The sequence below is a fragment of the Kordiimonas sp. SCSIO 12603 genome (assembly GCF_024398035.1).
Taxonomy (GTDB): Bacteria; Pseudomonadota; Alphaproteobacteria; order Sphingomonadales; family Kordiimonadaceae; genus Kordiimonas.
Map to the genome: position 1 here is coordinate 2,236,124 of NZ_CP073748.1, position 230,686 is coordinate 2,466,809.

The 230,686-nt window shown below is 45.1% G+C and carries 212 protein-coding genes, 3 tRNA genes, 4 pseudogenes and 1 riboswitch (2 of these 220 cut by a window edge); of the genes and pseudogenes, 121 read left to right on the plus strand and 98 right to left on the minus strand.

What is annotated here, in order from left to right; translation table 11 throughout:
- The 8 genes and pseudogenes from fliR to KFE96_RS10340 all read left to right on the plus strand — a co-directional run.
- A protein-coding gene (fliR, locus tag KFE96_RS10315) for a flagellar biosynthetic protein FliR (RefSeq protein ID WP_255832520.1) crosses the window boundary here: on the plus strand, positions 1 to 690 show its 3' portion. The gene continues 69 nt to the left of window position 1, outside the view; the window shows 690 of its 759 coding nt (coding positions 70–759); its start codon lies off the left edge, out of view; its stop codon occupies positions 688 to 690.
- The gene (flhB, locus tag KFE96_RS10320; RefSeq protein WP_255832521.1) at positions 690 to 1,769 is read left to right on the plus strand and encodes a flagellar biosynthesis protein FlhB; all 1,080 of its coding nucleotides are present in this window, start codon (positions 690 to 692) and stop codon (positions 1,767 to 1,769) included. The genes fliR and flhB overlap by 1 nt, the downstream gene beginning before the upstream one ends.
- Before the next feature lie 665 nt (positions 1,770 to 2,434).
- Positions 2,435 to 3,028, plus strand: a pseudogene (locus KFE96_RS18260) (PAS domain-containing protein); the annotation flags it as partial.
- 30 nt (positions 3,029 to 3,058) lie between these two features.
- Positions 3,059 to 3,739: pseudogene (locus KFE96_RS18265) on the plus strand (sensor histidine kinase); the annotation flags it as partial.
- A 150-nt stretch (positions 3,740 to 3,889) separates the two neighbouring features.
- Positions 3,890 to 4,228: pseudogene (locus tag KFE96_RS18270) on the plus strand (response regulator); the annotation flags it as partial.
- Between the two features lie 123 nt (positions 4,229 to 4,351).
- Complete coding sequence (recA, locus tag KFE96_RS10330) at positions 4,352 to 5,422, plus strand: recombinase RecA (protein ID WP_281501621.1); 1,071 nt, start codon at positions 4,352 to 4,354, stop codon at positions 5,420 to 5,422.
- A 201-nt stretch (positions 5,423 to 5,623) separates the two neighbouring features.
- Complete coding sequence (gene alaS, locus KFE96_RS10335) at positions 5,624 to 8,269, plus strand: alanine--tRNA ligase (protein ID WP_370650581.1); 2,646 nt, start codon at positions 5,624 to 5,626, stop codon at positions 8,267 to 8,269.
- A 79-nt stretch (positions 8,270 to 8,348) separates the two neighbouring features.
- The gene (locus tag KFE96_RS10340) at positions 8,349 to 8,915 is read left to right on the plus strand and encodes a hypothetical protein (RefSeq protein ID WP_255832524.1); all 567 of its coding nucleotides are present in this window, start codon (positions 8,349 to 8,351) and stop codon (positions 8,913 to 8,915) included.
- A 48-nt stretch (positions 8,916 to 8,963) separates the two neighbouring features.
- Here KFE96_RS10340 and KFE96_RS10345 read toward each other — a convergent pair whose 3' ends face one another.
- Both KFE96_RS10345 and KFE96_RS10350 read right to left on the minus strand, forming a co-directional pair.
- The gene (locus KFE96_RS10345) at positions 8,964 to 10,178 is read right to left on the minus strand and encodes an NADP-dependent isocitrate dehydrogenase (protein WP_255832525.1); all 1,215 of its coding nucleotides are present in this window, start codon (positions 10,176 to 10,178) and stop codon (positions 8,964 to 8,966) included.
- 187 nt (positions 10,179 to 10,365) lie between these two features.
- The gene (locus tag KFE96_RS10350) at positions 10,366 to 10,917 is read right to left on the minus strand and encodes a TIGR00730 family Rossman fold protein (protein ID WP_255832526.1); all 552 of its coding nucleotides are present in this window, start codon (positions 10,915 to 10,917) and stop codon (positions 10,366 to 10,368) included.
- A 121-nt stretch (positions 10,918 to 11,038) separates the two neighbouring features.
- On the opposite strand from KFE96_RS10350, the gene KFE96_RS10355 reads away from it, so the two are divergent.
- The gene (locus KFE96_RS10355; protein WP_255832527.1) at positions 11,039 to 12,082 is read left to right on the plus strand and encodes a LysM peptidoglycan-binding domain-containing protein; all 1,044 of its coding nucleotides are present in this window, start codon (positions 11,039 to 11,041) and stop codon (positions 12,080 to 12,082) included.
- Between the two features lies 1 nt (position 12,083).
- Here the strand turns inward: KFE96_RS10355 and KFE96_RS10360 are convergent, their stop codons facing one another.
- Positions 12,084 to 12,491: a hypothetical protein gene (locus KFE96_RS10360; protein ID WP_255832528.1), complete on the minus strand. Its 408-nt coding sequence runs from the start codon at positions 12,489 to 12,491 to the stop codon at positions 12,084 to 12,086.
- A gap of 234 nt (positions 12,492 to 12,725) precedes the next feature.
- Here KFE96_RS10360 and KFE96_RS10365 point away from each other — a divergent pair, with 234 nt between their 5' ends.
- From KFE96_RS10365 to KFE96_RS10375, 3 genes are all read left to right on the plus strand, one after another.
- A complete protein-coding gene (locus KFE96_RS10365) occupies positions 12,726 to 13,385 on the plus strand; it encodes a phosphatidylserine decarboxylase (protein WP_255832529.1) in 660 nt (219 codons plus the stop codon).
- 12 nt (positions 13,386 to 13,397) lie between these two features.
- The gene (gene pssA / locus KFE96_RS10370) at positions 13,398 to 14,165 is read left to right on the plus strand and encodes a CDP-diacylglycerol--serine O-phosphatidyltransferase (RefSeq protein ID WP_255832530.1); all 768 of its coding nucleotides are present in this window, start codon (positions 13,398 to 13,400) and stop codon (positions 14,163 to 14,165) included.
- A gap of 142 nt (positions 14,166 to 14,307) precedes the next feature.
- Positions 14,308 to 15,090, plus strand: coding sequence for an SPOR domain-containing protein (locus tag KFE96_RS10375; protein ID WP_255832531.1), 783 nt, complete (start codon positions 14,308 to 14,310; stop codon positions 15,088 to 15,090).
- A gap of 379 nt (positions 15,091 to 15,469) precedes the next feature.
- Here the strand turns inward: KFE96_RS10375 and KFE96_RS10380 are convergent, their stop codons facing one another.
- Entirely contained in the window at positions 15,470 to 15,658 is a 189-nt protein-coding gene (locus tag KFE96_RS10380) for a hypothetical protein (protein ID WP_255832532.1), read from the minus strand.
- Positions 15,659 to 15,869: 211 nt separating this feature from the next.
- Here KFE96_RS10380 and KFE96_RS10385 point away from each other — a divergent pair, with 211 nt between their 5' ends.
- The 5 genes from KFE96_RS10385 (at position 15,870) to KFE96_RS10405 (ending at position 21,304) form a co-directional block, all read left to right on the plus strand.
- Positions 15,870 to 17,081, plus strand: a complete 1,212-nt coding sequence (locus KFE96_RS10385; RefSeq protein ID WP_255832533.1) for a Ppx/GppA phosphatase family protein — start codon at positions 15,870 to 15,872, stop codon at positions 17,079 to 17,081.
- Complete coding sequence (locus KFE96_RS10390; protein WP_255832534.1) at positions 17,074 to 17,787, plus strand: RlmE family RNA methyltransferase; 714 nt, start codon at positions 17,074 to 17,076, stop codon at positions 17,785 to 17,787. The genes KFE96_RS10385 and KFE96_RS10390 overlap by 8 nt, the downstream gene beginning before the upstream one ends.
- Before the next feature lie 129 nt (positions 17,788 to 17,916).
- Positions 17,917 to 19,389: an IMP dehydrogenase gene (gene guaB / locus KFE96_RS10395; RefSeq protein ID WP_255832535.1), complete on the plus strand. Its 1,473-nt coding sequence runs from the start codon at positions 17,917 to 17,919 to the stop codon at positions 19,387 to 19,389.
- A gap of 3 nt (positions 19,390 to 19,392) precedes the next feature.
- Positions 19,393 to 20,700, plus strand: coding sequence for an RsmB/NOP family class I SAM-dependent RNA methyltransferase (locus tag KFE96_RS10400; RefSeq protein WP_255832536.1), 1,308 nt, complete (start codon positions 19,393 to 19,395; stop codon positions 20,698 to 20,700).
- Positions 20,701 to 20,821: 121 nt separating this feature from the next.
- The gene (locus KFE96_RS10405; protein ID WP_255832537.1) at positions 20,822 to 21,304 is read left to right on the plus strand and encodes a tetratricopeptide repeat protein; all 483 of its coding nucleotides are present in this window, start codon (positions 20,822 to 20,824) and stop codon (positions 21,302 to 21,304) included.
- Positions 21,305 to 21,376: 72 nt separating this feature from the next.
- Here the strand turns inward: KFE96_RS10405 and KFE96_RS10410 are convergent, their stop codons facing one another.
- Complete coding sequence (locus tag KFE96_RS10410) at positions 21,377 to 22,777, minus strand: M20/M25/M40 family metallo-hydrolase (RefSeq protein WP_255832538.1); 1,401 nt, start codon at positions 22,775 to 22,777, stop codon at positions 21,377 to 21,379.
- Positions 22,778 to 22,872: 95 nt separating this feature from the next.
- Between KFE96_RS10410 and KFE96_RS10415 the strand changes: the two genes are divergently transcribed.
- Positions 22,873 to 23,433 carry a hypothetical protein gene (locus tag KFE96_RS10415; protein WP_255832539.1) on the plus strand — a complete coding sequence of 187 codons (561 nt, stop codon included), beginning with the start codon at positions 22,873 to 22,875 and terminating at the stop codon, positions 23,431 to 23,433.
- Entirely contained in the window at positions 23,430 to 23,930 is a 501-nt protein-coding gene (locus KFE96_RS10420; RefSeq protein ID WP_255832540.1) for a hypothetical protein, read from the plus strand. Before KFE96_RS10415 ends, KFE96_RS10420 begins: the two co-directional genes overlap by 4 nt.
- Before the next feature lie 36 nt (positions 23,931 to 23,966).
- On the opposite strand, the gene trmFO is transcribed toward KFE96_RS10420, so the two are convergent.
- Positions 23,967 to 25,286 (minus strand): methylenetetrahydrofolate--tRNA-(uracil(54)-C(5))-methyltransferase (FADH(2)-oxidizing) TrmFO, encoded by a 1,320-nt coding sequence (gene trmFO / locus KFE96_RS10425; protein WP_255832541.1) that lies wholly within the window; start codon positions 25,284 to 25,286, stop codon positions 23,967 to 23,969.
- Positions 25,287 to 25,398: 112 nt separating this feature from the next.
- Between trmFO and KFE96_RS10430 the strand changes: the two genes are divergently transcribed.
- Together KFE96_RS10430 and KFE96_RS10435 are read left to right on the plus strand one after the other, a co-directional pair.
- Complete coding sequence (locus KFE96_RS10430) at positions 25,399 to 26,517, plus strand: hypothetical protein (RefSeq protein WP_255832542.1); 1,119 nt, start codon at positions 25,399 to 25,401, stop codon at positions 26,515 to 26,517.
- On the plus strand, positions 26,507 to 27,046 hold the full coding sequence (locus tag KFE96_RS10435) for a DUF924 family protein (RefSeq protein WP_255832543.1): 540 nt from the start codon (positions 26,507 to 26,509) through the stop codon (positions 27,044 to 27,046). The genes KFE96_RS10430 and KFE96_RS10435 overlap by 11 nt, the downstream gene beginning before the upstream one ends.
- Here the strand turns inward: KFE96_RS10435 and KFE96_RS10440 are convergent.
- From KFE96_RS10440 to uvrA, 4 genes are all read right to left on the minus strand, one after another.
- Complete coding sequence (locus KFE96_RS10440; RefSeq protein ID WP_255832544.1) at positions 27,043 to 27,867, minus strand: ABC transporter substrate-binding protein; 825 nt, start codon at positions 27,865 to 27,867, stop codon at positions 27,043 to 27,045. The genes KFE96_RS10435 and KFE96_RS10440 overlap by 4 nt on opposite strands.
- 47 nt (positions 27,868 to 27,914) lie before the next feature.
- Complete coding sequence (locus KFE96_RS10445) at positions 27,915 to 28,742, minus strand: ABC transporter substrate-binding protein (protein WP_255832545.1); 828 nt, start codon at positions 28,740 to 28,742, stop codon at positions 27,915 to 27,917.
- A gap of 92 nt (positions 28,743 to 28,834) precedes the next feature.
- Positions 28,835 to 30,442, minus strand: coding sequence for a mucoidy inhibitor MuiA family protein (locus KFE96_RS10450; protein WP_255832546.1), 1,608 nt, complete (start codon positions 30,440 to 30,442; stop codon positions 28,835 to 28,837).
- Positions 30,443 to 30,556: 114 nt separating this feature from the next.
- On the minus strand, positions 30,557 to 33,415 hold the full coding sequence (uvrA, locus tag KFE96_RS10455) for an excinuclease ABC subunit UvrA (RefSeq protein ID WP_255832547.1): 2,859 nt from the start codon (positions 33,413 to 33,415) through the stop codon (positions 30,557 to 30,559).
- A gap of 133 nt (positions 33,416 to 33,548) precedes the next feature.
- Between uvrA and KFE96_RS10460 the strand changes: the two genes are divergently transcribed.
- Positions 33,549 to 33,974 (plus strand): GFA family protein, encoded by a 426-nt coding sequence (locus tag KFE96_RS10460; RefSeq protein WP_255832548.1) that lies wholly within the window; start codon positions 33,549 to 33,551, stop codon positions 33,972 to 33,974.
- Between the two features lie 11 nt (positions 33,975 to 33,985).
- Here the strand turns inward: KFE96_RS10460 and KFE96_RS10465 are convergent, their stop codons facing one another.
- The 3 genes from KFE96_RS10465 to KFE96_RS10475 form a co-directional block, all read right to left on the minus strand.
- The gene (locus KFE96_RS10465; protein ID WP_255832549.1) at positions 33,986 to 34,675 is read right to left on the minus strand and encodes a hypothetical protein; all 690 of its coding nucleotides are present in this window, start codon (positions 34,673 to 34,675) and stop codon (positions 33,986 to 33,988) included.
- 61 nt (positions 34,676 to 34,736) lie between these two features.
- Positions 34,737 to 35,897, minus strand: coding sequence for a DUF1624 domain-containing protein (locus tag KFE96_RS10470; protein ID WP_255832550.1), 1,161 nt, complete (start codon positions 35,895 to 35,897; stop codon positions 34,737 to 34,739).
- Between the two features lie 5 nt (positions 35,898 to 35,902).
- Positions 35,903 to 36,430: a hypothetical protein gene (locus KFE96_RS10475; RefSeq protein WP_255832551.1), complete on the minus strand. Its 528-nt coding sequence runs from the start codon at positions 36,428 to 36,430 to the stop codon at positions 35,903 to 35,905.
- 259 nt (positions 36,431 to 36,689) lie between these two features.
- On the opposite strand from KFE96_RS10475, the gene ssb reads away from it, so the two are divergent.
- The gene (gene ssb, locus KFE96_RS10480) at positions 36,690 to 37,226 is read left to right on the plus strand and encodes a single-stranded DNA-binding protein (RefSeq protein ID WP_255832552.1); all 537 of its coding nucleotides are present in this window, start codon (positions 36,690 to 36,692) and stop codon (positions 37,224 to 37,226) included.
- 128 nt (positions 37,227 to 37,354) lie between these two features.
- Complete coding sequence (locus tag KFE96_RS10485) at positions 37,355 to 38,284, plus strand: DUF2608 domain-containing protein (RefSeq protein ID WP_255832553.1); 930 nt, start codon at positions 37,355 to 37,357, stop codon at positions 38,282 to 38,284.
- Between the two features lie 33 nt (positions 38,285 to 38,317).
- On the opposite strand, the gene KFE96_RS10490 is transcribed toward KFE96_RS10485, so the two are convergent.
- Positions 38,318 to 40,510 (minus strand): FdhF/YdeP family oxidoreductase, encoded by a 2,193-nt coding sequence (locus KFE96_RS10490; RefSeq protein WP_255832554.1) that lies wholly within the window; start codon positions 40,508 to 40,510, stop codon positions 38,318 to 38,320.
- A gap of 32 nt (positions 40,511 to 40,542) precedes the next feature.
- Between KFE96_RS10490 and KFE96_RS10495 the strand changes: the two genes are divergently transcribed.
- The 5 genes from KFE96_RS10495 (at position 40,543) to KFE96_RS10515 (ending at position 43,743) form a co-directional block, all read left to right on the plus strand.
- Positions 40,543 to 41,136, plus strand: a complete 594-nt coding sequence (locus tag KFE96_RS10495; RefSeq protein WP_255832555.1) for a molybdenum cofactor guanylyltransferase — start codon at positions 40,543 to 40,545, stop codon at positions 41,134 to 41,136.
- A gap of 51 nt (positions 41,137 to 41,187) precedes the next feature.
- Positions 41,188 to 41,991, plus strand: coding sequence for a patatin-like phospholipase family protein (locus KFE96_RS10500; RefSeq protein ID WP_255832556.1), 804 nt, complete (start codon positions 41,188 to 41,190; stop codon positions 41,989 to 41,991).
- Between the two features lie 83 nt (positions 41,992 to 42,074).
- A complete protein-coding gene (locus tag KFE96_RS10505; protein ID WP_255832557.1) occupies positions 42,075 to 42,920 on the plus strand; it encodes a hypothetical protein in 846 nt (281 codons plus the stop codon).
- 131 nt (positions 42,921 to 43,051) lie between these two features.
- On the plus strand, positions 43,052 to 43,360 hold the full coding sequence (locus KFE96_RS10510) for a helix-turn-helix transcriptional regulator (RefSeq protein ID WP_255832558.1): 309 nt from the start codon (positions 43,052 to 43,054) through the stop codon (positions 43,358 to 43,360).
- Positions 43,357 to 43,743, plus strand: a complete 387-nt coding sequence (locus KFE96_RS10515; protein WP_255832559.1) for a VOC family protein — start codon at positions 43,357 to 43,359, stop codon at positions 43,741 to 43,743. The genes KFE96_RS10510 and KFE96_RS10515 overlap by 4 nt, the downstream gene beginning before the upstream one ends.
- A 64-nt stretch (positions 43,744 to 43,807) precedes the next feature.
- On the opposite strand, the gene KFE96_RS10520 is transcribed toward KFE96_RS10515, so the two are convergent.
- From KFE96_RS10520 to KFE96_RS10535, 4 genes are all read right to left on the minus strand, one after another.
- Positions 43,808 to 44,941, minus strand: a complete 1,134-nt coding sequence (locus KFE96_RS10520) for an acyl-CoA dehydrogenase family protein (protein WP_255832560.1) — start codon at positions 44,939 to 44,941, stop codon at positions 43,808 to 43,810.
- Positions 44,942 to 44,951: 10 nt separating this feature from the next.
- Positions 44,952 to 46,133 (minus strand): acetyl-CoA C-acyltransferase, encoded by a 1,182-nt coding sequence (locus tag KFE96_RS10525; protein ID WP_247018818.1) that lies wholly within the window; start codon positions 46,131 to 46,133, stop codon positions 44,952 to 44,954.
- Between the two features lie 188 nt (positions 46,134 to 46,321).
- A complete protein-coding gene (locus KFE96_RS10530) occupies positions 46,322 to 47,254 on the minus strand; it encodes a sterol desaturase family protein (RefSeq protein WP_255832561.1) in 933 nt (310 codons plus the stop codon).
- Positions 47,244 to 47,669: a hypothetical protein gene (locus tag KFE96_RS10535; RefSeq protein ID WP_255832562.1), complete on the minus strand. Its 426-nt coding sequence runs from the start codon at positions 47,667 to 47,669 to the stop codon at positions 47,244 to 47,246. The genes KFE96_RS10530 and KFE96_RS10535 overlap by 11 nt, the downstream gene beginning before the upstream one ends.
- A 127-nt stretch (positions 47,670 to 47,796) precedes the next feature.
- Between KFE96_RS10535 and KFE96_RS10540 the strand changes: the two genes are divergently transcribed.
- Positions 47,797 to 48,786: a glycerophosphodiester phosphodiesterase family protein gene (locus KFE96_RS10540; protein ID WP_255832563.1), complete on the plus strand. Its 990-nt coding sequence runs from the start codon at positions 47,797 to 47,799 to the stop codon at positions 48,784 to 48,786.
- 124 nt (positions 48,787 to 48,910) lie between these two features.
- Here KFE96_RS10540 and KFE96_RS10545 read toward each other — a convergent pair whose 3' ends face one another.
- From KFE96_RS10545 to KFE96_RS10555, 3 genes are all read right to left on the minus strand, one after another.
- Positions 48,911 to 49,636 (minus strand): DUF4389 domain-containing protein, encoded by a 726-nt coding sequence (locus KFE96_RS10545; RefSeq protein WP_255832564.1) that lies wholly within the window; start codon positions 49,634 to 49,636, stop codon positions 48,911 to 48,913.
- A 93-nt stretch (positions 49,637 to 49,729) separates the two neighbouring features.
- Positions 49,730 to 51,487 carry a GGDEF domain-containing protein gene (locus tag KFE96_RS10550; protein ID WP_255832565.1) on the minus strand — a complete coding sequence of 586 codons (1,758 nt, stop codon included), beginning with the start codon at positions 51,485 to 51,487 and terminating at the stop codon, positions 49,730 to 49,732.
- Between the two features lie 236 nt (positions 51,488 to 51,723).
- Complete coding sequence (locus KFE96_RS10555) at positions 51,724 to 55,374, minus strand: vitamin B12-dependent ribonucleotide reductase (protein WP_255832566.1); 3,651 nt, start codon at positions 55,372 to 55,374, stop codon at positions 51,724 to 51,726.
- Between the two features lie 435 nt (positions 55,375 to 55,809).
- Between KFE96_RS10555 and KFE96_RS10560 the strand changes: the two genes are divergently transcribed.
- The 3 genes from KFE96_RS10560 to KFE96_RS10570 are packed head-to-tail and all read left to right on the plus strand — an operon-like array spanning position 55,810 to position 57,090.
- Complete coding sequence (locus tag KFE96_RS10560) at positions 55,810 to 56,184, plus strand: NADH:ubiquinone oxidoreductase subunit NDUFA12 (RefSeq protein WP_255832567.1); 375 nt, start codon at positions 55,810 to 55,812, stop codon at positions 56,182 to 56,184.
- A 23-nt stretch (positions 56,185 to 56,207) separates the two neighbouring features.
- Positions 56,208 to 56,663 carry an outer membrane lipid asymmetry maintenance protein MlaD gene (gene mlaD, locus KFE96_RS10565; RefSeq protein WP_255832568.1) on the plus strand — a complete coding sequence of 152 codons (456 nt, stop codon included), beginning with the start codon at positions 56,208 to 56,210 and terminating at the stop codon, positions 56,661 to 56,663.
- The gene (locus tag KFE96_RS10570) at positions 56,647 to 57,090 is read left to right on the plus strand and encodes a DUF2155 domain-containing protein (protein ID WP_255832569.1); all 444 of its coding nucleotides are present in this window, start codon (positions 56,647 to 56,649) and stop codon (positions 57,088 to 57,090) included. Before mlaD ends, KFE96_RS10570 begins: the two co-directional genes overlap by 17 nt.
- Here KFE96_RS10570 and aat read toward each other — a convergent pair.
- From aat to aroQ, 4 genes are read right to left on the minus strand one after another with little or no spacing between them, the layout of a single operon-like run.
- Positions 57,024 to 57,683 carry a leucyl/phenylalanyl-tRNA--protein transferase gene (gene aat / locus KFE96_RS10575; RefSeq protein ID WP_255832570.1) on the minus strand — a complete coding sequence of 220 codons (660 nt, stop codon included), beginning with the start codon at positions 57,681 to 57,683 and terminating at the stop codon, positions 57,024 to 57,026. The two genes, KFE96_RS10570 and aat, sit on opposite strands and share 67 nt — an antisense overlap.
- A gap of 19 nt (positions 57,684 to 57,702) precedes the next feature.
- Entirely contained in the window at positions 57,703 to 59,049 is a 1,347-nt protein-coding gene (gene accC, locus KFE96_RS10580) for an acetyl-CoA carboxylase biotin carboxylase subunit (RefSeq protein ID WP_255832571.1), read from the minus strand.
- An 11-nt stretch (positions 59,050 to 59,060) separates the two neighbouring features.
- Positions 59,061 to 59,552: an acetyl-CoA carboxylase biotin carboxyl carrier protein gene (gene accB / locus KFE96_RS10585; protein WP_255832572.1), complete on the minus strand. Its 492-nt coding sequence runs from the start codon at positions 59,550 to 59,552 to the stop codon at positions 59,061 to 59,063.
- A 17-nt stretch (positions 59,553 to 59,569) separates the two neighbouring features.
- Positions 59,570 to 60,028: a type II 3-dehydroquinate dehydratase gene (aroQ, locus tag KFE96_RS10590; protein WP_255832573.1), complete on the minus strand. Its 459-nt coding sequence runs from the start codon at positions 60,026 to 60,028 to the stop codon at positions 59,570 to 59,572.
- Between the two features lie 176 nt (positions 60,029 to 60,204).
- Between aroQ and thiS the strand changes: the two are divergent.
- A pseudogene (thiS, locus tag KFE96_RS10600) lies at positions 60,205 to 61,190 on the plus strand (sulfur carrier protein ThiS).
- 43 nt (positions 61,191 to 61,233) lie between these two features.
- On the opposite strand, the gene KFE96_RS10605 reads toward thiS, so the two are convergent.
- The 3 genes from KFE96_RS10605 to KFE96_RS10615 all read right to left on the minus strand — a co-directional run bounded on the left by KFE96_RS10605 (position 61,234) and on the right by KFE96_RS10615 (position 66,524).
- Positions 61,234 to 62,007: a DsbA family protein gene (locus KFE96_RS10605; RefSeq protein WP_255832575.1), complete on the minus strand. Its 774-nt coding sequence runs from the start codon at positions 62,005 to 62,007 to the stop codon at positions 61,234 to 61,236.
- 18 nt (positions 62,008 to 62,025) lie between these two features.
- Positions 62,026 to 63,459: a M48 family metalloprotease gene (locus KFE96_RS10610; protein ID WP_255832576.1), complete on the minus strand. Its 1,434-nt coding sequence runs from the start codon at positions 63,457 to 63,459 to the stop codon at positions 62,026 to 62,028.
- 161 nt (positions 63,460 to 63,620) lie between these two features.
- Positions 63,621 to 66,524, minus strand: a complete 2,904-nt coding sequence (locus KFE96_RS10615) for an Rne/Rng family ribonuclease (protein WP_255832577.1) — start codon at positions 66,522 to 66,524, stop codon at positions 63,621 to 63,623.
- A 522-nt stretch (positions 66,525 to 67,046) separates the two neighbouring features.
- Here KFE96_RS10615 and KFE96_RS10620 point away from each other — a divergent pair.
- The 4 genes from KFE96_RS10620 to KFE96_RS10635 all read left to right on the plus strand — a co-directional run bounded on the left by KFE96_RS10620 (position 67,047) and on the right by KFE96_RS10635 (position 72,606).
- On the plus strand, positions 67,047 to 68,237 hold the full coding sequence (locus KFE96_RS10620) for an N-acetylmuramoyl-L-alanine amidase (RefSeq protein WP_255832578.1): 1,191 nt from the start codon (positions 67,047 to 67,049) through the stop codon (positions 68,235 to 68,237).
- Positions 68,238 to 68,307: 70 nt separating this feature from the next.
- Complete coding sequence (locus tag KFE96_RS10625; protein ID WP_255832579.1) at positions 68,308 to 70,818, plus strand: penicillin-binding protein 1A; 2,511 nt, start codon at positions 68,308 to 68,310, stop codon at positions 70,816 to 70,818.
- A 44-nt stretch (positions 70,819 to 70,862) separates the two neighbouring features.
- A protein-coding gene (prfB, locus tag KFE96_RS10630) for a peptide chain release factor 2 (protein WP_247018891.1) occupies positions 70,863 to 71,991 on the plus strand; the annotation gives its coding sequence in 2 pieces (ribosomal slippage) (positions 70,863 to 70,931 and positions 70,933 to 71,991; 1,128 coding nt in all).
- 36 nt (positions 71,992 to 72,027) lie between these two features.
- Positions 72,028 to 72,606 (plus strand): ATP-dependent Clp protease proteolytic subunit, encoded by a 579-nt coding sequence (locus tag KFE96_RS10635; protein WP_255832580.1) that lies wholly within the window; start codon positions 72,028 to 72,030, stop codon positions 72,604 to 72,606.
- A 117-nt stretch (positions 72,607 to 72,723) separates the two neighbouring features.
- On the opposite strand, the gene KFE96_RS10640 is transcribed toward KFE96_RS10635, so the two are convergent.
- The 5 genes from KFE96_RS10640 to KFE96_RS10660 all read right to left on the minus strand — a co-directional run bounded on the left by KFE96_RS10640 (position 72,724) and on the right by KFE96_RS10660 (position 78,730).
- Positions 72,724 to 73,152 carry a polymer-forming cytoskeletal protein gene (locus KFE96_RS10640; protein ID WP_255832581.1) on the minus strand — a complete coding sequence of 143 codons (429 nt, stop codon included), beginning with the start codon at positions 73,150 to 73,152 and terminating at the stop codon, positions 72,724 to 72,726.
- Positions 73,133 to 74,389 carry a peptidoglycan DD-metalloendopeptidase family protein gene (locus KFE96_RS10645; protein ID WP_255832582.1) on the minus strand — a complete coding sequence of 419 codons (1,257 nt, stop codon included), beginning with the start codon at positions 74,387 to 74,389 and terminating at the stop codon, positions 73,133 to 73,135. Before KFE96_RS10645 ends, KFE96_RS10640 begins: the two co-directional genes overlap by 20 nt.
- Before the next feature lie 124 nt (positions 74,390 to 74,513).
- Positions 74,514 to 75,332 carry a ferritin-like domain-containing protein gene (locus KFE96_RS10650; RefSeq protein ID WP_255832583.1) on the minus strand — a complete coding sequence of 273 codons (819 nt, stop codon included), beginning with the start codon at positions 75,330 to 75,332 and terminating at the stop codon, positions 74,514 to 74,516.
- Positions 75,333 to 75,337: 5 nt separating this feature from the next.
- Entirely contained in the window at positions 75,338 to 75,802 is a 465-nt protein-coding gene (locus KFE96_RS10655; protein ID WP_255832584.1) for a peroxiredoxin, read from the minus strand.
- Positions 75,803 to 75,817: 15 nt separating this feature from the next.
- Positions 75,818 to 78,730 (minus strand): bifunctional [glutamine synthetase] adenylyltransferase/[glutamine synthetase]-adenylyl-L-tyrosine phosphorylase, encoded by a 2,913-nt coding sequence (locus tag KFE96_RS10660; protein ID WP_255832585.1) that lies wholly within the window; start codon positions 78,728 to 78,730, stop codon positions 75,818 to 75,820.
- 93 nt (positions 78,731 to 78,823) lie between these two features.
- Between KFE96_RS10660 and KFE96_RS10665 the strand changes: the two genes are divergently transcribed.
- Positions 78,824 to 82,090 (plus strand): AsmA-like C-terminal domain-containing protein, encoded by a 3,267-nt coding sequence (locus tag KFE96_RS10665; RefSeq protein WP_255832586.1) that lies wholly within the window; start codon positions 78,824 to 78,826, stop codon positions 82,088 to 82,090.
- A gap of 41 nt (positions 82,091 to 82,131) precedes the next feature.
- On the opposite strand, the gene tyrS is transcribed toward KFE96_RS10665, so the two are convergent.
- Positions 82,132 to 83,382: a tyrosine--tRNA ligase gene (tyrS, locus tag KFE96_RS10670; RefSeq protein ID WP_255832587.1), complete on the minus strand. Its 1,251-nt coding sequence runs from the start codon at positions 83,380 to 83,382 to the stop codon at positions 82,132 to 82,134.
- Between the two features lie 126 nt (positions 83,383 to 83,508).
- Here tyrS and KFE96_RS10675 point away from each other — a divergent pair, with 126 nt between their 5' ends.
- Complete coding sequence (locus tag KFE96_RS10675) at positions 83,509 to 84,669, plus strand: anhydro-N-acetylmuramic acid kinase (protein WP_255832588.1); 1,161 nt, start codon at positions 83,509 to 83,511, stop codon at positions 84,667 to 84,669.
- Between the two features lie 21 nt (positions 84,670 to 84,690).
- On the opposite strand, the gene KFE96_RS10680 is transcribed toward KFE96_RS10675, so the two are convergent.
- Positions 84,691 to 85,335, minus strand: coding sequence for an alpha/beta hydrolase (locus KFE96_RS10680; RefSeq protein ID WP_247018912.1), 645 nt, complete (start codon positions 85,333 to 85,335; stop codon positions 84,691 to 84,693).
- Positions 85,336 to 85,495: 160 nt separating this feature from the next.
- On the opposite strand from KFE96_RS10680, the gene KFE96_RS10685 reads away from it, so the two are divergent.
- From KFE96_RS10685 to KFE96_RS10700, 4 genes are all read left to right on the plus strand, one after another.
- Positions 85,496 to 86,617, plus strand: coding sequence for a cysteine desulfurase family protein (locus tag KFE96_RS10685; RefSeq protein WP_255832589.1), 1,122 nt, complete (start codon positions 85,496 to 85,498; stop codon positions 86,615 to 86,617).
- A complete protein-coding gene (locus tag KFE96_RS10690) occupies positions 86,617 to 87,777 on the plus strand; it encodes a cysteine desulfurase family protein (protein WP_255832590.1) in 1,161 nt (386 codons plus the stop codon). The genes KFE96_RS10685 and KFE96_RS10690 overlap by 1 nt, the downstream gene beginning before the upstream one ends.
- A complete protein-coding gene (locus tag KFE96_RS10695) occupies positions 87,774 to 88,112 on the plus strand; it encodes a ferredoxin family 2Fe-2S iron-sulfur cluster binding protein (protein WP_255832591.1) in 339 nt (112 codons plus the stop codon). Before KFE96_RS10690 ends, KFE96_RS10695 begins: the two co-directional genes overlap by 4 nt.
- A 99-nt stretch (positions 88,113 to 88,211) precedes the next feature.
- Positions 88,212 to 88,457 carry a hypothetical protein gene (locus KFE96_RS10700; protein ID WP_255832592.1) on the plus strand — a complete coding sequence of 82 codons (246 nt, stop codon included), beginning with the start codon at positions 88,212 to 88,214 and terminating at the stop codon, positions 88,455 to 88,457.
- Here KFE96_RS10700 and KFE96_RS10705 read toward each other — a convergent pair whose 3' ends face one another.
- The 4 genes from KFE96_RS10705 to rpsF form a co-directional block, all read right to left on the minus strand.
- Positions 88,458 to 89,984, minus strand: a complete 1,527-nt coding sequence (locus tag KFE96_RS10705) for a replicative DNA helicase (protein ID WP_255832593.1) — start codon at positions 89,982 to 89,984, stop codon at positions 88,458 to 88,460.
- 202 nt (positions 89,985 to 90,186) lie between these two features.
- Complete coding sequence (gene rplI, locus KFE96_RS10710; RefSeq protein ID WP_255832594.1) at positions 90,187 to 90,789, minus strand: 50S ribosomal protein L9; 603 nt, start codon at positions 90,787 to 90,789, stop codon at positions 90,187 to 90,189.
- A gap of 24 nt (positions 90,790 to 90,813) precedes the next feature.
- A complete protein-coding gene (gene rpsR, locus KFE96_RS10715; protein WP_247018931.1) occupies positions 90,814 to 91,044 on the minus strand; it encodes a 30S ribosomal protein S18 in 231 nt (76 codons plus the stop codon).
- On the minus strand, positions 91,044 to 91,427 hold the full coding sequence (gene rpsF / locus KFE96_RS10720) for a 30S ribosomal protein S6 (RefSeq protein ID WP_247018933.1): 384 nt from the start codon (positions 91,425 to 91,427) through the stop codon (positions 91,044 to 91,046). The genes rpsR and rpsF overlap by 1 nt, the downstream gene beginning before the upstream one ends.
- A 248-nt stretch (positions 91,428 to 91,675) precedes the next feature.
- On the opposite strand from rpsF, the gene fabD reads away from it, so the two are divergent.
- From fabD to gmk, 7 genes are all read left to right on the plus strand, one after another.
- The gene (fabD, locus tag KFE96_RS10725) at positions 91,676 to 92,614 is read left to right on the plus strand and encodes an ACP S-malonyltransferase (RefSeq protein ID WP_255832595.1); all 939 of its coding nucleotides are present in this window, start codon (positions 91,676 to 91,678) and stop codon (positions 92,612 to 92,614) included.
- Positions 92,615 to 92,630: 16 nt separating this feature from the next.
- A complete protein-coding gene (gene fabG, locus KFE96_RS10730) occupies positions 92,631 to 93,368 on the plus strand; it encodes a 3-oxoacyl-[acyl-carrier-protein] reductase (protein ID WP_255832596.1) in 738 nt (245 codons plus the stop codon).
- A 187-nt stretch (positions 93,369 to 93,555) separates the two neighbouring features.
- Positions 93,556 to 93,789 carry an acyl carrier protein gene (locus KFE96_RS10735; RefSeq protein WP_247018940.1) on the plus strand — a complete coding sequence of 78 codons (234 nt, stop codon included), beginning with the start codon at positions 93,556 to 93,558 and terminating at the stop codon, positions 93,787 to 93,789.
- 111 nt (positions 93,790 to 93,900) lie between these two features.
- Complete coding sequence (gene fabF, locus KFE96_RS10740; protein ID WP_247018945.1) at positions 93,901 to 95,172, plus strand: beta-ketoacyl-ACP synthase II; 1,272 nt, start codon at positions 93,901 to 93,903, stop codon at positions 95,170 to 95,172.
- Between the two features lie 62 nt (positions 95,173 to 95,234).
- A complete protein-coding gene (gene mltG / locus KFE96_RS10745) occupies positions 95,235 to 96,215 on the plus strand; it encodes an endolytic transglycosylase MltG (protein WP_255832597.1) in 981 nt (326 codons plus the stop codon).
- 38 nt (positions 96,216 to 96,253) lie between these two features.
- The gene (locus KFE96_RS10750) at positions 96,254 to 97,141 is read left to right on the plus strand and encodes a YicC/YloC family endoribonuclease (RefSeq protein WP_255832598.1); all 888 of its coding nucleotides are present in this window, start codon (positions 96,254 to 96,256) and stop codon (positions 97,139 to 97,141) included.
- 12 nt (positions 97,142 to 97,153) lie between these two features.
- Complete coding sequence (gene gmk / locus KFE96_RS10755) at positions 97,154 to 97,825, plus strand: guanylate kinase (RefSeq protein WP_247018950.1); 672 nt, start codon at positions 97,154 to 97,156, stop codon at positions 97,823 to 97,825.
- Between the two features lie 5 nt (positions 97,826 to 97,830).
- Here the strand turns inward: gmk and rsmA are convergent, their stop codons facing one another.
- The 4 genes from rsmA to KFE96_RS10775 form a co-directional block, all read right to left on the minus strand.
- Positions 97,831 to 98,685, minus strand: a complete 855-nt coding sequence (gene rsmA / locus KFE96_RS10760; protein WP_255832599.1) for a 16S rRNA (adenine(1518)-N(6)/adenine(1519)-N(6))-dimethyltransferase RsmA — start codon at positions 98,683 to 98,685, stop codon at positions 97,831 to 97,833.
- Positions 98,678 to 99,688 (minus strand): 4-hydroxythreonine-4-phosphate dehydrogenase PdxA, encoded by a 1,011-nt coding sequence (pdxA, locus tag KFE96_RS10765; protein ID WP_255832600.1) that lies wholly within the window; start codon positions 99,686 to 99,688, stop codon positions 98,678 to 98,680. Before pdxA ends, rsmA begins: the two co-directional genes overlap by 8 nt.
- A 9-nt stretch (positions 99,689 to 99,697) precedes the next feature.
- Positions 99,698 to 100,975, minus strand: a complete 1,278-nt coding sequence (locus tag KFE96_RS10770; RefSeq protein WP_255832601.1) for a peptidylprolyl isomerase — start codon at positions 100,973 to 100,975, stop codon at positions 99,698 to 99,700.
- Between the two features lie 79 nt (positions 100,976 to 101,054).
- Complete coding sequence (locus KFE96_RS10775) at positions 101,055 to 103,286, minus strand: LPS-assembly protein LptD (RefSeq protein WP_255832602.1); 2,232 nt, start codon at positions 103,284 to 103,286, stop codon at positions 101,055 to 101,057.
- Between the two features lie 223 nt (positions 103,287 to 103,509).
- Here KFE96_RS10775 and KFE96_RS10780 point away from each other — a divergent pair, with 223 nt between their 5' ends.
- From KFE96_RS10780 to KFE96_RS10795, 4 genes are all read left to right on the plus strand, one after another.
- Complete coding sequence (locus KFE96_RS10780; RefSeq protein WP_255832603.1) at positions 103,510 to 104,973, plus strand: leucyl aminopeptidase; 1,464 nt, start codon at positions 103,510 to 103,512, stop codon at positions 104,971 to 104,973.
- Between the two features lie 5 nt (positions 104,974 to 104,978).
- Positions 104,979 to 105,428 carry a DNA polymerase III subunit chi gene (locus tag KFE96_RS10785; protein ID WP_255832604.1) on the plus strand — a complete coding sequence of 150 codons (450 nt, stop codon included), beginning with the start codon at positions 104,979 to 104,981 and terminating at the stop codon, positions 105,426 to 105,428.
- A gap of 5 nt (positions 105,429 to 105,433) precedes the next feature.
- Positions 105,434 to 105,886 carry a GNAT family N-acetyltransferase gene (locus KFE96_RS10790; RefSeq protein WP_255832605.1) on the plus strand — a complete coding sequence of 151 codons (453 nt, stop codon included), beginning with the start codon at positions 105,434 to 105,436 and terminating at the stop codon, positions 105,884 to 105,886.
- Between the two features lie 79 nt (positions 105,887 to 105,965).
- Positions 105,966 to 106,754 carry an alpha/beta hydrolase gene (locus tag KFE96_RS10795; protein ID WP_255832606.1) on the plus strand — a complete coding sequence of 263 codons (789 nt, stop codon included), beginning with the start codon at positions 105,966 to 105,968 and terminating at the stop codon, positions 106,752 to 106,754.
- Position 106,755: 1 nt separating this feature from the next.
- On the opposite strand, the gene KFE96_RS10800 is transcribed toward KFE96_RS10795, so the two are convergent.
- Positions 106,756 to 108,648: an ABC-F family ATP-binding cassette domain-containing protein gene (locus KFE96_RS10800; RefSeq protein WP_255832607.1), complete on the minus strand. Its 1,893-nt coding sequence runs from the start codon at positions 108,646 to 108,648 to the stop codon at positions 106,756 to 106,758.
- Positions 108,649 to 108,777: 129 nt separating this feature from the next.
- On the opposite strand from KFE96_RS10800, the gene ndk reads away from it, so the two are divergent.
- Positions 108,778 to 109,200, plus strand: a complete 423-nt coding sequence (gene ndk / locus KFE96_RS10805) for a nucleoside-diphosphate kinase (RefSeq protein WP_255832608.1) — start codon at positions 108,778 to 108,780, stop codon at positions 109,198 to 109,200.
- 89 nt (positions 109,201 to 109,289) lie between these two features.
- Here the strand turns inward: ndk and KFE96_RS10810 are convergent, their stop codons facing one another.
- The 3 genes from KFE96_RS10810 to purM all read right to left on the minus strand — a co-directional run bounded on the left by KFE96_RS10810 (position 109,290) and on the right by purM (position 112,086).
- Positions 109,290 to 110,174 carry a hypothetical protein gene (locus KFE96_RS10810; protein ID WP_255832609.1) on the minus strand — a complete coding sequence of 295 codons (885 nt, stop codon included), beginning with the start codon at positions 110,172 to 110,174 and terminating at the stop codon, positions 109,290 to 109,292.
- Between the two features lie 149 nt (positions 110,175 to 110,323).
- Positions 110,324 to 110,977, minus strand: coding sequence for a phosphoribosylglycinamide formyltransferase (gene purN / locus KFE96_RS10815; protein WP_255832610.1), 654 nt, complete (start codon positions 110,975 to 110,977; stop codon positions 110,324 to 110,326).
- Between the two features lie 5 nt (positions 110,978 to 110,982).
- Positions 110,983 to 112,086: a phosphoribosylformylglycinamidine cyclo-ligase gene (gene purM, locus KFE96_RS10820; RefSeq protein ID WP_255832611.1), complete on the minus strand. Its 1,104-nt coding sequence runs from the start codon at positions 112,084 to 112,086 to the stop codon at positions 110,983 to 110,985.
- Positions 112,087 to 112,241: 155 nt separating this feature from the next.
- Between purM and KFE96_RS10825 the strand changes: the two genes are divergently transcribed.
- From KFE96_RS10825 to KFE96_RS10845, 5 genes are read left to right on the plus strand one after another with little or no spacing between them, the layout of a single operon-like run.
- Entirely contained in the window at positions 112,242 to 113,327 is a 1,086-nt protein-coding gene (locus KFE96_RS10825; protein WP_255832612.1) for a DUF2066 domain-containing protein, read from the plus strand.
- Between the two features lie 17 nt (positions 113,328 to 113,344).
- On the plus strand, positions 113,345 to 114,469 hold the full coding sequence (locus KFE96_RS10830; RefSeq protein ID WP_247018984.1) for an AI-2E family transporter: 1,125 nt from the start codon (positions 113,345 to 113,347) through the stop codon (positions 114,467 to 114,469).
- A complete protein-coding gene (locus KFE96_RS10835) occupies positions 114,441 to 115,112 on the plus strand; it encodes a DnaA ATPase domain-containing protein (RefSeq protein ID WP_255832613.1) in 672 nt (223 codons plus the stop codon). The genes KFE96_RS10830 and KFE96_RS10835 overlap by 29 nt, the downstream gene beginning before the upstream one ends.
- Positions 115,113 to 115,161: 49 nt before the next feature.
- Positions 115,162 to 117,375, plus strand: a complete 2,214-nt coding sequence (locus KFE96_RS10840; protein ID WP_255832614.1) for an RNA degradosome polyphosphate kinase — start codon at positions 115,162 to 115,164, stop codon at positions 117,373 to 117,375.
- Between the two features lie 9 nt (positions 117,376 to 117,384).
- On the plus strand, positions 117,385 to 118,881 hold the full coding sequence (locus KFE96_RS10845; RefSeq protein WP_255832615.1) for a Ppx/GppA family phosphatase: 1,497 nt from the start codon (positions 117,385 to 117,387) through the stop codon (positions 118,879 to 118,881).
- Positions 118,882 to 118,898: 17 nt separating this feature from the next.
- Here the strand turns inward: KFE96_RS10845 and rnd are convergent, their stop codons facing one another.
- Positions 118,899 to 120,056, minus strand: a complete 1,158-nt coding sequence (rnd, locus tag KFE96_RS10850) for a ribonuclease D (protein ID WP_247018992.1) — start codon at positions 120,054 to 120,056, stop codon at positions 118,899 to 118,901.
- Positions 120,057 to 120,235: 179 nt separating this feature from the next.
- Between rnd and aspS the strand changes: the two genes are divergently transcribed.
- The 11 genes from aspS (at position 120,236) to cutA (ending at position 132,181) form a co-directional block, all read left to right on the plus strand.
- Positions 120,236 to 122,023, plus strand: a complete 1,788-nt coding sequence (gene aspS / locus KFE96_RS10855) for an aspartate--tRNA ligase (protein ID WP_255832616.1) — start codon at positions 120,236 to 120,238, stop codon at positions 122,021 to 122,023.
- 78 nt (positions 122,024 to 122,101) lie between these two features.
- Positions 122,102 to 123,649 carry a glutamine-hydrolyzing GMP synthase gene (guaA, locus tag KFE96_RS10860; protein WP_255832617.1) on the plus strand — a complete coding sequence of 516 codons (1,548 nt, stop codon included), beginning with the start codon at positions 122,102 to 122,104 and terminating at the stop codon, positions 123,647 to 123,649.
- 102 nt (positions 123,650 to 123,751) lie between these two features.
- Complete coding sequence (gene panB / locus KFE96_RS10865) at positions 123,752 to 124,603, plus strand: 3-methyl-2-oxobutanoate hydroxymethyltransferase (RefSeq protein ID WP_370650582.1); 852 nt, start codon at positions 123,752 to 123,754, stop codon at positions 124,601 to 124,603.
- A gap of 158 nt (positions 124,604 to 124,761) precedes the next feature.
- Positions 124,762 to 125,454, plus strand: coding sequence for a tetratricopeptide repeat protein (locus KFE96_RS10870; RefSeq protein ID WP_255832619.1), 693 nt, complete (start codon positions 124,762 to 124,764; stop codon positions 125,452 to 125,454).
- Entirely contained in the window at positions 125,441 to 126,784 is a 1,344-nt protein-coding gene (locus tag KFE96_RS10875) for a PQQ-like beta-propeller repeat protein (RefSeq protein ID WP_255832620.1), read from the plus strand. The genes KFE96_RS10870 and KFE96_RS10875 overlap by 14 nt, the downstream gene beginning before the upstream one ends.
- A 50-nt stretch (positions 126,785 to 126,834) precedes the next feature.
- Positions 126,835 to 128,280, plus strand: a complete 1,446-nt coding sequence (gene der / locus KFE96_RS10880; RefSeq protein WP_255832621.1) for a ribosome biogenesis GTPase Der — start codon at positions 126,835 to 126,837, stop codon at positions 128,278 to 128,280.
- A gap of 60 nt (positions 128,281 to 128,340) precedes the next feature.
- Positions 128,341 to 129,297: an ABC transporter substrate-binding protein gene (locus KFE96_RS10885; protein WP_255832622.1), complete on the plus strand. Its 957-nt coding sequence runs from the start codon at positions 128,341 to 128,343 to the stop codon at positions 129,295 to 129,297.
- Positions 129,298 to 129,306: 9 nt separating this feature from the next.
- A complete protein-coding gene (locus tag KFE96_RS10890) occupies positions 129,307 to 130,023 on the plus strand; it encodes an ABC transporter ATP-binding protein (RefSeq protein ID WP_255832623.1) in 717 nt (238 codons plus the stop codon).
- Positions 130,023 to 130,775 carry an ABC transporter permease gene (locus KFE96_RS10895; RefSeq protein WP_255835596.1) on the plus strand — a complete coding sequence of 251 codons (753 nt, stop codon included), beginning with the start codon at positions 130,023 to 130,025 and terminating at the stop codon, positions 130,773 to 130,775. The genes KFE96_RS10890 and KFE96_RS10895 overlap by 1 nt, the downstream gene beginning before the upstream one ends.
- Positions 130,776 to 130,883: 108 nt before the next feature.
- Complete coding sequence (locus KFE96_RS10900; protein ID WP_370650515.1) at positions 130,884 to 131,858, plus strand: COX15/CtaA family protein; 975 nt, start codon at positions 130,884 to 130,886, stop codon at positions 131,856 to 131,858.
- Positions 131,855 to 132,181, plus strand: coding sequence for a divalent-cation tolerance protein CutA (gene cutA, locus KFE96_RS10905; RefSeq protein ID WP_255832625.1), 327 nt, complete (start codon positions 131,855 to 131,857; stop codon positions 132,179 to 132,181). The genes KFE96_RS10900 and cutA overlap by 4 nt, the downstream gene beginning before the upstream one ends.
- Here cutA and KFE96_RS10910 read toward each other — a convergent pair.
- Together KFE96_RS10910 and KFE96_RS10915 are read right to left on the minus strand one after the other, a co-directional pair.
- Entirely contained in the window at positions 132,178 to 133,323 is a 1,146-nt protein-coding gene (locus KFE96_RS10910) for a nitrilase-related carbon-nitrogen hydrolase (RefSeq protein WP_255832626.1), read from the minus strand. The two genes, cutA and KFE96_RS10910, sit on opposite strands and share 4 nt — an antisense overlap.
- Before the next feature lie 8 nt (positions 133,324 to 133,331).
- Positions 133,332 to 134,339 carry an NADP-dependent oxidoreductase gene (locus tag KFE96_RS10915; protein WP_255832627.1) on the minus strand — a complete coding sequence of 336 codons (1,008 nt, stop codon included), beginning with the start codon at positions 134,337 to 134,339 and terminating at the stop codon, positions 133,332 to 133,334.
- Positions 134,340 to 134,545: 206 nt separating this feature from the next.
- On the opposite strand from KFE96_RS10915, the gene KFE96_RS10920 reads away from it, so the two are divergent.
- The 5 genes from KFE96_RS10920 (at position 134,546) to KFE96_RS10940 (ending at position 140,092) form a co-directional block, all read left to right on the plus strand.
- Positions 134,546 to 137,269 carry a PAS domain-containing hybrid sensor histidine kinase/response regulator gene (locus tag KFE96_RS10920; protein WP_255832628.1) on the plus strand — a complete coding sequence of 908 codons (2,724 nt, stop codon included), beginning with the start codon at positions 134,546 to 134,548 and terminating at the stop codon, positions 137,267 to 137,269.
- A 204-nt stretch (positions 137,270 to 137,473) separates the two neighbouring features.
- Complete coding sequence (rplM, locus tag KFE96_RS10925) at positions 137,474 to 137,932, plus strand: 50S ribosomal protein L13 (protein WP_247019034.1); 459 nt, start codon at positions 137,474 to 137,476, stop codon at positions 137,930 to 137,932.
- Between the two features lie 5 nt (positions 137,933 to 137,937).
- Positions 137,938 to 138,414: a 30S ribosomal protein S9 gene (gene rpsI / locus KFE96_RS10930; protein WP_255832629.1), complete on the plus strand. Its 477-nt coding sequence runs from the start codon at positions 137,938 to 137,940 to the stop codon at positions 138,412 to 138,414.
- A 115-nt stretch (positions 138,415 to 138,529) separates the two neighbouring features.
- Complete coding sequence (locus KFE96_RS10935) at positions 138,530 to 139,222, plus strand: acetyltransferase (protein ID WP_370650583.1); 693 nt, start codon at positions 138,530 to 138,532, stop codon at positions 139,220 to 139,222.
- Between the two features lie 75 nt (positions 139,223 to 139,297).
- Positions 139,298 to 140,092, plus strand: coding sequence for a hypothetical protein (locus KFE96_RS10940; RefSeq protein ID WP_255832631.1), 795 nt, complete (start codon positions 139,298 to 139,300; stop codon positions 140,090 to 140,092).
- An 18-nt stretch (positions 140,093 to 140,110) separates the two neighbouring features.
- On the opposite strand, the gene def is transcribed toward KFE96_RS10940, so the two are convergent.
- Complete coding sequence (gene def / locus KFE96_RS10945) at positions 140,111 to 140,665, minus strand: peptide deformylase (RefSeq protein ID WP_255832632.1); 555 nt, start codon at positions 140,663 to 140,665, stop codon at positions 140,111 to 140,113.
- A gap of 131 nt (positions 140,666 to 140,796) precedes the next feature.
- Here def and KFE96_RS10950 point away from each other — a divergent pair, with 131 nt between their 5' ends.
- The 9 genes from KFE96_RS10950 (at position 140,797) to KFE96_RS10990 (ending at position 149,391) form a co-directional block, all read left to right on the plus strand.
- On the plus strand, positions 140,797 to 141,219 hold the full coding sequence (locus KFE96_RS10950; RefSeq protein ID WP_370650584.1) for a DUF4399 domain-containing protein: 423 nt from the start codon (positions 140,797 to 140,799) through the stop codon (positions 141,217 to 141,219).
- A 23-nt stretch (positions 141,220 to 141,242) separates the two neighbouring features.
- Positions 141,243 to 141,584: a 5-carboxymethyl-2-hydroxymuconate Delta-isomerase gene (locus KFE96_RS10955; protein ID WP_255832634.1), complete on the plus strand. Its 342-nt coding sequence runs from the start codon at positions 141,243 to 141,245 to the stop codon at positions 141,582 to 141,584.
- A 20-nt stretch (positions 141,585 to 141,604) separates the two neighbouring features.
- On the plus strand, positions 141,605 to 143,011 hold the full coding sequence (locus KFE96_RS10960) for a M28 family metallopeptidase (RefSeq protein ID WP_255832635.1): 1,407 nt from the start codon (positions 141,605 to 141,607) through the stop codon (positions 143,009 to 143,011).
- A 166-nt stretch (positions 143,012 to 143,177) separates the two neighbouring features.
- Positions 143,178 to 145,244, plus strand: a complete 2,067-nt coding sequence (locus KFE96_RS10965) for a protein-disulfide reductase DsbD (RefSeq protein WP_255832636.1) — start codon at positions 143,178 to 143,180, stop codon at positions 145,242 to 145,244.
- Positions 145,245 to 145,263: 19 nt separating this feature from the next.
- Positions 145,264 to 145,887 (plus strand): redoxin domain-containing protein, encoded by a 624-nt coding sequence (locus KFE96_RS10970; RefSeq protein ID WP_255832637.1) that lies wholly within the window; start codon positions 145,264 to 145,266, stop codon positions 145,885 to 145,887.
- Positions 145,888 to 146,002: 115 nt separating this feature from the next.
- Complete coding sequence (gene motA, locus KFE96_RS10975) at positions 146,003 to 146,872, plus strand: flagellar motor stator protein MotA (protein ID WP_247019053.1); 870 nt, start codon at positions 146,003 to 146,005, stop codon at positions 146,870 to 146,872.
- A 102-nt stretch (positions 146,873 to 146,974) separates the two neighbouring features.
- The gene (gene argC, locus KFE96_RS10980; RefSeq protein WP_255832638.1) at positions 146,975 to 148,102 is read left to right on the plus strand and encodes an N-acetyl-gamma-glutamyl-phosphate reductase; all 1,128 of its coding nucleotides are present in this window, start codon (positions 146,975 to 146,977) and stop codon (positions 148,100 to 148,102) included.
- 3 nt (positions 148,103 to 148,105) lie between these two features.
- Complete coding sequence (locus KFE96_RS10985; RefSeq protein WP_255832639.1) at positions 148,106 to 148,693, plus strand: gamma carbonic anhydrase family protein; 588 nt, start codon at positions 148,106 to 148,108, stop codon at positions 148,691 to 148,693.
- A gap of 98 nt (positions 148,694 to 148,791) precedes the next feature.
- Positions 148,792 to 149,391 (plus strand): superoxide dismutase, encoded by a 600-nt coding sequence (locus KFE96_RS10990; RefSeq protein WP_255832640.1) that lies wholly within the window; start codon positions 148,792 to 148,794, stop codon positions 149,389 to 149,391.
- 77 nt (positions 149,392 to 149,468) lie between these two features.
- Here the strand turns inward: KFE96_RS10990 and KFE96_RS10995 are convergent, their stop codons facing one another.
- On the minus strand, positions 149,469 to 150,053 hold the full coding sequence (locus tag KFE96_RS10995) for a urate hydroxylase PuuD (RefSeq protein WP_255832641.1): 585 nt from the start codon (positions 150,051 to 150,053) through the stop codon (positions 149,469 to 149,471).
- Between the two features lie 205 nt (positions 150,054 to 150,258).
- Between KFE96_RS10995 and KFE96_RS11000 the strand changes: the two genes are divergently transcribed.
- A complete protein-coding gene (locus KFE96_RS11000; RefSeq protein ID WP_255832642.1) occupies positions 150,259 to 151,056 on the plus strand; it encodes a squalene/phytoene synthase family protein in 798 nt (265 codons plus the stop codon).
- A 60-nt stretch (positions 151,057 to 151,116) separates the two neighbouring features.
- Here the strand turns inward: KFE96_RS11000 and KFE96_RS11005 are convergent, their stop codons facing one another.
- Positions 151,117 to 151,332: a hypothetical protein gene (locus KFE96_RS11005; protein ID WP_255832643.1), complete on the minus strand. Its 216-nt coding sequence runs from the start codon at positions 151,330 to 151,332 to the stop codon at positions 151,117 to 151,119.
- 145 nt (positions 151,333 to 151,477) lie between these two features.
- Between KFE96_RS11005 and KFE96_RS11010 the strand changes: the two genes are divergently transcribed.
- Both KFE96_RS11010 and KFE96_RS11015 read left to right on the plus strand, forming a co-directional pair.
- Complete coding sequence (locus KFE96_RS11010) at positions 151,478 to 152,347, plus strand: lipopolysaccharide assembly protein LapB (protein ID WP_255832644.1); 870 nt, start codon at positions 151,478 to 151,480, stop codon at positions 152,345 to 152,347.
- Positions 152,348 to 152,436: 89 nt separating this feature from the next.
- The gene (locus KFE96_RS11015; RefSeq protein WP_255832645.1) at positions 152,437 to 152,727 is read left to right on the plus strand and encodes a chorismate mutase; all 291 of its coding nucleotides are present in this window, start codon (positions 152,437 to 152,439) and stop codon (positions 152,725 to 152,727) included.
- A gap of 527 nt (positions 152,728 to 153,254) precedes the next feature.
- Here the strand turns inward: KFE96_RS11015 and KFE96_RS11020 are convergent.
- Both KFE96_RS11020 and KFE96_RS11025 read right to left on the minus strand, forming a co-directional pair.
- Complete coding sequence (locus tag KFE96_RS11020; protein WP_255832646.1) at positions 153,255 to 154,577, minus strand: ammonium transporter; 1,323 nt, start codon at positions 154,575 to 154,577, stop codon at positions 153,255 to 153,257.
- An 11-nt stretch (positions 154,578 to 154,588) separates the two neighbouring features.
- Positions 154,589 to 154,927: a P-II family nitrogen regulator gene (locus tag KFE96_RS11025; RefSeq protein WP_255832647.1), complete on the minus strand. Its 339-nt coding sequence runs from the start codon at positions 154,925 to 154,927 to the stop codon at positions 154,589 to 154,591.
- Between the two features lie 236 nt (positions 154,928 to 155,163).
- Between KFE96_RS11025 and KFE96_RS11030 the strand changes: the two genes are divergently transcribed.
- Together KFE96_RS11030 and KFE96_RS11035 are read left to right on the plus strand one after the other, a co-directional pair.
- Positions 155,164 to 155,742, plus strand: coding sequence for a glutathione S-transferase family protein (locus tag KFE96_RS11030; protein WP_255832648.1), 579 nt, complete (start codon positions 155,164 to 155,166; stop codon positions 155,740 to 155,742).
- Positions 155,743 to 155,764: 22 nt separating this feature from the next.
- Positions 155,765 to 156,133, plus strand: a complete 369-nt coding sequence (locus KFE96_RS11035; protein ID WP_255832649.1) for a VOC family protein — start codon at positions 155,765 to 155,767, stop codon at positions 156,131 to 156,133.
- A 79-nt stretch (positions 156,134 to 156,212) separates the two neighbouring features.
- Here KFE96_RS11035 and KFE96_RS11040 read toward each other — a convergent pair.
- Positions 156,213 to 156,302: transfer RNA gene (locus KFE96_RS11040), tRNA-Ser, on the minus strand.
- 242 nt (positions 156,303 to 156,544) lie between these two features.
- On the opposite strand from KFE96_RS11040, the gene gyrA reads away from it, so the two are divergent.
- The 17 genes from gyrA (at position 156,545) to KFE96_RS11125 (ending at position 172,882) form a co-directional block, all read left to right on the plus strand.
- Positions 156,545 to 159,286, plus strand: coding sequence for a DNA gyrase subunit A (gyrA, locus tag KFE96_RS11045; RefSeq protein ID WP_255832650.1), 2,742 nt, complete (start codon positions 156,545 to 156,547; stop codon positions 159,284 to 159,286).
- A gap of 146 nt (positions 159,287 to 159,432) precedes the next feature.
- Positions 159,433 to 159,942, plus strand: coding sequence for a pantetheine-phosphate adenylyltransferase (gene coaD, locus KFE96_RS11050; protein WP_247019081.1), 510 nt, complete (start codon positions 159,433 to 159,435; stop codon positions 159,940 to 159,942).
- Between the two features lie 62 nt (positions 159,943 to 160,004).
- Positions 160,005 to 160,505, plus strand: coding sequence for a peptidylprolyl isomerase (locus tag KFE96_RS11055; protein ID WP_255832651.1), 501 nt, complete (start codon positions 160,005 to 160,007; stop codon positions 160,503 to 160,505).
- Positions 160,506 to 160,592: 87 nt separating this feature from the next.
- Entirely contained in the window at positions 160,593 to 161,639 is a 1,047-nt protein-coding gene (gene queA / locus KFE96_RS11060) for a tRNA preQ1(34) S-adenosylmethionine ribosyltransferase-isomerase QueA (RefSeq protein ID WP_255832652.1), read from the plus strand.
- A complete protein-coding gene (gene tgt / locus KFE96_RS11065; RefSeq protein ID WP_255832653.1) occupies positions 161,629 to 162,771 on the plus strand; it encodes a tRNA guanosine(34) transglycosylase Tgt in 1,143 nt (380 codons plus the stop codon). Before queA ends, tgt begins: the two co-directional genes overlap by 11 nt.
- A 75-nt stretch (positions 162,772 to 162,846) precedes the next feature.
- Positions 162,847 to 163,377: a Rid family hydrolase gene (locus tag KFE96_RS11070; RefSeq protein ID WP_255832654.1), complete on the plus strand. Its 531-nt coding sequence runs from the start codon at positions 162,847 to 162,849 to the stop codon at positions 163,375 to 163,377.
- A gap of 240 nt (positions 163,378 to 163,617) precedes the next feature.
- Positions 163,618 to 163,693: transfer RNA gene (locus KFE96_RS11075), tRNA-Lys, on the plus strand.
- Positions 163,694 to 163,846: 153 nt separating this feature from the next.
- Positions 163,847 to 163,922 (plus strand) — tRNA-Lys (locus KFE96_RS11080).
- Positions 163,923 to 164,095: 173 nt separating this feature from the next.
- Complete coding sequence (locus KFE96_RS11085; protein WP_255832655.1) at positions 164,096 to 165,169, plus strand: lytic transglycosylase domain-containing protein; 1,074 nt, start codon at positions 164,096 to 164,098, stop codon at positions 165,167 to 165,169.
- Complete coding sequence (locus tag KFE96_RS11090; protein WP_255832656.1) at positions 165,166 to 165,981, plus strand: septal ring lytic transglycosylase RlpA family protein; 816 nt, start codon at positions 165,166 to 165,168, stop codon at positions 165,979 to 165,981. The genes KFE96_RS11085 and KFE96_RS11090 overlap by 4 nt, the downstream gene beginning before the upstream one ends.
- Before the next feature lie 24 nt (positions 165,982 to 166,005).
- On the plus strand, positions 166,006 to 167,187 hold the full coding sequence (locus KFE96_RS11095) for a D-alanyl-D-alanine carboxypeptidase family protein (RefSeq protein WP_255832657.1): 1,182 nt from the start codon (positions 166,006 to 166,008) through the stop codon (positions 167,185 to 167,187).
- Between the two features lies 1 nt (position 167,188).
- The gene (gene tmk, locus KFE96_RS11100; RefSeq protein WP_255832658.1) at positions 167,189 to 167,842 is read left to right on the plus strand and encodes a dTMP kinase; all 654 of its coding nucleotides are present in this window, start codon (positions 167,189 to 167,191) and stop codon (positions 167,840 to 167,842) included.
- On the plus strand, positions 167,842 to 168,948 hold the full coding sequence (locus KFE96_RS11105; protein WP_255832659.1) for a DNA polymerase III subunit delta': 1,107 nt from the start codon (positions 167,842 to 167,844) through the stop codon (positions 168,946 to 168,948). The genes tmk and KFE96_RS11105 overlap by 1 nt, the downstream gene beginning before the upstream one ends.
- Before the next feature lies 1 nt (position 168,949).
- Positions 168,950 to 170,524, plus strand: a complete 1,575-nt coding sequence (gene metG, locus KFE96_RS11110) for a methionine--tRNA ligase (RefSeq protein WP_255835597.1) — start codon at positions 168,950 to 168,952, stop codon at positions 170,522 to 170,524.
- Complete coding sequence (locus tag KFE96_RS11115; RefSeq protein WP_255832660.1) at positions 170,524 to 171,333, plus strand: TatD family hydrolase; 810 nt, start codon at positions 170,524 to 170,526, stop codon at positions 171,331 to 171,333. The genes metG and KFE96_RS11115 overlap by 1 nt, the downstream gene beginning before the upstream one ends.
- Positions 171,330 to 172,082, plus strand: a complete 753-nt coding sequence (locus KFE96_RS11120; protein ID WP_255832661.1) for an MBL fold metallo-hydrolase — start codon at positions 171,330 to 171,332, stop codon at positions 172,080 to 172,082. Before KFE96_RS11115 ends, KFE96_RS11120 begins: the two co-directional genes overlap by 4 nt.
- A gap of 62 nt (positions 172,083 to 172,144) precedes the next feature.
- A complete protein-coding gene (locus tag KFE96_RS11125; RefSeq protein WP_255832662.1) occupies positions 172,145 to 172,882 on the plus strand; it encodes a TIGR02281 family clan AA aspartic protease in 738 nt (245 codons plus the stop codon).
- A 2-nt stretch (positions 172,883 to 172,884) separates the two neighbouring features.
- Here KFE96_RS11125 and KFE96_RS11130 read toward each other — a convergent pair whose 3' ends face one another.
- On the minus strand, positions 172,885 to 173,307 hold the full coding sequence (locus tag KFE96_RS11130) for a hypothetical protein (protein ID WP_255832663.1): 423 nt from the start codon (positions 173,305 to 173,307) through the stop codon (positions 172,885 to 172,887).
- A 379-nt stretch (positions 173,308 to 173,686) separates the two neighbouring features.
- On the opposite strand from KFE96_RS11130, the gene KFE96_RS11135 reads away from it, so the two are divergent.
- The 5 genes from KFE96_RS11135 (at position 173,687) to KFE96_RS11155 (ending at position 177,356) form a co-directional block, all read left to right on the plus strand.
- Positions 173,687 to 174,205: a nuclear transport factor 2 family protein gene (locus tag KFE96_RS11135; RefSeq protein WP_255832664.1), complete on the plus strand. Its 519-nt coding sequence runs from the start codon at positions 173,687 to 173,689 to the stop codon at positions 174,203 to 174,205.
- A 165-nt stretch (positions 174,206 to 174,370) separates the two neighbouring features.
- Positions 174,371 to 174,931, plus strand: a complete 561-nt coding sequence (cobU, locus tag KFE96_RS11140) for a bifunctional adenosylcobinamide kinase/adenosylcobinamide-phosphate guanylyltransferase (RefSeq protein WP_255832665.1) — start codon at positions 174,371 to 174,373, stop codon at positions 174,929 to 174,931.
- On the plus strand, positions 174,918 to 175,940 hold the full coding sequence (gene cobT / locus KFE96_RS11145; RefSeq protein ID WP_255832666.1) for a nicotinate-nucleotide--dimethylbenzimidazole phosphoribosyltransferase: 1,023 nt from the start codon (positions 174,918 to 174,920) through the stop codon (positions 175,938 to 175,940). The genes cobU and cobT overlap by 14 nt, the downstream gene beginning before the upstream one ends.
- Positions 175,933 to 176,727: an adenosylcobinamide-GDP ribazoletransferase gene (cobS, locus tag KFE96_RS11150; protein WP_255832667.1), complete on the plus strand. Its 795-nt coding sequence runs from the start codon at positions 175,933 to 175,935 to the stop codon at positions 176,725 to 176,727. The genes cobT and cobS overlap by 8 nt, the downstream gene beginning before the upstream one ends.
- A complete protein-coding gene (locus KFE96_RS11155; protein WP_255832668.1) occupies positions 176,724 to 177,356 on the plus strand; it encodes a histidine phosphatase family protein in 633 nt (210 codons plus the stop codon). The genes cobS and KFE96_RS11155 overlap by 4 nt, the downstream gene beginning before the upstream one ends.
- Positions 177,357 to 177,360: 4 nt before the next feature.
- Here KFE96_RS11155 and cobO read toward each other — a convergent pair whose 3' ends face one another.
- From cobO to KFE96_RS11210, 11 genes are all read right to left on the minus strand, one after another.
- Positions 177,361 to 177,969, minus strand: coding sequence for a cob(I)yrinic acid a,c-diamide adenosyltransferase (gene cobO / locus KFE96_RS11160; RefSeq protein ID WP_255832669.1), 609 nt, complete (start codon positions 177,967 to 177,969; stop codon positions 177,361 to 177,363).
- Positions 177,959 to 178,981 (minus strand): aminotransferase class I/II-fold pyridoxal phosphate-dependent enzyme, encoded by a 1,023-nt coding sequence (locus tag KFE96_RS11165; RefSeq protein WP_255832670.1) that lies wholly within the window; start codon positions 178,979 to 178,981, stop codon positions 177,959 to 177,961. The genes cobO and KFE96_RS11165 overlap by 11 nt, the downstream gene beginning before the upstream one ends.
- Positions 178,978 to 179,937 carry an adenosylcobinamide-phosphate synthase CbiB gene (gene cbiB / locus KFE96_RS11170; protein WP_255832671.1) on the minus strand — a complete coding sequence of 320 codons (960 nt, stop codon included), beginning with the start codon at positions 179,935 to 179,937 and terminating at the stop codon, positions 178,978 to 178,980. Before cbiB ends, KFE96_RS11165 begins: the two co-directional genes overlap by 4 nt.
- Positions 179,937 to 180,722 carry an ABC transporter ATP-binding protein gene (locus tag KFE96_RS11175; protein WP_255832672.1) on the minus strand — a complete coding sequence of 262 codons (786 nt, stop codon included), beginning with the start codon at positions 180,720 to 180,722 and terminating at the stop codon, positions 179,937 to 179,939. Before KFE96_RS11175 ends, cbiB begins: the two co-directional genes overlap by 1 nt.
- Positions 180,719 to 181,711 carry an iron ABC transporter permease gene (locus KFE96_RS11180; RefSeq protein ID WP_255832673.1) on the minus strand — a complete coding sequence of 331 codons (993 nt, stop codon included), beginning with the start codon at positions 181,709 to 181,711 and terminating at the stop codon, positions 180,719 to 180,721. Before KFE96_RS11180 ends, KFE96_RS11175 begins: the two co-directional genes overlap by 4 nt.
- A complete protein-coding gene (locus tag KFE96_RS11185; RefSeq protein ID WP_255832674.1) occupies positions 181,704 to 182,591 on the minus strand; it encodes an ABC transporter substrate-binding protein in 888 nt (295 codons plus the stop codon). The genes KFE96_RS11180 and KFE96_RS11185 overlap by 8 nt, the downstream gene beginning before the upstream one ends.
- 17 nt (positions 182,592 to 182,608) lie before the next feature.
- Entirely contained in the window at positions 182,609 to 184,459 is a 1,851-nt protein-coding gene (locus KFE96_RS11190; RefSeq protein ID WP_255832675.1) for a TonB-dependent siderophore receptor, read from the minus strand.
- A 139-nt stretch (positions 184,460 to 184,598) separates the two neighbouring features.
- Positions 184,599 to 184,811: riboswitch (cobalamin riboswitch) on the minus strand.
- A gap of 77 nt (positions 184,812 to 184,888) precedes the next feature.
- Positions 184,889 to 185,536 carry a 5,6-dimethylbenzimidazole synthase gene (gene bluB, locus KFE96_RS11195; RefSeq protein WP_255832676.1) on the minus strand — a complete coding sequence of 216 codons (648 nt, stop codon included), beginning with the start codon at positions 185,534 to 185,536 and terminating at the stop codon, positions 184,889 to 184,891.
- Between the two features lie 106 nt (positions 185,537 to 185,642).
- A complete protein-coding gene (locus KFE96_RS11200; RefSeq protein ID WP_255832677.1) occupies positions 185,643 to 188,144 on the minus strand; it encodes an ABC transporter permease in 2,502 nt (833 codons plus the stop codon).
- 34 nt (positions 188,145 to 188,178) lie between these two features.
- A complete protein-coding gene (locus KFE96_RS11205; RefSeq protein WP_255832678.1) occupies positions 188,179 to 188,859 on the minus strand; it encodes an ABC transporter ATP-binding protein in 681 nt (226 codons plus the stop codon).
- Between the two features lie 41 nt (positions 188,860 to 188,900).
- Complete coding sequence (locus tag KFE96_RS11210) at positions 188,901 to 190,397, minus strand: efflux RND transporter periplasmic adaptor subunit (RefSeq protein WP_255832679.1); 1,497 nt, start codon at positions 190,395 to 190,397, stop codon at positions 188,901 to 188,903.
- Between the two features lie 25 nt (positions 190,398 to 190,422).
- On the opposite strand from KFE96_RS11210, the gene KFE96_RS11215 reads away from it, so the two are divergent.
- Positions 190,423 to 191,811, plus strand: coding sequence for a sigma-54 dependent transcriptional regulator (locus KFE96_RS11215; protein WP_255832680.1), 1,389 nt, complete (start codon positions 190,423 to 190,425; stop codon positions 191,809 to 191,811).
- Complete coding sequence (locus KFE96_RS11220; protein WP_255832681.1) at positions 191,801 to 193,153, plus strand: PAS domain-containing sensor histidine kinase; 1,353 nt, start codon at positions 191,801 to 191,803, stop codon at positions 193,151 to 193,153. Before KFE96_RS11215 ends, KFE96_RS11220 begins: the two co-directional genes overlap by 11 nt.
- Positions 193,154 to 193,197: 44 nt before the next feature.
- On the opposite strand, the gene KFE96_RS11225 is transcribed toward KFE96_RS11220, so the two are convergent.
- The 5 genes from KFE96_RS11225 to KFE96_RS11245 all read right to left on the minus strand — a co-directional run bounded on the left by KFE96_RS11225 (position 193,198) and on the right by KFE96_RS11245 (position 198,752).
- A complete protein-coding gene (locus tag KFE96_RS11225) occupies positions 193,198 to 193,974 on the minus strand; it encodes a cyclic nucleotide-binding domain-containing protein (RefSeq protein ID WP_255832682.1) in 777 nt (258 codons plus the stop codon).
- A 65-nt stretch (positions 193,975 to 194,039) separates the two neighbouring features.
- Positions 194,040 to 194,495 (minus strand): TerB family tellurite resistance protein, encoded by a 456-nt coding sequence (locus KFE96_RS11230; protein WP_255832683.1) that lies wholly within the window; start codon positions 194,493 to 194,495, stop codon positions 194,040 to 194,042.
- A 189-nt stretch (positions 194,496 to 194,684) separates the two neighbouring features.
- The gene (locus KFE96_RS11235) at positions 194,685 to 196,475 is read right to left on the minus strand and encodes a methyl-accepting chemotaxis protein (RefSeq protein ID WP_255832684.1); all 1,791 of its coding nucleotides are present in this window, start codon (positions 196,473 to 196,475) and stop codon (positions 194,685 to 194,687) included.
- Between the two features lie 161 nt (positions 196,476 to 196,636).
- Positions 196,637 to 197,503, minus strand: coding sequence for an NTP transferase domain-containing protein (locus KFE96_RS11240; protein WP_255832685.1), 867 nt, complete (start codon positions 197,501 to 197,503; stop codon positions 196,637 to 196,639).
- A gap of 298 nt (positions 197,504 to 197,801) precedes the next feature.
- Positions 197,802 to 198,752 (minus strand): glycerophosphodiester phosphodiesterase family protein, encoded by a 951-nt coding sequence (locus tag KFE96_RS11245; protein WP_255832686.1) that lies wholly within the window; start codon positions 198,750 to 198,752, stop codon positions 197,802 to 197,804.
- A 79-nt stretch (positions 198,753 to 198,831) separates the two neighbouring features.
- Here KFE96_RS11245 and mazG point away from each other — a divergent pair, with 79 nt between their 5' ends.
- Positions 198,832 to 199,647, plus strand: coding sequence for a nucleoside triphosphate pyrophosphohydrolase (gene mazG, locus KFE96_RS11250; RefSeq protein WP_255832687.1), 816 nt, complete (start codon positions 198,832 to 198,834; stop codon positions 199,645 to 199,647).
- Here the strand turns inward: mazG and hflX are convergent.
- The 9 genes from hflX to dusB form a co-directional block, all read right to left on the minus strand.
- A complete protein-coding gene (gene hflX / locus KFE96_RS11255) occupies positions 199,644 to 201,017 on the minus strand; it encodes a GTPase HflX (protein ID WP_255832688.1) in 1,374 nt (457 codons plus the stop codon). The genes mazG and hflX overlap by 4 nt on opposite strands.
- Positions 201,018 to 201,019: 2 nt before the next feature.
- Complete coding sequence (gene hfq / locus KFE96_RS11260) at positions 201,020 to 201,268, minus strand: RNA chaperone Hfq (protein ID WP_247021500.1); 249 nt, start codon at positions 201,266 to 201,268, stop codon at positions 201,020 to 201,022.
- Positions 201,269 to 201,431: 163 nt separating this feature from the next.
- A complete protein-coding gene (locus tag KFE96_RS11265) occupies positions 201,432 to 202,877 on the minus strand; it encodes a potassium transporter TrkG (RefSeq protein ID WP_255832689.1) in 1,446 nt (481 codons plus the stop codon).
- An 11-nt stretch (positions 202,878 to 202,888) separates the two neighbouring features.
- Entirely contained in the window at positions 202,889 to 204,265 is a 1,377-nt protein-coding gene (gene trkA / locus KFE96_RS11270; RefSeq protein WP_255832690.1) for a Trk system potassium transporter TrkA, read from the minus strand.
- A 19-nt stretch (positions 204,266 to 204,284) separates the two neighbouring features.
- Complete coding sequence (locus tag KFE96_RS11275) at positions 204,285 to 205,673, minus strand: sigma-54 dependent transcriptional regulator (RefSeq protein WP_255832691.1); 1,389 nt, start codon at positions 205,671 to 205,673, stop codon at positions 204,285 to 204,287.
- Between the two features lie 28 nt (positions 205,674 to 205,701).
- Complete coding sequence (locus KFE96_RS11280) at positions 205,702 to 208,011, minus strand: PAS domain-containing sensor histidine kinase (protein ID WP_255832692.1); 2,310 nt, start codon at positions 208,009 to 208,011, stop codon at positions 205,702 to 205,704.
- Positions 208,012 to 208,077: 66 nt separating this feature from the next.
- Positions 208,078 to 209,535, minus strand: a complete 1,458-nt coding sequence (gene ntrC, locus KFE96_RS11285) for a nitrogen regulation protein NR(I) (RefSeq protein WP_255832693.1) — start codon at positions 209,533 to 209,535, stop codon at positions 208,078 to 208,080.
- Entirely contained in the window at positions 209,532 to 210,620 is a 1,089-nt protein-coding gene (locus KFE96_RS11290) for a nitrogen regulation protein NR(II) (RefSeq protein ID WP_255832694.1), read from the minus strand. Before KFE96_RS11290 ends, ntrC begins: the two co-directional genes overlap by 4 nt.
- A gap of 20 nt (positions 210,621 to 210,640) precedes the next feature.
- Positions 210,641 to 211,627, minus strand: a complete 987-nt coding sequence (gene dusB / locus KFE96_RS11295; protein WP_255832695.1) for a tRNA dihydrouridine synthase DusB — start codon at positions 211,625 to 211,627, stop codon at positions 210,641 to 210,643.
- A 43-nt stretch (positions 211,628 to 211,670) separates the two neighbouring features.
- Between dusB and KFE96_RS11300 the strand changes: the two genes are divergently transcribed.
- The 3 genes from KFE96_RS11300 (at position 211,671) to KFE96_RS11310 (ending at position 213,944) form a co-directional block, all read left to right on the plus strand.
- Positions 211,671 to 212,879 carry a bifunctional 2-C-methyl-D-erythritol 4-phosphate cytidylyltransferase/2-C-methyl-D-erythritol 2,4-cyclodiphosphate synthase gene (locus KFE96_RS11300; protein WP_255832696.1) on the plus strand — a complete coding sequence of 403 codons (1,209 nt, stop codon included), beginning with the start codon at positions 211,671 to 211,673 and terminating at the stop codon, positions 212,877 to 212,879.
- 3 nt (positions 212,880 to 212,882) lie between these two features.
- Positions 212,883 to 213,386 carry a phosphatidylglycerophosphatase A gene (locus KFE96_RS11305; RefSeq protein ID WP_255832697.1) on the plus strand — a complete coding sequence of 168 codons (504 nt, stop codon included), beginning with the start codon at positions 212,883 to 212,885 and terminating at the stop codon, positions 213,384 to 213,386.
- A 63-nt stretch (positions 213,387 to 213,449) separates the two neighbouring features.
- Positions 213,450 to 213,944: a CinA family protein gene (locus KFE96_RS11310; RefSeq protein ID WP_247021480.1), complete on the plus strand. Its 495-nt coding sequence runs from the start codon at positions 213,450 to 213,452 to the stop codon at positions 213,942 to 213,944.
- A gap of 34 nt (positions 213,945 to 213,978) precedes the next feature.
- Here KFE96_RS11310 and KFE96_RS11315 read toward each other — a convergent pair whose 3' ends face one another.
- A complete protein-coding gene (locus KFE96_RS11315) occupies positions 213,979 to 214,854 on the minus strand; it encodes a phytanoyl-CoA dioxygenase family protein (RefSeq protein ID WP_255832698.1) in 876 nt (291 codons plus the stop codon).
- 60 nt (positions 214,855 to 214,914) lie between these two features.
- Here KFE96_RS11315 and KFE96_RS11320 point away from each other — a divergent pair, with 60 nt between their 5' ends.
- Positions 214,915 to 215,562 carry a TetR/AcrR family transcriptional regulator gene (locus KFE96_RS11320; RefSeq protein WP_255832699.1) on the plus strand — a complete coding sequence of 216 codons (648 nt, stop codon included), beginning with the start codon at positions 214,915 to 214,917 and terminating at the stop codon, positions 215,560 to 215,562.
- On the opposite strand, the gene KFE96_RS11325 is transcribed toward KFE96_RS11320, so the two are convergent.
- From KFE96_RS11325 to tpiA, 15 genes are all read right to left on the minus strand, one after another.
- The gene (locus tag KFE96_RS11325; RefSeq protein WP_255832700.1) at positions 215,559 to 215,999 is read right to left on the minus strand and encodes a type II toxin-antitoxin system RatA family toxin; all 441 of its coding nucleotides are present in this window, start codon (positions 215,997 to 215,999) and stop codon (positions 215,559 to 215,561) included. The two genes, KFE96_RS11320 and KFE96_RS11325, sit on opposite strands and share 4 nt — an antisense overlap.
- Positions 216,000 to 216,059: 60 nt before the next feature.
- Positions 216,060 to 216,857: a DUF3667 domain-containing protein gene (locus tag KFE96_RS11330; protein WP_255832701.1), complete on the minus strand. Its 798-nt coding sequence runs from the start codon at positions 216,855 to 216,857 to the stop codon at positions 216,060 to 216,062.
- A 68-nt stretch (positions 216,858 to 216,925) separates the two neighbouring features.
- Entirely contained in the window at positions 216,926 to 217,840 is a 915-nt protein-coding gene (lipA, locus tag KFE96_RS11335; RefSeq protein WP_255832702.1) for a lipoyl synthase, read from the minus strand.
- 3 nt (positions 217,841 to 217,843) lie between these two features.
- Positions 217,844 to 218,449 (minus strand): DUF5655 domain-containing protein, encoded by a 606-nt coding sequence (locus tag KFE96_RS11340; RefSeq protein ID WP_255832703.1) that lies wholly within the window; start codon positions 218,447 to 218,449, stop codon positions 217,844 to 217,846.
- Positions 218,450 to 218,457: 8 nt separating this feature from the next.
- Positions 218,458 to 219,855 carry a dihydrolipoyl dehydrogenase gene (gene lpdA / locus KFE96_RS11345; RefSeq protein WP_255832704.1) on the minus strand — a complete coding sequence of 466 codons (1,398 nt, stop codon included), beginning with the start codon at positions 219,853 to 219,855 and terminating at the stop codon, positions 218,458 to 218,460.
- A gap of 2 nt (positions 219,856 to 219,857) precedes the next feature.
- Positions 219,858 to 220,217, minus strand: a complete 360-nt coding sequence (locus KFE96_RS11350) for a cupin domain-containing protein (RefSeq protein ID WP_255832705.1) — start codon at positions 220,215 to 220,217, stop codon at positions 219,858 to 219,860.
- Between the two features lie 12 nt (positions 220,218 to 220,229).
- On the minus strand, positions 220,230 to 221,522 hold the full coding sequence (locus KFE96_RS11355; protein ID WP_255832706.1) for a pyruvate dehydrogenase complex dihydrolipoamide acetyltransferase: 1,293 nt from the start codon (positions 221,520 to 221,522) through the stop codon (positions 220,230 to 220,232).
- Positions 221,523 to 221,631: 109 nt separating this feature from the next.
- Entirely contained in the window at positions 221,632 to 223,014 is a 1,383-nt protein-coding gene (locus tag KFE96_RS11360; RefSeq protein ID WP_255832707.1) for a pyruvate dehydrogenase complex E1 component subunit beta, read from the minus strand.
- 13 nt (positions 223,015 to 223,027) lie between these two features.
- On the minus strand, positions 223,028 to 224,059 hold the full coding sequence (pdhA, locus tag KFE96_RS11365; RefSeq protein ID WP_255832708.1) for a pyruvate dehydrogenase (acetyl-transferring) E1 component subunit alpha: 1,032 nt from the start codon (positions 224,057 to 224,059) through the stop codon (positions 223,028 to 223,030).
- A gap of 157 nt (positions 224,060 to 224,216) precedes the next feature.
- On the minus strand, positions 224,217 to 224,540 hold the full coding sequence (locus KFE96_RS11370; RefSeq protein ID WP_370650585.1) for a septum formation initiator family protein: 324 nt from the start codon (positions 224,538 to 224,540) through the stop codon (positions 224,217 to 224,219).
- Between the two features lie 116 nt (positions 224,541 to 224,656).
- Positions 224,657 to 225,931 (minus strand): phosphopyruvate hydratase, encoded by a 1,275-nt coding sequence (gene eno, locus KFE96_RS11375; RefSeq protein WP_255832710.1) that lies wholly within the window; start codon positions 225,929 to 225,931, stop codon positions 224,657 to 224,659.
- A gap of 111 nt (positions 225,932 to 226,042) precedes the next feature.
- The gene (locus KFE96_RS11380) at positions 226,043 to 226,831 is read right to left on the minus strand and encodes a hypothetical protein (protein ID WP_255832711.1); all 789 of its coding nucleotides are present in this window, start codon (positions 226,829 to 226,831) and stop codon (positions 226,043 to 226,045) included.
- A 102-nt stretch (positions 226,832 to 226,933) separates the two neighbouring features.
- Positions 226,934 to 228,565 (minus strand): CTP synthase, encoded by a 1,632-nt coding sequence (locus tag KFE96_RS11385; RefSeq protein ID WP_255832712.1) that lies wholly within the window; start codon positions 228,563 to 228,565, stop codon positions 226,934 to 226,936.
- Positions 228,566 to 228,679: 114 nt separating this feature from the next.
- Positions 228,680 to 229,003, minus strand: coding sequence for a preprotein translocase subunit SecG (gene secG / locus KFE96_RS11390; protein ID WP_247021451.1), 324 nt, complete (start codon positions 229,001 to 229,003; stop codon positions 228,680 to 228,682).
- Between the two features lie 108 nt (positions 229,004 to 229,111).
- A complete protein-coding gene (gene tpiA / locus KFE96_RS11395) occupies positions 229,112 to 229,867 on the minus strand; it encodes a triose-phosphate isomerase (protein ID WP_255832713.1) in 756 nt (251 codons plus the stop codon).
- 218 nt (positions 229,868 to 230,085) lie between these two features.
- On the opposite strand from tpiA, the gene KFE96_RS11400 reads away from it, so the two are divergent.
- A protein-coding gene (locus KFE96_RS11400; protein WP_255832714.1) for a SurA N-terminal domain-containing protein crosses the window boundary here: on the plus strand, positions 230,086 to 230,686 show its start. Its footprint extends 1,328 nt past the window's final position; only the first 601 of its 1,929 coding nucleotides appear in the window; its start codon is at positions 230,086 to 230,088; its stop codon lies beyond the right edge, outside the window.

Below are 230,686 nucleotides of genomic sequence, written 5' to 3' on the forward strand. Positions count from 1 at the left end.
TTTCTTGTTGTTCCGGTTCTGGGGGATAGAAGTATCCCCAAACGTGTCCGGGCGGGGTTCGCTATCCTTCTAGCACTCGTTACGTATCCAAGCATTCAATCAACCATTCCTGCGCTCCCTGATAGTGTTCTGACAATGACAGTTATGGCTGCACGGGAGTTATTGATTGGGTCAATGATTGGAATGGCTATGCGTTTTCTAATGTCAGCAACTCATGTTGCTGGTTCTGTAATTGCGTTTCAGACGGGCTTGGCCGCTGCTCAATCATTTGACCCTGCTCAAGGTACTCAGAGCGTTATTGTAGCGGCTTTTATGAATCTTGTAGCTGTTACTCTTGTTCTTGTAACGGACCTGCACCACACAATGATTATGGCTATTGTATATAGCTATACAAATTTTCCAATTGGTGAAGCTATCCCATTTGCGGATTTTGCTTCTGCTGCGACACAATCTGTTTCCAGTAGCTTCGCACTGGGTTTTCAAATGGCAGCGCCATTCATTGTTTACGCTATGGTTTTTAATATAAGCTTGGGGCTTGTTTCTCGAATGATCCCTGGTTTTCAGGTCTTTTTTGTGGGCTTGCCTCTGAACCTCGCGATGGGCTTTCTATTAATGGCCTTGCTTTTAGGCTCTTTGATGTCACTTTTCCTTGGGCGATTTGAAGAACTTCTTCTTGGGATGCTTGGATAATGGCGGAAGAACAGGATGAAAGCCAGAAAACTGAAGAACCCACCGCAAAAAGGCTTAGAGAAGCTGAAGAAAAAGGTGAGGTGGCTCAAAGCCAAGAATTAAAAACATGGTTGATGTTGCTTGTAGCAGCAGGGGTGTTGGCCGGATTTGGTGATAGCTTTGCACGTGGCGTGATGGCACCGCTTCAAGGTTTTTTAAGCCAGACTCATTCCTTAACTGCATCAGATGTAGATTATGTTGATGTGGTATCGAGGTTGTTTCGCGATATATATACCATAATGGCATTACCGCTTGGTATTTTTGTGATTGCCGCGATTGCAGCAAATAGAATGCAAAAGCCTTTTATTCTTACAACAGAAAAAGTTAAACCGGATTTGAAAAACCTTTCGTTAATGAAAGGGTTTAAGAAGATTTTCTCATCTCGTTTTTTTGTAGAGTTCGGAAAGATATCGGCAAAGCTTGCAGCGGTTGGAGGGGTACTGTTTCTGATCGTTTACCCTGAAAGGGAAAAGCTTGATATCATCATGCTAATGGCTCCCATCGAAATTTTAACATTCATCAAATTGCTGGCTATCAAACTTTTAATAGGCGTTATTATAGTTCTTACTGTTGTTGCAGCTATTGATTATTCTTATCAAAGCTATCAGCACGTGAAAAACCTGAGAATGACCAAGCAGGAAGTAAAAGACGAGCAAAAACAAACGGATGGTGACCCTAAGGTAAAAGCACGGCTAAGACAAATCCGCTATGAACGACATAACCAGCGCATGATGTCTAATGTTCCAAAAGCTGATGTAGTGATCACTAACCCAACCCATTATGCAGTTGCTCTTGAATATAAACATGAAACCATGGAAGTACCCGTGCTTGTGGCGAAGGGGGTGGATGACGTTGCTATGCGTATTAGGGGTATTGCTGAGGAAAATGATATTCCTATTATGGAAAACCCACCTCTTGCGCGTGCACTACATGCATCTGTGGAGCTTGATGAAGAAATTCCACCTGATCACTATAAGGCCGTTGCTGAAGTGATTAGTTATATTATGAAACTCAGGCGTGCAGGCCTGAAACCAAGCTAAAGCCCCGATATGCTCTTGCATATTGTTTGGATACCTAAGTAATGTTTGGTTCCAGTTTTTAAAATGAGGTCTGTATGGAAAGCCGCTTGCCTAAACCTATTCGTGAAGCTCTTCTTGATAATGAGGTCAAATCTGCCTTTAAGCTATTGGCGATTGCTTTATCTGGGTTGTTTGGAGCTGGTGGTGTTTCTCTGTTGGCTTATTTGTTTTGGGGTAGCAAAAGTGCGATTTTAGTTGGTTCTATCATTCTCGTTTTGACTGCTTTTACAATATTTCGCGCTTTGAGAAATCTAGATGATCCGGGACATCGTCAGGAAGTGATGGATCTGGAACTGTTGAATGCTTTAGCTTCAAATGATCGTAGGGCACTCCTGATTACGGATGTGGATGGTACATCTGTTACCAACAATTATGCCTTTGAAAAGATGGCAGGTTCCAATTTCACCAGCGTTAATGAGCTAGCTCTTTCCGAGGATGGAAGAACGCAGGTTAAGCGTCTTTTGCACCGAGTTGCTCAGGTTGGGCAGGCCAAGGATGTTATTCAGGGGAGAGGTGGTTCCGTTACCGTATCAGGACGCCGGATAGGCCGTTATATCGTCTGGCAGGCCTTCAGGGATAACGATGTTGAAAGGTTGGTTCATGAACGAGCCAGTTTTTCTCGCTGGATGGAACCTATTTTTGACCAACTTGAATGTGGTGTACTACTAGAAGACCGGAATGGTAAGCCGCATTTTCTTAATCGGGTTCTTCGTGAATGGCTTCGGCTTGGTGATGAGGATGGCGTTCCGCATAAGGTTAGCCTAAAGCATGATGATACCCAGTTACTTGTTAGCAGTCGGCAAGGAATTGATGTTGAAGTGGTTGATGTGCCGCTTCAAACTAGAGAAAGTGATCGTTACCTTGGGCGTTACCGTATTATCCGTAAGCTTGATCACCTTCGTCAGATTGCGTTGGACGATAGCAGAGAGTTTTTGATCGACCCAATTTTTGATGCTGCCCCTGTTGCGATTGCTGTCGTGGACCGTGAGGGAGGTATCACTGAATTTAACCAACCGTTAAAATTACATGCTGCGGGGAAAAATGTAGCTGTAGGTGATAGTGTTCTTGAGTTGGTTAAACAGGAAGATAGAGAGGAGCTGCAACAGATTATTGAGTTCGCCTATGATGGACGACCATCTTCTGTACCGCTTGATATTGTTTTCAACACGCAGCCTGAGCGGCTAGGGCAAATCTACTCTACATGTATCACTAAGGGAGGTGAACCACACGCTATTCTCTACCTTATTGATACAACACAAGAAAAGAGCCTGGAACGTCAATTCGTACAGGCGCAGAAAATGCAAGCGGTTGGTCAGCTTGCAGGTGGTGTTGCACACGATTTTAATAATCTGCTGACAGCAATTATTGGGTTTTGTGACCTATTGTTGGTGCGTCACGATGCAGGCGATCAGTCATTTTCCGATATTATTCAGATTAAACAAAATGCGAACCGAGCCGCCAATTTGGTGCGCCAGTTACTCGCATTTTCTCGCCAGCAGACCCTGCGTCCAAAGGTGTTGATGCTTACAGATATTCTGGCAGAGATTTCCAATCTTATTCGCAGGTTGATTGGCGAAAATATTGATTTACAGGTAGTTCATGGCCGAGACCTTCTTCCTGTTAAGGTGGACCAGGGTCAGCTTGAGCAGGTTATCATAAATCTGGCTGTTAATGCTCGGGATGCAATGCCTGAGGGTGGTAAGCTTGAAATTACCACCAGTATGATTGGTCCAACGCACGCTTATATTGACCGTTTTGATATTATGACGCCTGATGATTACGTGCTGATTGAAGTGAAAGACACAGGGTGTGGCATTCCAAAAGATAATCTTAATAAGATTTTCGAACCGTTTTTCACCACCAAATCAGTAGGGCAGGGAACTGGTTTAGGACTTGCTACAGTATACGGAATTGTAAAACAAACTGGCGGCTTCGTGTTTGTTGATTCAGAAGAGGGGCGCGGCACAAGCTTTTTAGTGTTCCTTAAAGCGCATTCAGTCACGGCTTCAGAAGTTGAAGAAGAAAAAGAAGAAGAAAAGGCGGCAAAAGATCTGACGGGTAAGGGGACCATCCTTGTTGTGGAAGATGAAGCGCCTGTTCGCATGTTTGCATGTCGTGCACTGTCAAATAAGGGCTATAAAGTGCTGGAAGCTGATTCAGGTGAGGCTGGTTTAGAGATATTGCAAACCAGTGAGGAAACTATTGATTTGCTGATCTCGGATGTAATTATGCCGACGATGGATGGGCCAACGCTTGTGAAAGAGGCAAGAAAAGATTTTCCTGATCTTCCTGTGATTTTTGTTTCAGGGTATGCAGAAGATATGTTCCGTAAAAACCTTGAGGCGGAAGAATTTCAATTCCTTCCAAAACCTTTTTCTCTCAATGACTTAGCAGAAAAAGTGAAGATGATATTAAGCTAGTTTTCTACTATATGATTGGTTGGGAACAAAAAAAGAACAAAAATCATTGGCAAGAAAGAACAAAGATGGTACAAAACATTCCATTGCATGGGCGGACGCCCTGTGGAATAAGGAGACCAGATAATGTCAATGCCTGAATTACAGTTGGTTAAAGGAACGTCCATGGACAAGAATAAAGCGCTAGAAGCTGCGCTGGGTCAGATCGATCGGGCTTTCGGCAAGGGCTCTGTTATGAAGCTCGGCCAGAAAGATAATAATATTGAAGTTGAAGCTATTTCCACTGGCTCATTGAACCTTGATATTGCGCTTGGCATTGGCGGTTTGCCTAAAGGCCGTATCATTGAGGTTTACGGCCCTGAAAGTTCAGGTAAAACAACACTAGCACTTCATGCAGTGGCAGAATGTCAGAAAGCTGGTGGTATTGCAGCGTTCGTTGATGCCGAGCATGCGCTTGACCCCGTATATGCACGCAAGCTTGGTGTTGATGTAAACGAGCTTCTTGTTAGCCAACCTGATACAGGCGAGCAGGCGCTTGAGATTACAGATACGCTGGTTCGTTCGGGTGCGATTGATATTCTTGTTGTCGATTCTGTGGCAGCCCTTACGCCGCGCGCTGAACTTGAGGGCGAAATGGGTGATAGTCACGTTGGCCTTCAGGCACGCTTGATGAGCCAAGCGCTTCGTAAGCTTACTGGTTCGATTAATAAGTCCAAAACTATCGTTATTTTCATCAACCAGATTCGTATGAAAATTGGTGTGATGTACGGTAGCCCTGAGACAACAACAGGTGGTAATGCACTAAAATTCTACGCATCTGTTCGTCTTGATATACGCCGCACCGGAGCCATCAAAGAAAAAGATGAGATCGTTGGTAACGCAACCCGTGTGAAAGTGGTGAAAAATAAACTAGCACCGCCGTTCAAACAAGTTGAGTTTGATATTATGTATGGTGAGGGTGTTTCCAAGATGGGCGAGGTTCTCGACCTTGGCGTGAAAGCCGGTGTGGTTGAGAAATCGGGCTCCTGGTACAGTTACTCAAGCCAACGTATCGGGCAAGGCCGTGAAAATGCGAAGCGTTTCCTGAAAGAGAATGAAGAAGTGGCACAAGAGATTGAGCATGAAATTCGTAAGAATGCGGGCCTTGTGAACGAAGCTATGTTGATGGATCCGTCTGAACGCAAAGAAGACGACTAATCATAAAGCTATATGTATGAAAAAGGGGCGGCTTTTGCTGCCCCTTTTTCTGTAATCGACAAAATTGTTGGTTTATATGCCTCAACTTTGCGCTCACTGCTGGACACTGGTGGGAATGAAGGTTAAAACGGCGGAAAACATGGCCGCATGCGCGTGCATGCAAACAGTATTATTGATTTGAGGCTTTCTATGTCCGGTTCTATGTCAGGTGCAAATGATATCAGGAAAACATTCCTGGATTTCTTCAAGAAAAACGGCCACGAGGTTGTTCCGTCTTCACCACTTGTACCAATTAACGACCCAACCCTGTTGTTTACAAATGCGGGGATGGTTCCGTTTAAAAATGTATTCACTGGCGCAGAAACCCGCGATTATACACGTGCTACTTCTTCGCAAAAATGTGTGCGTGCAGGTGGTAAACATAATGATCTCGATAATGTTGGCTACACGGCACGTCACCATACATTCTTTGAAATGCTGGGGAATTTCTCCTTTGGTGATTACTTCAAAGATGAAGCCATCTCTCATGCTTGGGAATTGATCACTAAGGAATACGGCGTAAATAAAGATAAGCTTTGTGTAACTGTTTATCACACCGACGATGAGGCTTTCGACCTTTGGAAGAAAATTGCTGGCCTGCCGGACGAAAAAATCATTCGTATTGCTACCAATGATAATTTCTGGTCCATGGGTGATACAGGCCCTTGCGGCCCATGTTCCGAGATTTTCTATGATCATGGCGATCATATTTGGGGCGGCCCTCCTGGTACACCAGAGGAAGATGGTGACCGTTTTGTAGAAATTTGGAACCTTGTATTCATGCAGTATGAACAAACTGCTGAAGGCCGGGAGAACCTACCGAAACCAAGTATTGACACAGGTATGGGGCTTGAGCGTATGGCTGCTGTAATGCAGGGTACGCATGATAACTATTCTATTGATACGTTCCGACGCCTTATTGATGCGTCTATTGAAGCAACTGGCGCTAGTGAAAATGAAAATACAGCTGCATCACACCGTGTGATAGCTGATCACCTGCGCGCAGGTAGCTTCCTTATCGCTGATGGTGTTCTGCCGTCAAACGAAGGACGCGGCTATGTGCTACGCCGTATTATGCGCCGGGCTATGCGTCATGCGCACCTTTTAGGTGCTAAAGATTTGGTGATGCATCAGCTTGTACCTGCGCTCGTAGGCGAGATGGGCCAGGCATTCCCGGAGCTTACTCGCGCTGAAGCATTGATCGGCGAAACACTGAAGCTTGAAGAAGGCAAATTCCGCCAGATGCTGGATAAAGGCTTGCGTCTTCTTGATGATGAAGTGTCTAAAATCTCAGGTGATACACTTGCTGGTGATGTGGCGTTCAAACTTTATGATACTTATGGTTTCCCGCTTGACTTAACACAAGATGCTCTTCGCAGTCAGGATTTGAAAGTTGATGTAGACGGCTTCAATGTTGCTATGGATGAGCAACGTGCCAAAGCCCGCGCTGCATGGTCAGGTTCAGGTGATGCTGCGACAGAGAAAGTTTGGTTTGATATCCGTGATGAACACGGCGCGACTGAGTTTGTTGGTTATACATCTGAAAGCGCTGAAGGTCAGGTTGTTGCTATTGTAAAAGATGGCGAACGTGTTGAAAAAGCGTCTGCTGGTGAAGAAGTATCAATCCTCACGAACCAGACACCATTCTACGGTGAATCTGGTGGCCAGATGGGTGACACAGGTATTATCAGCCTGGGTGGTTTTAGAGCTGAAGTAGCTGATACAGCGAAAGCCATTGGTGCGCTTCATGTTCATAAAGCAACAGTTGTTGAAGGTGAACTGAGTGTTGGGCAATCAGTTCAGATGGATGTTGATGGTGAACGCCGCGCAAGGCTGCGTGCAAATCACTCAGCAACGCACGTACTGCATGAAGTACTCCGTCGTGAGCTCGGTGATCATGTAACTCAGAAGGGTTCTCTTGTAGCGCCAGACCGTCTGCGGTTTGATATCTCACACCCGAAAGCAATGTCAGCTGAGGAACTTACATCTGTTGAGTACAAGGTAAATACAATCGTGCGTGGAAATGCTGATGTGGTAACACGTCTTCTTTCCTATGATGATGCTATTGAAGCTGGTGCTATGGCGCTATTCGGTGAAAAATACGGTGATGAAGTTCGTGTTGTCTCCATGGGAGATGAGTTCGAAAAGAGTGATCGTGATAGCTATTCTGTTGAGCTTTGTGGAGGTACGCATGTGAAGCGCCTTGGTGATATCGGCCTCTTTACCATTATCTCGGAAAGTGCGGTTTCTTCTGGTGTACGCCGTATTGAAGCTCTTACTGGTGCAGCTGCTCTAGATTATCTGTTGAGCCAGCGTTTAATGCTGCAGGAAGCATCTTTAAACTTAAAAACAAAACCAGAAGAGCTGGTAGAGCGTATTTCTGCACTACAGACTGAGCGCAAAAAGCTTGAAAAAGATCTTGCTGAAGCGAAGAAAAAAGCTGCTCTTGGTGGCGGTGCTTCATCTGGCCCAGCTGCCAAGGAGATCAACGGTATCAAGTTTATGGGACAGGTACTTGACGGTGTTAGCCCGAAGGACCTGCGCGGTATGGCTGATGATGCCAAGAAAGCACTTGGTAGTGGGGTTGTAGCTTTTGTTGCCGTTAACCATGGCAAAGCCGGTCTCTTGGTAGCTGTGACAGATGATCTTAAAGATAAAGCAAATGCTGTTGAGCTTGTACGTGCCGGTACCGCAGCAGTTGGCGGAAAAGGCGGCGGCGGGCGCCCAGATATGGCACAAGCTGGCGGACCTGACGGATCAAAGGCTGCCGATGCTATTGCAGCGATTGAAGCTGCAATAGGTGTATAAGGTAGTTTTTTACAATTACTACTTACATAAATCTGTAACAATGATAATGTGGTGCCGTTGAGTTAAACGGTATCACACTATGCAGATTATGATTGGGGCGAGAGCTACGGCTCTCAAAGTGGCAACAGAGTTTAAAGCCACGCACGTTATTCGTATTGGACAAAATCTAAGTGGCAGGAAGAAGTTCTTCTTCTTGCCAAAGCAAGCGGTATTGCTGCTACCACTGGAAAGTACGAATATTAAAGTTGAACTGATTGAACAGCTTATTGAATTTGTTGAAAAACTACCGGCTGACGCACGGCTCTTTATTCATTGCGCATCAGGTATGACACGTTCTGCTTCAGCAGCAATTATCGCCGCTTGTGCGGTTGATCGGGCAACTGAGCCATCGGTGCATTACAAACGAATGTTGCAGATAAACCCGCGAATTGTCCCACAAAAAAATATGCTGGCTATAGCGGATAGTTTGCTGGGTTTACAGGGGCGTTTACAAAGATATTCAGAACAAGACAGGTCTGAAAGGCTAAGTAATCTTAAGCCGCTTGAGGTGGCAGCCAATCACCATCACGAAATAAATAACAGACGAACTCGAGTGCCTTTTTACCTTCGATTTTATTTACGGCTTAAATTTGCACTTATTAAATAAAAAGGCCGCTCAAAAGAGCGGCCTTTCTGTATTAGGATATTGGTTTGATTAACCAAGTTCTGCTTTCAGGTTCTCGTCGATCTTGTCGAAGAACTGACCTGTTGTCATCCAGCTTTGGTTTGGGCCAATCAGAAGGGCAAGGTCTTTTGTCATGTTGCCGCTCTCAACTGTACCGATACAAACTCTCTCAACAGCTTCAGCGAATGCTGTAACTTCTGGTGTACCGTCCATTTTGCCGCGGTATTTAAGGCCACGTGTCCAAGCAAAGATAGAAGCAATTGGGTTAGTCGATGTTTCTTTACCATCTTGGTGTTGACGGTAGTGACGAGTTACTGTGCCGTGTGCAGCTTCAGATTCAACTGTCTTCCCATCTGGTGTCATAAGTACAGATGTCATCAGGCCGAGGGAACCGAAGCCCTGAGCAACAGTATCTGACTGAACGTCACCATCATAGTTCTTACAAGCCCAAACGAAGCCGCCAGCCCATTTCATTGCACAAGCAACCATATCGTCAATCAGACGGTGTTCGTATGAAATACCGGCATCTTTGAACTTTTCTTCAAACTCTGTTTCAAACACTTCCATGAATAGGTCTTTGAAGCGACCATCGTAAGCTTTCATGATTGTGTTTTTGGTAGACAGGTAAACAGGGTAGTTACGCGCAAGGCCGTAGTTCATACATGCACGTGCGAAATCACGGATAGATGCATCAACGTTATACATACCCATTGCAACGCCTGATTCAGCGAATTCGTAAATTTCACGCTCAATCGCTTCACCGCCGTCAGCAGGCTCAAATTTCATTGTTAGCTTACCAGCGCCAGGTACTTTGAAATCTGTCGCGCGGTACTGGTCACCAAATGCGTGACGGCCAATGATAATTGGCTGTGTCCAACCTGGAACCAGGCGAGGAACGTTCTGCATGATGATTGGCTCACGGAATACAGTACCGCCGAGAATGTTGCGGATTGTACCGTTTGGAGAGCGCCACATTTTCTTAAGGTCAAATTCCTCAACGCGCTGCTCATCCGGAGTAATTGTCGCACATTTCACACCAACACCATGTTCTTTAATGGCATTTGCGGCGTCGATTGTGATCTGGTCGTCAGTTTCGTCACGCTTTGTCACAGATAGATCATAGTATAGAAGATCTACGTCTAGGTATGGCTGGATAAGACGTTCACGAATCCACTGCCAGATGATGCGTGTCATTTCATCGCCGTCGATTTCAACGATAGGATTTTTTACTCTAATTTTGCTCATAGGTCCCTCAGTATAGCTAGTTGCCTGGCGGGCTAATTATTGTCGAACTTGACTGTTCGACCAGAATTTTGCGCGCACCCTATCACCAAGAATAGGATTATTGAAGAGCTAAGACGCGGAAAATTCGCCGAATATGAAGTTTTTTCAATAATTTTTCCTTGAGCAGGCCGTTACATGCCCACTTTTCTTATGGTTTTAACAACTCCATTGCCTCTTCAGCCGTTTCCACAACCGTAAGCAATTTTCCGTGTTCATCTGATGCAAAGCCGTCATTTACCACATGATCAATCAACTCAACCAGTGGCGACCAAAAGTCTTTATAATTAATCAGAATGATAGGTTTTTTGTGCAGACTGAGCTGCGCCCATGTCATCATTTCCATAGTTTCGTCAAGCGTACCAAGGCCTCCGGGGAGCACGATAAAGGCATCGGAACGATCAAACATCATTTTTTTACGCTCGTGCATGTTGTCTGTTATGTGTAGTTCGGCGAGGCCATCTTGCGTAATCTCTACATCATCGAGGTGCTCGGGAATGATTCCAATAACATTACCACCAGCATCTCTGGCAGCCCGAGCTACAACGCCCATCAAGCCAACGCTGCCAGCGCCGTACACAAGTGACATATCCGCCCCAGCGATCATTTCGCCAAGATTATTCGCTAACTCTTGATAATAGGATTTGTTACCTAATCTTGAGCCGCAGTATACACATACAGATTTTATATTATTTTCAGGCACTTAGATATCCTCGTAGAATAAAAATACAATTAGACAAACTTTTGACATGTTTTTAACGAAATCATCTTTATATATATACAGTTGATTGTTAAGGCTTTGTTAGAAGAGTAAGCGGAGTTATATGGGGCCTCTCGTTACAAAAAGTGATGATACACGAAGAAACATTATTATTGGTGTTTCTATTGCAGCGGTTGTTGCTGCAGTTGGCTATGTGATGTGGCCAGCTGAAGATTCCGCTCTTCCAGTTCCGCAACAACAAACTTCTACGGTTTCCCCTTCATCTTCACCTGAAGAGCAAGCACAAGAGAGTGCAAAGGTGCCTGAATTCGATCTGGTACGTATTTCCCGTGGTGGCACAGGAGTTATTGCTGGTCGTATGGCGCCGGGTGCTCAGGTTGAATTATATGCAAATGGCCGGAAAATTTCAGAAGTTACAGCCGATGAAAATGGTGAATGGGTAATGATTCTTGAAGAGCCGCTTGAAGCGGGCTCTGTAGAATTAAACTTAAAAGCCCAGGAGACTGGCGGAACGGAAGTTGCTGAGGCAGATGATGTTGTTGTCGTTTCTGTGCCTGAACGAGAAGATAACCGTTTTTTGGAACGGTCTCAAAATGGTGTTGTTGCTGTTCTAACGCCTAAAGACGGGCAGGGCAGCAGTACTGTTCTTCAGAAGCCCGGCGTGGCCGCATATGCGGAAGTTGGTGAAAGCCTGACGCTTGATACCATTGATTATGGTAGTGGCGGGGATCCGGTGTTTACAGGGCGTTCACTGCCTCGTGTAGAAGTGCGATTGTATCTGGATGGTCGATTTGTTGGTAGTGTACGTGCTGATGATGGTGGCCGGTGGGCTGTGCCTTACACAAATAATGTTCTTGAACCAGGAAAGCACCTTATAAGGCTTGATCAGACCATTGCGGAAGGCCGGGTTCAGCTTCGGGTGGAGCAGCCATTTGAAACTGGCGAGCCAATTGACGCTTCTACTGCGTCCGGCGGTGTTCTTGTGAAACCAGGGAATACATTATGGCAGATTGCACGTCAGCTCTATGGTTCTGGTTTCCGTTATACTCTTATTTTCCAGGAAAATAGCGAACAAATTCTTGATCCCGATAAAATTTACCCGGGTCAGCTGTTCAAGCTCCCCAATCCAAATAAATCAGAAGGCTGAATTAAGCGACTTTTAGGTGGGTTCTTAGTGAACGAAGATGACGCTCTGCCTCTAACAGAATAACTGTTACGGCTGTCATCAGTTCAGAGCCGCTTTTAGTTTCTTCTGTTTTGGTAACGCTCGTAAAGCTTACATCACCGCGTGGGCTAATGGAGTATTTACCATCAATTTGCCGATTTGTAGAATAAAGCTGTTCTATGGCAATCGCGCGCTGGTTTTTGTCTTCTATCGTGTAAAACAGCCTGCCGAGAGCACCATCTACTTTAATAAATGAAGCACCTTCACTACTTTCCATTGCAGCAGCATGAAATTGAATGCCTTCCCAATTGAAATCAAAATTACTGATTTCATGATCGCCCAAGCTGTCTAGATGAGTTTCAGCTTTTGAGAGATGTTCATTTAATTTCATAGGTTTGGATTCCAACTACAACAGCCCAAGATGTCTATAAGCATCTCTTTTTATGTTTAACTAAGAGTTAAGGCTGGAGACGAAAAAATGTAAAGAATAAAAAAATGAATTTGAGCTGGAGCAAATTTGCCGTAAATATCCCTTAAATAATAAACAGATGATCCCTAATTATGTAATAGTGGCACTGTTTTAGTAATAAATATTGGCGAAAGCCCTAAAAGATAGAGGCATATCATGAATGCAATGGACGTGGTGATGACACCGATCAACAAAGAAGGGCATAGATTTGTCTTTATCTTCTTGTTGGCTTCAATCGGATTATTCTTCCTTGCTGAGCCTTTGGGGTGGGTTAGCCTTGTGCTGACTGCATGGTGTGTTTATTTCTTCAGGGATCCGGAACGTGTTATTCCAGATGAGCAAGGTGTACTTATCAGCCCTGCTGATGGTATAGTTTCTGCGGTAGTTGAAGCTACGCCGCCTGCGGAACTTGGTATGGGTAGCGAGCCGCGCACACGTATTTCTGTTTTTCTTTCTGTTTTCAATGTTCATGTGAACCGTGTTCCTGCAAAAGGTAAAATCACGGGCCTTGCATATGTTCCAGGTAAATACCTGAATGCAGCTGCAGCTGAAGCAAGCGAAGAAAATGAACGGCAGTTGGTTCGTATGACAACTGAAGAAGGTCACGACATTGCATTCGCACAGGTAGCTGGCCTTGTTGCTCGTAAGATTCTATGTGATCTTGAGGTAGATCAAGAGGTTGAGCGTGGTGATCGCTTTGGCTTGATTCGTTTTGGTAGTCGTACGGATATTTACCTGGATAAAGGACAGGAAGCTACGGTGAAGGTTGGTCAAACAATGATCGGCGGCGAAACTGTTATTGCACGCAATAAATAAGCGAGATTGACCTTGTCTAGCCAGAAGCGACCTCTTTTATTTAAATCTATTTCCATCAGAACAGTGTTACCAAGTGTGGTAACGCTGTTTGCCTTTATGTCAGGCCTGACATCCATCAAGTTTGCCTTGTCTGGAAAATGGGAATTAGCCGTAGGGGCTGTGTTGCTGGCGGGCATTTTTGATGGTCTGGACGGAACAGTGGCGCGCCTTCTGAAAAGTACTAGTAAATTTGGTGCAGAGCTTGATTCTCTATCAGATGTCGTGGCTTTTGGTGTTGCGCCTGCTGTAATTCTTTATTTATGGGTGCTTGAAGGCTTAGACCGTATGGGCTGGGCTGTTGCGCTTATCTATGCGAGTGCAATGGCTCTGAGGCTGGCACGCTTTAACGCACGCCTTGATGATGAAGAAGAGCCAATTAAGCGTACGGGCTTTCTCACTGGTGTTCCTGCTCCTATGGGGGCTGGGCTCTTACTCTTGCCTATGATGATTGATTTTGCCCTTGGGCAGAATCTCGCAAAAGAAAATGGCCTGATTATCTGCGGGTATGCAATCGTGGTAGTCTTCCTTATGGTGTCTACTTTACCTACGTTGTCGCTGAAGGCATTAAGGGCGCCAAAAGCTTGGTTTGTACCGCTTCTTGTCGTTATTGCTACCCTTATCGCTGGTCTTTTTGTACGTACTTGGCTGGTGCTTATCATTATTGGGGTAGGTTATCTTGCCACTATGCCACTTACCTATATTTCTTACCGTAGACGGGTTGAACGTAAAACCCGCGGCTAGTCTAATCTTTGGCACCTAACTTGCTTATTTAAAAACCGAATATATCTGATTTTTCTCTGTAAAGCAGATTAGAAGGCTGTTTTTAAAGGAGAAATCTTGTTATCGGAAAGGCAAGAAAATGGCGGGTGTTGAGCGAAAACAAATGGGACTGAGAAAAAATGGCCTTAAGGCGGTAATTACTGCCTCAAGTTTATTTGCACTTTCAGCATGTGGTTCCAGCGGTAACCTTTGGCAGGGCCAAGAAGTTCTTGTGGAGGCGAGGCAACAGGTCCTTGAAGAAGAAGTTGGTGTTGTAACTGATAACCATAGAGAAATTCGGGATCGCTTTGATGCGCTTGAACGTCTCTATATTGAACTAGTACAGCAAATAAGAATGCAGGATAGTAAGCTTTCAGCCATGGAGGCCAAGCTTTCAACTGTTAAACGTGACCCGCAGGTAGATGCGAATATTAAAAAGGTAAAGTCAGATGTTACCTTTATGCGTGAGCAGTTAAAAAAGCTTGAAACGCGTATCTTTACTGTAGAAATGGCAGAGCAAACAGCTGAATTTGATAGCGATTTAGCGCCGACAGGAAATTCGGTGGTGAGTGCTAATACCTCTGACGAAACCGAGGCTACTCCTGTGAGCAAAACAGTGGCAGAAACACAATCAACGTTTTATGGCGTGCATCTGTCTTCGTATCGGTCACAAGATCAAGTTGCTTCTGGCTGGAGCGGTATCCAATCTTCATATTCATCAGAGTTGGATGGTTTGACACCTCTTATCTATACACAAACTCAAGAAGGTGTTGGTACTTTCTTGCGATTAATTGCCGGGCCTCTTGTAAACGAGCAGGAAGCAGAAGAGTTGTGTGGCCGAATTAAGGAAGCTGCGCCTGAGCAATATTGCAGAGTTTCCGAATATCAAGGTGAGCCTATCAGCTGATAGGTCAGTACACAGTGTGCTTTCATTGGCACACTGTGACTTTTCATTTTCTAATTATTAACAAAAAGTGACTTTTATTCATAATGCGGCTTGACACCCGCTGCAAAATTTTGTCGGATGCTAATCACCTTCATTAAGCTTATTCGCCAATCAACTTGGGGAGGTGCGGTTGGCAAGTGGCGCCAGAGATGGCAGCCTGAAGTTTTGAGGGCCGGGCACACCTGGGGGGTTAGCTCGGATTAGGCGCAGGTGAACGGTTTGTCTTGGCTGTTCTCTGCGCCTTTCTTATTTCAGCCTTCTTAAAAATTATCACCATAAAAAAAGCCTCAGTGAACTGAGGCTAAGTAAGGGCGTTTCTGGACGGTTGGAAAAGCCGCAATCAATAATGTAATGGGCGGCCGGTGTTGGACGAACGTGAAAATACTCTTGTAGGTTCTGGCTTTTTGAACTCTACATCACGAGTGAAATGCTTAAACACCATTGAAATGCCATCTTGCATAGCGGCGATACCTGCGCTGCCGAGGGCAATGAAAACCAACAGAATGATAACCTGTGAAAGTGTAAGCATAGTTTTCTCCGTTCTTGTTATGTTCTTATGTTATATAAAATGTTACGTCAAGAACAAAATGAGAACATTTTTCTTAAAAGCTTGAAAGTAGCAGTTTTGTGACAATTGATTTCGTTTTGCGCAGGAACAGTGCTAAACAGGAATTAAGTGAATAGCCTCATATGAATAGTATGTTGGTTATGAAAGAAATATAAGAAGACAGAGACGTGTAATGTCGTTGGAAGTAAAGGAAGATCGCAGCGGTAATGCGGCTTCTGACAATGTGAAAGGCTCTCAAGCCTCTAAGAACGATAGGAATAGACGCCGTCGCCGCCGTGGTGGGAAAGACCACTCCGGCTCGAAAGCTCCTAACCATCGTGTCTCTGCTCGTAATGACCAAACTGACCCAGCCGTTAATCGCTTTACAAGCCGAGGCGTATATAGTGCGATAGATTTAGGCACTAATAATTGTCGCCTGCTAATCGCAAAACCTACACGCCAAGGCTTTCGGGTTATTGATGCTTTTTCCAGAATCGTTCGCTTAGGTGAAGGGGTTTCCCAGAATAATCGATTATCTGACGAAGCAATGGACCGTACTATTGCTGCACTTAAAGTTTGCGCGGAAAAAATTGCGCGCCGAAATGTAACCTGTATGCGCCATGTAGCAACAGAGGCTTGCCGTGTGGCAGATAATGCCGAAGAGTTTGTTGCGCGGGTGAAGGCAGAAACAGGTATCAATCTTGATATTATTTCCACGGGTGAAGAAGCCCGGCTTGCTGTTATGGGGTGTCAGTCCTTAATCGCACCCGGTAATAAGAATGCATTGGTATTTGATATTGGCGGTGGAAGTACCGAATTGATTTGGGTTCGCGTACTACCGGGTGGTGGTACTGAAATGCGTGGTTGGATGTCTATCCCATGGGGGGTAGTAAATCTTTCTGAAGAATATGGCGAGCCGGGTGTGCGTCTACCAGACGAACAGTATGCCCGTATGGTTGGTACGGTGAAGGATCATCTTATCGAATTTGAAGAGGCTCATGATATTTCTGAGGTAGTGAGGCGTAAAAAAACCCAGTTTTTGGGAACGTCAGGTACAGTAACCACGCTTGCGAGTTTGCATTTGGAGTTGCCACGTTATATCCGCGAAAAAGTGGATGGCGCCTGGATGAAGTCAGAAGATATTAAATCCTTGAGCCGCCGTGTTGCGCAGATGACCCATGAAGAACGCTCAGCGCAGCCTTGTATTGGCTCTGAAAGAGCTGATTTGGTGGTTGCGGGGTGCGCAATACTTGAAGCTATCCTCGGAATGTGGCAGGTACCCAGCCTTCGTGTAGCTGACAGAGGTATCAGAGAAGGTATCTTACGCGGCTTGATGCAAACTGGTAAAATGCCCATACGCGCAGACAGGCGCGGTAAGAACAAGAGGCGCCGTAACAATGGCTAAAGGTTGGAATACCGAATCAAATCCACGTAGTAGAGCGCGCGGTGCGAAAGTGCGCGTGAAAACAGCGCGTGGCCGTAAATCATCTTCTACCCGTTGGTTGCAGCGTCAGTTGAATGACCCGTATGTAGCAGAGGCAAACCGCCTTGGTTACCGCTCGCGGGCAGCTTTTAAGCTTATTGAGATTGATGAACGCTTTGAAATCCTCAAGAAAGCTAAACGAGTTGTTGATCTTGGCTGTGCACCAGGTGGTTGGACACAGGTTCTAACGGAACGTCTTGGCGAAGAGGCGCAGATTGTTGGTATTGACCTTCAGGAAGTGGAACCAATCCCAGGCGCTAACCTCTGGGTTATGGATTTTCTGAGCTTGGATGCTGAAGAACGTTTGATGAAAGAGTTGGACGGACCTGTGGACGTTGTACTTTCAGATATGGCCAATGCTGCAACCGGGCATAAGCAGACGGATCAGATCAGAACTATGTCTCTGGCTGATGCCGCACTTGATTTTGCCATAAAAGTGCTGGGTGAGGGCGGAAGCTTCGCCGCGAAAGTACTGGCAGGCGGGGCTGATGCAACGCTTATGAAAAAGATGCAAACACACTTTAAAACAGTGAAGCATGCCAAACCGCCATCAAGCCGCGCGGGCTCCAAGGAATGGTTCGTTGTGGCACAGGGCTTTAAGGGTCGAAAAAAGCCTGAAGATGAATAGTTTGTAAAATTTACAAGATTAGCATTGTCTTTGCTCTCAGTTCGGGGTATGGAACGGCGAACATCCAAAACCTGGATCTGGCTCGATGGGTTGGTCATCAGTCAGTATTAACTTTGAGCAGGAAAACTTATGGATATTCGCCTCGGTCTTACCTTTGATGATGTTCTTCTCGTCCCAGCAGCTAGTGATGTAATGCCCGCCCAAGTGGATGTGCGCACAAACGTTACAAAAAGCATTAGCCTTAACATTCCCCTTCTTTCTGCCGCTATGGATACAGTGACAGAAGCGCCAATGGCTATTGGCATGGCGCAAGCAGGTGGTATGGGCGTTATTCACCGTAATATGACAGATGATGAGCAGGCCGAAATGGTCCGCCGCGTTAAAAAATACGAATCTGGTATGGTGGTGAACCCGGTTACGATGTATCCGGACCAATCAGTTGCTGATGCTATGGCGCTTATGAGCCGCCATAAAATCTCTGGTATTCCGATTGTTGAGCGCGGAAATGGTGCTGGTCCCAAAAAGCTTGTAGGTATCATCACAAACCGTGATGTTCGCTTCCTTACTGCGAGCGAACAGCCAGTTTCTGAGCTTATGACCAAAGAAGTGGTTAAGGTTCGCGAAGGTGTTTCCAGTGATGAAGCAAAACGCCTGTTCCATCAGCACCGCATTGAAAAACTGATTGTTGTTGATGGTGAAGACCGCTGTGTGGGGCTTATCACTGTTAAGGATATGGAAAAAGCGGTTGCTAACCCTGATGCTTGTAAAGATGAGCAGGGACGTCTCCGGGTTGCTGCGGCAACAACAGTAGGCGACAAGGGTTACGAACGCGCTGGTGCTCTCGTTGATGCAGAATGTGATTTGATCGTTCTTGATACAGCGCACGGCCATTCAGCACGTGTTGTTGAACAGGTTGAAAAGATCAAGAAAACTTGGGGCCATGTTCAGCTTGTGGCTGGTAACGTTGCAACAGCTGCTGCAGCTGAAGCGCTTATTGGCGCAGGCGCGGACTGTATTAAAGTTGGTATTGGCCCGGGCTCTATTTGTACAACACGTATCGTTGCTGGTGTTGGTGTACCACAGCTTACGGCGGTTTCTGATGTTGCAAAAGCAGCTGACAAACACGGTATTCCGATTATTGCTGATGGTGGCTTGCGTACATCTGGTGATGTGGCGAAAGCAGTAGCAGGCGGCGCGAGCGTGTGTATGGTTGGATCGCTCCTTGCTGGTACGGAAGAAGCACCAGGTGAAGTGTTCCTTTATCAAGGTCGTTCTTATAAAGCATACCGCGGCATGGGATCAGTTGGTGCGATGGCGCGTGGTTCTGCTGACCGTTATTTCCAGGACGATGTGAAAGATACACTGAAGCTTGTGCCAGAAGGTGTTGAAGGTCAGGTGCCATATAAAGGCCCCGCTGGAAATGTGCTTCACCAGCTTGTTGGCGGTCTTCGTGCCAGCATGGGTTACACAGGTAGCCGTACAATCACTGATATGCGTACTGGTGCTGAATTTGTTCGTATTACAAACTCTGGCCTCAGTGAAAGCCACGTTCACGATGTAACGATTACACGTGAATCGCCAAACTATCCTTCAGGAAGGTAATCAATGCGGCCATCCGCAAGAATTGCAGCTTTTATAGAGCTGGTTGAGGAAATCGAAGGGGGCATCGCAGCAAGCGGTGCCCCTGCTGATTCTATCGTAAACACATATTTCCGCGAACGCCGTTACGCCGGTTCAAAAGATCGCCGCACTATCAGTGAGTGGGTTTATGGTTATCTGCGTTCGAGAGCTTATCACCTCTGGGCGCTTGAGAATGTAGATGCAAAGCTTACGGCACGTTATGCTGTGCTGTCCTATTTAGCCGTAGAATCTGCAGATATGCTGCCACTGTTTGGGGAAGAAGATGGTTACGGCCCTGATGCGCTGACTGAAGATGAAGTTGATCTAATAGAAAAGCTTCAGGTCCTTGATGCAGTACCGGAAGAGATTTCCGCAAATATTCCTGAATGGGCGCAAACTGGTTTTAAAGAGCGATTTGGTAAACACGCGATAGAAGCCGCAAAAGCGCTTAACACTGCAGCTTCTCTTGATCTTCGTGTCAACAAGTTTAAAGCCAAACGAGAGATCAATGATTATCTGACATTATTGCCAGAGGGCGCGGAGCGCACATCATATTCAAGCCTTGGCCTTCGATCTCATACCAAGCCAAACCTTGCAGGTATGAAGGAATATAAGGCTGGTGAAGTAGAAGTACAGGATGAAGCAGCGCAATTGGCTTCGCTTCTTGTTGGTGCTCAGCCCGGTATGCAGGTACTTGATCTTTGTGCTGGCGCTGGAGGTAAATCTCTCACAGTTGCAGGCCAAATGGCTAATAAAGGCCAACTCTATGCCTTGGATGTTTCGCGTAAACGGTTGCGTGAATGTGAAAAGCGGATTGAGCGAGCAGGGGCACGTAATATTCAGGTAAAGCTTCTGAATATGGATGTTGAGAGCCGGACTGAGGCACTCGCTGGGTTCAAAGCTGCCTGTGACCGTGTTTATGTGGATGTACCGTGTACGGGAACGGGCACTTGGCGCCGTAGCCCTGATCAGCGCTGGCGTTTCTCTAGTGATAACCTATCTGATATGTACGCAACACAATTAGGTTTACTTAAAGAAGCTGCGCCACTTGTCAAAGAAGGTGGTCGTCTGATTTACATGACATGTTCTGTGCTCCCGCAAGAAAATGAACGGATTGTAAGCCGGTTCATGAAACAGCAGCCTGAATGGAAGCTCGTTGATTACCGTAATGTATGGAATGAAGTGCTGGAAACAGAGGTACCTAAAAGCCTCTCCAGCATGGAAGAATGCTTGCAACTTGCTCCTCATATGCACGGTACTGACGGATTCTTTATCGCAATTTTACAGAGATAACCAACTTCGGTGTTATGATTTTAGATAGATTCGTCGTGTAAAATGCACGAATGGTCTAAAAAAGCAGACAATAAGTATAAATGCCGTTAGGCTGGTTTTGTAATAGATAGCAGAGGTATCAATGATTGTACGTTCCGTTTTTTCCGTTGTGGTAGCCGTTAGTTTATTTGCTGCACCAGCGTTTGCGCAAACAAATGAAAAATATAAGCAGGTTTCAGAAAAGTATGTAGCTGAAGCGAATGTTGCGCTTAGATCAGAGAATAATGCCCAAGCACAGGTTTTGTTTGAGCGTGCTATTGTAGCAAATCCTGCAAATGTGACCGCGTTAATTGGTCTTGGTCAAACCCATGAGGCGGAAGGTCGTATTGGCCGTAGCCTTAAGTATTACCGTCATGCGCTTGAGATCGAACCAAACGCACTGCCTGCTCTTGAGGCTCAGGCACTGGCATTTCTAAAGCGAGACATGATTGACAGAGCTGAAAGTAACCTTTCTAAGCTATCGCGTCTTTGCCCAAATGGCTGTAAGGCACTGGATACCGTTGAGACCAGTATTGAAGGCTATAAAGCTAGAAAAGCTGATGAGGATCAAAAAGAGCAAGGTTAAAACTTGCTGTATTGATTACCTCAAAAGAAAAGGCGCCAATCGGCGCCTTTTTTTATTGGGTCATTATGGTATTTATTTGAATTCGCCCGGCCATTCAGCGGCGATATAAGTGAATACAGCCCACGCAGCCACATTCTTCCGCATGTGTTCAGGTTTCACTTTATCAAGTGTGTCGTCTGCGGTGTGGTGCAGATCAAAATAGTCAGTACCGTCTTGCATCAGATCAAGGGTTGGCATGCCTGCACGGCCCATTTGGCCTACGTCTGGACCACCACTTGATTTACGTTCGTGGCGAAGAACGCCAAGAGGGCGCATAAGCTGAGCCATTTTATCAACCACGAAAGTAGAATCGCGATTTACATTCGAAGCCAGTGCCCAAATTGGGCCAGCACCGAAATCTGACTCTGCACCAATTTGGTGGTGTTTTCCGGCATCATCACCATGAACTTTGGCATATTGACGTGCGCCAACGAGACCAATTTCCTCGGCGGCAAACAATACAACGCGGATTGTTTTGCGGGGGCGCTGTGGTGCAAGGCGGTTAATAAGATCAGCTGTAGCCATGGTAATAGCAACACCTGCACCGTCATCAACCGCGCCTGTACCTAGATCCCAGCTGTCAAGGTGTCCGCCGATGAGCACGATATCTTCTGGTTGTTCACGGCCAGTAATTTCACCAATCACGTTCGCCATTTCCACCTCGCCGTGGTGCTTAACCTGAATATCAAGTTTGAGCGTGATTGGTTTCCCGCGTGTTAGTATCCGTTCCATAAGGTCTGCATCTGGATTGGAAAGAGCTGCCGCAGCAATTGGCTTCACGCCTTCAACGTAGTTCACGCCACCAGTATGGGGCAGGCGGTGGCTATCTGTGCCGATAGAGCGGATCACAATGGCCAACGCACCCTTTTTGGAGGCTTCAACCGCACCTGCACCACGCGCACGAACAGCAGGGCCGTAGCCGGCGCCATCAATATGACGTTCCATTCGGTTGGAAATAAAGACGATTTTGCCTTTAATATCGCTTGCATCTGCTTTTTGAAGGTCTTCAAAGGTTTTGAAGTGTGCGATTTCTGCCGTTACGCCACCTTCAGGTGTTCCAACAGATTTACCAAGTGCGGTGATGTGAAGTGGCTGTGTAAATGGAGCCAGTACTTCGGCGTGTTCAGAAAGGCGTTCCCAGTAAGGCACCATTACTGGTTCAGTATAAACTTTATCAAAGCCTAGTTTTTTAAATTTAGCGATAGCCCAATCAATCGCTTCTTGTTCTTTAGGGCTGCCGGCAAGGCGAGGGCCAATTTCTGTCGTGAGTGATTCCAGCAAGTTATAAGCTGTATCATCTTTGAGGGCAGCATCCCTGAGCATTTTTGCTGTATCAACTGTTTGATCAGCGATATCTGGTTGCTGCGCAAAAACAGGCGCTGCAAATAAAAGTGCGGCAGCTGTTGCTGCCTGCAATGACTTGGAAAGTAACATGGTTTCCCCCTAGTAGGTTTTCGCCCGCTACAGTGCTGGATTGCAGTTGGAGCGTCAAGTATCAAGGCTTTGGTTAAGGGCTAAGTTTATCTGTTGTGAAATCAAAAGATTGTGTGCTTTATACAAATGATAATATTCCAGAAGCCGGATGGGGGAATATGGAAATTCAGGGTTTAAATCGTTTCGAACTCAAGCCTGTTGGGCATTATGCAGATAAAGGCATGGTGTTTGACATGGTCATTGATGGCATTTCATATCTTGAGACAATAAAGGCGTATGAAGTCGAGTGTGGTTATGAACCTGCTGGCGCTTATGTTCCGACACTGGGAACCGTTGAGATTATGTGCCGGTCTTTGGATAAGGAATTCACGATGATTCCTTATGGCTGTGACTGTGGTGTTTGGGAATGTTGGTGGCTTTTTTGTACCGCACGCCGCTATTCAAAAATGGTTTATATTGATAGTTGGTCTAACCCGCGCCGCGATGATAAAATCCGTGATACCGAAGGGGTTTACTGGCGCTACAATGGTTTGAAGCCTATCTGTGTTGATATTAAGGAATATGATGCTGCCATAAAAGCCGCACAGTCTATCATTAAAGAAGATGCTTCCACCTTATGGATGGTTGAGAAATATGAACGGGAGCGAATACTGTGATTGTGCAGATGGAACGGCTGAAGGGCCATAATATCTTTCGGTTGAATAAAAAACGCTCCATAGCCGTTTGCGTTCGCGAAGGTGACCTGCCTTTAGTGCATGCTAGTTTTCAGCCGACACACATCTGTAAAATTGGTATCAACGATCGCCAGAAAATCAGGCGGCTGGAAAAATTGGCGCCGAATGTTACGCCCTATGATCTACCTTCTAAGGGTATTCCCGAAAAGTTATCGGATAAACTTGAGTGCAGAGAAGAGCTGTTCAGCTTCGTGAATCTTATGAATGCGGAGGTTGAAGAAAGGCGTGTGCTGTTATGCTGCTCCGAGGACAAATGGCCGATTAGACAGGCTGGTATGTATATGGCGGCTGTATTCTATAGTCAGGGAATTGAAGCGGTGCAGGAGCATATGGAAGCCTTCAGTCAAGAGGTGCACCGCATGTTAAATGGCAGAGAATATAGTTTTGTACGCTCTGCTATCCTTGGTGATTTTGAATAAAGAAAAAGCCCTGATACTTCAGGGCTTTTTTTATTGCTAAAGATTTTCCATCCAGCTTGCTAAATCTTCAAGAGCGCGTTTGCTCATGGCTGGTTTACGTTCCTTTTTCTTCACTCTGTGTTCAAACGGAGGGAATAGGCCGAAGTTCACATTCATTGGTTGGAATGTTTTAGCGTCAGCGCCGCCTGTGATGTGATTAATAAGGGCACCAAAGGCTGTAGTTTCTGGTGGCGCAATAGGTGTACCACCTTTGCGTTCTGTTGCGGCGAAGCGACCACAAATAAGACCCATAGCTGCGCTTTCAACATAACCTTCGACCCCTGTCATCTGGCCAGCGAATCTTAAGCGTGTATCTGCTTTCATGCGCATCAAGCCATCAAGCACCAATGGGCTGTTGATGAAAGTGTTGCGGTGAAGGCCGCCAAGGCGAGCGAATTTGGCATCCTCAAGACCTGGAATTTTGCGGAAAATACGCTGTTGTTCACCGTACTTAAGTTTGGTTTGGAAACCAACAATATTATAAAGCGTGCCGAGTTTGTTATCCTGACGGAGCTGCACAACAGCATGGTGTGGCTCATCTGTATGAGGGCTTTGAAGGCCAACGGGCTTCATTGGACCAAAACGAAGTGTTTCAGGACCGCGCTCTGCCATTACTTCAATTGGCATACAGCCTTCAAAGTAAGGAGTTTTTTCTTCCCATTCTTTAAAGTCTGTTTTTTCACCTTCATTTAGATCAGTGATGAACTCATCATACTGTTCTTTGCTCATTGGCAGGTTGATGTAGTCAGCGCCATCGCCTTTATCATAGCGGCTTTGGTACCATGCTTTATCAAAGTTAATGCTGTCTTTATATACGATCGGTGCAATCGCATCAAAGAAAGCAAGGCCGTCTTCACCGCATAGTTCAAGAACGGCTTCAGAGAGAGCAGGTGAGGTTAAGGGGCCTGTTGCCACAATCACGTTGTCCCACTCTTTAGGCGGTAGGCCAGCGATCTCTTCACGCTCAATGGTTACAAGCGGGTGTGCTTCCAGCGTTTTAGTTACATCTTCAGAGAAAGCGTCACGGTCAACCGCAAGGGCTGAACCCGCTGGCACTTTGTTGCGCTCTGCCGCTGCCATGATGAGTGAATTCATCCGACGCATTTCTTCGTGCAGCAGGCCCACGGCATTATTTTCATAATCATCAGAACGGAAAGAATTGGAACAAACCATTTCCGCGAGACCATCTGTATGGTGAGCATCTGTTTTCTTAACACCGCGCATTTCGTGCAAGATTACAGGAACACCTTGTTCCGCGATTTGCCATGCTGCTTCCGAGCCTGCGAGGCCACCACCAATGATATGAATAGGATCCATTACAAAAACCAACTTATTTGCTTTTTACGTTTGGCGCCTGTTTACCGGAGACAGGCTTTTATTGTAAGCAAAAAAGATAAGTTTCTGGGAAGTAAGCGGGATTTGAGGGCTTATGTCGATTTCGGCCAAGCATATCTATAGCATTTTATCGGAATGGCCTGAGCGCAAGGTTGGTAGTGAAGACGAGATGATGGCTCGCGAAGCGCTGATGACTGAATTACTAGCTGAACCTGATGTTGAAATAGCAGAAGAAGGCCTTCGTCTCCCTAGATCAGTTTGGTCCATTGAACTTGTGATGGTTGGTGGCGCTTTAGGGGCGATATGGATGGCATCCGTTATGCCGTATATAGCTTTGCTTGTTGGGCTTCTATTGGTTGGCTGCTTTATGCTGCATATGGACGGTCGCAGAACACCGATCGATTGGTTTGTACCCTCCGTAATATCTTCTAATCTAGTCGCCAAAAAAGGGAGCGGGAAGCGGCTTTATATTGTTTGCGCATCACTGGATAATGATCTTAAATTTTTGAATAAAAAGATTGAATTAAGTGATTATAAAAACATAATTTTTTATGCATATGTATTTGTCTTTATATGGGCTGTTATTATCCCTGTTTTTTATATAATGGGTTTCGGGCTTGCAGGTTGGTTCGAGCTAGTAATCACCGTTTCTTTACTAAGCATTTTTTGTCTTTACCGAATTTCAGTAAACGACATCAACTCAGGTCATTTAACTGGTGTCGCTGCAGCTAGCTCTACTGCATGTGGTTTATGGCGGAAAATGCCGAATGATACGGAGGTTAGACTGGTTGTTTCAACAGGTGGCCGCTTATTGGGGTACGGACTGGAACATTACCTTAATCACCATGCCTCTGAGTTCGAGGAACGCGATATCTATGTTCTAAATTACGATACCCCACAAAATGAGAAAGTTGCGTATATTGAAAAGGCAGGAGTGTTTACGTCTACCGGATTTGAGAACATCATGAAGATGGTTGCTCAAGGCTTGGTTAAGCTAAATCCTTCTTACAGTAAGATACGTGCCATAGATGCAGATACTGTTTTACCAGAGAGTGTACTGTGTGCTCGAAAGGGTTATATGGCACTGACGATTACTTCAAAACCTGGAGTACAGGAGAAGCCAGATTTAGACGCGATGGAGAAAGCTTCTAAATTTGGAGAAGCGATATTACGGATGTTGCCGGAAATGAAAGGTAAGCGGGATGCGCGCTGAAGATGTTTTATATTTTTGGTTTACGGAAAATGGGCCAAAACAATGGTGGCAAAAATCTGAGGCTTTTGATGCCATTATTCGCCGGAAATTTATAGATACTTATGAACTAGCTATTTTGGGCGGCTTATCTGAATGGCGAGAGACAGATCGCGGCAGGTTAGCTGAAATCATTGTGATTGATCAGTTTGCGCGAAATATGTTCCGCGATACCCCTCGCGCTTTTATTGCCGATCCGATTGCTCTTGTACTGTCACAAGAGGCTGTACTGCGGGGTGTGGGCGAGGGTTGGTCAGCGGAGATGAAGCAATTCCTTTACATGCCTTATATGCATAGTGAAGAACCAAAGATACATGAAGAAGCAGTAGAGTTGTTCAGCGCGCCCGGGCTTGAAGATAACCTAGATTTTGAACTTAGGCATAAGGTGATTGTTGATAGATTTGGCCGTTATCCTCACAGAAATGCAATTCTGGGCAGAGAGAATACTGAGGAAGAGCTTGAGTTTTTAAAACAACCGGGAAGCCGCTTTTAACGTGATGGCGTTTGAGTGATCTCTAATACATCATGTTCGTATTTATATAATATCTGATCGTAAACGCCGTTTGCTTTGATTTCTTTCAATGCGCTGTTGAACTGCTTGCAGTGTTCAGGGTTTTTGAAGCGAGCTGAAATCTGGACCGGATCCAGAATGTTATGAGATTCCATTGCGTGATATTCGCCAGTGCGATCAAAATGGTTTTTCTGGTGATATTTGATAACCAGGCTGTCGCTGACAATGGCATCAAACCGGCCCTTGTATAAAATTTCGATGTGCGATTGTTGATGGTAGGATTCAACGTAGTTGGGGTTGTTTCTTGTAGCCTTCCGGAAGGCGTGAGATAGATACTTTGAAGCACCATCAAAGGATATGATCTTTAGATTGGCAAGATCATTGACATTTTCGATCTTCAGACGCTTTTCTTTTAAAGTAACTACATGCGCTAAATGCTGAATATACCAATCTGTTACGCAGCCATCTGTGTTCGTGTTCTTCGGTTGAATTAAATATCCATCCAGATTGGTGCCTTCAAAAGGTGCTACCATTCGCTTACGGGGAAGGTGAACATACTCAAATTGAAGGTTGCTGCGTTCCTCTATTGCGGCGAGGATTTCCATATCAATGCCACCCTTAAACTCACCAAAAACAAAAGGCGGCGTGTTTATACGGCTGGCAACAAGAAGAGTTTCTTTCTCTTGCGCAAGAGAAGGGCTGGTTGTAAAGCAGAATAAAGAAAATAAGCCTATGCTTGAGAGCAAAGTCTTCAAATGAAGTAGTGAAATATTGCTTTTTGGTGCAATTAAAGTTGAAGACATATTACTGAATGCCTGCTTACACAGTACCCTTTATTATACGGTTTTATTTACGGTACCACTATCTTTTGATTTGGGCTATTTAATATTCCAGCCATTGAGATGGTATCGTAATATGTGCTTACAATTTGGCGGTATGTACCGTTTTCCCTGATATTTTTTAAAGCAGTATTAAAGGCATCACAAATGGCCTGATCATGGAAGCGAGCGATATAGTATGAAGCAGGCAGAATTTCGTGCTGCTGCATTTTCATATAATTACCCGTTGTTTCATAATATCTGCGCTGGGCTAGTTTTAAAATCCATTCGTCTCCAACCACGGCATCAAATCTGCCTTTGTAGAGAAGTGCTATGTGTGTGCTTTGATCAGCTGCTTCGGTATAGGCTGGGTTTTGTAAAACGGTATTTTTGTACCGAGGGCCTAGGTATTGGGTTGCTCCATCAAATGATACAAGCCGGATAGATTTTAAATCATCCAGTCCACTGATGCTTAGCTCTCTATCATTCAGTGTGAAAGCAAAGTTTTGATGTTTTAGGTACCATTCAGTTGCGCAACCAACTTTGGAAGCTTTGGGGTTCTGAGTAAGGATACCATCCATTTGTTGAGCGTCGAATGACTGGATCATTCTGATACGCGGCATTTGTACAAACTCAACATCAAGGTTGGCAATTTTCGCAATTTTTCTTATGAGATCAATTTCAATCCCATGGTCGGCGCGTTCATAAACATAAGGGGGTAGATCGTGGCGGGTTGCGATTTTTAGTGTGTCATTCGCTTGTGTTTGAACGGATGCAACAGCTAGTCCCATAAGTGTTAGGGACTTGATCTTATTGGAAAATAGTCGATTGAACTTATTGTTTTTTATGTTCAGGGCCATATAGGTTCGCAAGCATTGTTCAAACTCAATTACTAACCTCAACAATATGAGGGAAATGTAATGGTATCATTCCCCTCGTTAAAATTCTATTTCTATCTACGCCCTAAACGCTGATCAGCAGGGTATGTAATACGGTACTGATGTTTGATTTCCCAAGTTTCACCTGGCTCAAGGGTTTTTCGCCACATTAACAAGCCTTGTTTGTTATCCATATTTTGATCTGCAGGTGGGGTCGCGCCCTTAATTGTGGTTACTTTAATATCGTCATGGCCTGAAACAGGCATCCGATCATAAATTTCTATGATTTGCGGGCTGTTATGTTCATTGATAACGCTAATAAGGTAGCGTTTTTCTTCGATGTTTGATTTGCTGAAAACACCTCTTTTATCATCTTTGGGAGGTTGTTCCTGATAGGTGATTTTTATTTGTTGGTCAGCGCCGAAGGGTAGCTTCAGGCGTTTCCCTTTGATAAGGTCTGGCCAATCATCTTTACCGATGAAATGCCCATCGCGGTATAGGGATGCTTGGGTATTGCGCTGTGTTTCAAGCTCTTCAAACTGTGCTTCAGCAAAAACGTATGCGGTTGAGCTCTCCCGCGGCAGTGCACGAATAACTGTTTGGGTGCGTGTGCTGTTACGAGAGATAAGAATTTCCTCACTATCAGCTGAACTGTTTTGACTATAAGCACCTTTGATGCTGTAACTTCGATCGAATAAACTGTTGTTGGTGGTAATTCTAGAACCCGTCACCACCACTTCTTCAAGGCCATCTGCCTGAATGAGTCTGCGCTCTGTTCTAGCTGGTTCATATGTTTTGAAGCGTTCATCTTTTAATAGATTCAAAAATAATGGTCGTTGTTCAACGGAACCAAAGTCTCCAAAGCTATCATTGTTTGAAAGAGATAGAGTTATATCCTGCCAGTTTTCGCCGGTTTGTTGGTGGATGGATGCTTTATCTGTAATAGTTATCTCATCGCTTTCGGTATTAAGACTGCTGCTGACTTCAAGTTCCCATCCCGCGTCTTCCATGAAATAGTTTACAGCTAGTTCGATAGTTTGTGGGCTATCAAGTTCAATGGTTGCGATGCCTGTCATGGTATCAATTTGTTTGCTGCCTGCGGCCTTTAGCTCTCGTTGAAGAGCTTTGATTTCATCATTCAGCTTGGATACTTTGTTTTTTGAAGCGGATATCTTTTCAAGTAATCCTTCACCTTTGTCGCCAATAAATTGGAAGGCCGTTTGCCAATCGCTAACTGATAAAGCAGTTCCTTGTTGCGGCGATGAATTCCCCAGGGTACGAAGGAAATTCATTTGAAGATGGCTGGTTTCTATGAGTTTGTTTTCTTCAAGTATCTGATTTCGCGCGATTTTTATCTTTGCTTCAATTTTTTTCTGTACGTCAGACGTTGTATTTGCGGAATATACCTCCCTGAACTTCACGCTGTTAATTTGGGCAGAGCCTTTCAGGATATTAATAAAAGGTGAATAATTTTCGTCTGCGCTTTCCGGCAGCATGGGAAAACTAATCGTGTGAATGCCGACAGGGAGATCAAATGTCGTTGCTCTGCTAACGAGGGCACCTCCATTACGGTATATGGTGGCAGCGTTTACCTTGGTGCCAGCTGTATAATCACCAGCGAATGCAGATGTAGAGATTAGGGCTGTTGATATAAAAAGGCCCGAAAATAAGTATTTTTTCATGATTATTCCCCATAGTGTCTTGCTCTTAGAATGCATCATGCGCTCATTTCTATCAAATAGAAATGAACACACGATGTATGTGCTGTATAGGGAATTATATGCCTAAATATTGCCTTATTCGGCAGCCTGACGAGTAAGAACTGGTGCTAGATAGCGGCCAGTGTAACTACGGTCATTCTTTGCTACCTCTTCAGGTGTACCTGTTGCTACGATTTCACCGCCGCCATCACCGCCTTCTGGGCCGAGGTCTAAAATCCAGTCGGCGGTTTTGATAACCTCAAGATTATGTTCAATCACGATAACCGTATTGCCTTGGTCTACAAGTGCCTGCAAAACTTCCATCAGTTTTCTGACATCTTCGAAATGCAGACCTGTGGTTGGCTCGTCCAGGATATAAACAGTCTTGCCCGTTGAGCGCTTCGAAAGCTCTTTTGCGAGCTTAACGCGCTGAGCTTCCCCGCCCGATAGGGTTGTGGCCTGTTGACCTACGCGGATATAGCTGAGACCCACTTTATCAAGCATCTCTAGCTTGTTTCTGATGGCCGGGACAGCTTTAAAAAACTCAACACCTTCTTCAACAGTCATATCAAGAACATCCGATATGCTTTTGTCTTTAAAGCGAATTTCCAAAGTTTCCCGGTTGTAGCGCTTACCTTTACACTGATCACATTCCACATATACGTCCGGCAGGAAATGCATTTCGATTTTGATAACGCCGTCACCCTTACACGCCTCACAGCGTCCGCCTTTTACGTTGAAGGAGAAACGCCCAGCTTTATAACCGCGCGCCTGCGCTTCAGGAAGTCCAGCGAACCATTCTCGGATTGGGGAGAAAGCACCTGTGTATGTAGCCGGGTTGGAGCGAGGTGTTCGGCCAATCGGGCTTTGGTCGATATCAACGATCTTGTCCAGGTGCTCAAGTCCCTCAATTTCCTTGTGTGCGCCGGGCATAACCCTTGAGCCATTCAGGTGCTTTGCGATGGCCTTGTATAGAGTTTCAATGGTGAAGGTAGATTTACCAGAACCAGATACGCCTGTAATGCAGGTTAGGGTGCCAAGAGGGATTGAGCCGGTCACATTCTTGAGGTTGTTTGAGGTTGCCCCCTTAACGGTCAGGAATTTATCTTTATGGCCTGTACGACGAGCGGCAGGGATTGGTACCTCTCTTTTGCCAGTAAGATATTGGCCCGTGAGGCTCTTTGGGTGGTTCATCACTTCTTGCGGAGCACCTTCAGCAACGATAGTGCCGCCGTGTTCGCCAGCACCTGGCCCCATATCAATGACATAATCAGCGGTGCGGATCGCATCTTCATCGTGCTCAACTACTAGAACGGTGTTCCCGATATCACGTAGGTTTTGCAGTGTTTCCAGGAGACGATCATTGTCCCGTTGGTGCAAACCAATAGATGGTTCATCCAGAACATAAAGTACACCGGTAAGGCCTGAACCAATTTGCGAGGCAAGCCGAATGCGCTGGCTTTCGCCGCCGGAAAGCGTTCCAGATGAACGGCTTAGGTTAAGATATTCGAGTCCTACATTATTAAGGAAACTAAGGCGGTCCTGAATTTCTTTGAGAACTTTTTCCGCAATAGCATTTTGTTTTTCGGTAAGCTTTTCAGGAAGAGCGCCGAACCAATCATGCGCGCCTTTGATGGAAAGTGCAGTAATATTGCTGATGTGGGACCCATCAATTTTAACAGCGAGTGCTTCCGCGCGGAGACGATCACCCTTACAGGAAGTACAAGTGGTAGAGCTCTGATATTTGCTCAATTCTTCCCGCATCCAGTTACTGTCTGTTTCACGCCAGCGGCGCTCGATATTGTTGATTACACCCTCGAAAGGCTTGTTCACCTCAAACTTACGTTTGCCGTCGGCATAGGTAATGGTCACGGGTGTTTTGCCTGTACCGTATAGAAACGCGTCTTGTGCTTTCTTCGGTAGGTCTTTCCATTTTGTATCCAGAGATACATCGAAATGGCGAGCTACAGCGTCTAGCGCTTGGAAATAGAAGGGAGATGGATTGTTAGCTTTGTTAGCCCATGCGGCAATAGCACCATCTTTCACTGTTTTGGTTTCATCAGGCACAACAAGGTCCGGGTTGAAATACAGCTTTTCACCAAGACCATCACAGGATGTACAAGCGCCGAACGGGTTGTTGAATGAGAAAAGACGCGGCTCAATCTCTTCAATAGTGAAACCTGATTCAGGGCAGGCAAACTTTGCAGACATCAGGTGCCGTTCGCCGTCTTCACCTTTAACGACAGTTTCAATGGCTACAAGTCCTTCAGAGAGATCAAGCGCTGTTTCTACACTGTCGGCAAGGCGTTGCTGCATATCATCTTTAATAACTAAGCGGTCAACTACCACATCAATATCGTGTTTGAATTTTTTATCGAGTGTAGGGACTTCATCAATCAGGTAAAATTCGCCATCCACTTTAACGCGCTGAAAACCCCGTTTCTGTAACTCCTGAAATTCTTTGCGGTACTCACCTTTACGCCCACGAACGATTGGAGCCATCAGATAAAGGCGTGTGCCTTCACCGAGGGCAATAATGCGGTCTACCATCTGGCTAACGGTTTGGCTTTCAATAGGTAGGCCTGTGGCTGGTGAGTAAGGAATACCAACGCGTGCCCACAATAGACGCATATAATCGTAAATCTCGGTAACTGTACCAACGGTGGAGCGAGGGTTTTTGCTCGTGGTCTTCTGTTCGATAGAAATAGCCGGCGATAGCCCTTCAATATGATCCACATCGGGCTTTTGCATAAGTTCAAGGAACTGGCGAGCATAAGCGCTCAGGCTTTCCACATAACGGCGTTGGCCTTCGGCATAAATGGTATCAAATGCGAGAGAGGATTTACCGGAACCGGAAAGACCTGTGATAACCACTAGTTTATCACGGGGAATATCAACATCCACGGATTTCAGATTATGTTCTTTTGCGCCGCGAACGGAAATTTCAGTTAGCATCTAATCCTCACTCTACGAAAGTTACAGGCCATCAAGTGGCAAGTGTACCTTAACCTGTCAAGCGCCTTGACAATAGTTTGAGTTTTGGAACAAATAAAGAACAAATGCAATAGTGGTGACAGGAATTGTCAGTATGAACTCAAACATTAAAGAAGGCGGCTGCCTTTGTGGCAAAGCCCGGTATCAGATTGATCTGAAAAATCACCAAACGGGTAATTGCCATTGTAAGGATTGCCAGCGTCAGGCAGGTGCGCCTTTTGTGCCTTTTACGAGTGTCGATGCGGTTCAGTTCAAGTGGCTTTCAAAGCCTGATGGTGAATATAGGGCTACAGAGAAGGCGGTACGACGTTTTTGTACTTCCTGTGGGTCGCTGATCACATGGGAAGGTGTTGATTTTCCTCACAGAAAAACTGTAGTGACTTCTACGCTTGATGTGATGACGGCAACATTTGATGAGCCAGAAGATATTCCTATCACTTACGAAATTTTCACGAAGAACCGCTGGAAATCCATACCACCAGTGCAGGGCGCGAAGCAGTTCCTCGAAGATAATGAGTAGGCCTTCATGGCCTATTGGTTAAGTGCCCTTATAACCATAGGGAAGAGATAATAATAGCAAGCAGCAATCACGGCGAGGCTAATGCTAATACGGATTAATTGTTGCTTTCGCTGGGATGTTTGTAGGTCTTTTAGCATATCCTGTTTTTGAGAAGCTGTAAGGTGGTAAGTGTCATCCTTCGGACTGCCATATTCATTTCGCCATAGATTGATGGTGTCCGCCACATCGGTTGGGGTGTTCAGCCAAGTGATATTAAATTTGATATCTGCGTTGTTTGATGAAGCACTTGAAGAAGCACTCGCGCCGTATTGGAGATCGTGCTTCATATCTGTATGCGCATAAAGAGTGCGGATGCGATGCTTACGGCTACCAGACTCGATCAAAGTAAAGGGACCAACATCTTTCCAGTGATATAATTTATTCGAAAGAACGGTTTTATAGCGAATGCCTTCAATAGATAGTTCTAATTTGGGTACCGAAATCAATGACAAGACTAAGCGAATGAATGCTTGCAGAACGCCGAAGCTTACAGCGACAAGAAACAAAGCAGTAAACAGGTAAGCAATAGTGGTTTTTTCGGTGTCAGAACCAAGCCGATTAACGAATAAATTTTGATAAATTAAGTACAAGAACAAGATGCTCACGAGGAAGGTTATTACTGCTGTAACTTTATTCGGTGTATAAATTATGGTTTGGCGCATCACTTTCCCCCCAGTTGTTCCATGCCATATGTTTAGCTTGGTGAGAAAGTAGACACAAGATTTACAGGTAGCTGAGCCACCAGTCTTTCCGGCGTGCTTTTACGCCTGCAAACCATTTACATGCTGGATAAAGCGCAGCAACTATGCCTATCCAAACAAGCCATGCGCCCCAGAGTGGTAAGCCATAATTAGAAGGCGCAGCCCAAAAGCCTCCTGCCAATGCTTTCCAGCCAATGCCTTGGAATTCCGCCAGTGCCATTGCAGCCACATGAATTAGGTAGATATGGAGTACATAGAAGAAGAAAGGTACGCGACCTAAGATAACTGTGGCATGATAGAGCCAACCGCGCCATTTCTCTGCATACGAGAGAACGATTAGAGCAGGCCCTAATGTCATTGCGAGATAGAGAAGGGATGGCGGGTACTTTTGCCCGTTTATAAAGGATAGAAGTGTGTGAACCCATGTTTCTTCTTGTTTCCAGAGGGTAGGGTCACCGTACAAGTTGGTTGCTCTAAGTGCGATAAAGAAAAATGTGATACCAACACCTAGTTTAATAAGAAAACTCCGGCGCCACGCTGCATCAGTGTTTGGTTCATAAATGCGCGCTAATATATACCCAAGTGGCATAACGCCAATCCAAGGCAGCGCCGGGTAAGCTATGTAAGTAGGCCAGCCAAAATCCATGGTAAAAATAGGATTATGAAGCGCATGCCATAAGGGAGCAGGGCTTCCCATGCCTGATGTTGGGAATATACCGTAATCCAGAGCGTTATGCCCAAATACGATAACGATCCCAAAAGCAGCAATAAACCAACGAGGTAGCCATATAAGGACAGCCATTACCAACATGGAAAAGCCCAGAACAGCTATGACTTGCATGGTGATGAAGTTAAAGTTAAATGCCCAGCCAAAAGTGATAATCACCATTTCTACGAAGATAAGCCACAAACCACGCGTGATCAGGAATTTACATATATCCACTTTGCTTTTGGTGGCTTCCATCAGGCCGATACTAGTACCTGCCAGCAAAACAAAAACTGGGGCGCAAAAGTGAGTTATCCAGCGGGTAAGAAACAGCCACGTGTCACCACGGGTATAATCGGTGGGATCAAAATTGATGATATTGAAATAATCACGCGTATGGTCCAACGCCATGATAATCATTACCAGCCCGCGCAGGAAATCTATTGATTGCAGGCGTTCGCTTTTGATCCCAGTCATGGTAGCTACTCCGCTTTATCCGTGCGGGTATAGATACCGTCGAACCACAGGTCCCACTTCTCGGTAGATGGGTTATACTGTTCGAATAACTGTCGCACGGTGCCATCTTCATTTGGGGTCCAGGTGCCGCGGATAGGGAAGGATGTGTTATTGGTGTAATACCAGATATGCCCAACGAGATGCATGGCACCATTTTCCAAGCCGCCTTCAATATCGATGGAGTATGAGCCCGCAGACAACCACACCTGCCGCCATTTCTTGGTCAGTGGATTATAGTGATTGGTACTGATACCGGTACCGCCTGTGGTACTTTTCCAGCTTTCAAAAACGGCACAACCATTTTCGATAGAAGTGATAGAATTGTTGCCAGCGATTTGGCCGTTTGCTCGGCTTTTTACTTCCCAATTACCGAGCCAGAAATCAAAATCTCTGAAGTGTGGGTCTGCCTGGCAAGGTTGAGGTTGGTTTTGCGCATTAACCGATGAACTTAAAAGGGTGAACGCAGCTATAGAAACAGCAAGAATCTTTATCATAATTGTCTCCTCATTCCCTGATTAGAGATTATATCAAGGGTTTATAGCAACGAACTGTTTTGAGGCAGGCAGATAAGCAAATGGGATAAGCCGTTACATTATCGGTGATATTTGACAAAAGAACAAAAATAGAACAAAGTAATCCACAAGTTTTTTCAGTTTCTACTCATGCAGAGAATTGCAGCAGGGCATAAGTTCGTTTAATGTCGCGCAAAGGGCAGATTCTATTGCCTATAAGAATTTAAGTAAGGGGGCTAATGTGGCCGGTAGCGTTAACAAAGTAATTTTGGTAGGTAACCTCGGACGTGATCCAGAAGTGCGTACAATGGGTAATGGTTCACCAGTTGTGAACCTTTCTGTTGCAACGACTGAAAGCTGGAAAGACCGTCAAACAGGTGAACGCCGTGACCGTACAGAATGGCACCGTGTGGTTATCTTCAACGAAAACCTCGCGAAAGTGGCTCAAAACTACCTTCGTAAGGGATCTTCTGTGTATCTAGAAGGCCAGCTTCAAACACGTAAGTGGACAGACCAGTCTGGTGTAGAGAAATATACAACAGAAATCGTGCTTCAACAGTATCGTGGTGAGCTTACAATGCTTGGTGGCCGTGGTGATGCAGGTGGCATGGGTATGGGTGCTGGTGGAGCAGCCGGCGGCTTTGGTGATAGCCAGGACAGTTACGGCGATAGCTTCGGTGGCGGCGCACCTGCACAGGGTGGCGGTTTTGGCGGTGGTCAATCACAAGGTGGCGGCATGGGTGGTGCAGCTGATCTTGATGATGAGATCCCGTTCTAAGTCGATTAGTATTTTAAATTATAGAAATGAGCGGCTATGGCTGCTCATTTTTTTTGTTCTGTTTTTCGAGGGATGAATTATGATCAACCTCGAACATTATGTATTTTACCGAATGGGGGCTTAATTAGATGCGTAAGTTACTTACAACCGTTTCATTGGCGATTGCTGTTGCTTCTGCGCCCGCTGTTATGGCTGACGCTACCAAGGGTAAGCTGAACAGCTATGAGAAACTTGAGGATGTTTTCAAAGGCTTCAAGCCACACGAAACTCTTCTTGTACTTGATAATGATGATACCATCAGCACTATGCCGTGTGTGGATGAAAAAAACTGCCAGTATCTGGGCGGTGCGGCTTGGTTTGATTGGCAAGATCACCTGATTGAAAAGGGTGACCCTAATAGGGTTGCCAAGGATTTTGGAGAACTGCTGCAAATCTCTGCGCTTATTTTCAATGTTTCCAATATGCAATATACGGAACAGCGCTTACCTGAGAAGCTTCAGGCGCTCACAAAAAGTGGTGTACGTTTGCTTGTTGAAACAGCTCGCGGCACAGATAATGTAGATGCCACATCCCGTCAGTTTAGAAACCTCAAAATGGATGGTTCTAAATACAAAAACTTCAAAGAGTTTGTGCTTGCGAATGGTCTGGCCTTCGATGGTACAAAAAGCCTGCCGAGCCCGGTTAAGCCATGTAGTATCAATGGTTCTCGCCCAGTAACATTCCAACAGGGTGTGATGTATCTGGCAGGGCAGAATAAAGGCGTGATGCTTCAATGTCTGCTTGAGCAATATGCGCTGCAAGCAGATATCAATATGCCGATTAAGAATATCGTATTCATTGATGACACGCCAAAGAATGTTGAGAATGTTTACAAAGCGTTTAAGGGTAGTGATGCCTACAACGTGCGCACATTCCACTATACAGCATTTGATAAACACAAAAAGGCACTTACCGAAGGCCCTCGTAGTGAGGAGCTTCAGGCAAAAGCCAATGAGCGGTGGGAAGCGATAAAAATCACTCTTGGAGATCAGCTCCTGATGCCAGCGATGCCAAAATAAGATTAAAGGGAACCGGGCTTAGTACCCGGTTTTTTATTTGGTAATGTTTACAGCAGTGTTCTTGAAAGAAGGTGTTTTACTGCGCGCGTCAACGGCAGTACCTGTCAGCGTGTTAGCTTCTGGATAGTAAGCGAGGATATTGCCTTCTGGTACATCGAAAGCGAACACTTTCACGTCTTCCATGGTACCGAATTCTGATGTCACCGTAATCTGGTTATGCTGTTCAACACCCAGTCTTTTCATATCATCCCTGTTCATCATTACACACCAGCGGTCATCAGTGCCGCGGTAGGTATCTTTGTTTTCATAAATAATAGAGTTGAACTGGCCTTCGCTCCGCAGTGTAGTGAGTGTGAAAGGGAACGTTTTATTTGTGGTTATTTCAGGTAAATCACAAGCGATGAAGGAGGCTTTGCCTGAGGATGTTTTAAATTCCGGCGTGTGGAATAGCCTGCCATTAATATGGAATTCTTTCTTCGCCACATCAATATCAGCGAGCGCTTCCATTCCGGGCACGATTTCGGCAATTGCTTCGCGGGTTTTACTGTGGTTTTTAAATTCATTAAACGCGAAAGGCGCATCTGGAAGAATGCTGTCTGCCAAGTCGCACAGAATAACGCTTTCTGGCCTAACACAGTCATGCCGCATAATACCGCCATCACTTAAACGCACAAAATTGAACATGCTTTCCTGCGTAGTAGGGGACCATTCTTCATCACGTGCTGTTACAGGTAAGATAATGCACTCTGAATTATCAATTCCGTGCACATGGCCTTTGTTAAGCGTTGTAGTGAGGAACAGTTTGAAGCCAATTTTATCAAGTGTTTCTGCGGCCCAATCTGAACTTGGGTTAGCGGCATAAAGATTGCCACCCATAATAAGTGCCGTATCTACTAGGCCTTTATGTGCAGCTTCCATGCAAGCCATAGTATCCATGCCTTCTTTACGAGGAAGGGCAATATCAAAGGCGGTTTCCATACGTTTGAAAACTTCTTCAGTTAGCACCGGTTTAACGCCGATGGTACCTATGCCTTGCACATTGGAATGGCCGCGAAGGGGCAGGAGGCCTGCATGATGTTTCCCAACCATACCGCGGAGGAGGGCGAGGTTTACGAGGCTTTCGATATTCTCCACACCGTTCAGATGGTGGGTTAACCCCATGCCCCAAGCAAACACTGTTTTTTCAGATTTGCCGTATAGCGCGGCAATACGCTCAAAATCTGTTTTGTGAAGACCCGTGAGCCTGCAGATATCATCCCAGCTTTGTTGGTGTAGCTTTTTGATTAGTGCTTCAAAGCCTTCAGTATGACTATTAATAAAATCTTGGTCTTCTGTTTCTTGTTCGAAGACAGCCTTTGCGAGCCCCATAAATACTGCGACATCTGAACCGATATTTGGCTGCAGGTAATCTGATGCGATGTCAGAACCACCAAGCAACAGGGATTTAGGGCTTTTAGGGACTGCAAACTTCACCAGCCCGGGTTCCTTGGCCGGATTGATGATAATCACTTCTCCACCGCGTTCACGGCAGGCTTTCAGTTTATGGATGAACCGGGGGTGGTTGGACGATGGGTTCGCACCTACCACAAAAACCAAATCACAATGGTCAAGGTCATCAAGTTCAATTGTCGCTGTACCTGTGCCAATTGTGGTGCCGAGCGCCACACTGGTTGCCTGATGGCAGTAATAGGAGCAGTTGTTAACGTTGTTGGTTCCGAACATGCGGGCAAACAATTGGAAGATAAAACCAGCTTCGTTGGAGGAACGGCCTGAAGAATAAAAGAAACTACGATCTGCGTCTGTTGCTTTGAAACGCTCTACAGCAATGGCCATAGCTTCATCCCAACTGATAGGAGAAAGCTTATCATCACCGGCTTTCTTATGCAGGGGGGTATTAAGGCGGCCCAGATGTTCCATCTCTTTGCCGTCCAGCTCTCGCAGTTCATCAAGAGTGTGCTCGAATATTTCAAGAGGAATAGCGGCTTGCGTATCACTGGATTGCGCCTGAACGCTTTTATTACAAACAGAAGGAAACTCGCCGAGTTCGTTGGTCATACCACCCTGTTGGCCACCCATGCCCAGTGCACATGCTTTACAAGTATTATTTGAATTCAGCGCCTTGGCAGCTTTTTTAACACCCATTTTCCTAACGGTATTAAGTGTGTATATAACCTTCTTAACACCGCCACCCACAACGGTTGGATTATCAGTTTGTGATGTGGGCATAAGAGGCCTCCGAACAGAAAGAGATTGTTTCCGTGGTTATACAGCAAGAACAGATGATAGCAAAAACTGATATTGCTGGTCTTGTTATCGCTGGCGGTACTTCGAAACGGTTTGGTTCAGATAAATATAAAGCTGAGCTCTTGGGAAAAAGCCTGCTTTCGCTCTCCGTGGATAATCTGGAGCCCCATGTGGCTGAAATCATAGTAAATCTACCGAATGACCATACCAGCGCAGATTATCAGTTGGTTTATGAGAACCAAGGCCTCGGCCCCTTATCGGCGGTTATCTCTGGAATGAAATGGGCGAGGGTGCATGGGTATAGTTGGCTGTTGACAACGCCGGTTGATGTACCCGTTTTACCCGATGGTTTGATTGAAGCATTAAAAGGCGAGGGCGATGGCGCATATGCCGAGGCTGACGATGGCCTTCATGGTTTATGTGCGCTGTGGCCGGTAAAGGACATGGAAGCCATTCAAAACCTTTTGGGAAATGGTAAACGTGCTGTCAATGGAGCCCATAAACTACTCGATAACAACCCAGTCTTTTACCCAGCAAAAACAAAAGAAGATTATTTCAATATCAATACTCAAGCGGATTTAGCTCAACTGAAAACTTTTCTTGAATAACAGAAGCTTAATACCCACGTGTTTTCTTAAAGAATAATAAGGAGACAGCGAGTGAGATTAGGAATTGCTCTGGGTGGCGGCGCAGGCCTTGGTTGGGCACACATTGGTGTGCTGCGGGTGTTGGAAGCTGAAGGTATTGATGTTGATGTAATATCAGGCACCAGTATTGGCGCTATTGTTGGGGCGTGTGCTGCCGCTGATATGCTTGATGAACTTGAAGAACTAGCCCGAGATGTTGGCTATAAAGATATGTTCATGATGAGTGAATTTGGGTTCAATCAGGGCGGCCTGATCGGCGCTGGCAAGATTGAACGCAAAATGCGTGAATATTTCGGTGTGAAAACCATTGAACAGCTGCAAAAGCCATTTGCTGCCGTTGCGGTAGACATCTTTACTGGCGAACAGATTGATCTTGATAAAGGTGATGTAGTGACAGCTGTAAGGGCGTCATCCGCTATTCCCGGTGTTTTGCCGCCCGTTGAGACAGGGCATATGATGTTGGTCGATGGTGGCCTTGTTGATCCGGTTCCAGTAAGAGCTGCTAGGGAATTAGGTGCAGATTTTGTAATCGGTGTTGATCTACAGAATGATTATGAACATAGAGTACGCTCTTATGGATTAGAGCCCGGTGGGCCTAATAAACGAGCTGCCTTCAAAACAGCGAGGGCAGGAGCTGCGCTTCTTCTTAAGACCCTGGGAAAGCTTCGGATGAGTATTGATAAACCTGAGTTGGTAATTAGCCCTGAAATTGGGCATGTTGAGGTAGCTGATTTTACCAAAGCAGATGAATTAATAGCTCTGGGAAAAAAGGCTGCATATGATGTACTCCCTGAAATTCATTATGCATTAAAATAAAGTATGCTTGATAATACTTCTACACTAAATGCTTGTATATGGTGTGTTATGATATATCGTATTGTAGTTAATGGAGGTGTTAGATGTCTATCAAAACTTGTAGTATGATTGTTTCAGGCCTTTTATGCGTGGCCTTTACCTTCGAGGTGTTTAGTTCAGACGATAATGTTGTAAATACCGTTACTGTTAGCAAATTCTATAGCTCTGGTGCATTGATTGCCAAAAGCTCTGGTGAAGTGGGTATTGATTATTGGCAGAAGACTTCTCAACCAAAGGCCTTGTACGAAAAACTAACTCAAACATCTGAAACTTCAGTTTTTCGTGGTTATTTCGAAAATATTCTAAATGCTCGTGCTGCAGAGGTTACCTTGCAAGATGTGCCTGAGGTATTTTTGTACCCTTCCTCAAATGAAGTGCAGTTTATTGCTGATGCTACGGTAAGTAACCTTTGGTCAAAGGAAGGGGACTTGTATGTCTTCAAGGTGAAGCCGGACCTAATATTACACGAAATATCAAAACTTACTAATTCATCCATTGAAGAAACCATGCTCTTTTCTTCAATAAGTGAAACGGCTGTTATGCATTTGCCCATCGGTTGGGTACTTGATGATGCTTATTTGGAAAGTAAAGGTGATCTTTTTGACTTTACCATGAAGGGTGAAACTAAAAAGGACACTTATGTTGTAAACTTTAAGTATGTTCGGCATTCACAGGAGGTATCCCCAGCTAACCTTAAAGCCAGCGCCCTTCAGTTTTCGGAAATTCGGGATAACGGCTTTTACCAAATCTGGGAAGAGGGGGCTAAATCAGAAATTAAATTCAAGCGACCAACTATTAATTTAAAACTTGAGAAAAAGGCAAAAGAGCTCAAGCATAGAGCGCCACCTGGTTACCGAAACGAAAAAGAAAAAAAGAAGCCCAGCCACTGAATGGTTGGGCTTTTTTATTTAATATCGCCCCTCAATCATATTGAAGAAAAATAACATTTTAGAAACTAAAATGAAGACTGAGTTTGTTGGTGTTTCTTGACATGCAGTTAAATTACTGCATTTAATGACTTATGGAAAATGAACAGTTAGATCTGATTTTCAAGGCTCTTTCTGATGGGACCCGCCGCCGTATTATAGAGCGTTTAAGCGTGCAATCAGAACAGTCGCTATTTGAAGTGTGTGCGGCCTCTATTCCTGAAGATGGTGTAGCCTTATCGCGTCAAACAATTTCTCAGCACCTAAGAGTATTACAAGAGGCAGGTTTAATAAAAACCTCTTGGAAGGGACGAACAAAAGCCCACTCTTTAAATGAGGAGGCGAAGCACAAAGACGCAATTGAATGGTTGAAAAAATATATTGGAAGTGGAGAGGGAAAATGAAAATTTATGTCACGGGAGTTTTTGTAGATGACCAAGATAAAGCGGAAAAATTCTATTGTGATATTCTGGGGTTTAAATTGAAAAATAATATACCTCTCGGTGAAAACCGCTGGCTAACTGTTGTTTCTGATGAAGAGCCTGAAGGTACAGAACTGTTGCTAGAGCCAAGTGACCACCCTGCGGTGAAACCTTATAAAGATGCTTTAGTAGCTGATGGCATTCCAGCCCATTCTTTTCAGGTAAAAGACCTGGATGCAGAAAGAAAGAGATTGGGAGATATGAATGTCCGTTTCACACAAGAACCTATGGATGCCGGGCCCGTTCGTATGGCCTTGCTTGATGACACATGCGGCAATCTTATTCAGTTGATAGAAATGAAGTAAGCTAGGAAATATAATTCGCTTACTAAAAGACAAAGCCCAGTCAAATGACTGGGCTTTTCTTTATTTAGCGGCCAATTTCACGGCCAATAACGATACGCTGAATATCAGAAGTACCTTCGTAAATTTGGCACACGCGAACATCGCGGTATATTTTCTCAATCGGATACTCTGAAAGGTATCCATAGCCCCCAAGGGTTTGAATAGCGTCCGAACATACTTTTTCCGCCATCTCGCTGGCATATAGTTTCGCCATACAAGCTTCTTTAAGGCATGGCTCACCCGCTGATTTCTTGGCTGCTGCATCAAGAACCATAAGTTCAGCCGCATGAATACGTGTTGCCATATCCGCAAGGCGGAAACTTACTGCTTGCTGGTTGAAAATAGGGCCACCAAAAGCTTCACGCTCTTTGGCATACTGTAGTGCATATTCATACGCCGCTTTAGCCATACCAACTGATTGAGCAGCAATGCCGATACGGCCTGTCTCAAGGTTCGCTAGTGCGATTTTGTAACCCTGACCTTCTTCACCAAGCAGGCAGCTTGATGGGATTTCCATATCCTCAAACACAATCTGGCAAGTATCTGAAGATTTTTGGCCAAGTTTATGTTCGACGCTAGCAACTTTGTATCCTGGCGTGTTGGTTGGCACTAGGAAAGCTGAGATGCCTTTTTTACCTGCACTCGGGTCAGTAACAGCGAAGATAATTGCAACACCACCAATTTTACCTGAAGTGATAAACTGTTTTGTGCCGTTTAATTTCCAGCCCGAATTGGTGCGTTCTGCTTTAGTGCGCAGCATAGAGGCATCAGAACCGGCTTGTGGTTCTGTCAGGCAGAAAGCACCGATCATTTCACCACGTGCGAGCGGTTTAAGGAATGTTTCTTTCTGCTGGTTATCACCGTTCTGAAGGATTGCTGCGCAAACAGGCGCGTTATTCACGCTCATAAGCGTTGATAGGCCACCATCGCCAGCCGCTACTTCCATGAGTGCGAGTGCGTAAGAAACATAATCTGTTTCAGCGCCTTCCCACTCTGCAGGCACAGTCATGCCCATAAGGCCGAGTTGGCCCATTTCGCGGAGGAAGTCTTCTGGAATTAGTCCCGCTTTTTCCCATGACGCAGCATTTGGTGCAATCTTATCACGAGAAAAGGCGCGGGCCATATCCCGCACCATTCTTTGTTCTTCATTTAGAAGCATTAACTTGCCTTTAGTTCAGTTCAATCGCGACTGCTGTTGCTTCACCGCCACCGATACAGAGGCTGGCAACACCTTTTTTCAGACCGCGTTTCTTTAGCGCATTAATCAGCGTAACACAAATACGGGCGCCAGATGCACCAATTGGGTGCCCAAGGGCACAAGCGCCGCCATTTACGTTCACCTTCGCGTGGTCTAGGCCAAGTTCCTGCATCGCTGCCATTGCTACAACGGCGAATGCTTCGTTTACCTCAAACAGATCAACATCATCTGTCGTCCAGCCAGCTTTATCGAGAACCTTCTTCATTGCGTCTACCGGCGCTGTAGTGAACCATTCTGGTGCATGAGCGTGGTTCGCGTGTGCCTTAAGTGTTGCAAGTGGCGTAAGGCCGCGTTTTTCTGCTTCAGATGCTTTCATCATAACCAAAGCGGCAGCACCGTCAGAGATAGAGCTTGCATTAGCTGCTGTTACAGAACCGTCTTTTTTGAAAGCAGGGCGCAGGCCTGGAATTTTATCAAGGCGTGCTTTTGGTGGTTGTTCGTCAGTCGTGATTTCAACAGAACCGCGACGAGATTTTACTTCAACAGGTACTACTTCACCTTCGAAGCTATCATTTTCAATAGCGGCTTGAGCACGTTTAAGGGATTCAATCGCATAAGCATCCTGTGCTTCACGTGTGAACTGGTAGTGCTCAGCACAGAGTTCAGCATAAACGCCCATTGGCTCACCGCCGTATGCATCTGTAAGGCCATCAAGCGCCATATGGTCAATAATTTGACCAGCGCCGTATTTGATACCTGTACGGCCTGTAGGCATCATGTGTGGCGCTAAGGACATGCTCTCCATACCACCTGCTACTACCACATCATTGGTACCGGCTAGAATGCTGTCGTGTGCCTGCATCATCGCCTGCATGCCAGAACCGCACATCTTGTTAATGGTAACTGCGCCAGTTGACTGCGGAATACCAGATTTGATACTTGCCTGACGAGCAGGAGCCTGACCCTGACCTGCAGGAAGAACACAGCCCATAATCGTTTCATTAACAGCATCACCTTCAAGGCCTGCGCTTTCAAGTGCGCCTGAGATGGCTACAGAACCGAGGTCAGAGGCTGTTACTGTTGATAGATCACCAAGTAGGCCACCCATTGGTGTGCGTGCCATACCGACAATTACAATTGGATCCTGGGACATGTTCGTCGTCTCCTAAATACTGGTGGCAGGTTAGCCCCCGTTTTCCCTTCAGGCATGTATATAAGCGTGCCTGATTGGCAGCCAATGTGCCAAATATAGTTTATTTCGCAAGTGCAAAATAAACGCCATACAGAAAATTGAATAGCAGATATAAAAAAAGGCAGCAATGCTGCCTTAATTTTTATTTTCTATTCAGCGGCTTGTTGCTTTTCAGATTGCCGCTTTTCCCAAGCATCCCGGATCATTTCACTGGTCATTCGGCTGCCGTCCGGTGTCCAACCGGGAGGTCCAACTAGGAACATTAGGCGCGCTTTCCATGTTTTCGCAGATGCAATATCTTTGATAATACCCACCCATTCATGGAAGGCGACACGAAGAGGATTAAAGGTTCCCAAGTCGGTCACAAGGCCATAATTACAGGGCTCATCCTTTTGTTCAGGAATGAAAGAGCCGAACATACGGTCCCAGAACATGAAAACACCTGCGTAATTGGCATCGAGATATTGAGGGTTATTGGCATGATGCACACGGTGATGGCTTGGAGTATTTAAAGTATACTCAAACCAGCGAGGCATTTTGTCTATCGCTTCCGTATGAATCCAGAATTGGTATATGAGGTTCAGACCAGCACAGAAGAATACAATGCCCGGCTCAATGCCCAGGATAAAGATTGGCCATTTAAAGAAGATGCCAGGAGTAATAGAACCCGTCCAAGTCTGCCTTAAAGCTGTGGAGAGGTTATAATGCTGGCTGGAATGGTGGATAACATGAGCGGCCCACATCCAACGCATACGGTGCCCCATTCGGTGAATCCAGTAATAAGCGAGATCATCCAGCACGAATGCGAGTAAGAACACCCAAGGTGCATATCCAAAATCAAAAATAGCGACATTTTCCCACACCCAGTATGCAAGAACAACGGTGAAGGTCGCGGCTAATGCACCGGCTACCGTACTACCCAATCCCATAAACATGGATACAAAGGTATCTTTGCCTTCAAAGCGAGCCTTGCCGCTTACTTTGCCGTAGATAAGTTCGATAATGATCAACGCAACAAAGAGCGGAACGGCCATTTCAGTAGGTTTAAACAGGCCTAAGCTTGCCAATGCTTCAGATTGCATGAACGGCCTCCTGATTGTTTGTATAGGGAACTAGTGCTTTTTCAGCATTCGCGAGGGCATCGGCTTCTAATGCAAAGATGAATTCCGGCGCTGTAAAGTCGGGGCAAGAAACTTTCAGTGTTCCACCCGTGCTGATGTTAACTTGATCACCTTCAACCAGCGTACGACATACAAGTTGATCACCAATCTGTCTTACCAAACCTAGTTGATTACCGGACGCAGTAATAGCTTTAACGATCAGTGAACGCTCATCCAGGGAAACAATTGCATCACCAAGTTTTGCATCCGGATTATAACGCTGATAATCATCAAGCATTGCTTGCTTACCGAGTGTTTTTTCAGGAAATACTCGATGAATAACAAATGCCAAAATAGCGATTGTTACCAGAGAGCCGGAAAATAATATCCAGTTCATCCAATTGGCCCCTTTTCCCACTTTTTAAGCCTTTATGGCTTTCCCTTCACAATATTGAAACTAAGATACAATTTATAAAAGTCCAATAGTAAAGCGCTTTGCTCACAAGGGATTTAGGGAGTGTACGATGAAGAAGCTGTTTGTTGGAATGGTGGTTGTTTTGGTTGGGTTTTTGGCGGCTGAGGTTGCCGTAGCGGAAAAGGACACAATCGTTATCGCGCACCGCGGTGCCAGCGGCTATATGCCTGAACACACTCTTGAAGCATACAAATTGGCGATAGAGCAGGGGGCAGATTATATAGAGCCAGATTTGGTTATGACTCGGGATGGGCATTTAGTCGCACGGCATGATGGGTATCTTTCTACTACAACAAATGTTGCTGATCACCCTGAATTTGCTGACCGTAAGAGGACAATTCAAGGTAAAACAGATTGGTTTGTTTTTGATTTTACATTGGAAGAACTAAAGACGTTGCGAACAAAGCAACCACGCGTAAGCCGTGGTAAGCAGTTTGATGGTCAAGGCACTATTCCAACGATTGACGAGATTGTTGCGCTTGCAGAGGGCTATAAAGGAAAAAGGAAACCTGTGGGGCTACATATAGAAATGAAACGCCCTGATGCTTTTAAGCAGATTGATAGTGAACTTGATAAAACATTGGCTGCGCTCTTTTCAGAGATATCTTCTAAGGACATTCCTCTGTTTTTCCAGTGTTTTGATGGGAACTTCCTGTTGAAAGTAGGTGAGATATCAGACGTCCCACTAGTGATGCTAATTGGAGGTAAACCTAATATGGAAGGTGATTGGTATGAGCTTGATATCGCTTTAGAGCCATTTGCGGGTCGGGTAGCCGGCTTTGGTTTGAATAAAGCATTGTTGGTTAATAAAGATGGTTCTGCCACCGACATTATAGATAGAGCTCATTCAATGGGAGCTGTAGTACATGTATGGACTGTCAGAAATGATCAGCTCCACCCAATGTTTAAAACAGTTGAGCAAGAGCTTAAGGCATTGTACTCTATGGGGGTAGATGGGGTTTTTACTGACTTCCCTGATACCGCAATCAGTGTCCGAAATAGTCTGAAGTTACTGGAGCCATTAATCGCCAATGATTGATTTCATCAAAGCTTTTCTCACAGCGATTGTTGCTGTTGTGGTTATTCGGATGGGTATTGAAATACTGTTCAATGCTGTAGGAATGTAAGAAGAAAGCGCCCAAAGGGGCGCTTTTTTAGTTCTGTTAATCTGCTTCTGGGAAATCTTTATCAAATGGGAACGGTGTATCCTCTGTTTTAAAGGTCATATAGTTCAACATTTGCAAGATATAAACCCGAAGCCTTCCATTCGCATCAATAATCCATTCAGGTTCATTTTCCACACCCAGTGCAATACGAATGATGAGATGAGCAGCTGACAGAATGAAAACGCCAATAATCGCGAAATAGGTGATTACACCAAACAGAATCATTAAAGCCGCGCGTTTGAGATGTGTGCCCCAATCCTGGTTTTTCATGTGCTCTACAAACTCATCGTGTGTCTGTGAACGAGTGGTGGCTTCTTCAGCGTCGGGTTGAGGGCCTGTCTTTTCAGATTTAGTGGAAGCACCGGTGGTTGTTTCTGCATTAGCACTTTCTTGCTCGTTGTTTTTTTGACTAGCTTCAATAGCTTCAGAAACAGTGTTCTCATTAGTCTCGGTTTTGCTGGCAGCCGCTTTTGCCGTAGATGATTTTCGGGTGATGGTCTTTTTTGCTGTGGTCGTTGATTTGGCTGTTGTTTTTTTGGAAGTAGAAGCTGTTTTAGCTGCAGTAGTCTTTTTTGTGGTGGTTTTCCTAGTAGTCGTTTTCTTAGCAGCAGGCTTTGCCACACTCTTACGCGTTGTTGTTTTACGTGTTGGTGTCTTTTGGGAAGCTGTTTTTTTAGCAGGAGTTTTTTTTGCTGCTTCTGTGCTTTGGGTGTCCTCGCTCATGTTCTTTACCTTCTTAAGAGCTAAATTCCATTAAATATATCTGGTGATATGTTGCGGGCATTCAAGGGTTAAACCAGAAGAAGGAAAATAGACTTAGCCCCAAGGTAGTTCACCAGTTACCATATTTGTTGCCGCGCTACTTTCTACTGGTTTTGAATAATAAAAGCCTTGTGCGAAGCTAAAGCCCATATCTTGAAGCATACCAATATGTTGAGTGTCTTCAATACCTTCTGCGACAACTTCATGACCAAGGCTCTCCGCTAATAGAGAGATCATCTTCAGGATTTTATAAATTTCGTTATCCTGCTCCAGCTGGTTGATAAAGCTGCGATCAATTTTAATAATATCAATAGGGAACTGGTGTAGGTAATTTAGAGAGCTATAGCCTGTGCCAAAATCATCAAGCGCTACTTTTACACCTAATTTTCTAATGCGCTGAAGCGATTCAGAGATATGCGTAGGGTTCGCCATGATGGAGCTCTCGGTTAGCTCAACCCGAAGATATTCACCCGGAATTTCATATTCCTTGATGGCACTTTCAACCATTGCAGCAACATCATCACGGGCGAACTGAATACCTGATACGTTTACATTCACCGGGACTGCTGTTGCATTAGGATTATCAATCCAACTACGAAGCTGCTGGCACGCGGCTTCAACCGCCCAACGTCCTAGTTTAACGATAACACCGGTTTCTTCAGCTAGCGGAATAAACTCGGCAGGAGATACAAAACCTTTTTCTTTATGTATCCAGCGTGTCAGGCCTTCAAAGCCGTGTAGTTCGTTAGTCTGTAAGTCTATAATTGGCTGATAAAAGAGGTCTAGTTCATTACGCTCTACGGCACGACGAAGTTCTGTTTCCAAATGGAACTGATTGCGTGCGCGTTGATGCGAATCTCGGCGATAAATTTCAGTACGCGCTTTACCCGCTGATTTAGCACGGTGCATTGCAAAATCAGCATCACGGATAAGGTCTTCCGGATGGCTTGAGCTCGATAACGTTGTGGCAACACCCACTGAAACAGATGTAAAGACCTCGTTCCCATCTAAATCATAAGGCTGTTGCATTGCCTCGTGGATGCGGCTGCAAATCATCTCCACTTCTTCAATATCACTGAAGTGGGAAACGAGAATAGAAAACTCGTCACCAGATAGCCGGGCTAGTGTGTCTGCTCCGCGAATACAGCGTCTCAATGTAGACGCCATTGAAATTAGGAAACGATCACCAGCACTGTGACCGAAGCTTTCATTAATTTGCTGGAAGCGGTCAATATTGATGATAAGAACAGCACAAGCGGATTCCCCTCCTGTGCGCTGACACTCTGCAACGGCTTCTTCAAGCTTGTTTCTAAATAGAACGCGGTTTGGTTGTCCTGTTAGGGCGTCATGAAAGGCATGATGGAGAAGGTTTCTCTCTGCCAGTTTTTCAGCTGTTTGATCTTCAACCGTGCAAACGACTTGATAAATCTCACCATCGCTGTTTCTTAGTGGAATAAGCTGGCTGGATAAGAAACGTTCTATAGCTCCGGCACGAATACTCCATTCGAAGTTTGATTCGCCACCAAAGCGGAAAACTTCCTGAATTTGGCTTGTAAGAACCTGACTATCTGAAGGGTTCCAGAGAACATCAATTGGGCAGGGGAGATTCAACTGTTGTGGTAACTCAAAAATGTCTCGTGCAAATTGATTAATAAATAAAACTTCTGTGACATTACCGGGTGTTAAACCGCATACTAAGATGCCAACAGGCAATGATTCGGCAACAGCAGTGGTATTAACAATTTTGGCCGTGGCATTGGTTTCGCCGTTTTGGGCGATAGAAGAAACATTACTCGTTAGTGTATCTGCCACTTGGGGCTCCAGAATTATTAAGTGTACTCGTGCTCAACCCGGAGCCTGTGGCACCAGAACAATTGAGTTTCGCCATTAGGGGGTAAATAATTAGTAAAGGCAACTATTCATTCCCGAAAATTTTATCTTTTTTTACTAAGAAAAATTTGAATTAGACAAAAAAATTGGGGAAGCAAAGCTTCCCCGAGATGACCACCCACCGGGACGGGTTGGCAGGTGGTGAAAATCCTTTGGCATTAGCTACAACCGCTTGTTCCGCCACATGTATCGCATTTCAGGCATGTGCCGTTGCGAACTAGGGTGAAGTTCCCGCATTCACCGCATGCGTCTCCTTCATACCCTTTCATTTTGGCGGCTACTCTAGCGTCTGGGCCTACAATTGTTTGTGTCGCAACACCAACTGCAGAAACCGTAGCCGTATCTGTGCCTGTTGCCATAGAAACTGTTTCTATCGATTTGTCATCCGTTTTTTTTGAATTTTTTAACACGACAAGGTTGTTTCCGCGTGTGTAACCAGACGAGGTGAGCTGTTGAACACGGGCCAATGCTTCTGAAACTTCTGGCTCAACATCAGGCAAACCGTCGTCTTTCGCGCCTCTGCCCGTTGTGTCGTGAGAGAAATCAGCAGGGGTTGCATGTGCAAGATCATCTCGGCCCAAATAACTGATAGCAAGTTCGCGGAAAATATAATCCAGAAGTGAAGTGGCCATTTTAATGGTGTCATTTCCTTCAACTCGGCCAAATGGTTCGAATCGGGTGAAGGTGAATGCATCGACATATTCTTCAAGGGGCACGCCGTACTGGAGGCCGATTGAGATTGCGATGGCAAAGTTGTTCATCAGTGATCGGAAGGCAGCACCTTCTTTATGCATATCAATGAAAATTTCGCCGATAGAACCGTCATTATATTCACCCGTTCTCAGGTAAACCTTATGGCCCCCAACAATGGCTTTCTGGGTGTAACCTTTACGGCGTTCTGGTAGTTTACGGCGTTTTGCAGGTCCATCCTTTTCGATGATCCGTTCGATAATGCGCTCTGCAACAATTTCTGTTTTTTCAGCGAGTGTTTTATCTTCAAGCTCTTCGCTTAAGTCTTCATCGTCAAGAAGAGCGGCATTGAGCGGCTGGCTGAGCTTTGAGCCATCTCTATATAACGCGTTTGCTTTAAGAGCGAGTGACCAACTAAGTTCATAGGCCGCCATACAGTCATCAACATCTGCATCGTTTGGCATGTTAATGGTTTTTGAGATTGCACCAGAGATAAATGGCTGAGCGGCTGCCATCATCCGTATATGGCTTTCCCAGGAAAGGTATCGTTTACCGATTTTGCCGCAAGGGTTTGCGCAGTCAAATACACCGTAATGTTCTTCTTTTAGATGCGGTGCTTGCTCAAGTGTCATGGCGCCACAACAATAAATATTAGCCGCAGAAATATCTTCTTTAGAGAAACCGAGAGCCGTAACCATATCAAAATTGTAATCGTTCAGCTGATCATCAGTGAAACCAAGTGTTTCTTTGCAGAAATCAGTTCCCAAAGTCCATTGATTGAAGACAAATTTGATGTCGAAGGCATTTTTAAGCTGTTCTTCGAGCATCTCCAGTTCACGGTCTTGGAAGCCTTTTGCTCTAAGTGTATCGTGATTAATAGCTGGCGCACCTTTGAGGGTACCGTGACCAACCGCATATTCTTCGATATCTTTGATTTGATCTGTTGAGTATCCAAGAACCTTCAATGCTTGAGGTACAATACGGTTGATGATTTTAAAATAGCCACCACCAGCAAGTTTCTTGAACTTCACTAAGGCAAAATCTGGTTCAATACCTGTGGTATCGCAGTCCATTACAAGGCCAATTGTGCCTGTTGGGGCAATTACTGAAGATTGAGCATTGCGGAAGCCGTGTTCTTCACCCAGTTCAAGAGCTTTATCCCAAACTTCTGCTGCTGCGACTGCAATTGCCTGATCTTTACAGTTGGCAATATCAAGCGGTACCGGGGTGATATTCAGGTTTTCATAGCCATCTTCTTGGCCATAAGCGGCGCGGCGATGGTTACGAATAACCCGCAGCATGTGTTTGGCATTCTTCTTATAGCCTGGGAAAGCACCAAGTTCAGATGCCATTTCTGCAGATGTAGCATAAGATTGACCTGTCATAAGTGCAGAGATGGCACCGCAGATCGCGCGGCCTTCATCACTATCGTATGAAAGGCCAAGGCTCATCAAAAGGCCGCCTATATTGGCGAAGCCAAGCCCCAAGGTACGGTATTCGTATGAGAGCTTTGCAATTTCCTTTGAAGGGAATTGGGCCATCAAAACGGAGATTTCCAACACCATTGTCCAGAGGCGAACCGCGTGTTTGAAACTATCTACTTTGAAAGAACCATCCTCATTACGAAACGTCAGCAGATTAAGGGATGCAAGGTTACATGCCGTATCATCAAGGAACATATACTCAGAACAAGGATTTGACGCTCTGATTTCACCAGATTCTGGACAAGTATGCCAATCATTGATCGTTGTATGGAACTGAATGCCTGGATCAGCACATGCCCATGCAGCATGGCCCACATCACGCCAGAGTTCTTTTGCATCAAGTGTTTTGGCGACTGTACCGCAAATTCTATTCTTCAGCTCCCATGGTTTACCGTCCTTAACAGCTGACATGAAATCATCTGAAACACGGATGGAATTGTTGGAGTTTTGTCCTGAAACAGTGAGATAAGCTTCGGAATCCCAATCAGTATTATAAGATTGGAATTCAATAGAAGCATATCCCTGCTTAGCGAACTGAATAACCCGCTGAATATAGTTTTCAGGGATCATAACTTTGCGGGCTGCCAGTATCTCCTTCTTTAGCGCTTTATTGGCTTTTGGAACAAAGGCATCATCCCCAAGATCAGCTTTCGCTTCATGACAAGATTTCATAATGAGATTGAGGTGAATTTCATTAAGTTTAGAGCCTGTAACAAGCGCTGCTACCTTTTGTTCTTCAACAACTTTCCAGCCAATAAATTCCTCAACATCGGGGTGATCAATATCCACGACAACCATTTTGGCTGCACGGCGGGTTGTCCCGCCTGATTTAATAGCGCCAGCTGCACGGTCACCAATCTTTAGGAAACTCATCAGGCCGGATGATTGGCCGCCGCCTGAAAGGCCTTCACCGCTACCGCGTACGTTAGAGAAGTTTGAACCCGTACCTGAACCATATTTAAAGAGGCGGGCCTCGCGGGTCCAAAGATCCATAATGCCGCCTTCGTTCACAAGATCATCGGCAACAGATTGAATAAAGCAGGCATGTGGTTGAGGGTGCTCATAGGCACTTTTGGAATTGGTAAGTTTACCTGTCTCAAAATCTACATAATGGTGGCCCTGAGCAGGCCCATCAATGCCGTAAGCCCAGTGCAGGCCTGTGTTGAACCACTGCGGTGAATTTGGCGCACACATCTGGTTGGCGAGCATATAACGCATTTCATCATAAAAGGCTTTGGCATCTTCTTCCGCTTCAAAGTAGCCACCTTTCCAGCCCCAATAAGTCCATGTGCCAGCTAAACGGTCAAAAACCTGTTTTGCACTGGTTTCTGGACCATAGCGTTTTGCTTCAGGCATTAGTTCCAGTGTGGCGTTATCAGGTTCTTTGCGCCAAAGCCAACTTGGTATATCATTTTCCTCAACAGCTTTAAGCGCCTGAGGCACCCCGGCCTTACGAAAGTACTTTTGAGCGATAATATCTGTTGCTACTTGTGACCAACTGTTTGGCACTTCCACATTATCCATATGGAAAACGATAGACCCGTCGGGATTTCTGATTTCGCTGACAGAAGTTTGCCATTCTTGTGCTGAATATGGACAGGAAATTTCTTTAGTAAAGTGCCGTTCAATGCGCATAACGCCCCCTAAAACCCGGTAGAGGTCAACACTTAAGTAGCTGATATTCTTCGTATATACACACGCTTGGGAACATCGATGTACTATAGTGCGAAACCTAACATAACCACAATATATTGTAGCTTCCCTTAATGTTGGTCCAAATTGTAGTGTTTGTTTCGCATTCAGCACAAGAGGAATTTTGGATATTCTGAAGATAAACTTTAGTGTTTCTTAATCGACTCATTGAAGAAACAAGGAGTCGGGCGCTTGCCACAAAATTTCCTTAAAGTGTCGGTAAGGATTGCACTGTAATATCTGTGGCAAATTCGAGTTTGCGACTCGTTTTTGTTACTTTTTCGCGGGAAGTGGCAATCTTGATGCTTTCCTATGAAAACTAAACATGCTAAACGGGCGCAAACATTAGTAACGCGGTTTAACATTATAGGCAGAACAATGAGTTCACTATTCGAAGGTATTTTCAAATCTCCTATCTTTACCTGGTGGAATTCGGCCACTTTTGGCACACGACTTTTCACAAGCCGTAAAGGTGAATTGGTTGGTACTGATGACCAAGGGAATGAATATTACCGTGAAAAAGGCGGTAAGCGCCGTTGGGTGATCTACAAAAACGGTCCGGTTGAGGCATCTCGTGTGCCTGCAGAATGGCACGGTTGGTTGCACTATACTGTTGATGAACTACCACATGAGCAAAAAATCGTTACTCGTGAGTGGGAAAAAGAGCATATGCCAAACCTGACAGGTACAGCGGCAGCTCATGTACCACAAGCGCGCCCTGATGAGCCAGAATATGAGGCTTGGCGTCCATAATCGAGACGCATTAGGGAGAGTATATGTCCAGTAACTTAGTAGAATCCATTATCGGTGCGGTCGTATTGTTGGTTGCCGGTTGGTTTTTAATCTTTGCGTATGAACGTACAGATACAGTTACATCCGAAGGATATGTTCTCTCTGCTCGTTTTGAGCGCATCGACGGCCTTAATATCGGAAGTGATGTTCGCGTTGCAGGTATTAAGGTTGGCTCTATCGTAGACAGTACACTAGATACCAAAACCTATCAGGCTGTTGTCAGGTTTTCCGTGGCGAATAATGTCGAACTGCCGCTTGATACGGCTGCTGCGATTTCTTCTGAAAGCCTTCTTGGTGGCGCTTATCTAAGCCTGTTGCCCGGCGGCGAAGAAGAAATGCTTCAAAATGGTGACGAAATCGAAGAAACACAAGGCGCCGTAGATCTTGTTGGTTTGATCGGTAAGTTTACATCAGGTGATTCTGATGATGATAGTCGCTAGAACGCTTATTGCGGCTGTATCTCTTTTTATTGGCGGTTCAGCCCTCAATGCACAGCAAGATCAATCTGGTTCAGTAATTCCACCTGAAAATGCTGAACAGCATAATGTAATCGTACTACGTGCACTGGATAAAATTACCGCACGGATCACTGAGCTTGAAATAGAAATTGGCAAGACCATTCCCTTTGGAACGCTTGAGATAACAGCACGTTATTGCCGTACAAGACCACCCATAGAACCACCAGAGACCTTTGGGTACCTTGAGATCAAGGACCTTAAACGTAATGGTGAACGTGACCGTGTGTTTGATGGTTGGATGGTGGCTTCAAGCCCGGCGCTGAACGCGCTCGAACACCCAGTTTATGATGTTTGGGTTATCAACTGTAAAATGGTTGAAGCAGGCGCATCTTCTGATAGCGAAAAATAGTCAGGGTGAGGGGCATGTAATGCCTCCGTCAGGAACTGGTGGTAGGTTTCCCTTGGTATTTCGACAGCCCCAAATTGCTTCAGATGATCGGTAATAAATTGGCTGTCCAATAAGGCAAAACCAGCATTTTTTAAACGAGCGACCAGATAAGCGAGAGCGATTTTGCTGGCATTAGTACGGGTGCTGAACATACTTTCACCAAAGAAGGCTGCGCCCAAGGATACACCGTACAGCCCGCCGACCAGCTCCTCACCTTCCCAGCACTCAACCGAGTGTGCAAAGCCTCTCTGGTGCAGATCAGCATACATGGCTTCAATACGTTCACTGATCCAGGTGGTTTCTCTACCGCGCGCGGGCATGGAGCATGCTTTAACCACATCTCTAAAGGCCTCATCAGTAGTTACCCTGAAAGGCTCTTTCTTTATGGCTTTTTTCAAGGAACGAGGGATGTGGAATTGATCAAGAGGGATGATGCCTCTGAAATCTGGATCAACCCAGAAAAGCTCTTTATCTTCGCGGTCTTCCGACATAGGGAAGATACCGTTTGCATAAGCTTGAAGGAGTAAATTCGGGGTTATGGTCTCATGTGGCATAACCCCGAGTTTAATATCTTTAGTCTTGCTTGTCCTCAAGGAATTTCTCAAGCCAGTGAATATCATAATCACCTTTTTGGAAATCCTCATCGTCCATAAGTGCCTGATGAAGCGGGATTGTGGTTGTGATGCCATCAATCACATATTCTTCAAGCGAACGGCGCAAGCGCAGGAGACAGCCTTCACGGGTGTAGCCTGATACAATCAACTTTGCCACCATGCTGTCGTAGTATGGTGGAATGCGGTATCCAGCATATACAGCACTGTCACAGCGTACATTCAGACCACCCGGAGGATGATACTGAGTTACTGTACCTGGGCTTGGCATGAAGTTGAACGGGTGTTCTGCGTTCACGCGGCATTCAATAGCGTGGCCGTGGAAGCGAACCATATCCTGCGTGTAGGAGAGCTTTTCGCCAGCTGCTACGCGGATTTGTTCACGTACAATATCGATACCAGTGATCATTTCTGTCACTGGGTGCTCCACCTGAACACGTGTGTTCATTTCAATGAAATAGAACTCACCGTCTTCATAAAGGAATTCGATAGTACCCGCACCGCAGTAGCCGAAATCAGCCATTGCTTTAGCAACAATGCCGCCCATCCGTTCACGTGTTTCACTGTCAATAACCGGAGAAGGGGCTTCTTCAAGAACCTTCTGGTGGCGACGCTGAAGTGAACAGTCGCGCTCACCTAGGTGAATACAGTTACCATGGCTGTCGCCAATGATCTGGAATTCAATGTGGCGTGGTTTAGTGAGGAATTTCTCAATGTAAACCGCATCATCACCAAAAGCAGCTTTTGCTTCTGTACGGCAGGTATTCAGCTTTACACTAAGTTCATCTGCACTACGTACAATCTGCATACCGCGACCACCGCCGCCTGCAGAGGCTTTAATGATCACCGGGTAACCGATTTCTTCACAAACACGTTTTGCTTCGTCATCGTTTGTGATACCGCCTTCAGAACCTGGAACAACCGGGATACCAAGCTTTTTCACTGTCTCTTTGGCTGTAATCTTGTCACCCATCTGGCGGATATGATCACCATTAGGGCCAATAAAGGCTATATCGTGTTCTTTAACGATATCTGCAAAATCAGCATTCTCTGAAAGGAAACCGTAACCAGGGTGGATAGCATCCGCTCCGGTGATTTCTGCCGCAGTCATAATAGACGCGATATTCAGATAACTATCAGCGGATGCTGGTGGGCCGATACAAACACTTTCGTCTGCAAGGCGTACGTGCATCGCGTCAGCATCAGCTGTGGAATGAACCGCAACTGTTTTAAGGCCCATTTCATGGCAAGCGCGGTGAATACGCAGAGCGATTTCACCACGGTTAGCAATAAGGACTTTTTGAACCATGGAACGTGTCCTTATTCAATAATCAGAAGTACTTCGCCAAATTCAATAGGCTGAGCGTCAGCAAAGAAAATTTCTTTTACGGTGCCTGATTTTGGAGCTTTGATTTGGTTCATAACTTTCATCGCTTCAATAATAAGAAGCGGGTCACCCTCAGAAACTTTATCGCCTACTTTCACAAAAGCATCGGCATCTGGTGATGGTGCTGTGTAAGCTGTACCAACCATTGGCGCCTTCAATGCGCCAGGATGATCAGCAGCGTTTGCTGCGGCTGGTGCTTCTGCTGCAGGAGCAGTTGGTGCGGCAGCTGGAGCCGGAGCTGCCATAGGGGCAGGGGCTGCAACAGGTGCTGCTGTAGGAACCGTATAGTTTACTGAGCCGGCAACTTCGCGCGCTACGCGGATGCGAAAATCATCTTCTTCCACTTCAATTTCGGAAAGAGTTGATTTGTCCAGCAGTTCAGCCAGTTCACGAATGAGTTCTTTATAATCTTTTAATTTTGACATTGACGTCTACCCTTAAATCAAGACTGGTTGCGTAGCATAGACGCTACGGAATCAATCGCAAGCACATATCCGTGCGTACCGAACCCACAAATTACACCTTTCGCAACGTCGGAAACGTAAGAGTGGTGTCGGTACTCTTCCCGCGCGAATACATTGGATAAATGCACCTCAATCACGGGAGTAGTAATTGCGGCAATCGCATCATGGATAGCAACAGAGGTATGGGTATATGCTGCAGCATTCAGAATAATTGCTGCATACCCATTTCTGCCTTCCTGTATCCAATCAACAAGAATGCCTTCTGAATTAGTTTGTCTAAAATCGACTGTCAGCCCATGCTTTGCCGCTGCTTCCACCGACAAGGCTTCCAATTGATCAATCGTGTTATGGCCATAAGTTTCCGGCTCACGTGTACCAAGCAGGTTCAGATTTGGTCCGTTAAGCACCAAAATCTTTTTATGGTTTTCTTTATTCATTCACGATTTCCAATTGTTTGACAGATCGCTTGAAGCAATCTGTATAATGCCATATGCATTGCATGCAAAGCAGGAACACTGATTTTATTGGTGTTTCTGTGCATATTTTATACGAATATGGTAAAGAATTTAGGCGCGTCAAGCGCTTGTAACCAGCTAAAAGGTTGTTTTCCTTCATGAAAATCACAGTGAATGGCGATCTGAAAACCGTTGAAGACGGTGTAAGTGTATGGGATTTTCTTTCAGGGCTTGGGTTAGACCCTAAAAAGGTAGCTGTTGAAAGGAATCTGGAGATCGTACCGAAGTCTACTTTCGCCGATGTTTCTCTTGAAGAAGATGACCAGTTGGAAATTGTTCATTTTATTGGTGGAGGTTAAAGCCAGTGTCAAACGCAAATGATGTTTGGAAGCTTGCCGGAAAAGAATATTCTTCTCGTCTTATCGTTGGGACGGGGAAGTATAAAGATTTTGAAGAGACAGCGAAAGCAGTTGAGGCATCTGGTGCTGAAATTGTTACAGTAGCCGTTCGCCGCGTGAATGTTTCTGACCCAACCCAGCCAATGCTTGTAGATTATCTGGACCCAAAGAAAATCACATACCTACCTAACACGGCAGGTTGTTTTGATGCTCAGAGCGCTCTGCGCACTCTTCGTTTAGCTCGTGAAGCTGGTGGCTGGGACCTTGTAAAGCTCGAAGTGCTTGGTGATCAGAAGACGTTATATCCAAATATGCAGGAAACCTTCGTAGCTGCTGAAGAGCTTATCAAAGAGGGCTTTAAAGTAATGGTTTACTGCAGCGATGATCCGATTGCCGCCAAGAAATTGGAGGAGATGGGTTGTGTGGCAATTATGCCGCTTGGTGCGCCTATTGGTTCTGGTCTTGGCATCCAAAACCCAGTGCAGATTCGTTTGATGATCGAGCAAGCCAATGTACCTGTACTTGTTGATGCGGGTGTGGGAACAGCATCAGATGCTTCTGTAGCAATGGAGCTTGGCTGTGACGGTGTTCTTATGAATACAGCGATTGCTGAAGCAAAAGACCCACTTAAAATGGCTAGAGCGATGAAACTCGCTGTGGAGTCAGGGAGACTTGCTTATCAAGCTGGTCGAATGCCTATGAAGAAATATGCGGACCCAAGCTCGCCACTTTCAGGGCTTATTTAATCAGAAAAGAAAAGGCCGCTTTAAGCGGCCTTTTTTGTATATCTTATCTGCTTGAAGCAGTTTCTTTGGAGGTATCTTTCCTTGCGCGGTCAACTGCCTCTAGGAGACGGAAGTAACCTTCTGCGCCGAGTACTACATCATCACCGATAATGTACCCCGGTGTGCCAGTGAAGCCAATGTCTTGGCCAATGCTTAACGTGTTGCGCACGCTTTTTTCAACCAGTTTATCTTTCATATCGGTCTTTAGTTGATCGACATTAAGGCCTACTGAACCTGCAATCTCATAGATACGCTCTTCGGTAAGCTGGCCCGGGGATGTCATTGCTGCAATGTGAAACTCTTCAAACTTACCTTGCTTGTGAGCCGCTAGAGCAGCATAGGAAGTAAGTAATGATACTGGTGTATCACCTTCACGGTCGAGTACGGGGTACTGGCGCGGAATGTAACGAATGTTACCGTCTTCTTTTACCAGCTTTAACACTTCAGGGAAGTGGCGACGACAGAAGCCACAGCGGTAATCAAAGAATTCTACAATAGTTACATCGCCATTAGGGTTACCTAGTACGGGGGCTTCAGGGTCATTTTCCAGATACCCGCGATAAAGGTTGATTGCCGGCAACATCTGAGCAAGTTGGCGGCGACGTTGAAGTTCAATAATCGCGCGCTCAATTACTTCGGGGTTCTCAAGCAAGTATTCTTGGATAATACTCTCAATTGCTTGACGATCTGTTGGAGCAGCTTCTTGAGCTGTAGCTCCAAAAATTGCTGGAACGGCTAGTGTAACGGCCGCAAGCATATTTTTAAGTGGTTTATACATATACTAATCCATCATAGCTTATGGCTGATATTGCCAGTGCTGTTCTTGTTGCTTCTGAAATTCTTGTTGTCCTGTAAACTCAACGTCAAAACGTCTACGACGACGTTGCTGTTTACGTTGTCTTTCTGCGGCATCTCTTGCGATGAAGAAAATGTCTTGCGCGCGGAGCCATTCTGGTGAACCGGTTTTAAAGGAATCCATCGCACGCTTGGCGTAGCCAACTGCCTGATAAACAACGCCAGCAGAATAAAACCGTTCTGCTGTTGCGAGGTTAGCATCCGCTTCGCGGCCAACCCAGCTGTACGCCTTAGCTAGATTAAACCATGCAAAAGTATTTCCAGGGTCTTGGCGTGTAGCATTTTCCAAAATTGGAATAGCTTCTGCCATTAAGACATCATCTTCTAGAGACACCATCGCTTGCCCTAGCGCTGTTGCTACAAGAGGGGCACGCGGTGCACGTTCAACAGCTTGCCTGAAAACAGGAAGTGCTTCGCGCACCTTTCCATTTTCAAACAATATCTGCCCTTTGATTTCATGGAAATATGGATTTGCAGGTTCTTGTTCTATCAAAGCATCGGCTTCGCTAAGCGCTAAATCCCACTCAAGAGCCTTATGGTATGCATATACACGAGCATAGCGCGCAGATGCGGTTTTATCTGATAGCGGGTATTCTTTCAGAGTATCACTTGGTCGCTGAATGTAGCCCTGAAGCTTTGCCTTAAGGCGATTGAACTGTTCGTTATGTTTAGGGTTTGGCGGTTTGTTATAGTACTCACTTTGCCCCAAAACCTGCTCTAGTGATAGGATACGCGTGCGGTTTAAAGGGTGGCTGCGAATGTAAGGGTCCTGCCTGATATAGGCTAGTACTTCCTGATCGCGCAATTTATCAAAGAATTGAATGAGGCCTTTACCCGAAATACCTAACTCATTGAGATATTTTGCGCCGGCTTGGTCTGCTGATGATTCTTGAACTCGGTTAAAGGCAAGGAACTGTCTTTGAGCAACTGTTTGCCCTGCGGCTAGAAGGCCAATACCAGCATCAGGGCTGCCTGCAGCAATTGCAGCAGCACCAAGAACAAGAGAAAGAATGCTGAAATTACCGGCAGTTGAAGCCGCATCTCTGATGCCAACCAAATGACCACCGGCAATATGTCCAGTTTCGTGGGCGATTACGCCTAACAGTTGGTTTACATCGTCAGAAGCCATGATAAGGCCTGAGTGAATGAAGATATTTTGGCCGCCGGTTACAAAGGCATTCAAAGATGGGTCTGATAGCAGATAAATATTTACGCTTCTTGGGTCTAGGCCTGCTGCGATGAAAATAGGATCTGAAATTTCGTGGAGGAAAGCTTCTGTTTCTGCATCTCTAAGGATTGATTGCGCGTAAGCTTGGTGCGCCAACGCTATGGCGCATACAAGTGTTGAAGCGATTTTTTTTAGCAGTTTACGCAACAGGGCCTCCAGGATATTTAAGTATAGCTAGTTATTCATTGCTCAAGGGTCAAATGCTATAGGCTAACAACCGCGTGAGCAATTGTTGATATTGATGACATAACTAAAATGAATAACACATTAAAAAAGCGGCAAAGCTGTGGCCTTGCCGCTTTTATTACTTATCCGAAAGTTCTTTGCCACCAGCCTTTTCTTTTGGGCTGATCAGTAGCATTGTCTCCAGAGGTACTCTCTTTACTCTCTACCTTTACCACCGGTTTGTTGACCGTTTCGGTTTTTGCTTCCGCTTTAACCTCAGCCTTGGCTTCTACAGGTTTCTCTTTTGAAGTTTCCTTGGCCGGAGCAGGGCTGTTCTTATCAGAAGCGGTATCTGCATCAGCCTTTTTAGTCGTGCGGCGGCGGCGAGGTTTTGCTTCTTCAGTTTTCTCTGTCTCTTTCGCAGTTTCTGTCTCAGAAGTTTCAGCTTTCTTTACGCGGCGTCTGCGGCGTGGTTTTGGCTTTACTTCATCGTTTGCTTCGGCAACTTCCTTAGAAGTTTCACCGTTAGCAGTTTCTTCGGCTTTCTCAGAGGTTTCCTTATCTGCTTTTTTCACACGGCGTCTGCGACGAGGTTTTTCTTCTTTTTCAGATGAAACTTCCTGTTGTTCTGCGTTTGCTTCGTCAGATGAAGTATCTTTTGAGGTAGCATTCTCATCACTCAATGCTTTTTTGCGTACTCTACGGCGGCGACGTGTTGGCTTTTCGGCATCATCGCTACCAGCGGCATCCGAAGGAGCCTCAGAAGTTTCATTTGCACCTTCATCTGAGGTTTGAACATCATCTGTTTCGTTTTGTTCTTCGTTACGAGATTTGCGGCGGCGACCACCACGGCTTCCGCGTCTGCGTCGAGAAGGCTTTTCAGAGTTTTTCTCTTCATCTGTATCTTCCGCTACAGAATCGGTGCCTTCCGTATTTTCTTCAGAGGCGGATGTTTGATTTTCATCAAAACCATTATCTCTTCCACGGCGACGACGACGGCGGCGGCGGCGTTTGCGTTGACCATCGCCTTCTTCATCAGATGTTTCTGCCTTCTCTTCTTCTGGCTCTACAACAGGCGAGCTCTCAGGAGTTACCACTACGTCTGCAGTGACTTCTGGTTTGCCTTCTACGCCAGCTTCTCGAGTGATTTCGATATCTGACGGCCCGAGAGAGGACTGTGCAAGTACCTCAATGGTGTAACCGTATTGCGCCTCAAGGTCCGTAAGCATTGAACGCTTTTTATTGAGAAGATAAATGGCCACATCTGGACATGCCGCAATCCGAACAATAGCACTACGATTACGAATACCTTCTTCTTCCAGCTGTCGAAGTGCCATAAGGGCAGCACTTTCAACTGAACGCACCACACCAGTTCCATCACATGCAGAGCAGGTTTCCATTGCTGCTTCAAGAAGGTTAGGACGTAAGCGTTGACGAGACATTTCCATCAAGCCGAAGCTGGAAATGCGGCCCACCTGAATACGGGCGCGATCAGCCTTTAGTACTTCTTTCATACGGCGCTCAACAGCACGGTTATTGCCGCGATCTTCCATATCGATAAAATCAATTACAACAAGACCAGCCATATCGCGGAGGCGAAGCTGACGCGCAACTTCTTCTGCGGCTTCAAGGTTAGTCTTTACAGCTGTTTCTTCGATATTCGCTTCTTTAGTCGCGCGACCAGAGTTTACATCAATTGAAATCAACGCTTCTGTTGGGTTAATTACGATATAGCCGCCAGATTTAAGCTGTACTACTGGCTGATACATCGCTTCCAGATGACTTTCTACCTGATAACGATGGAACAGTGGGATGCGATCTTTATAATGCTGAACTTTTTTGGCATGGCTCGGCATCAACAGCTTCATAAAGTCTTTAGCCGCACGGTATCCTTTTTCGCCTTCAACGAGGATTTCGTCTACTTCGCGTACGTAAAGGTCACGAATGGTCCGCTTGATGAGGTTACCTTCTTCATAAATTAAAGCAGGCGCTGTGGATTTAAGTGTTAAATCACGGATACCGTTCCATAAGCGCAAGAGGTAATCGTAATCGCGTTTGATTTCTGTTTTTGTCCGGCGCATACCAGCGGTACGGACAATCAATCCCATTTCTTCCGGTACATTCAGGGATGATGTAATTTGCTTAAGCTTCTTACGGTCACTCATGTTAGAAATTTTGCGGCTAATACCACCAGAATGGGTGGAGTTAGGCATCAATACACAGTAACGACCAGCGAGAGACATATAAGTTGTTAGAGCTGCGCCCTTATTGCCGCGCTCTTCTTTAACAACCTGAATAAGCAGAACCTGACGGCGCTTGATAACTTCCTGGATGTTGTATTTGCGTTTGAGAGCGCGCAAACCTCGCTTACGCTTGGCCGCTTCAACCGCAGCCTTGCGGCGTTCTTCGCTGGAAGATGTATCTGCTTCTTCAGCTTCATCATCGGAAGAAGTTTCACCAGTAGAGGAAGTATCTTCATCTGTTTCATTTGATGTATCTACTTCGTCTGAAGCCTCATTTGTATCAGATTCAGTATCCGAGGTGTCGCTGTCGGCATGTACGTCTTCAACAACATCGTCAGAAGCTACTTCTTCAACTTGATTTTCAGCATCTTCAGTCGTTGAAGCATCGTCTTCAACAGCCTCAGCTTCTATTACCGCATCTGTATCTTTAGTTTTTTCCGCTTGATAGCGACGACCACGACGACGACGTGGACCACGTTGAGGCCTTTCATCTTCCTCTGCTACACCTGCTTCATAAGCCTCTGCTTCAGAAGCCATGATTGCATCACGCTCTTCGGCAGGAATTTGGTAATAGTCAGGATGAATTTCACTAAAGGCGAGGAAGCCATGGCGATTACCACCATACTCAACAAATGCAGCCTGCAAAGAAGGTTCTACACGTGTAACACGTGCTAAATAGATATTCCCTTTAAGCTGTTTTCTTGTTGATGATTCGTAATCAAAATCCTCTACACGGCTACCTTTAACAATGGTGACCCGCGTCTCTTCAGAATGACGCGCATCAATAAGCATACGGGTGGACATAGAAATAATCTCCGAAGGAACTGCCGCGCGTTCACTCCCGCTCGAGTAAGCTGGGGGGCGCTGGCAGTTGTACTTAATTCAGTAAATGTTGCAATTAGTACGGAGTTGGAAAGGATCGGCAGGTAATCAGGCGCAAAAAAACGGCCTGTCTGTGAAGTGTACAGACGGCGGATCAAAACTGATAACAATGCGCAAAGCCATTTGGCCATTGCCGGATGTATCCTTAATTAAGGCGCTTCAATACCGGTGGTCTGAATTCTGTAGACCTCCAAGGCGTATTACCAGCGCCGCGATCTCTCATATCCGTAATATGAAAAATCGGAAAACTCGCAAAATGAAGGTAACCATGAAAGCAATGGATTACAATCGAAATTATTCCAATAATTGCAGAAAGGCTCAGTTCGTCTATTTATTCTGTCGTATTACCGTCAAATTTTTGGTTTTTCTTGTCTCAGGTGCTAGTTGTTTTTATTATTAAAAGAAATAACTGTGCTTTTAGCTGACGGGTTTGAGGAAATCAGTTTGAGTAAATTGGGTTTAGTCACTGTGCTGTTGCTCCTTCTTTTGGGGGATAGCGCTTCTGTTTTTGCACAAAATGTCGATATCACAGGCGTTCGCTTTGGGAAAAATGGTGCAACCACACGGTTTGTGATGGATGTTTCCGAACCTGTTAAACCACGTATATTTATGCTGGCTAATCCCCGCAGGTTGGTTATTGATATTCCTAACAGCAATTGGAAATCTCAAAAAACGGCTAAAGCATCAGGTCTGGTTGGGAAATACAGGCATGGTCTTTTTTCCGCTGATACGTATCGCATTGTATTGGATCTAAATAAAGCAGCCGTTATTCGAAAGTCTTTCTCGCTTCCAGCCAGTGAAGGGTATTCAAACCGTTACGTTATTGATTTAGCTGAAAGTAGTCAGTTAGATTTTTTAGCGGCGGTTAAATCTTCCAAGCCTCAAATAACAAAAACTATCGCACAAGCTCCTTCTGTTGAGCCTGTTCAGAAGCCCTATGACGGTAAACGTATAATTGTCGTGGATGCGGGGCATGGAGGTCCTGATCCTGGTACGCTTGGTCGATACGGATCTAACGAAAAGATACTTACTCTTAAAATTTCTAGAGAAATTAAACGGGAACTTGAGAGGACGGGACGCTACCGGGTTTATCTAACACGCGATAAAGATATTTATATTCCGCACCGCAAGAGATTTGAGATAGCGAAACGTATGGGAGCTGATTTGTTTATCAGTGTTCATGTGGATTCTATCGCGAATTCAAAGGTGCGAGGCGGTACAGTTTATACCTTGAATGAAAATGCCTCAGATAAAGAAGCTGCCCGACTGGCCGCAAAAGAGAACAAATCTGATATTTTAGCGGGTGTTGATCTTGCTGAAACCAATAATGAAGTTTCCAGTATTCTGATTGATTTAGCTCAACGCGAAACCATGAATAACTCAGCCCAATTCGCAGAGATACTGGTTCCTGAAATGCGCCGGCAGGTGAAAATGCATCGCAGAGGGCATCGATTTGCAAATTTCCTTGTGCTTAAATCTCCAGATGTACCATCAGTTTTGATTGAAACGGGGTATCAAACCAATAAGCAGGATGCGCGTATGCTTAATAGTAGAGATGGTCAACGCCGTATTGCTAAAGCAGTAAGCGCAGGAGTGAATAAGTATTTTGATCTCCAAATAGCTCTTGGCCGATAATGCCTTAACAGAGACACAATTTCCTGCAATACCGCACGATAAAGAAATAGTATAGCGAATTCGGCGTTTAATGACTGATACAGAACAAAAAACTGAAACCAAAAAGGTCAAGAAATCACTTTGGCGTAGGCTGTTTAAATATAGCCTTATTCTCGGTGTAGTTGGCTTTGTTTCTGCTGTAGGCGTGGTTGTTTGGGCAATCGTTTATTATGGCCGTGACCTACCGGATTACAGGCAATTGGCGAAGTATGAGCCTGAGGTGGTAACTCGTATTCATGCGGGTGATGGTTCACTGCTTAGAGAATTTTCGCGCAAACCACGATTGTTTGTACCAATTAATGCGGTGCCAGATCAGCTTATTAATGCTTTTCTATCCGCGGAAGATAAGAACTTCTACAATCATAACGGCCTCGATTATATGGGCATGATCCGCGGTAATATTCGGAATGTTGCTAATCTTATTCAAGGCAGACCACTGCAAGGTGGGTCAACCATCACCCAGCAGGTGGCGCGCACATTCCTTCTAACACTTGACCAAAAGCTTGATCGTAAAATTAAAGAGATGATCCTGACACTTAGGATTGAGCGAGCTTTTTCAAAAGATCATATTCTTGAGCTTTACTTAAATGAAATTAACTTTGGTAATCGCTCCTATGGTGTTGCGGCTGCCTCGCTTAATTACTTTAACAAAGCGCTAAATGAGCTTACCATTGCAGAGATGGCGTTCTTAGCGGCTCTGCCGAAAGCGCCACATAATTATCATCCACGACGCCATAAAGAGCGCGCTGTGGGTCGCCGAAACTGGATTTTGGGCAGAATGCTCATACTCGGACATATCGATCAGCAAACGTATGATGCCGCAATTGCGGAAGATTTAGTTATGCGTCCTCGTTCCGGTCATGCTGAATTTCGCGCTGATTATTTTGCCGAAGAAGTACGCCGCAACATTGATCGAGAATTTGGTACCAAAGCTCTGTATGAGGGTGGTCTGTCAGTACGTACGTCACTCGAGCCACGTTTGCAGGCTATAGCGGAACGTACACTTCAGGACGGGCTTGTGGCTTACGACCGGAGGCATGGATGGCGCGGCCCTATTACTCGTATTGAAGTTGATGATGTTTGGAATAACCGCCTGAATAATGTGAAGAAGCCACTGGGAGTATCTTCATGGAAACATGCTGTTGTTCATGAAGTTAGAGCTGATGGTGCGGTTGTCGGGCTGAAAGATGGCTCTTATGGTTTTATTCCTTTTGAAGAAGTTCAATGGGCCCGCAAATGGCGATCAGGCCAGCGTTTAGGGGCAAAGGTTAAAGATACAGCGGAGGTACTCCGTATTGGTGATGTGGTACCCGTTAAGGCGCTCCGTAATTCTGAAGCTTATGCTTTAAGTGACTTTTGGGATGCCTCAGGTGAAGAAGTTGGTTACGTGCAGCGCTATAGCCTGCAGCAAATCCCTGAAATTAATGGCGCACTTGTGGCGATGGATGCTCATACAGGCCGGGTTTATGCAATGGCAGGAGGCTTTGATTTCAAACTAAGCCAATATAACCGTGCAACGCAGGCAAAGCGGCAACCGGGTTCTGCCTTTAAGCCATTTGTATATGCAGCTGGCCTTGATAAGGGATTTACGCCTTCTAGTCTCGTCCTGGATGCTCCTTTTGTGATTGATCAAGGTGATGGTCTCGGTAAATGGAAACCAAAGAACAGTTCCGACAAGTTCTATGGCCCAAGCACACTTCGATTGGGCATTGAAAAGTCTCGTAACCTGATGACGGTGCGTTTAGCGCAGCATCTGGGTATGGGGGCGGTGATGGATTATGCTCGCCGTTTTGGCCTTGATGAAAATATGGAGCCTTCGTTGGCGGCATCACTTGGGGCAGGGGAAGTTACCCTTCTTCAGCTTTCGGCTGCTTACGGTATGATTGTAAACGGTGGTAAAGAAATTGAACCATCTCTTATTGACCGTATTCAGGATCGCCGTGGCAAAACAATATATCGGCATGATAGCCGGGATTGCGTTTCCTGCCGTGTAACTACGCTTGCATCTGGTGAAGAGCCTGAAGTCCCTGATAACCGCGATCAGGTGCTTGATCCACTTACTGCCTATCAAATGGTTTCTATGATGGAAGGGGTCGTGCAGTCTGGCACAGGCCGGAAAATCCGCGTGTTGGATAAACCGCTTGCTGGTAAAACTGGCACAACCAATGATAGCTTCGATGCTTGGTTTATGGGCTTTTCAGCAGACATGGTTGTTGGGGTTTATACGGGTTTCGATCAGCCACGTTCACTTGGTCGTTTTGAAGAAGGTTCCAGTGTCGCTGTTCCTGTGTTCCGTGATTTTATGAAAGATGCTCTGAAGGGAGAACCTGGTATTCCGTTCCGTATGCCGTCGGGTATTCGGTTAGTGCGCGTGAACTCAAAAACGGGCGAACCAGCCAAGTATGGCGATAAGAATATTATCTTGGAAGCCTTTAAACCGGGCACCGAACCTCGCACTGGTCAGTTCGCAGTACTTGACGGCTCGCTCCCAGTTGGTAAAAGCAAGAGCACAATTCGTAAAGGTACGGGTGGTATTTACTAGCCGCCTTCCTATATCTTTATTCGAACTTAAAAAGGAATTTGTTTATGCGTGCGGAAGCTCAGGCAGCCGTAGACCAACTTCAGCAGTCAATGGCGCTGCTGAGGAGGCATCTTTGACTGGGATCGTGCTTTATTAAGGCTTGAGGAGCTTAATGCTCTTTCAGAAGATCCCGACCTCTGGAACGATCCAACAAATGCACAGAAATTGATGCGCGAGCGTACTAAGCTTGATGACGCTATCAAAGCTGTGCGTGAGATCGAGACAGATCTTGCCGATACATCTGAAATTATTGAACTTGCTGAAATGGATGGCGATGCAGATATGGAAGAAGAAGCAGTAACTTCTTTAAATGCACTCGTTGAAACAGCGAAAAAAGCTGAATTGCAGGCCCTTCTTTCCGGTGAAGCTGATAGCAACGATACATTTGTTGAAATTCACGCAGGTGCTGGTGGGACGGAAGCTCAAGATTGGGCAAGCATGCTATTTCGCATGTATATTCGTTGGGCAGAAAGCCGTGGCTTTAAGTATGAAACCGTACAGTACCTGGATGGTGAGGAAGCGGGAATCAAGTCAGCGACTATTCAGGTGAAAGGTGAGGATGCTTATGGTTGGTTAAAAACCGAATCAGGTGTTCATCGACTCGTAAGAATATCTCCGTTCGATTCGAATGCAAAGCGCCATACTAGTTTTGCCTCCGTGTGGGTTTACCCAGTGATTGACGATTCAATTGATATTGAAATCAATGAAGGTGATCTGAAAATTGATACTTACCGTGCATCTGGTGCGGGTGGTCAGCATGTAAACACCACTGATAGTGCAGTAAGGATTACACACCAACCTTCCGGTATTGTGGTGCAGTGTCAGGCGGAACGTTCTCAGCATAAAAACAGAGCGGCCGCTATGAATATGCTGAAAGCAAGAATGTACGAGGCTGAACTTCGCCGCCGTGAAGAAGAAGCCAATGCCGTAAATTCACAAAAAACTGATATTGGTTGGGGGCATCAGATCAGATCTTATGTTATGCAGCCGTATCAGATGGTGAAAGACCTACGTACGGGCGAGGAATCTGGCCAACCACAAAAGGTACTGGATGGCGACCTCGATAAGTTTATGGCAGCGGCGCTGGCGGCGCGGGTGCACGGCGAAAATGCAGATGTTGCAGATATTGATTAATCAGTTAGGCTAGGGCCAAACTAAAAGGAATTTATTGTGACTGAACAAGACAAAAAAGATGAAAGCAAACAAAGCGAACATCTGAGTAAAATTCTATTTGAAGCACGTAAGGTTTTTGTAACAGGCCCGATTAATATGGAAATGGCTACGGAAATTTGTGCGCGTCTGCATGCTATGTCGCATGTTTCTGATGATCCGATCACCATGATTATTTGTTCGCCAGGCGGACATGTTGAAGCTGGTGATATGATCCATGATACCATCAAGTTCATTAAGCCTGCTGTAAAGGTTGTTGGTACAGGTTATGTCGCGAGTGCCGGCGCGCTTATTTATGTGGCTGCAGATAAAGAGAACCGTTTTACAACGCCTAATACCCGTTTCTTGCTTCACCAACCGAGCGGCGGCGTTGGTGGTGATGCTTCTAACATTGAAATTCAGGCTAACCAGATTGTGGTGATGCGTGAGCGCTTGAACCGTATCTTTGCTGAAGCAACAGGCCAAACCTTTGAAAAAATTGATGCAGATGTAGATCGTGATTTTTGGCTAACAGCAACTGAAGCCAAGGAATATGGCCTTGTTCATAAGATTATAGAAAATCAGGATGAAATTAAGTAATTACTGATTTTAGTTTATGATGTATCGAAGGTGCTGGCTGTTATGTCAGCACCTTTTTTTATGCCAATAAAAAAGGCGCCTAACAGGCGCCTTATAAAATAATATATCTGTCAGATATTATTCAGCAGCTTCTTTTTTTGCGACAAAAGAAGGTGTTTCTGTTTTATCTGATTTTGCCTCTGTAGGGCTGTTCGTATGAGCAAAATGACCTGTTAGCTTAGCACCAGCTTCAACTGACAAACTCTCATGATAAATATCACCTTCAACCACAGAGCTTTTTTCAAGCCTTACAGAACGTGCACGTACTTCGCCGTTAACTTTGCCGCGGATAGTTACGTTGTCTGCTGTAATCGTACCTTTAACAGAGCCTGTTTCGCCCATTACTAGGCCGCCACATGCTAGATCGCCTATAATGTTGCCGTCTAGCTGTAGTTCACCGATTGTGCGGATGTTACCTTCAATTTGAACATCTGAGCCAATGATGGATGGCGTTGCTGTCGCTGATGCGCGAGCAGTCATACCTGAATTATTCGCTGGTTTCTTCATCTCTTCCCTGGATTTTGAGAACATTATTTGCTGCCTTTAAGAAGGGGGCTGGGTCTCTGACTTTGCCATTAAACCAGATTTCGTAGTGGAGGTGGGTGCCTGTTACACGGCCTGTTTTACCCATATCTCCAACCCGTGTCCCTACGGTTACTTCTTCACCTTTTTTAACACGTAACTTGCGCATATGCCCATAGCGGGTTTTAAAGCCATTTCCGTGTTCAATTTCTACCATTCGGCCATATGGGCCAAACCAACCTGCATGAACTACTTTACCTGGGGCCGTTGCATAAATCGCGGTGCCAGGCCAACCAGCTAAATCAAGTCCAGGGTGGTTCGCCCAAGTTTTCTTGAGCGGATCACGCCTGCGACCAAATTTGCTGGAGACGTAGTATTTTTCTGCAGGTTTGCCTACAGGAAAACTATCTAGCGCATTTGTGACCATCTCAAGGCGAAGCCATTCATTATTTAAATCATCAAATGTTTTATGATCTGTTGCTTCAAAAACAGCAGAGAAGCCGGTTTCTGGCACATAAGGCCCACCCATGCCGTATGTATCAGCATTGCCGTCCATGTGCGTTAGGATATCGTCTGTTGTCAGCTTTGTTGGCTTTAATGTTTCTTGAATAAAACTGCTGTCAGCCTGTAATTTCGCAAGCATTGCATTTGCAAAGTTGCGCTGCTGTGCTTCTGCATTCTCTAAACGAGTGAGGAGCGATTTCCTACGATCAATGTTCGTTGCTACTTCCGTTGCAGCGGCAGGCTTAGAACCTAATAACTCTTGAAAGAGTGACGATGTTTTTTCTTCATCGCTTCTCGGTATTATCGTTTGCGGTTCCTGGTCTGAAACTTCAAGCGACGTGCTTTCGTCAACTACCACACCTGTTTTCTTAGCCATTTCTTCTAAGAATTTTTGGCGTTCTTCCAGCTGTTTTGTGCGTCGTTCTACCTCAACTTCTAGTGCAGAAAAATCGCTGGATAGCGATTGATACTGGTTAGACATTGTTGAGATAGTTTTATTTTTTTCTTCAAGCTTTAAATCACGCGTCAGGTACGCATAAGTTGTAATACTACCCCATATGAGAAAGCCTGAAAGTGCCGTCGACATACCAATTTGCGTATAGCTACCAATAGTAAGAAATCTTACTCGGCCCTCACTACGCAAAAACAGCTGACGTTCAGGAAAATATTTTCCACGCCAACTGTGAAATTTCTCTTTAAAAGACAATTCGTTAGTCAAAGTTTCCTCGCGCTAAAGCGCCCCTCGCCAATCGTTCAACTTTCGCACTACTTATCTATATTTGCTTTACACAAAAGCTTATTGGGCTGCATTCCAACCATTTTGGACCAAAAGGTCAAGCCATTTATGAGCTTTCGAGCATATCAGCTAAAGGTTCATAGAAGCTTACAGGCATACCTGCCTTGTTGCGGGCGGGTACATTGAAAGGTCGTTTAAGTTGTCCTTTGAAGTATGCCTGCACTAAATCCTGAAACCATTCTTCTGGGTCAATTTCGCCTTTTTGAGCAAGAAACTTAAACCAACGTGAACCTGCGGCCACATGGCTGATTTCTTCCTCATATATGGTTTTAAGGACATCCGCAGATGCCTCATCGCCATTCTTCCTGAACTGCTCAATCATGTTTGGTGTTACGTCTAGGCCTCTGGCTTCAAGAACCATGGGAACAATGGCAAGCCTTGCGGGTAAACTTTCTTTAGTATCTATAGCCGATTGCCAAAGGCCGTCATGGGCCGGTAAATCACCGTACAAGCAATCAAGAGACCTAAGGCGGCTGGATAGCATAGTGAAGTGCCGTGCTTCATCATCTCCGATTTTAATCCAATCATCGGTAAAACTGCGAGGCATCATGGCACCAAAGCGTGCTACGATATCAAAAGCTAGATCAATGGCGTTTAACTCAATATGTGCAACCGCATGTAAAAGTGCACGGCGGTTGCCATCGGTACCACCTTTTCTTCGTTTTGGCATCTTAGCAGGATCAAGTAGTTCCGGTCGTTTTGGTCGGGCAGGGCGATCTGGCGGCATATTGGGGAATTCAAAAGGCATGCGGCCTGTTTTCCAGGCCGCCGCAACCATTCTTGCTCGTTCGGCTTTTTCTCGCGCTTTTTCTGTTTTCAGAACAGCAATGGCAGCTTCGCCAATATTTTCGAAAGCAATGCTCATTGTCGTTACAGTGCTTGAGTAGCTTCCAGTACGGCGTCAACATGGCCTTTTACACGTACCTTGCGCCATATTTTTTGGATGATACCTTCAGCATCAATTAGGTATGTTGCTCGCTCAATGCCCATATATTTACGGCCATACATATTTTTCTCTACCCAAACCCCATATGCTTCAATCGCGCTACCTTCTTCGTCGGATACTAGCTGAACAGTTAGATCATGTTTTGCGATGAATTTTTCATGTTTCGCAACGGTGTCTTTAGACATACCTAACACTATGGTATTCGCATCTGAAAAAGCAGCTGCCTGTGCCGTAAAGTCTTTAGCTTCTGTCGTGCAGCCTGAGGTATCATCTTTGGGATAGAAATAAAGCACAACGTTCTTGCCGCGAAGATCACTTAATTGAAGTGTTTCACCGCCATCTACAGGTAGTTTAAAATCTGGTGCTACAGCTCCAATTTCAAGTGTCATTTCATATCCCTTGTATTAAGCAATTTGATTTGCTGCCGTTTCTATCAGGCTTTGATAAAGTTTGTATATAAAATCTTGATGCTTCGCTAATTGGTTCTCTAACTCTGCAAAATTCTTTTTTTGTGTTGTTTGGAGCATTATCAATTTCAGGCCTTCAGGAATATCTTCACCAGAAGCAGGTGCACTACCGACAGAAAGCCGTAGAAGCGATTGAATTTGCTGCATATATTCATGAGCTGCATGCATACCAGTTTGTTCAGCATCTGATAGAGCGCCAATGCCATTCAGTTTGTTAATCGCTTTGGATAAGGTGGGGGTGAAAATATTGGGATGCCGATTACCATGCAGGAGCATCAGATACTGGCAAATGAATTCCATATCAACCAGGCCCCCTTGGCAATGTTTAACAGCCCATTTATTGGCAGAGCCAAACTCTGAGAATAATTTAGTGCGCATGTCATGAACTGCTTGAACTAGTGATTTTTCCTCTCTCACCTTTGTTAGAACAGTTTCTATTGCTCTTTCCAAGGGAGCGTGCATGGCCTTAGGGGCGAGAATAAGACGTGCTCTGGTTAAGGCCATATGCTCCCATGTCCAGGCACTGTTTTCATAGTAATCCTCAAAAGTTTTGAGTGTAACTACGAGTGGCCCTTGAGATCCTGATGGTCGAAGACGTGTGTCTACTTCAAATAATCTGCCTTCAGAAGTAAGCGCTGTTATTGCGGTAATAATATTCTGGCCAAGGCGAGAATAATATTGGCTTGGACTTAAGGGTTTCTCTCCATCAGAAGCTATGCATTCCCCTTCGATATGATACAAAAACACAATATCAAGATCTGAGGTATGCGTAAGTTCTTTACCGCCATATTTGCCCATGGCGAGTATAGCAATACCGCCGCCTGGAAAAGTGCCGTGACGGCGGGAAAATTCTCTTTCAACTGCTGGGACAAGCAATTCAAGAGTAACGTCTGCAACACGGGTGAGGGCAGAGCCAACTTCTTCAACGCTAGCAATGGATTCTAGAAGATGAATTCCTGCGCGGAACTTTTGTTCCGCTACAAAGATTCTTACAAAATCCAGAACATCCTGAAAATCCCTAGCAGCGGATAACCTGATTTCGAGATCCTGTTTTATGAACTGGTGATCTTCAATGGGTTCAAAAAAATGAGGTTCTAAAACCATATCCCAAAGGGTTGGTTTTTTTGCAAGTGTTTCGGCAAGGGCTGGTGCAAGGCCCATGACACGTGCCAAAAGCATGAAAAGGGACGGGTTGCTTTGCAATAATGAAAATAGTTGAACGCCGGCGGGCAGCTGTTTCAGAAATTTATCGAACCGCATTAACGCCGCAGCAGGATTGTCAGTTTTTGAGAATGCTATGATGAGAGAAGGTAAGCATTGATCTAATAGCCGCTTTGCACGGTCTGTATATAGGGCCCGATATTTACCGCTCCTCCAGTCCTTAATCGCAGATAAGCAGCCCTCAATATTCGGGAAACTGTTTTCTTCAAGCTGTTGCTGGATCGACATTTCAGAGCAAAGTGTATCGCCTGGCGCTTGGTCATTTGGCAGCAGTTCTGCATAAATCTTACTAACTTTAGCGCTGTGCATTGATATAGCATCAAATAACTCAGCTTCAGATGAGAAACCAGAAAATAGGGCTAATCTCTTAATCTGCTCTTGTTCGCTGGGGATGCTATGGCACTGTTCATCATTCACCATTTGAATACGGTGTTCTATTGTCCGAAGGAAGATATAGGCCTCGATTAAAGCAGCTGTGTTTTCTTCTGAGACCAATTCCTGCTTAAGTAGAAGTCTCAAGGCCTCCATTGTTCCTTTAATTCTCAGGTTTGGATGTCTGCCTGCATGCAACAACTGATTTATTTGCGCATAAAACTCAATCTCGCGGATACCTCCTTTGCCCAGTTTTACATTGTAATCAGGGCCCACAGCTAAATCGGTATGTTGATAGTGGCGGTCAATTTGGTTTTTGATACTGGCAATATCCTTGAGAGCAGCGAAATCCATATGTCTACGCCACACCCAGCTAGATAGAGATTGAAGATATTGTTCTCCAGCCTGTCTGTCCCCAGCGACTACACTGGCTTTGATCATTGCAGAACGTTCCCAGTTAGCTGCCATAGAATGATAATAGCTTTCAGCGGCATAAACGCTGATAGCAACAGGTGTGGAGCCTGGATCAGGTCTGAGCCTCAAATCAGTACGAAAAACATACCCATGCATGGTGCGTTTTTCGATAATTTGCATCAGTTCCTGTGTGATTTTAATATAGCACTGCGCTGGTGTTTTATTTCCAGAATAATGAACTAGTTCAGGATCGAATAGGGCAATAAGATCAATGTCCGATGAATAATTCAGTTCGCCTGCGCCTAACTTTCCCATTCCAAGAAGGAAATAGCCGCTATTTCGGCCTAAGGATGGTGTAACAGGTTCTACTTCGCCATCTGGCCAATTTAGCTCACCTTTTTTCATACGTTGATGCAAAAGATGCGAAAGGCCAATATCAAGCGCCAGGCTGGCAAAATCACTTAATGCTTTAGTAATCTGCATAAGTGGCCAAATATTGGATACATCTGCGACTGCTGTAAGGAGAGCAAGCTTGCTTTTACAGTTCCTCAAGTATGCCATTAAGTCGTTGGTTGTTTCACCACCGGGCCGTGCTTTAGCCATTTCGGTGAATAGCTTTTCTAACTCTGATTCTAAATCTGAGCAGAGGTATGTGGTAATTTCATCCGTAAATCGTATAGCAAGCGATGCCAGATAAGGGCTGTTACCAAAAATGGCCGCTGATTTTGCCTTTAAGTCGGCTATTTTATCTTCGTCATCGCTTGAAATACAAAGAAGTGCCCAAATTTCGTCGGCTTTTGCCGTATCATAAGCGGAAGGGTATGGACTGATGGGTGCGGACATGCTCTACATCCTGATACATGGATTGGATTTGAAGATAGTGTTAAATTTGAACCAGATGAAATCAAGTGCGCAATTGATATTGAGGGAAAGTGTGTGAAAACTGTTCAGCCTTTAACACGCTTTTCAGCTATTATTGTTCGTACTGGCATCTGGGGACTAACTACTATCGTGTTATTGATGTGCCTATTATTCGCACGTCTTTTCTTTGCTCCTATAAATTTGGATTTTGCGAGAGAAAACATCCTCGATCAGGCGGAAACCATTTTGCCTGGTTGGCATGTTTCTTATGCATCTGCTGATATTGGTTGGGATTGGCGGTCTGTTAGGCCCTGGCTAGCGATAAAGGATATTCGCCTAGTTGATAGGCGGCAGCGGTTAACAGCAGATGTTCCCGAAATACGTATTGGTACAAGCTTTAGTCAAATTCTCACTGGTGTACGTGTTTCAACAGTAGAGATAGACAGAGCAAATATTAAGCTTCTTGATATTGGTGGTTTTAGTGATGATACCGATGGAAGTGTATTTGATGATCTGTTTGTAAATGGCTCTATTCCGAAACCAGAAGTTTTAAAACCAGTGACAGAAGCTTTCAGTCGTTTTGGGCGAAGATTGATGCAAAGAGCGCCAGCGCTTGACAGTATTATTCTGAATGACTCGGTTGTTGAAATTAACAGAGGAGCTACATACGGAGCTCTACCTATATCGATTAAAAATCTGGCGCTGGACCGTAATGACAGAACTCTTGGGCTTACGTCCCAGCTGGATGTTACGTTTGCGCAAACGCCTACCAGACTGCGATTGATTGGGAGTACAGAACCTGATTTTGGCGAGGTGTCTGTTTCTGTCGCTTTTAGTGAACTTACGCCAGCTGATCTTCTAAGTATCCCAGGGGCACCTGGTTTTCTGAGTTACATCGAAGTGCCGTTTGGCCTTGAGTTAACGCTTGAAATGGGCGCTGATGTTGGGCTCCGTTCGGCAGGTTATGAAATCGTACTAAGCGATGGGTATTTAACAAATGAAATAAGTTATCCGGTGCCAGCACCTATTCGGTATGGCGTGATTACGGGTAGCTATAGTGTAGCTGAAGATACATTCTCACTAGATCAGGTGGAAATAGGAATAGAAAATTCGGTCGTTCGCGGCGATGGCCTTCTATTTTGGGAAGACGGTGTTGAAACGCCGGGTATGCGAGTTAATCTGGAGATTGATGAAACAGACGTAGCCGAAGTTCTTAAATACTGGCCAATTAAAACTTTCCCAGACGGTAGGCACCGAGGAGCAAGGGCTTGGGTTTCCCAGCATATGCTTAAGGGAACGGTTAGAAACACCAAGTTTCAATATATCGTTGAAACAGATGGTTCCTCGCCTTTTGAAGATGATAGTTCGTTACTATTAACTTTTGATTTCGAAGATTTGGACACGCATTTTGTAAAAACAATGAAACCTCTGCGAGACGCTAGGGGAAGAAGCGTTTTATCTGAGAACAAGTTTGAGGTTTTTGTTTCTGAAGCGAATGTCGAAGGCCTTGCGGTTGACGGCTCTCGTGCTGTTCTATCCAATATCAACGTTAAAAATGGTTCGCATGGGAATTTCAATATTAATATGCGGGGCCCTGTCGGCGAAATATTAACGGTACTTGATGATCATCCAGTTAGTATTTCGAAAAAAATGGGGATTGGATTGGACCGTCTAGCTGGCGATGCGAATGTGCAAGCTCTCCTTAGTCTGCCTCTTTATAAAAAAGTTGGTGGGGGCTTAGATGTTGAGTACGATATTAATGCAGATATAACAGGCGCTGTTGTTAAGGATATTCTGAACGGCGAAGGTGTGAAAGAGGCTACAATGGCCTTGCGTTTAACACCCGATGAGCTGCAGGCGGATGGCTCAGGCTTGCTTAATGATGTTGCTGTTGATTTTCATTGGACTGAGAACTTTGCTGCTGGTCGGCTTGATCCTGTTGCGGATACAACGAATATTGTTCTCACCGGTATGGTTGGTGAGCAGGAATTAGCACAGTTAGGTGTAGATGTATCCGAATATTTAGAGGGAAAAACTGTGGCGGAAGCCACATTCTTAGGGCGAAATTTTAATTTCCGTATGGGGTATTTTTCCGCTGATGCTGCTCAAGCAGCATTAAAACTTGATGTGTTAGGGTACCGAAAAGAACCAAATTATGCGGCCAATTTGAATGGGTTAATATTTTTTAATGGTGAAGAGGTGAAGATCTCGCCTCTTTCTGTAAAAGGTGAGGATATTGATCTGACTGCTGAGATTGATATTCTTGGGCGCGCAGACCAATTTACCGTTAAAGCGAAAGCTGAACAGCTAGGTCGGAATAAAGGGCTTGTTGCGGAAGTTTTCAAAGATGCCTCTAATGACATTTCCGCCACGCTCACAGCTGATACACTTGATATAGCGCCTCTCATAAGCGAACAGGAAAAACCAGCGGAAGTGACGCCTAAACAGAGTACTGCGCAAGTAGTTAGCCAAGGTAGTGGCTTAAATTACAATCTAGATGTCACGGCGGCAGATTTATTACTTTTAAACGGTGCGAAATATAAGAACATTGAAGCAGGTATTAGTTTCAAGAACGACGAGCCTGAGGCTATGGACATAAAAGGTGAGGGTATTGAAATTACTGTTGCACCTGATGAAGTTAACGGGCGTGACCTCAATATTGAGACGAATAATGCCGGTGAATTCCTAAGAGGTATAGGTGTTCTTTCACAATTACATCGTGGTGACATGACATTAACGGCGAAAATGAGTGGTTGGGGCAGTAGGCTACATCTTCAGGACGCATTAATGAAAGCTTCGGCTACCAAGTTGGTAGCCACTAGCCAATTAAACGATGAAGTAAAAACTGGCACGATTTCAGGGCTGGATGAATATCTGGAATCCGGCGCAATAGATTTAGATGTTATCGATCTACCGTTTGAACTCGAAAATAACCTTCTGGATATCTCCAATATGAAGGCCAATGGCCCTACATTTGGGATGACAATGGAAGGCCAGATTGATGCAAATTCAGGTAAGATTAACATCAATGGTGTTATCGTGCCGGCATATGGCATCAATAGCTTACTTGGTAAAATCCCGCTTTTAGGTGGCTTATTCTCGGGAGGGGAAGGTAAAGGTCTCTTTGGTGTCACTTACCGTGTTAAAGGGCTGACGGATGACCCTGAAGTTAATATCAGTCGTCTATCCGGCATAGCTCCCGGCTTCTTACGTCTTTTATTTGAAGGCAAAAAAGGTAAGGTTGCTGATGTTGAAGAAGAAGCCCCAAAACCAGAACCAACTGCTGCTGATAATCCAGAAGCAATTTCTGAAAACGTTCCAAAAGAAAAAGGCCCTGCATAAATATGCAAAGCCTTTAATGTCAGGTACTAACAATCTGGTATCTATTCTGGTTTCACCAGAGCGTGACGTTTTTTGCCAGCAGATAACTTGATCTGTCCATCTGCAATATCTGCCGCCGCGACAGTTACTTCTTCAGAATCGACTTTCACATCATTAAGTTTTGCACCACCTTGCTTGATCAATCGGCGCACTTCACCTTTGGAGGAACCAAGCCCAGCTTGAACAAACAGGTCAATAATATTGATGCCTGCGTTTAGAGTGTCAGACGAAACGTTGATGGTTGGCAGATCTGCACCCGCACCGCCTTTTTCAAATGTTTCCTTTGCTGTTGCTTCAGCTGTTTTCGCAGCATCCAATCCGCGACAAAGTTTTGTAGCTTCATTCGCTAGAATAATCTTTGCATCGTTGATCTCGCGGCCTTCAAGAGCTTCGAGGCGGGCAATTTCATCCATTGGAAGCTCTGTAAACAGACGTAGGAAACGACCAACATCCGCATCAGTTGTGTTACGCCAGAATTGCCAGTAATCATAAGCTGGGAGTTGAGCTTCATTCAGCCAAACAGCGCCATTCGCGGTTTTACCCATCTTTTTACCGTCTGATGTTGTCATCAAAGGAGTAGTAAGGCCGAAAAGCTGGCCTCCGCCCATACGGCGTGCGAGTTCCATTCCGTTTACAATATTACCCCACTGGTCAGAGCCGCCCATTTGAAGGGAAACGCTCTCACGTTTTGCCAGTTCCATGAAATCATACGCCTGAAGAATCATGTAGTTGAATTCAAGGAAAGTCAGCGGCTGTTCGCGGTCAAGGCGCAGCTTTACGCTGTCAAATGTCATCATACGGTTAATGGTGAAGTGTGGGCCAATCTCACGCAAAAATGGGATGTAGCTCAAGCTGGAAAGCCAATCATCATTATTGACCATTTTAGCGTCTGTTTTACCGTCACCAAATTCAAGAAGCTGGTTAAAAACAGTGAAAATACCATCCAGGTTATTCTGGATGATTTCGTCTGTCATTAACTGACGGCTTTCGTCGCGGCCTGAAGGATCACCAATTTTACTGGTACCGCCGCCCATAAGGACGATTGGTTTGTTACCAGTCTTTTGTAGCCAACGCAGCATCATGATCTGTACAAGGCTACCCACATGAAGAGACGGGGCTGTACAGTCAAAGCCGATATAAGCAGAAATCGGACCCTCAGACATTTTTTTATCAAGGGCTTCAAGATCAGTTACTTGATGAATGTAACCACGTTCCTGAAGGATATTTAGAAATTCCGATTTTAACTGTGTCATAGGTTTGCCTATCTGGCCTTATTTTACTGGTTGGATTAATAAATTGTTTCAGAGCAGGCTGATGTACCATAGGGTACGGAAAAGGCAAAGCCCAAGAGGGTGGTTTTGGTGAAATGAAGGGGTTTTATGACTGTTTTAGGGGAAACTGGGGAAGTTAAGTGCGCTATTGGCCTTATGAGCGGCACATCAATGGATGGAGTAGATGCTGCGATGCTTTACACAGACGGTGTGAGAATCGAGCGTATGGGGCCTTCTCTTACTATTGAATATCCGCAGGATCTTCGTGATCGCATTCGTAAAGGTCTCGATTTAGCATATAGTGCGGGCCCAGATGACGACGTGCATCCGCACATCAGAGAACTTGAAACAGAAATCACTGATTGGCATGCGCATGCGGTAGAAGAACTTCTTTCAGTAACTGGGCAGAAGCCTGATGAGATTGATCTGATTGGTTTTCACGGCCAAACACTTACGCACCGCCCTGATAGAGGGTGGACATGGCAAATCGGTGATGGTGGCCGCCTGGCTGGAAAGACAGGCATTACTGTCGTGAATGATTTCCGAACGGCTGATGTTAAAAACGGTGGTGAGGGTGCGCCTTTAGTGCCGCTGTATCATGCTGCTCTTCTTGCACGAGCAAGAAAACATCAAACTGTGGCAGTGCTCAATATTGGCGGTGTTGCCAATGTGACATGGGTCTCCTTCGAAAATAGCACAGATGATCCTGAGATTATTGCGTTTGATACGGGGCCGGGGAATGCAATGCTTGATGATTGGGCGAAAATCCATACAGGTGAACCATGCGACATGGATGGAGCACTTGCTGCACGTGGTCGCTCTCATGATGAAGTGGTAATGGGACTTCTCGCTTCTCCATATTTTGATGAAGAGCCTCCGAAAACTCTGGATAGGGACGATTTCAATATCCAGACGGTTCGAGGTCTTTCGCCGGAAGATGGTGCAGCATCACTTACAGATTTTATGGTGGAATCAGTTGTTGCAGCCCAAAGTCATTTCCCAAAGCCGCCTGAGGCTTGGTTTGTTTGTGGTGGTGGGCGCCATAATCCAACAATTATGAGACGTTTGCGTAAACGGATACCAGTTCTTGTTGATCCGGTTGAAGTTCTTGGATGGCGGGGTGATGCCTTGGAAGCAGAGGCATTTGCCTTTCTTGCCGCGCGAAGTGAAAGAGGGTTACCGCTTAGTATTCCGAGCACAACAGGGTGTGCTGCACCAACAAAGGGTGGGGAAATTCATTCCCCTCAGAAAAAGCGTTTCCGCAGATAATATCTGCGGAAACTATATCAATTACTCGGCTGCCAAACGCATATTTAGGTAGCCGTTTACTGAAGCCATTAAAGCGTTTAGCTCAGTTTCAAAGAAGTGGTTTGCCCCCTTGATCACATCATGGTGGATTGTGATTGCCTTCTGTGTTTTCAGCTTTTCAACCAATTTTTGAATAGAAATTGGTGTAACCAGATCATCATTATCCGCCTGAATAATAAGGCCTGATGACGGACAAGGTGCCAGGAATGAGAAATCATACTGGTTTGCAGGTGGGGCAACTGAAATAAAGCCGCGAATTTCTGGGCGACGCATAAGAAGCTGCATTCCAATCCACGCACCGAATGAGAACCCTGCAACCCATGAACCTGTTGAATTCGGATTCATAGACTGTAGCCAATCAAGCGCTGATGCGGCGTCAGATAGCTCGCCAATGCCATTATCGAATTCGCCTTCACTGCGGCCAACCCCGCGGAAGTTAATTCTCAGTGTTGCAAAACCACGGTGCGCAAACGCGTGGAAAAGATAGTAGGCAACCTTATTGTCCATTGTGCCGCCATATTGCGGGTGAGGGTGGAGAATAAGAGCCACTGGCGCAGTATCTGTTTTACCCGGTTGGTAACGTCCCTGAAGTCGGCCCGCAGGACCGTTAAAGATAATTTCTGACATAATGAAATTCTTTTTGCGCTTTTCGTTGATATATGTTTTTGACCTAGCGGTACTATTTGAACACGATATATCGAATTTTACATATGAATCGCAAGTAAACTCGACGTTTATGTTAAAAATAGAATTGAATAGGCCGAATTTTCCACTTATGTGAGCTTCTATGAAAACAATTAGCTATTTAGATTATAACGCAACCTGTCCGATTCGGCCTTCTGTGATTGAAAAAGTAACAGAGGTTATGGCTGAAGTTGGAAATCCGTCATCTGTGCATGCTGCTGGCCGCAAGGCACGTGCAATTGTTGAGGAAGCCAGAGTTCAAGTAGCAGCGCTCGCGGGGTGCCGCCCAAGGGATGTGATGTTCTGTGGCGGCGGAACAGAGGCTAACAATACTGTTCTTCATGGATCAGGAGCTAAGAGTCTGATTATCTCTGAAATTGAGCATGACTGTGTTCTTGCTGCAGCTAAAACAGCTGGAATACCAGTTTACCGAATCCCAGTTACAGAGGCTGGCGTTGTGGAGTTGGATGCTCTTGGCGAACTTTTAGAAAAAGCTGAAAAGCCTGCTCTTGTTTCTGTCATGCTTGCGAATAATGAAATGGGAGCCATTCAGCCTGTTGCGGAAGTGAGTGTTATCGCTAAGGAACATGGGGCGTTCGTGCATACTGATGCTGTGCAAGCCGCAGGAAAATTGATGCTAGACCGAACTTCTCTAGGTGTAGATTATCTCACGCTTTCCAGCCACAAAATTGGCGGGCCACAGGGCGTAGGGGCCGTCGTGTTGGCACCAACACCCCCCCTTAAACCTCTTATCGTCGGTGGTGGCCAGGAACTGGGTAGGCGTTCAGGTACTGAAAATGTCGCAGGATACGCTGGGTTTGGCGTGGCTGCATTCGAAGCGATGGCCGAACTTGGAGAGATTGAAAAGCTTGCGGTATACCGTGATAAAATTGAAGCCGCGATAAGAGAGCATTCTAACGAAACAGTCTTGATTGGCGCTGAAGCTGAACGGCTTCCTAATACCAGCTGTATCGCAATGCGCGGCGTAAAAGGCGAAACGCAGGTGATGCATTTTGATCTGGCATCTATTTGTGTGTCTTCTGGTTCAGCATGTTCATCAGGCAAGGTAAAAGTATCTCATGTGCTGTCCGCGATGGGATATGAAGATGACGTTGCTGAAAGCTCTATTCGCGTTTCGCTAGGTTATAGAACGACAGAAGGGGATATAGACAGGTTCATCGAGGCTTGGAAATCCCTTCACGACCGTACTCTTGGGCGGAAATAATGGTCATTAAGAAACCCATATACTTGGATTATCAAGCAACAACGCCTGTTGATGAACGGGTAAAAGAAGCGATGCTGCCATATCTTGGTGCAACGTTCGGAAATCCTCATTCAAGTACGCACAGATATGGTTGGGAAGCAGAAGCAGCGCTGGATATCGCGCGTGAAAATGTGGCGGCTGTTGTTGGAGCTAAAGATAAAGAAATTTTTTTCACGTCGGGTGCAACGGAAACCAATAATCTGGCGATTAAAGGTGTAATGGATGTTTGGGGGGAAAAAAGGCCTAAGCTTGTAACTGTTGCGACAGAACATAAGTGTGTTCTTGAAGCGGCTCTATATTGCGCTCAACGTGGTTATGAACTTGAAGTATTACCAGTTCAGCCAAACGGGTTGTTAGATCTCAATCGTGTAAATGAAGCGCTTGATGATAAAACGGCACTCATTTCCGTTATGGCAGTAAATAACGAGATTGGGGTTATCCAGCCGCTTAAAGAAATTGGTGAAATGGCTAAGGCTGTTGGTGCATTGTTTCATATGGATGCGGCTCAGGCATTTGGTAAGATTGCACTCGATGTTGATGATCTTAATATCGATTTCATGAGTATTTCGGGCCACAAGATATATGGTCCAAAGGGAGTGGGTGCACTCTATAAACGAGATATCCGACAAACCTACCTGACACCACAGATGTCTGGTGGCGGTCAGGAAGGCGGCGTACGTTCTGGTACTCAGGCGCCGGCGCTTGTTGCGGGTTTAGGGAAAGCCGCGGAACTAGCTTCCACTGATATGCAGCAGGAAGAAGGGCGATTGGCATCGATGATGCTGCGCTTTAAAACCAAGTTGTTCGGCGCTTTGCCTGGTTTGAGGTTGAACGGTGATTCTGAGCAGCGTTGGGCAGGGAATTTGAATATTTCTTTCACTGGAATTGATGGTGATCTTTTGATTTCAAGTATCCGAGAGTTAGCTGTTTCCAGTGGTGCGGCGTGTGCTTCTGCCATTGAAGGCCATTCCTATGTCTTGGAAGCGATAGGACTTAGTAAAGAAGAAGCCGGATCATCACTCCGTATCGGCGTGGGCCGATTTTCCACTGACGAAGAACTAGATTATGCTGCTGATTATTTGATTGAAGCGGTTCATAAACTTGGGGGGATGAAGGCGTGAATAAAGTAACTGTTACGTTTGTGAAGCCTGATGGAACTGAGGTTAACATTCAGACAGAACCCGGTGTTTCGCTTCTTCAACTAGCTCAGGAAGAAGGGCTGGATATTGAAGGCGCTTGCGAAGGGAATATGGCTTGTTCAACATGCCATATGATTGTTGCTGAAGAATTTTTTGATCGCTTGCCTGAAGCGAGCGAAGATGAAGAAGAGATGCTTGATTTAGCGTCAGGACTAACAGCGACGTCGCGCCTTGGATGCCAGGTGGATGTAACTGCTGATCTGGATGGACTTACACTTTATCTACCAGCTGAAAAGCGAAATATGCTGGGTTTTTAGGGATTAAGTATCAGACACCTTTAAATTTTTGAAATTCTTTCCTATATTCTTATGAGGGTTGGGAAGCCCTTTGCGTTAAGCAAATGCGAGGAAAGAAAAATGGAAAATAGAAATATAATTTTCGGTGGCGCGATTGTCGTTGCTATCATTATTGCTGCGCTAACATCATCTGGTGGTGACAGCAGTGATGGTACCAGTGTGAAAGTTCGTTACTCTTCAGATAATAAAGGTTGGTATTCAAATTCCAATGTGCACTTTAAAGGTAAAGAAATTCAGTGCAATGAAGGACAAACAATCACAGTTACCCATGATGATGGTTCTGAAACCGTTATCACTTGCGATTAATTATTCAAAACGATCAGGTAGATGATCATCTTCAACGAGGTCGCTAAAGCGAGTTGATGATTTATCGAAGGCCAAATGCACGGTCCCTACGGGGCCGTGACGCTGCTTACCAATAACAAGCTCTGCCTTGCCGTATAGCGCTTCCATTTCTGCTTGCCACGCTAGGTGTTTTTCCTGATCTGCCTGAGAAGGTTCATCTTTTTCTTTATAGTATTCCTCACGGAATACGAACATCACCATATCCGCATCCTGCTCAATCGAACCAGATTCCCGAAGGTCAGAGAGCATCGGACGTTTGTTCTCGCGTTGCTCCACGGTACGGCTAAGCTGTGAAAGCGCGATTACAGGAACATGAAGTTCTTTTGCTAAGCCTTTGAGACCACGTGTAATTTCAGAAATTTCCTGCACACGGTTTTCACTGCCACCTTTATTACTACCCCGAAGTAGCTGTAGATAATCGACTACAATCAGCCCTAGATTATGTTGACGTTTCAGGCGGCGTGAACGTGTACGCAAACCAGCAATGGTAAGAGCAGGGGTATCGTCAATAAAGAGTGGTAGATCTTCCAAGATCATAGCGGCGCGTGCAATTGCTTCAAACTGACCTTCATCAAGATTACCCTGACGCATTTGGTGAGACTGGATAGGGTCTGGTCCGTCATAGTGACGGTTAGATACGTCCGATAGAATACGTGCGGCAAGCTGATCGGCTGACATCTCCAAGCTGTAGAAACACACTACGGCGCCTTTTGATTTATCTTCATTCCCTGCTTCTTTATCCTGCATATAGCGCTCAGCTGCGTTATAGGCGATATTCGTTGCAAGCGATGTTTTACCCATCGCAGGGCGACCAGCAAGAATCACAAGGTCAGAATTGTGAAGACCGCCGATTTTGTCGTTAAGTTGGGTAAGACCCGTTGTTACACCAGATAGGCTATCCGGATCTTTGTAGGCGCTTTCAATATTTTCTACAGCAACGCGCACAGCTTTTGAGAACGACTGAGCACCCGTTTCCGCCTGGCCCATTTCTGCAAGATCAAACAGCTGTTTTTCAGCGTCTGAAATCTGCTCTGCGGCTTCAGCGTCAACGGGTGCATCGTACGCATCGTTTACCATCCGCTCCCCGATCTGAATAAGCGCGCGGCGCATTGCCAAATCATAGATGGTACGACCGTAATCTTCAGCATTAATGATGGTTGCTGCAGATGCTGCGAGGCGCACCAAATACTGGGCACCGCCTACATCAGTAAGCGCTTCATCATTATCAAAATAGGGTTTTAGCTTAACAGGGTCAGCAATCTGGTTTTTATCCATCAACTTAAGAACGGATTCGTAAATGCGCGCATGAACAGGTTCAAAGAAGTGTTCAGGTTCGAGAAAGCCTTGTACTTTTTGCGCAGCTTCGTTGTTTACGAGAATTGAACCAAGAAGTGCTTGTTCTGCTTCAAGGTTATGAGGCGCCTGACGGTAATTAAGCTCATCATTGTGCTCTGTATCGTTTGCTACATCGCCAATTAGTGCTTCCATCGGGCTTACCTTCCAACGTTGAGGGTCTCAAACAGGCGTGCCAACATAATTGGATTGCTGATCAGCGCAACTCTTTTGTGCACTTTTTGCATGTTGTTTTTTCCACAGGTGGATAACTGTGGGGATAAGTTACGTTCTGGACGCATATAAAAGAAAAGGCGACCAAAAGGCCGCCTTCTCATAATAGATATAATAAGAAGAATTACTCTTCGGTAGCTTCTTCTTCTGCAGCTTCTTCAGCTGTTTCTTCAGAAACTTCAGTTTCTTCTTCAGCAGCGAATTCAGCTTCAGCGTCGAAATCTTCTTCTTCAGTGTTTGAAGTAACAGCTGCACCTGTTTCGAACTGCATCTCAGCTTCTTCAGCAGAGCGTGCAATGTTCACAACAACAGTTACAGATACTTCAGGGTGAAGTGAAAGAACAACGTCGTGTAGACCAAGAGTTTTAATCGCGCGATCAAGAACAACTTGGTTACGGGAAACCTTAACACCTGCTTCAGCAACAGCTTCAGCGATATCACGTGAAGATACAGAACCGTATAGCTGACCACTTTCACCAGCAGAGCGGATCATGATAACTTTAAGATCAGCGATCTTAGCAGCTACTGCTTCAGCTTCAGTTTTGCGCTCTAGGTTTTCAGCTTCTAGGCGTGCACGGTCTGCTTCGAATGCAGCTTTGTTAGCTTCTGTTGCACGAAGAGCTTTCTTCTGTGGCAACAGGAAGTTACGAGCAAAGCCGTCTTTTACGCTTACAACATCGCCCATCTGGCCGAGTTTCGCAACGCGTTCTAGTAGGATAACTTCCATTTTAGGACTCCTTTGCGTGAGCGATTATTGAACGATGAAAGGCAACAGAGCGATGTTACGTGCGCGCTTGATCGCTTTCGCTAGCTCACGTTGTTTCTTTGCAGATACAGCAGTGATACGGCTAGGAACGATTTTACCACGCTCAGAAACATACTTCTGAAGCAGCTTTACGTCTTTGTAATCAATTTTTGGTGCATTTTCGCCAGAAAACGGGCAAGTTTTACGACGACGGAAGAATGGACGACGAGCAGCCATTAGTTAGACTCCCTTTTTGGACCACGGCCTTCACCACGTGGGCGACGGTTGTCTTTGTCTGCTTTAGAGCGAAGAACGATCGATTGACCTTCCTCAAGCTCTTCAACGCGAATTGTCATGAAACGCATTACATCTTCGTGTAGGCGCGCCTGACGCTCCATCTCAGCTACAGCTGCGTGTGGTGCGTCGATGTTCAAAAGAACATAGTGACCTTTGCGATTCTTTTTGATTTTGTAGGCTAGGTTCTTAAGACCCCAGTACTCGCTCTTAGCGATTTTGCCTTCGTTCTCTTCGATAATCTTAGAGAAGTCAGCAGTAATGCTTTCCACTTGCGACGCGCTAATGTCTTGGCGTGCAATGAAAACATGCTCGTATAAAGCCATGTTTAACTCCTATGTGCTGATCGCTCTCCCACCACCATGGTAAAGGAGCCTCCAGCTCGCTTCAAAAATCTGTATTCTCTGGTACCTTATGAACTAGGTCCGTGAATAAGACGCGCCTCTATAACGCTGCTGTGGCGGAAAAGCAAGTGAAAGCTAGCTATGCATAAATATTTTACGTTAAATGCTTGCCTTTACCTTACGGCCTATGCCAAACCGCCATTTAAAGTTTGAGGCTTTTGGAGGACAAAATGACCCGAGCACTCGTATTTCCTGGTCAAGGAAGTCAGTTTGTAGGCATGGGAAAATCCCTTGCTGAGGCTTATGAGCCTGCACGTTTGGTATTTGAAGAAGTAAATGATGCGCTTTCGCAAGATCTATCAAAGATCATGTGGGAAGGCCCAGAAGACGAATTACGTCTTACAGAAAACACTCAACCAGCGTTGATGGCTGTTTCTATGGCCGTTATTCGCACATTGGAAGATGGCGGCGTGAAAGTGGCTGAAGTTGCAAGCCACGTTGCAGGCCATTCTCTTGGAGAATATTCGGCGCTAGCAGCAGCTGGTGCATTCTCAATTGCTGATACGGCGCGTCTATTAAAGCTTCGTGGTCAAGCAATGCAGCGTGCGGTACCTGTAGGCGAGGGCGCTATGGCTGCTATTCTTGGTCTTTCAATGGAAGACGTAAACGCTGTTGTAGAGGCTGCGAGCCAAGGTGAGGTTGTTGTATCGGCAAATGATAATGCTGATGGACAAGTTGTCGTATCAGGCCATAAATCTGCTGTTGAACGCGCAATTGAGCTTGCAAAGGAAAAAGGCGCAAAGCGTGGTATGCTTCTTCCTGTATCAGCGCCATTCCATTGCCCCCTTATGAAACCAGCAGCTGATGAAATGAAAGCTGCGCTTGCTGAAGTAACCATTCAACGTCCATGCGTTCCGGTGATTGCTAACGTATTGGCCGCTCCAGTGAGCGAACCTGAGGGAATCGCTAATCTTCTTGTTGAGCAGGTTACCGGTTCTGTTCGTTGGCGTGAGAGCGTTGCCTCAATGTCGTCACTTGGTATCGACACGATGGTTGAAATTGGTGCAGGAAAAGTTCTGTCGGGGCTAGCGCGCCGTATTGATCGTTCGCTGTCTACTGCTAATATTCAGGAACCAGCAGATATTGAAGCGTTTACAAGCGCTCTTTAGACTATAGGGAATATTCATGTTTGATTTAACGGGTAAAAAAGCACTGGTAACTGGCGCAACAGGCGGTATTGGTGCCTCGATTGCTAAAATGCTTCACGCTGCTGGCGCTGAAGTTGTAGTTTCCGGTACTCGTGCCGAAAAACTTCAGAATCTGGCAAACGAGCTTGGTGAGCGTGTTCATGTAATCGCAGCAAACCTTTCAGACCGAGAGAGCGTTGACCAGTTGGCAAAAGATGCAGCTGCTGCAATGGGGGGCGTCGACATTCTTGTAAATAATGCAGGTATCACAAAAGATAACCTCGCGATGCGTATGAAGGATGAAGATTGGGATTCTGTAATGCAGGTGAATCTCGAAAGTTCATTCCGCCTTATGAAGGGCGTGATGCGCGGCATGATGAAATCTCGCTGGGGCCGTATGGTTAACATTACTTCTGTAGTTGGTGTTACAGGTAATCCAGGGCAGGCGAACTATTGTGCGTCAAAAGCTGGTATGATTGGCCTTTCCAAATCTATGGCGCAGGAAGTTGCCTCTCGCGGCATTACTGTGAACTGTGTAGCTCCAGGGTTTATTGCTACGCCAATGACTGATGTGCTGACAGACGAGCAAAAAGGTGCCATTACAGCTGGAATTCCATCAGGTGAACTGGGCACACCAGAAGATATTGCATCTGCGGTCTTGTATCTTGCAAGTAATGAGGCCAAATATGTGAACGGTCAAACTCTCCATGTAAATGGCGGTTTGGCAATGATTTAACCGTGGTTTGCAATTTTGCAGACCATATTTTCGTAACATAGGCTTCTCAAACAGTTGAAACTATGTTACGAGCACCCCGATGCACATGGTTTTATATATTTTTTAATGAATGACTATGTGATATGTGGGGTTTTACTCAAGGGTTAATAACCCCTATTAATCAGTGTTAAGAACGAGGAAAAGAGCAATGAGCGATATTGCCGATAAGGTGAAAAAAATTGTAGTCGAGCACCTAGGTGTAGAAGACGATAAAGTAACCGACACTGCTAGTTTTATTGATGACCTTGGCGCAGATAGCCTGGACACTGTTGAGCTGGTGATGGCGTTCGAAGAAGAGTTTGGTATCGAGATTCCAGACGATGCAGCTGAAAAAATTCAGACTGTAAAAGACGCTATCGAGTTTATTAGCGCGAATTCCTAAGCTGGGACTGGATTTCAGCACGGGCAACAGCTTGGCCAGTTTAGGTTAGGCTGTTGCCCTTTTTACTTTTCTGTCAGTTTACGGGCTGAATGATAGAATAAGGATCGCTCCATGAGACGAGTTGTTGTAACCGGATTGGGTATGGTGTCACCGCTGGCAAGCAGTGTTGACGGAACTTGGAAACGGTTGATTGAAGGTCAATCAGGCGCGGGCAATATTAGTTTGTTCGACGCAACTGATTATCCTTGTAAAGTTGCCTGCGAAGTAACGCTGGGTGACGGTTCAAACGATACATTTAATCCTGATGATTGGATGTCTCCAAAAGATCAGAAGCGCGTTGATAACTTTATTGTATTCGGCATGGCGGCCGCGATACAGGCTGTCCGGGATGCTGGATGGGAAGAGCCAGGCGAAGAAGAGTGCCTTCGTACAGGTGTGATGATTGGTGCTGGTATTGGCGGCCTTAAATGGATTTCGGATACATCTCTTGTTCTGAAAGAAAAAGGTATCCGCCGTGTAAGTCCTCACTTTATTGCTGGCTCTATTATTAACCTTGCGTCCGGTAACGTATCTATTAAGTACGGTTTCAAAGGACCAAACCATGCAGCTGTAACAGCTTGTTCTACTGGTGCTCACTCTATTGGTGATGCTGCACGTCTCATCGCACTTGATGATGCAGATGTGATGGTTGCAGGTGGTGCAGAAGCATCAATTTGTGAAATTGGGATGGCCGGCTTCAGCCAGGCACGTGCGCTTTCTAAGAAATATAACGATACACCAGCTGCTGCGTCTCGTCCGTGGGATGAAGGCCGTGACGGTTTCGTTATGGGTGAAGGTTCAGGTGTCGTTGTTCTTGAAGAGCTTGAGCATGCTAAAGCACGTGGCGCGAAGATTTACGCTGAAGTTGTTGGTTACGGTATGTCGGGTGATGGCTATCACGTAACTGCACCAGCACCGGATGGTAACGGTGGTTTCCGTTCCATGCAGGCTGCTATGAAGCGCGCTGGCTTTGGTGTTGAAGAGCTTGGTTACATAAATGCACACGGCACATCCACGCCACTTGGTGATGAGATTGAATTTGGTGCAGTGAAGCGTCTGCTTGGTGAGCATGCTGGCAATATTGCTATGTCTTCAACAAAATCTTCTATCGGCCACCTCCTTGGTGCAGCTGGTGCTGTTGAAGCTATTTTCTGTATCAAAGCGATCAATGAAAATATTGTGCCACCAACCTTGAATTTGGATAACCCTTCAGAAAGCTGTACTGGTATTGACCTTGTGGCTCATGAAGCACAAGAGCGCGACGTAAAAGCTGCGCTTTCCAATTCCTTTGGTTTCGGCGGTACTAACGCTTCTCTCGTGATGCGTGAATACAACGGCGATTAATTAATCGTCTAAAAATTTAAAGATCGGTTTAGGGACTGTCTTTTACCTGATAAGGTAACAGTATGTTTCTGAACCGATTTTTTTATATGCTCATCTGGGCGGCAGGATTGGTACTAGTGGCTTATGGGCTTTTTACTGGCCTATCTGGTGCGATTCTCGCACGGCCTGCAAGTACCCAGACGGAAAGCTATTTTTATATTCCTGCAGGGAAGGGCAGTTTAGCTATTGCCGCGCAGGCTGAACGAGCAGGGCTTGTTGAAGAACGTTGGCAATTTCTTTTTGCTGTCAATCAGCTTGGATTGGCACGATCACTGAAAGCTGGAGAGTTCTTAATTCCAGCTGGCAGTGCTCTGAAAAATACACTGTCAATCATTCAATCTGGCAAGACATATACAAGACGGTTGAGAATTCCTGAAGGTTCTTCGGTTGCTGAAGTTGAAAAGCTTTTTTCCGAAACTCCCTGGATTGAAGGTTTTTTTCCAGAAGTTGTCGAGGGCAGTTTACATCCGGAAACCTATTTTTATGAACGGGGTGATAGTGCTGAAAAGATTGTAAATCGTATGCAATCAAAGCAGCGCGAATTGTTACTGGAGCTCTGGGAGAACAGAGATCCCGCGGTTCAACTCAAATCACCTGAAGAGGCGTTAAATCTAGCTTCTATTGTTGAGAAAGAAACGGGCCAAAAGGGCGAGCGGGAGCTGGTTGCGGCTGTTTTTCATAATCGACTCAAAAAGGGAATGCGACTGCGTTCTGATCCAACGGTGATTTATGGACTAACGGGAGGATTGCCTCTGGGGCGACAGCTGCTGCGTAGCGATATCAAACAGTATTCCGATTATAATACCCATAGAATAAATGGTCTTCCTCCAACCCCTATTGCTAACCCAGGGGAAGCCTCTATCCGCGCGGTTCTTAATCCTGCGAAGGTACCATATTTATATTTTGTGGCTGACGGCACAGGGGGGCATGCTTTCGCGGTCACGCTTAAAGAACATAATAAAAATGTAGCCAAATGGCGAAAAATAAGAGATAGCAAGAGCTAGGGAATATTGCAGCTTGCAAAACAACTGAAGGGATAAACATGCCACTTAACAGCATGACAGGCTTTGCCAGAGGGGCAGGGGCTGCCGTAGGGCATACATGGAACCTTGAAATCAAAAGCGTAAATAATAAAGGGCTTGATGTGCGTATGCGCTTTCCAAGCTTTCTTGATGGTTTTGATTTAGAAGCAAAAAAGATTGTTGGCCAACATTTAACGAGGGGGTCAGTTTTTGTATCTCTGTCTGTTGAGGCAGAAGATAACGATGGTGCTTTTGTTGTAAATGAGGACCGGCTTAAAACACTTCTTTCAGTTGCTGGGAAATATGCAAACGAAGATGGAATTAACCCGGCTTCTTTAGACGGATTGCTCGCGATTAAAGGTGTTGTTGACCTAACAAGCAAAGAGCTCTGGGAAGATGACAGGAAGGTTCTGGAAAAAGAACTTAAGGTGAGCTTGATTGAAACGCTTGAAGAACTGAAGGCTAGCCGTGCAGACGAAGGCGCACGTATGGCTGAATTCCTTGAAGCTCAGATGGATGAAATTGAGCGCTTGAAAGATAGTGTTAAAGCTATGTCTGGCGATCGCGTGATTGCCATGAATGAACGTTTTAAAGCGCAACTTGAAAAGTTAACCGGTACTGATAAGCCTATTTCTGAAGAACGTTTAGCTCAGGAAATTGCGGTTATCGCCGTAAAGGCTGATATTCAGGAAGAAATAGACAGGCTTGAAAGTCACATTGATGAAGCGCGAACACTTCTCAAGGAAAGCAAGCCTGTAGGGCGCCGACTCGATTTTCTATGTCAGGAATTTAATCGTGAAACCAATACTCTTTGTTCTAAATCTGGGGATGCAAAGCTAACAAAAGTAGGTATTGATCTGAAAACTGTGATAGATCAGTTCCGTGAACAAATTCAAAATATTGAATAAATAGGGTCAGGGATGCCACAACAATTTATCAATAAACGCCGCGGGTTAATGCTCGTATTGTCTTCACCATCGGGCGCGGGGAAAACAACGCTTACACGCCGGTTGCTTGCAGAAGACGGTGACATGACTATGTCTGTTTCGGCAACAACGCGAGAAGCCCGCCCAGGTGAAGAACACGGTAAAGACTATTATTTTGTAACCCACGAACGCTTTCAGGATATGATTGAGAACAATGAACTTCTTGAACATGCAATCGTTTTCGGAAATCGCTATGGCACACCTCGTGGCCCTGTGACAGAGGCGCTACAGGAAGGCCGCGATGTTATTTTTGACATCGATTGGCAGGGTACTCAGCAGTTGATGTCCAGCTCTCGTGCTATTGATTTGGTGCGTATTTTTATTCTTCCGCCATCTATTGCAGCTTTGGAAAAACGTCTTAAAGCTCGTGGTCAGGATAGCGAAGAAACCGTTGCTAAACGCATGGAGCAAGCCGAAAGCGAAATCAGCCACTGGGCAGAATATGATTATGTACTGGTTAATGATGACCTTGAACAAACATACGAAGACCTGAAAGCTATTATCCGAGCGGAAAGATACCGCCGTGAGCGTCGCCCGGGTATGTCCGAGTTCGTTAGAAGCTTGATGGAGGAACGTATGGGATCTTCTGATACAGCTGCAGAATAGATGAATTAGGCGCGCATTTCGCCGTATATGCGCGCTAGCCATACAAATTCCTCAACAGAAACAGTTTCTGCTCTTCGTGTTTCTTCAATACCTGCAGCATTTAATAGTTCAGCCACATCTACATCCAAGCCTTTCATGCTGGCACGAAGCATCTTACGGCGTTGCCCGAAGGCTTTTTCAACCACTTTTTCCAAATGCGCGAGTTTTACCGTACTATCCATTGGTTCTGTTGGTTCGAAATGAATAATGGCACTAGCGACCTTTGGTGGTGGTGTAAAGGCAGCTGCGGGTACATTCATTGCAATTTTCACTTTGCCTCGCCACTGCGCCAGTACTGAAAGCCTTCCATAAGCTTTTGTGTTTGGCTGAGCAACAATTCGCTCTGCTACTTCTTTTTGGAACATCAGCGTTAGTGAAGCATACCATGGTTTCCATTCATCAACGGTTAGCCATTTGATGAAAAGAAGTGTTCCAACGTTATAGGGCAGGTTGGATGCAATGCGCGCGATTTCGCCTTCTTTTGGAGCAAGAAGCGCGAATTCATCCATCTCCATTGCATCGCCTTCAATGACCTTAAGGGCACCATCATAGGCTGCCGAAACTTCCGCAAGCGCAGGTAGACAGCGTTTATCCATTTCAACAGCGACAACACGCTTAGCGCCGTTTGCGAGTAGCCCTCGAGTGAGGCCGCCTGGGCCCGGTCCTACCTCATAAACAACGCTATCTGATAGGTCCCCTGCAATTCTTGCAATCTTACCTGTCAGGTTTAGATCCAAAAGAAAGTTTTGGCCGAAAGACTTTTTGGCACGCAGATCAAATTCATTGATAACTTCACGGAGCGGAGGGAGTGTATCAGTCATGATTCAATTGCCTTGCAGCCATTTCTTCCGCCATTTTAATTGCCGCGAGCATACTATCAATCCGAGCTATATTTTTTCCAGCTAATTCAAGTGCAGTCCCGTGATCTGGTGATGTGCGGATGAAAGGTAAACCCAGTGTTATATTCACACCGCCCCAGAAATCTACGGTCTTGATCGGAATGAGAGCTTGATCATGGTACATACAAAGAACAGCGTCATACTTGGAACGAGCTTCAGCGTGGAAGAGGGTATCTGCTGGGAGTGGATCACTCACGTCAACGCCGTGATCTCTAAGTTCCCATATGGCAGGCATGATGTGGGTTGCCTCTTCCATCCCTATAGTGCCGTTTTCACCAGCGTGCGGGTTAAGGCCCGCAATCGCTATTCTTGGCTGCTCAATACCAAAGCGGTATTTTAAATCTTGGGCGGTGACTAGCCCCACATGTACTATCTTATCAGCTGTCAGCTGTTTAGCTACGTCCTTAAGGGGAATGTGAATGGTCACAGGTACGACACGTAAATCATGTGCCGCGAGCATCATAACCGAATGATCATCTTTTTTACCCGAAAGACGGGCGAGAAATTCGGTATGCCCTGGGGCGTCAAAGCCTGCGCTATATAACGCAGCTTTATGAATGGGAGCCGTAACAATACCGGACACCTTATTTGAAAGCGCCAATTCTGTAGCTAGTTCAATAGAGTTTATAACTGCTTGACCGTTAGAGGGATTAAGTTCCCCAAGCTTTATTGGTGCAGTTGTATCAATATTGAGTACAGGAAGCGCGCTTTCGAAAACATCACCGGCCTTAGATATATCGTCAATAACTTCGATAGGTGTCGTTTTGGAGGCTTTTGATATCGCGTCTGGTGAACCAATCATACAAAAAGGCAAGAGTTTGTTATCTCGCCGTTTTTCCCATATGCGAGCAATTAACTCAGGGCCAACACCTGAAGGCTCGCCCATGGTTATAGCAAGCGGTTTATGTTGTTGAGTTGTTTTCATCTAGATTTATTAGCGGTAATCAATAATGGCGTCGCGTCTAAGGTCACGAAGATAACGACGACCCATCATTGCTAGGCGTTGTTGCTCAATTTGATTCATGATTTGATCAAAATCGGGTTCCTGAACTTGAGGTGCTCTCTTGTCGCAAACGACAAGTACACGCCAGCCATCATCCATTTTTATCATATCAGTGGCACCGCCAGCATCCAGAACTTCAACTTTAGTACGGATTTCACCCTGTAAAGCACGCAGACGAAGCGCACCAATTTCAACACGTCCATCAGCGCCAGCTGTAGAAGCAATTGTGTCTATACTAGCGCAATCAACCGTTCCTGTGTGGAGGTTTTGTACTGTAGTTTCAAACTGAGTTGCAAGCGCTGTATCTGCGACTTTTTCAGTAGAAAGGTGTAACTGCCGAATATCTACTTCTGTATCAAGAGGGTCGGCCACTAAAACACGACGACGATCACCGAGACCAAGAATGGCAAAACCGCCAGCCGTTCTAACAGGATCAGAAATTTTCCCAACGTCTAAACCTTCAACGATGCCGGCATAGTCATCGTTCATGCTATCGACCGTTATCCAGCCAAGATCACCACCAACAGCCGCGGAAGGTGAACTGGAAAGTTGTTTTGCTATTTCATCAAATTTAGCGCCTGCGCGAAGGCGTTCAACAATTTGCTCGGCATTTGATTTAATGCTGGCTTCCTGTTCAGGGGTGTTTACATCAAAAACAATTTCATTTAGGCGATATTCAAATTTACCTCGATTATCACGAATTTTTTGAATACGAGCTTCTACCTCTTCATCTGATACAGATACGAAAGAGCCTAAGCGACCTTCAACGAGCTGTGACCATGCTACTTCAGCTTCCATTTGTTTTTGCATAGAGCGTTTGCTGGAGCCAATACTTGTTAACGCTGAAGCAAATTGATCTGCTGTTTGGCCAACGCCTTGGGCACGGCGGGCAAAAAAGTCATCCAATTGTTCAGCAGCTATTACAAGATCAACTGTTGCAGCCTCTTGAAGTTGAAGGCGTTCATCAATCATGGTTCTTAGAACTTGTTCACGCACCTTAAGGAATTCTTCCTGTGTGTTTACCCCACCAGAAAGCGCAATCACCAAGCGTAAACGCTGATCAATATCAAATGAAGAAATAGGTTCGTCATTCACTAACACTTCGATGCTATTCACAGCTTGTTGAGCGGAAACTCCCACGGTCAGCGCCACACATACTGCGCTTCCTAAAACTGTATTCTTTACAAGTTTTTTAGTTTTTTTAATCACTCTAATATTGCCCAACTGTTACTGCGATTGATCAGTTTAAATCTGTTTAAAGCGTTTTAGCGCCTTTTGTGACAAGACACTACCCTAAATTAATCAATTTTATCCGAAACATAATTGACGTTCCTGGTTCAATATCTCTGTCTCTGGTGAACGTTTCTCTCCACCGTAAGCCAAGTTGAATACATTCATTCTGATATTCTACACCAAGGCTATACTCAAGATTGCCACTTCCTTCATCAATAAGTTCATTTGTAATTCTATCTGGAATTTCGGCACCTTTAAGGCGGCGAGAAAAACTGCCGGTCAATTTCCAGTTTGTATTGAAGTTATAGAAGCCACTTGCTCTGACTTCTTCTCGGTCTTCCCGGTTCAGGGATGTCAATTCCCGGTTGAGCTTCAAGTACCCAACCCGAAGTGAAGCATTTTCATTACCGAAGGTTACATCAATTTCATTTCTTCTAAATGAAAAACTCTTATCATCCAATCGATACCGATGCTCAAGGTCAATCCAACCCTTGTAATTGATATTAGTTCGACCAACGATATCTGAGCTGTCACCTTCCAGACCTGCTCCATCCGCCAATACCACGTCGGTACTGTCTATCCTTAAGCTTTGACCAAGAACAATATCAGTACTTAAATCGCCTGTTTCATAGCGCCACTTGAGGCCATAGGTAACTCGGCTTCCTTCCTCCCAGAGGTCAAAACCTGATGTACGGTCTGATGAAAATAGATTTAGGTCATTAAGCTCAAAAGCTCGGCTATCCTCATTTACGATGCTGTTTGGTGTGCCTCTGCGAGGAGATAGAGTGACTTCTAAGATCGGTTCTAGAGTTTGCGTACTATCACCACTGTGTTTAACAAGTGGCCAACTAACTGTGCCGGTTACGCGCGCTAGATTGCGCCACTCGCTTGAAGATGCCCCAAAGTTACCTGCGAATTCGGCTTCATCAGGTTGAGCTACATCGTCTACATTATATAAATCAGACCGTACGAGCGCTTCTGTGTCAAAAATAAAACCTTTTGGCGTTACCCAGCGTTTTTCCCATTTTGCTGAAAGCGAAAGGCGCTGAGTATCAAGGCCGTCTGTTCTATGCAGAGCCAGGGCATTTCCTTGTACGCTTAAAGTACCTCCCAAAGGTTTAAAAGGGGCTACATATTCTGCGTCTATTAGAGGCAGTGCATGTCCTGTTAAACCAGCGACATCTTCGATGCGCAGTCCCTGGAAAGCCAGAGCGCGGCTAGATATGTATGAGCGCCCAAAGAAACCCTCTAATAGATACTCACTGGTTAAGGTATCAGCATCTGAGATATCATATCTTCTTAGGTAAGTATCATCTGATGCCCAGTTAACCTTGAGGGAAGAACGCCAGTTTTTTGTATGGTTATAACTGCCGTCCGCTGCGATATGTCCTCGAAACTCTTTTCTGGTGTTAAGTGGATCGGTGAGGTCTTCATTTCCTGTACGGGCAATACTGCCTCGAGTGATACTGCCACCAATAGAATATCTACCGTTTCTAAGATGATGACGATATTCGGACTGTAGAACGAAGCCTTCACGTGTTGTGTAAATAGGTTTAACCGTGATGTCCTGACTATCATTAAATACATGATAGTAGGGTACACCTATATAGAAACCCAAATTTCGCGTAGTTTGGATGTCGAGCGGTAAAACACCACTTGCTTTATCGACTGTGGGGTCAGGGTGTGAAAAATAGGGTGTCCAAAGAATAGGTAGCCCAAATACTTCCAGAATTGCATCTTCATAATAAAGCCGCTTCTTTTCTTTATCATGAACTACTTTTACTGCTTTGATTTGCCATAAGGGCGCCTCTGGCTTTTCTTCGGATTCTAAACAAATCTTACAAGGGCTATAAACAGCTCTCTTAAGAACAGTTTGTCCGCTTGTATCATCTTTGGTTCCCGAAACTGCTCGAACCTGCGCGCCGTCCGCCATTAAAAGCCGGATATCTTCTACAAAAGCTTTTTGAAGGGAATCCTGAAGTTCCATCTGAGGAGCGAAAACACGATCACCATTAGGTGAGGTCAAGGTAACAGCGCCATATGCATGGCCGATACCTGTTTTCTCGTTATAAACAACTTCCCCTGCAGTAAGGGTATATCCGTCGCGTTGGATAAGGACGTGCCCAATCGCTCGCACAACACCTGTGTCTTGGTTGTAAGTAAGTTGATCTGCGGCGAAGTCGATCTTCTTTTCTTCAGTAACCTCTTGGACTTTAACCTCTGCAGCATAAACTGGACTGGAGGCTGCCAAAGCAATCAAAAGCGCTGACTGTGAAACCAATGACATAAATAACCCTGTGCATCATTTTATTGTTGAGGTTTTGATAGACGCAAAGAGCCTGAACCGCAACGCGCAAAAACCAATGATGGATAAAAACTCACGCTTTGTCATATGGAATTATGGCTTTTTCGAGGGGCAGAGCTTGCCAAGATCGAAAAATAGAGGCAAATAATGCACTAAAGGGCAATGAGATTGTCTCGTCTCGCACAGATAATAAAAGAGGAATCCCATGAAGGTTTCATTTGATAAATTAGCACTACCTGAAAATGGTGCACTTGTAATTTTGGTTGAAAAAGATGCTCCATTCACTGGTCTTGCTGCAGAAGCAGATAATGCTGTGTCAGGCGCGCTTTCGAAGGCAAAGGATGTATCCAATTTTACGGGTGCCGCAGGGCAGGTTAAAGAGATCATAGCTCCTGCCGGGCTGGCAGTTGAGCGCGTTGTGCTGCTTGGTCTTGGAGATAAAGGGATTGATTCTAATTACTCAGGCCTAACGACAGGGGCAACTGTTGTATCAACACTTCTTAATAGTGGATCAGAAACCGCAACTGTGATTGCGTCGGATGATGACGCAGTAGCAATTGCTGAAGGTGCGCTTCTCCGTTCTTACCGCTTTGATAAATACCGAACCAAAGAACCTGAAAGCAAAAAGCCAACACTTAAGACTATTATTGTTGCGACAGGAAATCCTGATGCAGCTGCTGAGGCTTTCTTGGAACGTGAACGAGTGATTGATGGCGTGTTTATGACACGTGATCTGGTTTCAGAACCAGCAAACATTCTACACCCAGAAAGCTTCGCCGATGAAATCACAAGCTTGAGCGATCTTGGTGTGGAAGTGGAAGTGCTTGGTGAAGCTGAAATGGCTGAATTGGGTATGAATGCACTTCTGGGTGTTGGCCAAGGTTCTGATAAAGAGAGTAAGCTCGTTATCATGCGCTGGAATGGCGGTAACGAGGGCGATCAGCCTCTCGCATTCGTTGGTAAAGGCGTAACATTTGATACTGGTGGCATCTCGCTTAAACCGGGCGAGGGTATGGAGCAGATGAAATGGGACATGGGCGGCGCGGGAACCGTTGTAGGCCTGATGAAAGCTCTCGCTGGTCGTAAAGCAAAAGCAAATATCGTTGCTGCCGTTGGTTTGGTTGAAAATATGCCGTCTGGCAATGCACAGCGCCCAGGCGACGTTGTTACAAGCATGTCTGGTCAGACTATTGAAATCCTAAACACAGATGCAGAAGGGCGCCTCGTTCTTTGTGATGCTATCTGGTATACGCAGGATAAATATAAGCCGAAGTTCATTATCGACCTTGCAACACTCACTGGTGCAATCATTATTTCGCTAGGTAATGAGTATGCGGGTATCTTCTCTGACAGTGACGAACTTTCTATGCAGCTTTCTGCGGCAGGAAGCCAGACAGGTGACAAAGTTTGGCGTATGCCAATCCATGAAAACTATGACAAGATGATCAACTGTGATATCGCAGATATGAAAAATATCGGTGGCCGTGCAGCTGGTTCCATTACTGCAGCGCAGTTCCTCAAGCGTTTCACCAATGATGTACCTTGGGTGCACATTGATATCGCCGGTACCGTATGGTCTGAAAAAGATATGCCTCTAAGCGCGAAAGGCGGGACAGGCTTTGGTGTTCGCCTTCTAGACCGTTTCGTAGCAGATAACTACGAAAGCTAAATTAAGTGGCGGAGATTAGATTTTACCATTTACAAAGGCAGGGCCTCGAAGAGGCACTGCCAAAGCTGATGGAGAAAGTCCATCAGGCTGGTCTCCGCGCGATTATCAAAGCTGAAAACAAAGCGCTTATTGATACGCTTGATAAAGCGCTTTGGACATATGATGCGAACAGTTTTATTCCGCATGACAAGGATGGCTGTAAACATCCGGCGGAACAGCCAGTTTTCCTTACCGCAACTGATGAAAACCCAAATGATGCAAATGCTTTAGTACTGATTAACGCAGCTTCGTATGAGGAGATCGAGAAGTTTGATCGTTGTCTTTATATGTTTGATGGCAGGGATGAAGTGATTGTGTCTCAGGCGCGAACCGACTGGAAGGCATATAAGGAACTTGGGCTAGAAATGTCTTATTGGCAGCAACGGGAAAATGGCGGCTGGGAACAAAAAGCCTGATTATTATGCAATATAAACATCCAGAGTTATCTTATTATATTTCAACAGATTATTCCGAGTTTGATACATCCAAGATGATCAAGTGGCTCAGCGAAGACGCTTATTGGTCAACTGGTGTTCCATTTGAGGTTATGGACCGTGGTTTCAGCAATTCGCTGGCCTTTGGTGTGTTTGAGGCGAGCGGGAACCTCGTAGGCATTGCTCGAATGATTACAGACAGAGCAACCTTTGCATATCTAGCTGATGTATATATGGACCCTGACCATAGAGGTAAAGGGCTGGGTGAGTGGTTGATGGAAATTATAATGGCGCACCCAAACCTTCAGGAGTTAAGAAGAATGATGCTGGCGACCTCTGATGCGCACGGCCTTTATGAAAAGTTTGGTTTCTCCAAGATCAGTAAAACTGATGAACGACTGATGGAAATCGTGCGGCCAGATATCTACAAAAACGATTAATTACCCTTTTTTTACCAATTTCCTTTATTCTTAATCTCAGGCTCAGAGGGATGTAATAAAAAGAATAAAGGAAAATCCCGTGCGTGCTGTTGCTCGTTTTCTAGGCTTAGTAGCCTTTACCTATATCGCTATAGCTTCCTATATGTATTGGTATCAGGAAGACCTTATCTTTCATCCAGTGCCCGTTGAGGAAGGGTACGATTACGCATTCTCCACCCCTGCAGAAGATATATGGCTGCCTCATGAAAAAGGCAGGTTACATGGTGTTTTGTTCAAAAACATTTCAGATGCAAGAGGGGTGGTTTTGTATTTTAAAGGGAACTTTGGAAACATAAGTTTTTCAGAGCGGCAGGCACATGTTTTCATGCGGTTAGGTTATGATGTAATTGCTATGGACTATCGAGGATCAGGTAAGAGTGTTGGCCCCCTTTCTGAAAAAGTTCTGCTTCAGGATGCTGAACGTTGGTACGATTGGGCATCTGAGCGGTACGGCGATAATAATGTACGAGTAGTGGGGTATTCGCTAGGAACCACGTTCGCAAGTCATGTTGCTGCAGTGAAGCAGGTGGCTCACACCATATTACTTGCGCCGATGAAATCTATTGAGGATATTGCAGTGCACCGTTACCCGCTTCTTCCTTCATTCCTAACGCGTTATCCATTAAGGTCTTATGAAAAATTAAAGCAAGCTGTGGGGCAGGTAATAATTTACCACGGAACCAATGATCGAGTTGTACCATATGCTTCAGGCGCAGCGCTTAGAGAAGTCCTTGATCATAATGATAATTTCCTAACTATAAGAGGTGGCACTCATTACGATCTACTCACGCGGGATGAAGTACTCTCAGATATTCGGAATAGGTGGTAGGCTAAACGTCTAATTCACCTTGTTTTTCCGCGTAAGTTTCTTCTGCTTCCATCCACGCTGTTTCAGCCTGTTCAATCTTTTTTTCAAGCTCAGAAGCTTTCAGGCTTAAGTCGGCAACTTTATTTTCATTCCCAGTTTCATATAGTTTGGGGTCTGCCAGTTTTTTATCAAGTACAGCTTTTTGATCACTCAACTTTTCTAGCTGCGTCTCGGCTTTTTCCACTGCGCGGCGGAAGGGGGCGAGTTTTCTTCTTGCCTCGGCTGCGTTTTGGCGCGCTGCCTTTCTGGTATCGGCTTGTTTTTCTCCGCGCTTCTCTGCGCGTTCACCAGCACGGAGCTTAAGCAGATGCTGTTTGTAATCTTCGAGATCGCCTTCAAAACGCTTCACGTCACCATCTTCAACAAGCCAAAGGCGGTCCACACAGGCCTCTACCAAGTGGCGGTCATGGCTAATAAGGAGCACAGCCCCATCATAATCGTTGATGGCATGAATAAGCGCTTCGCGGCTATCGATATCCAAATGGTTTGTTGGTTCATCAAGAATGAGAAGTTGTGGCTTTTCAAAAGTTGCAAGGGCGAACATAAGCCGGGCTTTTTCACCCCCTGATAAGCTTTCAACCGGGCGATCAGCTTTATCAATACCAAATCCAAACCCTCCGAGGCGTGCCCGGACCTTTGCTTCGATGGTATCGGGCATGAGCTTTTTCAGGTGATCAAGCGGGCTGTTTTTGGGGATAAGCTCATCAAGCTGGTGTTGTGCAAAATAGCCAATACCCAGCGTACGAGGGCGTTTTACCTTACCTATCATGGGTTTCAGTTTATCCGCCACCAGTTTAGCGAACGTGGATTTACCGTTACCATTTGCGCCCAAGAGTGCGATGCGATCATCCATATCAACCCGGAGGTCGAGTTTTTTGAGAATTGGCTTATTTTCTTCATAGCCAACGCTTGCTTCCTCTACAGCAATCAGAGGTGAAGAAAGTGGGTCAGGCTTTGGAAACTTAAAAGGGACAGTATGTTCTTCAACCATGGTCGCAATAGGCTGCATGCGCTCAAGAGCTTTGATGCGGCTCTGCGCCTGCTTTGCCTTGCTGGCTTTGGCTTTAAAACGGTCTACAAAGCTTTGAATATGCCTACGCTCTGCCTCCTGTTTGGATTTAAGCGCCATTTGGCGTTCCATATTAATGCGGCGCAACTCTTCGAAACGGTCATACCCACCTGTGTAGATATTCAGCTTCTGGTTCTCAAGGTGAACAATGTGAGTGACAGCCTTATTTAAAAGGTCTCTATCATGGCTTACGATTACTACTGTATATGGGTAGGTCTTGAGGAAGTTCTCAAGCCACATCACACCCTCAAGGTCCAGATAGTTTGTTGGTTCATCAAGTAGTAGCAGGTCTGGCCTGTTAAAAAGCACACAAGCGAGGGCAACACGCATGCGCCAACCGCCTGAATAGCTGGAGCAAGGGCGCATTTGGGCTTCTTCATCAAAGCCCAGGCCTGCAAGAATCGTTGCGGCGCGACTTTCGGCAGAATGTGCTTCGATATCTGCTAGACGGGTGTGAATTTCAGCAATACGGTTCGGATCTGTTGCCGTTTCTGCTTCCGCATTTAAAGTGGTTAATTCTTTATTGGAGGCAAGGACTGTTTCCAAAAGTGATTGAGGACCACCCGGTGCCTCTTGGCCTACATGGCCAACTGTTGCACGTGGACGAACTTTAATCTCACCGGTTTCTGGGCCAATTTCGCCAAGGATCATCTTCAGAAGTGTTGATTTTCCAGCACCATTTCGGCCAACAAAACCAACCTTATGGCCCGCAGGAATACCTACCGTTGCCTGCTCGAAAAGCACACGGTCACCAATTCGATATGTGATGTCATTAATATGAAGCATGAGCGGGGAAGTATCACACCGTTTGGTTCGCTGCAACGAAGGAATATAAACTCTTTGCTATTATGGGCAAGGTTGGTATAAGGCGCGCGAATCAAAGTTTTAACCCAACCTTCTTGAAGGGATAGTCACATGGCTGTGCAAAGAACATTTTCTATCATTAAACCTGACGCGACAAATCGTAACCTAACTGGCGCTATCAACGCGATCTTCGAAAAAGCTGGACTACGCATCGTAGGTCAAAAGCGTATCCAAATGACCCAAGCACAAGCTGAGACATTTTACGCTGTTCACTCTGAGCGTCCATTCTTTGGTGAGCTTGTTGAGTTCATGACATCAGCACCTGTTGTTGTTCAAGTTCTTGAAGGTGAAAATGCTGTTCTTGCACACCGTGAAGTGATGGGTGCAACAAACCCTGAAGAAGCTGCTGAAGGTACTGTACGTAAAGAATTCGCTCTTTCAATTGGCGAAAACTCTGTACACGGTTCTGACAGTGAAGAAAATGCAGCGATCGAAATCGCTCAGTTCTTCTCTGGTAACGAGATCGTTGGCTAATCAGCCAAAAAAGTTTGTCTAAGAGCTATTAGGCACGCGGTCTATTCCGCATGAAAGGGCTATCCGGTTGGGTAGCCCTTTTTTATGAATTACCTAAAGTCATCAAATGATGAACCACATCCATTTGCATCTGTGGTGATATAAGCTTCTGCAGTGTGAAGTCCCCAATCCACGTTAAGCGGCACCTTTACATCAAAGTTGATTGGCCAATAAGTAGTTGGTGTAGGCATTTTTAGACAGTAGGAGAGGTTTTTTCCTGTGGTATCAGTTTCAATGGCATCTCTTAAATCTTCTACAGTCGCTTGTGCATCCAGTGTTAAACCTGAAGGCATTGTTGTTAGATTTACCAGAGGTGTAAGTTGAAAGCCTGTACCGTGGGTTTGAAACACCAATTGTTCTTCAAAACAAGAATTAGCATCGCCAAAGTCGTAGGCGAGAACACCATTATTCATAGGAGTTTTTGCTAACAGTATTGGAGTTGGTCCAACACCAATGAGAAATAGATCGAGATCAGATGATGTCATTGGAGTGTAATCAGATGCTAGATGACCACTGCTGTTTACATGAGTGGAATTTGCTACAAGCTGCATTCCGCCAAAGTTAATGACGATATCCGCATTTGGAAAAATGTTCCGCACTGAGAGCATTTCAGCTTTTAAGAATGGAAAAGCATTGCCTGTGTTAGAGAAATCTAGAATACCTGCGCCGTCGCCCCGACTTTTCAGGCTACTTGGATAAGCTATAGGGTAAGAGAGTACAGCTGCAGGCAATATAGTGCACTCATTTAAATCTTTGTTGGTACCTACATAGGTAAATCCATTATTGGGGTATGCAAATTGCCAACTGAGTGAGCCCACCGAGTAATCTCCAGCGCCTGATTGGCCAATAGAGATAATGTCCTGTTTGTCAGATGCGGAAGGCGTGCCTTGATACAGGAAAAATAGAGTAAGAAAACTTGCTAAAAAAATACGCATTTAAAGAACCTCCAATTTAATATGAGGCCTTTAAATTATCATGATTATATTTTTAGGTGTACAACCGTATCTTTCGGTTGATCTTTAAGAGTTTAGTGTGAATTTTGGAATTTAAGGCTGTGAGGAACACAGCCTTAAAGAGATACTTTTTATTCAGGCAGCGGACTGATGATACCAATATCGCCCGAGTCTATGCCATTAAATGCTACCTTGTTACCAGATACCCGAGCTTTACCTTCGGCGATCATTCGGATAGCTGCTGGATACATTTTATGTTCATAAACCAACGTTTTAGCAGCAAGGCTTTCTGGTGTTTCATCATATGCAATTGGAATGGCAGCTTGCATTAGGATTGGGCCATTATCCATTTCTGGTCGCACAAAATGGATCGTGCAACCGCCAAAGCGCACACCATCTTCAATAGCCCGAGTATGGGTATGAAGGCCCTTATATGAAGGGAGTAGAGAAGGGTGGATGTTGATCATGCGATCACGCCAGCGGTTTACAAAATCCGAATTTAAGATGCGCATAAAGCCCGCAAGGCAGACAAGTTCTACATTATGCTCTTTCAAGCAATCATGAACGGCGTCTTCAAATGCCTCTCGAGTTTCAAATTCTTTATGATCAATGCAAATTGCTTTGATCCCTGCTTTTTCAGCACGCTCCAGGCCTTTGGCCTCTGGACGATTTGATATAACGACCTGTATTTCAGCAGGGTAATCAACTTCAGCGCAAGCATCAATAATGGCCTGTAAATTGGTGCCGCTACCTGAGATCATTACACCTAATTTAAGTTTTGCCACAGGTGTTACTCCTCACCAGTGATTGCGGACCAATCAGTATCAGAGCCCCAGGAATTTGCTTTACCTGTTACACGACATTTGGGTTTGCCTTCGCCGCTTGTAATCTTGCCGATTTCGTAAACCGTTTCGCCGTGCTTTTCGAGAAGCGCTTTTGTTGCTGCAACATTTTCGGCGGCAACTACAACAACCATACCAATACCGCAGTTAAATGTGCGGGCCATCTCTCTGGTTTCGATATTACCTTCCTGTTGTAGCCAACCGAAAATACCAGGCAATTCCCAAACGCTACTATCTACTTCAGCGATGGTATCTTTTGGCATTACGCGTGGAATGTTCTCCAAGAAGCCACCGCCAGTAATATGGGAAAGGGCTTTTACATAGCCAGCCTTTGTTGCGGCAAGGGTGCTTTTTACATAAATCTTTGTTGGGGCAAGGAGTGCTTCGCCAAGCGAACAATCATCAAACGGGGCTTTATCTGAATAATTATAGCCTTTGTCGCCTACGATACGGCGGATAAGGCTGTAGCCGTTTGAATGCGTGCCATTCGACGCTAAACCGAGCAAAACGTCGCCTTCTGTAACAGTAGAACCGTCAAGAAGGGTACCACGCTCTGCCGCTCCAACGCTGAAGCCGGCGAGATCATAATCCGCCCCTTGGTACATGCCTGGCATTTCCGCGGTTTCACCACCAATAAGGGCACAACCAGATTGACGACACCCTTCAGCGATACCCGCTACAACATCTGTCATTTGTGCAACGTCTAGATTACCTGTTGCCATATAATCAAGAAACAAGAGTGGTTCAGCGCCTTGAACAACGAGATCATTTACGCACATTGCTACAAGATCGATCCCAACTGTATCATGTTTCCCGGCATCGATTGCTACTTTTAGCTTGGTACCCACACCGTCGTTGGCCGCAACCAATATAGGGTCGGTGAAACCTGCAGCTTTCAAGTCAAAAAGGCCCCCAAAGCCTCCTAGATCGGCATCGGCGCCAGATCTGCGTGTGCTGGCAGCAAGTGGTTTGATGTTTTCTACAAGTGCTTCACCAGCATCAATATCAACGCCAGCGTCTCGGTATGTGTAAGATTGATTGTCGTTCGACACGGAACACCCCTGTTCGTTGCCCTAAAGTCGGCCCATTAGCATGCCAGAACATATGCGAAGTGGTGGTGTACATTTGTTCTCGCAAATACGTTTGAGGGCGTTATAGTGAGGCAAATTTATTAATGAAAGTGCGAATACGCAAGCTGTTGAGAAATATGAAGGTTTTATTCCGTATAAGTGCAGTAATGACACTATGTTTTGTGAGTGTTTTGAGTTTTGGTCATTCTTCATTGGCTCAAACAACAGAATCGCTTGATCGCCTTTTTACTATTAAAGCCATTAAAGTGGATGAAACTGCACGCCGAGCCAGCGAAGCTCAAAGAACAGCACTTGCTAAAGCGGAACTTGAAGCGTTTGATAAATTGCTGTTGAAGGTTACACAGCCCGAAGGCCGGGCCATTTTACCTGAAATCAGTATTGCTGAGAAGCAATCCCTAATAAGTGGCTTGGAGATCGTGGAAGAAAGCTCATCCTCCCGAAGATATACTGCAACGCTGAACGTACGATTTGAACCTGCTCTCGTTAGTCAGTTCCTTGCGCGTTATCACGTACCTCATGTTTTGAGCGTGGGCCGCGGTTTAGTAGTTTTCTACGCCTATGAAGAAGGTGTGAATGAATACCTTTGGCAAAGAAACACATCAAGTGATGCTGCTATTGATCAAGTAGACTGGATCAATAGAATTCGGAACTACACCTTTCCTGTAGGCGGGCTGAGAGAGCGAGCCTTGGTTTCTTATGAGGAAGTTAAAGAGCTGGATTTAAGCAAGCGTGACCGTTTACTCGCTTTCTATAATTTACCTTCTGTTTTGTTTGTTCACTCGACTTGGAATGCTCAGTCTTCATCGTTGTCTTATAAGTTTAAGTTATCGGATGATAATCTTGTCGGTGATGGAAATATTAAGGCTGCGACATCAATTGAAGCTCAAGAAACAATGTTTGAAGAGGTACTGGAGCAGATTGATAGTGTTTGGCGCTCCCAACTGCTTGTTGATACCGGGCAAGGCGGTTCAATGGAAGTTCTTCTCGAAACTACATCCCTTGAAAGTTTGGTTGAGGTAGAAAAAAAGCTGGCCGATGTTACACTTGTTCAAAATGTAAAGATTGATGAAGTTGGATTACCTTTTAGTCGGATTTCTTTTCTTTATACTGGCAGAGAAGATCAATTAGTGGTCGCACTAAGGTTTGCAGGATTGAACCTGGAAGAATACGGCGAAGAGCGATTGCTTAAAGCTAGAAACTGAATCTTATAGGGGGATTTATGAATAGGTGGGTTTTAATAGCTTCAGCCGCAGTAGTTGGGTTATTTGCGTATCTAACATGGGGGGTACTGTTGCCGTTTATGGCGGGCTTGGCCATCGCCTATTTTCTTGATCCAGTAGCAGATGTTCTTGAAGAACGAAATGTTCCAAGAGGAGCCGCTGCCGCACTTGTTATCTTCTTATTCTTTTTGATTATTGTCGCAGTTATTTTGGCTATGTGGCCGATTTTGCAATCTCAAATCGGGGCTGTCGCGGAAACATTGCCTAAAACCTTGGCTAATCTACGCCCTTGGATTAACGAAACTCTGCAGTCTCTCCATGATGATTTAGGTTTGCCTATCGGAACTGATGTTGAGAGCGTTTTAGGAACATATTCGGATGAATTGTTGGCTCAGGTAAAAGCCGGTGCAACAGGGGTTCTTAAGGGCAGTTTGGCGATCTTCAATATTTTCAGCTTAGCGCTGATTTCGCCCGTAGTTGCTTTTTATCTTCTACGAGATTGGGACTTGATCGTTGCGAAGCTAAATAGCTGGCTACCTCCAGCAGCGGCTGATGATATTAGAGAGCAGTGTGTAAAAATTGATGAGGTACTTGCTGGGTTTGTACGAGGCCAATTGCTGGTTAGTACTACAATGGGCGTGATGTACGGCATTGGCTGGTATTTAACAGGGCTTGAGTTCGCGTTGGTACTTGGTGTGTTGGCTGGGGTTATGTCTTTCATACCATTTGTTGGCGCTTTGTTCGCCGCGATCGTTGCTGTAGCCATGGCAATAGGCCAGTGGGGCTTTGATCCTGCACAGGTTGGCCTTGTCGCTGCGGTATTTGTGGTGGTACAAGCTGTTGAAAGCTCTTTCTTAACACCTCGGTTGGTGGGTGAAAGGGTTGGGTTACACCCGGTTTGGGTACTGTTTGCAGTATTCGCTGGCGGGGAGGTCGCTGGCTTCCTTGGAGTACTTATTGCAGTTCCAGCAGCGGCGGCAATTGCAGTTCTGGTACGTTACTGGATTGACAGGTACCTTGATCATTATGATATCACCGAGGTGACAGCGGATAACGCTGAAGATAGTTTAGAGTCTACAGAAAAGGCTGAAGATAGTGACAGCAGCACGCCAGATACCGTTTGATCTAGAGATAGCGCCTAGTTATGCAATGCGAGATTTCATCGTTTCTGATTCAAACGCAGAGGCTTTCTCGCTTCTAGACAATATTGATGAATGGCCAAGCCATGTGGCGGCTGTTGTTGGCGCTAAAGCTTCCGGTAAATCCCACCTATCTCAAGCGTGGGCGCACGAAGTCGGAGCTGTGTTTTTTGGCGAAGATATTGTTATCAGCGAATTACCTGCAGGGTCGGTTATCGTTTTTGAAGATGCTGATAAAGCTGGATTAGATGATGATACATTTTTCCATCTTTTTAACTGGATTAAAGAGATCGGCGCAAAGCTACTTATTACATCCGAGCTCGAGCCTAATCGTTGGAACGTAGAGCTGCCGGATTTAAAATCTAGGCTGGCGACAATACCTGTAGCCAATATTAAAGAACCAGATGATGAACTTTTAATGGTTCTTTTAATTAAACTGTTTTCAGACAGACAGTTACAGGTTGATATGAATGTGATACGTTATATTTTGCCTCGTATCGAACGCTCTTTTCAAGCGGTGATGGCTTTTGTGGAAGAGTTAGATTCTATGGCACTCGCTGATAAGCGAAAGATCACCAAGACACTGGCTAAGCAGTGTCTGGACAAACGCGGCGGCGTAGAAATGTAATAAATCCTGTTTAGATCATTTCACTTGATCTAAAGCGAAGGAGTAAAAAATGGCGGATGGTGACATCAAGCATACTGAAAATTCAGCGAAAGCTGTACCATCAGCTATGAGCCGTGAGGAAATTAGCGCTTATGTTAAATCTCTGCCTAAGCATGAAAGATACCTGAACCGCGAACTAAGCTGGCTCATGTTCAATATTCGTGTGCTTGAGGAAGCTGAAAACCCTAGGCACCCACTTCTTGAACGGCTTAGATTTCTTTCTATTTCAGGTAATAACCTTGATGAATTCTATATGGTGCGCGTGGCGGGCCTTCGTGGGCAGGCCGATGCTGGTGTTGATGTAACATCAGATGATGGCCTAACACCGCAGCAGCAACTTCAGCAGATCAATGAGCTTGCCGACAAGCTTATGGCGAAGCAACAGGAAGTTTGGGCAAGTCTGCGGGTTGAAATGCGAGCGCATGAGATTTCGTTGCTCTCAAAAGAAGAAATTACAGACGAAGACAGGAACTGGGTGGAAACCTATTTCCTCGAAAATGTATTTCCTGTTCTTACCCCAATTGCTGTTGATCCTGCGCATCCGTTCCCGTTTATTCCAAACCTTGGCTTCACCATGGCCCTATCACTTGTTCGCGAGAGCGATAATAAGGAAATGGTGGCGTTGTTACCTGTACCGCAGCATGTGAAGCGGTTTGTAAGGTTACCTGGCGGAGAAGGAATTCGGTTCGCTTCCCTTGAATTGATTTTAGAACTCTTTCTGGGGCAATTGTTCCCTGGATACAGGGTTCTTGGAAACGGCGTATTCCGTGTTCTTCGGGATAGCGATCTGGATATAGAGGAAGAAGCTGAGGATCTCGTTCGGTTGTTTGAAACAGCGCTTAAACGCAGGCGACGCGGTCGTGTTATCAGGCTGAAGATTGATGCTGCAATGCCAGAAGAACTCCGGTCGTTGGTAATCTCTCGGTTAGATGCAACGGAAGGTGCAGTTGTTGTCGTTGACGGTATTTTAGGCATTAATGAAACTTCTCAGCTGATTGTTGATGATAAGCCAGAGCTCAAGTTTAAACCTTATATTCCGCGTTATCCGGAACGTGTGCGGGACTTTGGTGGTGATATTTTCAAAGCTATCAAAGCGAAGGACTTTGTTGTTCATCACCCATATGAATCTTTTGATGTTGTTCACGCATTCCTTAGACAAGCGGCAAGGGACCCTGATGTCGTAGCTATCAAGCAAACTCTTTACCGGGCCGGTTCTCAGTCACTTATCATTGCAGCTCTTATAGAAGCCGCAGAAGCAGGAAAGCAGGTTACAGCGGTTGTTGAGCTTAAGGCTAGGTTTGATGAAGAACAGAACATCAAGTGGGCCCGAGATTTAGAGCGTGCAGGTGTGCACGTAGTTTTCGGTTTCATCGATCTTAAGACGCACGCCAAAATATCAATGGTTGTGCGTCGTGAAGGTAGCAAACTAAGGAGCTATATGCACTTTGGTACCGGTAATTATCATCCAATTACAGCTAAGATCTACACTGATTTATCCTATTTCACGGCTGATCCGGTGCTTGCACAGGATACCACCAAGATGTTTAATTTCCTGACTGGTTACGTAGAGCCTACAGACCTTCAAAAGCTGGTGTTATCGCCCTTCAATATCAGAAAACACCTTATTGAGCTCATTGATAACGAGATTGAAATCGCGCGGTCTGGGGGTAAAGGGGCAATTTGGATCAAATTAAATTCACTATTGGACCCAAAGATTATCGATAAACTCTATGAAGCGTCTATGAATGGTGTGGAGATAGATTGTATCGTAAGAGGAATTTGCACGTTAAGGCCTGGAATTAAGGGGTTGAGCGAGAATATCCGTGTACGCTCAATTGTGGGCCGTTTTCTTGAGCATGCCCGTATCTGCTGTTTTGGGAACGGTCATGGACTTCCTTCCAGACAAGCTAAGGTCTTTATCTCCAGTGCGGATTGGATGCCTAGAAACTTTAATCGGCGTGTTGAAACACTTGTCCCGATCGAAAACCCAACTGTCCATGATCAGATTATGGGGCAGGTTATGGCTGCTAATCTTAAGGATAACGCGCAATCCTGGACTATGTTACCAGATGGTGATTTCGAACGTAATAAAGTGGAAGAGGGCGAGGAACAGTTTATTGCCCACCACTATTTCATGACGAACGCTTCGCTTTCTGGGCGTGGTAAAGCTCTGGATGAAGGTACTGAAATTCAACCGCTCATTCAGTATGACTATGAAGAGTAACGAGACTGTATGTTCGCATTTGAAGCCGATATTAAAGATTATGTAGCTGTTATTGATATTGGGTCGAACTCTGTTCGGCTGGTAGTTTTCTCTGGCGAAAAACGGGTGCCTGACACCATCTTTAATGAAAAAGTTATGGTTGGATTGGGCGGAGAGGTCGGCTCCACCGGACGTATGGGAAAGAATGCAGTTCTCCATGCTCTTTCAACGCTAAGGCGTTTTAAGGCTCTGTGCGAACAAATGAGTATTCGAACTATCCGTACTGTTGCTACCGCAGCGGTGAGGGACGCTGAAAACGGTGAAGAATTTGTTGTACAGGTTAAGGAAGAATGCGGCCTTCAGATTGAAATTATTGATGGTAATGAAGAAGCTAGATTAGCGGCTCTAGGTGTTTTGTCGGGCGATCCTGATGCCTATGGTATTACAGGTGATCTTGGTGGTGGCTCGCTTGAACTGGCGCAAGTTAAAAACGGTAAAGTCGGAGAAACTATTAGCCTGCCAATAGGACCTCTGCGCTTAATCAGTATGTTTGGATATAAACGTAATAAAATCCGCAAATACTTGCGAGAAACATTCGCGAACATCGGGTGGCTGGATGAGCGTAGCAGGCAAAACCTTTATATTGTTGGTGGTGCCTGGCGGAACATTGCCCGCATGATGATGATGGAAAAGGCAGAGCCTCTTCCTATCCTTCATGGCTATTACTCCAAACGGAAAGAATGCAAGGCTTACTGTAAGCGCATAAGTAAGCTGAACCCACGAGATATCCCGTTTGGCAGCGTGATTCCCACACGTCGACGAGAGATACTGCCTATTGCAGCGATCATTTTGGTAGAATTGGTGGAAGCGATGCAGGCCAAGAATGTGGTTTCTACATCATATGGTCTTCGTGAAGGATTGATTTTTGATCATTTGAATGCAGAAAGACGGCAAGATGATCCATTCCTGTTCGTTTGCAATGCTATTGCGATGGAGAGAAACCGATTTGCCGAGCACTCAGACGTAATTTATGAATGGACACGGCCACTATTCAGTGGAAAAGCACAAAAGAAAATTGCCCGCGAACGCTTACACAAAGCAATTTGTCTTTTAAGTGATATTGCTTGGCGAGGCCATCCTGATTTTAGAGCGGAGAAAGCTGTAGAAGCGGTATTGCACGGTAACTTTGTAGGGGTTGGGCATAAAGAACGCACATATATTGCTGTTGCCCTCAACCAAGCCTACGGTGCGTCTGTTGATGAGATACATATATCCAGAATGCTTCCGTTGTTAACGATTTCAGAAATACAGGAAGCGCGATTAATGGGATCAGCGCTAAGGCTGGCTCAGCGTTTGTCAGGTGGTGCGGTGAAGGCGCTTGAAGTAAGCTCTCTTAAGGTGTCTAAAAGTAAGTTAAAGCTTGATGTGCCTGCCTCATATAGAGATATCGCAAATGATATTGTGGAACGTAGACTAAGGCAGCTCGCGCAATTTATCGGCAGAAAACCTGAAATTGAATATGTATAGACAGAACCTGAGGAAGATTATTCTTCCTCAAGTTCCACAACTTCTATTTCACCTTTGCGTGCAGTAAGAGCAAGGTCACCGTTCATAAGCTTAAGAGCGTCATCACCAAATATCTCTTTCCGCCAGCCAGTAAGCGCCCGGATATCTGTTTTCTGAGGCATAGCAGCCCATTCTTCGATTTCCTGCGAGCTCGCGATCATACGGCTTGCTACTTTCGCTTCTTGGCATTTGATCTTAAGAAGAACCTTTAAAAGATCAGCCATTGGCGGTGTTGCTGGACGAGGTTTAGCCCTTGCAATGTGTGGCAGGTCTTCCTCTGGAATGTTGAGACCTTCTTCAAGGGCTTCAAAAAGCGCCTTACCAGCCTTGGAGCGACTAAACCCTTTTGGAACGCCGCGAATTTTATCAAGACCTTCGATCTCCTTGGGAGGATGGGCAGCAATTTCAAAAAGCGTTTCATCTTTAGCAACACGGTTACGTGGCATATCGCGCTCTTGCGCTTGTGATTCACGCCATGTTGCCAATTGTTGCAGAATGCCTAGGAAACGAGGTTTGTTAGTGCGAACTTTTAGGCGCTTCCAAGCGTCTTTGGGGTTAATCAGATAAAGGCTAGGCTCACGCAGTGGAGCGGTCTCTTCTTCAACCCAGCTTTCGCGGTTCGTCTGTTCAAGCTCTTCCTGAAGCTTACGGTAAATCGTACGTAGGTGCGTAACATCACCAAGAGCATAAGAAAGTTGCTTGTTCGTAAGCGGGCGCTTTGACCAATCCGTGTAACGTGCTGATTTATCTAGTTGAGCCTTTGTGATTTTAGTTACGAGCGTTTCATAACCAACCGAATCGCCGAAGCCGCATACCATTGCTGCAATCTGGGTATCGAAAATCGGGGCAGGGAGCTTACCCATAGCCAGATAAAAGATTTCCATATCCTGACGGCAGGCGTGCATCACTTTCAGCACTTTTTCATCTGCGAATAAATCCCAAAGCGGTGTTAGATCAATGTCTTCCGCCAAGGGATCGATGCAGTGTGCTTCATTATCATCCGCAACCTGAATTAGGCAAAGCTTTGGAAAATAAGTGTTGTCGCGCAGAAACTCGGTATCAACAGTTACAAAGTCGGCTTTACTCAAACGTTCACAAAGAGATTTTAGTTCTTCTGTATTTATTATGGGCTTCATGCCAGTTTCCGTTATTGTTTGAAGCATCTAATACACAGGAAATAGGCAATCGTCACGCTTTCTGTTCATATATTGTATACCGGGCTTGACAATTTCGTCTAATCATGCGCTTTTCCGGCCCAAATATAGATGATATTTGTGCTCTATTGCACATAGTTAAATTGGAAACGTAGGACATCATGCACGCATTTCGTTCGCACACTTGTAACGATCTTCGCCAAGCAAACGTTGGCGATACAGTACGCCTCTCTGGCTGGGTACACCGTAAACGTGACCACGGCGGTCTTCTTTTTATCGACCTTCGCGATAATTATGGCCTAACTCAGCTGGTGTTTGATGTAGACAGCGCATGCTTTAAAGATGCAGAAGCTGTTCGCGCTGAAAGCGTTATCCGTATTGATGGTCGTGTGAAAGCCCGTACTCCTGAAACAGTAAATGCTGAACTCCCAACTGGTGAAGTTGAGATTTACGTTGATGAGATGGAAGTTCTTTCTGCTGCTGGCGATCTGCCAATGCCTGTGTTTGGCGATGTAGAATATCCGGAAGATGTACGCCTTAAGTACCGCTTCCTTGATCTGCGCCGTGACCGTTTGCACAACAATATCATTTTGCGTGCTCAGGTTATCTCTGAACTACGCCGTTTGATGACAGAGCAGGGCTTTAACGAGTTCCAGACGCCGATCCTTACGGCTTCAAGCCCTGAAGGCGCGCGTGATTTCCTTGTGCCGGCTCGCCAGCATCCTGGAAAATTCTATGCACTTCCGCAGGCGCCGCAGCAGTTCAAACAGCTTCTGATGGTTTCTGGTTTTGACCGCTATTTCCAGATTGCTCCTTGTTTCCGTGATGAGGATGCACGTGCTGACCGTAGCCCGGGCGAATTCTATCAACTTGATATTGAAATGAGTTTCGTTACTCAGGATGATGTATTCAACGCGATTGAGCCTGTACTTGAAGAAGTGTTCAAGAAGTTCTCTGATAAGAAAACGACACCGGCACCGTTCCCACGGATTCCGTTTAAAGAATCTATGTTGAAGTACGGTAACGATAAGCCAGACCTTCGTAACCCGATTGAAATTCAGGATGTGACTGAAATCTTCCGTGGTTCAGGATTTGGTATTTTCGCACGTATGATTGAAGAAGGTGCGATTGTTCGCGCTATCCCAGCACCGGGAGCAGGTCTTAAATCTCGTAAGTTCTTTGACAGCACCAATGACTGGTCGAAGAAAGAAGGTTATGCAGGCCTTGGTTACATCAACATCAAAGAAGGTGTACCTGGTGGTCCAATCGCTAAAAACCTTGGTGAAGAGAAAACGAAAGAACTTATTGATGCACTTGGCCTAGGCCCGAACGACGGTGTGTTCTTTGCGTGCGATAAAGAAGCTGGCGCTGCCAAGCTCGCTGGTGTCGCTCGTACGAAGGTTGGTGAAGATCTAGACCTTATCCCTGATGATGAGTTCAAATTCTGCTGGATCGTTGATTACCCAATGTTCGAGTATGACGAAGATAACAAGAAGATTGACTTCTCTCACAACCCATTCTCTATGCCTCAAGGTGGTATGGAAGCACTTGAGACACAAGATCCACTTGAGATCCTTGCGTACCAGTATGATATTGTTGTGAACGGTGTAGAGCTATCTTCCGGCGCTATTCGTAACCACCGCCCGGACATCATGGTTAAAGCCTTCGGCATGGCTGGTTACAGTGAAGAAGTTGTTGAACAAGAATTTGGTGGCATGCTCAATGCGTTCAAATATGGTGCCCCTCCGCACGGCGGTTTGGCACCAGGTGTTGACCGTATGGTTATGCTGCTGGCTGATGAGCCAAACATCCGCGAAGTTATCGTCTTCCCAATGAACCAAAAAGCGGAAGATTTGATGATGAACGCACCAAGCACTGTGGAGCCAAAGCAGCTCCGCGAGCTTTACATTCGGACGGTTGAGCCTCCGAAAAAAGAAACGAGCGAATAAGTGTGAGCGGGGTCCAGAGCGGCCCCGTTTTGCCATTTAGTTCCCGACAACTCACCACTAGTGAAGTGAGACCTATATATGAATGATAAAATTCTTATTCTCGATTTCGGTTCTCAGGTAACTCAGCTTATTGCACGACGTGTGCGTGAAGCAGGTGTTTACTGTGAGATCGTTCCTTTCAACCAAGCTGATGATGTTCTTGATACATTTGGCGCTGCCGGCGTTATCCTATCTGGTGGTCCAGCTAGTGTAACGCACTCAGACACTCCCCGCGCTCCTGAACGTCTGTTTGAAATGGGTATTCCAGTAATGGGTATTTGCTACGGCCAGCAAACAATGGTGGCACAGCTCGGCGGTAATGTAACTACGTCTGACCACCAGGAATTTGGTCGTGCGTTTGTAGATATCGCTGAAGACTGTGCGCTTTTTGACGGCGTTTGGGCTAAGGGCGAGCGCGAACAGGTTTGGATGAGCCATGGTGATCATGTTGATGCTCTTCCAGAGGGTTTCAGTGCTGTTGCTACAAGTGAGGGCGCGCCATATGCAGCGATCGCAAATGAAGAGAAGCGTTTCTATGCTGTGCAGTTCCACCCAGAAGTGGTGCATACACCGCACGGTGCAGAATTGCTTAAAAATTTCGTAACGAAGATTTGCGGTTGTTCTGGTGAATGGACCATGGCTAGTTTCCGAGAAACCAAAATTCAGGAAATTCGCGAACAGGTTGGCGTCAAGCGTGTAATCTGCGGGCTTTCAGGTGGCGTGGACAGTAGCGTTGTAGCGGTTCTTATTCATGAAGCGATCGGTGATCAACTTACATGTGTGTACGTAGATCATGGTTTGATGCGGGCAGGCGAAAGTGAACAGGTGGTTAGCTTGTTCCGTGAGCACTATAACATTAATCTAGTGCATGTGGATGCTTCTGATCTGTTCCTTGGTGAACTTGCTGGTGTTACAGACCCTGAAGTGAAGCGTAAGACCATTGGAAAACTCTTCATTGATGTGTTTGAAGAAGAAGCTAAGAAGGTGGGCGGCGCTGATTTCCTTGCCCAGGGTACGCTTTATCCTGATGTGATCGAATCCGTTTCCTTCATTGGCGGCCCTTCCGTAACTATTAAATCACATCATAATGTGGGTGGTCTGCCTGAGCGTATGAACATGGGCCTTGTTGAGCCACTTCGCGAACTCTTTAAGGATGAAGTGCGAGATCTTGGCCGTGAACTTGGCCTTCACGATGATTTTGTGAGCCGTCACCCATTCCCTGGTCCTGGCCTTGCTATCCGTATTCCTGGCGAAATTACCCGTGAGAAAGCTGATATTCTCCGTAAAGCAGACGCGATTTATCTTGAAGAAATTCGCAATGCTGGCCTCTACGATAGTATTTGGCAGGCATTTGCAGTTTTACTGCCTGTTAAAACTGTGGGCGTTATGGGCGATGCACGTACATACGATCACGTTTGTGCCATTCGCGCGGTGAATTCTACAGACGGCATGACAGCTGACTACTATCCTTTCCCACATGATTTCCTTGGCCGTGTGGCTACCCGTATTATTAATGAAGTACGCGGCATCAACCGCGTGGTTTATGATATTACTTCGAAACCTCCGGGAACGATTGAGTGGGAATAAATCTCACATTGTGAACAGTTAATTGATAGGGCATTGGATTTTTAAATCTGATGCCCTATGTTTCTGCGCAAACCATATGTGTGGGAAAAGGGTATGTACGGTATGTCTACGACGAGTAAAGCACCAACGATTGATGCGCGCCCGAAGCGCCAGGCTACAGCTAAAAACATTGCTGCAATGAAAGGTGGTACACCAATTGTTTGCCTAACGGCATACATCACCCCAATGGCAGCACGCCTTGATAAACACTGCGACCTGCTTTTGGTTGGGGATAGTGTTGGAATGGTACTTTACGGTATGGACAGCACACTTGGTGTCGATCTTGATACAATGATCCGCCATGGTCGCGCAGTATGCCGGGGGGCGAAACAGGCCCTTGTAGTAATTGATCTACCATTTGGAACCTATGAAGAATCAAAAGAGTTGGCTTTTAGAAACTCTGCTCGTGCGCTATCGGAAACTGGAGCTGGTGCAGTCAAACTTGAAGGCGGCGTGGAAATGGCTGAGACGGTAGAGTTTCTGGTTAAGCGCGGCATTCCTGTTCTTGGACACGTTGGTTTGATGCCGCAATCGGTGCATACGAATGGTGGCTACGGTGCCCGCGGCCGTGATGTAGATGAATGGCAGCCAATCATTGATGACGCGATTGCTATCGCCAACGCTGGTGCTTTTGCCGTTGTTTTGGAAGGGGTGGCTGAGCCGTTAGCTCGCAAAATTACAGAAACTGTATCGTGCCCGGTTATTGGTATTGGCGCATCTAGCGAATGTGATGGCCAGATTCTCGTGACGGAAGATATGCTTGGATTGTTTGCCATTAACCCTAAGTTTGTGAAGCGCTATATGGAGCTCGGTCAAAGCATTGAAGGTGCTATTGAGGCCTATGCCGATGAGGTTAGAAGCCGTGATTTTCCTAGTGATGACCATACCTACAAGATGCGGGGCTCCAATAGTTAAGGCGTTGCCGAACTTTTACCATAATTAGTTGGTGTCTTCGGGTTTGCTTCTGGCGAAAGCTTTCGCTATGGTAGCCCAAATTTTTGGCCATTAGAGCCTATTTGATGAATTTAGAGCATGAAGCCTGTTCTTCATGACAACTGTTTTAGGAGTTTCGTGTGTCGGACATTAATCCTGATCTTGCAGCACAAGAGGTTGATGAGGACCTGCGCCGTGACCAATTGAATGCGCTTTGGAAAGCCTATGGCAAATATTTAGTGGGCGCAGCTGTCGGAGTTGTGCTCGTAGTTGCTGGCACTGAAGTATACAAAGCTCAGAAGCAGTCCGCGCAGGAAGAAAATTCTTCCAAGTTTGGCGCAGTTATAGAACAGGTAGAAGCGAACAAAGCTAATGCTGTTGCTTTATGGGAAGGTGCTGAAAGTGGTCTTTCTGATGGTTATTCGGCTCTAGCAGAGTTTCGTTTGGCGACAGCCGCTATCGAGGCGGGTGATTTTGACAAAGCAATCGCTACACTGGACGCTGCTGCTACTAGTTCCGCTATTGATACTGCACTTCAACAATTAGCACAGCTTCGAGCGGCGCTTATTGTTGCTGAACACAAGGGTGATCTTGACAACGCTCGAGGACGTTTATCTGTGCTCGCAGTGAAGGACAAGCCTTGGTATTATACTGCAACTGAACAGCTTGCTTATATTGATTTACAGCAAAATAAAACAGAGGAAGCACTATCTCGTTTTAATATGCTTGTGGATGACACTGCCACGCCGCAATCTATTAGCGCACGTGCACGTCAGTTCAGAGATATGCTATCTGCACAAGCTGAAGAAGGAGTTAGCAATGACAACAGCTAAACTCCTTTCGAAAACGTTGAAAGTTGGTCTGTTAGGAGCTACCGCTCTTACTATAGCTGCATGTAGCAGCAGCAAAAAACAGCAGAAATACGATGACGAAGGTCGGGAACGTATTTCAATTTTGACTGGTTCACAGGGTATTGCGGTTGATTCAACCATTTCAACACTACCTATCGTGCTTCCGAGACCATATCGTAACCAGAATTGGGCTCAGGCAGGCGGCAATGCTCAGCATATTACTCAGCATCTAGAACTAGGTGATAATCTTTCAAAAGCATGGTCAACTAGTATTGGTCGCGGCAATGAGAAATATGAACGCTTAGTATCTGGCCCCGTTGCTGGTAATGGATTAGTTTTTGCAGTTGATATTAAAAGTCAGGTGACTGCTGTTTCATTGGCTTCTGGTTCAACTGCTTGGTCAGTGGATTTATCTACTGATGAAGAACGTAGTAAAGTTGGGTTTGGCGGCGGTGCAGCCCTTTTTGGCGATACTCTGTATGTTACGTCGGGATATGGTTTTCTGGTAGCACTTGATGCGTCTACGGGTCGTGAAAAATGGCGTTACAGTGGTGCTGTTCCTTTCAGGGGGGCTCCAACCGCCGCTGAAAATCGTGTATTTGCAGTTACACATGATAACCAGATGCTTGCTTTCGATACCGAGAATGGCGAGCTGCTTTGGGATCAGGTAGGTATTTCGGAAAATGCTGGTATGCTGGGTGCTGCGAGCCCTGCATATGATGGCACTACATTTGTAGCGGCGCTCTCTTCAGGTGAATTGATAGCGATGCTTGGTAGTAATGGCCGTATTCTATGGCAGGATGCTCTATCTAGCTCCCGTCGTCTTACACCACTTGCTACACTTTCCGATATTGATGGCCATCCCGTTATTGATCGCGGTCGCGTATATGCTGTTAGCCACGCTGGCCGTATGGTAGCTATTGATATGCGTACTGGAGAGCGTTCCTGGGAAGCTGATGTTGCAGGTGTGAATACACCAACAATTGCTGGCCGCTTCGGATTTGTAACGACGATCGACGGTCAAGTTGCTTGTGTTTCTCTTGATGATGGTCGTGTTCGTTGGGTAACCCAGCTTCAACGCTTTACTAATCAAGATAAGCGCCGTGGCTTGATCCGTTGGAATGGCCCTGTGTTAGCAGGTGATCGACTATTGGTTACGAGTACACACGGTTTTGCGCTTTCTGTTTCCCCTTATACTGGTGAAGTGTTAAGCGGTATTGAGATGGATACGGGCTCAAGCACAGAGCCAATTGTTGTTGACGGAACATTCATTGTTTTGACCGATGATGGCGAATTAATCGCATATAGATAATATAAAGCCGCCAGTATTTATGCTGGTGCTTACCCTAACAGGTGAATGAGATGAGTTTTACACTTGCCATTGTTGGTCGCCCCAACGTGGGCAAATCTACTTTGTTTAACCGTTTGGTTGGCAAGAAACTGGCGATTGTTGATGACACACCAGGTGTTACACGCGATCGCCGTGCCGGATACGGTAATATTGCAGATCTGAAATTTGATTTGATTGATACCGCGGGCCTTGAGGAAGGCGCGCCAGGTTCTTTATCAGACCGTATGCGACAACAGACTCGCCAGGCTGTAGATGAAGCAGATGTAGCTTTAATGCTCTATGATGCTCGCCACGGTGTAACACCAATGGATGAGCATTTTGCCGAATGGCTTCGTCGCACGCGTACACCAGTTATTTTGTGCGCTAACAAATGCGAAAGTAAAGCTGCAAATACCGGCATTTATGAAGCTTACGGGCTTGGCCTTGGTGATCCTATCCCGCTTTCTGCTGAACACGGCGAAGGCCTTGGAGAGCTCTATCAGGCAGTGGTTGACGCTCTTAGAGACCAGGGTATTGACCCATATGCTCATGAAGCTGAAGAAGCTGAGCAAGAGGAAAAGAAAGAATTCCAAGGCCCGGTTGAAGGCGATCTTGAGTACGAATTCGAAGACAAAGAAGCGGATGAAGAAGAAGGTCGTCCACTTCGTCTTGCGATTGTTGGGCGTCCAAACGCAGGTAAATCTACTCTTATTAACCATCTGGTTGGTGAAGATCGTTTGATTACGGGCCCTGAAGCCGGACTTACCCGTGATTCTATTTCCGTTGATTGGGAATGGGAGGGCTTACCAGTTAAGCTCTTTGATACAGCCGGTATGCGCAAGCGAGCCCGTGTGAACGATAAGGTGGAAAAACTCTCTGTTGCTGATGGCCTTCGTGCTGTTCAGTTTGCGGAGGTTGTTGTTCTGTTGATCGATGCCGAACTTGGTATAGAGCGTCAGGACCTGAAGATCGCAGAACTGGTGGTACGTGAAGGGCGTGGTCTTGTGATTGCTCTCAACAAATGGGATGTAATTGACGACCGCCTGAAGGTTATTCGTCAGATGAAAGATACCCTGACGAAAAGCCTGCCACAGCTAAAAGGCGTGAAGGTTGTGAATTTCTCAGCGCTTACAGGGAAGGGCACTCAGCACCTTATGCCTGCGGTCGCGGAAGCTTATGAGCTGTGGAATGCACGTATTCCAACGGCAGCCTTTAACCAGTGGCTTGTTGACACGCTTGATAAGCACCCAGCACCATCTGTTGCGGGTCGACGTATTAAAATTAGATATGGTGCCCAGGTAAAAACACGTCCACCAACCTTTATGCTCTTCTGTAACCGCCCTGATGATTTACCTGACAGCTATCTCAGGTACTTGGAGAATGAGCTTCGTAAGGATTTTGATCTGCCAGGTGTGCCATTCCGTATGGTGTTGAAAAAAGGTGCAAACCCATACGAAAGCAGACGTAAAAAACGCTAATAAATAACTAATTCGGTTATATTTTTTGACCTAAAACCCGAACGCGATATAGTCAGGGCTATGAAAAAGTTCCTCACATTTATCGTTTTCGGGTTTTTATCGTCTGGCGTAATTGCGGAAGATAAAAATATTACTTTCGCTACTGACTGGAAAGCTCAGGCTGAGCATGGTGGGTTTTATCAGGCTGTGGCAAAAGGCTTGTACAGAAAATATGGATTGAATGTTCGTATTCGGCCGGGCGGCCCGCAAACTGATAATCCTCGTTTAATGGCAGCAGGTGCGCTTGATATCGCCATTGCATCTAATAATTTTCAACCTTTAAACCTCGTGGCTGCAGGGGCAGATGTGAAAGTAGTGATGACTACTTTTCAGAAGGACCCACAAGTCTTGATGGTTCATCCAGAAGTACAGGCATCCGGCTTTAAAGATTTTAAAGGCATGCCTATCTTTTTAGCTGATAGCGCGATTGCTACCTTCTGGCCTTGGCTTAAGTACAAATTTGGATATGAAGACCGTCAGATTAGGAAATATACATACTCTCTTGCTCCTTGGTTGGTAAATAAAGGGACAGTTCAGGAGGGGTATGTTTCTTCTGAACCGTTCTCTGCAGTGCAGGCGGGCGTCAAACCGAGGGTGTTCCTTTTTGCGGATGAGGGGTATCTGGGATACGCTGGTATGGTAATGGTTCGTTCAGAGTATCTTAATAGCAATAAGGATGTAGTGAAGGCGTTTGTTCAAGCTTCCATTGAAGGGTGGCTAGATTACCTTTGGGGAGACCCTTCAGAAGCTAATAAACTTATTCTTGCCGATAATAAGGAAATGACCCCAGAGCTTATAGCCTTTTCAATCAATGCGATGCGAACCAATGAAATGCTTGGTAACAAGGAAAAATTGGGGCGTATGACGGATAAAAGATGGAAAGATTTTCATGTTGAAATGAGCGAAATGGGTTTATTGCCCGAAAGTCTTGATGTTACAAAAGCTTACACGCTTGAATTTTTACCCACGACAGAGTAACGCAATTATATGCTTAACTTGCTAAATGTTGGTTTTTCCTATGATAATACTGTCAACATTCTCTCTGACCTGTGTTTGTCGGTTGAAGAGGGGGAAGTCGTTGCCCTTTTAGGGCCCAGCGGATGTGGCAAGTCTACCTTATTACGTCTTATTTCGGGTTTATTAGAACCTTCTTCTGGTTCAATTAGTTATGACGGCAAACGTGATACAGCTTTTGTTTTTCAAGAACCTTCCTTAATGCCGTGGGCTACTGTTGAAGCAAATGTCAAATTACCGCTGAAGTTAAAGAATAATATTGATAATCAATTGATTGCTGATGCTCTCGAAGCTGTAGAGTTAGCTGGTTTTGAAAAAAGATTTCCTGAAGCATTATCAGGCGGGCAAAAAATGCGTGTGTCAATTGCAAGGGCACTTGTCGCTCAGCCAGATATTTTGCTGTTGGATGAACCATTTGCGGCGCTTGATGAAATTTTACGTTTTCAAATGAATAACTTAATACTTAATCTTCAAGTAAAAAATAAACTAACCGTACTCTTCGTCACTCACAGTATCTATGAAGCTGCCTATCTTGCAGACAGGGTATTCATTATGAAAGACGGCATGGTTTCAGGCGAAGTAGCGCCACAATTGGATCGGTCATTAAAGCCTGATGAACAACGTACGTCGATTGAATTTATGAATGCGGCAAAGCAGATTGCTGAATTTCTGGCCGGAGAGGTGGTGTGATGCGAGTGGCACTACCAATTAGCGCACTAATTGTTCTTTTAGCGTTCTGGGAATGGTATGTAGCTTACGCGGGAATACCTAAATTTGTGCTTCCTGCGCCGTCACTCATTTATGCTTCTCTGGTATCGAACTTGTCGGATTTATTGTGGGCAGGGTTATCTACCCTTGAGGTTACTTTAAAGGCACTTTTTGTAGCGGCTATCAGTGGTATATTATTTGCACTTCTATTTAGCATCAGCAGACGGTTTGAAATGACTGTATATCCATTTGCCGTCATTCTTCAGGTAACGCCAATAATAGCTATAGCGCCGCTTGTGATCATATGGGTTGGTATTGATAATGTTGATTTAGCACAGGTCATAATTGCATGGCTGGTAGCCTTTTTTCCAATTTTGGCCAATATGTCCGCAGGGCTAAAATCGGTTGATCAGAACTTGCAGGATATTTTTACTCTGTATGGTGCTAACCGGTGGCAGCGTTTTTGGCTCCTTTTGTGGCCATCTTCCATGCCGTATTTGCTTGCTAGTTTAAAGGTAAGTGGGGGGTTAGCTCTTATTGGCGGGGTTGTAGCTGAGTTTGTTGCAGGTTCTGGTGCTTCGGCTGGGCTTGCTTGGCGCATCATCGAGGCTGGCAATAGGCTCAATATTGAGAAAATGTTTGCCGGTCTCTTGATCCTTGCTTTAATGGGGATGGCTATATTTTACTTCTTTGCTTTTTTGGAAAACCTTTGGCTTAAGCGATCTAAAGCCTGATTTGTTCGTAAATATTCTTGCTGTATTAGTAAATAAACGGTAGCTAGCATCATTATGTTTCAAACACACGATAGAGATAGGCGGGCCGTTGGTTATTGGCTCCTGTTTATGGCATTCATCATCTTTGTGATGGTGGTTGTGGGTGGCGCTACGCGCCTGACGGAATCCGGGCTTTCCATGGTAAATTGGAACCCTGTAACGGGCGCGCTTCCACCGATGTCTGAAGCAGAATGGATGGACGAATTCAACGACTACAAAGCTAGCCCAGAATATAAGCTTAAAAACGCAGGAATGAGTCTGGAAGATTTCAAAGGTATTTTCTATTGGGAATGGGGTCACCGTCTTCTTGGGCGGTTGATTGGCGTTTTCTTTTTTGTGCCATTCGCTTGGTTTTGGGCTAAAGGAAGAATTCCTAGTGGTTATAAGCCGCGTCTGGTTGTTTTATTTGTTCTCGGGGGGCTTCAGGGCCTTCTTGGCTGGTATATGGTAAAATCTGGTTTGGTAGATGAACCAGCAGTAAGCCATTACCGCCTTACAGCTCACCTCTCGCTCGCGTTATTTTTGTTCGCAGCTATTCTTTGGACAGGGCTTTCACTTTTGAATCCAAGACCTTCACGTACGGAATCTGGTGTGAAGCGATTAACGCACATAGCTATGCTGGTACTGGTTCTTCAGCTCGTTATGGGCGCACTGGTCGCGGGCCTGAAAGCAGGGCATATATTTAATACTTGGCCGCTCATGGGGGAAACATTTGTTCCTGATGGATTGCTGGGGCTTGAACCAGCTTGGCGAAACTTCTTCGATAATGCTGTTACTGTACAATTTGATCACCGGATTGGAGCTTATGTCCTCACGGGCTTGATGTTTGTTATTTTGATAGCAGTGAGGAAATCTGTGTATCAGATAAAGGCTGCTGCATACCTCTTTGGTTTATCCGTGCTATTGCAAATGGCCCTTGGAATCATCATGTTATTAAATTATGTGCCTGTATCGTGGGGAACGGCCCACCAAGGCGGCGGCGTACTTGTGCTTGCGGCTTTGATAAATTTAATGCACATACAACGGCGGGGAGAGGCTAAATGACAAAAGAAGATTGCGTTACAATTTATGTAACTGCTGAAAGTGAAGATGTTGCTGTTCATATATCAACTGCACTTGTTCGGGAAAAATTGATTGCTTGCGCTAATGTGCAAACAGGTATCAGGTCAATTTATGAATGGGACGGTGTTATCCAACTGGATAATGAAGTAGCGGTCACAATGAAGACAGTAGCATCTCACGTTGATGCTGTAATTTCGAAGGTGAAAGAAATGCACAGCTACGGTGTTCCGTGCATTACAGTTTCACCTATTGTAGACGGCAATCCTGAATATCTAGAATGGGTTGCAAGACAGACGAAAGCTTAAGAGTTTTTATCAAGCCATAAATTATAGATAGCGGCACCTTCAGAACCGGTTTTCCCGATATGAAGAGTGCCGTTTTCTATAATAAGAGCATGACCATTGCCTTGTTGCTCCCAAAGTTTCCCTTTTAAAAATACTGTCATTCCCCACTTTATGCCATATTTCGCGGCTTTTGCGGGGAATGCATATTTTATCCACGCTTCACCTTCGGTTATTTGGCCAACATCACTGTGCCATGAAGCATATTCTTCATGTTCGCCTGCTGTGTATCCCTGCCACGGTGCATCCCATTGAATGCCTTCCAAATAAGCAGGCACCAGCAATAAATGAACACCTTGTGAAGCCATAAAAGCATTAGTGTCTTCAAACCAGCTATCAGCACAGATAAGAACACCGAAATCTATGCTGTCTCTCTTGAAGGTCGGAAGGAATTTAGAGGATGAAGCGGTTGTGAAACCAGTTTCGCTTGGTATTGGGTAAACCTTACGAATGGCATCCACTTGTGCTTTTCCGTCTGGGCCGAACACGAAACCAGTATTAAAAATAGGCCCATGCCCATATGTAAGTGCGTTAGGATAAACGCCTGGTGTCATAAGCGCGCTTGAGCCAGCTACAATAGTTACGCCGTATTTTTTGGAGAGATTGCTGAAGACAGTATTTATAGCTCTTGCAGTTTGTTTGGTTTGTGTCCGAAGGAAAGCCGCGGAAACATTATCTGTATTATCAAAAATATAGAGGTTCTTCAGAAATTGTAGAAGATTTTGAAAAATAAGTGGCCGCATTGCAGCGAATGTCGAGCTAGCATTATATACTCGTGTGCCAGAATTTGTGGCTGCGAGCCAAGTTCCGATGTGCTCTGGCAGCAGTATAATAGTGCCTTCGTTTATCCAGCCTTTACCTTGTGCTTCTTTTATGTAACCACCAATTTTGGCTTCGAAGCGGGCCGGGGTGGCATAATCAAGGGGCACCATAAAAGGTTCTATGCCGACAACGTTTCCCTTTTGAGTATTTGTGCCAAAACTCTCAGTATGTTGGAGATATAACTCCGACTGAGTGCCAAGGTCAGGTGTGAAACCCGGCCAAAATAGATAAAAGGCGACCGCAAATACGGCCGCCAGTACAGTAAGTGTTTTCTTAAATTTCATCTGTTGCCTTATTCATCAGCAAATTTAATCACCTGCTTACCGAAGTTTTTACCGCTCAACATATCAATGAAGGCTTGAGGTGCGTTTTCGATACCTTCAGCTACACTTTCACGGTACTTAAGCTTGCCTTCGGCGATCCATTTAGCTCCAACACCAATCCATTCCCTGCACAAATCAGGGTAATTGGAGACGATAAAGCCCTGCATTTTCACACTGCGGCCTACAAGCATAACCATATTGCGAGGGCCAGCAGGCATATCTTCCAGCGTTGCGTTATAATTGGCAATCATACCACAAAGCGCAACACGAGAATTGAAATTCAAGTTATTGATAACGGCTTCAAGAATAGGGCCACCAACATTTTCAAAATAAACATCAATGCCCTTTGGGTTAGAGGCTTTTACAGCTTTATAAACATCTTCGGTTTTATAGTTGAAAGCCTCATCAAAGCCGAGTTCTTTTAGGTAGGCTACTTTGTCGTCGCTGCCAGCGCTGCCAGCCACATGACAGCCCATGTTTTTACCAATTTGACCAACTACCTGCCCAACGGCACCTGATGCAGCTGAAACAAAGAGTTGATCGCCTTCTTTGAGTTCAGCCACGCCCTTAAGGCCTACATAAGCTGTCATACCAGGCATGCCTAAAACGCCAAGGTAATAGGAAAGAGGCGCTAGCCCAGGCTGGATTTCCTGAAAGCCTGTGCCGTCAGTTACCATATAGTTTGCCCATAGCCCCATGCCCGTTACGTAGGCGCCTTCTTTAAACGGTCCTCCGTTTGAAGCGATAACTTTTGCTACAATACCTGCCTGACAAGCTTCCCCGATTTGAAAAGGCGGTACATAGCTTTTCGCATCATTCATACGTCCACGCATATAAGGATCAACAGACATATAGATGGTTTGAAGAAGTACTTCACCTTCAGCAGGCTCAGGCATAGCAGCATTTGCCAGCTCAAAGTTATCTGTTGTCGGCCAGCCATTTGGGCGGCTTTTAAGTAAAATCTGTTGGTTGCTCATATCTATAAACCCATGTTTTGAATTGTTATGGCGTGAATTAGACTTAACCGATCAAAAAGCAAGGTGTCGTTACGGAGGTCTTTGAGGGAATTAACCAAACATAAAGCGGTAGTATCCATACTTAGCCGGTGATGAATTTAGGTTTTTAGTAGTTTTATATTTGTTGGCTGTGTTCCGAGTTGAAGCATTTCAGGGATGAGCACCAAATGCAGATTAGAGAACTGATAAAACTCGAGCGTGGCGGCTTTCTTTTTGTTGCGGGACTTGCATTAGCTTGTTTAGTCCTTATCGGATTAAATTTAAATATCGGTGGTAATACCAATTCGGTTGACGAAAAGTGGCAACGTTATACGGATCAACAATCTGATAAAATGGTTCTTGTGACCCAGCTTAGAAAAGAGCTGGGTTATGGGGGGATGATCCACGAGTTTAAGAATTATGTATTGCGTCATGATCCTGCCTACCTTGATATAGTTTGGGCTAAATTAGGCGGTGCTGAAGCTGCTTTGGCTGAATATAAAACCTTGCCTATCTCAGATACTGAGAAGGTTGCGCTCATTGACCTTCAAAACACAATAGCTGAATATCGCAAAGCAGTCCTTGAAGCTTCAGATCTCGTCGCAGAGGGGAAAGCTTCTGTGGAGGTAGATCGTGCGGTAAGGGTGGATGACGGACCGGGTCTGGTAGCGCTTTACGCATTATCGGAAGAGGCTGGTTTAACCAGTAAAAGTTCACAGCACTCTAAGGCAGACTTGGTTAACTCATTGAGAGCTGCCCTTGGGTATGGGGGGATGATCCATGAGTTTAAGAATTTCATATTAAGAGGCGATAAGAGGCGCATAGACAGGGCTGCAGCTAAGGCCGATGCTGCTAATCGTGCTATAAAAGGCTACCTTTCGTTGGCGGTTAATCAAAACGAGGTAACCGCACTAAATGATATTCAAGCAACCCTTTCAGCTTATCAGTTAGTGTTCGAAACCGCTGTAAAATTAAAAGTTGAAGGGCTATCCCCACAAGAAATCGATACCGAAGTTAGGGTGGATGATATTCCTGCGTTAGAAGGATTTGTCGACCTTAGCTATGAACACCAACTCCAAAGTGCAGAAAATGCTGCCGCGGTTGAAGGTGCGCTCAGTACCGCAAGAAGAATGATTTCTATTAGTCTTTGGGCCACAGTTTTGATTGTTACCATCTTAATGGCAGTTGCCATTTGGAATATATACGATCGCTACAATAGGGAGATGATGTTAAGGGCGAACGAGGGCCGTACCAGAGCAATCGTGGAAAACTCTATTGACGGCATTATCGTCATCGATTCACGAGGTATTATTCAAGAATTTAACAAAGGTGCGGAGAGTATCTTCCAGTATTCCGCTAAGGAGATCATTGGCCGTAATGTCTCGCTGCTAATGCCTATTCATCTTGCACGCGAACATGATGGTTTTCTGAAGCGGTACCTTAAAACCGGAGAAGCGAAGATTATCGGCTTCGGTCGTGAAGTGATAGGGATGCGGCAGGACAATTCCCAGTTCCATATGCATCTTTCATTAAATGAGCTGCGCCTTGGCAGTGAAGTATATTTTACCGGCATTGTCAGAGATATCACTGAAGCCAAACAAGCAGAAGAAGCTTTGATGAGAGCGAAAGAAGAAGCTGAACACGCAAACAAAGCGAAATCAGAGTTTCTTGCCAGCATGAGCCATGAAATCAGAACACCAATGACAGGTGTTATGGGGCTCGCTGACCTACTGCTTGATGACAAGCTTTCCAAAGGTAGTAAAGAGAAAGTCTACCGGATTAAAGATGCAACCCGTTCACTCCTCACTATTTTGAACGACATTTTGGATATTTCAAAACTTGAAGCCAACAAAATGGCAATTGAAAGTTTGGATTTCCATTTGCCGGGGATGCTTGAAGATGCGCTGGGTTTTTTTGAGGAAAAACGAAAAGGCGTTAGAAGACAAGACCTCAAGCTGGAACTGAAGATGTCTGATGATTTGCCAACAACAATTAATGCAGACCCAACCAGATTGCGACAGGTTCTAATGAACCTGATAGGAAATGCTGTTAAATTTACGAAGAAGGGCGGGGTTACACTAACGGCTTCTATTTTAAGGTCCGAGAAAGAGGAGTCTATTAAGATAGAAGTTCGAGATACCGGCATCGGCATGGCCAAGGAGACCATCGGTAAACTCTTTGCGGATTTCACTCAGGCAGATGCCTCAATTACCCGAAGGTTTGAAGGAACAGGGCTCGGGCTTTCAATCTGTAAGAGGCTTGTCGAACTTATGGGCGGTGAGATTGGTGTGGAGAGTGAGATAGGCATCGGTAGTCGGTTCTGGTTTACATTGCCGTATCATGCGGCTGAAACGGAAGTATTGGCGCCAACACTGAAAGCCAAATCGGAACTTACACAATACGAAGCGAACAGGAAGCTATCTGTGCTGATCGCGGAGGATAATATGCTCCTTCAGCATATCATTAGCGAAATGATTGGTGGTTTCGGCCATGAATTCCATATTGTAGAAAACGGTGCAGAGGCAATTCAGGCTGTAGAAAGTGAAGATTTCGATCTTGTTCTTATGGACGTTAGGATGCCTGAAGTATCAGGAACGGATGCATCCATAGCTATTCGCAAGATGGGCGGGCTTAAGCGGCGTATTCCAATTATTGCCATCACTGCTGATGCTATGGAGGAGCATAAAGCAGAATATCATGAGGCTGGGATGGATGCTTGTGTTACCAAACCAATTGATCGAGATGAGTTAGTAAAAACCATTGATAGTGTGCTAGGGGAAGCAATCCACCATGCAGTTGGGGATTGCAGCACAGAGCCAGTAAAGCAGGAACAATCATCAGCTAAAAACAATCCAACAGTTCCTAAAGATAAATCAAATGCTCTGGTTGGGTTGCTGGATGAGTTAAAATAATGGGGTATTTAAATACCGTTTTTATAACTATTTGTTTTTGTTGAGTTATTTTTGATCTTTACGAAATTAGAAGCTATTTTGTCCGTTGACAAAGCTCCTTTTCCCTATATAAGACGCCCACAGATGAATTGAGCCTCTTGCCTACATGGTAAGGGGCATAGTTGTAAAACTCCGGATTTGATCCGGTAACCGAGGCAAATTGCGATGAAAACTTATTCCGCAAAACCATCGGAGATCGAAAAGAAATGGCTTATCGTTGACGCTGAGGACCTAGTTCTTGGTCGTATGGCTCAAGCCGTTGCTGTTGTTCTCCGCGGCAAGCACAAGCCAACATACACACCGCACATGGACTGTGGTGACAATGTTATCGTTATCAATGCTGAAAAAGTTAAACTTACAGGCAAAAAACGCACTGACAAAGTTTACTACCGTCACACTGGTCACCCAGGTGGTATTAAATCAGCAACTGCTGGCGAAATCCTTGACGGTCGCTTCCCAGAGCGCGTTGTTGAAAAAGCAATCGAGCGTATGATCCCTAAAGGTCCGCTTGGTCGTCAACAAATGCGTAACCTGCGTGTATACGCTGGTACTGAGCACCCACATGCTGCACAAGAGCCAGAAGTTCTGGACGTTGCAGCCATGAACCCTAAGAATAAGAGGTAAGCGACATGGCTGATCTTCAAGATCTTAAAGAAATCACTGGCGAAGCAACTGCAGCTGTGGAAGCTACAGAAGAGCGTAAGCCTGTTGTAGACGCACAGGGCCGTTCATACGCTACTGGTAAGCGTAAAGACGCTGTTGCACGTGTTTGGGTGAAGCCTGGTTCAGGTAAAATCACTGTAAACGGTCGTGATCAGGAAACATACTTTGCACGCCCAACACTACGTCTTGTAGTGAACCAACCTTTCCAAGTTGCTGGCCGTGAAAACCAGTATGACGTTGTTGCTACTGTAAAGGGCGGCGGTCTTTCTGGTCAGGCTGGTGCGGTTAAGCACGGTATCTCCAAAGCACTTCAGCTTGCTGAGCCTGAGCTTCGCGCTGCTCTTAAAGCTGCTGGCTTCCTAACACGCGATGCTCGTGTTGTTGAACGTAAGAAGTACGGTCGCGCAAAAGCTCGTCGTTCCTTCCAGTTCTCGAAGCGTTAAGCTTTACTGGTCATACGACTACAGAATTCTGGAAAAGGCTACCCAATTTGGGTGGCCTTTTTTTATGCGCTTCTATAATGTTGGCAAGAATTTAAATAACGCAGGTATCTGTATAATGTATTCTGATAGCTCTCAAATTTCTCTCAATGAAAATACATTAATAGGTATTTATGGCGCAGGTGGATTTGCTCGGGAAGTGATGCCTTTAGTTAGAGATATGCTCGAGGCTACCGATTTAGATGTATTGAGAGAACAGCTCGTTTTTATTGAGACAACAGCCTCAACCGATGAAGTGAATGGTTTTAAAGTTTTATCTGAGGATGCCTTTTTTGAAATGCCGCATGAAGACAAGCTATTTAATGTAGCTATTGCGGATTCAAAAGCGCGAGAGGCTATTGCGAACAGATGTATTGAAAAAGGCGCTAAACCATTGGCGGTTGAAGCCCGAACAGCTGCGAGCCTCGCTCAGAATGATATCGGGGAAGGGGCTTTGTTATGTGGAAATACAATCATCACAGCAAATGCCAAAATTGGAAAGTTCTTTCACGCTAATATCTTTAGTTATGTGGCGCATGATTGTGTAATTGGAGATTATGTAACCTTTGCTCCTAGGGTAAACTGTAATGGCAATGTCCATATTAAGGATCACGCCTATATTGGAACGGGTGCTATTTTGAAACAAGGGAGTTCTGAAAAGCCTCTTATCATTGGCGAGGGTGCGATTGTTGGAATGGGCGCTGTTGTAACAAAAGATGTGCCAGCCAATACCGTTGTAGTTGGAAATCCTGCACGACCACTAGGTAAATAATCTACATATCAGAAGCTTGTAATCTAAACTATTGTTGCTCATAGTGTATTAGCTTTGACCATTAAGGGGGATGGCATGGAAAAAAATGTTGAGCGGCCAAGCGCTATTACTCTTGTTAAAGAGTTCCTTGATGATTTTTTAAGCCTGAAAAAGGGTGTTCTATATACTATCGGCCAGGCTTTTTTGAAGCCTTGGGAAGTGTTCCAATTATATATCAGTGCTCAAAGTAAGCTTATTTCCAGCCCCTTGAAACTGTTGCTTACAATCTCTCCACTCCTTGCTTTATTTGCCTACATAACACCTTCGGAAGAGTTTATGACCAACGTCGCAATGGACATGGAGAGGCTTGGTTATACAACATCTAACGCTGATATGGTGGAGGGTGTCACCGGCGAACTAAGCGAGGAAAAGAAACAGCATATCGACAGTGAAGTAGATGAAACAAATAGGATGTTGTTCAATACCATGGACGAATATCCTGTTGCTGTTTTTCTCGTAAATATCGCGCTTCTTGGCCTTGCTGTTAAAACAGTTTTCCCTAAGAATATTACTCTATTTGATGCAATGCTGCTGTCGGGATATATTATAATTCCTTACACCATGCTGAGCACTGTTCTTGGGTATTTACTGATATGGACCTATGGTTTTGATACTGGTTTTTCTCTTATACTAGGTGGATTACAGCTGCTCGCACTCGGGCTTTTGCTCTATTATCTATATAACGTTGGTAGGGAACTCTTCGAGTTTTCAATTTCCAGCAGTGTTATCAGAATGTTAGGCAGCTTTATTTTAATGCAGCTATATTCAGGCTTCTTTGGCATTTTATTAGGTGCCACCATAAAAATCGTAGAGAATTTTGGGGCAGGATAAGCTTCTGTAGCTGTTAAACTAATGACTGGTAGAGCAATTTGGATCTTCACAGCAGCTGTGGTTGTGTGAATTTTGTTTCTGAGCTTTTACCATCTTTTTAATAAGCCGATCTTTTTTCATTTTGGATAAATGGTCCAGATAACTTTTTCCATCCAAGTAATCCATTTCATGTTGGATGACTGTGGCCAGCCAGCCTTCAGCTTTCATGCTCCGTTCAGAACCTTCTTCATCAAGATACTCTACTTCAACAGCATCAGGCCTGCTGATTTCCGCAGAAATGCCGGGAAAACAGAGAGAGGCTTCTTCTTGTTTTACAAGATTATCAGACTTCCAAGTAATCTCCGGGTTCACCATCGCAATCGGGTTTTTGCTGCCATCTTCCTGCAGATCAATCACGATGATACGTTTGAATATACCAACCATATTAGCCCCAATTCCAATACCGCGGTATTCATATAGGCTTTCAAACATATCATTAATATCTGATCTGACCGTATCATCTACCACGCCTACATGAACTGCTTTCTTCCGAAGCTCTGGATCTGTTCCGAAAAATAACTGACGTACTGGCATTGGTAGCTCTCTCATGGGTTTCGATAAATTTTCGATTTTTATAATCGTTTTTATTATGGATTTCGAGCTAGATATTAAATGAAATTAACATCATACTTCCTCCAAGGTCAGATAAGGGAGCATTTATCATGATGAATTTTCTAAAAACCTCTGTAATTGCTGTAGCTTGCGTGTTCTCAACGGCTACTATTGCCGATGAAAGAACCCCTTCAAAAGAAGGTGCTGAAGTTTATTTTATTAGTCCAAAGAACGGGGAAACGATCTCTGGCCCGGTTACCGTGAAGTTTGGTTTGAAAGGTATGGGAGTAGCGCCCGCAGGCGTTGAGCAGGAAGGTACCGGACACCATCACCTAATCATTGATGTACCGCTGCCACCTGTTGATGATTATATTCCAATGGATGAAAATCACCGCCACTTCGGTGGTGGGCAGACTGAGGTAACGATCGAGTTAAAGCCCGGTAAGCATACACTGCAGCTTCTTTTGGCGGATCAATATCATCTGCCGCACCTACCTGCGCTATATTCAGAAAAAATAACAATAATAGTTAAATAACAATAGATTAAAGGTTTGTTTTAATGCCTCATCTTGTAATTGAGCATTCATCTGATATTGCTGAAGGTGCCGATGTTAATACACTTATGCAAACGGCTCATGCGGGTGCCGTTGAAAGTGGCTTGTTTGGGCTGCATGATATAAAAGTAAGAGCTTACCCATGCCCTCACTCGCTAATTGGCGGGGAAGAAAATTCTTTCTTACACATAACAATTTATCTCTTGTCTGGGCGTTCTCAGGAAACCAAAAAAGCACTTACAACACTTGTGCTGGATAAATTTACCAAACTTGGGCTGGATGTGAGTTCACTGAGTGTTGATGCAAGAGATATGGACAGAGAGGTCTACAGTAAGATAACTCGGTAGGACCTATTATCGGGGAGGGCATGTTGAAAAAATTACTCACAGCAGGTGTGGCTGCACTCACACTAACGGGTGCACTAGTTGCACAAGATCATGAAAATGCACCAGAGGACGTTAGGCGTCTGCATGGATTTGCTGCCGCGGTATCTGCGGATAACATAGAAAAAGATATTAAGAAACTTGTAGGCTTCGGTACACGCCATACGCTTTCAGATACCAAATCTGACACTCGAGGTATTGGTGCCGCTCGGCGCTGGATTGAGGCCGAGTTTAACCGGATATCTGAAGGATGTGTGGCTGATTTAGAAGTTTACACCGTCTCAGATACTGTGTCAGGTGGCAGAATTCCAGAACCAACAGAGGTGGTCAATGTAATTGCTGTTCAGCGTGGTATCCTTGACCCAGACAGGATTGTTATTATGTCTGGCGATATTGATAGCCGCGTATCTGATGTAATGAACAGCACAGATGATAGCCCGGGGGCCAATGATAATGCATCTGGCATGGCTGGTACCATTGAAGCAGCTCGTGTACTTTGCCAAACCAAATTCCCAGGCACGATTGTGTACGCAGGATTATCTGGAGAAGAGCAAGGGCTCTATGGTGGGCGTATTCTTGCAGACCATGCGAAGGAGCAGGGCTGGCGGATAATGGGCGTACTGAACAATGATATGATCGGTAATATCGAAGGTATTAACGGGGTTATTGATAATACAACTGCTCGAGTGTTTTCAGAGGGTACGCGAGTGAATGAAACACCTCAGGAAGCGCGCCAACGCCGCTTTTGGGGCGGAGAGGTAGATAGTCCGAGCCGGAATATTGCGCGTCTTGTTGATAAGCTAGCTGATAAATATATCCCGAATCTCGACGTTATGATGGTTTATCGGCTTGATCGTTTCCGTAGAGGTGGCCATCACAGGCCATTCAATGAAGCTGGCTGGCCTGGTGTTCGCATTATGGAAACCAATGAGAACTACAACCGCCAACACCAAGATATTCGTACTGAAAATGGTATCAAATACGGCGATACAATTGATGGCGTTGATTTTGATTACGCTCGTAAATTGACAGCGCTTAATGTTGTAACTCTAGCCACATTTGCTGGCTCTCCCCCATTTCCTGTTGAGGTTACAATTGAAGGGGCGGTTCAGCCTTCTACAACAGTAAAGTGGAACATTCGTCCCGATGTGCGCGAACGTGCTAATTTAAGAGGTTTCCGCGTTTACTGGCGGTTAACAACAGACGCGCAGTGGCGTTGGAGCCGTTTCGTTGGACGTGATGCTAGAGAGCTAACATTGGATAACGTGGTAATCGATAACTATCTCTTCGGTGTGGCAGCTGTTGCTAATGACGGCATAGAAACACCTGTTGTTTTCCCGGGTTCCATGGGGCGCTTTGATGTAATGCCCACGGATGATAGTGAAGAATAACTGTCATTAATTATATCAAGGCTCGACATTATGTCGGGCCTTTTTTGTAACTGAGCCGTGAACAGGTGTGACATGTTATTCAGGAAACAAACACATATATGTTACGTGACAAATTGCTCGCTGTTTATATAACGCATGCAAGTTTAGTGAGATTAGGGTAAGGGTCGTGACTTTTTTTTCCAAATTAGCTGTTTCTTTGTTTGTGCTTTTCGCTACTGCATCCGCAAATGCGCAGGAACTATTCCAGTATAAAGATAGCCACAGCGATGTTGCACTATATGCTGAGAAAACTGCAGCTAATAATGAAGAGCCACTTTGGCTCGCTTTTCGTATAGAGCCAAAAGAAGGCTGGCATAGTTACTGGAAAAACTATGGGGACAGCGGTGCAGCGCCTATTCTTGAATGGACATTGCCGGAGGGTGTGACAGTTGGTGAACCACTTTACGGCACACCATACAGAATGCCTGTTGGCCCGCTCATGAACTACGGCTATGAAGGTGCATCAAGCCTCCTTATACCTCTTACAATTGCTGAAAACTATACAGGTGATACAGTTGAAGTTCAGCTTTCTGCTGAATGGCTTGTATGTGAAATTGAATGCGTTCCTCAGGTTGGCGAATGGTCTTTTAGTATTCCTGTGGGACAGGCTGAAAACATCAACGCCAATATCTTTGCCGAGGCACGTTCCATGTTGCCTGAGCTTTCTTATTGGGATGCAACGCTTTCGGTTTCTCAAAATGCCAGCGAACTATTGGTTTTTGTTGATGAAAGCGAATTGGAAGGTTTGAAATCAGCATACTTCTATCCTGAGAGCGAAGGCGTTGCACTTTATGCTGACACACAGACATGGGAAGTATCAGGCGATGGCCTGAGGTTACGTATCCCCCGTGAAGGTGAGCTAGAGCCAACTACAGGCAACGGTATTCTTGAACTGGAATTTGATGATGGACGCAAGACAGCGCTTGAGCTTGAACCAACACTTAACTCCGCACTTTCAGTAGCAGGCACTGATAACACACCGGTACAAATCGACCAAAGTTATGATTTGCCAATATGGCAGGCTGCAATGTTTGCTTTCTTTGGCGGCATGATCCTTAACCTGATGCCGTGTGTATTCCCTGTACTTTCGCTTAAAGCATTTGCTCTAATTTCAGCGAACCACAAAACAACAGATGGGCGCAGAAAAGAAGGATGGGCTTATACTTTTGGTATCTGGATCAGCTTCATGATCATTGTTGCTGTGCTTATGATCCTTCGTGCTGGTGGAGCAGCAATTGGTTGGGGCTTCCAGCTTCAAGACCCAGTGTTCGTTGGTTTGCTTGCTATTCTCATGGTTATCGTGGCGTTATCTCTTGGCGGTATGTTTAATATTGGCCTAGGCGGCGCAGAAGGAGCAGGACAAACTCTTGCAGAAAAGGATGGCCTCAAAGGTGCTTTCTTTAAAGGTGTTCTTGCAACGCTTGTGGCAACACCATGTACGGCACCACTTATGGCACCAGCTATTGGGTTTGCTCTTACTCAATCAATACTCACTGTAACACTTGTTTTCTCAATGCTCGCTTTTGGCCTTGCAGCACCATTCCTTGCTTTATCTTACAGTGAAACACTCGCTCGCATGATGCCTCGCCCAGGCGCTTGGATGGAAAAGGTAAAACAAGGTCTTGCTTTCCCAATGCTGCTAACAGCGGTTTGGCTCATTTATATCTTTGATGTGCAGGCAGGCGGAATTGCGACAATGATTTTGCTGATGGGCATTATCGGTATCGCTTTTGGCCTATGGTTATGGCAGCAAACGAGCGGAACAGTAGGGCGTGCTATCAGTGTCATTTTTATTGCAGGCGCTGCGGGCTATGCGCTTTATCAAGCTAGCATTTCATCACCGGCACCTACAGCGGTCGACGAAAGTGTTTATGCATATACGCCTGAAACAGTCGCCGAATTGCGTGCTGAAGGTGAGCCAGTTTTTGTATATTTTACAGCAGAATGGTGCATTACCTGTAAGGTGAATGAACAAGTGGCACTTAACAGTTCAGAAGTAAAAGATGCTTTTAAAAACAAAGGTATCAAGATTGTTAAAGGCGACTGGACCAATAGAAATGCAGAAATTGCTGAAATCTTAGCGAAATATGGCAGGGCAGGTGTGCCTCTCTATCTATTCTTCCCAGCAGGGGCATCTGAGGCTAAAGTACTTCCGGAAATTCTAACACCAAGTATTGTTGTTGAGGCGCTATAACCAAATACGGGAGGTCATAATGCGTGGAGTAATCTTAACCTATTTGTTTATTCTTGCGAGTATGACCTCACCAATCATGGCTCAGCCTGTAGTAGGTGAAAAAGCACCAGCATTCATTGGTTTAAAGTCGAACGGTGACACAATTAATCTGGAAGACCTTAAGGGCAGTTATGTAGTTCTTGAATGGACTAATCATGAATGTCCGTATGTTAAAAAGCATTATAACAGCGGCAACATGCAAAAAACGCAAGAATCCTTAACTTCGCAGGGCGTTCACTGGATATCTGTTATTTCTTCAGCGCCAGGCAAGCAGGGACATGTTTCAGCTAGTGAGGCGACGGAAATAGCAACGAAACGCGGGTCATACGCTACATCAATCGTCTTGGACCCATCTGGTGAAATTGGCCGTGCGTACCGCGCAAAAACAACGCCTCAAATGGTGTTAATTGATCCTGAAGGCGATATTCTTTATCAAGGCGCCATAGATAATAAGCCATCTGCTCGTATTTCTTCTTTGGAAGGTGCTAGCAACTATTTACTGACAGCATGGAATGAAGTTCGAAATGGTGAGCAAGTTTCGGTAAGAGAAACTAAACCTTACGGCTGCACTATAAAATACGGCGATACTCAAGGTTACAAATAAAAGTAATTGTGATTTCAACAGGCTATGGCTGTTAAGACACTATTAACGCTATTGATTGAAACTGCAACTTCTGTAAGATGCGTTTGAATTAATAAACAATGTCAGGCAACTGCTTATGTTTTTCTTTGTTGGTTTGATTATCGTATTTGCGATGGTATTCGGCGGCTTTATTCTAGCTGGCGGTAAATTCGGTATCATTCTTAAAGCGCTGCCTTTCGAGCTTATGATGATTTTCGGCGGTGCTGTCGGTGCGTTTGTAAGTGGCAACTCAGGCGGCGTTATGGGATCAGCCCTTAAGGGGATCGGTCAGGTTATAAAAGGCCCTACGTGGAGCGCAGACGATTATAAAGATCTTCTATGCTTAATGTTCCTTCTTATTAAAACGATTAGAACAAAGGGGGTTGTTGCGGTTGAAGCGCATATTGAAAACCCTGAAGAATCTAAGATTTTCCAGCAATTTCCGAAGATTGCAGGCGACCATCATGTAGTGGACTTCATCTGTGACTATATCCGAATGATGACAATGAACTTCGAAGATGCTGGTCAAATGAAGGAAGCGATGAACGCTGATCTTACCAAACACCATAACGAAGAGCATGAAATTTATCACGCGCTCCATACGATGGCTGAAGGTCTGCCTGCTATTGGTATTGTAGCAGCCGTACTTGGTATTGTGAAAACAATGGGCGCTATCGCAGAGCCAGTAGAGGTTCTTGGTGGTATGATTGGTGGTGCACTTGTGGGTACTTTCCTTGGTATCTTCCTGTCATATCTTGTGATTTCGCCGTTGGCAGAACGTTTCAACCAAATCTTATTTGAAGATGGTCACTTTATGCCAATCATTAAATATGTTCTTGTGGCACACCTTCAGGGCAATGCACCACAAATCGCGGTAGAGATTGGCCGACGAAACGTGCCAAGTCATAACATGCCAACATTTGCTGAACTTGAAGAAGCAATTGCTGAGCTGCCGCCAGACGTATAATCTTAAGGCAAATTTATTTGAGATTTTATGGCGCAGCTTTTCGACAGAATGGCTGCGTTTTGTTATAATTAATCAGTATTTTATCGTTCTAAGAGAAATCAAATGTCCGCAAAAAAGAAAATCAGAGTAGGAATTCTTGGCGCCAGTGGTTATACGGGTGCAGACCTTGTTCGCTTGCTTGTTGCTCATCCTAATGTAGAGATTGCTTTATTGACTGCAGAGCGAAAAGCAGGGTTACCGATTGCAGAGGTATTTCCGCATCTGGTTGGGCTTGACCTCCCCGACCTTATTTCTATCAATGAGATAGAGTGGCCGGCGGTAGAGTTGGATGTTGTTTTCTGTGCTCTTCCTCATGCGACTAGTCAGGAGGTAATTAAAGGCTTGTTGCATGCCACCAACCATAGCCTTCTTGATGAGCTCATTATTGAAACTGTTGGGGATCAGGCCAGCGCTATTAAAGGCGATGTGAAAATCGTTGATCTTTCAGCTGATTTTAGACTGCGTGATACGAATACCTATGCCCAGTGGTACGGCAGAGAACATCAAGCCACTGATATCCAGAAAAGAGCCGTTTACGGTCTTCCAGAGGTTTACCGCGAGCAAATTAAAGAAGCAGATTTGGTCGCATGTCCTGGTTGCTATCCAACGGCGGCGCTCCTCGCATTAGTACCACTTCTAAAGGCGGGTGTGATTTCTGCTGAAGATATTATCATTGACGCTAAATCAGGGGTATCTGGGGCAGGGCGTTCTCTTAAGGAAAGCAATCTATTTGTAGAAGTTGCGGAAGCTATGCACCCATACGGTGTTGGCCATCACCGGCATATGCCTGAAATTGAGCAAGAGCTTTCAGTAGCGAACGGTGAGAATGTACAAATCAGTTTCACACCCCATCTGGTGCCAATGAATAGGGGTGAGTTGGAAACCATCTATGTAAAACTAAAAGGTGATGAAACAGCTGACAGTCTTAAGGCAGCACTGGTGAAGCAATATGCTGATGAACAGTTTGTAACTGTGCTTGATGGTTCAACGATGCCTGCTACCCGGATGGTACGTGGTTCAAATAACTGTGTACTGAATGTATTCCCAGACCGCATTGATGGTAGAGCCATTGTTGTCGCCGCGATTGATAATTTGGTTAAAGGTTCCTCTGGTCAAGCAATTCAAAACATGAACCTTATGCTTGGTCTGGATGAAAATACTGGCCTCATGCAAGCTCCAATGTTCCCGTAAGTTATGACCGAAGCATTTCCACTTTACAAAGATACTTCTCTGGGAGGGCGAGTAACGCCCTTTCAAGGTAAGTGGCCGTTTATAGATGATAGTGCCTATGTTTTTCACGGCGCGCAGGTTGTTGGTGATGTTACCATTGGGGCGCAGTCCAGTATCTGGCATAACTGCGTACTAAGGGGCGATGTAAACCATATCAAAATTGGTACACGCTCCAATATTCAAGATGGCAGTGTCATTCATGTAAGCACTCATACATACCCAACAATTATTGGTAATGATGTTCTCGTTGCCCATATGGCTATGCTGCACGGCTGCACACTTATGGATAATGCGTTTGTTGGGATGGGGTGTATCGTTATGGATAACGTTACAATTGAACCTGACGGCATGCTTGCAGCGGGTGCCATGCTCACACCTGGTAAAAAAGTTGGCAAAGCTGAACTTTGGGTAGGGCGGCCCGCAAAGTTCCTAAGGTACCTCACCGATGAAGAGCTCGAAAAAAATCGAGGCATGGCAGAACATTACCGCAAAATTGCTGAACAACATAAATTGGATTCTATGGGGCAGGTTGCAGACAAGCCATACCCATAAATAATTACCATTTTTGTTGCCTTTTTAGCCTTGCACCATTAGCAATTGCACCCACATTACAGTTAGTCTTTTTATGTAATTTGTCAGGAAGTAGTATTATGTCTTTTGAACTACCTGCGCTGCCATATGCGCAAGATGCCCTCGCTCCACACATTTCAGCAGAAACACTTAGTTTTCACCACGGCAAACACCACAATGCTTATGTTGTGAACCTGAACGGCCTTATTGAAGGTACGGAATATGCTGAGATGTCTCTTGAAGATATCATGAAAGCAACAGCGGGTGACGCTTCTAAAGCTGGCGTTTTCAATAATGCTGCTCAAATCTGGAATCACACATTCTACTGGCACTCTATGGCTCCAAATGGTGGTGGCAAGCCGACGGGCGCTCTGGCTGCTAAAATTGATGAAGATTTCGGCTCTTTCGATGCGTTTGTTGAAGCGTTCAAGGCAGCAGGCGCTACGCAGTTTGGTTCAGGCTGGGCTTGGCTGGTACTAAAGGATGGCAAGCTTGAAGTTATAAAAACGCCGAACGCAGAATGCCCGCTAACTGACGGCGCAACACCACTTCTTACAATGGATGTTTGGGAACACGCTTACTATATTGATTTTCAAAACCGCCGCCCTGATTACATCAGCACTTTCCTAAGCGACCTAGTGAACTGGGAATTCGCTGCTGCAAACTTTGAAGCTGCATAAGTGCTGAACATATAACCTATCAAAAGAAAAGGGGCTTCGATGAGCCCCTTTTTTTATTTTTCAAATTGCTTAAAGGCCTAGAAAGCTAAGCCGTGGCTTTGTCCTGCCATGCAGAGCAACATAGGAATAGATAGCAGCGTATTTGTACGGCTAAATAGCATTGCTTTCTTTGCTGCAGCAGGCTTAGCATCCGCATCTGCTTCAACAATACCCAGTGCAATCTTCTGATTTGGCCAGATAATAAACCACACGTTAAACCACATGATAATTGCGAGATACATACCGATACCGATAAGGCGGAAGCCCTCAGACAGCATGAAAGCGTCATGAGCGTAGCCGTTCACTGTAGCAAGCCACAAACCGCTTAATAGCGTGATCATTGCGCCCCAGCGGAACCAGAATAATGCTTTAGGTGCGATGTGTTTCCCAATGGCGGGCTTCAGTTCATCCGGAATTTCCGGCATTGTTGGTATCTGTACGAAGTTGAAGTACCAAAGCAAACCAATCCACATAACACCAGCGAGAATATGCAGATAACGGGCGTAGAAGGCCTGGTCAAAACCGAATTCAGCAAACCAGCCTGACTGTGCGGCTATTACTAAAATTGTAATTACAAAACCTGCGATAACGGTGTTTTGCAAAGATCCTAGAATCTTTTCCATATAGAACTCCCCTTTATGTTGTCCCCTAAGACGTAAAAAGCGTAACCGCGATATGGGGGATGCTCAAGAAAAAATGGCTAATTTCAAAGGGATTAGAGAATTTAATACCTAATCACTCTGATTTTTCTTGAAATATTGGGAGCAACCAACCATTTTGCGCGACATGTCAGAGCCAATAAATACATTCGATTATTGTCGGGAAATAGTGAACAAGGATGACCGAGATCGGTACCTTACAACCATTTTCGCACCGTCTTCATTTCAGAACCAATTATGGGCCCTTTGGGCTTTCAATCAAGAAGTAGCTAAAATCAGAGAAAATGTCTCCGAAGCTATGCTTGGGGAAATTCGCCTTCAATGGTGGACCGATGCTATTGATGAAGTGAAAAGTGGGGCTGTAAGAGAACATCCAGTATGTCAGGCCCTTAATGAAGCAGGCTTGAGCGAGAGCGTGCTAGATTTACTGAAAGAAACTATTGCAGCTCGTAAACTCGATGTATTTGACGACGGACCTGCCGACTTCGCCGCCTTATGTGATTATGCCGACGGTGTTGGTGGAGCCTTACAGGAAGCTTCATACAGAATTCTTGCGGTAGACGCTTCAGTAGAAGCGGGTATTAATGCATCCAGAGCCCTAGGGCAAGCATGGACTATGCTTGGTCTTGTAAGAGCTTTGCCATTCCATTGGCAGGCAGGACGCAGCTATATGCCTGCTTCGGTTAAGGAAGGAATGCACTTACCAGATCCAGAGCAAGCGTTTAATCAGTTAAAGCCAACGATTGACCGTATGCTGAATTACACACGCCAGCAACTGAATGACAGCAAAAAGGTTATAAAGACTCTAGATAAAAAACAGCGAAAGCTGTTTGTGCCAATCGCCCTTATGGAACTATATCTGGATACCCTTAAGAAAGCTGATAGTAATCCTTTTGAAACACCGCCATTTGAGGCAAGCGAACTTAAGAAGCTCTGGAAGTTATTTGTATTTAAAACAACAGTATAACCAGAAAAAGCGCACACGATATCGTGCACGCTTCTAAAAGGTTACATATAGCCCCAGAGGTTAGGCTTGAATGTCTACCTGTTCACCAACACCAGGCTGTGTATCGCTTGGTTCAGCTTCTCTACGTTCAATTGCTGAATCTTCAACTGCTCTACGTTCAGCGACAGCAGATTCAATAGAACCTGTACGTCCAGAAGAAACAACTTGTTGGCTGCTCGCATTAGCAGCACCTTGAATATCTACCATATTATGCTCCATCTGCGTGTGTTTACCCATTACACACGCTCTCTCAGCTGAGATGATCTTAGCACAACATGCTCATTTATTCTAATTTTACCTGCTCTGTAGGCTTCTATTGCTGTTTTCAAAGCAGAAGAAGCTGTTAGTATGGGAAAAAATCACTAAAATTTAGGTTGGAAATTTGATTAAAATTTTATCTAAGCGAATCAATATCGTTGTTTTGACAGCTTGTATCTGCGCTTGTTCTTCCAATCCACATCCCGCGAGAACTACTCAGGAAGAAGGTATTTTCTCCGCCAGAGCCAGGAATGAGCTGGCAACGGAAAACCCGGAAGGCCTTGTTCGCGTGGGGGAGGGGTTTGAAAAATCAGGAAATTTAAACAGTGCTCTTAATTTGTATGGTCAGGCTCTAAGCGCAGCTCCATCGCTTCTGAGGGCGAGAATTGCGTATGCACGAGTTACCGCTAAGCTAGGGCAGCCAGATAGAGCGTTAGCAATGCTCGATTCATTATCAACCGAAGAGAGAGCTAGCGCGGAGGTGCTATATGAAAAGTCGGGGATATTAATCTCACAGCGCAATTATGTTGAAGCCCTTGCTGTATTTCAGCCGCTAGTTGGTAAATCCCAATTGGTTCAGCCTGAGCATATCTTTCGATTAGCTAAGCTGACAATTTTATCGGGAGAGATGGAAGAGGGACAGGCCCTTTTAAGTAAGGCGATTAACCAAACGCCTTATAATGGTTTGTATACTCAAAATTTGGCATTCACGTATGCCTTGAAAGAAGATTTTCAAACGGCAATCTCTCTTATTCAGCAATCTCTTGATCGGCCAGAAGGAAAAGAGAGTGGCAGGTACGCTCTAGCTCTTGTTTATGCTCTATCTGGGCAGATCAATCAGGCGCTGGAATTTCATTTAGGGGTTCTGAACCGGACTGAATTAACTAAGCGACGGTTATTCTATCGTGCGTTAAGGTATCTTAATCCCAGCGAGAAAAACGAAGCCGTGTTTTACGGGAACCTTCCTGAAGATATTTATGAGCGGATTAATTAAGTAAAATTGATAGCGGCAAATTGCGCCTTGCTTAAGAAGCTCGCTAGCGGTAATCAGTCGCCATGCTTATTTATTAAAAAGGACATGCTGTGAAATCCTGCAAAAATATGACAGAAGTGCGAGAGGAAATTGATCGTGTAGACAGGTTAATTGTTCCACTCCTTCTGGAGCGGTTGGAGTATATTAAGCAAGCTGGCGGCATTAAAACTGATCGCGATACCGTGCGTGATGAATGGCGGGTAGAAGATGTTGTTTCGAAAGCAAAAGGAACAGCGCAAAACCTTAGTGGGGACATAACCTATATCGAAGATATATACCGTCATTTAATTGAATGGAGTATCAATCACGAGTTTGGTGTGTGGGATAAAGAGCATCAATAGTAGTATTTTGTTGTTAATACATTAAATAAAGCGATTAAGAATAATTCTTAGTCGCTTTATTTTTGCCTAGTAAAAATTCAAGAAGCGTTGAAATACTATTTATATGACCAAATAAAACTTAAATAATGATAACTATTAATTATAAACATTACCTAAGTTACTGAAAATGTTAAAAATGTGAATATATTTACTTTTTTTCCAATTATAGCGATTCTGTATTCGTTTTATGTGCGCAACACCCTTAGATTGCGGAACTTATAGTATAATTTTTCATTTTTATGAAAACGTGAATGCTTATTGGTGCGAACACACAACTTTGAACACTTGCTTTTATTTTATCATTGCTAATCTGTACTAATATAGGTAATGAATTGGTGCAGCAACCGAGTGTTTATTTTAGCACTTAGGACTGCGCGACCCAAAGGGCTACCCCCATCGCCCTTTGGGTCAACTTATATCTGCTTCATACAAAAAAATGGCAGCTCAAGCATAGCTCAGCTGCCAAGTTAGAAGGGATTCTTTGGGGGTTAAAATTTCTGAGAACCTTTTCCAAACTCTGGGTACGCTTCCATCCCCAATTCCGCTAAATCAGAACCGCGCTCTTCATCTTCTCCGTCAAGTCGAATGCCCACTGTTGCTTTAAGGGCAACCCAAGTAATCGTACTTGAAATCGTTACAAAAGCGCCGATGGCTCCAATGCCAAGAAGCTGTGCAGGAAGACTGGCTGCGTCATTGGTCAAAGGTACCGCCAAAGTTCCCCAAATTCCGCACACTAAATGCACAGAGATTGCACCAACAACGTCATCTATCTTTAACTTGTCAAAAAACGGTACTGCAAAAACCACTAATGCGCCACCAACGCCGCCAATTGCTGTTGCAATAATCGGGGTGGGGGTTAAAGGTTCTGCTGTAATTGATACCAAGCCAGCCAACGCACCATTAAGGATCATTGAGAGATCAACCTTTTTGTAAACAGCTTTAGTGACCAGCATCGCTGAAACTGCTCCACCGGCCGCTGCCATATTCGTGTTTACAAATATATTGGATACAGAAATCGCATCACCTAAAGACCCTAGTGCAAGTTGAGAGGCGCCATTGAAACCGAACCAGCCCAGCCAGAGAATAAATGTGCCAAGTGTAGCAAGCGGCATGCTACTGCCAGGCATTGGTTTGATTTTGCCATCCTTAGTGAAGCGACCAAGGCGTGGCCCCAGTATAAGGGCGCCAACTAACGCGGCCCAGCCGCCTGTAGAGTGTACAAGTGTTGAGCCTGCAAAGTCTTGAAAACCCGCGGCATCTAACCAGCCACCACCCCATTTCCAAGCACCTTGAATTGGATATATGAGACCAGCCAAAACAACAGTAAAGGCTAAGAACGGGAAGAGTTTTATACGCTCAGCAACTGTACCAGAAACAATTGAGGCTGTTGTCGCAACAAATACCATTTGAAAGAAGAAATCAGAGCCAGCGGAATAACCAGTTGGATCGACTTTCGCGCCGTCAACAAGGGTTGCTGCATCGTCAGGGGACCAAAGAGAGAAGAATTGGCCAAAGTATCCGCCATCCACACCTGAATACATGAGGTTATAGCCCATTAACATCCACATAATGCATGCGATGGCGTATAGTGAAACGTTCTTAACACATATTTCCGCTACGTTTTTCGTTCGAACTAGCCCAGCTTCAAGCATAGCAAAGCCAGCTGCCATCCACATAACTAGGAAGCCACCAATTAGGAAAAGAAGGGTGTTGAATATATATGCAGAATCAGCACTAACTGCCAGAGCAGGAGAGGATACAGCGCTGACTGTAATAGCGCCCACCAAAAGTTTTTTTCCTTTTAACTTCATCACTATACTCCCTAAAGCGCTTCAATGCCGGTTTCGCCGGTCCGGATACGCACAACTTGATTGATATCTAAAACGAAGATCTTTCCATCACCTATCTGGCCGGTCTTGGCTGCTTCCTGCAGAATCTCAAGAACCTGATCTCCAGCATCATCGTCTACGGCTACCTCAATCTTTATTTTGGGAAGAAAATGCACTTCATATTCGGCCCCTCTATAGATTTCCCGCTGGCCGCGCTGACGCCCATACCCCTGGACTTCAGAAACCGTCATGCCGTTAATACCAACTTCGGCGAGCGCATCTCTGACAGGTTCCAGCTTATGAGGTTTAATGATCGCGATGATATACTTCATAATTACTCCAATGATTGTTTGGAGCTTATTAAGCACCAACTGTGCCAGTTGACATTAATTAATGTTTATCAATGGCTTAACTAAATAACCAACATTGCCTCTCATGAGCTGATGTCCATTTATTATGCAGTGTCTGTTTTTTAATCATAAAGATAAGCTAATGACGACCTGTTAAATTGATCGCTCACTCCAGTTCGCAGACGTCGGTAACATAGGTGCAACATCAAGGAGGCTGTATGAAAATATATGGTGATAAAATTTCAGGGAATTGTCTGAAGGTTAAATATGTAGCCGACTATCTTAAACAGGCTTATGAGTGGGTGGATGTTAGTGTTGTGGAGGGTGAAGCTAAATCAGAAGCTTTTCTGAATATAAACCCAGCAGGTCAAGTGCCTGCAATTCAGTTAAATAATGCTAGCACTCTGGCTCAATCTAACGCCATTATGCTTTTTCTAGCTAAAGATAGCGAGTTAATCCCAGCCGATAGTTTCTTGGAAGCTAAAATGAATGAATGGCTGTTCTGGGAGCAATATTCTCATGAGACAGCTATCGCAGTATCTCGCTTTCAAGTGGTCTACAAGGCCGTACCATTCTCAGAGGTTGATCCAGAGCTTATCAAAAAAAGCTATGCTGCGCTTGATGTTATGGAAAAGCACCTTCAAGAAAGCGACTGGTTTCTTGGCGATCACTTTAGTTTGGCGGACATTGCTCTATATGCATACACTCAGTTCGCAGAAGAAGTTGGTTTTGACATGTCAGAATATACGGCTACGGTTCTGTGGTTGAAAAATGTACGTATAAAATTGAACCTCTAAACAGAATCGATGAGTTTGCATTATGATCAACCCTGTTGGCTATTTTGAGATACCGGTCCTTGATATGGAGCGAGCGGTGAGTTTTTACTCAACTGTTTTTGATTACCATTTCACGCCAGCAGTAGTTGATGGCCATGAAATGGCTCTTTTCCCGCATCTTGAAGGCAAAGAAGGCATAACCGGTGCACTGGCGAAAGGCGATGCTTATATCCCGAGCAAGAATGGCAGCCTGATCTATTTTAATACGGACAACATTAAAGATAGCCTGAAAAGAGTTGTTCAAGCAGGCGGAGCCGTTCTGTACGGCCGAAAATCAATTGGCGAACTAGGCTTTGTAGCAGAATTTGAAGATAGTGAAGGTAACCGCATCGCACTGCATCAAGCAGCTTGAATGATTCAAAAAAACTTCTCAAAAGATAAAGGCCCCGATGAATGATCATCAGGGCCTTTATATCTTAGCGCCACAACAGTGGCGGGCAGGGTGGGATTCGAACCCACGAAGGGCTTGCACCCTTGCCGGTTTTCAAGACCGGTGCATTCAACCGCTCTGCCACCTGCCCGCGGCATCACTGTTCGTGAACGTGGGGCGGGTTTTAATAGGTAAAATTCGATCCGTCTAGTCTAAAAATTAAGAAATTTACATTTATGTGAAATTGCCCCTCCAAGCGCCTTGCATGCACCCCTTGGAATTGCTAGAAAGTTTGTCTGTTCTTACAAGATATTGCGTATGCATTTTTTATGTAAGCAAGGTTTAGTTTTATAAGTGCAGCAGCTTAGCTGCTGATAATCAGGGGGCTAAAGGGTGAGCGATAACACTCCAATTACACCAGAAGAAGAGGGCATTGCGCCAATCACTATCGAAGAGGAAATGAAAGCCTCTTATCTTGATTATGCTATGAGCGTGATTGTTTCCCGTGCTCTTCCTGATGTGCGAGATGGTTTGAAACCAGTTCACAGACGCATCCTCTATTCAATGCATGAAAATGGCTATGAACATAACAAGCCATTCCGGAAATCGGCTCGTATTGTCGGGGATGTAATGGGTAAGTATCACCCACACGGTGATAGCGCTATCTATGATGCCCTTGTTCGTATGGCGCAGGACTTCTCGATGCGTGCGCCGCTCGTGGACGGCCAAGGTAACTTTGGTTCGATGGACGGTGATGGTGCCGCGGCGATGCGTTATACAGAAGCCCGTATGGATAAAGTATCCAGCATGCTTTTGGCTGACATTGAGAAAGACACTGTTAATTTCCAGGCTAACTATGATGAGAGCGAATCTGAACCAACAGTTCTTCCTGCACGCTTTCCAAATCTATTGGTAAATGGTGGTACAGGTATCGCGGTTGGTATGGCGACGAATATTCCATCTCACAGCCTCCGGGAAGTGATTGATGGTGTGCTTGCGCTTATTGACAACCCGGAACTGAATAACATGGACCTGATGGATTATGTGCCAGGCCCAGATTTTCCGACAGGTGGTATCATCCTTGGTGCTGGCGGTATCAAACAGGCTTATGAAACAGGCAAGGGTTCGATTACAATTCGTAGCCGCACCCACGTTGAAGAGATTCGCAAAGACCGTTACGCAATTATTATTACTGAGATCCCGTTTCAGGTGAACAAAGCTTCCATGATCGAGAAGATCGCGGAATGTGTTCAGACTAAACGAATTGAAGGTATCTCTGATATCCGTGACGAATCTGATCGTACAGGCGTTCGTGTTGTTGTGGAATTGAAGCGCGACAGTGTTCCCGAAGTAATTCTGAATCAGTTGTTCCGCTTTACGCAGGTACAAACAAGTTTCGGCATCAACATGCTGGCACTGAATGGCGGCAAGCCACAGCAGCTTACACTCCGCGACGTGCTACGTGCTTTTATCGAATTCCGTGAAGAAGTTATCACACGCCGTACTAAGTTTGATCTTAATAAAGCACGTGACCGTGCGCATATTATGGTTGGGCTGGTAATTGCGGTAGCAAACATTGATGAAGTAGTAGCTATCATCCGTGGTGCATCATCACCGGCAGCGGCTCGAGAGGCACTAGCATCACGTAAATGGGACCCAGCAGAAATTCTGCCATACCTCGAACTTATCGGTGAAACTGGCAAGTTGAACGATGACGGTACCTTCCAGCTTTCTGAAATTCAGGTTAAAGCGATCCTTGATCTTCGCTTGCACCGCCTAACAGCACTTGGCCGTGATGAGATTGGCGATGAACTTGAAGCTCTCGCTGAAAAAATTCGTGAATTCCTAGAAATTTTGGGCTCCCGTATACGTTTGTATGAAGTTCTTCGTGGTGAACTGGAGGCTGTTCGCGAGGAATTTGGTAATGACCGCCGTACGGAAATCGATCTTAGCGCAGCAGGCTCTTTCGAAGACGAAGATCTCATCGCGCGTGAAGATATGGTAGTTACGGTAACTCACACAGGTTACATAAAACGAGTACCGCTCTCGACTTATCGCGCACAGCGCAGAGGCGGAAAAGGTCGCTCTGGTATGCAGACTAAGGATGAGGATTTCCTCTCTACCGTATTTGTCGCCGATACGCATACGCCAGTACTCTTTTTCTCAAATACTGGCCAAGTATATAAAATGAAGGTTTGGAAGCTCCCACTTGGCTCACCAACTTCAAAAGGTAAGGCTGTTATTAACCTTCTACCACTGAAACAAGGGGAGACTATTGCGACGATTCTGCCGCTTCCAGAGAATGAGGAAACATGGAGCGATCTCCATGTAATGTTCGCTACAGCACGCGGTAATGTTCGCCGTAACCGTTTGTCAGATTTCTCTAATGTTATGTCGAACGGTAAGATCGCTATTCGTTTCTCTGATGAAGAAGATAAACTGATCGGCGTAGATGTTTGTACGGAAGAGGACGATGTAATCCTTGCTGCTCGTGGTGGTCGTGCAATCCGCTTTAAGGCCACAGATGTTCGCTTGTTCGCGGGCCGTACATCGACCGGTGTTCGCGGTATGAAGTTTGCTGCAGGTGATGAAGTAGTTTCTATGTGTGTGGTTAAGGGGACAGATGCCTCGACCGAAGAGCGTGATGCTTATTTGAAAGCTGCAGCATGGAAAAATGAGCCTGGTGAGCAAACTCTATCAGATGAACGGATGGAAGAATTAGCTTCTATTGAACAGTTTGTATTAACTGTTACCAATAAAGGCTTTGGTAAACGTACAAGCAGCCATGAATACCGTGTAACAGGTCGTGGTGGTCAAGGTATTTGGAACGTGCCGTCAGATGAGCGTTTGCGTGAACAAATTGGCGGTGTGATTACAGCTGTACCTATTACAACGGACGAACAAGTACTTATGGTAACAGACCAAGGTAAGCTTATTCGTACACCAGTTCATGACGTTCGTATTGCATCAAGAAATACAAAAGGGGTTACTCTCTTCAAAGTATCTGATGATGAAGAAATTGTATCTGTAGCCAAGCTTCAGGAAACTGACGACGAGGAAGAAGATACAATTGAAGGCAGCGAAACTGCAACAGTTGAAGCAGTAACCGACGCTGAAGAAACATCTGAAGAATAACCCTCAAGCAGTCAATTTAGATAAGCCCCTTGAAACTAGATTTCGGGGGCTTATTTCATGCGCAAACTTCTTTATTTTCTTGTGTTTTGCAGCATATTCGTCAATCTTGCTGCATAGCAGCATTATTCTTATGACGAGGAGTCATTATGACCGAAAAGCGTGTTGGTATTTACCCGGGAACCTTCGATCCTATTACAAATGGTCATATCGATATCTTTAAACGTGGCCTGAGGCTTGTTGATAAACTTGTTATCGGTGTTGCTACCAATCCAAGTAAAAACCCAATGTTTACCCTTGATGAGCGCGTCGCTATGGTTGACCGTGAATGCCGTCATTATGCAGAAAGCATTGGTGTAGAATTTGAAGTTGTACCGTTTGATGAACTTCTGATGAAGTTTGCTGAAAGAGTTGGTGCTTCCATTATTATCAGGGGCTTACGAGCCGTTGCTGATTTTGAATATGAATTTCAGATGACGGGTATGAATTATCAAATTAATCCTGAGATTGAGACCGTATTTCTCATGGCTGATCCTCGTTATCAAACAATTGCTTCACGTCTGGTTAAGGAAGTTGCGAAGTATGATGGTAATATCTCTTCCTTTGTTCCCAAAAAAGTGGGATATGAGGTGGTAGAAAAAGTTAACTTAGCCAAATAACAATAGTGGTATTAAGTGGTATGAAAAAACTACTGATAATATTTGCAGCAATGGTGGGACTAATGACAGATAATGCTGAAGCTTTACAGCAAGATAAGGAAAATATTCTATATCTTGATCTTGATGTAGCTGAAAATGCAAGGGTGACAATTGCGATGCGCCCGGATAAAGCTCCAAATCACGTAGCACGCGTTAAGGAACTCGTACGCGAGGGCTTTTATGACGGAACTATTTTTCACCGTGTGATTCCAGGTTTTATGGCACAAGGCGGAGATCCTAAAGGTACTGGCACAGGTGGTTCTGGCACTAACATTGATGCAGAGTTTAACAGCCTTCCACATTTACGCGGCACAGTATCTATGGCGCGTGCACAAACAGTGAACAGCGCAGATAGCCAATTCTTTATCTGTCTGGACCGAACTCCATTCCTTGACAACGAGTATACTGTTTGGGGCCGTGTAATTGGTGGTATGGAGTATGTAGATATGATCCAGAAGGGTGAACCACCAGTAAATCCAAGTAAAATTGTACGTATGCAGGTAGCTGCTGACGTAAAAGAATAATCACTAAATCCAATATTTATGGGAAGAGGGCGCTTTATTGCGCCCTTTTTCTTGTTTTCAGCCCGCTGTTTCGCTAAAAGGCCCGCCATGAATGTAGAGCTTTTTAATTTTGATCTTCCTAAAGAGAATATCGCGCTGCGCCCAGCGGTGCCGCGAGATTCTGCACGTATGCTTGTTGTAAATGAAACAACAAGTGATTCTAATGTTGCGGCCCTAGCAAATTTTCTCACCGACAAAGATATATTAGTCTTCAATGATACCAAAGTAATTCCAGGTCGTCTTTTTGGTAAACGTGGGGAAGCCAAAATTGAAGTAACCCTTCATAAACGCGAAAGTAACACTGTTTGGAGAGTATTTGCTCGACCAGCAAAAAAATGCCGGCTGGGTGATGAGTTGGATTTCACGGGCCTCAAAGCAAAAGTTACTGAAATTGGTGAAAGCGGTGAACGCACGATTGAGTTTGCTGTTGAAGATGCTGCTATATGGGATGCGCTTGAAGCACATGGTACTATGCCGCTACCACCTTATATTGCTTCCCAGCGTGATATTGATGATCAGGATTTAAGCGACTACCAAACCGTTTTCGCGGAAGAAGAGGGGGCCGTTGCAGCCCCTACAGCTGGTCTACATTTTACACCTGAGCTTTTAGCGTCTCTCGAAAAGAAGGGTGTTAAAACAGCTGGTGTTACGCTTCATGTAGGAGCTGGCACCTTTTTGCCAGTGAAAGTAGATGATACCGATGACCATAAAATGCATAGTGAAATAGGTGTTGTTACAGAGGAAACAGCCACTAAATTGAATGAAATAAGGGCAAATGGCGGCCGTATCGTTTCTGTTGGTACTACTTCACTTCGCCTTCTTGAAAGCGCAGCTGATGATAAAGGGATTATTCATCCTTTTAACGGCTCTACCGACATCTTCATCACTCCTGGTTACCGTTTCAAAGCTATTGATGTGTTGATGACAAATTTCCACCTTCCAAAATCAACGCTCTTTATGCTTGTCTCAGCCTTTGCAGGTTTCGAGCGCATGAAGAAGGCTTACGCAACAGCAATTGAAAGTGGATACAGATTTTACTCATACGGGGACAGCAGCCTCCTGTTCCCGAAAAAGGACGAATGGCATGAAGCCTAGATTTAAATATACAGTTCATGCAACAGATGGTGCTGCTCGCTTAGGTACCATTGAAATGAGACGCGGGGAAATCAGAACACCCGCGTTCATGCCTGTTGGAACAGCAGGAACAGTCAAAGCCATGCTTCCCGAAAGTGTACGCTCTACAGGGGCTGATATCCTTCTGGGTAATACGTATCACCTTATGCTGCGTCCAACAGCAGAACGGGTACACAAGCTAGGCGGCCTCCATAAGTTTATGAACTGGGATCGACCAATTCTTACAGATTCCGGAGGATTTCAGGTAATGTCACTTACTGAACTCCGCAAGATGAGCGAAGAAGGGGTAGAGTTCCGCAGCCATCTTGATGGCAGCAAAATTATGCTTACGCCAGAGCGATCTATGGAAATTCAGCGTTTGCTGGGCTCTGATATTGTAATGTCATTTGATGAATGTACACCATTCCCTGCCACAGAAGATGTTGCTAAAGAATCAATGGAACTTTCCATGCGCTGGGCCAAGCGTTCACGCGAAGGGTTCGATAGCGGTGAAGAGCATGCAGCACGTTCGGCTCTCTTCGGTATCGTGCAGGGTAGTGTGTACGAAGATCTTCGTTACGAATCTATCGACAAGCTCGCCGATATTGGCTTTGATGGCTATGCTGTGGGCGGCCTTGCAGTAGGTGAAGGTCAGGAAATGATGTTCAAGGTGCTTGATTTCACCATGCCACGCATGATGAAAGATACACCTCGTTACCTTATGGGCGTTGGAAAGCCCGATGATATTGTTGGCGCCGTTGAACGCGGTATTGATATGTTTGACTGTGTTATGCCTACTCGTTCCGGGCGTACAGGCCAGGGCTTTACATGGCGCGGGGCTATCAACCTGAAAAATGCGCGTCACAAGGATGATGATCGTCCGATTGAAGAAGCATGCTCTTGCCCAGCTTGTACGCAGTACAGTAGGGCATATGTCCATCACCTTATAAAATCTGGTGAGATATTGGGGTCTATGCTTCTTACATGGCATAACCTTCAATTCTATCAAGATCTAATGGCTAATCTCCGAGATGCCATTGGGGAAGGCCGATTAACGCAGTATGCGAATAGTTTCCGGGAAACTTACCGTATGGGCGATATTGATCCTCTATAGTTAAGCCAACAAAGATTTATTTGTGAATCACAGGTATTCGTTCTTATAGTTCTCCTTTAACAATGGAGGGGAACTATGAAATTATTTGCGGCTATTGCTTTCACATTATCACTTTCTAATACCCCTGTTTTCTGCCAAGACACAGCATCCTTAAATGTCGTAGGTAAAAATAAGACAGCTATTATCGCAAACGAACGACAGAAAAAAGGTGGATATGATGGGGTGTTCAACTATTCACCAGCAGTAAGGGCTGGGGATTATATATATGCTTCCGGAGTAGTTGCTGGTGCTTTTGGTTCAGAAGAACCTTTTGGAAAAGAAGCATTTAAAGCATCAGTTCGCCGCGCTTTGAAAGGGCTGGAGCAAACCTTGAAGGCTGGCGGTGCAGACCTGAATGATGTAATTAAAATCAATACTTTCCATGTTTTTGATAGCCCGCACACCACGCTCAGTAAACATGAACAGGTTCTAGCTGTTGCTGAAGTGAAAAGTGAATTTATTGGTGAACCACATCCTGCCTGGACAGCGGTTGGCACTACTGCTCTATATCCCGATAAAGGATTAGTGGAAATAGAAGTTGTGGTTTACAGCCCGCAGAAGAAATAGAATAAAAATGGTAAATCACTGATTTGCCCAGTTTTGTGTGCTGCGGTGATTTATTTAGAGAAATATTAGCTCTTTCTTCATAATTTAACGCTTAAAAAAGAAGCAAGAGGGGCAGTATTCCTAGGGCTTCAAAAAAAAGTAACAAAAGCTGATACTTTTGCTTGACCAATCATAAACTTGCCCCTATGTTCCGCCGCGTTCCCGAGGCAGCACCAGATGCTTCGAACTGAACATATATTTGGGCCCGTAGCTCAGCTGGTAGAGCAACTGACTTTTAATCAGTAGGTCACAGGTTCGAACCCTGTCGGGCTCACCAAATATAAAGGCTGATACCTTGAGTATCAGCCTTATTTGTCTCAGTTTTCAGGAATGTAGGTAATTGTTGTTTTTATGACTTTTACTTGACCATGGTTGGACAGCTTATTATGTTCCGCCGCATTCGAAGGTAACTTTGAATACAAACATATTTGGGCCCGTAGCTCAGCTGGTAGAGCAACTGACTTTTAATCAGTAGGTCACAGGTTCGAACCCTGTCGGGCTCACCAAATATAAAGGCTGATACCTTGCGTATCAGCCTTATTTTTTTTGAGCTAAAGCTCTATAATTGTTAAATCCCCCACAAATAGTTTATTGCCTTGAAAAAGACGGGTTTCTGTCCTTGTCTAAAGCACGCTTGCTGCGTAATGTTAGGCAATTACTATTTCGGGGAGTTGTTGGTTTGTCGTCTTTTCTTAAAGCTGTATCAATAAGTGCAATAATTGCTGTTTCTACTGCTGTGCTACCTATAGCAGCTGCGGCACAAGATTCTGATAATGTAACAGAGATTCATCTACGCGATGATCCAGCTTTTATTGAATGGCTAGAAGGCGTTAGAACGGAAGGCCTTGAACGAGGCATTAAAGTCGAAACCTTGGATATGGTTCTACCTACCATTGCCCCAGTTAAAAAGATTATAAAACGAGACAGAAACCAGCCAGAAGTAAAGCAAACTTATGCTCGCTATTTAAAAAGTCGTGTAAGCGATTGGCGGAAAGGTAAAGGCAAGGCCATGATGGCTGAACACGAGGCTGCATTAAAGGCTGCAGCTGAACGGTTTGGAGTGCAGCCACGTTTCATTGCCGCGATATGGGGTATCGAAACGAACTATGGTACAGTACCGCTATCCTACAGCGTTTTTGATGCGGTTGCGACACTCGCTTATGATAAGCGCAGAGCAAAACGCTTTCGTAGAGAGTTATTTGCCGCCTTGGAGATAATTGACCAAGGCCATACTACACCTGAGAACATGAAAGGTTCCTGGGCCGGAGCTATGGGCCAGCCACAATTCATGCCAGAAAATTACCTTAAATATGCTGTTGATATGGATGGTGATAACAAGCGAGACATCTGGAACAGTAAAGCGGATGTCTTTGGTTCTATTGCTAACTATCTCAAGTCTTATGGCTGGGCAGATGATCAAACTTGGGGGCGTAAAGTAAAGCTACCCAAGGGCGGCGAAAGGTCATTGCAAGGTAAACAAGCCGACGGTATTTCGCCAGATCGTTGGTGTAAAGCCTATAAAAGCATGGGAGTTTGGCATGATCTTCAAGACTGGCAAGCTTTAGGTGTACGCCGGCTGGACGGCACAGATTTACCAAGCCGCTCATTGCCTGCTGCGCTTATTGTAGGCGATGAAGGAGATGATGAAGGTTATCTGGTGTACCGGAATTTCTGCTCTGTAATGCGCTATAATCCAAGCTTTAAATATGCGCTGGCGGTTGGGTTGCTATCGGATATTATTGATCAGAAATGATGCTAACCAAGAAACATATTATTGCTGGCGCTCTTGTAGCCGCCCTTGGGGCCTGTAGTTCAAATTGGAGCAGCCCAACACCTACATCAGGTGGTGGTGGCGCTCCTTCTGGGCGTTATCCTAACGATAACGAGCTACCAAAAGGTGACCAAGGTGTAAAACGTAAAGTTGGTACCCCCTATAAAGTTGCAGGTAAGTGGTATCACCCAAAAGAAGACCCATACTATGATGAAGTAGGGTATGCTTCATGGTACGGGAAAGATTTCCACGGCAAAAAAACCGCTAATGGTGAATATTTTAATATGAATGCGTTGACGGCAGCGCATAAAACGCTTCCGTTACCTACGTTCGTTAAAGTTACCAATCTATCTAATGGCCGTTCCATTATACTGCGCGTTAACGACAGAGGACCTTTTGTAGGCACTCGTATCATTGATATATCACGTCGAGGGGCGCAGCTGCTTGGTTTCCAAAAGCAAGGCGTTACCAAGGTTCGGGTTCAAGCGGTTGATGAAAATGGCAATCCACCAAGAGGTGCACCTCAACCAACACAAACAACGACGTTAGGGGACGAAAGCCACTATATTCAGGTTGGATCTTTCTCTAGCCGTCAAAATGCCAAAAAACAGGTGCAAAAGTTAAAAAGAGCAGGGCATAAAGCCCGAGCGGAACAGGCTGATGCCAGTGGGCGCACTTTGTGGCGCGTGAGGCTAGGGCCGTTTATTAAACGAATAACCGCTGAAGAGAGACTTGACCGCATAGTAGCGGATGGGTTTTATGAAGCGCGAATTTTCACAGAAACTGTAAAGTAACGATCGGTAGATCAAGGGAATAGAATGATTAAGCAGTTTTGGGCAAGGCTCCTACTAATTTCACTAACAGTTATGGGCTTGGCAAGTATTGCTAACGCACAACAAATGGCAACGCCGGCTCGTCATGCAGTTTTGCTTGATGCTTCGACAGGTAGCATTCTCTTTGAGAAAGATGCCGACACGAGCTTCCCTCCGGCATCAATGAGTAAGCTGATGACAGTTTATCTTGCTTTTGAAGCCATTAAAGAAGGTGAGATGCGCCTTGATGATGAGGTGACAGTTTCAGATGAAGCATGGCGCAACTGGAATAACCGCGGTTCGACTATGTTCCTGAAAGCCCGTGATGTTGTAACTGTTGCCGATCTCCTTCGTGGTATCATTGTACTTTCTGGTAACGATGCTTGTGCAGTACTCGCTGAACATATGGCAGGCTCAGAAGAGATATTCGTGGAATGGCTTAATGCTAAGGCTATTGAACTTGGTATGAACGGAAGCCAATTCAAGAACGTAAACGGTTGGCCTGCCGAAGGTCATGTAATGACGGCTCGTGATCTTGCTAATCTATCCCTGCATTTGGTGAACGATTTCCCAAATCTTTACCCAATGTTTGCTGAACGTGAGTATCTCTATAAAGACTTCCGCTCTAACCGCTATAACCGCAACCCGCTTTTAGGCCGTTTTGCTGGCGCCGATGGCCTTAAAACAGGGCATACAGAAGAAAGTGGATATGGTCTTGCAGGATCAGCTGAACGTGAAGGACGCCGCCTTGTAGTGGTTGTTGGCGGCCTTGATAGCTCAGCGGCTCGTAGTCGTGAAAGCCAGCGTCTCTTGCAGTATGGTTTCCGTAACTTTAGCCACTATCCATTATTCCGTGCTGGCGAAACTGTTGATTATGCTGAAGTATGGCTCGGCGGGGAAGCAACTGTACCGCTTCTGATCTCAGATGATCTCGCGATTACAATGTCCCGCCGCCAGCGTGCTCAAATGAAGGTATCAATCGAATATACAAACCCGATTGCTGCACCAATTCAAAAGGGCGCGAAAGTAGGTACATTAAAAGTTGAAATGCCTGGGCGTGCGACAGTAACCCGCGATCTTGTCGCTGGAGAAACCATTGATGAAGTTGGTGGTTTAGGTAAAATTGGCGCAGCCTTCGAATATATGCTGTTTGGTTCTGCTGGCGCGAAGAAGCCGGAGCCTAACTAATATGCCAGCACAAAATAATGTACCCTTCATCACCTTTGAAGGTGGTGAAGGTGGTGGCAAGTCAACACAGATTAAGCTCCTTGAGGAATGGCTTAAGGAAAAGAGCCTTAACATTCTTAGAACCCGTGAACCGGGTGGCTGCACCGGCGCAGAGCTTATCCGAGAACTTGTTCTGACCGGAGATGTAGACCGCTGGGAACCAGTAACGGAAGCGCTCCTTTATGCAGCAGCACGAGCCGAGCATGTTGCTCGCACCATTCGTCCAGCGCTCGCCGACAACAAGTGGGTACTATGTGACCGCTTTGAAGATTCGAGCATTGCATATCAGGGCGCCGGGCGAGGGGTTGGTGTTAAAAATGTTGAACAAATGCAAAGACTTGCGTTTGGAAACTTAAAGCCCACATTAACATTTCTTCTAGATCTTCCTGTTGAAATTGGCCTTAAACGTGCCATTGGCCGGGAAGGTACTAAAACAGCAAATGTAGAAGACCGCTTTGAGCGAATGGATGTAAGTATTCATGAAACACTTCGCGCAACATTCCTCAAGCTGGCAGATGCCGAACCGGACCGCTTTATTATTCTTGATGCCACAAAAAGCATTGATGAACTGCAAGAACAAATTCGTGCAACTGTTGTAGAGAGATTTTTCCTTTAATGGCTGATACCGAAGAAAGTTTGGAATTAAACCCTAGGCATTCGGAGTTGTTGCTCGGCCATGAAGCCGCAGAACGCATGTTTCTTGAGGCCTTCAATAGTGACCGACTTCACCATGCCTGGCTTATTTCAGGCCCAAAGGGAGTGGGTAAAGCCACACTAGCATGGAAGATCGCAAAATTCCTGCTAACCCAAACGGATAAGGATGATGGGCCTGGTTTGTTTGGTGACGATCTACCGAGCGAGGCTTCTTCGCTAAATATCAGTCCTGATCACCCTGATCTTCACCGCATCGTATCTGGTGGGCACGGCGGGCTTGTTATCGCCGAACGAACAGAGAATGAGAAAACGGGTAAACTTCGGAACGATATTGTTATTAATGATATTCGCAAACTGATCAGCTTCTATAGCCAGACGAGTGCCGAGGGCGGTTGGCGTGTTGCAATTGTAGATGCTGCAGACGAGATGAATGTGAATGCCGCCAATGCGCTTCTTAAAATCCTCGAAGAACCACCTGAGAAATCCATTATTCTGCTGCTAGCTCATGCGCCGGGCAAGTTGTTACCGACTATCAAAAGCCGTTGCCGTGCTTTATCGCTTTCTACACTACCAGAAGATAGCGTGAAAGCCGTGCTTGCGGGTAAATTTCCTGAGTTATCTATTGATGATCTAACAGCCCTCACACGTTTGTCTGAAGGCGCGCCGGGTAGGGCAATTGAATTGGCTAATAACGATGGTGTAGGCCTATACAGGAAAGTATCCACCCATTTGAGCCGTTTTCCGCGTTTTAATATCCCCGAAATACATATCCTTGCAGGCGAACTGGCCGCGGTTAAAGCGGATGATAAATATCATTTGTTCGTAAATATTTACCTCGGCTGGATTGAACGCATGATCCGTCAGAGCGCCAGTAACATGCCCCTTCCAGAAATATTAGACGGTGAAAATGATCAAATGAGGCGTATTTCTGCATCAGCTGGGGTTGATCGCTGGCTGGACCTGTGGGAAAAGATGGGTCAAATGGTGGCACGCGCTGATGCGGTAAACCTTGACCGTAAGCAGGTGATCGTAAATTTATTTACATCCCTCAGCGCAGTCGCCCGATAGTATCTTTAAAAGTTTGAGAGAAACAATGACTGATAAGTCGTCTTTTTACATTACGACGCCAATCTATTATGTGAACGATGTTCCACATATTGGCCATGCTTATACGACCCTTGCATGTGATGTTCTGGCCCGCTTCAAGCGGCTGGACGGTTATGATGTCATGTTTCTTACAGGCACAGATGAGCACGGACAAAAGGTTGAGAAATCAGCTGAGAAAGCTGGTGTAGCACCGCTTGAATTTTGTGACCGTGTTTCAGCGCGCTTCCAGGATCTGGCGAAGGCAATGAATTTCTCTAACGACCAATTCATTCGCACAACCGAGGAACGTCATAAGAAATCAGTACAGCACCTTTGGGAACGCCTAGTTGAAAAAGGGTTCATTTACGAAGATAAATATGCCGGCTGGTACAGCGTGCGTGATGAAGCCTTTTATGCTGAATCTGAACTGATTGACGGCGAGGGCGGAGAGAAGCTTGCCCCAACGGGCGCGCCGGTTGAATGGGTTGAAGAACCAAGCTATTTCTTCAAACTTTCTGCCTTCGAGGACAAGTTGCTTGAACTTTATGATGGTCAGGACGATTTCGTAATGCCGAAATCCCGCCTCAATGAAGTTCGCAGCTTTGTAAAAGGCGGTCTGGAAGATTTATCTATTTCCCGTACAACATTTAACTGGGGCGTACCTGTACCAAATGCCGATGGCCACATTATGTATGTGTGGATTGATGCTCTTACCAATTATCTAACAGCAGTTGGATATCCTGATGTTGATGGTATTGATTACCAAAAATTTTGGCCAGCAAATGTCCATATGGTAGGTAAAGATATTCTGCGTTTCCACGCGGTTTATTGGCCTGCTTTCCTTATGGCAGCTGATTTGCCGTTGCCAAACCGCGTATTTGCGCACGGCTGGTGGACAAACGAAGGCCAGAAGATCTCTAAATCTCTCGGCAATGTCATTGATCCATTCGAACTTATTGAAACCTTCGGCCTTGATGAAACTCGTTTCTTCCTGATGCGGGAAGTACCATTTGGTAATGACGGTGATTTCTCTCGTCAGTCTTTCGTTCACCGGGCGAATGCTGATCTTGCGAATGGCCTTGGCAACCTGAGCCAACGCACACTTTCAATGATCCATAAGAACTGTGAAGCGAAACTACCAGCACCAGGTGAACTTGCTGCGGAAGATACAGAACTTCTTTCGGGTATAGAAGCTGTACTGGAAACTGTACGCGGCCATATGGATAAACAAGCCTTCCATCTGGCTCTTGAAGCTATCTTTGCACAAGCAGCTGCCGCTGATCGCTATATCACCACGCAGGAACCTTGGAAGCTCCGTAAAACAGATACAGCACGCATGGAAACCGTGCTTTATGTCCTCGCGGAAGCTATTCGTATGCTCGGTATTCTTATTCAACCGATTATGCCCGAAGCAGCAGACAAACTTTTAAGCCAGATCAGCGTTACAAACCGTGGGTTTGACCAGTTGAATGAGGCAGGGCGCCTTCAACCGGGCATTGATATACCGAAGCCAAAAGGCGTGTTCCCTCGCCTTGAATTGCCAGAGGCCGCTGAATAATGAGCAAATACGGGTATATTGTTGATAGCCACTGCCACCTGAACTACGAAGGCATTATTGAACAGCAAGATGATGTTGTTCAGCGTGCTCGTGCCGCTGGCGTAGGCTGTATGCTCAGCATAAACACTAAGTTGAGACAATACCCAGAAATCATTGAGATCATTGAGAAATATGATGATATATTTGGCACCGTGGGCATTCATCCTCACGAGGCGGAAAACGAACCTGATGTAGCCGTTCAAGCACTTCTAGAACGCGCTGTGCACCCAAAAATCGTGGGTATTGGTGAAACTGGGCTGGATTATTATTATGATAATGCACCACGGGATATGCAGGCCGTGAATTTCCGCAGCCATATCACAGCATCACGTGAGCTTGGTTTACCTGTTATCGTACACACACGCGATGCAGATGATGATTGCATCAATATCCTTACCGAAGAAATGAAAAAGGGCTTTTTCCCGGGCGTTATTCACTGCTTTACAGCAAGCCAGCGCCTCGCAGATGCCTGCCTAGAGATGGGGCTTTATATCTCTATTTCCGGGATTGTAACCTTCAGAAGTGCAAAAGAGCTGCAATCCAGCGCGAAAACCATTCCACTAAACCGCTTGCTCATTGAAACTGACTCGCCGTTTCTAGCGCCAGTACCGCACAGAGGTAAAAAGTGTGAACCTGCGTTTGTTGCAAATACGGCGGAATTCCTTGCAGATTTGCGCGGAGAGAGCCTTGAGGATCTCAGCGAAGCAACCACACAGAATTTCTTCGATCTTTTCTCTAAGATCACACCACCTGTAAAGGCCGCGGCATGAAGCTTACGGTCCTAGGCTGCGGCACTTCTGGCGGCGTGCCTAAGATCCCGGAATATTGGGGCGCGTGTGACCCTAAAAATCCAAAAAACCGTCGGCGTAGGGCAAGTGTGCTGGTGGAAGAGGGGGATACAACCCTCGTTATTGATACCACACCGGATTTTCGCGAACAGATGCTAATGGCACGCACAGAAAATCTGGATGCCGTTTTTTATACCCACGATCATGCTGACCATGTGCACGGCATTGATGACCTTCGTGGTTTCTTCCATGCAAGCCGGGAGAAAATCCCGGTTTATGCCGATGAAGAAACCTTGCAGGTTATTAAACATCGGTTTGACTATATCTTTCGTTCTCAGGCTGGGTATCCGGCAATGTGTAAAGGCCATGTTTTAAGCGGCCCAAAAACTATTGGTGCGATTAAAATGACACCATTTGAACAGGGCCACGGTAACGGCATTAGTCTCGGTTACAGGTTTGGGGATATGGCTTATTCAACAGATTTGAACCGCTTACCAGAAACAGCCATTCAAGCATTACAAGGCGTGAAGGTTTGGGTGGTAGATGCACTTCGCTATGATCCGCATCCAACACATTCTCATTTGGAACAAACTCTCAAGTGGATTGAACTGATTAAACCCGAACGCGCCATTCTCACCCATATGACATGGGATATGGATTATGAAACGCTTAAGCGCGAATTACCTGACGGCGTTGAACCTGCTTATGACGGTATGGAAATCACTCTCTAAACCATTGAACATTTGAGCAAACCTTACTGATGCGGTACACTGTATCCTTGGAGGAAAGCACGATGGGTCATGATCCGTGGCAAGTACCTGACCACAAAGATAAAAATCACAATCGTTACAGAACGGTGGAGCAACCAAAGGTTCTCCGCCTTGTGTTGTTTCTCCTTGGTCTCGCGATGCTTGTTTTTGGCCTGTCCCTTGTTTTTCCAAGTACCACAATGAATGATCCTTATTTGGTGCGCAGCTTGGTTATTCTGGGTATTTTCGGCGGTGTGGCGGCTTTTTGGAGCCGAACGTCTATTATAAAGCTCATCAAATATGCGGGCATTTGGCTTTTGTTCATTGTCGGCACGTCGCTTTTTTACCTGTACCAATCTGATGTAGGAACGAGGTTTATGGCGGCGCTTGATCCTTCAGGCGTTACCAGTTCTGACCACGGGCTTCTGGTGCACAGGGCAAAAGATGGCCATTTCTGGCTGCGAGCCCAAATTAATGATGTGCCAGTGAAATTTATGGTGGATACAGGCGCCAGTAATGTGGTGCTAAGCCCGGAAGATGCAGCTCTTGTTGGCATTAATATGGATGATCTGGTGTTTACGGGCAGGGCGGAAACAGCGAACGGCTCCGTTCAGTTTGCTAAAACCCGCGTAAACAGCATAGAGATTGGCACAGAAGCATTTTACGACGTTACCGTTACGGTAAACGGCGCAGACATGCGAGGTTCACTCCTTGGTCTCAATATCCTTAACCGTTTCTCAAGCGTTGAAATGCGTGGTGATACGTTAATTCTAAGGCCATAGCCTCAGAAAAAACGTGCAAACAGTATACCTATTGTTAGTGTGAAGGTAGCAATTCCAAAGCATGCGGTACTTAGATAATTTAAAAATGGTAAATAACTGAGCCAATTAGTTTTTTCATCTGCTTTTTGTATCATAAACTGTTGAGATAAAAACAAACAAACTCCAGCTGAAATTGCTCCAAATATATAAAGGTAAACAGCGGCTACGCCATAATTGAACCAGACAGGTAATTTTTCCTTACCCAATATAAGAACTACCACCGATGCAAGGGCGATAAGATTAGATAAGAAATATATAGAAGTGTAATTTTGAAAACTTTTAGCATCCAATTCAGTGCGTTTAGCTTTCGAATTCCCTTTAATTTTATCAACTATGGAATAAGTTCCGTAAGGAAGAATCCATAAAAAGTCTTTTGCCAGGACCATGCTTTACCCCAAGAATAAATTAATTCGCTCATTATGTTGCTATGATAAACTTTACAACGCAATTATAAAGTTTATTTCAATAGTAAAGGTGATATATGTGAGCACTAGGTGGTTTTATAACTCATTTGAAATTACATCGCATAATTTCCCATAATATAAATTATGCGATGTTTCAGTATGTATAAACCTATACCTCTTTTCTTTGGTTAGCGCATTCTTCCCCTCTATTTATGCAAGCCTCGCTCCTTAAAAAATTTTTAAAACAACCGTTACCGCCTGAAAGACCCTCCTATTTCAAATGAATGAATTATATTAATTGTAAAAAACTGCCAAATATAAGATAGGTAATAACATTAACTATAAAAACAGTGAGGAAAATATGAACTTTCATAGTCCAAGGAAAAAGAACCTGCTCCATAAATGGCAATCAAAAGCCGCTGCTACGGCTTTAGCGATGGCGCTTAATGTGGTTCCAGCTATCGGTACAGATACAGATGCTGAAATTATTGCTCAGGAAGCTCTGGAGCAGAAAAACCTGGAAAAAGCCGTCTATTGCATGAAGGTACTTGAAGTGGATTTAGACGTTGACCGTTTTGGCAGAGAGTGCGTTGCCGATGTTCATATTGAACATGCTCCTCATGTACCTGATGGAAAAGAAGGTCTGCTACAGTATTTTGCACGTGCGTTGGAAAGAATGCCACAAATGCACGGTGATATTAAACGGGCTGGTGCAGATGGTGATCTGGTTTGGATGCATATACACTTTAAACCAACTCCCTCTTCCACAGGAAATGCTGGCATGCATATATTCCGTATGGAAGATGGGAAATTCGCAGAACATTGGGGTGTTAGCCGCCCAGTGGTGAAATCTGAGCTTCATGATAACTCGCCGTTTTAGAAGTTTTTTTGTCCCAAATAACAGCTAAATTTAAGGGTTTCGCGCTTCTCCTGTATTTCTCATCACACTGCCAAACAGCTACGCGTGATAGTCTTGCTTGCGGAGCCCTCTACGCTGATGTAAGCCTTTAAATAAGAAAGAAACTTTTAGCATAGGTGAAAGCTCGTGCATTCACAGTCAGCGTTGATATTGGGCGGTGCACGTTCAGGCAAAAGCAGCTTTGGGGAAAAGCTGGCGCTGGCAACTGAGCTCACACCCATTTACATCGCTACTGCTGAAGCGCACGACAATGAAATGCAAGAACGCATTGCACATCACCAACAGCTGCGAGAGGCATTCGGCTGGAAAACCATTGAAGAGCCAACCAATATTGTTGATGTTATTAACGCCGAAGCCCATGAAAATACTGTCATATTTATTGATTGCCTTACCTTATGGCTTAGCAATATCACATTCGCTGAGCAAGATATCGACGCTGAAATTACCGCCCTCATAACTTCTATAAAAAAGGCCCCTTGTCCAGTCATAAGCATCAGTAACGAGGTAGGTATGGGGATTGTGCCCGCGAATAAGCTTGCTCGTGATTTCCGTGATGAAGCAGGAAGACTTAATCAACGCTTGGCCGCCGCCCTGCCCAACTGCTTTTTCATTATCGCTGGCTTACCTATGCCTTTGAAAAAAGATGGTCGTACCATGTTAGAAAGTTTACCTAGTGACCAACCTTAAAATCACCAATCACAGCAGTTTCTCTGCGCTCTTGGAAGCGTTACCTGCGCCTCAGAAAAACTTCATAGATGAAGCTACCCAGCGTCAATCCATGCTTACTAAGCCGCCTGGTTCCCTTGGCAGGTTGGAAGAAATTGCTATTTTCCTTGCTGGTTGGCAGGGTAAGTTAAAGCCAACTACCGATAACGTACATTGCCTGGTATTCGCGGGTAATCACGGGGTCACTCGCAAGGGAGTATCTGCATTCCCTTCAGAAGTTACAGAGCAGATGGTTGCGAACTTTGCAGCTGGTGGAGCTGCTATTAATCAGCTATGCGCAGCCGCAGGTGCAACCCTCGATGTGATAGCTCTTGATCTAAATCAGCCAGTGGCAGACTTCACTTCAGGACCCGCGATGAACGATGAAGAATGCTGTGCAGCTATTCAAGCAGGTATTGATGCCGTTCCAGACGATGCTGACATAATCCTTCTCGGGGAAATGGGTATAGGAAACACCACATCAGCAGCCGCAGTTGCCCAGGCGACGTTTGGCTGTTTTCCCTCTGATTGGGTTGGTCGCGGCACTGGTGTTGATGACAAAGGTTTTAAGGCCAAACTTAAAGCCGTAGAAGATGCTCACCTGCTCCATCTTTCAAGCCAAATATCTTCTTTTGATATATTAAGGACAGTAGGCGGTCGGGAATTAGCCGCAATCGCCGGAGCCACATTGGCGGCCAGGCATAAGCGTATCCCCGTAATACTGGATGGTCTCATCTCTACCGCAGCTGCATCGGCTCTTGTAAAATCAAACCCCGATGCTCTTGATCACTGTTTGCTTTCTCACCTTTCTGTGGAGCCTGGCCATAAACTGATAGCAGAGAAAGTGCATAAAAAGCCACTTCTGGATCTTGGCATGAGACTGGGGGAAGCCAGTGGTGCTGCCGTGGCTCTAATGATCATTAAATCAGCCCTTGCTGCTCATAACGGTATGGCGACGTTTGAAGAAGCTGGAGTAACCAGTGGTGACTGACGAGAGCAATAAAAAAGGCTTAGTTCGAAAATGGCGCGAAGATATCGCCGCAGCCTTTATGTTGCTCACGCGCATTCCCATAAATTGGACGAAAATTTCGGATGCACCTCCTAACTTAGGCCGTGCTATGTGGGCTTACCCAGTTGTGGGCTTTTTCATAGGTGGTCTGATGAGTTTGGCTTTTCTCGCAAGCACTCACATTGGGATTTCCAAAGAGCTCGCAATCCTGATAGCTATATCTACCGCAGTTTTCACCACAGGCTCCTTTCATGAAGATGGCCTCGCTGATGTGGCTGATGGATTTGGTGGCGGATACGGTAAGGATAAAAAACTCGAAATCATGCGCGACAGCAGGATTGGTACATATGGTGGTCTTGCTTTAATTATTGCCTTCTCTTTCAAATTCTTCAGCCTTCAATCCATGACAGAGATGGATATTGTGCGTGCAATGATAATTGTCGCAGTTATATCTCGTTCGGTGATACTTATTCCGCCACTGATACTCTCCCCTGCCCGTAGCAACAGCCTGGCTACCGAGGCTGGTAAACCCTCTTTTCCGACGGTAACAACGGCCTTTATCCTCTCACTTGGCAGCAGCTTTTTCATTGCTAGCATGGCCGCAACAATATTTCTTACGGTAAGTGCACTATTAACGACGCTTGTTTTCTGCCGACTGGCTTACAAACAAGTAGGTGGCTATAGCGGAGATATTCTGGGCGCAACACAGCAGCTTTCCGAGATCGCTATGCTCATAACTCTCGCAACTTTATGGCAGGCACCTTCATGACCAGTGATATACAACTAACAGAATGGTATCTGATCCGCCACGCGCCGGTTAAAAACAGCCGTAAGGGCATTTATAAAGATGCAAACGCAGAAGCTGTATTACCTGCGAAGGAAACAATCTCAGCACTAGCTGCTGAACTCCCTAAGAACGCTGAATGGTACGTAAGCCCCATGGAACGCACCCAAAGTACAGCTAATGCACTGATTAAAGAAGGAAGTCTAAGCCCTAAAATAATAAATACTTCTTCAGAAATTACCGAACAGGATTTTGGTAAATGGCAAGGGTTCAGCTTTGAAGAAATATGGGAGGAAATGAAAGATCTGGAACCGCATAACTGGTCCCTGTTAGCAGCTGAAACAGCACCTCCTGAGGGTGAGAGTTTTTCCGCTGTTAGCAACAGAGTGTCAGGCTTTATTAAAAACCTTATCAAAGAAGGAAATTCAATTCCCAAGGTCTTGGTAACTCATGCAGGTGTGATCCGCGCCTTTACAGGCATAGCTCTCGGCTTGGACGCTAATCAAGCGCTGGCAATAAATGCAGAGCCCTTCTCTCTCACCCGCTTGCTGCATCAAACCGGGCAAGGAAAAGGCGGCCAGTGGCAACTTCAGTGCCTAAACCGCCTCTATTAACAGCCTAAAAATCAATACCGCGCGCGGCTTTAATCCCGTTTTCAAATGGATGGCGGACCATTTCCATACTGGTCACCAGATCAGCCACATCCATGATTTCCTGTTTGGCATTACGGCCAGTTACAATCACTGTTGTACGTGGATGGCGGGCAAGCAGGCCTTCTTTTACTTCTTTAACATCCAGATAATCATTTCTGAGCACGATATTCAGCTCATCAAGGACAACAAGATCATAGTCACCGCTGTTCAGCATCTCTTTGCTTACTTCCCAGGCTTTTCTTGCAGCTTCAATATCCCGCTCACGGTCCTGGGTTTCCCATGTAAACCCTTCGCCCATCACCTCTAGACGAACAAGTTCAGGAAACCGTTTGAAAAACTCTTTCTCACCGGTTTTCCAATTGCCTTTAACATATTGAAGAACAGCAACATCATGCCCCCAGCCCAGCGCCCGCAACAACGTCCCGTAGGCTGCGGTTGATTTTCCTTTTCCGTCACCAGTATGCACCATCAAAAGCCCGCGCTCAGCTTTCTTTTTTTCTTTCACCTTGGCGCGTTGCTCTTCTTTGAGCTTCACCATCTTCTTACGGTGTTCTTCATTAATATCATCTGACATATAAAGCCTCCCTCAGGCGGTTAAATTCTTCTTCACTAGCCGGTATGCCAAAGCGTATCCAATTGGGGTATTCTTCAAAGCGCCGAACATGGATAGCGCTACCATTCAACTGTTCTGTCAGTCGGTTTGTATCTTTATGGTAACCGAGACAAAACAGATCAGTTCCCCCTATAATTTCAAAACCGGAAGCCTTCAGAATGGTTTTCAGCTTCACCGCACCTTTCGACAGTGCCGTTCGTGTATCCTCAATCCATCTATCATCCCGAAGGGCCTTGAAAGCAATAAGGGCAGCCAGCCCATTTACAGACCAGGGGCCCAGAATAGCTTGCGCCTTACCCTTCAAGCCAGCTGGCAATTTTGCATAACCAAGCCTTACCCCTGCCAGACCAAAAAACTTACCAAAGGAACGCAGAAGGATCATATTATCCGGTATGTTTTCAGCGGCTATACTGTGAGAGAAGGCAACATCGGCAAACGCTTCATCCAGCAGCAGATACCCTCTCTTTTCTTTCAGCTGTTCAGCCATCTTCCATATGGTCTCTTTCGACCAAATATACCCGTCAGGGTTATTTGGAGACGTCAGAAAAACAACCTGTTGGTCACCATATTCAAAAGATTTTAATACCTCACGCTCCAGCATGATGGCAGGCCGAGCGGATCGGCTCCACACTCTGGCATGCTCACCGTAATTTGGTACTGGAATAACCGCCTGATATTCAGGCAGAAGCCGCGGCAGGATATTAATGATGGCCTGTGACCCGGCCGTAAGGAGCCAGTCAGTCCTATCCTTTATTCCCAAATACAGTGCCCATGCCTCACCGCAAGCATCAATAAGAGAGGTTTGCGGCAGTTTTGAAGACGCTTCATAGAGATCAACCGCCGCTATTTTCTCTTGCCACGGATAAACAAACGGGCTCAAACCCGTGGACAGGTCCAACCATTCTTCTTGCACATGAGGATATTGCGCTTTTACCGCTTGCATATCACCGCCATGATGAATGGAAGGGATCACCACACACCTCCCACCAGTAATAAGACAAATAGAGCCAACCAAGATGCCTTTACGATACACAGCGCCAATCCAAGATCAGGCTGATTGGTTTCAGGGAAATCAGCGCCGAGCCACGCATACTCTTCCCTTTGCCCTGCCCCATAAGTTCTAGGGCCACCAAGGCGCGCTTTGAGAAGACCAGCGATTGTTGCTTCTGGCCAGCCTGCATTTGGGCTCGTGTGTAGATTTGCATCCTTGAAGGCCACTTTTAAGCCCTGAAAAGCTGAAGGTATTCTCAGCCCAAAAGCTCCCGACGCCAGTAAAAGCGCTGTCATCCGTGCCGGTAATAAGTTCATCGCATCATCAAGTTTGGCACTTGCCCAGCCAAAATCACGAAAGCGCTCTGTTTTGTGTCCAATCATGCTGTCAGCGGTATTGACCATCTTATAGATAACCAGCCCGGGAAGCCCTCCTGTCAGCAACCAAAACAGCGGGGCAATAACACCATCAGAAAAATTTTCCGCCAAACTTTCCGTCGCAGCGCGGGAAACAGCCAGTTCGTCAAGGTCAACGGTTTCTCTTCCTACGACCATCCCTACTGCACATCTGGCATCTTCAAGGCTCTGCCGATCAAGTGCATTCTTCACCAAATTAATATGTTCAAAGAGGCTTCTTGCAGCAATAAAGACACTGGCGATCAATGCAACAAACAGCAGACTATACGGCGCCACCACATAACCCTTGATAGCGTTTTCAGCAGCCCACGCAGCAGTTCCCCACAGCAGTATCAACACGAGAATGGAAGCCGTTCCTAAAAACTTGCGAACACTTCTCTTTCTGGATGGTTTATTAAAACGGCGCTCTAAAAACATAAGGATGGCCGCCATCCAGCTAACCGGGTGCTTTATTCGGCTGTAAAGCCATTTAGGCTCCCCAGTCAAAGCATCCACCAGCATGGCCAGACACGCCAGCAGCATCAGGCAGCCCCTTTGTCCAGATTATGAACGATCAAAAAATCTCGCCCCTTATTTTTCCAACGCTCGGCCTGAACACCAAAAACCTGACCTAAATTTTCATCACTTAAAATTTCTTCCGCACTTCCTTGGCCAATCGTTTTGCCTTCATGCAATAAAATCAAACGATCACAATAACGAAGCGCCAATCCAAGATCATGAAGAACAACCATTACGCCCTTCCCTGCATCAGCTTCATTTTTCAAGATATCCATCACCTGAAGCTGATGAGCTGGATCAAGAGACGCCACTGGTTCATCGGCAAACAGATATGGTGTGTCAGAAGCAAGCGCACGAGCAAGTAACACGCGCGCTTTTTCTCCACCCGACAATGTCATCACAGACTGCTCTTTCAGGTGCGCGCAATCCGTTTTTCTAAGTGCTTCCTCGACAATTTCCTGATCTCTTACACCCATTCTTTGCCACGGGTTTAGATGAGGCGCGCGCCCAAGGCCGACAATATATTCTGCCGTTAAAGGCCAGTGAACCGGCGCCCCTTGCGCCGCATAGGCGAACAGCTTCGAACGTTCTTTGATGGAAAGACTGTTTAAATCCTGCCCTTCAAGCATCACCTCACCTTGGACACAATCTTGAAGCCCAAGAATGGCTTTGAGCAAACTACTTTTACCTGCACCATTTGGACCAATAAGTCCCACCAGCTCGCCGCGTTTCATCTCAGCAGAAACATCTTTCAGAATTTCTTTCGCCCTGACCTCCAGAGAGAGATTGGCTACCTTTAAATCGCTCATCTCATGTTCTCCCGGGTTTTATAAACGATAAACAGGAATGCTGGTGCCCCAACAAGCGCCATAACCACGCCGATATGAAGCGGGGCGCCGGGTGTTGGTACTCTTGTTAAAATATCCGCAAAGGTAAGCAGCAGCGCGCCCATTAAAGCGCTTGGCAGCAATAAAGGCCCCGGTTCATTGCATATAAGGCCACGCACCATGTGCGGCACAATAAGCCCTACGAACCCGATACTGCCGCATACGGCAACTGCCGCCCCCACACTGATAGCCGAGCCAACAACGATACGGAGTTTAAGCTGCTTTATATTCACCCCCATAGTCTTCGCCGTGTCTTCACCGACACTGAGAGCATTCAGCCCTTGTCCTACATTCAACATCAACAGCCAACCAAAACCGATAAACGGCAGCGCAAACCAGAGATCAGATACTGTTCTGTTTTCAAGTGAACCAAGCATCCACATAATCATATCTCTAACACTGATCGGACTTTCTGAAAGGTTCATCACAAGTGAGATAAGAGCCGTCGCAAGCGAGCTAATACCAAGCCCTACAAGAATGAGCATAAGAACACTGGCATCTCGCGCTGATATGAAAAGTAGGATTGCTGTTGCAACAAGTGCGCCCGCCATAGCGAAGAATGAGATCATAAGCGGAAAGCTGATGATAAAACCCAAGTGAATAGCAAGCACAGCGCCAAAAGCTGCACTGGCCGTTACTCCAATAACACCGGGATCAGCGAGAGGGTTTCGCAGCATTCCCTGAAGGGCTGCACCTGAAAGGCCAAGGGCAGCGCCAACGACAGCCCCCAAAATCACACGCGGCAACCGAAGTTCACGCACAATAATGGAAACAGGATTGTCTTTACCACCGGTAAGCCCCTGCCACACATCCGCAAGGGACATATCAACCCGTCCGAATATAAGCGAGAACAGCATTACCCCAAGTAACAGCAGCCCAAGAAAAACATTATCTCTCAGATATCTATTCATCGGCCGTATCTTTCTTTTTCAGGATACCAAATTCACCGGCTTTGGCGCGGATAGCCTCCGCGGCATCAGCGAGAAACAAGCCATTGCAAGCCAGATAACTTCCGGGCAGGTGAACGGTTGGGATCTGGTCCATCATCTCAAGCAACCTATCATGCCGGCTGAGGCTCCAATTGCTTTGATTGTCCATATTGGTATCGAAGAAGCTGGTCACAAACATATCTGGCGGGTCCATAATCAGGTCTTCAAGCGGAAGTAACAACCAACCCTGATACCCTTTTGAAGCAGCATAAGAACGAAAGCCTGCCAGTTCGATGATGCCGTCCACAAACGTACCAACACCTGAAGTGAACCCGCTTGGAGTGACATAGGCAATCTTGAGAGAGGATTTCATTTCCAACTTCAAAGCCTGTAACCGGGCTTCGAACGTCTGTGCCATTATTTCAGACTGCGCTTCACGGCCTATGGCTTTTCCAATGGTACGAACATTCTGAAGTACAATTTCAGGTGCACTGCCAAATCGCGTTTTAAGAAGCTCAAATCCTGTACGTTCCGCCATTTCAGGCATACGCGCCGCGACTGTATAGCTTTGAATGGCAATATCTGGCTGGAGAGCAATAACTTCAGCAATCGAGCTTTCTGTATAGGGTAACCCCGCAGCCCGTGCCCGGTAGAAAGAATATTTTTCCCGAGCCCCTTTTGATACCGCTTTAATCTGCGAACGATCAGCGAGAGCAAGAATATATTGATCCGCACAGTAATCGAGCGAAACCACTGATGGCAGCGGTTGAGTTTCAGCATCATCCGCTGCTTGAGACGGTGCTGCCACCATCTCAAATAGTGTTGCTAGCAAAAGACCAGATAATAACTTTCTTAGAGCCATTACCTTGCTCCCGTTTGCTAGAGATTAACCCTTAGGCCAACATAGGCTGAACGATCAGGTGTACCGTATCCAATGATAGACTGATATTCTTCGTCAAACAGGTTATCGATACGGCCGTATACACTCACACGGTCATTGATCTGGAAGCTTGCGCGCAGATCAAGGCGTGTCCAGGCTTCTAGCGTTTCAGCACCAAATGACTGTTCTTCTTCACCGTTATGAACAAGTGTTGCCCGCAGATTAACCGCCTCAACAGGTGCCCAGTTTACTGTGGCAGAGAACTGGTTTTCCGGTTGACGCTCAATTGCAATATCAGTCGCCGTATCAACTGCATCTGTATATGTGTAATTAGCACTTACATCCAGCGTATCGCTTAGGATTGCCTGCAGACCTAGCTCAAGGCCTTCTGAACGACGAGAATCCACATTGGCGTAACCATTTGTGAAAGTGAAATCGATTGCATCACGGGTTTTCAGGTTAAACCATGTTGCAGAAAGAAGGAGATCACCTTCAAGGAAAGTTTGCTCAACGCCAAATTCATAACCTTTAGCGCGCTCTGGGCGGAGATCTGAACTTGGCTCTGTAAGGCCACAGAAAGTACAAACAAATGTCAGCTGGAACACACTTGGTGCTTTAAAGCCTTCACCCCAGTTTGCAATAAGGCGTGTTGTATCTGTTACCTGATATGACCCTGTAAAACGTGTTGTTGTGGCACCACCGAATGTCTCGTGATCATCCTGACGAATACCGGCTGTCAGAACCAGTCCATCCACAGGTGTCCAGCCCAATTCACCAAACACGCTATCAATGGAAATACCATCACCTTCAAGGTTTGTAGCTTTAGCAACTTCATGCTGAGCACCGAAGGTTACTGTCCAGTCTTCTGTTGCTTCAAATACACCAAGATAGTCAAAATTAGTACGGTTACCTTGCGCTTCGAAGCTGGAAGCGCCATTTGTAAAATTCTCTCGCTCAATTGAAGAAAACTCTGCAGATACAGTATTCTGTAAGCGTCCATCGAACAGGTTAAAGTGCGCACGACCGGCAATCAAAAACTCATCTGTATGAGCAACTTCATCACCATCAATTGGTCCAAAACTATCAAATTCACTGGCATTATCAGAATAACGCGAGATCACTTCAAAACGAAGGTCCTCGGAAATTTCGCTGGTTACCTTACCTGAGATATTATAGCTGCGCAGGCCATCACGCTCGGTGTTACCGTCATTTTCATCAGCTGCAGAAATACCATCTGTATCTGTGAAGCTGGCTGCCAGATTAAAACCAAGTTTCTTCGTGCCGCCGTGCAGCGTGCCGCCAGTACGGAATGTGTTATAAGAGCCGTATTCAGCATACGCGTTGCCACCAAGGCCGTCACCACCAGTTTTCGTGATGATATTCACTACACCACCGATAGCGTCTGAACCATATAGTACAGATTGTGGGCCGCGCAGTACTTCGATACGTTCGATATTATTTGTATCAAGATGAGCGAAATTATAGCCGTTGCCCGTAGATGAAGCATCATTCAACTGCACACCATCAATAAGTACAGCCGTACTATCACCACCAGCACCGCGCAAAGAAAGGGATGCCAGGCCACCAAAAGAACCATTTTGGGCGATATTTACGCTCGGTAGCACCTCAAGGGCATCCACAACAAAAATGTTCTGGCCCTTTTGCAGGTCGATATCGGTCAGAACGGAAACACTGCTACCAATTTGTGAAAGTGGCTGCTCGCGGCGGTTTACAGTTACATAAATTGTTTCAATGTCATCTGCTGCTTCGTCTTGTGCAAGGGTTGGTGCAGAATAAAAACCACCAGCAAGAAGCGCTGTGATGCATACAGAATTTTTAAGATGTTGCATGGCAAAATCCATCAAGCTTGCCTCCGTAGAGGCGGATTAATCTTAACAGGGAGCTTGTCGGATGAATAAAGAGACAACCTCCGTGCAAACGGTTTTATCGCCTACACGGGTTTCCGTTCTAACTGGTTGCTCCGACCGCTAGAGAGGGCGATGCGATGGCAGGTCTCCTGGCTTGTAAATCAAACATGAAACACCCACCTTCCCGTCTGCCAAACATCAGCATTCAGTGGTATTCGGGGTTCACTCTTTACCTACAGTTACGGGCATAGCAACGGACTAAATCAATTTTTTGATCGCACCGTTTTCCCTTTTCACTCTGATTTCTCAGAGCACCATCTGGCACTCGGATACTTTAAGGGATGTTTTTTTTCAATGATTATGTGCCTTGAAACCGAAAATTGAACAGCAGGATGTGCTTTTCCTACCATATCATCGGTGTAAAATCAGCTTTTCTGTAGGTACTCGTTCTTGCCATTTTTCCCGAACAAGCTCTGGCGTTTGGCTTTCTTCTTCAGGATATCCCATACAGAGATACGCTATAAACTGCCATTCTGCCGGACATTCCAGTATCTCATTCATTTTATCAGCCCTCAGAATTGAAACCCATCCAAGCCCAATACCCTCTGCTCTTGCTTTTAACCATAAAGTGTGAATCGCCATGATAGTTGACCACACTAAAGTTTCAGGCATGGTTTGCCGCCCTAACCCTTTGCCTTCTTGTGGATCCTTTACGGAGAAAATCGCTAACTGCTCAGGCGCTGTATCTAAGCCGTGCAGCTTTAATCGATTATAATGTTTAACAGCATCTCCACCGTAAATTTTTGCAGATTGTTGGTGTTCAACCTCTACATGAGCTCGAACTTTTTTCCTTATTTCAGAAGTTTTTAACCTTATCGCACGCCAAGGCTGTGAGTTACCTACAGATGGTGATTGTTTAAGCGCTTGTATTAATAGTTTCTCAAACTTTTCTTCATCCAGCGGGTTCTTTTTAAAAGAACGCACATCTCTTCGCCAACTTAGGAGTTGATCAAATTCAGTAAGAAACTGATCAGAAAATTCAGGAGGAAGATCATTCATAGGTCGCTCACGGCATCATCAGGTAAGTTTAAGGCTGATTTAAGTGCCTTATAACTGAGACAAAGGTAAGTCTTTAAACCTACCTTTGTCCATAGCCTATGAAAAGCTATTCATATCTTAGGGCCTTCACAGGGTTGGCTCTAGCAACCTTAGCTGCATTGCCGCCCACTGTTCCCCATGCAATGAGAGTTGCAATCGCCCCTGCCCCCAAACAAATGGGAAAAAGTATCCATGTATCCATTCGATATGGGAATGTCTCAAGCCAGTTAAGCATTGCAAAAATCGCTACCGGCCAAGCCACTATACAAGCAAGCAATACAGGTTTGGAAAACTGCCATACCAGAAGCTGGACGATATCATATACACTTGCCCCTAAAACTTTGCGGACGCCAATTTCTTTTGTTCTTTGCTCCGCGGTGAATGCCGCTAAACCGTATAGCCCCATACAAGCAACAATGATGGCGAGCAGAGAAAATACTACGAATAGGATTGCGAGTTGCTTTTCAGCCGAAAAAGCTTGCTGAATAACATCTTCTACAAATTCATACTGGAACGGAACCGTTGGGATAAGGTTTTGCCAAATCCCTCTAACGCCTTCAACCAACTCAGCACGTTCACCTGCATAACGTATAGTTAAACCGCCCATTGGATAATTTGGTTCAAGATAGTATGCTTCTCCCCATCCTTCATTCCTTGGCCGGTGGTAGACCGTATCTTTCACAACACCAATTACGCTTAAATCTGCATAAACCTCCTGCCCTTCAACCATGGCTATAACAATACGAATGGCCTTGCCAAGCGCCTGATCGGGCGTACCAAATCCTAAACGTGTTACTGCTTTTTCGTTTATCATCACTGTGCCTTGCAATACTTCACCAGGTTTTGCTCCATCAGCCCTTGGAGTCCCGTCAGTTGAACGGGCACGGTCAAAACTTCGGCCAGTGATAAGTGGAATGTTGAAGGTTTCAAGAAATTCATGGTCAACAGCCTGAATAGCTAAAGAAAGGCCGCCGATAGATTGCCCTGGCAACTGAAGGGCTCGACTGTTTCTTCCGCCTCCAGCAGGTCTTGAACTCGTAACTGCAACACTGGTCACTCCCGGTAGTCTTAGGATTTGATCTCGTATAGCTTTTTGATGTGCGGCAGCCTGAGTTGTACCGAAGTTACGAATACTCAGAAGGTTTTTCGTGTTATAGCCGACGTCTTTCGCAATCGAATACTGGGTTTGGGCATAAATTACACCAGTCGCTACAATCAATCCTATAGAAATAGCAAACTGAAACACTACCAATATTTGCCGCAATAAGGCAGATTGGCCTTGCCCTGAAGATTTATTAGCCTTCAGTACAGTTGCTGGAACTACATTTGACAGTGCGAGCGCTGGATAAGCTCCGGCTAGCAAACCTATTACAATAACAAAGGAAGCTAACTGCAATAAAATGATTGGATTAGTTAAATCCAATATCAGGTGTTTATTTAAGAACGAGGAAAAAAACGGTAGGAGTAACTCAACCAGCACTAATCCTATAAGTAAAGCTACTCCCACCAACAGTGAGGATTCCCCTAGATGTTGGCGAATAAGCTGGCCACGTTTCGCCCCAAGCACCTTGCGGATAGCAATTTCTCGAGCTCGTTTTGTAGATTTAGCTGTTGCAAGATTGACAAAATTCACACACGCCACAGCCAAAATAAGCATTGCTACAATACTGAAAGAAACAACTTTTGTGAGGGCACCCAGTTCTTTCATCTGGTCATCATTACTGATTGCGTTTAGCTGTACATCAACGAGTTTTTGAAAAGAATAATTCCAAAAATCAGTGGGCTGAGCATCTTTATCTGTTGACACATAAGATGGAATAACAACGTTTGAGTTTACAAAATCCTTAAGCTGGCTACTCACTTTTACTTCATCACTATCGCTCTTCAGCTTAAAATAAAGCCAACCGTTTGCACTATCCCAACCATCAAACTCCCATGGTGCGCTTAAGAAAGCACTTTCATCAATCAACGCAAGTACCTGAAAAGACAGCGTTGTATTATGAGGGAGATCTTCGAAAACCGCCGCTACTGTATAAACCCTATCCAAGTCATAGACAGCAACCTCTAGTGTCTGGCCAATCGGGTTAGTATTTCCGAAATACTTCTGTGCAAAAGAAGCATTGATTGCAATGTTGCTGGTATTTGAAAGCGCAACGCTCATATCGCCGTTTATCACATCTAGCTGGAATAATTCTGTGAATTCCGCGTCAACAAATTGTATGGCTTCTTTGAAGGCACTTCCACCAATACGAACTGTTGAATTCATAGAATTTAATCGAGTAGCCGCTTCGATATCGTCTTTAAAATAAAGACGCATGGCCTCTTTCATTCTACCTGTTACTCGAGAAGTGGTATTAGCAGGACTGCCAGGATAATTATATGTGGTATTAACTTGGTAAAGTCGTTCTGAATCTTCCCATATACGGTCATATGATAACTCATCCTGTACAAACAGCAGGATAAGAATACAACTCATTAAACCTATAGACAGACCTATTATATTAATTGCAGTAAAGAGCCTATTTTTTAGCAAATGTCGCCATGCTGTCAGAAAGTAATTTTTAAACATTGGTTTCTCGCCGTTTTGTTATTTTATGAAATGCTTATGCAGCGCGAATATTTTCAGCTACTACCTGCCCATCAAATAAATTGATGGTACGGCGGGCAAAATCGGCATGCGAAGGGCTGTGTGTAACCATAACAATTGTTGTCCCCTCTTCATTTAAAGCCTGTAGCATTTCCATAACCTCCTGACCATGTGAACTATCCAGATTTCCTGTCGGTTCATCAGCCAGAATCATCGCTTGATCACCCACGACTGCGCGGGCAACAGCCACGCGCTGTTGCTGCCCACCTGAAAGCTGCGACGGCATATGCCCTGCACGGTGAGCTATACCCACCTTATCCATCACGGTCGCAACCCGGTCACGCCGTTCGCTAATGGGAATACTGTGATACAAAAGAGCCAGTTCTATGTTTTCGGAAACAGTTAATTCATCAATCAAATTAAATGACTGGAAGATAAATCCGATATTACGTTTACGGATATTGCTCAGTAATGCTTCTGAATACCCAGCTATGTTTTCGCCCATAAAGAGATACTCTCCCGAGCTTGGTGTATCTAACATTCCTATGATATTAAGTAGTGTAGATTTACCGCAACCTGACGGCCCCATAATAGCGGCAAATTCCCCTGATGATATTTCGATATTTACGTTATCGAGAGCCGTAGTTTCAACCTCAGATGTTCTATAAATCTTTGACAAATTATTAAGCTGCAACATGATGCATATCCTCTTTAGTTAGCTGTCGGTATCTGGTTTATTCAGTTTAATTTCAGGCGGTCCATGTCGGTGTAATTCGTATATGGTGATGTAACCACGCGCTCACCTTCCTCAAGACCCTCAAGAACTTCTATAAATCGGCTGTTGCGCCGTCCAAGCTTCACAGATCTTTTCACAGCCACTGCACCATCACTGGTAACGACGAACACCCAATTTCCACCTGTATCCTGATAAAAAGCCCCGTTCGGTATCAACAAGCCTATAGTTGCCTCGCCCAGCATTAGACGGGTTTGCAGGCTTTGCCCGCGGCGAATACCTTCGGCTTGTTCATCAGCGAAGGTCATATCAACTTCAAACTGACCATTATTTACCTGGGGATATATTTTCGAAATCTGTAGGTTATAAGATACCCCATCTCGGTCAAATTCTACTCTTTGACCGATATCCACACGGCCCAAGTAAAATTCATCAATATGTGCAACTAGTTTGTATCTAGACGGATCATCGATTTGTCCGAGACGTCCACCACGACTGATGCTTTGGCCAACTTCAATATCAAAGCCGGAAATTTTGCCCGAAACCGGTGCTTTTATACTTAAAGCTTCAAGGTTTTGATGCGCAAACTTCAGGTTTCTTTCAAGTTGTTCTGCTCTTGATTTTAAGTAACTCAACTGCTGTTCCTGAATACGTGCATCTGTGGCTTGACTTTCAAGGGTCAGCTTTCTTCTTTCAATATTGTAAGCCAACTCATCTTGCGTATTTTCCAACTGACTTGATGAAACGGCACTGGTTTTAATTAGCTTTCCCTCTCGCACCGCCTGACGTGTTAATTTGAGTATTTGGTAGTCAAACTCAGCGAGATTTCTTTTGTGGGACAGTCTGTTTTGTGCAAGCTGGAGTTCGATGGTTCTCAAGTTATTGAGCTGTTCTGTTACCAATGCTTCATTACCCATTACCTGCAGCTGTAAACTAGTATTAGATAATTCAGCTATCAGGGCGCCTTTTTCAACAACTGCGCCATCTTCAACAAGAACACGTTCCACCCTGCCGCCTTCTATAGCATCTAGAAAAACTGTCTTTAACGGAGTTACACGAGCACGAACGGGTATAACGTCTTCAAATACACCTTGCTTTACTTCCGAAATTATTACCTGATGTCGCTCAAGTTTTATTGATTTACCTGAGGTGATACTTTCCTGTGCCACCCAATAACCGCCCAGCAATAAAACAGCGCCTAAAACGGCATAAGTATATCGGTTTGATTTCTTTTTTTCGCTTACGGCCCGATCCATCCCCTGACCGGAAACAGAGGTATTGGGCGCCTTATTTACTATAGTCTCGCTGTCGTTCTCGAGCCCGGTTGCCATATTTTCTATTCTCATTATTTTTGGTCTCGCCATTTGATTTTGCACTAGATAATCAGCAAAGCGCGTGCCAGAAATTAACTCCTTGATTTTAATGGGCTTTATAGTTTTTCCTTGCAAAAAACAACATTTAACTGTTCGATATCGTACACCTAAGTGTTCGATATCGGGCATCAATTCAAAAACATGTGGAACGGCTATGAGCAGTAAAATACTAATTGTTGATGATGATGAAGATATTCTGATAGCTGGTAGGCTGCTGTTGAAAAGACATTTTGATAAAGTAGTTACCACTAACGTTCCAAGCCAGATACCAACGTTGCTGGCCAGCCAAACTTTTGATGCCATTCTTCTTGATATGAATTTTAGCCCGGGCTTATCAGATGGAAATCAGGGCTTTCATTGCTTGGAAGAAATACTGAATATCGACCCAGATGCAGTGGTTATATTAATAACCGCACACGGCGACGTAGATATGGCAGTTGAAGCCATGAAACGTGGTGCCACCGATTTCATCACTAAGCCCTGGCAAAACCAAAAGGTAATTGCAACTCTATCAGCTGCCGTAAAGCTAAAAAAAAGCCGCAATGAAACCAGCCACCTGAAACAAGTGAATGCAGCTCTTAATAACGTCAAAAATAAAAGCGATAGTCCTATACTAGGTGACAGTGCAACAACTCAAAATATGTTGTCACTTATCGCCCGCGCGGCCCCTACAGATGCGAATGTACTAATTCTCGGGGAAAACGGTACAGGTAAAGAGTTAGCTGCCCAGAAAATTCATAGCAGTTCACTTAGAAACGATAAGGTTTTCATATCAGTAGATATGGGTACAATCCCCGAGAACTTGTTTGAATCAGAACTCTTCGGGCATAAAAAGGGCGCTTTCACTGGCGCAAACGAAAACAAGATAGGTTTTTTTGAAGCCGCAAATGGAGGCACGATTTTTCTTGATGAAATAGGTAATGTTCCATTGCACCTTCAGTCAAAGTTATTAACTGCGCTGGAAAAACGTGTGATTACTCCAGTGGGGGGCACCAAAGAAAAAGATATAGATGTTCGGGTTATAGCAGCAACAAACCTTCCCAAGATGGAACTTCTTGACGAAAGAAAATTTCGGCAAGACCTCCTATTTCGTCTAAATACAGTGGAAATTATTGTCCCACCCTTAAGAGAAAGACCAAGCGATATACCCGCTATTGCAGCGTTTTATGCTGATTTTTACGCGAAAAAATATAACTTCCAGCCGAAGTCTTTTTCAGAAAAAGCTTTAAAAGCTATTAAAGCAGCGCCTTGGCCCGGAAATGTTAGGGCTTTGCGGCATTCAATCGAACGGGCTGTTATTCTTTCCGATAGTACAGAGTTTCAAGCAACTGACTTTCAATTGAGTACTGAAGGGCAAGTTTTTGAGCATGCGCATGCTGTAGAAAATAATCAGCAGAGAGAAACTCTAAACCTCGAAGAATTGGAAAAGAAGGCAATTACTCTAGCTTTGAAAAGACAGCGCTACAATATAAGCCATGCAGCGAAAGAGCTAGGTCTTACGCGTGCGGCGCTATATAGAAGGATGGAAAAACATGGCCTATAGTAATTTCACTATACATCTTGGCATAAGATTAACGCTTGTTTTTATTTCTTTCTCTGTATTCGCTTTTCTAATTCACACCCCAGGCTATCACGCAACGACACTCCTTTTACTGCTCATATCAATAGGACTTACATATAATCTTTGGCATCTTATTACGCTTACGAACCGTGAACTCGCTCGTTTCCTAACGGCGATACATCATCAAGATTTCAACCAACGTTTCGATTTAAAGGGATATCGAAGTAGCTTTGATGATCTAACAAAGTCATTTTCCATAATACTCAACAAATTTAAAGAGTTACAGTCAAATCAAGAGGCAACACTTAAACATCATAAAGCTCTCATTGAACATGTTCCCTTCCCTCTAATTTCGCTCCATGAAAATGATAGAGTGACATTTTGGAACCTTGCTGCGAGGAAGCTTTTCAGAAATATCCATCTATCAAGCATTTCCGACCTCAAACAGTTTGGGCAGGATGTTTATACGGAAATACTCTCTTTAAAAACGGGGCAGAAAAAGCTCATTCGTTTCAATATAGACGGGACAGATCAGCATTTTATGATTGCCGCTACCAAAATCATAATTGGAGGCAACAGCGAACGACTTCTAAGCCTTCAGAATATTCAGAATGAACTTGAAACAGCTCAATTACAAGCTTGGCAGGATTTAGTCCGCGTCCTGACCCACGAGATTATGAACTCCATTACTCCTGTAGCGTCTCTCGCTAATACCGCCAATGATTTGATGGAAGACCTCAAAGGAAAACCTGGATTACCGAATGAATTTACAGAAAGCCTAACAGATATCGGAGATGCTGTACAAACTGTTGCGAGGCGGTCCGAAGGACTAACAGAATTCGTTGGCAGCTACAGACAGCTTACCCGCTTACCTCCACCACAGAAAACCAAGTTCTCTGTAACAGAATTATTCCAGTCTATTGAGAAACTCGCAGTTCAATCTTGGAACAATAAAGATATCCGGTTTGAATCTCACGTTAGCCAGCAAAATCTTGAACTATTTGCAGACAGGAAAATGATTGAACAAACATTGCTTAATATGATGCAGAACTCCGAACATGCAGTTGCCGGGAGAAAAAAAGGCCATATCAGTTTGAAAGCCTATATCAACTCAAGGAATAGTATCGTTATAGAACTCGCAGATAATGGCACGGGAATAGATGCAGAGACAGCACCCAAAATATTTATACCCTTTTATACCACCAAACGGACAGGTAGCGGCGTTGGCCTTGCTTTAGCACGACAAATTATGATCGCCCATCGCGGCTCTATATCACACTCAGATGCCGAAAATGGGGGCAGTGTTTTTACACTTACATTCTAACTAGAAAGCCGACCATTATGAAATGGGTCGGCTTACATATTGGGTTAGAGGGTAATTAGAAACGTCACTTTACTGTTCATACCACCTGTACCAACAATATTTTCCCCAGGCGTGAGTTTAATCTCTACTTGTTTCCCAAATTTGCTGGCAATTTCACCATTAACCACGGTGCCGTGTTTCGTTCCTAAGTCTCGAACCCAAACTTCCTTGCCGTGTTTCACAAACTCAAAATGTTGAGGTTCGAGGTCTGGCGCACTGGGTAATGGAAACATCAGGCTTTGAGCAGATTCTCTTGCCATTTCACCTGGTGCTCGAGAATTTCCGATAAAAAACGGAAAGTTTAGTATGCGAACAGGCGCAACCAACTTTTCCAAGACCAGCGGTGTCACACCTTCTACAACAGGGTCACCTGTTTGCATGGCTGTTTTAGGCTTCTTCTTGTAAACAGCTTTAATCTCGGAGTTTTGTATCAACTCACGTTCAGGTACATACCTATCCCGAAGTCTTTTAGCCATCGCTGTTACAACATGCTTCGCAAGAGGATCTGAGAATGTGCGTCTGAAAGTATCACCTGGGATAATCAGCAGTCTGGCATCGGTATGCGCTCTAACAGTAGTGGAACGAACATCATTCTGAAGCACCCCAGCTTCACCAAACAACGATCCAGCTTCAAGGGTACCTAATTCATAAAAGGCGCCGTCTTTTGATCGCAATATATCAATTTTACCTTCAAGGATAAGATAAGCGCAGTCACTTTCTGCGCCCTCTTCATAGATGGTTTCGCCCGCTTTAAAGAGCTGTTCTTCACCATTATTTTCCATTTGCCGACCTTTAACTGAAAACTTTAGCAGCATCCTAATATATTAGATGACAAGGTATAAACAAATCATTGAGAGCAATGCGTTATCTGCTCAACTTCATGCTTAATTCGTATTCGTTCTTGGGCGGAAACCCCAAGTAATCCAGCAATTTTAGCAATAATGTTTAATTCAAAGTTATCAAGATGCCCATCCGCAAAAGCTACTTGCCAAAGAAGTCTGATAATTTCCTGTCTTTCCTCATTATCAAGTTCTTTACTCACAGCTCTGGTAAATTGGTATAGGCTAGGCGCATCACTTTCATCTTCCAGAGCTAAGTCGGCGATATAAACGGCACTGTCTTTGGTTAATGAGAAATGATTCTGCAGATTTTTGATTAAAACTTCCCGTTCTTCGTCAGTGTAATTTTCATCACTTTTAGACACGCTTACCATTAAAGCTGCTGTGGCCAAATGAAGTTCTGAAACCTCTTTTGAAGCTGTATCTGGCTTCAGCCCTAAAACTTGGGAAATTTTATCAAACATATTATTCTCCAAACTAATCAAGTACATATCTAAGAGAAATTATAGCAAAATAAAGCACTATAAGACGTGTTGATATATTCTAGTGGACAAACTGTTATCGCTAGCTTCGACCAGAGCTTATCTGCCGGCATAAAGTGCTCATAAAAAAAGCCCCACCAAATGCAGGGCTTTTTCGTTTTATAATCTCAATTATTCTGAACGAATAGAGCTTAGGAAGTTTTGTACATTTTCACGCACTTCTTCTGATTTAACAGAAAGGCTCTGCGCTGCCTGCAGCACCATCTGAGCACTATTCCCTGTATCTTCCGCACTCATTCTTACTTCTGAAATCTTCTCAGTAACATTTGAAGTAACAGCGGATACCTCATTGATATTTCTGGCAATTTCCTGCGTAGAAGCATCCTGCTCTTCAACAGCACTCGCAATTGAAATAGCTGTATCACCAATACCTCGGATTTTTGACTGGATCTGCCCAATCGCTTTAACAGCTTTACCAGTAGCATTCTGCATTTCTGAAACCTGCGTACTGATTTCTTGAGTGGCTGTGGCGGTTTGGTTTGCAAGTGATTTCACTTCACTGGCTACAACTGCGAAGCCTTTACCGGCATCCCCTGCTCTCGCTGCTTCAATTGTTGCATTAAGAGCTAGAAGATTGGTTTGCTCCGCAATATCATTGATTAACTTGATAACGTCACCAATTTTCTGAGCTGCTTGCTCAAGGTTCGTAACATCACTTCCAGCCATTTCAGTCATATTAACAGCTTCACCAGCCCCTGATGATGACTGGTTCGTCTGCTGAGCAATTTCCCTTACACTAGAAGAAAGTTCACTAGCTGCACTAGCAACACCTTGTGCACTATTGTTTGCCTCATTAGATGCCTGAAGTACTTCAGATGAAATGCTCGTCGAAAGCTCTACAGAAGATGTCATTGAATTGGCGGAAGCTTCCATTTCCTTTGCGGAAAGAGCAACTTCCTCAACCAATTTCATAACTGATCCTTCAAAACTGTCAGCTAGTGCAAGCATTGCGGAACGGCGTTGTTGGCGAGCCTCTTCTTCTTCTCTCTCTTTAGTCAAGCGTCGTTCTTCTTTTGCAGTAGCTTCCCGTTCTTGACGTTCACGTTCACGCTCACGCTCTTGCTCTTCCTGAAGTTCAGCTTGCTTACGGAGTTCTTCAGCCGCAATTGCATTTTCTTGGAACACCTTCGTTGCTCCAGTAATCATGCCAACTTCATCACCTGATTTAGAATCCGGAATAGTTACATCTAAATTACCCTCAGAGAGTTGAAGGATGCTATCTGTTAGGTTTTTAAGAGGCCGTATGCTTACAATTGTCCAGCCAGCAACCAGCACACCAAATACTACAGCAGCAAGCGTGAGCAGCGTCATTTGTAGCTGGAAGCTCTCCGTAACACCTCTTGCCTGGTCTGTGACGACTTTGTTCTTTTCTTCTTGAAGATCAATGAACTCATTAATGATTTTCAACCAGGTAACAAAAGCCGGACGGGCTTCATAAACTACCATACTGGTAGCTTCATCAATTTCACCAGCATCTCTGGCTTTCAAAACACTATCAATAATTGGAAGTGTTTTTGCTTCAATATCTTTGATTCTTGCTAGAATTGCTCGTTCATCAGAAGTGATATCATCACGCTCTCTGAATAATTTATCCATTGCGACTGCAGATACACTGTAGTCCTCGGTAAGTTTTTCAATTTCATTGAGAGTTTCATCAAGCTCATCGAGGTCAGTTAGAAGTGTAACATCACGAAGTGCAATAGCTCGATCGTGTACGCTTCCTCGGAAGTTAATTGCGTACCGCTGTTTAACACTGTTTACGTCATTAATAATGGTAAGCATATTATTCACCCTGCTTACATCATTACTACCAACCACGGTTAATGAGACCATCAGGACGATTAGAATACCGAATCCCCAAAACAGCCTCGTATTAATTTTTGCGTTCTTTATGAAGTTCATCAACAGCCCCTTCATTACAGATTTGATCCGGACTGTATAAAACCTTATTCGTTTTTTTTGTATTAAAACCAATCTAAACTATATGTGATCAAAAGAGAAAAACCACGTAAGATTCATCACCTTACGTGGTATTATTTTCGAAAAAGTAGATTTAACTAGCGTTAGATAGCTAAAGAGCGACTTTGTAAAATTTCTGATACTTGCGCGTAATCTTTGGGCGAATCCACATCAATTGCAGCTTCAGCATTAGGTAGCCTAACCGCCTTCACCTGCACGCCAAGTGTGCCAGACGCGCGCATAAAGGCTTCATCAACGGTGAAGCGTTTCATTACAAGACCGACAACATTCTTCCAACCAAAGGCCGCAAATAATTTCCATGGCTTCTTTCGCTGTTTTTCTATCGTTTTCCAGAAACTAAGCGCTGATTCTGCGTTTGGGTTAACAAAAGCAAATAAATTAGCTCCAGATAGCTTAGTTTCTTTGAAAGGCAGGTATGTACGCTTTGAATTCGGATGCTGCGCATCGAGATATTTCTTTTCAACTAGTCCAACTGCTAAATCACAATTGTAACTGGCGCCATCGCAGAAACGGTCAACAATCTCAGATGTAAGCAAAGCGTGATCCGCTGTTGTTACGAGATATGGCCATTCCGTCTTTGTGCTATCTATAGCTTTGCGAACGCTATCACAAATGGAAGTACCGCATGACACAACTGAAATTTCAATTTCCGTGTTATCAGCATGAAATTCAGGACACGTAGAATATAGTGATGTCTCACAATCAAAAACGATAATCACTTTTTTTACGGACCTGGAATCTGCAAGAGCTTCCACAACACGAGAAATCATTGGCTTCCCACATATAGGCACAAGTGCCTTATATTGTTCACCAAACACTGAGGCAACTGGGCAATCTCCCCTGCTTCCAGCAAGTACGATTGCGGTAAAATCACCCTTTGTCTCATTTTGTACAGAAATGGTCTTTTCCGCACGGTTTTTTACTATAGCCGTAATATTACTGGCCTTCATCTGTCCTTCCCCCCTATGGAAACACATTTTCGGCTAAACCGAGTTTTACAGGCTGCGAAACTCTTTCAATGCTTGATCCCTCTTCCCAACAAGCAACAAAAGTCTTTAGCAGCAAGATTCCTGCATACCTTAGTTTATAAATAGAAGCAAACATTCCCTCAAGAAAACCGCAAGAATCCTAAAGCAAAAGCATTAAGTGCTATACATAAATTACAGGTAAATCTAAGCAGTCATTGATAAAAATAGACCAGCCCTGTTGTGCAGAGCTGATCAAAATTTTCGGCTATCAATAACTCGATTATTGGTTCGTGACCTGCTTCTTTACAAAGAAAAAAAAGTTAGGGTTTTGAATTTGTTGCTTCACAGCCCAAAATCGATCAGTCGCAATTACATCGGCGCCCTTCTGGAATATTTCCAGATAACGCTGATCATTGTCATTGGCTGCGATTTGGCCATCAATAGAGCGATCAGGCCGACCGAGAGTTCCCATAATCACTCGCCAACCTTTACCGTGTATTTCCCGGTAAAACTCTGCAGACTTCTCGCGTGTACCTGTCCAGGCAATAACTCTATCTGACGGTATACCGCTTTCTTCAACGGCCGTTATATCATCGGCATCCATCATCCCAACCGTAATCGGCATATCAGGTGCCATTTTATTGAAGGCTACGGCTTGCTTAAGTGTGTAAGCAATTGCAGCAGTGTAATCCTCAGCACCGGTTTCTTGAACCAATTCAACAACCTTTTTAAAATCGGTGCCACGCTTAATATCGAGCGTTAATATTGCTCTACCTTTTGCCCATTTAAGCACATCTCTTAACAAGGGTACCCCATATTCGGTGACCGTGCCGTCATTGTCTTTTAACTTTAATTTTTTAACGTAATCCCATGTTATATCTTTAAATTTACCAGTTCCTGTTGTGGTGCGGTCGATAGTATAATCGTGCATTAGAATAAGCGTACCATCTTTCAACTGCGCTACATCTACTTCCATCAAACCCGGGCCATATTTAAGAGCATGATCCATGGTTTCAATTGCATTTTCCGGATATCCGGGCACAGGCCCACCACGGTGATGACTAACCATTGGAACTCGCATTGGTGTATATTTGAAGAAATCCAACAAACCGCCTTTAGGTATTTCAATATAGTAGCGGGCATTTTCATCGACTGGTGCTGGAACGTCTTCTGCAAATACTGCGATACTCGCGAAAACATATAGCAACAAAGTTGATAGTAATTTATGCATGGGTAATTCTCTTTTCATTGACCTTACCTTTAAAAGCCAAGTTAGGCCTTTAAAGTCAATCAGATAATTGCAGGCGATTATGTCAGAAAAATATACCATGAATGATTTGCTGGATATCATGGCAAAATTAAGGGACAGAGAGCACGGTTGCCCTTGGGATATAGAGCAAAATTTCAAAACCATTGCACCCTACACTATCGAAGAAGCATATGAAGTTGATGAAGCTATAAGAAACAACGACATGCCTGCGCTGAAAGATGAGCTAGGTGACCTCTTGTTTCAAACAGTATTTCACACACAAATGGCTTCAGAGGCAGAGCTTTTCACCTTTGAAGATGTAGTACAAAATGTTAGTGAAAAAATGGTTCGCAGACATCCACATGTCTTTGGTGACGGTACAGTTGAAGATGCTGATGCGCAAACGAAAGCGTGGGAAGAACACAAAGCTGCCGAACGCAAAAGAAAAGCCCAGGAAACAGGACATACGCCATCAGCACTTGATGGTGTCTCATTAAGCCTCCCATCACTACAACGCGCCCTGAAATTACAAAATCGAGCTGCCCGTGTAGGCTTTGATTGGCCGGAGACCGGACAAGTAATTGATAAAATACAAGAAGAGTGCAACGAACTTTTATACGAAGTTCAAAATGGTGGTCCGGAAGATAAGGTTAAAGAGGAATTTGGCGATTTATTATTTGTTATTAGTAACTTAGCTCGACATTTCAAAATTGATCCAGAGGAGTGCCTGAGATCAGCCAACGCTAAGTTCGATCGCAGATTCCGTAATATAGAAAAAAAGCTAGCAGAGATCGGTAAATCGCCAGAAACCTCCAACCTCGAAGAAATGGATGCATTTTGGGACGAAGTTAAAAAAGAGGAAAGGCGTGCCGATTAACCGGCACGCTTTTGGAATTTAGCCCAGAGAATTGGGTCCACAATAAAATGAAAGCGAACCCCCTCTTCTTCATGCTTTTCGGACAGGATTTTTGTATTTGCATGCACCCAGCTTTGAGTGGCACCATCGCTGTAGGGTACTAATTGCTCAATCTCATGGTCTCTGGTTCCAAGAATATCATCGATAGCTTGAATTAAGTCTTCGCAGCCATATCCTGTAAGACCCGAAAGAGGAATACATGCGTCGTGACGTTCGGCATGTGCTTCAATACTGCTTCTAGCCTCATCATCCATTAGATCTGCTTTATTAAGCGCCTCTAAGATTGGTGTACCATCAGTTTCGCTTTCAAAATCAACACCTAATTCATCAAGCACGTTTAATACATCATGCTTCTGAACGTCAGTATCTGCGTGAGACGCATCCCTGACATGTACGATGATATCTGCTTCGAGAACCTCTTCCAGCGTCGCTCTGAACGCGGAAACAAGCATCGTAGGTAGTTCAGAGATAAAACCTACCGTATCTGAGATGATCACCTTACGACCACTTGGCATATCAATTGACCGCAACGTTGGGTCAAGTGTTGCAAAGAGCATATCCTCCGCCATTACATCGGCCTCTGTAAGCCGATTAAACAGCGTTGATTTCCCGGCGTTCGTATAACCAACGAGTGCTATAATGGGGTATGGTGTCTTCTGCCTCTGGGCACGGTGTAGTGTACGTGTACGTGTTACTGCCTCAAGCTGCTTTTTAATACGCACGATGCGATCGGCAATAATTCTTCGGTCAGCTTCAATTTGAGTTTCACCAGGACCACCCATAAAGCCAGAGCCACCACGCTGGCGCTCCAAGTGTGTCCATGAACGAACGAGACGAGACCGCTGATACACAAGGTGCGCAAGTTCCACTTGGAGCTCACCTTCCTTCGTGCTGGCTCGATCGCCGAATATTTCGAGAATAAGCGCGGTTCGGTCAATCACCTTAACCTTGAGTTCACGCTCCAGGTTTCGTTGTTGGATAGGCGATAGTTCGCAGTCGAAGACCAGAACATCAATTTCCTGTTCCTCAATAATCTGAGAAACTTCATTCAGTTTACCCTGCCCCATATATGTTGAGGGCTTAATATTACGTAGAGGAATTAATTCGCCGCCAATTAAATCGATATTTATGGCAATAGCTAAACCCATTGCTTCATCAAGGCGAGCTTCCGGGCTACGCTCAACGCTGGAGGTAGGTTTGTCTCTAAGATAAGGATGAACAACAAATACACGTTGGCGGGCTACCTGTTTTTGAAGATAGCCTAACCCTTCCGTAGACCAACCGCCGCCCGGCTGATTGTCCGGACGATCGCGGTCTTTTTTTTCAGCCAAGATTAGTCCTCAATACCTTCTTTTTCAGGTTCAAACAGAGAAATCTGAGTAGCTGGCATTATAGTTGAAATAGCGTGTTTGTACACGAGTTGTGACTGCCCGTCCCGGCGTAACAACACACAAAAATTATCGAACCAAGTAATAACGCCCTGAAGTTTAACACCATTTACCAGGAATACGGTTACGGATGCTTTTTCTTTACGAACGCGATTTAAAAAGACGTCCTGAAGGTTTTGGTTTTTATCTGACATGGACTGTCCGTGCTTTTCTTTTCTATTATGTTCATTATTTAGTGGCCCGTTCGGGCATTGCAAGAAGCCAGCAGATCACCTTTTAGAAAATTTGCAATTTGTTGAATTCATGCCACAACTTTATGTCAGACCTTTCAGCCTTAGGTCAACTGCTTTTACGAATTTATCCTCGCCAAAGTGCTTTTGAAAATAAAGCAAAGAACAGAGACACCTCTATTCGACCAATCATCATAAGAAAAGTAAGAATGAAATAATCAGCATCCTGAAGACCAGTAAAGCCACCGAAATCCGGGTCTACGATATCAATAATCGGCCCGGAAAGTGTGAGAGCACTGAAAGACATAGAAAGTGCGTCCTGAAAATGAATACCAAGTATCCCAAGAAGAATTGTTCCCATCGCGAGAATAAAGACAAAACCTCCTAAAAACAGCCATACAGCCTCAATATCTGATCGCTGCACATCATCTTTTTGATAAATAATGCCTTTAACACTATGCGGGTGCGCAAGGCGTTCAACCTCAGCTTTCCCTGCAAAAAATACAACTATGGCCCTTAGCTGTTTCAAGCCACCACTAGTACCGACAACAGCACCCCCTATTCCTGCACCTACCAGCAAGATAATACTTACATCCACGCTATTGCTGACGGTTTTTGTATAGGCTTCAGGGTACAAACCAAAAGTTGCGACCGAGGATATGACCGCAAAGGCATGGTCAATAAAAGTTCTAAATGTTTCAACGGGCATCACATAAATTAGGAGTAAGAGAAGCATCCCGCTCATCAACAAGCTCGTACGCAGCTCACTATGCATGCTATGGTCCAGCTTCTTCCTGCGCCAAAATGCATATTGAACATCCCAATTACTAATGCTCACTATCAGAAAAATAATAGTGAATATCTGGGTTCCAATATTATTGAAATTATATGAGAGTTCAGGGCTAAAACCAGATGTGCTGATAATACCGAATGCTAGCAGGACAGCATCTGCAAAGGTCACTCCACTCAACAGTAAGAAAAACATACAACAGGCCGTGACCGTAAGATACAGAGGTAGAAGTGTATGCGCAGTTGCTTTCATACGCGGATACCCTGCCTCGCTATCACCAAATGCCAAAGGAGAGCGGTGAAGCTGCAAACCACCAATATTCATGGCTGTCAGGAAGGAGAGAATAATAGAAAGCCCCAAAAAGCCGCCAATCCAACTCGCCAACCCACGCCATAGTTCAATTGAATAGCCACCTTCCCTTATCAAACCTTCATAGGCACTTGTGCCATTGGTTGTGATCAAGGACATACCTTCATATAGAGCTGGAACCATACCTTCATCTGGGAATAGAAAAAAGAATGGTAAGCCTGCTCCCCAGGCAAGGATGAAGGCCCCAGCAACTGGCAGAATAATCGTAAGCTTGGGTATCCGAATCTTTTCGGTAGACCGAAAACCTAAGAAAAGAGCGCCACCAATTAAAACAGTAAGAATAAATGCTGAAAACAGCGCCTGAAAAGCTGCAAATTCGCTCAGTATAGCTGCCGTAAAAAGCGGAATTAACTCAAGACCAGATAAGATTAAAAGCCAGCACCCTAGCAAAAAATATAACCTGCTCTTCCACATCAGATTATCTCTTAAAAAATCTCTGCACGAGCAGAAAACAGCTGTTCGATCTTCCGTACCGCATCGCTCATGGCAAGAATAACAACCGTATCACCAGCTTGAAGAACTGTATCGGACTGAGGAACAATCGTTTCATCATTACGTACGATCATTCCAAATTTTACATCTCCATGAAGACGTAATTCACCTATAGTCTGTCCAACAACGCCAGAGCCCTCAATTACTTCAGCTTCAATAATCTCAGCTTGTCCCTCAAAAATACTGTAAAGGTCTCTAATCCGGCCTCGACGAATATGTCTCACAATAGACGATACCGTAGTTTCTCTAGGATCAAGAGCGACATCAATACCAATTGACCCTACCAAGCCACCATAAATTGGGTTATTCATAAGAGTAATAGCTCTTGGGCAATCCTGCTGCTTTGCGAGTAATGATGAAAGAATGTTCACTTCATCGTCATCAGCGACAGACACGATTGTATCGGTTTGTTCAATATTCGCTTCTGTCAGGATTTCTCTATCAAGGGCATCACCATTGATAACAATAGTCTTCGAGAGTTTCTCGGCCAGCCATTCCGCACGCTTACGGTCTACTTCAATGATCTTTACGTTAGCAGAACTCGATCTCTCCTCCAATTGCTGCGCAAGAAAATAACCAATATTACCGCCACCAACAATCGCAATACGGTTAGCTGCTTTTTCTTCATGTCCAAAGACAGACATAGCCCGGTCCGTCATCTCGCGGTCTACCGCAATATATATCAGATCACCAATTTGAAGTTGATCATCACTGCGTGGAACAAACAGTCGTCCGCTACGGTATACGGCAGCAACGATAGTGTTCAGATTTGGAAACAGCTCCGTTAACTGCCTGAGAGGTGTATCAACTACAGGACAGTCATCCTCAAGCTTCAAGCTAATCAGACGAACCTTACCTTCGGCGAATGGCACCATATTGAGTGCACCAGGCACCTCTAAGCGGCGCAACAATGCTTGTGCAATCTCTAATTCGGGAGAAATAATCACATCAATTGGAATATGATCACGAGAAAACAGATCAGCATACGTATCAGAAAGATAGGCTTGATTACGAATACGCGCCACCTTCGTCGGTACGCTGAACATAGAATGCGCCACTTGGCACGCTATCATGTTCACTTCATCCGATTGTGTAACAGCAATAATAAGTTCTGCATCAGCAGCACCTGCATTATTCAGCATAGAAGGATCAGACGCATGTCCGACAAGCGCCTGAACATCCAACGATTCACTAATCTTACGAATAAGGGCTCGTGATGTATCAATCACTGTTACATCGTTATTTTGGTTTGCAAGGTGCTTGGCGATATTAAACCCAACCTGCCCTGCGCCGCAGACAATAACTTTCATAGACTTATCAAGCCTCTATCTATTCACCAGCATTTCGGCCGTTACTCGTCAGGCCAAGTGACTTCAATTTTCTATGGAGCGCTGAACGTTCCATCCCGATGAATTCTGCTGTCTTAGAAATATTCCCACTGAAACGATTAATTTGAATTTTGAGATATTCCCTTTCAAAACTCTCTCTCGCTTCCCTAAGAGGTGTGGTCATAATGGCGTTGTCGGTACTAGAGTGCAATAAATCATTTGAATTAGTACGAATTTCCGGTGGCAGGTCTTTGCTACAGATTTCGGAACCGCCGTCTTCTGGGCCCATAATCAGTACGCGTTCAATAATGTTTTTGAGCTGCCGCACATTTCCCGGCCAATCATAATTCTGCAAAGAAGCAAGCGCATCATCAGACAACGTGACAGAGGCTCGACCTGTTGCAGCGGCCAGCGTTTCAAGGAAATTCTGTGCGAGCATGGGAATATCTTCACGCCGCTCAGCCAAAGACGCCATTGAAAGCGGCACAACATTCAAACGGTGATAAAGATCTTCTCGAAAACGCCCTTCTTCGATCTCAACCAGCAGGTTTTTACTGGTAGCAGAAATAACACGAACATCGACCTTTACACGTGAGTTACCGCCAACGCGTTCAAAAGCCTGATCTGTTAATACACGTAATATCTTGGCCTGTGTCGGGAGCGGCATATCTCCCACTTCATCTATAAAGAGCGTACCACCATGGGCACGTTCAAATAGACCTGTTTTCACAACACCACCATTTTGCTCAACACCGAAAAGCTCTTGTTCCATCCGGTGAGGTTCCATAGATGCAGCACTTACTACTACAAAGGATGAACGTGAGCGATGCGACCTTTCATGAATTTGTCGTGCAGCTACCTCTTTACCAGCGCCTGATGGCCCCTGAATCAAAATACGGCTATTCGTTGCTGCTACTTTCTCAATGTTTTGACGTAAACTGTTGATGGCCTGCGAACGACCAATGATATCTACTGAAAAGCCTGTTTTCTTCTTTAGTTCTTCATTTTCACGGCGAAGACGTTCTGCCTCAGTCGCGCGAGCAACCGTTAGCAATAAATGCTCAGATTCAAAGGGCTTTTCAATAAAATCATAAGCTCCCTTCTTAATCGCAGCTACGGCCGTTTCAATATTACCATGCCCTGAGATTACAATGATCGGAAGATCACGGTGCCGACTTTTAACAAGTTCAAGAATTTCAAGCCCATCGAGCTTACTGCCCTGAAGCCAAATATCCAAAATTAACAATGAAGGTAAACGCGCCTCTATCTGTGTAAGCGCACTGTCACTATCGTGTGCGGTACGGGCTGCATAGCCCTCATCCTCAAGAATGCCCGCGATTAGCTCACGAATATCAGCTTCATCATCAACGATTAGAATATCAAGGGCCATTTAGGCTCCCTCCCAACTTTACTATTCATCAAACAGCCGTAGCCGCCTTCTCTAATTGCTCAACGCGCTTTTCCAAAGCCTTATGCGAGAAGTACAAAGTTACGCTTGCCCCTCCCTCACCGCGATCAGCGATCCTCACGTTACCGCCATGCTCTTCCATGATCCTACGCACAATTGCCAGACCAAGGCCTGTTCCTTTTGCTCTGGTTGTCACATAGGGTTCCATTAAGCGATCTTTCTGCTCAACTGGAAGCCCCAGACCATTATCCTGCACGGTAATAACAGTTCGTTCATCATCCTGTTGTAATTCCAAAGATACTTTACCGGGAATAACTTCTTCTCCTGAGGCAGCTTGTTTATCCATGCGTGCTTCTACAGATTCAGATGCATTTTTCAAAATATTAGTAAGAGCTTGACCAACCAAACGGCCATCACAAATAAGCTCATTAAGCTCTTCATTGAGATTGTGGTGAAAGTTAATATCAACGTTCGCTACATCCTGTAGGAAAACAGCATGTTTTATAACGTCCCTAATATTAGTCTCTTTGAGAAGCGGTGCTGGCATTCTAGCGAAGGAACTGAATTCATCCACCATGCGGCGCAGATCACCTACCTGCCTGATAATCGTATCTGTACACTGACTAAAAACAGCCGTATCGGAAGCAATTTCCTTCAAGTACTTACGCTTTAGACGTTCTGCTGACAGTTGAATAGGCGTGAGCGGGTTTTTAATCTCATGGGCAATACGTCTCGCCACATCAGCCCAGGCGGCTGTTCTTTGGTTTGCCAGCTGCTCCGTCACATCGTCAAAAGTGGTGACAAAACCACTAATTTCACCATCATCTGAACGTTCAGCGGAGACACGGGTAAGAAGAGTACATATCTCTCCATTTCTTTCTAGCTGAATTTCGCCCTTGGCTTCATTCCCGTTCGCATCCTTTGCTTGTTCAAGAATATCTTTAAATTCAGGGATAATAACTTCCAGTTTTTGACCGATCATTTCTTCAACGGTAGATCCAAGAAGTCCCGCAGCTGATCGGTTAGGTAGAAACACTGTGTGATCCTTCTGAAGCCCGATAACCCCGGCAGATACGCCCTCCAGTACTTCTTCAAGAAAACGCCTGCGCTCATCAAGTTCTGAGTTAGCTGCGATAAGGTCTTTTTGGTTCTTAGCTAATTGATCTGTCATCCGGTTAAATGCACGGCTCAGCATACCAACTTCATCACTTGTTGGAACACTGGGCACACGCGCCGCAAAATCACCTTTACCAACTCGTTCCGACGCATCCACCAAATTGGAGAGTGGCGTTACAAGGCGGCTGGAGAACCAAAGACCAATCCAGATAGCGGCCAACAAAATAAGAAGCGCTATAATAATAAAAACCAAATTGAACTGTAACTGGAAGTCACTTCGTTGGTTTTCCAGTGTTTCATAGTCATTTACTGCGCTCTGCGTGGCTTCCAAATATGTCAAGACATTAGGACTTAGATCGCGCGATACATATAGATAAGTGGGCCGAAAGAAAGATGATAGCCGGATTAATCCTATCACTCGGTTATTCTCAACATCCGTAACCACAATAGCGCCGCCGTCACGAGCATGCTCAATTACCGCAGTGTCCAAAAAATCATCTGATAACCCTAGGCCAGCAGTTGCTCGTGCTAACACGTTAGCTTCACCATCAAACACGATTAGCTCGCTAAGCAATCGAGTATTAAGGGCATCATCTGCCACCCTTTGCAGCCCTATGAGATCCTGCTTCTGTAAGGGAGAGATATTATTGTAAGCTCGGGCAATTTGGAGCATGTCTTTTTCAACATCAGCCCTGTGCTCAATCATATACGTTTGTGCAACTTCAAGGGAATTGGTGAGAGTATTTCTAATTTTGTCGCTAAACCAAGACTGCAGTCCAAACTCCAGAAATAATGCTGAGAAAACCGTCATAATGATTGGTGGAACGACGGCGATACCAATAAAGAAACCCGTAAGTTTGTTATGAAGCCTCGAGCCGGCAGCCATTCCCTTGCGAGACCACCATATCCTGATAACCCAACGGCTTATTGATACAGCCAGCGCTAGCAACAGCGCCAAATTAACGCCGAGTAACACCCGCATGGTACGTCCGGTAGCCACTTCAAACGGAGCGCCCTTTTGGGACATTGCGATGTATGTTGCTATTGCTGAAGTAACCGCAAGGAAAGCGATAACAATCTCAATCCTTCCAGCTAATTTTAGACGTCTTGCCCAAAGAACGAACTTTGCCCAATTTCGGTTAGGCAATTTAGGATGCGTAGCAATGATGCCATCAACATTATCTGGTTTGGTTGTTTCCGTCATAACTAGCCATGATGCATATTTGTCACGGTTGTACCAGAGATATCACATATTATTTTAATGTTTTTTTTAACGTTGGCTTTTTGGAGAGATGACAATATCCAACTCTTTGATTTTTTTACGTAGAGTATTTCGGTTCAAACCCAATAAATCTGCGGCTTTCAATTGGTTACCATTGGTAACAGACAACACCTTTTGAATAAGAGGTCGTTCTACTTCTCTAAGGATGCGCTGGTAAATTCCTGGGGACGGCAAGCCATCATCATGATAATCAAAATACTGATCTAGGTGTAGGCGAACCGTTTGAGATAGATTCCCTCCAGTTACATCCGCCATGATACTTATTGGTCCGCCGGATAAATCAGAGACTGATCTGTCAAACTCCTCTTTCACCATATTTCCAGTGATTTCATTCCCAGGATATAGTGCACAAACCCTATTAACCATGTTCTCTAATTCTCGAACATTCCCAGGCCAATCAAAGGATTGTAGTATTTTTTTAGCCCCGGAAGATAAAGCCTTTTTGGGAAGGCCATTCTCTACGGCTTTTTTTAAGAAATGTTCCGCGAGATCGGGGATATCGTCAGTTCTTTCACGTAAAGAAGGGATATTTAACGGCACAACATTCAGCCGGAAGTATAAATCCTCTCGAAAATCACCAGATCGCACCATTTCTCGAAGGTTTTTGTTGGTTGCCGCAATAATACGAACATTAGTTTTAATCGTGGAAGTTCCTCCAACTGTCCTGTATTCGCCTTCTTGAAGCACCCTTAAAAGCCGTGTTTGTGCTTCGAGAGGCATATCACCTATTTCATCTAGAAATAAGGTTCCGCCTTTAGCTTGCCCAAATCGGCCTAAGGTTCTCGTTTCGGCACCCGTGAATGCACCACGTTCATGTCCGAAAAGTTCACTCTCAATGAGTTCTTTCGGAATAGCTGCCATATTCACAGCAACAAAAGGATTTTCTTTTCGCTTACTGTGCGTATGAATAGCCCTTGCAACCAATTCTTTACCGGTTCCGCTTTCTCCAATAATCAGTACAGTGAGTTCAGTCTGAACAACACGTGCCATAGCACGGTAAATTTCCTGCATAGCCGCAGAACGGCCAATTAGCAGACTTTCTTCTTGCTCATAATCAGCTTCACTTAAATTAATATTGTTTTTAAGTGCTTTCTTAGCAATAGAGACTAACTCATCGATATCAAAGGGCTTTGGTAGATAATCAAAAGCTCCTTTATCAGATGCAGCCATAGCTGTAGATAGTGTATTTTGGGCACTCATAATAACAAACGGTAGCTCAGGTCGGACTTCGTTAAGCTCCGCCATACATTCAATGCCATTACCACCTGGCATCATCACATCGGACAGAACCAGATCACCCATTCCGCTTCTAACTAATCTATCAAGTTCCGCAACATCTTCGGCTTCAACCACAAGCCAACCTTCTTGGCGCAGCGCCTCCCCCACTACAAGGCGTATAGTCAGGTCGTCATCAGCAACGATGATAGTTGGTTTATTCCGTGTCATACTTTTTTATCCTCATCGAGTGCTAATTGCACCTTAAAGACCGCACCGCCCTTGGGGTGGTTATCGAAGGTGACTGTCCCTCCCATTTCGCTGATGTAGCGTGCTACTAATGCAAGTCCCAAGCCTGAACCACCCTCTTTACCGCTTACAAACGGATCAAACAGATAATTCTTTAGATTCTCCGGAATACCCGGGCCATTGTCATGGATAGATATCTCTATAGGTAATCTCTTTCGAGAGCCGTCAGCTTCTCTAATCCAGATTCCATGTTGATAACGTGTAGTTACTGTGATCTTCGCTGTGTCTCCCGCTGCTTCCACAGCATTTTTTACTAGATTTAAAAACACCTGAATCAAACGATCATAATTGCCATAAACATCTGGGAGTGAAGGGTCAAATTTCGGTTCAAACTCAGCTTTCTCGCCAAAACCAGCAGCAGCTACATTAAGTACATGATCCAGTACTTCATGAATATTTACTGCTTCATTTTCCTGCGCGGTTGGCGTGCTAAAGGTCTCTAACTCGTCAACGAGCGACTTTATCCGATCAACCTCTTTAACAATCAATTCAGGAAGTCTGTCATCTCCTTCTTTGGAAGAACGAGCGATTAATTGGGCGGCCCCTCGAATACCGGATAAGGGGTTTTTAATTTCATGAGCTAACATGGACGCTAAACCGCTAACAGAACGAGCCGCAGCTTCCATTTCCTCACGTTTTTCAAGATATGCTGTAATCCGCCGAGGCTGGGCTGTTATGAGTATCTCGCCCTCTTCCCCATAGGGTGAGGCATGAAGATCCATAAGCTCTATGTCACCGATTGGTGGTCCGCAAGCCACATCATAACTATTCAGAGGTGTCACTTCTTGTCGGGATCTATCTACAAGTTCTTCCACCTGAAGACCAATACTACGAAGTGCCCGGATAGATTGGCCGATTAACACTTCTTCACTCTGCTGAAAAATAGCTTCGGTGTGCGAATATATTTGTGTAATTATATTATCAGCTGAAATGAGCAATGTTGCCTGATGTAGGCTGTTCAGAACGGCTTCTGGTGCACCAAGTTCACCAGAAGGTACTGTTTCCAAACTTCCCCCACCTGATTTCATTAAGCAGCCATTTGTTCACACAGTGGTAGGAAATATTCCTTAAGAGACTTTTTAACTTCTTCCGGATCGTCTACACGGTTTATGTAGTGTCGGAATTCTGCCGAGCCTGTAAGCCCTTTTGTATACCAGCCGAGGTGCTTACGCGCCATACGAACAGCTGTAACAGTGCCGTAGTGATGAAGCATTTCTTCATAGTGGCTTAAAATTGCCTCTAGTTGCTCAGCTAGTGTTGGTTCCGCAATACGCTCACCAGTCTTAAGGTAATGAATTACCTGTGACGGGAACCAAGGTTTACCATATGTCCCGCGACCAATCATAACGCCATCTGCGCCTGATTGCTCAAGAGCATTATCTACATCATCAAAGGTATTGATATCGCCGTTTACCACAAGAGGAATATCAACGGCGTCTTTAACAATTCCTACCTTCTTCCAGTCGGCATGCCCCTTATACATTTGGCAGCGTGTCCTACCGTGTACAACGAGCATCTTGATCCCTGCTTCCTGAGCAATTTTTGCCAATTGGGGAGCATTAAAGCTATCATCATCCCAACCAAGTCGCATCTTGAGGGTTACTGGTAGTGATACTGCATTCACCGTAGCGTGAATAAGTTCACCTGCGTGATCAAGGTCGCGCATAAGCGCTGAACCAGAGTGGCCATTCACCACTTTTTTAACCGGGCAACCCATATTGATATCAATAAAAGCAGCGCCGCGGTCTTCATTAAGCTTGGCAGCTTCAGCCATTTTTGAAGCTTCACAACCCGCTAGCTGAACAGACATCGGGAATTCTTCAGCGCAGTTTGTTGCCATCTTCTGGCACTTCTCGCTTGCACGGATCATTGCCTCAGAAGCAATCATTTCAGATACAACAAGACCAACGCCGTAACTTTTTACAAGTTTACGAAACGGCATATCTGATACACCACACATAGGTGCTAAAAATACTGGGTCTTTGATTTCTACTGGACCAATGTTAATAGCCATAACAAGAACCTATACTACGCTGCCTAAATATTGGGCACTGCTTATGCCAGAAAATGATAGAAAAAGCCAGAGCAAGATTTGCATGACAGATACTAAGAAAATAGCGGTGATAATTGTAGCGGCTGGTCGTGGCACCCGCGCAGGTACAGACGGGCCAAAGCAATATGAAAAAATTTGTGGTAAAGCAATTATAGATCATACACTTAAATCTATTTCTTCATCTATTAAAGAAGCTACTATAGTTCCCGTTATTCATAAAGATGATCATCAACGATATGAACAACTCACTCATAAAAATTGTGCTTTACCGCCTGTTATAGGTGGTGAAACCCGTCAAGAGAGCGTTCTGAATGGGCTATTAGCGCTTCAAGATTATGATCCTGATTATGTGCTGATCCATGATGCAGCACGGCCTTTTATAGTTAAAGAAACAATTGAGAAATTGATCTCAGGCCTCAATAACAGCAAGCGCGCTCTTCTCCCTGCGGTACCAATAGTAGATACTTTAAAACATGTTACTGAAGACATAATTGAAAAAACTGTGGACCGAACTTCTCTATATGCCGTTCAAACACCGCAGGCTTTTCGCTATGGGGAAATCCTTGAGGCACATAAAAATGCGCCACATAAGAATTTCACCGATGATGCGGCTGTATTTGAACACTTTGGCGGTAAAGTTACAATTGTGGACGGACTTGAAACTAATTTTAAAATTACTCGCCCCGAGGATTTTCTAAAGGCAACAAACCTGATGATGATGCAATTAGCAGATATAAGAGTTGGCTCCGGCTATGATGTACACCGATTTGACAAAGGCGATCATGTTTGGCTTGGCGGCATAAAAATTCCACACACACACAAGCTTAAAGGCCACTCAGATGCAGATGTTGCCCTACATGCTCTTACAGATGCTATTCTTGCCGCTATTTCAGAAGGCGATATAGGAACCCATTTCCCACCAAGCGATGAACAATGGCGCGGTGCCCCAAGCCATATATTCTTGGAAAAAGCGCAGAAGTTAGTAGCTGAAAAAGACGGTATCATCGCACATGTAGGTATTTGTATTATTTGTGAGAAACCTAAAATTGGTCCACATAAAGATACGATACGGCAAAAAATTGCTGATTTATTAGATATAGAGATAAGTCGAGTAAGTGTTCAGGCTACCACAACAGAAAAGCTTGGTTTCACAGGGCGCGAAGAAGGTATCGCCTGCCAGGCAACGGCAACCATAAGACTACCTCTGGACTAATTCATGGCAAAGCAGACCCTTTCAAATTGGCAAGAACGGTATAAAAGCGCTGCATATTGGTGGAGCGTTGGATTTGGCTCAGGCCTTATAAAACCTGCCCCCGGAACATGGGGTTCTTTGGCAGGCCTCCTTATTGGATACGGCATTCTTAAGCTACCTCAATCTTTTTGGATATTACTCATATTTATAGCTGCTACCACACTACTTTCTGTGTTCGCTATTAACCAAATTGAACGTAAAACAGGTATTCATGATGCACCAGAGATCGTGATAGATGAATTCGCAGGCATGTGGGTCTCCTTGTTACCCCTAACCTTCGCTAGCTTTGGGTATATAGAGCTAGCTAGTGCATTCATATTGTTCCGTTTTTATGATATCATCAAGCCGTGGCCGATTGAGTGGCTGGATAAAAAGGTCTCAGGTGGTTTCGGTGTAATGGTAGACGATCTAGCTGCAGGTATATTTGCTGCAGCTACCTTTTATGTTGTTAAAATGTTCATCCTATAAGGGTAATCATTCTGTATTCTCATGAATGCAAATACATAAACATCTATTTTCAAGGGGCACGTTTTGTTTAACGAAGATATTCAAACACTAGCAGAAAGCTTGCTTGAAGCCGCGAGACAGCGAGGGTTGACAATCACCGCCGCAGAATCCTGCACAGGCGGCTTAGTCATGGGTGCCCTAACCGCCATTGCAGGTTCCTCAGATGTAGTAGATCGGGGTTTCGTTACATATACCAATGAAGCAAAACAGCAGATGCTTGGTGTGAATATTGAAAACCTTGAGAGATTTGGTGCAGTATCAAACGCCGTAGCGAAAGAAATGGCGTATGGAGCTCTTGCGAACTCAATGGCTGATATCGCGGTCTCAATCACCGGCATAGCGGGCCCTGGTGGTGGCAGCGATGAAAAACCAGTTGGTACAGTTTGGTTTGCCATTGCTCAGTTAGGAGAAGCGCCACATGCGGAGGAACGACACTTTAACGATTTAGACCGTGATGGCGTTCGCAATGAAGCCGTGAAAGTTGCCTTATCTCTTCTTCTTGAGGCTATAGCATCTTAAAAAAGGCCGAAGAAACGGCCTTTTCTCTGAGTAATTAGACAGTTTTTAAAAGACGTTTGGGGTGCATACCATCTACATACCCTTTAAACGGAGGATAAATATCATACCCTATCAACTCCTGAACTCTTTCTGGGCATTGAGCTGCTGTTTCTCTTGAAATAGAAAGGGAAAAGTTCTCCAGCGATCTAACCCATCCTGCGCAATATTGGGGCGTGATGATAAATCTAGTACCGTCTGATTTATTCGCTCCACCACGGTGCCACAAAGTCCCTTTAGCAACCATAAACGAACCAGCCTTCATTGTAGCTTTTATTGCATCAACACGAGCACCAGGGTCTTCATCTACATCCTTCATACGTTTATCAGAAAATGTATTTTCAAGAATAGCGCCATTCATTTCCTCTTCACCCCAAAGGTGACTACGAGGAATAATTTCCGTAGCTCCGTTAACATCAGTTGTGTCTTCAATAGCCCAGAAGGTACTAACGCTCCAATTCTTACGAGGTAACGCTACATCACAGTGACTATCATCATAATGCCATGGCTGTACGCTTTCTCCCGGATGAAGGTTAATAGCTAGATAGGCATATAGCAGGCAGTGGCGCCCCAAATCAGCTTCAGCAAAGCCGAGAGCTAGTGGATGCATAGCCAATTCAGCAAACACTGGGGCTTTTTCAACGAGCGCATAAAGCCTATTAGATTTGAGCCCTTCAAAATCGTTCCGGCCAGCTACATTTTCATCAAGATATGGCTTAGCCGCAGATTTAATACGTTCCAGCATCTCTTCGGACAATACATTTTCAAAGATCATATAACCTTCGCGATCATATTCGTCCTTCGCTTGCTCGAAGCTTCGACCGCCTAAATACTTCTCAACTTCATCTCTCTTCATAGATAAATTTTCAAACATTGGCCCCTCCATGATCACACTATAAAACAGACATTGAAATGATATATAGGATATTTTGAATTGAATTCAATTCAATATATAGAAGATATTGATATTGCCGCCAATTACACAGATTGCTATAGAACTTTAATGAAGAAAAAAATACCAGCAAAAACAAAGATATTAACAGCAGCCATTGATGCTCTTATCGAAGGCTTAGGTGACATTGAAATGAATGATGTCGCGAAACGAGCTGGTGTCTCCGTTGGCCTTGCCTATCACTACTTTGGATCAAAAGCTGGTCTAGTTTCTGCTGTCGTAGAAAGATTCTACGATGACTATGATGCTATCATGAATGAACGATACGACGCAGAGATTCCATGGCAAAAACGTGAGTATAAACGCCTTTGTGCTGTAGTAGATTTTCTCTATACCAGCCCCCTAGCCCCGATCATGCTTGCAAATTTGGGCTCAAGCCCAGAAGTGCTCGCGGTAGAGGCCAAGAGAACCAGAGCAACGGTTGAGCTTGCAAAAGCCAATATTGCTGATGGTCAGCGCAAAGGTTATTTGCGTGAAGATATTAACAGAGAGGTAGCAGCTGGTGCTATTATCGGCGGTATTACACTCGCTACCGCTCAGGCTCTCTCAAACCCCACTTTATTAGACAAAGAAACCCTAACAGACCAGTTATGGGATTTCATCTATTCGCCGCTAGCCAAGCGCAACTAAGCAGCATTCTCATATAGTTCAGCTGCACGTTTTTCAAACGCAGCCACCATTTTTTCACAGGCCTTACCAAATAAACCGCCGATAAGATCATTCAGCAATTTGCTGTTAAATTCAAAATCCACTTCAAAATCAACGAGACAGCTGCCATCTTCTTGCTCGATAAAACGCCAGTGATTATAAAGCCTGTTCATAGGACCTTTAATATAATCTACATCTACTTTGGTATTTTCTTCGAGTGTGACGCGGCTTGTGAAACGTTCACGGAACATCTTGAAGCCGATAATCACATCCGCATCAAATTGATTTGGTTTCTTGCCGTATACGCGCGCACCCACACACCACGGTAAGAAATCCGGGTATCTTGCTACATCTGAAACAATATCAAATACCTGCTGAGGCGAATAAGGCAGTATCTTTTTCTCTGTAAACTTAGGCATAAAAATCTCTATTACTTAGCCGTTGAATACAAGGAAGGGCCCTATTCGTAAAGCATAATATCAGGCAATATATAAGTTAATCAAAACCAGAGAAGCGCCTACCACCAACACCGAAATAACTGTCAAAAGTAGTGTCGCTATCGTTCCCAGAAACGATATAATCCACCCCATTTTGAAAAACACTCTGGCGCCAAAAAAGAATAATGCCAGCATTAGTAAAGTACGTATGTCCTTTTGATATGCATCAAACAGCCACATCAGAATAACCAAAAATATGGATAGAAAATAGCTGTGCCCAACAATGAAGCATAAAAAGCTCAGCACTTCTGGGTAATTGTGTTTTGCTCGGAAATATTGCCAACGTAGAAAAAAAGCTGTCAGAGGTATGCTCATAAAAACCAACAGATTTAACTGGTTACGTAACATATCCCGAATAGCTTCGGCCGAGACTTGTACCTGAACATTATCTTCTTTTACTTCAATACTATTTACCTCTTCTTGGGTTACCTGTGATCCTTCACCTTCATTTACTGCTTCCTGTACATATATCTCATGAAAGCCAGTTATAACTGTAAGAGAGAAATAGATGGCAAAACATACAAACAGGTACTTAACAGGGTTAATATAGCTGGCACGGTTTCCATTGATGTAATTGAGAGCAACTCTTCCGGGGTTTAACGTCAACTCACGTAGAGTACGCCAAAACTTAGAATCCACCTCCGTTAAGGCCTCAAGCATCTGGCTGATAAAGACCTTTATTGTGAGACGAGTTCCAATATCTTTTTGCCCGCAAGCATAACAATAACTGCCATGCATAGGTTCATAGCAGTTAGCACATGTCGTTTTAGCTTCAGCCATAAAAAAAGCCCTCCCGAATTCGCGTAGAATTCATCGGAAAGGCTTGTTTCGTCAAGTAAAATAGAAACTTACTTCTTTGCGGCCAGCTTCTTTTCGCGTGCCTCACGAAGACGGGCAAAATCATCGCCGGCATGATAGCTTGAACGAGTTAGAGGTGTTGAGGATATCTGTAAGAAGCCTTTACCTTTACCCATACGTTCATAAGCCTTGAATTCATCAGGCGTTACAAAACGTTCTACCTTAGCATGGCGCGGCGTTGGCTGCAGATATTGGCCAATGGTCATGAAATCAATATCCGCCATGCGCATATCATCCATTACCTGGCTAACTTCAAGGCGTTCTTCACCTAGGCCAACCATAATACCCGATTTTGTGAATATATTCGGGTCCACCTGCTTCACTGTTTCAAGAAGGCGGAGCGAGTGATAATAACGCGCACCTGGGCGGATTTTCGGATAATTCCGCGGCACTGTCTCCAGATTATGGTTAAACACATCCGGACGAGCTTCCGCTACAGTTTCTATAGCACCAAGCTTATTACGGAAATCTGGGGTTAAAATCTCGATCGTGGTTTTAGGGCTTGTATCTCGGATCGCCTTGATCACCTCAACAAATTGGTTAGCACCACCATCATCCAAGTCATCACGGTCAACAGATGTAATCACGATGTGCTCAAGCTCCATGGTTTTACAGGCTATTGCCGTATTCATGGGCTCCATCGGATCAACAGCCATTGGGCGACCGGTTTTAATATTACAGAATGCGCAGGCACGCGTGCATGTATCACCAAGGATCATTACTGTTGCATGCTTCTTTGACCAGCATTCACCAATGTTTGGGCATGCGGCTTCTTCACATACAGTGTGCAGGTTTTTACCGCGCATCAGCTTTCGAGTTTCGTGATACTCCTTGCTTACAGGAGCTTTCACACGAATCCAGCTTGGTTTACGCTGAAACTGCTTTTGATCTTCTTGCTTATTCATGGGCTATGCGTCCAATTCATACGCTGACTTGATCCACGAGATCAGGTCATCATCAACATCATCGGCGCTAGATACCTCAATTCGGTGGGTAATTCTATCACCTTTTGCCAAACCGCCTGTATCAATCAAGCGTTCTGGTAGCTCCCCATCATAGTCTTTCAATGCCAATCCGAGGTCTATGCGTTTCTGCGTAGCTGCTTTGACCTGCGCGAATACATGGTTTCGGTAAAAAGGCACATATGTTTTGCAAGGGCTTGCCCCCACATCATTGCCCTGCTCTTCAATGATAGTATAAAGCCTATCGGCAAAAGCGCGGAGATGTTCTTTTTTCCCTAAAAACTGTGCATCAACAACTGTTGGTGCCTTTTCAAGGTAAGCATCGGCATCAAAATCTTCATGCATACCAAGCGCGTCGCTCGCGATTACCATACATGTGGGCCTACCTAAGCTGTATTCAGCTTTAAGGAAAGCAATAATATCTTTTGAAACAGAAAGCCCAGCCTTCGTTACAATCGCTGACCATTCTTCAAGAGACTTTCCAGTTTTTGCCGGAATATTCTCCCGAATAGCAATCATATGATTAACCGCAGGATGGACTTTCAGTTTCATATCATTTCCTAAATATGGATTGGGCGTCCATAAGCAGCCAGCACACTTTCATGCATCATTTCAGAAAGCGTTGGATGCGGGAACACGGTATGCATCAACTCGGCTTCCGTTGTCTCAAGCGTACGACCAACAACATAACCTTGGATCATCTCTGTTACTTCAGCGCCAACCATATGGGCACCCAAGAGCTCACCTGTTTTCTTATCAAAGATTGTTTTCACAAGGCCTTCAGGTTCACCAAGAGCAACAGCTTTACCGTTACCGATGAACGGGAATGAACCAACATTGATTTCGTATCCAGCATCGATGGCTTTCGCCTCGGTAAGGCCAACAGATGCTACCTGCGGGCGGCAATATGTACAGCCAGGGATATTACCCTTGTCCATCGGGTGAACATCTTTAACGCCACCAATTTTTTCGGCAGCGATAACACCCTCATGCGATGCTTTGTGTGCAAGCCACGGCGCACCAGTTACATCACCAATCGCCCAGAAACCATCTACACCCGTGAAGCCATATTCATCTGTTACGATATGGCCGCGATCAGTTTTAATACCAACGCTTTCAAGGCCGATATTTTCAGTATTACCCTGAATACCAATTGCAATAATCACGCGGTCTACGGTGATTTCTTCCTTCTTGCCCTTTTGTTCAACAACGCATGTTACGTTATCTTTGCCAGGCTTAAGTTCTGTAACAGAGGCATTTGTTTTAATGGTCATGCCCTGCTTCTTGAAAGATTTCTCTGCGAACTTTGAGATGTCAGCGTCTTCCACTGGAAGAACGCGGTCCATCATCTCAACAACTGTCACGTCAGAACCCAGCTCATTAAAGAAGCTGGCAAACTCGATACCGATCGCACCTGAACCAATCACTAAAAGCTTCTTCGGCATCGTGTTTGGTGCAAGCGCGTGCTTGTATGTCCAAACAAGTTTACCGTCAGCTTTCAGATGCGGTAGTTCACGAGCACGTGCACCAGTTGCGATAATTGTATCCTTCGCAGAAAGCTCAGTTACTTTACCGTCTTTGCCAGTTACAGCCAGTTTACCTTTCGCAAGGATCTTTGCTTCACCTTCGATATGGGCAACTTTGTTTTTCTTCAGCAGCATACCAATACCGCTGTTCATCTGCGCAGATACACCGCGAGAGCGTTTCACGATGGCATCAAGATCGAACTGAACATTATCAACCTTCAGGCCGAACTGTTCAGCATTCTTTGCCAAATGATACACTTCGGCGGAGCGAAGTAACGCTTTTGTAGGGATGCAGCCCCAGTTCAAACAAATACCGCCAAGGTGCTCGCGTTCAACACACGCTACATTCATACCAAGTTGTGCTGCACGGATTGCGGCAACATAGCCACCAGGGCCGCCGCCGATAACAACAAGATCAAAAGCATTCGCCATTTTTAAATCCTTTCGGGATTTTCAACACGTCTTGGATCGTCAACACCACCGGTATGGTCCGTGGTTGCCTTTTCGATCAACAAGATACTGCATTCTTCAGGGGCGAATGGTTTGTGTTCCACGCCTTTTGGCACCACAACCATATCACCCTCTTCAATCCAAACCTGCTTATCCCGGTAATCCATGCGAAAGCGACCATTCACGACAAGGAAAAACTCATCTTCTTCCTCATGTGCGTGCCAAACGAAGTCACCTTCAATTTTCGCAAGCTTTACATGATAACCGTCAAGGTCTCCAATATGTTTTGGAGACCAATGGTCGCTGAAGTCTTTAAGTTTTTCGGCAAGATTAACCGGGTTCATCGCAAGGTTCTCCTAGAGAAGCATTGTGATTGGGTCTTCGATGTAGCCTTTAAAGGCCGCAAGGAATTCCGCACCAACTGCGCCGTCAATTGCACGGTGGTCACAGGAAAGTGTACAGCTCATCACCGTTGCTACTGCAAGAGCACCATCTTTCACAACCGGACGCTGTTCACCAGCACCTACTGCCATGATTGCGCCCTGTGGCGGATTAATTACAGCACCAAATTCCTTGATGCCGTACATGCCGAGGTTAGAGATAGAGAATGTGCCACCAGCATAATCTTCAGGCATTAATTTGCCGTCACGTGCTTTTGTGGCTAGCTCTTTCACATCACGGGAAATATCAGCGAGACCTTTATTATCTGCGCCCCGAACAACTGGTGTTACAAGGCCACCGTCAACAGCAACAGCAACGGAAATATCAGCGCGCTCATACCAGTACATCTTGTCGCCAGCATACTGAACATTTGCCGCAGGCACTTTCTTAAGCGCAAGTGCTGTAGCGCGAATAATGAAATCATTCACAGAAAGTTTCACACCTTCATCAGCTAAACGATTATTTAGCTCTTTACGCTGCGCCATCAGCTTATCCATCTCACATTCGATTGTAAGATAGAAGTGAGGCACCGTTGTTTTAGATTCTGTAAGACGTTTGGCAATCGTTTTACGCATACCAGACAGACGCTCTTCCCGGAATGGAATATCGTCGTGCGGGCCATATGTTGGCGCTTCAACGGCAGCAGTTGGCGTGGCTGTAGCTGTAGTAGCTACCGCAGTAGGAGCTGCAGTTTGAGGTGCAGCCATTGCAGCTTCAACATCACGCTTGATGATGCGGCCATGCGGGCCTGTGCCTGCAACAGTCGCAATATCAAGACCAGCCTGCTTCGCAATGCGTTTTGCAAGTGGTGATGCTTTCACGCGACCATCCGTTGATGGTGCCGGAGCCACGGCTGGAGCAGCAACCGATGCAACAGGCGCAGGGGCTGCTTCTGCTTTTGGAGCTTCAGCCACAGGTGCTGGCGCTGCTGGTGTAGCCGACACATCAACATCACCAATTTCTTCACCATCTTCAGCGAGAACAGCAATAATCTGACCTACAGGTACATCGTCTGTGCCTTCAGCTACCAGTATTTTAGCTACAGTTCCATCGTCGATGCTTTCAACTTCCATCGTCGCCTTATCGGTTTCGATTTCAGCGATCACATCACCGCTTTCAACTGTATCGCCTTCTTTAACGAGCCATTTTGCAAGCGTACCTTTTTCCATTGTCGGAGAAAGAGCTGGCATGAAAATCTCAATAGACATTTGGCTTATCCCTTTATTTTGGGCCTAACCCGCCGTACTCGGCAGCGCCTTTTTTGAATTCTTATCTAAACGGAAAAGGAAGAGCATCGCCCTTCCCTTCAACCATTTTTTAGTCTGCGTAACAAACAGCTTTTGCTGCTTTTACAATATCGCCTGCGCTAACAACTGCTGCTTTTTCTAGGTTATTGGCGTATGGAAGCGGTACATCAACACTGTTCACGCGTGTAACAGGTGCATCCAGGTAATCGAATGCTTGTTCCATCAGTTGGGCTGAAACATCGCTTGCTACAGAACACTGTGGCCAACCTTCTTCTGCAACAACGCAGCGGTTTGTTTTCTTCACACTTTCAATCAGTGTATCAAGGTCAAGCGGGCGAATTGTGCGAAGATCAATCACTTCTGCGCTGATACCTTCTTCAGCGAGCATTTCAGCCGCCTTGATAGCTTCACCTACTGTAATTGAGTATGAAACGATTGTTACGTCTGTACCTTCAGTGAAAATACGAGCTTTACCAATTGGTGCTGTATAATCAGGTAGGTCTGGAACATCGAATGTTTCTCCGTACATCAGCTCATTCTCAAGGAATACAACTGGGTTCGGGTCTTGAATTGCCGCTTTTAGAAGCGCTTTGTTATCCCGAGCATCATACGGCGCTATAACTTTAAGACCAGGAACGTTTGCATACCAAGCCGCATAGTTCTGGCTGTGCTGAGCGCCTACACGAGATGCGGCACCGTTCGGACCACGGAATACGATAGGACATTCAACAACACCGCCAGACATGTAACGTGTTTTTGCCGCTGAGTTGATGATATGGTCAATCGCCTGCATTGCGAAGTTGAACGTCATAAACTCAATCACAGGCTTAAGGCCAGCGAACGCCGCGCCAGCGCCAAGGCCAGCAAAACCATGTTCTGTAATTGGTGTATCAATCACACGCTCAGGGCCGAATTCATCAAGAAGACCCTGAGTAACCTTATAGGCGCCCTGATATTCAGCAACCTCTTCACCCATAACGAATACGTCAGGGTCTTTGCGCATTTCTTCAGCCATAGCATCACGAAGGCTTTCGCGGACCGTCTGGCTGACCATTGCTGTACCTTCTGGAATTTCAGGATCGTCAGCTACTGCAACAGCAACCGGGCCAGCAGGTACTACGAATACTTCTTCCTGAATAGGTGCGATTTCAACGGCAGGTGCTGGCGCTGGAACAGCAGCGCCGCCCGCCGCAACACTGGCAACATCTTCATCTTCTTCAGCAAGCATCGCGATGAGTGTGCCAACAGCGACATCTTCAGCGCCCTCTTCAATGTAAATTTTCGCGACTGTACCTTCGTCAACCGCTTCAACTTCCATCGTTGCTTTATCTGTTTCGATTTCAGCGATTACATCGCCGCTTTCAATAGTATCGCCTTCTTTCACAAGCCATTTTGCAAGTGTGCCTTTCTCCATCGTTGGGGAAAGTGCAGGCATAGTAATTTCAATAGCCATTATTCAAAACCCCTTAAGCAAGCACATCAGTGTATAGTTCAGAAAGATCAGGCTCTGGGCATTCCTGAGCAAAAGCAGCAGCTTCAGCCACAACAGCTTTCACATCTTTATCAATGCCTTTAAGCGCTGCTTCGTCCATAATGCCCGCATCAAGGATCATGTTTTTGATCTGGTCGATAGCATCATGATCTGAGCGCATCTTCTGCACTTCTTCCTTAGAACGGTATTTCGCCGGATCAGACATCGAGTGACCGCGGTAACGATATGTCTTCATCTCAAGGATATAAGGGCCTTTGCCTTCGCGGCAGTGTTTTACAGCTTTGTCCATTGCAGCACGAACAGCCAGAACATTCATACCATCAACCTGTTCACCAGGAATACGGAAACTTTCACCGCGGCGGTAGAGCTCAATTTCAGAGCTTGAGCGATTTACGCTTGTACCCATCGCATATTGGTTGTTCTCAATGATATAAACAACAGGAAGGTTCCAGATTTGAGCCATGTTAAAGCTCTCGTATACCTGTCCTTGGTTTGCTGCACCATCGCCAAAATAAGCAACACCTACATTATCGGTTTTTTTGTATTTAGCCGCAAATGCGAGACCTGTGCCAAGAGAAACCTGTGCACCCACGATACCGTGACCACCGTAGAAACCATTCTCAGGATCAAACATATGCATTGAACCGCCCTTACCTTTAGAACAGCCACCTGAGCGTCCGGTAAGTTCAGCCATCACAGCTTTAGCGTCAGTACCTGCAACAAGCATATGGCCATGCTCGCGGTAACCAGTGATAACGCTATCGCCCTTTTTCAATGCTGTTTGAACGCCGACAACTACGGCTTCCTGACCAATATAGAGGTGACAGAAACCACCAATAAGACCCATACCGTACATTTGACCCGCTTTTTCTTCAAAGCGGCGGATCAACAACATATCTTTATAAAAATCAACTAGCTCATCATTGGTAGGTTTATAGAGAGCTGTTTTGCTGCTGCGGCGTTTTGGGGAGGCTGCAGCTTTTGTAGATGTCTTTTTTGTAGTCATTTAGACCTTCCTGAGAAAGGAAATAGGAGAATACCTATCGAACTTCACTTCGTCACAATAGATAACCCTCTAGAAGGTCTTTTGCAAGGGGGTATAAATAATTGAAATATATAGATTTTATTTAATTAACTTGTTTTTAGTTAATTAATGTATTCAATTATTCTAGAAACAGAATAACTTCATCCTGATGCGCAAAACCAAGACGCGCCCTCACCTGTTCTTCAAGAAGATCAGGATCAACCGTTTGACCGCCCATTTTCTCTGTACGCATTTCCAAAGCACTACGAACCGCTGCAATGTCTTGTGCTTGCTGCTTAAGTGCAAATTCTTGCTGCTCAAGCTCCTTTAGCGCAGACAAAGAGCTCTCCCCCTGAAACGCATGGATTGCGAAATAAGCAATCAGGAAAAACCACAAACCGGTTGCCCAAGCTTGGCTAATATTCTTTGATATGTGCGCGATCTTTTTCATAAAACGAATCATCTCATAAGCGACTCGGTCATGCAAGATAAAAATCAATAAAATCAAAGGTTTTTTGATAAAAAAATGCCACTAGATTCGCAAGTGATTCTAGTGGCATGCTTTTTAAGATTCTAAGCTTATTTTCTCAGGATAGATGTTCCTGCGTAAACAGCTGTATCACCAAGCTCTTCCTCAATACGAATAAGCTGATTGTATTTAGCGAGACGATCAGAACGGGCAAGTGAACCTGTTTTGATCTGGCCACAGTTAAGCGCTACAGCTAGATCAGCAATCGTTGCATCTTCTGTTTCGCCAGAGCGGTGAGACATCACAGATGTGTAGCGAGCGCGGTGCGCCATGTCTACAGCTTTCATTGTTTCGCTGAGCGTACCAATCTGGTTTACCTTAACGAGAATGGAGTTGCCCACGCCCTGCTCAATACCGTCAGCAAGACGCGCCGGATTTGTTACAAACAGATCATCACCAACAAGCTGGCATTTGTCACCAACCATATCAGTCAGGATTTTCCAACCTTCCCAATCATCTTCATCCATGCCGTCTTCGATGGAAATAATTGGATAACGCGCAACTAAGTCTGCCCAGTATTCAGCCATTTCCTGACTGGTAAGCGTCTTACCCTCACCTTTCAGGTTATAAGTACCATCCTTGTAGAATTCGCTCGATGCAGCATCAATTGCCAGATAAACGTCTTCACCCGCCTTGTAACCAGCGCTCTCAATAGCTTCCATAATGAATTTGATCGCATCTTCGGAACCAGCGAGGTTTGGAGCGAAACCACCTTCATCACCAACGGCCGTATTATGCCCAGCAGCGCTTAGCTTTGCCTTAAGCTCATGGAAAATTTCAGCACCGATACGGATAGCATCTGTACAGCTATCAGCGTTTACCGGCATGATCATGAATTCTTGAACATCGATAGGGTTATCAGCATGCTCACCACCGTTGATGATATTCATCATCGGTACAGGCATAACATGTGCGTTTGCGCCGCCGATATAGCGGTATAGCGGAACACCAAGGCTGTCCGCGCTCGCCTTTGCAATCGCAAGAGAAATACCGAGAATAGCATTCGCACCCAGGCGGCTCTTATTTTCGGTACCATCGATTTCCATCATGGCTTGGTCGATCATCAACTGATCTTCGCTATCCAGGCCAACAAGCGCTTCAAATAGTTCACCATTTACGGCTTCAACAGCTTTTTGAACACCTTTACCGCAGTAGCGGCCACCACCGTCACGCAATTCAACGGCTTCGTACGCGCCGGTAGACGCGCCAGATGGCACTGCAGCACGGCCAAAACCACCGTCTTCAAGAATAACATCAACTTCAACAGTTGGGTTGCCGCGACTATCTAGAATTTCGCGACCTACAATATCAATAATTGCGCTCATGGAGATTTCCTTAATGCTCAAAAGAGAAAAGGGGTAAACAGATGCGGGTTAAATACCCACATTCCGCCAAAATCGCAAGTATTGAGAAGAATGTAACGCAGATTTAACTGATTATAGCTGCCAGTGGTCCTCAAGCGCATAGAAAAGTGTGCGTAACCGTTCAAGCTGCATTGGTCCGACATTATCGGCTAACCCCTTTTGTGATAACTCTATTTGCGCTTTTAAAGCTGCAAGGTCGAGCCGCTTTTCATCTGTGTTCGGCTGAAACCGAAAACGAAGCTCTGCCTCACCTAGTAACGCATCAAGCCTAGGGGAAGACCAAATTACGAACTGTTGAGAGAATTTTCTGAGATCAAGCAGTGCATCATTCAAGCGGCGCCACTCCAGCCCCTGTCCGATTGTGTCCAATTCCTTAAGTCGCAAATAAAGCTGAGAATGTGCTACTTCTTTTCCTCGTTGAGCTGCCAAGGCCCTGGAGGCTGCAAAATACTCCGCGGCCTTTTCATAAACACCAGCGTCGCTTGACGCAGAAGCAGCCTCTGTTAATAGCTGAATACGAATAGATGGTTCGGTCGCCACTGGTTGGCTTTGAAGTGCAAATTGCCATGCAGCAACAGCCTTTTGAAGCTTTCCTGATGCATATAGGCTTCTGGCGCGCAATAAACTAAAACGTGCCATTAAAATATGATCTTCAGGGTAATATTTGCCGAATTCTCGCCAAGCACGTTCAATATCAGAAGATAGTTTTTTCAGGGTGACAGGGTTATTTTCACCTGAATGTTGTACAACTAATTCAGTTGCTACATTCAGTGCTTCAACGGATTTTTCTTCGTCTTTATCAGCAGTTACACTCCAACTAACGCAGACAGACAATAATATTGCACCAACTAATCTCAGCATTCTCTTACCCTCTATAGATATCACTATCATAAGAACTTTGGCTTTATGATGCAAAAAGGAGGCCTAAAAGCCCCCTTTTTAAAGAAATAGTTTTGCCTAAAATTAAACCAAGCGGCTCTGCTTTAATGCAGCCTCAATGAAGCTTGCAAACAGTGGGTGCGGATCAAATGGCTTTGACTTAAGTTCAGGGTGGAACTGCACGCCAATATACCAAGGATGATCCGGAAGCTCGATAATTTCAGGAAGCTCACCATCAGGTGACATGCCAGAGAATAAAACCCCAGCTTCTTCTAGCTGCTTAACATAGCCAATATTCACTTCATAGCGGTGACGGTGACGTTCCTCAATTTCAGTTTTGCCGTAGATCTCAGCTACTTTAGAACCTTCCTTCAGAACGGCAGGATAGGCACCAAGGCGCATTGTGCCGCCAAGATCTGTATCTTCGGTACGCTGTTCAACACTACCGTCTTCGCGGACCCACTCGGTGATCAAGCCTACTAGCGGATTAGCTTGTTCGCCAAATTCTGTCGAACCTGCATCTTTTACACCCGCCATATTGCGTGCTGCTTCAACAGTTGCCATCTGCATGCCCAGGCAAATACCAAAATAAGGCACATTGTGCTCGCGCGCGAATTTCGCAGCTGCGATCTTGCCCTCTGTTCCGCGCTTACCAAAACCGCCTGGCACAAGGATAGCGTTCACATTCTCAAGTTTTTCCATCGCATCTTCACTTTCGAAGATTTCAGATTCGAACCACTTGATATTTACTTTCGCGCGGTTTGCGATACCGCCATGGACAATAGCTTCGTTTAGTGATTTATAAGCATCCGGCAGGCCAGTATATTTACCAACAACAGCAACCGTTACCTCACCCTCAGGCTTTTTGATACGATCAACAATATCTTCCCAACGAGATAGATCTGGTTTTTCTGAATGCGCGAGGCCAAAAGCCTTCAACACTTCATTATCAAGACCCTCTTTATGGTAAGAAATCGGCACTTCATAGATTGTGCTTACGTCAAGCGCTGGGATTACCGCGGTTTCTGCTACGTTGCAGTAAAGTGACATCTTACGACGGTCGCTATCCGGGATCGGATGCTCAGAACGACAAACAAGAATATCTGGCTGAATACCAATGGAACGAAGATCTCGCACGCTGTGCTGTGTAGGTTTAGTTTTCAACTCACCCGCCGCAGCTAGGTAAGGCACAAGTGTTAGGTGTGTGAAAATTGAACGGCCACGACCAAGTTCAATAGATAGCTGGCGAATAGCTTCCATAAATGGAGCTGCTTCAATATCACCCGCTGTACCGCCAATTTCACAAAGCATGAAATCGATACCGTCCTGCTCTGCAAGGGCAAAATCCTTAATGGCATCTGTTACATGCGGGATAACCTGTACTGTACCTCCCAGATAATCACCACGACGCTCTTTTTGAATGATCTGCGAATAGATACGGCCAGATGTCACATTATCGCTCTGGCGTGAGGCAACACCAGTGAAACGCTCATAGTGACCAAGATCAAGATCAGTCTCTGCACCATCATCAGTTACAAATACTTCACCATGCTGGTATGGGCTCATTGTTCCTGGATCAACATTCAAATAAGGATCAAGCTTACGCAAACGAACGGAATAACCACGCGCCTGTAACAGCGCACCCAAAGATGCAGAAAGCAAACCTTTTCCAAGTGAACTTACCACACCACCAGTAATGAAAATATAGCGTGTCATATCGCCTCTCTTAAACAACACTTTATGTCCGCCAAGCACTGGCAGACAGATGAATTACGCTTCTACAAAAAGAGAAACGGGGGCTCTTGGCCCCCGCTTTAAAGTCTCTTTGTCTTACCCACCGTTTGGAACGGTAGGTATTTCAGGGAGTTGGTCAGCTGGTTTTTCAACCGGCTGCTCTTCAGCCGCTTCCACCACCGCATCAGCTTCACTTTGCTTATTAGCTGCATACCAGCCAAGAAGTAATGAATTTGCTAAAAATACTATTGCCAACCATTTTGTTGTTTTAGTCAACAGGTCGCCCGCGCCACGCGCAGTCATCATACCACCTTGACCGCCGCCAATACCAAGTGCGCCACCTTCAGAACGCTGAAGAAGAATTGTAACTACCAGCGCAAGTGCAACAATCAAATGGATGCTCAGCAAAACTGTTTGCATTAACCTGTCCTAAAACATTTAAACTGACTTAAAGCAGGATACATAATATCCAACCTGTTTCAAAGCGGGGTTTCTAAACCAAAGCAACCCCGCTTGCCAAGTATTATTTTACGATCTGTACGCGTCAATAATACCGTTGAAGTCAGAAGCCTTTAAACTAGCGCCTCCCACAAGGGCACCATTTACATTATCCGCCGCCATTAACTCGTCAGCATTTGAAGGCTTAACTGAACCGCCATATAAAATACGGAACTCTTTGCCAGCTTCACCGAATCGCTCAACAAGAGCGCCGCGGATTGCTGTATGAATTTCAGCTACGTCAGCAACTGTAGGCGTTTTACCAGTACCGATGGCCCAAACCGGCTCATAGGCAATCACTGTATTTGTTGGTGTGGCACTATCTGGCACAGAAACCAGAAGCTGCCCAAGAACCACTGTTTCGGTTTGCCCCGCGTCGCGTTCTTCTTCCGTTTCACCAACACATACAATAGCCGAAAGGCCTTCTCCATGAATAGCTGCTGCTTTCGCATTAACCGTATCACTAGTTTCTTCGTGATCTGCACGACGCTCAGAGTGGCCAACAATAATATATTCAGCACCAATGTCCTTCAACATTTCAGCAGAGATATCACCTGTATGAGCACCAGACTTATTGAAATGGCAATCCTGAGCACCAATCTTCACACTTCCTCCAGCTTTTACAGCCATAGCCGCTACAAGCGTAAATGGAGGACAAATCAATAGCTCACAAGAGGCTTCTGCCTGTTCTTTTACAAAAGTTTCCAGCGCTTCAAGCTCTGCTAAGCTGGAAGAAAGCCCGTTCATCTTCCAGTTTCCGGCGACCAGTGGTGTAGGTGTAGTCATTGGGGTCTCTCTTAATATATTTATTGGTTATTATGATTTTCTGCTGCTTAACAAATATATTCTCATTTCACCAGCCCTAGCACACTTAAAATTCAACTGTTTTTGTTATTCTCATTAAGAGAGTTGCGGCTTTTGATAAGCATGCTTATGATGCGCGCCCTATGTGGCATACACATAGTGTATAAATTATATTGATGTTATCGACAGGAGCTGGGCAAATGCTGCTCAAATTTCGTGGTGGGTTGGATTCCATTGTTATTAAAATTCTTCTTGGTCTTTTGATCGCTGCCTTCGCTATCTGGGGTATCGGCCCAAGTATGTTGAACGTTGGAAACCAAAATGTAGCAACTGTTGGTGAAACAGATGTTTCCGCTCAACGTCTATTCAACGAAGTTCAAAATCGTGCACAAACGATGCAGCAACAGTTTGGTGGACAATTTAGCTCTAATGAAATCATCACTATGATGCGTCTTGATGATCAGGTCTTGCAGCAACTTATTGCTCAAGCTGCTGTTACCCAGCACATGAAAGATCTGGGCATGCGCGCAACAAATGAACAGGTAGCCAAAGAGCTTCTGGCGATTGATGCCTTTACCCTTCCTGATGGTAGTTTTAACCGTGACCTAATGGATCAAGCGCTCCGTCAAGCTGGCGTAACTGAGCAAGAACTGCTTAATGATATTCGTGATGGCATTTCTCGTGGTTATCTGCTCAATAGTCTAACTGATGAAAAAATGGCGACTTCAAATGCTGCCAAGGCACTATACACTTGGCGCGCAGAACGCCGTAAAGCTACGATGATTAACTTCAATGCTGAAG

Coding starts and splice junctions, on each gene's coding strand:
- flhB (WP_255832521.1), top strand. CDS start 690: ATGGCGGAAGAACAGGATGAAAGCCAGAAAACTGAAGAACCCACCGCA.
- recA (WP_281501621.1), top strand. CDS start 4,352: ATGTCAATGCCTGAATTACAGTTGGTTAAAGGAACGTCCATGGACAAG.
- alaS (WP_370650581.1), top strand. CDS start 5,624: ATGTCAGGTGCAAATGATATCAGGAAAACATTCCTGGATTTCTTCAAG.
- KFE96_RS10340 (WP_255832524.1), top strand. CDS start 8,349: ATGCAGATTATGATTGGGGCGAGAGCTACGGCTCTCAAAGTGGCAACA.
- KFE96_RS10345 (WP_255832525.1), bottom strand. CDS start 10,178: ATGAGCAAAATTAGAGTAAAAAATCCTATCGTTGAAATCGACGGCGAT.
- KFE96_RS10355 (WP_255832527.1), top strand. CDS start 11,039: ATGGGGCCTCTCGTTACAAAAAGTGATGATACACGAAGAAACATTATT.
- KFE96_RS10360 (WP_255832528.1), bottom strand. CDS start 12,491: ATGAAATTAAATGAACATCTCTCAAAAGCTGAAACTCATCTAGACAGC.
- KFE96_RS10365 (WP_255832529.1), top strand. CDS start 12,726: ATGAATGCAATGGACGTGGTGATGACACCGATCAACAAAGAAGGGCAT.
- KFE96_RS10375 (WP_255832531.1), top strand. CDS start 14,308: ATGGGACTGAGAAAAAATGGCCTTAAGGCGGTAATTACTGCCTCAAGT.
- KFE96_RS10380 (WP_255832532.1), bottom strand. CDS start 15,658: ATGCTTACACTTTCACAGGTTATCATTCTGTTGGTTTTCATTGCCCTC.
- KFE96_RS10385 (WP_255832533.1), top strand. CDS start 15,870: ATGTCGTTGGAAGTAAAGGAAGATCGCAGCGGTAATGCGGCTTCTGAC.
- KFE96_RS10390 (WP_255832534.1), top strand. CDS start 17,074: ATGGCTAAAGGTTGGAATACCGAATCAAATCCACGTAGTAGAGCGCGC.
- guaB (WP_255832535.1), top strand. CDS start 17,917: ATGGATATTCGCCTCGGTCTTACCTTTGATGATGTTCTTCTCGTCCCA.
- KFE96_RS10400 (WP_255832536.1), top strand. CDS start 19,393: ATGCGGCCATCCGCAAGAATTGCAGCTTTTATAGAGCTGGTTGAGGAA.
- KFE96_RS10405 (WP_255832537.1), top strand. CDS start 20,822: ATGATTGTACGTTCCGTTTTTTCCGTTGTGGTAGCCGTTAGTTTATTT.
- KFE96_RS10410 (WP_255832538.1), bottom strand. CDS start 22,777: ATGTTACTTTCCAAGTCATTGCAGGCAGCAACAGCTGCCGCACTTTTA.
- trmFO (WP_255832541.1), bottom strand. CDS start 25,286: ATGGATCCTATTCATATCATTGGTGGTGGCCTCGCAGGCTCGGAAGCA.
- KFE96_RS10430 (WP_255832542.1), top strand. CDS start 25,399: ATGTCGATTTCGGCCAAGCATATCTATAGCATTTTATCGGAATGGCCT.
- KFE96_RS10435 (WP_255832543.1), top strand. CDS start 26,507: ATGCGCGCTGAAGATGTTTTATATTTTTGGTTTACGGAAAATGGGCCA.
- KFE96_RS10440 (WP_255832544.1), bottom strand. CDS start 27,867: ATGTCTTCAACTTTAATTGCACCAAAAAGCAATATTTCACTACTTCAT.
- KFE96_RS10445 (WP_255832545.1), bottom strand. CDS start 28,742: ATGGCCCTGAACATAAAAAACAATAAGTTCAATCGACTATTTTCCAAT.
- KFE96_RS10450 (WP_255832546.1), bottom strand. CDS start 30,442: ATGAAAAAATACTTATTTTCGGGCCTTTTTATATCAACAGCCCTAATC.
- uvrA (WP_255832547.1), bottom strand. CDS start 33,415: ATGCTAACTGAAATTTCCGTTCGCGGCGCAAAAGAACATAATCTGAAA.
- KFE96_RS10460 (WP_255832548.1), top strand. CDS start 33,549: ATGAACTCAAACATTAAAGAAGGCGGCTGCCTTTGTGGCAAAGCCCGG.
- KFE96_RS10465 (WP_255832549.1), bottom strand. CDS start 34,675: ATGCGCCAAACCATAATTTATACACCGAATAAAGTTACAGCAGTAATA.
- KFE96_RS10470 (WP_255832550.1), bottom strand. CDS start 35,897: ATGACTGGGATCAAAAGCGAACGCCTGCAATCAATAGATTTCCTGCGC.
- KFE96_RS10475 (WP_255832551.1), bottom strand. CDS start 36,430: ATGATAAAGATTCTTGCTGTTTCTATAGCTGCGTTCACCCTTTTAAGT.
- KFE96_RS10485 (WP_255832553.1), top strand. CDS start 37,355: ATGCGTAAGTTACTTACAACCGTTTCATTGGCGATTGCTGTTGCTTCT.
- KFE96_RS10490 (WP_255832554.1), bottom strand. CDS start 40,510: ATGCCCACATCACAAACTGATAATCCAACCGTTGTGGGTGGCGGTGTT.
- KFE96_RS10505 (WP_255832557.1), top strand. CDS start 42,075: ATGTCTATCAAAACTTGTAGTATGATTGTTTCAGGCCTTTTATGCGTG.
- KFE96_RS10510 (WP_255832558.1), top strand. CDS start 43,052: ATGGAAAATGAACAGTTAGATCTGATTTTCAAGGCTCTTTCTGATGGG.
- KFE96_RS10515 (WP_255832559.1), top strand. CDS start 43,357: ATGAAAATTTATGTCACGGGAGTTTTTGTAGATGACCAAGATAAAGCG.
- KFE96_RS10520 (WP_255832560.1), bottom strand. CDS start 44,941: ATGCTTCTAAATGAAGAACAAAGAATGGTGCGGGATATGGCCCGCGCC.
- KFE96_RS10525 (WP_247018818.1), bottom strand. CDS start 46,133: ATGTCCCAGGATCCAATTGTAATTGTCGGTATGGCACGCACACCAATG.
- KFE96_RS10530 (WP_255832561.1), bottom strand. CDS start 47,254: ATGCAATCTGAAGCATTGGCAAGCTTAGGCCTGTTTAAACCTACTGAA.
- KFE96_RS10535 (WP_255832562.1), bottom strand. CDS start 47,669: ATGAACTGGATATTATTTTCCGGCTCTCTGGTAACAATCGCTATTTTG.
- KFE96_RS10540 (WP_255832563.1), top strand. CDS start 47,797: ATGAAGAAGCTGTTTGTTGGAATGGTGGTTGTTTTGGTTGGGTTTTTG.
- KFE96_RS10545 (WP_255832564.1), bottom strand. CDS start 49,636: ATGAGCGAGGACACCCAAAGCACAGAAGCAGCAAAAAAAACTCCTGCT.
- KFE96_RS10555 (WP_255832566.1), bottom strand. CDS start 55,374: ATGCGCATTGAACGGCACTTTACTAAAGAAATTTCCTGTCCATATTCA.
- KFE96_RS10560 (WP_255832567.1), top strand. CDS start 55,810: ATGAGTTCACTATTCGAAGGTATTTTCAAATCTCCTATCTTTACCTGG.
- mlaD (WP_255832568.1), top strand. CDS start 56,208: ATGTCCAGTAACTTAGTAGAATCCATTATCGGTGCGGTCGTATTGTTG.
- KFE96_RS10570 (WP_255832569.1), top strand. CDS start 56,647: ATGATGATAGTCGCTAGAACGCTTATTGCGGCTGTATCTCTTTTTATT.
- aat (WP_255832570.1), bottom strand. CDS start 57,683: ATGCCACATGAGACCATAACCCCGAATTTACTCCTTCAAGCTTATGCA.
- accC (WP_255832571.1), bottom strand. CDS start 59,049: ATGGTTCAAAAAGTCCTTATTGCTAACCGTGGTGAAATCGCTCTGCGT.
- accB (WP_255832572.1), bottom strand. CDS start 59,552: ATGTCAAAATTAAAAGATTATAAAGAACTCATTCGTGAACTGGCTGAA.
- aroQ (WP_255832573.1), bottom strand. CDS start 60,028: ATGAATAAAGAAAACCATAAAAAGATTTTGGTGCTTAACGGACCAAAT.
- KFE96_RS10605 (WP_255832575.1), bottom strand. CDS start 62,007: ATGTATAAACCACTTAAAAATATGCTTGCGGCCGTTACACTAGCCGTT.
- KFE96_RS10615 (WP_255832577.1), bottom strand. CDS start 66,524: ATGTCCACCCGTATGCTTATTGATGCGCGTCATTCTGAAGAGACGCGG.
- KFE96_RS10625 (WP_255832579.1), top strand. CDS start 68,308: ATGACTGATACAGAACAAAAAACTGAAACCAAAAAGGTCAAGAAATCA.
- KFE96_RS10640 (WP_255832581.1), bottom strand. CDS start 73,152: ATGAAGAAACCAGCGAATAATTCAGGTATGACTGCTCGCGCATCAGCG.
- KFE96_RS10650 (WP_255832583.1), bottom strand. CDS start 75,332: ATGAGCATTGCTTTCGAAAATATTGGCGAAGCTGCCATTGCTGTTCTG.
- KFE96_RS10655 (WP_255832584.1), bottom strand. CDS start 75,802: ATGACACTTGAAATTGGAGCTGTAGCACCAGATTTTAAACTACCTGTA.
- KFE96_RS10660 (WP_255832585.1), bottom strand. CDS start 78,730: ATGTCCGCACCCATCAGTCCATACCCTTCCGCTTATGATACGGCAAAA.
- tyrS (WP_255832587.1), bottom strand. CDS start 83,382: ATGACACAGTTAAAATCGGAATTTCTAAATATCCTTCAGGAACGTGGT.
- KFE96_RS10675 (WP_255832588.1), top strand. CDS start 83,509: ATGACTGTTTTAGGGGAAACTGGGGAAGTTAAGTGCGCTATTGGCCTT.
- KFE96_RS10680 (WP_247018912.1), bottom strand. CDS start 85,335: ATGTCAGAAATTATCTTTAACGGTCCTGCGGGCCGACTTCAGGGACGT.
- KFE96_RS10685 (WP_255832589.1), top strand. CDS start 85,496: ATGAAAACAATTAGCTATTTAGATTATAACGCAACCTGTCCGATTCGG.
- KFE96_RS10690 (WP_255832590.1), top strand. CDS start 86,617: ATGGTCATTAAGAAACCCATATACTTGGATTATCAAGCAACAACGCCT.
- KFE96_RS10700 (WP_255832592.1), top strand. CDS start 88,212: ATGGAAAATAGAAATATAATTTTCGGTGGCGCGATTGTCGTTGCTATC.
- KFE96_RS10705 (WP_255832593.1), bottom strand. CDS start 89,984: ATGGAAGCACTAATTGGCGATGTAGCAAACGATACAGAGCACAATGAT.
- rplI (WP_255832594.1), bottom strand. CDS start 90,789: ATGGAAGTTATCCTACTAGAACGCGTTGCGAAACTCGGCCAGATGGGC.
- rpsR (WP_247018931.1), bottom strand. CDS start 91,044: ATGGCTGCTCGTCGTCCATTCTTCCGTCGTCGTAAAACTTGCCCGTTT.
- rpsF (WP_247018933.1), bottom strand. CDS start 91,427: ATGGCTTTATACGAGCATGTTTTCATTGCACGCCAAGACATTAGCGCG.
- fabD (WP_255832595.1), top strand. CDS start 91,676: ATGACCCGAGCACTCGTATTTCCTGGTCAAGGAAGTCAGTTTGTAGGC.
- fabG (WP_255832596.1), top strand. CDS start 92,631: ATGTTTGATTTAACGGGTAAAAAAGCACTGGTAACTGGCGCAACAGGC.
- KFE96_RS10735 (WP_247018940.1), top strand. CDS start 93,556: ATGAGCGATATTGCCGATAAGGTGAAAAAAATTGTAGTCGAGCACCTA.
- fabF (WP_247018945.1), top strand. CDS start 93,901: ATGAGACGAGTTGTTGTAACCGGATTGGGTATGGTGTCACCGCTGGCA.
- mltG (WP_255832597.1), top strand. CDS start 95,235: ATGTTTCTGAACCGATTTTTTTATATGCTCATCTGGGCGGCAGGATTG.
- KFE96_RS10750 (WP_255832598.1), top strand. CDS start 96,254: ATGCCACTTAACAGCATGACAGGCTTTGCCAGAGGGGCAGGGGCTGCC.
- gmk (WP_247018950.1), top strand. CDS start 97,154: ATGCCACAACAATTTATCAATAAACGCCGCGGGTTAATGCTCGTATTG.
- rsmA (WP_255832599.1), bottom strand. CDS start 98,685: ATGACTGATACACTCCCTCCGCTCCGTGAAGTTATCAATGAATTTGAT.
- pdxA (WP_255832600.1), bottom strand. CDS start 99,688: ATGAAAACAACTCAACAACATAAACCGCTTGCTATAACCATGGGCGAG.
- KFE96_RS10775 (WP_255832602.1), bottom strand. CDS start 103,286: ATGTCATTGGTTTCACAGTCAGCGCTTTTGATTGCTTTGGCAGCCTCC.
- KFE96_RS10780 (WP_255832603.1), top strand. CDS start 103,510: ATGAAGGTTTCATTTGATAAATTAGCACTACCTGAAAATGGTGCACTT.
- KFE96_RS10790 (WP_255832605.1), top strand. CDS start 105,434: ATGCAATATAAACATCCAGAGTTATCTTATTATATTTCAACAGATTAT.
- KFE96_RS10800 (WP_255832607.1), bottom strand. CDS start 108,648: ATGCTTCATATTAATGACATCACATATCGAATTGGTGACCGTGTGCTT.
- ndk (WP_255832608.1), top strand. CDS start 108,778: ATGGCTGTGCAAAGAACATTTTCTATCATTAAACCTGACGCGACAAAT.
- KFE96_RS10810 (WP_255832609.1), bottom strand. CDS start 110,174: ATGCGTATTTTTTTAGCAAGTTTTCTTACTCTATTTTTCCTGTATCAA.
- KFE96_RS10825 (WP_255832612.1), top strand. CDS start 112,242: ATGAAGGTTTTATTCCGTATAAGTGCAGTAATGACACTATGTTTTGTG.
- KFE96_RS10830 (WP_247018984.1), top strand. CDS start 113,345: ATGAATAGGTGGGTTTTAATAGCTTCAGCCGCAGTAGTTGGGTTATTT.
- KFE96_RS10840 (WP_255832614.1), top strand. CDS start 115,162: ATGGCGGATGGTGACATCAAGCATACTGAAAATTCAGCGAAAGCTGTA.
- KFE96_RS10845 (WP_255832615.1), top strand. CDS start 117,385: ATGTTCGCATTTGAAGCCGATATTAAAGATTATGTAGCTGTTATTGAT.
- rnd (WP_247018992.1), bottom strand. CDS start 120,056: ATGAAGCCCATAATAAATACAGAAGAACTAAAATCTCTTTGTGAACGT.
- aspS (WP_255832616.1), top strand. CDS start 120,236: ATGCACGCATTTCGTTCGCACACTTGTAACGATCTTCGCCAAGCAAAC.
- guaA (WP_255832617.1), top strand. CDS start 122,102: ATGAATGATAAAATTCTTATTCTCGATTTCGGTTCTCAGGTAACTCAG.
- panB (WP_370650582.1), top strand. CDS start 123,752: ATGTCTACGACGAGTAAAGCACCAACGATTGATGCGCGCCCGAAGCGC.
- KFE96_RS10875 (WP_255832620.1), top strand. CDS start 125,441: ATGACAACAGCTAAACTCCTTTCGAAAACGTTGAAAGTTGGTCTGTTA.
- der (WP_255832621.1), top strand. CDS start 126,835: ATGAGTTTTACACTTGCCATTGTTGGTCGCCCCAACGTGGGCAAATCT.
- KFE96_RS10885 (WP_255832622.1), top strand. CDS start 128,341: ATGAAAAAGTTCCTCACATTTATCGTTTTCGGGTTTTTATCGTCTGGC.
- KFE96_RS10890 (WP_255832623.1), top strand. CDS start 129,307: ATGCTTAACTTGCTAAATGTTGGTTTTTCCTATGATAATACTGTCAAC.
- KFE96_RS10895 (WP_255835596.1), top strand. CDS start 130,023: ATGCGAGTGGCACTACCAATTAGCGCACTAATTGTTCTTTTAGCGTTC.
- KFE96_RS10900 (WP_370650515.1), top strand. CDS start 130,884: ATGGCATTCATCATCTTTGTGATGGTGGTTGTGGGTGGCGCTACGCGC.
- cutA (WP_255832625.1), top strand. CDS start 131,855: ATGACAAAAGAAGATTGCGTTACAATTTATGTAACTGCTGAAAGTGAA.
- KFE96_RS10910 (WP_255832626.1), bottom strand. CDS start 133,323: ATGAAATTTAAGAAAACACTTACTGTACTGGCGGCCGTATTTGCGGTC.
- KFE96_RS10915 (WP_255832627.1), bottom strand. CDS start 134,339: ATGAGCAACCAACAGATTTTACTTAAAAGCCGCCCAAATGGCTGGCCG.
- KFE96_RS10920 (WP_255832628.1), top strand. CDS start 134,546: ATGCAGATTAGAGAACTGATAAAACTCGAGCGTGGCGGCTTTCTTTTT.
- rplM (WP_247019034.1), top strand. CDS start 137,474: ATGAAAACTTATTCCGCAAAACCATCGGAGATCGAAAAGAAATGGCTT.
- rpsI (WP_255832629.1), top strand. CDS start 137,938: ATGGCTGATCTTCAAGATCTTAAAGAAATCACTGGCGAAGCAACTGCA.
- KFE96_RS10935 (WP_370650583.1), top strand. CDS start 138,530: ATGTATTCTGATAGCTCTCAAATTTCTCTCAATGAAAATACATTAATA.
- KFE96_RS10940 (WP_255832631.1), top strand. CDS start 139,298: ATGGAAAAAAATGTTGAGCGGCCAAGCGCTATTACTCTTGTTAAAGAG.
- def (WP_255832632.1), bottom strand. CDS start 140,665: ATGCCAGTACGTCAGTTATTTTTCGGAACAGATCCAGAGCTTCGGAAG.
- KFE96_RS10950 (WP_370650584.1), top strand. CDS start 140,797: ATGAATTTTCTAAAAACCTCTGTAATTGCTGTAGCTTGCGTGTTCTCA.
- KFE96_RS10955 (WP_255832634.1), top strand. CDS start 141,243: ATGCCTCATCTTGTAATTGAGCATTCATCTGATATTGCTGAAGGTGCC.
- KFE96_RS10960 (WP_255832635.1), top strand. CDS start 141,605: ATGTTGAAAAAATTACTCACAGCAGGTGTGGCTGCACTCACACTAACG.
- KFE96_RS10970 (WP_255832637.1), top strand. CDS start 145,264: ATGCGTGGAGTAATCTTAACCTATTTGTTTATTCTTGCGAGTATGACC.
- motA (WP_247019053.1), top strand. CDS start 146,003: ATGTTTTTCTTTGTTGGTTTGATTATCGTATTTGCGATGGTATTCGGC.
- argC (WP_255832638.1), top strand. CDS start 146,975: ATGTCCGCAAAAAAGAAAATCAGAGTAGGAATTCTTGGCGCCAGTGGT.
- KFE96_RS10985 (WP_255832639.1), top strand. CDS start 148,106: ATGACCGAAGCATTTCCACTTTACAAAGATACTTCTCTGGGAGGGCGA.
- KFE96_RS10990 (WP_255832640.1), top strand. CDS start 148,792: ATGTCTTTTGAACTACCTGCGCTGCCATATGCGCAAGATGCCCTCGCT.
- KFE96_RS10995 (WP_255832641.1), bottom strand. CDS start 150,053: ATGGAAAAGATTCTAGGATCTTTGCAAAACACCGTTATCGCAGGTTTT.
- KFE96_RS11005 (WP_255832643.1), bottom strand. CDS start 151,332: ATGGGTAAACACACGCAGATGGAGCATAATATGGTAGATATTCAAGGT.
- KFE96_RS11020 (WP_255832646.1), bottom strand. CDS start 154,577: ATGAAGTTAAAAGGAAAAAAACTTTTGGTGGGCGCTATTACAGTCAGC.
- KFE96_RS11025 (WP_255832647.1), bottom strand. CDS start 154,927: ATGAAGTATATCATCGCGATCATTAAACCTCATAAGCTGGAACCTGTC.
- KFE96_RS11030 (WP_255832648.1), top strand. CDS start 155,164: ATGAAAATATATGGTGATAAAATTTCAGGGAATTGTCTGAAGGTTAAA.
- KFE96_RS11035 (WP_255832649.1), top strand. CDS start 155,765: ATGATCAACCCTGTTGGCTATTTTGAGATACCGGTCCTTGATATGGAG.
- coaD (WP_247019081.1), top strand. CDS start 159,433: ATGACCGAAAAGCGTGTTGGTATTTACCCGGGAACCTTCGATCCTATT.
- KFE96_RS11055 (WP_255832651.1), top strand. CDS start 160,005: ATGACAGATAATGCTGAAGCTTTACAGCAAGATAAGGAAAATATTCTA.
- queA (WP_255832652.1), top strand. CDS start 160,593: ATGAATGTAGAGCTTTTTAATTTTGATCTTCCTAAAGAGAATATCGCG.
- tgt (WP_255832653.1), top strand. CDS start 161,629: ATGAAGCCTAGATTTAAATATACAGTTCATGCAACAGATGGTGCTGCT.
- KFE96_RS11070 (WP_255832654.1), top strand. CDS start 162,847: ATGAAATTATTTGCGGCTATTGCTTTCACATTATCACTTTCTAATACC.
- KFE96_RS11090 (WP_255832656.1), top strand. CDS start 165,166: ATGATGCTAACCAAGAAACATATTATTGCTGGCGCTCTTGTAGCCGCC.
- KFE96_RS11095 (WP_255832657.1), top strand. CDS start 166,006: ATGATTAAGCAGTTTTGGGCAAGGCTCCTACTAATTTCACTAACAGTT.
- tmk (WP_255832658.1), top strand. CDS start 167,189: ATGCCAGCACAAAATAATGTACCCTTCATCACCTTTGAAGGTGGTGAA.
- KFE96_RS11105 (WP_255832659.1), top strand. CDS start 167,842: ATGGCTGATACCGAAGAAAGTTTGGAATTAAACCCTAGGCATTCGGAG.
- KFE96_RS11115 (WP_255832660.1), top strand. CDS start 170,524: ATGAGCAAATACGGGTATATTGTTGATAGCCACTGCCACCTGAACTAC.
- KFE96_RS11120 (WP_255832661.1), top strand. CDS start 171,330: ATGAAGCTTACGGTCCTAGGCTGCGGCACTTCTGGCGGCGTGCCTAAG.
- KFE96_RS11125 (WP_255832662.1), top strand. CDS start 172,145: ATGGGTCATGATCCGTGGCAAGTACCTGACCACAAAGATAAAAATCAC.
- KFE96_RS11130 (WP_255832663.1), bottom strand. CDS start 173,307: ATGGTCCTGGCAAAAGACTTTTTATGGATTCTTCCTTACGGAACTTAT.
- KFE96_RS11135 (WP_255832664.1), top strand. CDS start 173,687: ATGAACTTTCATAGTCCAAGGAAAAAGAACCTGCTCCATAAATGGCAA.
- KFE96_RS11155 (WP_255832668.1), top strand. CDS start 176,724: ATGACCAGTGATATACAACTAACAGAATGGTATCTGATCCGCCACGCG.
- cobO (WP_255832669.1), bottom strand. CDS start 177,969: ATGTCAGATGATATTAATGAAGAACACCGTAAGAAGATGGTGAAGCTC.
- cbiB (WP_255832671.1), bottom strand. CDS start 179,937: ATGCTGCTGGCGTGTCTGGCCATGCTGGTGGATGCTTTGACTGGGGAG.
- KFE96_RS11175 (WP_255832672.1), bottom strand. CDS start 180,722: ATGAGCGATTTAAAGGTAGCCAATCTCTCTCTGGAGGTCAGGGCGAAA.
- KFE96_RS11180 (WP_255832673.1), bottom strand. CDS start 181,711: ATGAATAGATATCTGAGAGATAATGTTTTTCTTGGGCTGCTGTTACTT.
- KFE96_RS11185 (WP_255832674.1), bottom strand. CDS start 182,591: ATGGCTCTAAGAAAGTTATTATCTGGTCTTTTGCTAGCAACACTATTT.
- KFE96_RS11190 (WP_255832675.1), bottom strand. CDS start 184,459: ATGCAACATCTTAAAAATTCTGTATGCATCACAGCGCTTCTTGCTGGT.
- bluB (WP_255832676.1), bottom strand. CDS start 185,536: ATGAATGATCTTCCTCCTGAATTTTCTGATCAGTTTCTTACTGAATTT.
- KFE96_RS11200 (WP_255832677.1), bottom strand. CDS start 188,144: ATGTTTAAAAATTACTTTCTGACAGCATGGCGACATTTGCTAAAAAAT.
- KFE96_RS11205 (WP_255832678.1), bottom strand. CDS start 188,859: ATGTTGCAGCTTAATAATTTGTCAAAGATTTATAGAACATCTGAGGTT.
- KFE96_RS11210 (WP_255832679.1), bottom strand. CDS start 190,397: ATGCCCGATATCGAACACTTAGGTGTACGATATCGAACAGTTAAATGT.
- KFE96_RS11215 (WP_255832680.1), top strand. CDS start 190,423: ATGAGCAGTAAAATACTAATTGTTGATGATGATGAAGATATTCTGATA.
- KFE96_RS11220 (WP_255832681.1), top strand. CDS start 191,801: ATGGCCTATAGTAATTTCACTATACATCTTGGCATAAGATTAACGCTT.
- KFE96_RS11225 (WP_255832682.1), bottom strand. CDS start 193,974: ATGGAAAATAATGGTGAAGAACAGCTCTTTAAAGCGGGCGAAACCATC.
- KFE96_RS11230 (WP_255832683.1), bottom strand. CDS start 194,495: ATGTTTGATAAAATTTCCCAAGTTTTAGGGCTGAAGCCAGATACAGCT.
- KFE96_RS11235 (WP_255832684.1), bottom strand. CDS start 196,475: ATGAACTTCATAAAGAACGCAAAAATTAATACGAGGCTGTTTTGGGGA.
- KFE96_RS11240 (WP_255832685.1), bottom strand. CDS start 197,503: ATGAAGGCCAGTAATATTACGGCTATAGTAAAAAACCGTGCGGAAAAG.
- KFE96_RS11245 (WP_255832686.1), bottom strand. CDS start 198,752: ATGCATAAATTACTATCAACTTTGTTGCTATATGTTTTCGCGAGTATC.
- mazG (WP_255832687.1), top strand. CDS start 198,832: ATGTCAGAAAAATATACCATGAATGATTTGCTGGATATCATGGCAAAA.
- hfq (WP_247021500.1), bottom strand. CDS start 201,268: ATGTCAGATAAAAACCAAAACCTTCAGGACGTCTTTTTAAATCGCGTT.
- KFE96_RS11265 (WP_255832689.1), bottom strand. CDS start 202,877: ATGTGGAAGAGCAGGTTATATTTTTTGCTAGGGTGCTGGCTTTTAATC.
- trkA (WP_255832690.1), bottom strand. CDS start 204,265: ATGAAAGTTATTGTCTGCGGCGCAGGGCAGGTTGGGTTTAATATCGCC.
- KFE96_RS11275 (WP_255832691.1), bottom strand. CDS start 205,673: ATGGCCCTTGATATTCTAATCGTTGATGATGAAGCTGATATTCGTGAG.
- KFE96_RS11280 (WP_255832692.1), bottom strand. CDS start 208,011: ATGACGGAAACAACCAAACCAGATAATGTTGATGGCATCATTGCTACG.
- ntrC (WP_255832693.1), bottom strand. CDS start 209,535: ATGACACGGAATAAACCAACTATCATCGTTGCTGATGACGACCTGACT.
- dusB (WP_255832695.1), bottom strand. CDS start 211,627: ATGGCTATTAACATTGGTCCAGTAGAAATCAAAGACCCAGTATTTTTA.
- KFE96_RS11300 (WP_255832696.1), top strand. CDS start 211,671: ATGCCAGAAAATGATAGAAAAAGCCAGAGCAAGATTTGCATGACAGAT.
- KFE96_RS11305 (WP_255832697.1), top strand. CDS start 212,883: ATGGCAAAGCAGACCCTTTCAAATTGGCAAGAACGGTATAAAAGCGCT.
- KFE96_RS11315 (WP_255832698.1), bottom strand. CDS start 214,854: ATGTTTGAAAATTTATCTATGAAGAGAGATGAAGTTGAGAAGTATTTA.
- KFE96_RS11325 (WP_255832700.1), bottom strand. CDS start 215,999: ATGCCTAAGTTTACAGAGAAAAAGATACTGCCTTATTCGCCTCAGCAG.
- KFE96_RS11330 (WP_255832701.1), bottom strand. CDS start 216,857: ATGGCTGAAGCTAAAACGACATGTGCTAACTGCTATGAACCTATGCAT.
- lipA (WP_255832702.1), bottom strand. CDS start 217,840: ATGAATAAGCAAGAAGATCAAAAGCAGTTTCAGCGTAAACCAAGCTGG.
- KFE96_RS11340 (WP_255832703.1), bottom strand. CDS start 218,449: ATGAAACTGAAAGTCCATCCTGCGGTTAATCATATGATTGCTATTCGG.
- lpdA (WP_255832704.1), bottom strand. CDS start 219,855: ATGGCGAATGCTTTTGATCTTGTTGTTATCGGCGGCGGCCCTGGTGGC.
- KFE96_RS11350 (WP_255832705.1), bottom strand. CDS start 220,217: ATGAACCCGGTTAATCTTGCCGAAAAACTTAAAGACTTCAGCGACCAT.
- KFE96_RS11355 (WP_255832706.1), bottom strand. CDS start 221,522: ATGTCTATTGAGATTTTCATGCCAGCTCTTTCTCCGACAATGGAAAAA.
- KFE96_RS11360 (WP_255832707.1), bottom strand. CDS start 223,014: ATGGCTATTGAAATTACTATGCCTGCACTTTCCCCAACGATGGAGAAA.
- pdhA (WP_255832708.1), bottom strand. CDS start 224,059: ATGACTACAAAAAAGACATCTACAAAAGCTGCAGCCTCCCCAAAACGC.
- KFE96_RS11370 (WP_370650585.1), bottom strand. CDS start 224,540: ATGATTCGTTTTATGAAAAAGATCGCGCACATATCAAAGAATATTAGC.
- eno (WP_255832710.1), bottom strand. CDS start 225,931: ATGAGCGCAATTATTGATATTGTAGGTCGCGAAATTCTAGATAGTCGC.
- KFE96_RS11380 (WP_255832711.1), bottom strand. CDS start 226,831: ATGCTGAGATTAGTTGGTGCAATATTATTGTCTGTCTGCGTTAGTTGG.
- KFE96_RS11385 (WP_255832712.1), bottom strand. CDS start 228,565: ATGACACGCTATATTTTCATTACTGGTGGTGTGGTAAGTTCACTTGGA.
- secG (WP_247021451.1), bottom strand. CDS start 229,003: ATGCAAACAGTTTTGCTGAGCATCCATTTGATTGTTGCACTTGCGCTG.
- tpiA (WP_255832713.1), bottom strand. CDS start 229,867: ATGACTACACCTACACCACTGGTCGCCGGAAACTGGAAGATGAACGGG.